Annotated in this window: 206 protein-coding genes, 1 other RNA gene, 1 pseudogene and 5 riboswitches (1 of these 213 cut by a window edge); of the genes and pseudogenes, 66 read left to right on the top strand and 142 right to left on the bottom strand. The window is 49.4% G+C overall.

The annotated features are described in order from the left end of the window. Nucleotides 1–176: 176 nt before the first annotated feature. From ICC18_RS17435 to rpoE, 16 genes are all read right to left on the bottom strand, one after another. Nucleotides 177–446 carry a pro-sigmaK processing inhibitor BofA family protein gene (locus ICC18_RS17435; RefSeq protein ID WP_312029548.1) on the bottom strand — a complete coding sequence of 90 codons (270 nt, stop codon included), beginning with the start codon at nt 444–446 and terminating at the stop codon, nt 177–179. Between the two features lie 2 nt (nt 447–448). Next, complete coding sequence (locus tag ICC18_RS17440; protein ID WP_312029549.1) at nt 449–733, bottom strand: DUF2508 family protein; 285 nt, start codon at nt 731–733, stop codon at nt 449–451. A 142-nt stretch (nt 734–875) separates the two neighbouring features. Beyond that, a complete protein-coding gene (gene recR / locus ICC18_RS17445; RefSeq protein WP_188175732.1) occupies nt 876–1,472 on the bottom strand; it encodes a recombination mediator RecR in 597 nt (198 codons plus the stop codon). Between the two features lie 43 nt (nt 1,473–1,515). Next, the gene (locus tag ICC18_RS17450) at nt 1,516–1,827 is read right to left on the bottom strand and encodes a YbaB/EbfC family nucleoid-associated protein (RefSeq protein ID WP_188175733.1); all 312 of its coding nucleotides are present in this window, start codon (nt 1,825–1,827) and stop codon (nt 1,516–1,518) included. Between the two features lie 17 nt (nt 1,828–1,844). Beyond that, a complete protein-coding gene (dnaX, locus tag ICC18_RS17455) occupies nt 1,845–3,578 on the bottom strand; it encodes a DNA polymerase III subunit gamma/tau (protein WP_188175734.1) in 1,734 nt (577 codons plus the stop codon). 78 nt (nt 3,579–3,656) lie between these two features. Next, on the bottom strand, nt 3,657–5,153 hold the full coding sequence (locus tag ICC18_RS17460) for an ATP-binding protein (RefSeq protein WP_223192663.1): 1,497 nt from the start codon (nt 5,151–5,153) through the stop codon (nt 3,657–3,659). 105 nt (nt 5,154–5,258) lie between these two features. Beyond that, nucleotides 5,259–5,522, bottom strand: an RNA gene (ffs, locus tag ICC18_RS17465) — signal recognition particle sRNA large type. Between the two features lie 50 nt (nt 5,523–5,572). Further along, on the bottom strand, nt 5,573–5,974 hold the full coding sequence (locus ICC18_RS17470; protein ID WP_188175735.1) for a hypothetical protein: 402 nt from the start codon (nt 5,972–5,974) through the stop codon (nt 5,573–5,575). Between the two features lie 91 nt (nt 5,975–6,065). Continuing rightward, on the bottom strand, nt 6,066–6,263 hold the full coding sequence (gene rpmE, locus ICC18_RS17475) for a 50S ribosomal protein L31 (protein ID WP_188175736.1): 198 nt from the start codon (nt 6,261–6,263) through the stop codon (nt 6,066–6,068). A 121-nt stretch (nt 6,264–6,384) separates the two neighbouring features. Then, nucleotides 6,385–7,659 carry a radical SAM family protein gene (locus ICC18_RS17480; protein ID WP_188175737.1) on the bottom strand — a complete coding sequence of 425 codons (1,275 nt, stop codon included), beginning with the start codon at nt 7,657–7,659 and terminating at the stop codon, nt 6,385–6,387. A gap of 174 nt (nt 7,660–7,833) precedes the next feature. Further along, on the bottom strand, nt 7,834–9,135 hold the full coding sequence (gene rho, locus ICC18_RS17485; RefSeq protein WP_188175738.1) for a transcription termination factor Rho: 1,302 nt from the start codon (nt 9,133–9,135) through the stop codon (nt 7,834–7,836). A gap of 65 nt (nt 9,136–9,200) precedes the next feature. Continuing rightward, complete coding sequence (gene murA, locus ICC18_RS17490) at nt 9,201–10,460, bottom strand: UDP-N-acetylglucosamine 1-carboxyvinyltransferase (protein WP_188176039.1); 1,260 nt, start codon at nt 10,458–10,460, stop codon at nt 9,201–9,203. A 124-nt stretch (nt 10,461–10,584) separates the two neighbouring features. Continuing rightward, on the bottom strand, nt 10,585–11,439 hold the full coding sequence (fba, locus tag ICC18_RS17495; protein WP_188175739.1) for a class II fructose-1,6-bisphosphate aldolase: 855 nt from the start codon (nt 11,437–11,439) through the stop codon (nt 10,585–10,587). 141 nt (nt 11,440–11,580) lie between these two features. Continuing rightward, the gene (locus ICC18_RS17500) at nt 11,581–11,973 is read right to left on the bottom strand and encodes a response regulator (protein ID WP_188175740.1); all 393 of its coding nucleotides are present in this window, start codon (nt 11,971–11,973) and stop codon (nt 11,581–11,583) included. Nucleotides 11,974–12,131: 158 nt separating this feature from the next. After that, nucleotides 12,132–13,733 carry a CTP synthase gene (pyrG, locus tag ICC18_RS17505; RefSeq protein ID WP_188175741.1) on the bottom strand — a complete coding sequence of 534 codons (1,602 nt, stop codon included), beginning with the start codon at nt 13,731–13,733 and terminating at the stop codon, nt 12,132–12,134. A gap of 251 nt (nt 13,734–13,984) precedes the next feature. Further along, nucleotides 13,985–14,560 carry a DNA-directed RNA polymerase subunit delta gene (gene rpoE, locus ICC18_RS17510; RefSeq protein WP_188175742.1) on the bottom strand — a complete coding sequence of 192 codons (576 nt, stop codon included), beginning with the start codon at nt 14,558–14,560 and terminating at the stop codon, nt 13,985–13,987. Between the two features lie 401 nt (nt 14,561–14,961). On the opposite strand from rpoE, the gene ICC18_RS17515 reads away from it, so the two are divergent. Next, a complete protein-coding gene (locus ICC18_RS17515; RefSeq protein WP_188175743.1) occupies nt 14,962–16,116 on the top strand; it encodes a S8 family peptidase in 1,155 nt (384 codons plus the stop codon). A 332-nt stretch (nt 16,117–16,448) separates the two neighbouring features. Here the strand turns inward: ICC18_RS17515 and argS are convergent, their stop codons facing one another. From argS to speE, 3 genes are all read right to left on the bottom strand, one after another. Next, nucleotides 16,449–18,122 (bottom strand): arginine--tRNA ligase, encoded by a 1,674-nt coding sequence (gene argS / locus ICC18_RS17520; protein ID WP_188175744.1) that lies wholly within the window; start codon nt 18,120–18,122, stop codon nt 16,449–16,451. A 6-nt stretch (nt 18,123–18,128) separates the two neighbouring features. Further along, entirely contained in the window at nt 18,129–18,539 is a 411-nt protein-coding gene (locus tag ICC18_RS17525) for a YwiB family protein (RefSeq protein WP_188175745.1), read from the bottom strand. 402 nt (nt 18,540–18,941) lie between these two features. Then, on the bottom strand, nt 18,942–19,769 hold the full coding sequence (gene speE / locus ICC18_RS17530) for a polyamine aminopropyltransferase (RefSeq protein ID WP_188175746.1): 828 nt from the start codon (nt 19,767–19,769) through the stop codon (nt 18,942–18,944). Nucleotides 19,770–20,226: 457 nt separating this feature from the next. On the opposite strand from speE, the gene ICC18_RS17535 reads away from it, so the two are divergent. Further along, nucleotides 20,227–22,326 (top strand): transglycosylase domain-containing protein, encoded by a 2,100-nt coding sequence (locus tag ICC18_RS17535; RefSeq protein ID WP_376745645.1) that lies wholly within the window; start codon nt 20,227–20,229, stop codon nt 22,324–22,326. Between the two features lie 175 nt (nt 22,327–22,501). On the opposite strand, the gene ICC18_RS17540 is transcribed toward ICC18_RS17535, so the two are convergent. Further along, entirely contained in the window at nt 22,502–22,993 is a 492-nt protein-coding gene (locus ICC18_RS17540) for a YwhD family protein (RefSeq protein WP_188175748.1), read from the bottom strand. A 217-nt stretch (nt 22,994–23,210) separates the two neighbouring features. On the opposite strand from ICC18_RS17540, the gene ICC18_RS17545 reads away from it, so the two are divergent. The 5 genes from ICC18_RS17545 (at nt 23,211) to ICC18_RS17565 (ending at nt 27,859) form a co-directional block, all read left to right on the top strand. Then, nucleotides 23,211–25,211 carry a M1 family metallopeptidase gene (locus ICC18_RS17545; protein WP_223192664.1) on the top strand — a complete coding sequence of 667 codons (2,001 nt, stop codon included), beginning with the start codon at nt 23,211–23,213 and terminating at the stop codon, nt 25,209–25,211. A gap of 27 nt (nt 25,212–25,238) precedes the next feature. Next, a complete protein-coding gene (locus ICC18_RS17550; RefSeq protein WP_188175750.1) occupies nt 25,239–26,057 on the top strand; it encodes a hypothetical protein in 819 nt (272 codons plus the stop codon). 168 nt (nt 26,058–26,225) lie between these two features. Next, nucleotides 26,226–26,364: riboswitch (cyclic di-AMP (ydaO/yuaA leader) on the top strand. Between the two features lie 3 nt (nt 26,365–26,367). Next, nucleotides 26,368–26,844 (top strand): C40 family peptidase, encoded by a 477-nt coding sequence (locus ICC18_RS17555; protein WP_188175751.1) that lies wholly within the window; start codon nt 26,368–26,370, stop codon nt 26,842–26,844. Between the two features lie 150 nt (nt 26,845–26,994). Further along, nucleotides 26,995–27,312 carry a DUF4190 domain-containing protein gene (locus tag ICC18_RS17560; RefSeq protein WP_188175752.1) on the top strand — a complete coding sequence of 106 codons (318 nt, stop codon included), beginning with the start codon at nt 26,995–26,997 and terminating at the stop codon, nt 27,310–27,312. A 51-nt stretch (nt 27,313–27,363) separates the two neighbouring features. Beyond that, nucleotides 27,364–27,465: riboswitch (guanidine-I (ykkC/yxkD leader) on the top strand. Nucleotides 27,466–27,538: 73 nt separating this feature from the next. Continuing rightward, a complete protein-coding gene (locus tag ICC18_RS17565) occupies nt 27,539–27,859 on the top strand; it encodes a DMT family transporter (RefSeq protein WP_188175753.1) in 321 nt (106 codons plus the stop codon). A 41-nt stretch (nt 27,860–27,900) separates the two neighbouring features. On the opposite strand, the gene ICC18_RS17570 is transcribed toward ICC18_RS17565, so the two are convergent. Next, nucleotides 27,901–28,788: a methyltransferase domain-containing protein gene (locus tag ICC18_RS17570; RefSeq protein ID WP_223192666.1), complete on the bottom strand. Its 888-nt coding sequence runs from the start codon at nt 28,786–28,788 to the stop codon at nt 27,901–27,903. Nucleotides 28,789–28,984: 196 nt separating this feature from the next. Between ICC18_RS17570 and ICC18_RS17575 the strand changes: the two genes are divergently transcribed. Next, the gene (locus tag ICC18_RS17575; protein WP_188175754.1) at nt 28,985–29,563 is read left to right on the top strand and encodes a hypothetical protein; all 579 of its coding nucleotides are present in this window, start codon (nt 28,985–28,987) and stop codon (nt 29,561–29,563) included. A 54-nt stretch (nt 29,564–29,617) separates the two neighbouring features. Here the strand turns inward: ICC18_RS17575 and ICC18_RS17580 are convergent, their stop codons facing one another. The 8 genes from ICC18_RS17580 to ICC18_RS17640 form a co-directional block, all read right to left on the bottom strand. Continuing rightward, the gene (locus tag ICC18_RS17580; protein ID WP_188175755.1) at nt 29,618–30,571 is read right to left on the bottom strand and encodes a hypothetical protein; all 954 of its coding nucleotides are present in this window, start codon (nt 30,569–30,571) and stop codon (nt 29,618–29,620) included. 5 nt (nt 30,572–30,576) lie between these two features. Beyond that, nucleotides 30,577–31,635, bottom strand: coding sequence for an ABC transporter permease subunit (locus ICC18_RS17585; protein ID WP_223192688.1), 1,059 nt, complete (start codon nt 31,633–31,635; stop codon nt 30,577–30,579). 164 nt (nt 31,636–31,799) lie between these two features. Further along, nucleotides 31,800–33,521, bottom strand: coding sequence for an ABC transporter ATP-binding protein (locus ICC18_RS17590; protein ID WP_188175757.1), 1,722 nt, complete (start codon nt 33,519–33,521; stop codon nt 31,800–31,802). 300 nt (nt 33,522–33,821) lie between these two features. Beyond that, nucleotides 33,822–38,645, bottom strand: coding sequence for a X2-like carbohydrate binding domain-containing protein (locus tag ICC18_RS33810; RefSeq protein WP_223192667.1), 4,824 nt, complete (start codon nt 38,643–38,645; stop codon nt 33,822–33,824). A gap of 43 nt (nt 38,646–38,688) precedes the next feature. Further along, on the bottom strand, nt 38,689–39,219 hold the full coding sequence (locus ICC18_RS17625; RefSeq protein ID WP_188175758.1) for a phage tail protein: 531 nt from the start codon (nt 39,217–39,219) through the stop codon (nt 38,689–38,691). 12 nt (nt 39,220–39,231) lie between these two features. Continuing rightward, on the bottom strand, nt 39,232–39,732 hold the full coding sequence (locus ICC18_RS17630; protein WP_188175759.1) for a phage tail protein: 501 nt from the start codon (nt 39,730–39,732) through the stop codon (nt 39,232–39,234). 14 nt (nt 39,733–39,746) lie between these two features. Continuing rightward, nucleotides 39,747–40,265 (bottom strand): phage tail protein, encoded by a 519-nt coding sequence (locus ICC18_RS17635; protein WP_188175760.1) that lies wholly within the window; start codon nt 40,263–40,265, stop codon nt 39,747–39,749. After that, nucleotides 40,247–40,786 (bottom strand): GNAT family N-acetyltransferase, encoded by a 540-nt coding sequence (locus ICC18_RS17640; RefSeq protein ID WP_188175761.1) that lies wholly within the window; start codon nt 40,784–40,786, stop codon nt 40,247–40,249. The genes ICC18_RS17635 and ICC18_RS17640 overlap by 19 nt, the downstream gene beginning before the upstream one ends. A 161-nt stretch (nt 40,787–40,947) precedes the next feature. Between ICC18_RS17640 and ICC18_RS17645 the strand changes: the two genes are divergently transcribed. Further along, nucleotides 40,948–42,558, top strand: a complete 1,611-nt coding sequence (locus ICC18_RS17645) for a PhoX family protein (protein ID WP_188175762.1) — start codon at nt 40,948–40,950, stop codon at nt 42,556–42,558. A gap of 63 nt (nt 42,559–42,621) precedes the next feature. On the opposite strand, the gene ICC18_RS17650 is transcribed toward ICC18_RS17645, so the two are convergent. The 5 genes from ICC18_RS17650 to ICC18_RS17670 all read right to left on the bottom strand — a co-directional run bounded on the left by ICC18_RS17650 (nt 42,622) and on the right by ICC18_RS17670 (nt 50,132). After that, nucleotides 42,622–44,184 carry a response regulator gene (locus ICC18_RS17650; RefSeq protein WP_188175763.1) on the bottom strand — a complete coding sequence of 521 codons (1,563 nt, stop codon included), beginning with the start codon at nt 44,182–44,184 and terminating at the stop codon, nt 42,622–42,624. Then, nucleotides 44,162–46,072, bottom strand: coding sequence for a sensor histidine kinase (locus ICC18_RS17655; protein ID WP_188175764.1), 1,911 nt, complete (start codon nt 46,070–46,072; stop codon nt 44,162–44,164). Before ICC18_RS17655 ends, ICC18_RS17650 begins: the two co-directional genes overlap by 23 nt. 137 nt (nt 46,073–46,209) lie before the next feature. Continuing rightward, nucleotides 46,210–47,913 (bottom strand): type 2 periplasmic-binding domain-containing protein, encoded by a 1,704-nt coding sequence (locus ICC18_RS17660; RefSeq protein WP_188176042.1) that lies wholly within the window; start codon nt 47,911–47,913, stop codon nt 46,210–46,212. Between the two features lie 346 nt (nt 47,914–48,259). Then, nucleotides 48,260–49,147, bottom strand: a complete 888-nt coding sequence (locus ICC18_RS17665; RefSeq protein ID WP_188175765.1) for a carbohydrate ABC transporter permease — start codon at nt 49,145–49,147, stop codon at nt 48,260–48,262. A gap of 16 nt (nt 49,148–49,163) precedes the next feature. Next, a complete protein-coding gene (locus tag ICC18_RS17670) occupies nt 49,164–50,132 on the bottom strand; it encodes an ABC transporter permease (RefSeq protein ID WP_188175766.1) in 969 nt (322 codons plus the stop codon). A 252-nt stretch (nt 50,133–50,384) separates the two neighbouring features. Here ICC18_RS17670 and ICC18_RS17675 point away from each other — a divergent pair, with 252 nt between their 5' ends. From ICC18_RS17675 to ICC18_RS17685, 3 genes and pseudogenes are all read left to right on the top strand, one after another. Then, complete coding sequence (locus ICC18_RS17675; protein ID WP_188175767.1) at nt 50,385–51,167, top strand: lipase family protein; 783 nt, start codon at nt 50,385–50,387, stop codon at nt 51,165–51,167. Nucleotides 51,168–51,460: 293 nt separating this feature from the next. Then, nucleotides 51,461–52,993 (top strand): MDR family MFS transporter, encoded by a 1,533-nt coding sequence (locus ICC18_RS17680; protein ID WP_188175768.1) that lies wholly within the window; start codon nt 51,461–51,463, stop codon nt 52,991–52,993. A gap of 122 nt (nt 52,994–53,115) precedes the next feature. Beyond that, a pseudogene (locus ICC18_RS17685) lies at nt 53,116–53,211 on the top strand (winged helix-turn-helix transcriptional regulator); the annotation flags it as partial. A gap of 126 nt (nt 53,212–53,337) precedes the next feature. Here ICC18_RS17685 and ICC18_RS17690 read toward each other — a convergent pair. Beyond that, nucleotides 53,338–53,709: a DoxX family protein gene (locus ICC18_RS17690; RefSeq protein WP_188175769.1), complete on the bottom strand. Its 372-nt coding sequence runs from the start codon at nt 53,707–53,709 to the stop codon at nt 53,338–53,340. 145 nt (nt 53,710–53,854) lie between these two features. After that, nucleotides 53,855–54,289, bottom strand: coding sequence for an Rrf2 family transcriptional regulator (locus ICC18_RS17695; RefSeq protein ID WP_188175770.1), 435 nt, complete (start codon nt 54,287–54,289; stop codon nt 53,855–53,857). Between the two features lie 450 nt (nt 54,290–54,739). Here ICC18_RS17695 and ICC18_RS17700 point away from each other — a divergent pair, with 450 nt between their 5' ends. Next, the gene (locus ICC18_RS17700; RefSeq protein ID WP_188175771.1) at nt 54,740–56,020 is read left to right on the top strand and encodes an MFS transporter; all 1,281 of its coding nucleotides are present in this window, start codon (nt 54,740–54,742) and stop codon (nt 56,018–56,020) included. 71 nt (nt 56,021–56,091) lie between these two features. On the opposite strand, the gene ICC18_RS17705 is transcribed toward ICC18_RS17700, so the two are convergent. Further along, nucleotides 56,092–56,856, bottom strand: coding sequence for a MerR family transcriptional regulator (locus ICC18_RS17705; protein WP_188175772.1), 765 nt, complete (start codon nt 56,854–56,856; stop codon nt 56,092–56,094). 206 nt (nt 56,857–57,062) lie between these two features. Beyond that, complete coding sequence (locus tag ICC18_RS17710) at nt 57,063–57,512, bottom strand: SRPBCC family protein (RefSeq protein ID WP_188175773.1); 450 nt, start codon at nt 57,510–57,512, stop codon at nt 57,063–57,065. A 125-nt stretch (nt 57,513–57,637) separates the two neighbouring features. Between ICC18_RS17710 and ICC18_RS17715 the strand changes: the two genes are divergently transcribed. After that, nucleotides 57,638–58,456, top strand: coding sequence for a helix-turn-helix transcriptional regulator (locus ICC18_RS17715; protein ID WP_188175774.1), 819 nt, complete (start codon nt 57,638–57,640; stop codon nt 58,454–58,456). On the opposite strand, the gene ICC18_RS17720 is transcribed toward ICC18_RS17715, so the two are convergent. After that, entirely contained in the window at nt 58,437–59,066 is a 630-nt protein-coding gene (locus ICC18_RS17720; RefSeq protein WP_188175775.1) for a DUF2306 domain-containing protein, read from the bottom strand. The two genes, ICC18_RS17715 and ICC18_RS17720, sit on opposite strands and share 20 nt — an antisense overlap. Nucleotides 59,067–59,222: 156 nt before the next feature. Between ICC18_RS17720 and ICC18_RS17725 the strand changes: the two genes are divergently transcribed. Further along, on the top strand, nt 59,223–59,834 hold the full coding sequence (locus ICC18_RS17725) for a TetR/AcrR family transcriptional regulator (protein WP_188175776.1): 612 nt from the start codon (nt 59,223–59,225) through the stop codon (nt 59,832–59,834). Here ICC18_RS17725 and ICC18_RS17730 read toward each other — a convergent pair. Further along, on the bottom strand, nt 59,825–60,856 hold the full coding sequence (locus tag ICC18_RS17730; RefSeq protein ID WP_188175777.1) for a DJ-1/PfpI family protein: 1,032 nt from the start codon (nt 60,854–60,856) through the stop codon (nt 59,825–59,827). The two genes, ICC18_RS17725 and ICC18_RS17730, sit on opposite strands and share 10 nt — an antisense overlap. A gap of 476 nt (nt 60,857–61,332) precedes the next feature. On the opposite strand from ICC18_RS17730, the gene ICC18_RS17735 reads away from it, so the two are divergent. Beyond that, nucleotides 61,333–62,016 carry a hypothetical protein gene (locus ICC18_RS17735; protein ID WP_188175778.1) on the top strand — a complete coding sequence of 228 codons (684 nt, stop codon included), beginning with the start codon at nt 61,333–61,335 and terminating at the stop codon, nt 62,014–62,016. Between the two features lie 523 nt (nt 62,017–62,539). On the opposite strand, the gene ICC18_RS17740 is transcribed toward ICC18_RS17735, so the two are convergent. Genes ICC18_RS17740 through ICC18_RS17750 form a run of 3 tightly spaced genes read right to left on the bottom strand, consistent with a single transcriptional unit; the run spans nt 62,540 to nt 64,556 of the window. After that, complete coding sequence (locus ICC18_RS17740) at nt 62,540–63,376, bottom strand: sulfurtransferase (protein ID WP_188175779.1); 837 nt, start codon at nt 63,374–63,376, stop codon at nt 62,540–62,542. Nucleotides 63,377–63,403: 27 nt separating this feature from the next. Beyond that, entirely contained in the window at nt 63,404–63,877 is a 474-nt protein-coding gene (locus ICC18_RS17745; protein WP_188175780.1) for a GNAT family N-acetyltransferase, read from the bottom strand. 22 nt (nt 63,878–63,899) lie between these two features. Next, a complete protein-coding gene (locus ICC18_RS17750) occupies nt 63,900–64,556 on the bottom strand; it encodes a hypothetical protein (protein ID WP_188175781.1) in 657 nt (218 codons plus the stop codon). 38 nt (nt 64,557–64,594) lie between these two features. Here ICC18_RS17750 and ICC18_RS17755 point away from each other — a divergent pair, with 38 nt between their 5' ends. Further along, the gene (locus ICC18_RS17755; RefSeq protein ID WP_188175782.1) at nt 64,595–65,113 is read left to right on the top strand and encodes a GNAT family N-acetyltransferase; all 519 of its coding nucleotides are present in this window, start codon (nt 64,595–64,597) and stop codon (nt 65,111–65,113) included. A 6-nt stretch (nt 65,114–65,119) separates the two neighbouring features. Here the strand turns inward: ICC18_RS17755 and ICC18_RS17760 are convergent, their stop codons facing one another. From ICC18_RS17760 to ICC18_RS17770, 3 genes are read right to left on the bottom strand one after another with little or no spacing between them, the layout of a single operon-like run. Continuing rightward, nucleotides 65,120–65,425 carry a 4a-hydroxytetrahydrobiopterin dehydratase gene (locus ICC18_RS17760; RefSeq protein ID WP_223192670.1) on the bottom strand — a complete coding sequence of 102 codons (306 nt, stop codon included), beginning with the start codon at nt 65,423–65,425 and terminating at the stop codon, nt 65,120–65,122. 19 nt (nt 65,426–65,444) lie between these two features. Beyond that, nucleotides 65,445–67,253 carry a DNA helicase RecQ gene (gene recQ / locus ICC18_RS17765; RefSeq protein ID WP_188175784.1) on the bottom strand — a complete coding sequence of 603 codons (1,809 nt, stop codon included), beginning with the start codon at nt 67,251–67,253 and terminating at the stop codon, nt 65,445–65,447. A gap of 47 nt (nt 67,254–67,300) precedes the next feature. Beyond that, nucleotides 67,301–67,594, bottom strand: coding sequence for a hypothetical protein (locus ICC18_RS17770; protein ID WP_188175785.1), 294 nt, complete (start codon nt 67,592–67,594; stop codon nt 67,301–67,303). Between the two features lie 239 nt (nt 67,595–67,833). On the opposite strand from ICC18_RS17770, the gene ICC18_RS17775 reads away from it, so the two are divergent. Together ICC18_RS17775 and ICC18_RS17780 are read left to right on the top strand one after the other, a co-directional pair. After that, a complete protein-coding gene (locus tag ICC18_RS17775; RefSeq protein WP_188175786.1) occupies nt 67,834–69,423 on the top strand; it encodes an SWIM zinc finger family protein in 1,590 nt (529 codons plus the stop codon). Then, the gene (locus tag ICC18_RS17780; protein WP_188175787.1) at nt 69,411–72,281 is read left to right on the top strand and encodes a DEAD/DEAH box helicase; all 2,871 of its coding nucleotides are present in this window, start codon (nt 69,411–69,413) and stop codon (nt 72,279–72,281) included. The genes ICC18_RS17775 and ICC18_RS17780 overlap by 13 nt, the downstream gene beginning before the upstream one ends. 346 nt (nt 72,282–72,627) lie before the next feature. Here the strand turns inward: ICC18_RS17780 and ICC18_RS17785 are convergent, their stop codons facing one another. Then, nucleotides 72,628–73,815: an EAL domain-containing protein gene (locus ICC18_RS17785; RefSeq protein WP_188175788.1), complete on the bottom strand. Its 1,188-nt coding sequence runs from the start codon at nt 73,813–73,815 to the stop codon at nt 72,628–72,630. A 204-nt stretch (nt 73,816–74,019) separates the two neighbouring features. Here ICC18_RS17785 and ICC18_RS17790 point away from each other — a divergent pair, with 204 nt between their 5' ends. From ICC18_RS17790 to pyrH, 4 genes are all read left to right on the top strand, one after another. Continuing rightward, on the top strand, nt 74,020–76,902 hold the full coding sequence (locus ICC18_RS17790; RefSeq protein WP_188175789.1) for an ATP-binding protein: 2,883 nt from the start codon (nt 74,020–74,022) through the stop codon (nt 76,900–76,902). Nucleotides 76,903–77,025: 123 nt separating this feature from the next. After that, nucleotides 77,026–77,655, top strand: coding sequence for a LysE family translocator (locus tag ICC18_RS17795; protein WP_188175790.1), 630 nt, complete (start codon nt 77,026–77,028; stop codon nt 77,653–77,655). Between the two features lie 177 nt (nt 77,656–77,832). Continuing rightward, a complete protein-coding gene (locus ICC18_RS17800) occupies nt 77,833–79,113 on the top strand; it encodes an MFS transporter (RefSeq protein ID WP_188176043.1) in 1,281 nt (426 codons plus the stop codon). A gap of 195 nt (nt 79,114–79,308) precedes the next feature. Beyond that, complete coding sequence (gene pyrH, locus ICC18_RS17805) at nt 79,309–80,043, top strand: UMP kinase (RefSeq protein WP_188175791.1); 735 nt, start codon at nt 79,309–79,311, stop codon at nt 80,041–80,043. Between the two features lie 55 nt (nt 80,044–80,098). Here pyrH and ICC18_RS17810 read toward each other — a convergent pair whose 3' ends face one another. The 5 genes from ICC18_RS17810 to ICC18_RS17830 all read right to left on the bottom strand — a co-directional run bounded on the left by ICC18_RS17810 (nt 80,099) and on the right by ICC18_RS17830 (nt 84,663). Beyond that, nucleotides 80,099–80,983, bottom strand: coding sequence for a GNAT family N-acetyltransferase (locus ICC18_RS17810; RefSeq protein WP_223192671.1), 885 nt, complete (start codon nt 80,981–80,983; stop codon nt 80,099–80,101). A gap of 416 nt (nt 80,984–81,399) precedes the next feature. After that, nucleotides 81,400–82,071 carry a GNAT family N-acetyltransferase gene (locus ICC18_RS17815; protein WP_188175793.1) on the bottom strand — a complete coding sequence of 224 codons (672 nt, stop codon included), beginning with the start codon at nt 82,069–82,071 and terminating at the stop codon, nt 81,400–81,402. Nucleotides 82,072–82,096: 25 nt separating this feature from the next. Next, the gene (locus ICC18_RS17820; RefSeq protein ID WP_188175794.1) at nt 82,097–82,771 is read right to left on the bottom strand and encodes a GNAT family N-acetyltransferase; all 675 of its coding nucleotides are present in this window, start codon (nt 82,769–82,771) and stop codon (nt 82,097–82,099) included. Nucleotides 82,772–82,793: 22 nt separating this feature from the next. Then, on the bottom strand, nt 82,794–83,651 hold the full coding sequence (locus ICC18_RS17825) for a carbon-nitrogen hydrolase family protein (RefSeq protein ID WP_188175795.1): 858 nt from the start codon (nt 83,649–83,651) through the stop codon (nt 82,794–82,796). 16 nt (nt 83,652–83,667) lie between these two features. Continuing rightward, nucleotides 83,668–84,663: an acrylyl-CoA reductase family protein gene (locus ICC18_RS17830; RefSeq protein ID WP_188175796.1), complete on the bottom strand. Its 996-nt coding sequence runs from the start codon at nt 84,661–84,663 to the stop codon at nt 83,668–83,670. Between the two features lie 221 nt (nt 84,664–84,884). On the opposite strand from ICC18_RS17830, the gene ICC18_RS17835 reads away from it, so the two are divergent. Continuing rightward, on the top strand, nt 84,885–85,397 hold the full coding sequence (locus tag ICC18_RS17835) for a hypothetical protein (protein WP_188175797.1): 513 nt from the start codon (nt 84,885–84,887) through the stop codon (nt 85,395–85,397). Between the two features lie 301 nt (nt 85,398–85,698). Here the strand turns inward: ICC18_RS17835 and ICC18_RS17840 are convergent, their stop codons facing one another. From ICC18_RS17840 to ICC18_RS17850, 3 genes are read right to left on the bottom strand one after another with little or no spacing between them, the layout of a single operon-like run. Then, nucleotides 85,699–87,279 (bottom strand): UDP-glucose--hexose-1-phosphate uridylyltransferase, encoded by a 1,581-nt coding sequence (locus ICC18_RS17840; RefSeq protein ID WP_188175798.1) that lies wholly within the window; start codon nt 87,277–87,279, stop codon nt 85,699–85,701. A gap of 35 nt (nt 87,280–87,314) precedes the next feature. After that, nucleotides 87,315–88,301 carry a UDP-glucose 4-epimerase GalE gene (gene galE, locus ICC18_RS17845; RefSeq protein ID WP_188175799.1) on the bottom strand — a complete coding sequence of 329 codons (987 nt, stop codon included), beginning with the start codon at nt 88,299–88,301 and terminating at the stop codon, nt 87,315–87,317. After that, the gene (locus ICC18_RS17850) at nt 88,302–89,483 is read right to left on the bottom strand and encodes a galactokinase (RefSeq protein WP_188175800.1); all 1,182 of its coding nucleotides are present in this window, start codon (nt 89,481–89,483) and stop codon (nt 88,302–88,304) included. It abuts the gene before it with no gap. Between the two features lie 193 nt (nt 89,484–89,676). On the opposite strand from ICC18_RS17850, the gene ICC18_RS17855 reads away from it, so the two are divergent. After that, entirely contained in the window at nt 89,677–90,534 is an 858-nt protein-coding gene (locus tag ICC18_RS17855; protein ID WP_188175801.1) for an AraC family transcriptional regulator, read from the top strand. A gap of 170 nt (nt 90,535–90,704) precedes the next feature. On the opposite strand, the gene ICC18_RS17860 is transcribed toward ICC18_RS17855, so the two are convergent. From ICC18_RS17860 to ICC18_RS17900, 9 genes are all read right to left on the bottom strand, one after another. Next, a complete protein-coding gene (locus ICC18_RS17860; protein WP_188175802.1) occupies nt 90,705–91,688 on the bottom strand; it encodes an ABC transporter permease in 984 nt (327 codons plus the stop codon). Between the two features lies 1 nt (nt 91,689). After that, complete coding sequence (locus tag ICC18_RS17865; RefSeq protein WP_188175803.1) at nt 91,690–92,769, bottom strand: ABC transporter permease; 1,080 nt, start codon at nt 92,767–92,769, stop codon at nt 91,690–91,692. After that, entirely contained in the window at nt 92,762–94,303 is a 1,542-nt protein-coding gene (locus ICC18_RS17870; protein WP_188175804.1) for an ABC transporter ATP-binding protein, read from the bottom strand. The genes ICC18_RS17865 and ICC18_RS17870 overlap by 8 nt, the downstream gene beginning before the upstream one ends. A 145-nt stretch (nt 94,304–94,448) precedes the next feature. Next, nucleotides 94,449–95,522, bottom strand: coding sequence for a BMP family lipoprotein (locus tag ICC18_RS17875; RefSeq protein ID WP_188175805.1), 1,074 nt, complete (start codon nt 95,520–95,522; stop codon nt 94,449–94,451). A gap of 252 nt (nt 95,523–95,774) precedes the next feature. After that, the gene (locus tag ICC18_RS17880; protein ID WP_188175806.1) at nt 95,775–97,322 is read right to left on the bottom strand and encodes a putative bifunctional diguanylate cyclase/phosphodiesterase; all 1,548 of its coding nucleotides are present in this window, start codon (nt 97,320–97,322) and stop codon (nt 95,775–95,777) included. Between the two features lie 217 nt (nt 97,323–97,539). Continuing rightward, nucleotides 97,540–97,627: riboswitch (cyclic di-GMP riboswitch) on the bottom strand. Between the two features lie 65 nt (nt 97,628–97,692). After that, the gene (gene ilvA / locus ICC18_RS17885) at nt 97,693–98,949 is read right to left on the bottom strand and encodes a threonine ammonia-lyase IlvA (protein ID WP_188175807.1); all 1,257 of its coding nucleotides are present in this window, start codon (nt 98,947–98,949) and stop codon (nt 97,693–97,695) included. Between the two features lie 136 nt (nt 98,950–99,085). Further along, on the bottom strand, nt 99,086–101,464 hold the full coding sequence (locus ICC18_RS17890; protein ID WP_188175808.1) for an S-layer homology domain-containing protein: 2,379 nt from the start codon (nt 101,462–101,464) through the stop codon (nt 99,086–99,088). Nucleotides 101,465–101,659: 195 nt separating this feature from the next. Beyond that, the gene (gene rluF, locus ICC18_RS17895) at nt 101,660–102,403 is read right to left on the bottom strand and encodes a 23S rRNA pseudouridine(2604) synthase RluF (protein ID WP_188175809.1); all 744 of its coding nucleotides are present in this window, start codon (nt 102,401–102,403) and stop codon (nt 101,660–101,662) included. Between the two features lie 302 nt (nt 102,404–102,705). Then, complete coding sequence (locus tag ICC18_RS17900; protein WP_188175810.1) at nt 102,706–103,125, bottom strand: cupin domain-containing protein; 420 nt, start codon at nt 103,123–103,125, stop codon at nt 102,706–102,708. Nucleotides 103,126–103,244: 119 nt separating this feature from the next. On the opposite strand from ICC18_RS17900, the gene ICC18_RS17905 reads away from it, so the two are divergent. Further along, complete coding sequence (locus ICC18_RS17905; RefSeq protein ID WP_188175811.1) at nt 103,245–103,868, top strand: NAD(P)-dependent oxidoreductase; 624 nt, start codon at nt 103,245–103,247, stop codon at nt 103,866–103,868. A 93-nt stretch (nt 103,869–103,961) separates the two neighbouring features. On the opposite strand, the gene ICC18_RS17910 is transcribed toward ICC18_RS17905, so the two are convergent. The 3 genes from ICC18_RS17910 to ICC18_RS17920 all read right to left on the bottom strand — a co-directional run bounded on the left by ICC18_RS17910 (nt 103,962) and on the right by ICC18_RS17920 (nt 108,494). Beyond that, a complete protein-coding gene (locus ICC18_RS17910) occupies nt 103,962–104,279 on the bottom strand; it encodes a hypothetical protein (protein WP_188175812.1) in 318 nt (105 codons plus the stop codon). Between the two features lie 144 nt (nt 104,280–104,423). Continuing rightward, the gene (locus ICC18_RS17915) at nt 104,424–106,475 is read right to left on the bottom strand and encodes an ABC transporter ATP-binding protein (RefSeq protein ID WP_188175813.1); all 2,052 of its coding nucleotides are present in this window, start codon (nt 106,473–106,475) and stop codon (nt 104,424–104,426) included. Nucleotides 106,476–106,748: 273 nt separating this feature from the next. Continuing rightward, complete coding sequence (locus ICC18_RS17920; protein WP_188175814.1) at nt 106,749–108,494, bottom strand: ABC transporter ATP-binding protein; 1,746 nt, start codon at nt 108,492–108,494, stop codon at nt 106,749–106,751. Nucleotides 108,495–108,988: 494 nt separating this feature from the next. Between ICC18_RS17920 and ICC18_RS17925 the strand changes: the two genes are divergently transcribed. Beyond that, nucleotides 108,989–109,156: a hypothetical protein gene (locus ICC18_RS17925; RefSeq protein ID WP_188175815.1), complete on the top strand. Its 168-nt coding sequence runs from the start codon at nt 108,989–108,991 to the stop codon at nt 109,154–109,156. A gap of 196 nt (nt 109,157–109,352) precedes the next feature. Here the strand turns inward: ICC18_RS17925 and ICC18_RS17930 are convergent, their stop codons facing one another. The 5 genes from ICC18_RS17930 to ICC18_RS17950 form a co-directional block, all read right to left on the bottom strand. Further along, on the bottom strand, nt 109,353–110,189 hold the full coding sequence (locus tag ICC18_RS17930) for a M56 family metallopeptidase (RefSeq protein ID WP_188175816.1): 837 nt from the start codon (nt 110,187–110,189) through the stop codon (nt 109,353–109,355). 3 nt (nt 110,190–110,192) lie between these two features. Further along, nucleotides 110,193–110,609, bottom strand: coding sequence for a BlaI/MecI/CopY family transcriptional regulator (locus tag ICC18_RS17935; protein ID WP_188175817.1), 417 nt, complete (start codon nt 110,607–110,609; stop codon nt 110,193–110,195). Nucleotides 110,610–110,994: 385 nt separating this feature from the next. Further along, nucleotides 110,995–114,666 carry a collagen binding domain-containing protein gene (locus ICC18_RS17940; protein WP_188175818.1) on the bottom strand — a complete coding sequence of 1,224 codons (3,672 nt, stop codon included), beginning with the start codon at nt 114,664–114,666 and terminating at the stop codon, nt 110,995–110,997. A 176-nt stretch (nt 114,667–114,842) separates the two neighbouring features. Next, nucleotides 114,843–115,649 (bottom strand): transglutaminase-like domain-containing protein, encoded by an 807-nt coding sequence (locus ICC18_RS34590; RefSeq protein ID WP_312029550.1) that lies wholly within the window; start codon nt 115,647–115,649, stop codon nt 114,843–114,845. Between the two features lie 13 nt (nt 115,650–115,662). Next, a riboswitch (cyclic di-GMP riboswitch) is annotated at nt 115,663–115,753 on the bottom strand. 61 nt (nt 115,754–115,814) lie between these two features. Next, on the bottom strand, nt 115,815–116,498 hold the full coding sequence (locus ICC18_RS17950; protein ID WP_188175819.1) for a class D sortase: 684 nt from the start codon (nt 116,496–116,498) through the stop codon (nt 115,815–115,817). 313 nt (nt 116,499–116,811) lie between these two features. On the opposite strand from ICC18_RS17950, the gene ICC18_RS17955 reads away from it, so the two are divergent. Then, nucleotides 116,812–117,933 carry a response regulator gene (locus ICC18_RS17955; RefSeq protein WP_188175820.1) on the top strand — a complete coding sequence of 374 codons (1,122 nt, stop codon included), beginning with the start codon at nt 116,812–116,814 and terminating at the stop codon, nt 117,931–117,933. Nucleotides 117,934–118,041: 108 nt separating this feature from the next. Then, entirely contained in the window at nt 118,042–118,809 is a 768-nt protein-coding gene (locus ICC18_RS17960; protein ID WP_188175821.1) for a pirin family protein, read from the top strand. Nucleotides 118,810–118,865: 56 nt separating this feature from the next. Here ICC18_RS17960 and ICC18_RS33820 read toward each other — a convergent pair whose 3' ends face one another. Then, nucleotides 118,866–119,336 carry a hypothetical protein gene (locus tag ICC18_RS33820; protein ID WP_223192672.1) on the bottom strand — a complete coding sequence of 157 codons (471 nt, stop codon included), beginning with the start codon at nt 119,334–119,336 and terminating at the stop codon, nt 118,866–118,868. Between the two features lie 159 nt (nt 119,337–119,495). On the opposite strand from ICC18_RS33820, the gene ICC18_RS34595 reads away from it, so the two are divergent. Next, nucleotides 119,496–120,302, top strand: a complete 807-nt coding sequence (locus ICC18_RS34595; protein WP_188175822.1) for a (2Fe-2S)-binding protein — start codon at nt 119,496–119,498, stop codon at nt 120,300–120,302. Between the two features lie 51 nt (nt 120,303–120,353). Here the strand turns inward: ICC18_RS34595 and ICC18_RS17975 are convergent, their stop codons facing one another. Continuing rightward, entirely contained in the window at nt 120,354–121,532 is a 1,179-nt protein-coding gene (locus ICC18_RS17975; protein ID WP_188175823.1) for a YhgE/Pip domain-containing protein, read from the bottom strand. Nucleotides 121,533–121,712: 180 nt separating this feature from the next. On the opposite strand from ICC18_RS17975, the gene ICC18_RS17980 reads away from it, so the two are divergent. Both ICC18_RS17980 and ICC18_RS17985 read left to right on the top strand, forming a co-directional pair. Further along, nucleotides 121,713–122,321, top strand: a complete 609-nt coding sequence (locus ICC18_RS17980; RefSeq protein ID WP_188175824.1) for a TetR/AcrR family transcriptional regulator — start codon at nt 121,713–121,715, stop codon at nt 122,319–122,321. A 76-nt stretch (nt 122,322–122,397) separates the two neighbouring features. Further along, entirely contained in the window at nt 122,398–123,066 is a 669-nt protein-coding gene (locus ICC18_RS17985) for a TerC family protein (protein WP_188175825.1), read from the top strand. Between the two features lie 141 nt (nt 123,067–123,207). Here the strand turns inward: ICC18_RS17985 and ICC18_RS17990 are convergent, their stop codons facing one another. The 8 genes from ICC18_RS17990 to ICC18_RS18025 form a co-directional block, all read right to left on the bottom strand. Then, entirely contained in the window at nt 123,208–124,578 is a 1,371-nt protein-coding gene (locus tag ICC18_RS17990; protein WP_188175826.1) for an aldehyde dehydrogenase, read from the bottom strand. Between the two features lie 41 nt (nt 124,579–124,619). Continuing rightward, a complete protein-coding gene (locus ICC18_RS17995) occupies nt 124,620–124,985 on the bottom strand; it encodes a DUF1304 domain-containing protein (RefSeq protein ID WP_188175827.1) in 366 nt (121 codons plus the stop codon). 156 nt (nt 124,986–125,141) lie between these two features. Further along, nucleotides 125,142–127,679, bottom strand: a complete 2,538-nt coding sequence (locus ICC18_RS18000) for a trypsin-like peptidase domain-containing protein (protein ID WP_188175828.1) — start codon at nt 127,677–127,679, stop codon at nt 125,142–125,144. A gap of 586 nt (nt 127,680–128,265) precedes the next feature. Further along, the gene (gene fdhD / locus ICC18_RS18005; RefSeq protein WP_188175829.1) at nt 128,266–129,063 is read right to left on the bottom strand and encodes a formate dehydrogenase accessory sulfurtransferase FdhD; all 798 of its coding nucleotides are present in this window, start codon (nt 129,061–129,063) and stop codon (nt 128,266–128,268) included. Between the two features lie 5 nt (nt 129,064–129,068). Continuing rightward, on the bottom strand, nt 129,069–131,423 hold the full coding sequence (locus ICC18_RS18010; protein WP_188175830.1) for an FdhF/YdeP family oxidoreductase: 2,355 nt from the start codon (nt 131,421–131,423) through the stop codon (nt 129,069–129,071). Nucleotides 131,424–131,862: 439 nt separating this feature from the next. Further along, the gene (locus tag ICC18_RS18015; RefSeq protein WP_188175831.1) at nt 131,863–132,093 is read right to left on the bottom strand and encodes a sugar ABC transporter permease; all 231 of its coding nucleotides are present in this window, start codon (nt 132,091–132,093) and stop codon (nt 131,863–131,865) included. A gap of 31 nt (nt 132,094–132,124) precedes the next feature. Next, nucleotides 132,125–132,646 carry a tubby C-terminal domain-like protein gene (locus tag ICC18_RS18020; RefSeq protein WP_188175832.1) on the bottom strand — a complete coding sequence of 174 codons (522 nt, stop codon included), beginning with the start codon at nt 132,644–132,646 and terminating at the stop codon, nt 132,125–132,127. Nucleotides 132,647–133,172: 526 nt separating this feature from the next. After that, nucleotides 133,173–133,532, bottom strand: a complete 360-nt coding sequence (locus ICC18_RS18025; protein ID WP_188175833.1) for a Na-translocating system protein MpsC family protein — start codon at nt 133,530–133,532, stop codon at nt 133,173–133,175. A 176-nt stretch (nt 133,533–133,708) separates the two neighbouring features. On the opposite strand from ICC18_RS18025, the gene ICC18_RS18030 reads away from it, so the two are divergent. After that, nucleotides 133,709–135,334, top strand: coding sequence for a copper amine oxidase N-terminal domain-containing protein (locus ICC18_RS18030; RefSeq protein ID WP_188175834.1), 1,626 nt, complete (start codon nt 133,709–133,711; stop codon nt 135,332–135,334). Between the two features lie 53 nt (nt 135,335–135,387). Here the strand turns inward: ICC18_RS18030 and ICC18_RS18035 are convergent, their stop codons facing one another. The 7 genes from ICC18_RS18035 to ICC18_RS18065 form a co-directional block, all read right to left on the bottom strand. After that, complete coding sequence (locus ICC18_RS18035) at nt 135,388–136,401, bottom strand: ABC transporter substrate-binding protein (protein ID WP_188175835.1); 1,014 nt, start codon at nt 136,399–136,401, stop codon at nt 135,388–135,390. A 344-nt stretch (nt 136,402–136,745) separates the two neighbouring features. After that, on the bottom strand, nt 136,746–137,408 hold the full coding sequence (locus ICC18_RS18040) for a DUF998 domain-containing protein (protein ID WP_188175836.1): 663 nt from the start codon (nt 137,406–137,408) through the stop codon (nt 136,746–136,748). Between the two features lie 19 nt (nt 137,409–137,427). Next, nucleotides 137,428–138,237 carry an alpha/beta fold hydrolase gene (locus ICC18_RS18045; RefSeq protein ID WP_188175837.1) on the bottom strand — a complete coding sequence of 270 codons (810 nt, stop codon included), beginning with the start codon at nt 138,235–138,237 and terminating at the stop codon, nt 137,428–137,430. 86 nt (nt 138,238–138,323) lie between these two features. After that, a complete protein-coding gene (locus tag ICC18_RS18050; RefSeq protein ID WP_188175838.1) occupies nt 138,324–138,695 on the bottom strand; it encodes a YciI family protein in 372 nt (123 codons plus the stop codon). 128 nt (nt 138,696–138,823) lie between these two features. Then, entirely contained in the window at nt 138,824–139,165 is a 342-nt protein-coding gene (locus ICC18_RS18055) for a DUF1801 domain-containing protein (protein WP_188175839.1), read from the bottom strand. Between the two features lie 27 nt (nt 139,166–139,192). Continuing rightward, a complete protein-coding gene (locus ICC18_RS18060) occupies nt 139,193–140,449 on the bottom strand; it encodes an RNA polymerase sigma factor (RefSeq protein ID WP_312029551.1) in 1,257 nt (418 codons plus the stop codon). Continuing rightward, nucleotides 140,446–140,880 carry a YciI family protein gene (locus tag ICC18_RS18065; RefSeq protein ID WP_188175840.1) on the bottom strand — a complete coding sequence of 145 codons (435 nt, stop codon included), beginning with the start codon at nt 140,878–140,880 and terminating at the stop codon, nt 140,446–140,448. Before ICC18_RS18065 ends, ICC18_RS18060 begins: the two co-directional genes overlap by 4 nt. A 339-nt stretch (nt 140,881–141,219) precedes the next feature. Between ICC18_RS18065 and ICC18_RS18070 the strand changes: the two genes are divergently transcribed. Further along, entirely contained in the window at nt 141,220–141,825 is a 606-nt protein-coding gene (locus tag ICC18_RS18070; RefSeq protein WP_188175841.1) for a TetR/AcrR family transcriptional regulator, read from the top strand. An 88-nt stretch (nt 141,826–141,913) separates the two neighbouring features. On the opposite strand, the gene ICC18_RS18075 is transcribed toward ICC18_RS18070, so the two are convergent. From ICC18_RS18075 to ICC18_RS18135, 13 genes are all read right to left on the bottom strand, one after another. Continuing rightward, on the bottom strand, nt 141,914–143,560 hold the full coding sequence (locus ICC18_RS18075) for an MFS transporter (protein WP_188175842.1): 1,647 nt from the start codon (nt 143,558–143,560) through the stop codon (nt 141,914–141,916). A 3-nt stretch (nt 143,561–143,563) separates the two neighbouring features. Next, nucleotides 143,564–144,829 carry an RCC1 domain-containing protein gene (locus ICC18_RS18080; RefSeq protein ID WP_188175843.1) on the bottom strand — a complete coding sequence of 422 codons (1,266 nt, stop codon included), beginning with the start codon at nt 144,827–144,829 and terminating at the stop codon, nt 143,564–143,566. Nucleotides 144,830–144,832: 3 nt separating this feature from the next. Continuing rightward, nucleotides 144,833–145,573 (bottom strand): dioxygenase family protein, encoded by a 741-nt coding sequence (locus ICC18_RS18085; protein ID WP_188175844.1) that lies wholly within the window; start codon nt 145,571–145,573, stop codon nt 144,833–144,835. A gap of 148 nt (nt 145,574–145,721) precedes the next feature. Further along, nucleotides 145,722–146,570, bottom strand: coding sequence for a DUF72 domain-containing protein (locus ICC18_RS18090; protein WP_188175845.1), 849 nt, complete (start codon nt 146,568–146,570; stop codon nt 145,722–145,724). Nucleotides 146,571–146,673: 103 nt separating this feature from the next. Further along, nucleotides 146,674–147,378: a YHYH domain-containing protein gene (locus ICC18_RS18095; RefSeq protein WP_312029552.1), complete on the bottom strand. Its 705-nt coding sequence runs from the start codon at nt 147,376–147,378 to the stop codon at nt 146,674–146,676. Nucleotides 147,379–147,537: 159 nt separating this feature from the next. After that, a complete protein-coding gene (locus tag ICC18_RS18100) occupies nt 147,538–147,738 on the bottom strand; it encodes a hypothetical protein (protein ID WP_188176069.1) in 201 nt (66 codons plus the stop codon). 83 nt (nt 147,739–147,821) lie between these two features. Continuing rightward, nucleotides 147,822–148,394, bottom strand: a complete 573-nt coding sequence (gene sigZ, locus ICC18_RS18105) for an RNA polymerase sigma factor SigZ (protein ID WP_188175847.1) — start codon at nt 148,392–148,394, stop codon at nt 147,822–147,824. A gap of 64 nt (nt 148,395–148,458) precedes the next feature. Beyond that, nucleotides 148,459–148,785: a YnfA family protein gene (locus ICC18_RS18110; RefSeq protein WP_188175848.1), complete on the bottom strand. Its 327-nt coding sequence runs from the start codon at nt 148,783–148,785 to the stop codon at nt 148,459–148,461. 84 nt (nt 148,786–148,869) lie between these two features. Then, entirely contained in the window at nt 148,870–149,304 is a 435-nt protein-coding gene (locus ICC18_RS18115) for a protein-tyrosine phosphatase family protein (protein ID WP_188175849.1), read from the bottom strand. A 10-nt stretch (nt 149,305–149,314) separates the two neighbouring features. After that, nucleotides 149,315–149,782 (bottom strand): ArsI/CadI family heavy metal resistance metalloenzyme, encoded by a 468-nt coding sequence (locus ICC18_RS18120; RefSeq protein ID WP_188175850.1) that lies wholly within the window; start codon nt 149,780–149,782, stop codon nt 149,315–149,317. A gap of 1 nt (nt 149,783) precedes the next feature. Continuing rightward, nucleotides 149,784–150,206: an arsenate reductase (thioredoxin) gene (gene arsC, locus ICC18_RS18125; protein ID WP_188175851.1), complete on the bottom strand. Its 423-nt coding sequence runs from the start codon at nt 150,204–150,206 to the stop codon at nt 149,784–149,786. A gap of 25 nt (nt 150,207–150,231) precedes the next feature. Beyond that, complete coding sequence (locus tag ICC18_RS18130; RefSeq protein WP_188175852.1) at nt 150,232–151,524, bottom strand: arsenic transporter; 1,293 nt, start codon at nt 151,522–151,524, stop codon at nt 150,232–150,234. A 51-nt stretch (nt 151,525–151,575) separates the two neighbouring features. Further along, nucleotides 151,576–151,983 (bottom strand): ArsR/SmtB family transcription factor, encoded by a 408-nt coding sequence (locus ICC18_RS18135; protein WP_312029553.1) that lies wholly within the window; start codon nt 151,981–151,983, stop codon nt 151,576–151,578. Between the two features lie 194 nt (nt 151,984–152,177). Between ICC18_RS18135 and ICC18_RS18140 the strand changes: the two genes are divergently transcribed. The 10 genes from ICC18_RS18140 to ICC18_RS18185 all read left to right on the top strand — a co-directional run bounded on the left by ICC18_RS18140 (nt 152,178) and on the right by ICC18_RS18185 (nt 160,316). Next, nucleotides 152,178–152,519, top strand: coding sequence for an ArsR/SmtB family transcription factor (locus ICC18_RS18140; RefSeq protein ID WP_188175853.1), 342 nt, complete (start codon nt 152,178–152,180; stop codon nt 152,517–152,519). A 343-nt stretch (nt 152,520–152,862) separates the two neighbouring features. Next, entirely contained in the window at nt 152,863–154,257 is a 1,395-nt protein-coding gene (locus ICC18_RS18145) for an NAD(P)-binding domain-containing protein (RefSeq protein ID WP_223192674.1), read from the top strand. Further along, nucleotides 154,254–155,492, top strand: coding sequence for an MFS transporter (locus ICC18_RS18150; RefSeq protein ID WP_188175855.1), 1,239 nt, complete (start codon nt 154,254–154,256; stop codon nt 155,490–155,492). Before ICC18_RS18145 ends, ICC18_RS18150 begins: the two co-directional genes overlap by 4 nt. A gap of 48 nt (nt 155,493–155,540) precedes the next feature. Beyond that, entirely contained in the window at nt 155,541–155,996 is a 456-nt protein-coding gene (locus ICC18_RS18155) for a MarR family winged helix-turn-helix transcriptional regulator (RefSeq protein ID WP_188175856.1), read from the top strand. Between the two features lie 95 nt (nt 155,997–156,091). After that, entirely contained in the window at nt 156,092–156,601 is a 510-nt protein-coding gene (locus tag ICC18_RS18160; RefSeq protein ID WP_223192675.1) for an arsinothricin resistance N-acetyltransferase ArsN1 family A, read from the top strand. A gap of 143 nt (nt 156,602–156,744) precedes the next feature. Continuing rightward, the gene (locus ICC18_RS18165) at nt 156,745–157,785 is read left to right on the top strand and encodes an NAD(P)-binding domain-containing protein (RefSeq protein WP_188175857.1); all 1,041 of its coding nucleotides are present in this window, start codon (nt 156,745–156,747) and stop codon (nt 157,783–157,785) included. Nucleotides 157,786–157,971: 186 nt separating this feature from the next. After that, complete coding sequence (locus tag ICC18_RS18170; protein WP_188175858.1) at nt 157,972–158,343, top strand: YhjD family protein; 372 nt, start codon at nt 157,972–157,974, stop codon at nt 158,341–158,343. A 68-nt stretch (nt 158,344–158,411) separates the two neighbouring features. Continuing rightward, nucleotides 158,412–158,603 (top strand): hypothetical protein, encoded by a 192-nt coding sequence (locus tag ICC18_RS18175; protein WP_188175859.1) that lies wholly within the window; start codon nt 158,412–158,414, stop codon nt 158,601–158,603. Further along, on the top strand, nt 158,596–159,852 hold the full coding sequence (locus tag ICC18_RS18180; RefSeq protein ID WP_188175860.1) for a DNA polymerase IV: 1,257 nt from the start codon (nt 158,596–158,598) through the stop codon (nt 159,850–159,852). The genes ICC18_RS18175 and ICC18_RS18180 overlap by 8 nt, the downstream gene beginning before the upstream one ends. Continuing rightward, entirely contained in the window at nt 159,849–160,316 is a 468-nt protein-coding gene (locus ICC18_RS18185) for a YhjD family protein (RefSeq protein WP_188175861.1), read from the top strand. The genes ICC18_RS18180 and ICC18_RS18185 overlap by 4 nt, the downstream gene beginning before the upstream one ends. A gap of 61 nt (nt 160,317–160,377) precedes the next feature. On the opposite strand, the gene ICC18_RS18190 is transcribed toward ICC18_RS18185, so the two are convergent. Beyond that, nucleotides 160,378–160,842 carry a DinB family protein gene (locus ICC18_RS18190; RefSeq protein ID WP_188175862.1) on the bottom strand — a complete coding sequence of 155 codons (465 nt, stop codon included), beginning with the start codon at nt 160,840–160,842 and terminating at the stop codon, nt 160,378–160,380. 424 nt (nt 160,843–161,266) lie between these two features. On the opposite strand from ICC18_RS18190, the gene ICC18_RS18195 reads away from it, so the two are divergent. The 3 genes from ICC18_RS18195 to ICC18_RS18205 are packed head-to-tail and all read left to right on the top strand — an operon-like array spanning nt 161,267 to nt 163,619. Further along, nucleotides 161,267–162,352: an alkene reductase gene (locus ICC18_RS18195; RefSeq protein WP_223192676.1), complete on the top strand. Its 1,086-nt coding sequence runs from the start codon at nt 161,267–161,269 to the stop codon at nt 162,350–162,352. Nucleotides 162,353–162,402: 50 nt separating this feature from the next. Beyond that, the gene (locus ICC18_RS18200) at nt 162,403–163,008 is read left to right on the top strand and encodes a TetR/AcrR family transcriptional regulator (RefSeq protein ID WP_188175863.1); all 606 of its coding nucleotides are present in this window, start codon (nt 162,403–162,405) and stop codon (nt 163,006–163,008) included. Then, nucleotides 163,005–163,619, top strand: coding sequence for a DNA-3-methyladenine glycosylase I (locus ICC18_RS18205; RefSeq protein ID WP_188175864.1), 615 nt, complete (start codon nt 163,005–163,007; stop codon nt 163,617–163,619). The genes ICC18_RS18200 and ICC18_RS18205 overlap by 4 nt, the downstream gene beginning before the upstream one ends. 388 nt (nt 163,620–164,007) lie before the next feature. On the opposite strand, the gene ICC18_RS18210 is transcribed toward ICC18_RS18205, so the two are convergent. From ICC18_RS18210 to ICC18_RS18240, 7 genes are all read right to left on the bottom strand, one after another. Continuing rightward, complete coding sequence (locus tag ICC18_RS18210; protein WP_188175865.1) at nt 164,008–164,529, bottom strand: CBO0543 family protein; 522 nt, start codon at nt 164,527–164,529, stop codon at nt 164,008–164,010. Nucleotides 164,530–164,654: 125 nt separating this feature from the next. Further along, entirely contained in the window at nt 164,655–165,251 is a 597-nt protein-coding gene (locus ICC18_RS18215) for a TetR/AcrR family transcriptional regulator (protein ID WP_188175866.1), read from the bottom strand. A 28-nt stretch (nt 165,252–165,279) separates the two neighbouring features. Then, nucleotides 165,280–166,755 carry an FAD-dependent oxidoreductase gene (locus ICC18_RS18220; protein ID WP_188175867.1) on the bottom strand — a complete coding sequence of 492 codons (1,476 nt, stop codon included), beginning with the start codon at nt 166,753–166,755 and terminating at the stop codon, nt 165,280–165,282. A 240-nt stretch (nt 166,756–166,995) separates the two neighbouring features. Then, nucleotides 166,996–167,655 carry a hypothetical protein gene (locus tag ICC18_RS18225; RefSeq protein WP_188175868.1) on the bottom strand — a complete coding sequence of 220 codons (660 nt, stop codon included), beginning with the start codon at nt 167,653–167,655 and terminating at the stop codon, nt 166,996–166,998. 65 nt (nt 167,656–167,720) lie between these two features. Next, the gene (locus tag ICC18_RS18230) at nt 167,721–169,124 is read right to left on the bottom strand and encodes a sensor histidine kinase (protein WP_188175869.1); all 1,404 of its coding nucleotides are present in this window, start codon (nt 169,122–169,124) and stop codon (nt 167,721–167,723) included. Further along, nucleotides 169,118–169,822, bottom strand: a complete 705-nt coding sequence (locus ICC18_RS18235; RefSeq protein WP_188175870.1) for a response regulator transcription factor — start codon at nt 169,820–169,822, stop codon at nt 169,118–169,120. The genes ICC18_RS18230 and ICC18_RS18235 overlap by 7 nt, the downstream gene beginning before the upstream one ends. A gap of 297 nt (nt 169,823–170,119) precedes the next feature. Further along, on the bottom strand, nt 170,120–171,793 hold the full coding sequence (locus ICC18_RS18240; RefSeq protein ID WP_188175871.1) for a glutamine--tRNA ligase/YqeY domain fusion protein: 1,674 nt from the start codon (nt 171,791–171,793) through the stop codon (nt 170,120–170,122). Between the two features lie 84 nt (nt 171,794–171,877). Between ICC18_RS18240 and ICC18_RS18245 the strand changes: the two genes are divergently transcribed. Next, nucleotides 171,878–173,107, top strand: a complete 1,230-nt coding sequence (locus tag ICC18_RS18245; protein WP_188175872.1) for an aminopeptidase — start codon at nt 171,878–171,880, stop codon at nt 173,105–173,107. Nucleotides 173,108–173,187: 80 nt separating this feature from the next. Here the strand turns inward: ICC18_RS18245 and ICC18_RS18250 are convergent, their stop codons facing one another. Beyond that, the gene (locus ICC18_RS18250) at nt 173,188–174,015 is read right to left on the bottom strand and encodes a YybI family spore inner coat protein (RefSeq protein ID WP_188175873.1); all 828 of its coding nucleotides are present in this window, start codon (nt 174,013–174,015) and stop codon (nt 173,188–173,190) included. A 260-nt stretch (nt 174,016–174,275) separates the two neighbouring features. Between ICC18_RS18250 and ICC18_RS18255 the strand changes: the two genes are divergently transcribed. From ICC18_RS18255 to ICC18_RS18275, 5 genes are all read left to right on the top strand, one after another. Continuing rightward, complete coding sequence (locus ICC18_RS18255) at nt 174,276–175,220, top strand: helix-turn-helix transcriptional regulator (protein WP_223192677.1); 945 nt, start codon at nt 174,276–174,278, stop codon at nt 175,218–175,220. A 74-nt stretch (nt 175,221–175,294) separates the two neighbouring features. After that, on the top strand, nt 175,295–175,795 hold the full coding sequence (locus ICC18_RS18260; RefSeq protein ID WP_188175875.1) for a DinB family protein: 501 nt from the start codon (nt 175,295–175,297) through the stop codon (nt 175,793–175,795). Between the two features lie 27 nt (nt 175,796–175,822). After that, nucleotides 175,823–176,191 (top strand): GyrI-like domain-containing protein, encoded by a 369-nt coding sequence (locus tag ICC18_RS18265; RefSeq protein ID WP_312029560.1) that lies wholly within the window; start codon nt 175,823–175,825, stop codon nt 176,189–176,191. Between the two features lie 136 nt (nt 176,192–176,327). Then, nucleotides 176,328–177,071 (top strand): DUF421 domain-containing protein, encoded by a 744-nt coding sequence (locus tag ICC18_RS18270; protein ID WP_188175876.1) that lies wholly within the window; start codon nt 176,328–176,330, stop codon nt 177,069–177,071. 555 nt (nt 177,072–177,626) lie between these two features. Further along, nucleotides 177,627–178,715, top strand: a complete 1,089-nt coding sequence (locus tag ICC18_RS18275) for an ATP-binding protein (protein ID WP_188176051.1) — start codon at nt 177,627–177,629, stop codon at nt 178,713–178,715. 95 nt (nt 178,716–178,810) lie between these two features. On the opposite strand, the gene ICC18_RS18280 is transcribed toward ICC18_RS18275, so the two are convergent. The 5 genes from ICC18_RS18280 to ICC18_RS18300 all read right to left on the bottom strand — a co-directional run bounded on the left by ICC18_RS18280 (nt 178,811) and on the right by ICC18_RS18300 (nt 184,680). Beyond that, entirely contained in the window at nt 178,811–179,956 is a 1,146-nt protein-coding gene (locus ICC18_RS18280) for a glycerate kinase (RefSeq protein WP_188175877.1), read from the bottom strand. A gap of 154 nt (nt 179,957–180,110) precedes the next feature. After that, nucleotides 180,111–181,265 carry a CdaR family transcriptional regulator gene (locus ICC18_RS18285; RefSeq protein ID WP_188175878.1) on the bottom strand — a complete coding sequence of 385 codons (1,155 nt, stop codon included), beginning with the start codon at nt 181,263–181,265 and terminating at the stop codon, nt 180,111–180,113. A gap of 23 nt (nt 181,266–181,288) precedes the next feature. Next, nucleotides 181,289–181,876 (bottom strand): TVP38/TMEM64 family protein, encoded by a 588-nt coding sequence (locus ICC18_RS18290; RefSeq protein WP_188175879.1) that lies wholly within the window; start codon nt 181,874–181,876, stop codon nt 181,289–181,291. 351 nt (nt 181,877–182,227) lie between these two features. Further along, entirely contained in the window at nt 182,228–183,949 is a 1,722-nt protein-coding gene (locus ICC18_RS18295) for a glycerol-3-phosphate dehydrogenase/oxidase (RefSeq protein ID WP_188175880.1), read from the bottom strand. Between the two features lie 173 nt (nt 183,950–184,122). Further along, nucleotides 184,123–184,680: a glycerol-3-phosphate responsive antiterminator gene (locus ICC18_RS18300; RefSeq protein WP_188175881.1), complete on the bottom strand. Its 558-nt coding sequence runs from the start codon at nt 184,678–184,680 to the stop codon at nt 184,123–184,125. Between the two features lie 251 nt (nt 184,681–184,931). Between ICC18_RS18300 and ICC18_RS18305 the strand changes: the two genes are divergently transcribed. Then, nucleotides 184,932–185,918: a cation diffusion facilitator family transporter gene (locus ICC18_RS18305; RefSeq protein ID WP_188175882.1), complete on the top strand. Its 987-nt coding sequence runs from the start codon at nt 184,932–184,934 to the stop codon at nt 185,916–185,918. A 96-nt stretch (nt 185,919–186,014) separates the two neighbouring features. Continuing rightward, nucleotides 186,015–186,707 (top strand): DNA-3-methyladenine glycosylase family protein, encoded by a 693-nt coding sequence (locus tag ICC18_RS18310; protein ID WP_188175883.1) that lies wholly within the window; start codon nt 186,015–186,017, stop codon nt 186,705–186,707. A 68-nt stretch (nt 186,708–186,775) separates the two neighbouring features. On the opposite strand, the gene ICC18_RS18315 is transcribed toward ICC18_RS18310, so the two are convergent. From ICC18_RS18315 to ICC18_RS18335, 5 genes are all read right to left on the bottom strand, one after another. Further along, a complete protein-coding gene (locus tag ICC18_RS18315; RefSeq protein ID WP_188175884.1) occupies nt 186,776–187,342 on the bottom strand; it encodes a TetR/AcrR family transcriptional regulator in 567 nt (188 codons plus the stop codon). A gap of 15 nt (nt 187,343–187,357) precedes the next feature. After that, the gene (locus tag ICC18_RS18320; RefSeq protein ID WP_188175885.1) at nt 187,358–188,089 is read right to left on the bottom strand and encodes an MBL fold metallo-hydrolase; all 732 of its coding nucleotides are present in this window, start codon (nt 188,087–188,089) and stop codon (nt 187,358–187,360) included. Between the two features lie 346 nt (nt 188,090–188,435). Continuing rightward, nucleotides 188,436–189,740, bottom strand: a complete 1,305-nt coding sequence (locus tag ICC18_RS18325; protein WP_188175886.1) for an MFS transporter — start codon at nt 189,738–189,740, stop codon at nt 188,436–188,438. 21 nt (nt 189,741–189,761) lie between these two features. After that, on the bottom strand, nt 189,762–190,199 hold the full coding sequence (locus ICC18_RS18330; RefSeq protein WP_188175887.1) for a rhodanese-like domain-containing protein: 438 nt from the start codon (nt 190,197–190,199) through the stop codon (nt 189,762–189,764). Nucleotides 190,200–190,311: 112 nt separating this feature from the next. Continuing rightward, the gene (locus ICC18_RS18335) at nt 190,312–191,199 is read right to left on the bottom strand and encodes a LysR family transcriptional regulator (protein WP_188175888.1); all 888 of its coding nucleotides are present in this window, start codon (nt 191,197–191,199) and stop codon (nt 190,312–190,314) included. 173 nt (nt 191,200–191,372) lie between these two features. Here ICC18_RS18335 and ICC18_RS18340 point away from each other — a divergent pair, with 173 nt between their 5' ends. The 3 genes from ICC18_RS18340 (at nt 191,373) to ICC18_RS18350 (ending at nt 193,576) form a co-directional block, all read left to right on the top strand. After that, the gene (locus ICC18_RS18340; RefSeq protein WP_188175889.1) at nt 191,373–192,446 is read left to right on the top strand and encodes a M42 family metallopeptidase; all 1,074 of its coding nucleotides are present in this window, start codon (nt 191,373–191,375) and stop codon (nt 192,444–192,446) included. Nucleotides 192,447–192,601: 155 nt separating this feature from the next. Beyond that, a complete protein-coding gene (locus tag ICC18_RS18345; RefSeq protein WP_188175890.1) occupies nt 192,602–193,039 on the top strand; it encodes a GNAT family N-acetyltransferase in 438 nt (145 codons plus the stop codon). A gap of 144 nt (nt 193,040–193,183) precedes the next feature. After that, nucleotides 193,184–193,576, top strand: coding sequence for an MmcQ/YjbR family DNA-binding protein (locus ICC18_RS18350; protein WP_188175891.1), 393 nt, complete (start codon nt 193,184–193,186; stop codon nt 193,574–193,576). A gap of 449 nt (nt 193,577–194,025) precedes the next feature. Here ICC18_RS18350 and ICC18_RS18355 read toward each other — a convergent pair whose 3' ends face one another. From ICC18_RS18355 to ICC18_RS18365, 3 genes are all read right to left on the bottom strand, one after another. Further along, nucleotides 194,026–196,047, bottom strand: coding sequence for a bifunctional diguanylate cyclase/phosphodiesterase (locus ICC18_RS18355; RefSeq protein WP_188175892.1), 2,022 nt, complete (start codon nt 196,045–196,047; stop codon nt 194,026–194,028). Between the two features lie 608 nt (nt 196,048–196,655). Next, on the bottom strand, nt 196,656–197,735 hold the full coding sequence (locus ICC18_RS18360; protein WP_312029554.1) for a sensor histidine kinase: 1,080 nt from the start codon (nt 197,733–197,735) through the stop codon (nt 196,656–196,658). After that, nucleotides 197,732–198,409 carry a response regulator transcription factor gene (locus ICC18_RS18365; RefSeq protein WP_188175893.1) on the bottom strand — a complete coding sequence of 226 codons (678 nt, stop codon included), beginning with the start codon at nt 198,407–198,409 and terminating at the stop codon, nt 197,732–197,734. Before ICC18_RS18365 ends, ICC18_RS18360 begins: the two co-directional genes overlap by 4 nt. A gap of 196 nt (nt 198,410–198,605) precedes the next feature. Here ICC18_RS18365 and ICC18_RS18370 point away from each other — a divergent pair, with 196 nt between their 5' ends. Both ICC18_RS18370 and ICC18_RS18375 read left to right on the top strand, forming a co-directional pair. Then, entirely contained in the window at nt 198,606–199,091 is a 486-nt protein-coding gene (locus tag ICC18_RS18370; protein ID WP_188175894.1) for a hypothetical protein, read from the top strand. 16 nt (nt 199,092–199,107) lie between these two features. After that, nucleotides 199,108–199,308: a hypothetical protein gene (locus ICC18_RS18375; RefSeq protein ID WP_188175895.1), complete on the top strand. Its 201-nt coding sequence runs from the start codon at nt 199,108–199,110 to the stop codon at nt 199,306–199,308. Between the two features lie 75 nt (nt 199,309–199,383). Here ICC18_RS18375 and ICC18_RS18380 read toward each other — a convergent pair whose 3' ends face one another. Both ICC18_RS18380 and ICC18_RS18385 read right to left on the bottom strand, forming a co-directional pair. Then, complete coding sequence (locus tag ICC18_RS18380) at nt 199,384–201,174, bottom strand: methyl-accepting chemotaxis protein (protein ID WP_188175896.1); 1,791 nt, start codon at nt 201,172–201,174, stop codon at nt 199,384–199,386. Nucleotides 201,175–201,338: 164 nt separating this feature from the next. After that, nucleotides 201,339–201,875 carry a PadR family transcriptional regulator gene (locus ICC18_RS18385; protein ID WP_188175897.1) on the bottom strand — a complete coding sequence of 179 codons (537 nt, stop codon included), beginning with the start codon at nt 201,873–201,875 and terminating at the stop codon, nt 201,339–201,341. 116 nt (nt 201,876–201,991) lie between these two features. Here ICC18_RS18385 and ICC18_RS18390 point away from each other — a divergent pair, with 116 nt between their 5' ends. Then, a complete protein-coding gene (locus tag ICC18_RS18390; protein ID WP_312029555.1) occupies nt 201,992–203,464 on the top strand; it encodes a DHA2 family efflux MFS transporter permease subunit in 1,473 nt (490 codons plus the stop codon). 60 nt (nt 203,465–203,524) lie between these two features. Here the strand turns inward: ICC18_RS18390 and ICC18_RS18395 are convergent, their stop codons facing one another. The 9 genes from ICC18_RS18395 to ICC18_RS18435 all read right to left on the bottom strand — a co-directional run bounded on the left by ICC18_RS18395 (nt 203,525) and on the right by ICC18_RS18435 (nt 215,604). Then, nucleotides 203,525–204,007, bottom strand: coding sequence for a hypothetical protein (locus ICC18_RS18395; RefSeq protein WP_188175898.1), 483 nt, complete (start codon nt 204,005–204,007; stop codon nt 203,525–203,527). 172 nt (nt 204,008–204,179) lie between these two features. Beyond that, nucleotides 204,180–204,974: an ABC transporter ATP-binding protein gene (locus ICC18_RS18400; RefSeq protein ID WP_188175899.1), complete on the bottom strand. Its 795-nt coding sequence runs from the start codon at nt 204,972–204,974 to the stop codon at nt 204,180–204,182. Then, nucleotides 204,974–205,888, bottom strand: a complete 915-nt coding sequence (locus ICC18_RS18405) for an ABC transporter permease (protein WP_188175900.1) — start codon at nt 205,886–205,888, stop codon at nt 204,974–204,976. Before ICC18_RS18405 ends, ICC18_RS18400 begins: the two co-directional genes overlap by 1 nt. Before the next feature lie 114 nt (nt 205,889–206,002). Beyond that, nucleotides 206,003–207,058: an ABC transporter substrate-binding protein gene (locus tag ICC18_RS18410; protein ID WP_188175901.1), complete on the bottom strand. Its 1,056-nt coding sequence runs from the start codon at nt 207,056–207,058 to the stop codon at nt 206,003–206,005. A gap of 176 nt (nt 207,059–207,234) precedes the next feature. Continuing rightward, a complete protein-coding gene (locus ICC18_RS18415) occupies nt 207,235–208,215 on the bottom strand; it encodes a Gfo/Idh/MocA family protein (RefSeq protein WP_188175902.1) in 981 nt (326 codons plus the stop codon). Between the two features lie 17 nt (nt 208,216–208,232). Continuing rightward, entirely contained in the window at nt 208,233–209,792 is a 1,560-nt protein-coding gene (locus tag ICC18_RS18420) for an ATP-binding protein (protein ID WP_188175903.1), read from the bottom strand. A 220-nt stretch (nt 209,793–210,012) separates the two neighbouring features. Next, nucleotides 210,013–211,842 (bottom strand): ABC transporter ATP-binding protein, encoded by a 1,830-nt coding sequence (locus tag ICC18_RS18425; RefSeq protein ID WP_188175904.1) that lies wholly within the window; start codon nt 211,840–211,842, stop codon nt 210,013–210,015. A 412-nt stretch (nt 211,843–212,254) separates the two neighbouring features. Beyond that, complete coding sequence (locus tag ICC18_RS18430; RefSeq protein WP_188175905.1) at nt 212,255–213,841, bottom strand: carboxypeptidase regulatory-like domain-containing protein; 1,587 nt, start codon at nt 213,839–213,841, stop codon at nt 212,255–212,257. Between the two features lie 311 nt (nt 213,842–214,152). Beyond that, on the bottom strand, nt 214,153–215,604 hold the full coding sequence (locus tag ICC18_RS18435) for a SulP family inorganic anion transporter (protein ID WP_376745646.1): 1,452 nt from the start codon (nt 215,602–215,604) through the stop codon (nt 214,153–214,155). A gap of 367 nt (nt 215,605–215,971) precedes the next feature. Here ICC18_RS18435 and ICC18_RS18440 point away from each other — a divergent pair, with 367 nt between their 5' ends. Further along, nucleotides 215,972–216,343, top strand: coding sequence for a VOC family protein (locus ICC18_RS18440; protein WP_188175907.1), 372 nt, complete (start codon nt 215,972–215,974; stop codon nt 216,341–216,343). 4 nt (nt 216,344–216,347) lie between these two features. Here ICC18_RS18440 and ICC18_RS18445 read toward each other — a convergent pair whose 3' ends face one another. Further along, nucleotides 216,348–218,672, bottom strand: a complete 2,325-nt coding sequence (locus ICC18_RS18445) for an ATP-dependent DNA helicase (protein WP_188175908.1) — start codon at nt 218,670–218,672, stop codon at nt 216,348–216,350. A gap of 179 nt (nt 218,673–218,851) precedes the next feature. Here ICC18_RS18445 and ICC18_RS18450 point away from each other — a divergent pair, with 179 nt between their 5' ends. Then, on the top strand, nt 218,852–219,367 hold the full coding sequence (locus tag ICC18_RS18450; protein WP_188175909.1) for a MarR family transcriptional regulator: 516 nt from the start codon (nt 218,852–218,854) through the stop codon (nt 219,365–219,367). A 95-nt stretch (nt 219,368–219,462) separates the two neighbouring features. After that, nucleotides 219,463–220,497: an ion channel gene (locus tag ICC18_RS18455; RefSeq protein WP_188175910.1), complete on the top strand. Its 1,035-nt coding sequence runs from the start codon at nt 219,463–219,465 to the stop codon at nt 220,495–220,497. Between the two features lie 46 nt (nt 220,498–220,543). Here the strand turns inward: ICC18_RS18455 and ICC18_RS18460 are convergent, their stop codons facing one another. The 5 genes from ICC18_RS18460 to ICC18_RS18480 form a co-directional block, all read right to left on the bottom strand. Continuing rightward, entirely contained in the window at nt 220,544–221,956 is a 1,413-nt protein-coding gene (locus ICC18_RS18460) for a M23 family metallopeptidase (RefSeq protein WP_223192678.1), read from the bottom strand. 212 nt (nt 221,957–222,168) lie between these two features. Beyond that, nucleotides 222,169–222,393: a cold-shock protein gene (locus ICC18_RS18465; protein ID WP_188175911.1), complete on the bottom strand. Its 225-nt coding sequence runs from the start codon at nt 222,391–222,393 to the stop codon at nt 222,169–222,171. A 65-nt stretch (nt 222,394–222,458) separates the two neighbouring features. Continuing rightward, nucleotides 222,459–222,659 carry a cold-shock protein gene (locus tag ICC18_RS18470; RefSeq protein WP_054817005.1) on the bottom strand — a complete coding sequence of 67 codons (201 nt, stop codon included), beginning with the start codon at nt 222,657–222,659 and terminating at the stop codon, nt 222,459–222,461. Between the two features lie 223 nt (nt 222,660–222,882). Further along, nucleotides 222,883–223,707 (bottom strand): alpha/beta fold hydrolase, encoded by an 825-nt coding sequence (locus ICC18_RS18475; RefSeq protein ID WP_223192679.1) that lies wholly within the window; start codon nt 223,705–223,707, stop codon nt 222,883–222,885. A gap of 56 nt (nt 223,708–223,763) precedes the next feature. Then, on the bottom strand, nt 223,764–223,934 hold the full coding sequence (locus ICC18_RS18480; protein WP_188175912.1) for a hypothetical protein: 171 nt from the start codon (nt 223,932–223,934) through the stop codon (nt 223,764–223,766). A 243-nt stretch (nt 223,935–224,177) separates the two neighbouring features. Between ICC18_RS18480 and ICC18_RS18485 the strand changes: the two genes are divergently transcribed. Beyond that, complete coding sequence (locus tag ICC18_RS18485; RefSeq protein ID WP_223192680.1) at nt 224,178–226,379, top strand: multicopper oxidase family protein; 2,202 nt, start codon at nt 224,178–224,180, stop codon at nt 226,377–226,379. Between the two features lie 56 nt (nt 226,380–226,435). Next, a riboswitch (purine riboswitch) is annotated at nt 226,436–226,535 on the top strand. Between the two features lie 78 nt (nt 226,536–226,613). Continuing rightward, on the top strand, nt 226,614–227,948 hold the full coding sequence (locus tag ICC18_RS18490) for a 5'-deoxyadenosine deaminase (protein ID WP_188175914.1): 1,335 nt from the start codon (nt 226,614–226,616) through the stop codon (nt 227,946–227,948). 152 nt (nt 227,949–228,100) lie between these two features. Here the strand turns inward: ICC18_RS18490 and ICC18_RS18495 are convergent, their stop codons facing one another. Next, nucleotides 228,101–230,686 carry the 3' portion of an ABC transporter permease gene (locus ICC18_RS18495; protein WP_188175915.1) on the bottom strand. 153 nt of this gene lie beyond the right edge of the window, so only the last 2,586 of its 2,739 coding nucleotides appear in the window; its start codon lies beyond the right edge, outside the window; the stop codon is at nt 228,101–228,103.

Raw genomic sequence — 230,686 nt, forward strand, 5'->3', positions numbered from 1 at the left:
GACTCTCGTCCATCCCGCTCTCTTTCGAAAGCCGGAAGATTAATATAACACACTAACATTTCTTTTGCAACTTGTTTTTCTCAAGTTACTTTCGCCCGTCTCTCAACGGCGACTTTAATAAGATACCACAGACGCAATAAGAGAGTCAACCCAAAATTACATGTATTTTTCTGCCATTAAAGCAACGTAAGCTTCAAACAAACAAGAAGAAGAATACCAGGAACTCCGAGTACCGTTACCGTCCCTAGCGTAGCAGTATTAATAGGCAGCTCAAAATTCGTATATGCACTGAGTAAATTCAATACATATAAAATGAAGGCAGCAAAAGCAATATTCAGCGCGATAGCGGACAACCATCTGCCCGCTCGGCGATTTCGAAACAAGATAAATATAAGCATCATAGATGATAATACGAGCAAGCCCCACATCACATACTTGAGATACACGTTTACACCTCCGTCAAGCGATCCGTATCTATTAAACTGATTCCCGATTGTTTGGCTTGTTTAATTAACATTTCAAATCGCTTTTCTGCCGCTTCTAACGCATAGATCGCATAGTCAACCTGATCTTTATCTAAGGCAAATTCAAAATGCGCCTGCGCCGCTACCCAGTTCTGGTGTGCTTTGCGTATTTCAAATACAAGCATCTGCTTGTCCTTCAAAATCGTTTCCTTCTCTGTTTTAGCTTTTAAGCTCTTTTTCCCATAAGGCCATTGCAATACTGGTTTCACGCTCTTGCCCCTCCATTCCAGCAATAATAAAGTGTTATTTAATACATACTGGAGGGACGGTAGAATTAGAACTCTACCGCGTTTTTTAGGGAAAACAAAAAAGAGAGCCTAAACAGCTCTCTCCCAAATGTTTCAATATTGATTATAATTCCCTGCGACCTTCCATCGCTTTGGTCAGAGTCACTTCATCCGCATACTCCAAGTCGCCTCCGACCGGCAAACCGTGCGCAATGCGCGTTACACGGAGTCCAAAGGACTTGACCAGTCTCGAAAGGTACATCGCTGTCGCTTCCCCCTCAATATTCGGGTTCGTAGCGAGAATAAGCTCCTGTACCTTCTCATCGCTTAGACGTTTGAGCAACTCAGCGATATGAATCTGATCAGGACCGATGCCTTCCATAGGCGAAATTGCACCGTGCAGCACGTGATAATACCCCTCAAATTCTTTGGTCCGCTCGAGCGCCACCAAATCCTTGGGCTCTTGAACGACACAGATGACGGAACCGTCCCTGCTCTTATCTTGACAGATGCGGCAGGGATCGATGTCCGTAATGTTACAACAGACCGAGCAATAGTGAAGGTTACGTTTCACGTTGACCAGCGCCTTGGCGAAGTCGGTCACATCTTCTTCTTTCATACGAAGGACGTGAAAGGCCAGGCGCCCCGCCGTTTTGGGACCTACCCCCGGCAGGCGGGAGAAAGCATCGATTAATTTGGCTATCGGTTCGGGGTAATACAACGGAAGTTCTCCTTCATCAGTCAGATTCGCTCTTCAGGTGTGCTTAGAACAAACCAGGGAGGTTCATGCCGCCTGTGAATTTGCCCATATCTTTGTTCGCTAGCTCTTCTGCTTTGGTCATTGCATCGTTCACAGCAGTCAGAACAAGGTCTTGCAGCATTTCTACATCGTCAGGATCAACAGCCTCAGGCTTAATCGTGATGCTTTGTACTTTCTTGTGACCGTTAACGATAACAGTGACAACACCGCCGCCAGCTGTTCCTTCGATCATTTTAGTACCCAGTTCCTCTTGCGCCTTCATCATTTGCTCTTGCATTTTCTTCACTTGCTTCATCATTTGGTTCATGTTATTCATTGGTAAGTAGCTCCCTCTTATTCATCTTTAATTGTGACCAAATCTTCACCAAAAAGCTGTATCGCTTCGGATATCCACTCTTCTTTGGGTTTACCGCCAGAGCCGTCTTCAGGCTGTAGTTCCATAATTTCCGGAGCAGCCGCGGCCTCATTCTGCGCATCATCCCATTCCTTACGCATAACGGTGAGCAAACGATACGGCTGGCCCAGCACTGAAGTCAGCACTTGCTCGATGAGTTGCTTATTTTCCGGCTTCTCCGTCGTATTACGGTGCATTTCATTCTTGAATGCGACCAGAACGGTATCCTCTAGCGTAGATACGAGATCACCATTAACGAACCATGCATGAACAGTGATTTTTTTCTCTTTCACTAGACCGAGGACTTGACTCCATTTCATGAGAGCCGACTTGGTCTCAGGGGCATCTACCGCCTTCAGGTAACCGTCAAGTTTGATGCCTGACTTTTTGGCCGGAACAGCGGCAAGTGATGGCCTCTGCGGAGATGCCGGCTTGGATTGCGAGTCAGCAGCCGTTACTCCCGATTTTACCAGTCCTGCTAGCTGTTCTTCAAGTTGCTGCAGCTTTTTGGTCAACTGTCCGATGATATCACCCTCCGCAGAAGCAGCATGGCTTGTGCCACTGGACAATACGCCAGCCTCGGCTCCCCTGTGGCCCCCTGATATTTTCATGATCGAAATCTCCAGCAGGGTCTGAGGTTGAACGGAATATTTCATTTCGCTCTGATAATGATTGAGCGTTTCGATAATCGCCATCATATCGGCAGGTGAGAAATGACCAGCTACTTCCCGCAGCTCGTTCATATCAAAAACCCGCTCTGTAATGACCGGCGAATTAGGCACCATACGAACCATGAGCAAATCACGGAAATAATCAATCAAATTCTCGATGCATTTGTCGGCGCTCTTACCTTCTTGCATGAATGTATCAATGAGCTCGAGTGCGGTTCCCAACTCTTTATCTTTAATCGCAAGCACTAGCTTCTTAAATTGATCCGCAGCTACGCCGCCGGTAATGGACAGTATGTCAGAAAGCTGTACCTCGCCTGTTGCAAAGGAAGCCGCCTGATCCAAAAGGCTGAGCGCATCCCGCATCCCCCCATCGGACAGCCTTGCAATGTAATGCAGCGCTTCCTCGCTGATGGAGATATGCTCTTGATCGCATACGTACTGCAGCCGCTGCACCTGTTCTTCCATAGAAACGCGCCGGAAGTCGAATCGCTGACAACGGGATATGATCGTGGCTGGGATTTTGTGCGGTTCGGTCGTAGCCAGAATGAACATGACGTGGGCCGGAGGCTCCTCGAGCGTTTTCAGCAATGCATTAAAGGCTTCTGTCGTCAGCATATGCACTTCATCGATAATGTAAACTTTCTGCCGTACTTCAGTTGGTGCATACTTGACTTTATCACGAATATCGCGAATCTCTTCGACGCCGCGGTTAGAGGCCGCATCAATTTCAACGACATCCATAACAGCCCCTTCGGTAATTCGCTTACAAGCAGAACATTCGTTGCATGGTTCCTCTGCGGGACCGTTCTCGCAGTTAACCGCTTTGGCTAATATTTTGGCTGTACTGGTTTTACCGGTTCCACGAGGTCCATTGAACAAGTAAGCGTGAGTAAGACGATTTTCTCTAAGGGAATTCTGCAGCGTTTGCGTTATATGTTTCTGTCCTACGACTTCACGAAACGTCTGGGATCTCCAAGTTCGATATAAAGCAATATGTGCCATAAAGTTCCTCTCCAATAATCCCTGCATAGAGCTATTGACTTTATTATACTATAACCTCACTAGGGATGAAATAGAGGATCAGGCATAGGGAATGACGATGGTGAAGGTAGTCCCATAGCCTTTGGATGACACCTTAATGCTTCCCCCCATATCATGAATAATCCGTTGACATACGGACAACCCGAGTCCTGTACCGGTATCTTTGGTCGTAAAAAAAGGATCGAAAATTTTATCAATGACAAACATCGGGATTCCTGATCCGGTATCATGAATATCAATACATACGTTCCTTTCCGTCGTATCCACTTTCTCTGTGATTGTTAACACCCCTCCATCCGACATAGCTTCAATGCCATTCTTACAAATATTCAAAAAAACTTGCTTAAGCAATTCTTGATCTGCAATAACTTCGGGCAGGTGATAGGACGCTTCATACTGTAAATGTACATTATAAAGGATCGCTTCATTATTAATAATCGGCAAAATTCCTCTCAGTACCTCAGATAAGTCAATCCGTTCATAAGATACATGCTTAGGTTTACTGAGCAGCAAAAACTCATTCACAAGCTCATTAATTCGGTTAATCTCAGTAAGCATGACCTCCGTGTAGCTTTGCTCTTTACTCATCCCTTGAACTTCAAAGGTACGACGGAGCACCTGAAGAAAGCCTTTAATAGAGGTCAATGGATTCCGAATCTCGTGTGCGGTTCCCGCGGCGATCTGACCAATCATGGCAAGCCGGTCGCTGCGCTGCACCATCTCCTCCAAAGACCGCATATTGGTCACATCTTTGAAAATGATGTAAGCTCCTACCATATTCCCTTGATTATCTTTAAGCACATTGGAATCGAGCAGCAATTCGAAACGTTCATGATTGTTCGTCCACGAAACCGCATAATTACGTACGACCATGCCATTCAGAATTGTACGCTGTACTAATCGATGTTCAGAAGGAACCGTTGCAAATACCTCATCCAAGGACATGTTCAAGATGGTTTCGCGTTCCAAACCAAGAATCCGGCACGCCATATCGCTTATATCAACCAACGTGTAATTCATGCTAATTAATAAAACACCCAAATTAACATCCTTCAAAAAGGCGTCTGAAAAGCGCTGCAACAAATTAAGCTGAGAACCTTCCAGCTGGTTTCTCATGATCATCAAATAGACTACCTTCTCATCTCGGACGAGCCTGGCCATCGAAAATTGGTAATGTATCGTTTCACCATTCTTACTCATCAGGAATCCGTGCGGCCATTCTACAGGACCCGATTCATCGCTAAAGTAAAAATCGTACAACTCACGAAGCGATGCTCTCACCTTAAACAACCGGGAAAACGGTATGCTTGTAATCTCTTCTGCTGAGTATCCGGAGAACTTCAATAACTTGTCCGTTGCCAGAATGACCCTTCCCTCTTCATCCACAACGAGCATACTGCTTTGTATGCTATGATTCACCAGCTTTCTCACTTCTTCCATGGATACCGTGTAATGCCCCACGTCATGAATAGACAATTCTGTAGCACCCCTTCTTTGACCCACCATATCGCAAGCGCTTCCATTAATTAGAATCATATAATCATTCTCCTTATAGTAAGAATTTTCCTCCAATTGAATAAGAAAAAAACGCCCAGCATTCTGGACGTTGTCGTTTGTTATCGTTATATTTTTATGAGAAAACCGTGCACCTGTTATTGATAAAGGGATACGAGCGTACTTTTATCGTTAGCTCAAGTTAGGCAACCCTTCGGCACATGAAACATCTTGCTTACGGCTGCTTCCTTCCAGACCTGACCGGGTTCACAAGCATTCATTGCGAAGGACCCGACTCTCAACACCACGTGTAAAAGCCAGACCTCACATCACAGTACCTCTAACAGGGATTCAACCCCGCTACAGCGGATTGCGAGTTACAGGGCACCGCTACCTCCCCATCTAGCACGGTAAAAATAAGTATAGCCGATTCGATAGCAAATAGCAACCAAGGGTAAAACCTACCTGATCATCCTCACTCTTACATCATAACGAGGCATGTTTGTATCAAGCGCCATTTGAACCTGTGACCGAAGCTCATCCACTTGGGCATCCGTCAAATCAGGTTTAGGTTTTACTTTCACACGGGCGACCGGTCCGTTGATTGTTATGCTTGATGTATCAATGCCCGGAAGCTGAGCTAAGACAGCCTTCATCAGATTCGAATCATCTTCATAATGATGATATGTTGGATTCAAAGGGTCATTCGGATTCACGCTCGTTGCTCCTAATAATCCATCGCTTGGGTACGATTTTGCTTTGTAAGTTTGATCATCCGTTGTCCGGTTGTTCATGTTGCCGCAGCCGACGAGACTCATGATCAATATAACTGTGACTGCAATTCTTAGCGCACCTGTGAACATAAAAACACCTCCCTATAGACTCTAAGCCTAAGCTTAGGATGACCAAGGGAGGTTGTCTTATGCCGATTGGCAGTCAAGTAATTGATGCCAATTAGATGCCGTATTTCTTTTTGAATTTGTCGACACGGCCGCCTGCATCGATAAACTTTTGTTTACCTGTGTAGAACGGATGGCAATTAGAGCAAATCTCAACGCGAAGATTTTGCTTAATGGAGCCTGTCTCGAACACATTACCACATGCACAAGTCACTGTGGTTACATGATAAGTAGGATGAATCGCTGCTTTCATGTTAGGTTCACCTCTTTCTGCCCTGAATCATTTGCTGAAACAGAGTTATATTGACACACTAACGCATTATATCACGTCAGAAAGTCTTCATGCAATAACAATCCTTGCGGTAGGATCTGGCTTAAAGCTTCGCTGCGAGCGAACGCTCTCTGGTATAAAACTCAGGGGTATGCGTATAGGAGCCGATCACGACATCCGGCAATTCCTCTTGGAAAATCTCAATCATCTGCTTCATGCCAAGCAGTTCTCCTCGAGCTTTAGGAATGATGCTCAGATAGCTCTCGGGATCAATATTTAAGTTACGCAGTTGGATCAGTTTTAATCCGGTTCTGCGTACAAATTCAATCATCGCTTCAATCTCTTCTTCCCGGTCGGTTACCCCTGGGAATACGAGATAGTTGATGGATGTGATGACGCCCTTATCGGTAGCGTAACGCAGCGACTTCTCCACGTTCTTAAGCGTGTAGGCTCTAGGCTTGTAATAAGCGTTGTAGTGGTCGTCGAGCGCGCTGATCGTACTGACTCGCATCAGGTCGAGTCCGGCATCGACAATGCCGCGGATATGGTCGGTGAGACCCGCGTTGGTATTGATATTGATGTAGCCCATCTTCGTCTGCTGGCGCACTTGTTTCATCGCTTCGATAATAATCGTTGCCTGCGTGCTCGGTTCGCCTTCGCAACCTTGACCGAAGGAGATTATACTCTCCGGCGTGCGCAGGTGTTCAAGCATGATCTGTACAATCTCTTCAACTTGCGGCTTAAAATTCATCCGCGTCTGCGGGGCAGGAAAGCCGCTGTCATCCGGCTGTTCGGAGATACATCCGAAGCAGCCCGCATTGCAGGAGTAGGAGACGGGAACCGCTCCCTCCCAGCGCTGCAGGAAGGTGTTCGACGCGGTCAAGCATTCATAGCCCAGCGCGCAGTTGGACAAGTGCTGGTAAAGACGATTGTCCGGATACTTCGCAACCAGACGCTTGACTTCGACTTCCAGCTCGCCCGGGTCACAGTTCACCGGGTTCCAGTAGTACGGGTTGTCGCTCTGACGAGCCGCAACATAGAAGGCATCCTCTTTCCATACGACGGCCGTGTAGCCGAATAGCGGCAGCACTTTGGTCTTATCGGATTTGACATATCCGGGAAGCAGCAGCCTTGTGAACCCTTGAGGAAGAAGAGCGCCTACGGCATGATAATCTCCCTCTACAAGCTTCATATCTCCTGTCTCCGCATCAATCCCGACCGGGCGAGTGAAAGGAAGACTCACCAGCGTTGCCCCTTCGGGCAGCGGGATAAGCTCTTCATCCAAAATTTCTGTAATCATTTCAGCGTTACGACCAAGCGCCAAATAATCGGGATGATCGAAAACGTTACCTTGTGAGTCAGCGTAAACCAGGTTCATGGCAAGAACTCCTAATATTCATTTGGGGCCCCCACAAAGTAATGTCTAAACTCTTATCGCAGCAATTCAGAGAAGTATGACCGCTTTGAATCGTGAGTTTAGACGCCGATCGAACTTAAGCTCGATGCGGACGGAATATGCTCCAGAGCTTGGCGTCACTTTGTGGGGTTGAGTTTAAGATGCGGAGTTTTTGACTTTGCCGCCTTTATTCCCGCCGGTTCCCGTGCCGGCAGAAGGTGATGCGAGCGACTCCAAAAACTCTTGATTGGTCTTGGTATCGGCCAGCTTTTTGATAAAAGCTTCTGTATATTCATGCGAATCGTTCATGCCTTTACGCAGCGCCCAAATTTTCTCGAGCTCTTCCTTACCGAGAAGCGCTTCTTCGCGGCGCGTGCCGGATCTGCGAATATCGATCGCAGGGAAGATTCGACGCTCAGCCATTTTACGATCAAGATGAAGTTCTAAATTTCCCGTACCTTTAAATTCTTCATAAATGACGTCATCCATACGAGATCCTGTTTCAATCAGTGCTGTTGCAAGTATGGTCAAGCTGCCGCCTTCTTCAATGTTACGGGCAGCCCCGAAGAAACGCTTCGGACGATGAAATGCACCCGGGTCAATACCACCGGACAATGTCCGGCCTGTTGGCGGAACAACAAGGTTATATGCTCTTGCCAGACGTGTGATGCTGTCCAAAAGAATAACAACATCCTTCTTATGCTCGACTAACCGCATCGCGCGTTCCAAAACAAGCTCCGCCACTTTAATGTGGTTCTCTGGCAGCTCATCAAAAGTAGAGGCAACGACTTCGCCTTTGACTGAACGCTGCATATCTGTTACTTCCTCAGGACGCTCATCAATGAGCAAAACGAAAAGTTCGATATCCGGGTAATTGGTGGAGATACTATTGGCGATTTCTTTGAGAAGTAACGTTTTCCCTGCTTTTGGGGGGGCTACGATCAAACCGCGTTGGCCGAGACCGACCGGCGCCAGCATATCCATAATACGTGTGGAAAGCTTGTTAGGGGTTGTTTCGAGAATGACTCGGGTTTGCGGGTAAAGAGGCGTTAACGCTGGAAAATGGAGACGTTCGGACGCTGTTTCCGGCTTCTCTCCATTGACCGCTTCTACCTGCAGGAGACCGAAATATCGCTCATTCTCCTTAGGAGGCCGACATTTTCCAGAAACGACGTCTCCGGAACGAAGATCGAACTTCCGAATTTGAGAAGCGGAGATGTAGATGTCCTCCGAACTCGGCAGGTAATTAATCGGTCTCAAGAAACCGAAACCTTCCTGAAGTATTTCGAGGACACCTTGCATAAACATCAGACCGCTTTCGGCAGCTTGTGCGCGCAATATAGCAAAAATAAGTTCTTTTTTCTTAAGCTGTCCATAGTATGGAATCTGGTGTTTCTTGGCCAGCTTATATAAATCGGTAAGCTTGAGAAGTTCAAGCTCAGCAAGTTGCATGCTCATTTATTTTCAACCACCAAACTATTAAATTTTCAATTGGATTCTAGCATTGCCTGTTAGTTGGAACTTTATTCCTCGCTTTCACGCCAAACCTCAGCCCCGAGCGACGACAGGTTAAACACCAGATTCTCATAGCCTCGGTCAATGAACTCGACACCGGATACTTCAGTGACTCCACCGCTGCGAACACTTAATCCGGCGATAACGAGCGAAGCGCCTGCCCGCAGGTCCGTAGCTCTTACTTTGGCTGAACTAAGCTGAGAACCTTCGATAATGGCGGAGCGGCCTTCCACTTTCATTTTTGCTCCCATACGAACAAGTTCAGGAATATGCTTAAAACGATTGCTGTAAACATGATCTGTTAGTATGCTAACTCCGCGTGCTTGAGTCAGGAGACTCGCCATCGGAGATTGTAAATCCGTCGCAAATCCCGGGTAAACGAGTGCTTTTACATCCACGCTCTCGTATTCAGGCTGACCTACCACGCGTATGGATTCATCCATTTCGTAGATATGTACGCCCATTTCCTGAAGTTTAGCGGTAAGAGCTTCCATGTGCTTAGGAATTACATTATCCACAGTGACATCACCGCGCGTTGCCGCCGCAGCAATCATGTAAGTACCGGCTTGAATACGGTCAGGGATAATGGAATGACGGCAGCCATGCATTTCCGTAACGCCTTCAATACGGATCGTTTCGGTCCCTGCGCCTTTAATTTTGGCGCCCATCGAGTTTAATAGAGTAGCAACATCTATGATTTCAGGCTCTTTGGCCGCATTTTCAATAAGAGTAAAGCCTTTGGCACGAGATGCCGCGAGCATGATATTGATGGTAGCCCCGACACTGGCCATGTCCAAATAAATCTTTGCGCCACGCAGTTCTTTTGCGCGTATTTTTAATGCTCCGTTTTCATTACTGACTACCGCACCCAGTGCTTCAAAGCCTTTAATATGCAGGTCGATCGGACGAGGTTCAAAATTACACCCTCCGGGAAGCCCGATTGTCGCCTCTCCAAATCTACCAAGCAACGCTCCCATCAAGTAGTAGGAAGCACGCAACTTCTTCACTTTGCCATTGGGCATCGGAAGAGATTTCATAGAACTCGGATCAATCGTCATGCGATCCTCATTCCAATCAATCGTTGCACCTAAGTCCGTTAAAATTTCTGTATATGTAGCCACATCGCTGAGATGAGGCAGATTATCCAAAGTTACTGACGTCTCTGCAAGAACTGCAGCCGGAATCAAAGCGACAGCGCTGTTCTTCGCTCCGCTTATTTGAATCGTTCCCCGTAGTGGACGGCCACCGACCACCATTAATTTTTCCAACATGATTCTCCCCCTACATCAGGTGCCTACTTGCTGTGATTAGGACAGAGCTGTCCCGTGAAAAAACAGAAGAGGGAAACGCATCATAAAAAATGCATTTCCCACAATATCTATACAGTTGGAATTAAGCTTGATTGCTGCTTCCGAACAATTGAATTTTGGATTTTACAACATCTACCATCGCTTTGCGAGCAGGTGTAAGGTATTTGCGAGGATCGTACACTTTCGCATCTTTGTTCAGCACTTCACGAATTGCTTCTGTGCAAGCCACTTGGTTTTCAGTGTTCACGTTGATTTTACCAACGCCAGCTGCGATGGATTTACGGATCATTTCGTCCGGAACGCCGGATCCGCCGTGCAATACAACAGGAACTGGAATTGCTTTGGAAACAGCTTCGATAATATCGAAGTGGATGTTAGGTTCACCAGCGTACATACCATGCGCTGTACCTACAGCGATCGCCAAGCAATCAACGCCAGTTTCTTCATAGAAACGGATGGCTTCTTCCGGTTTTGCGAGGTTTGCATGCTCTTCGTCCACGCTGATGTCATCCTCAACGCCGCCGATTGTTCCAAGCTCACCCTCAACGGATACGCCCATTGCACGAGCAGCTTTCACAACTTCTTTCGTCAAGCGAATGTTCTCTTCGAAGGAGTAGTGGGAACCGTCAAACATAACGGAGCTGAATCCTGCGCGGATACATTTCATTGCTACTTCAAAGGAGCTGCCATGATCCAGGTGCAAGGCAATCGGCAGACCGGATTTTTTAGCTGCTGCTTCCGCAATAGCTACCGTAAATTCGATACCCATATATTTCAGTGCGCCTTCGCTAACACCATAGATGAATGGGGATTTTAGTTCGATTGCCGCGTCCACGATTGCTTGAGCGAATTCAAGGTTGTTCATGTTGAACTGACCCACCGCGAATTTGTTCGCTTTTGCTTTTGGTAAAAACTCATTCATTGAAACCAATGCCATGTTTCTCTTCCTCCTAGAACCTTTTAGTAGATGCGTAAACCGCTCTTTGTCATACCTGAGTTATTATAGCACATATATTTTCAAATGATAACCAAGCCCTTAACAATTCCCTCATATAAACAATAAAAAAGACCCTAAAGATTAGGATCCCACTGCAAAACTATTGTTTGATTCGTTATTTAACTGCTTGTTGACCGCCATTCGCAATTCATCAATATCAAAAGGCTTCGTAAAATGCATGATCGCGCCAAGGTCCGTCGCTTCTTTAATCATGTCAAGCTCACCATAAGCCGTCATCATGATCACTTTAATGGATGGGTCGATTGCTTTGACATGCTTCAGTATGTCTAAACCATCCATACCTGGAATCTTCATATCCAGTAATACAAGGTCGGGCGAGGAGTTCTTGACAATCTCTAAAGCCAGCTTACCATTCGATGCTTGATAGGTATCGTATCCTTCGTTGCTGAACACTTCCATGAGTAGTACGCGAATTCCGTTTTGATCATCGACAATCAATACTTTTTTCTTCATAAGCTTGGTTCCCTCCCGAAAAACGAATAACGAACTCCCATTTTCTATGAATGTATATTATTCGCTATCCGTTCTCGATTTCCTTCCGGGGAACAAAACTTTATTGAAATGTTTGACAAATAAGAGGTTTTTCAGGAAGCCAGGTGAACCGGCAAAGATTATTGAGTCAGTTGCAATGCAGCTTTCACGAACTCGCGGAATAATGGCTGCGGACGATTCGGACGCGATGTGAACTCCGGATGGAATTGTACCGCAAGGAACCAAGGATGTTCCGGAACCTCGATCATTTCCACCAATCGGCCATCCGGTGATGTACCGGAAATGCGCATACCCGCTGATTCGATCAGCTCGCGGTATTCGTTGTTAAACTCGTACCGGTGACGATGTCTTTCGTAGACCAGCTCGTCATCATAGGAAAGCGCCGCAAGGGAGCCAGGAACCAGCTTGCAAGGGTATAAGCCCAGGCGCATCGTTCCGCCCAGATTCTCGATATCCTTCTGCTCAGGCAGCAAATCAATAACCGGATAAGCGGTTGTCGGGTTGATCTCAGAGCTGTTCGCACCATTAAGCCCAGCGACGGAACGGGCGTATTCAATAACGGCTACTTGCATGCCTAGGCAAATGCCGAAAAATGGAATCTTCTTCTCCCGCGCATAACGAATGGCGGAAACTTTGCCTTCAATGCCGCGATCGCCAAAGCCGCCTGGTACTAGAATGCCTTGTACACCGCTAAGCAGTTCATCCACATTATGATCATACACTTCTTCTGCATTAACCCAACGGATGTCAATTTCCGAATCATTATCAATCCCTGCATGACCCAGCGCTTCTACAATACTGAGGTAAGCGTCATGCAAAGCCACGTATTTACCGACGATGGCAATCTCCGTCTTCTTCCTCAAGGATTTGACTTTACGTACGAGGCTTTCCCATTCCGCCATATCCGGCTCATTGGTTTTCAGCTTCAAGTGATTGACGACATAATCGTCCATACCTTGCTCGCGCAGCATCATCGGCACTTCGTATAATGTTTCGGCATCCTTACATTCAATGACAGCTGCCGGATCGATGTCGCAGAAAAGCGCTAGCTTGCGCTTCATATCATCCGTCAGGGAATGCTCGGTACGGCAAACGATAACATGCGGCTGAATGCCCAGACCGCGCAGTTCTTTTACACTATGTTGCGTCGGCTTCGTTTTCACTTCGCCAGCGGCTTTGATGTAAGGAATCAGCGTAACGTGAATATACATGACATTCTCGCGCCCAATGTCATTTTTCATTTGACGAATGGCTTCGAGGAACGGCAAGCTTTCGATATCGCCAACAGTACCGCCAATCTCAGTAATGACAACGTCGGATTGTGCCTCACGGCCAGCGCGAAGGACGCGATCCTTAATTTCATTCGTAATGTGAGGGATAACTTGTACCGTTCCGCCCAGGTACTCGCCTCTACGCTCCTTAGTAATAACGGAAGAGTACACTTTACCGGTTGTTACATTGGAATTTTTAGAGAGATTAATATCAATAAAACGTTCATAATGGCCTAAGTCCAAATCCGTTTCTGCGCCGTCATCGGTGACAAACACCTCACCGTGCTGATAAGGGCTCATCGTTCCCGGGTCCACGTTAATGTACGGATCAAACTTTTGGATCGTTACCTTCAGACCTCTGTTCTTGAGCAATCTTCCCAAGGAAGCTGCGGTAATTCCTTTTCCCAGGGAAGAGACTACGCCTCCCGTTACGAAAATGTATTTTGTCACTATGTACGCCTCCTAAGATTTTTTTTAGAAACGCCAGACAGCTGGCTTTTGTACGCACCTGAACACCCTGTTTTCTAGTTTCCGCAAAACAGGGGTTTTCATGATAACGAAGTGAAAAAACATCCATGAAAAACAAAAAAAGTGACACCCGTAGTGACGGGGCACTTTTCGAACGCTCTCGCGAATTGTTAAGATTCTTTTAAAGCCCATGCAATAGTTTACTCTGAACCGATAGGGGCTGTCAAGACAAGTTATTTATCGTCTTCTTCGTCCCCATCTTCAAATTCAGCTTCCTCTTCCTCTTCTTCGAGATCTTCTTCCAGTTCTTCGTCAGACTCTTCAATGCCGGCGTCACCCAGATCTTCTTCCTCGATCTCTTCATCTTCGAAGAATTCGGAATCCTCCTCGGCATCCTCTTCACCCTCGGTACCGAAAGCATCGTAGTCGTCTTCCTCAGCGTAGGTATCTTCTTCTTCCTCCGCGTAAATATCCTCATCCAGATCATCGTCTTCATCGTTGATGATGCGAGGACGCTTCGCATTGCCAACCGCATCTTCGGATTTCTCAACCGGATACCAGCGTTTCAAGCCCCACAAGTTGGAACCTACACAGGCAAAACGTCCATCGATGTTGATCTCTGTATATAGTTGGGCAATCACCTGCATAACATCCTGCTCGGACAACCCTTTAATTTTAGCAATTTCCATCATCAGGTCACGATAATAAAAAGGCGTATTCGCCGATTTCAGCAATTCAAACGCTAAATCCACCATCGGCATTTCGCGCGCCTGCTCCGCGGTGATTTTGAGTGTATATTCGCTACCCATCTAAGGCACATCCCTTCGACCGTCTTCTTCAAGTTCTTCTAACTACCTTATCCAATATCTTCATTAAGTAAAACCTATTTTTTCTAAAAATGCAACTATCCCCTTGGAATCGTTTCGTTAGAGGGATACGGGACGAATGAAACAAAATAAAACAAGCGAAGGTCCCCCCTCGCTTGCGACTGTATCCTCAGGAATCGTAGCGCTAGGGACGCTACGTTTCCACCACCTGAGAAAGAGACACTCCTGCCGCGCCTCTCTATTCATCCTATGTAAAACCTACGCATCTGACACGGGTTCGCACCCATTTATTTCATAAAAAGGCGATGACACGGTCAGGCCGGAAGACCTGTACATAAGATAGGGGAGATTCGATTATATGCTGTCACGAGGGGGATGGTATCATGGATACAGCCACCTTTCTTCATCTGCTCAATGAGGAAATCAGTCTCACCACACGTTCGGATAAAAAGCACGTTATCCATTTCCCATCGACCAAGGATTATTACGCTTGCAGATCCCAGCTGAAGCGAATGAAATCCAGCCACACCCACCTCTCCAAAGTACGCGACCTCGGCATTATTCACGCTTTTTCCTGTACACTTCGCGCTGATTCCAAGCTGAAGGCCATTTCCGGCGCCACCGTCATCAAAGAAGATACCCGTATAACCGTACATCGAGTCCTTGGAAAGAAAAATACCGTTCGTAGGGCAATCTTCGCGGGCTCTCAAACTATTCCTTGGGGGGTCAATCAGATTGACGCTCCGGAAGCATGGGGCAAGTCAGTCGGCCAGAGCGTCCGGATTGGCGTCATTGATACGGGAATCGACTACAACCATCCGGATTTGCGGACGTCAATTGCGCGCGGTGTGAATTTATTGAACCGCAGCATGCTGCCCTATGATGATAATGGACACGGCACGCATATTGCAGGAACTATCGCTGCTACAGGCAGGCATACAGGTATTGTCGGCGTTGCTCCAAGGGCAATTATTCATCCGGTCAAAGCGTTCGACTACAACGGAAGCGCTTATGTGTCCGACATTATCGCAGGCATTGACTGGTGTGTACAGAACGATCTTGACGTGATCAATATGAGCTTTGGCATGAAAACGTATAATCGGTCACTGGAGCAAGCTGTTATGAATGCCTATTTCAAAGGCAAAGTGATTGTCGCCTCCTCAGGCAATGACGGCAAACGCAAAACGGTCGATTACCCCGCCCGCTTCCCGCAGGTCGTCTCTGTAGGCGCGACGACACGTCTGGGTAAAATCGCTCCCTTTAGCAATCGAGGGAAGCAAATCGATGTTTATGCGCCAGGCGAGCGGATTTATTCCTCCTGGCTTCACGGCAAATACAACGAGCTGAGCGGAACCTCAATGGCTACCGCCCACGTTAGCGGCGTTATCGCCTTGATGCTGTCCATCAAGCCGAGCCTCGGACCGCTGCAGATCAAGAATATCCTGAGGCGCTGCGCAAGCAACCTCGGCAAGCGCGAAAGCTTGCGCTGGCGCCCAGGGCAGATTAATGCCCGGCGTGCGCTTAGCGCGCTGAAGTGAGTTCGCTCCGGCCGAGATGGTCGGTACCCGCGGGGGTTGATTGACGGGCTATAATCATGCACAGAATGCCGGTAATTGCCATTAGCAGCGTCCGGCATCCGAAAATCATGCAAATTATGCCGGTAAGTTCCCGAATTTGCATTTGTGCGGCATTTATCAGCGGAATTACAAGCATTATATGCATGTAATTCACTTCATTTAGCGGAAAAGCCGGAAAATCCGGCACTTTTTACAGTTAATTTAATCGAGCGAGCAGGAGCAAAGATAATAAGGGATCAAGCAAATAGGAGAAAACTCCTTTGCTTGATCCCTTTTTGAGCTGTTTCCGGAGCTTACATCCGCTCTGGAGCCGATACGCCAACGACGCGAAGCACGTTGGCTAAAGTCGTGCGCAAAGCGCCAAGCAGCGCGAGGCGTGCCTGGGTGAGCGCTGCGTCATCCGTAATGACGTAGTGGCCCTTGTAGTAGCTATGGAACTGGCTCGCCAGTTCATAGACATAGCGGATGAGCCGATGCGGCGCATACTGCTCGGCAGCCACGGCGACTTCCTCCGGAAGCTCGCCGATTTTGCGCAGCAGGTCGAACTCGGCTTCCGCCGTGAGGCGGGATAGATCGACCTGCTCCAGCGGCAGGATCTCGATGCCTTGCTCCGCCGCCTGGCGGTAGATACTGCAAATCCGTGCGTGTGCATACTGTACGTAGAAGACCGGGTTCTCATTGGACTGCGAAACCGCAAGGTCCATGTCAAAGTCCAGATGCGAATCCATGCTGCGCATCGTGAAGAAGTAACGGATCGGGTCGACGCCGACCTCGTCCATGAGGTCCTCCATCGTAACGGCTTTGCCGGTACGCTTGGACATCTTCACCTTTTCCCCGTTTTGGAAAAGGCTCACCATCTGCGCGATCAGCACGACGAGCCGATCGGCTTCGAACCCCAGCGCCGTCATGGCGGCTTTCATCCGCGGGATGTAGCCGTGATGGTCGGCACCCCAGATATTGATCAGGCGGTCGTAGCCGCGCTCGAATTTGTTGCGATGGTAGGCGATATCCGGCGTCAAGTACGTGAAGGAGCCGTCGTTCTTGATCAGAACGCGGTTCTTATCGTCACCGAGCGGTGTGGTGTTCAACCAGGTTGCGCCGTCCTCCTCATACACGTGACCGTTGTCACGAAGCTCTTGGAGCACGCCTGGGATGAGGTTGTCCTCGTAAATGGACGTTTCCGAAAACCAGTGATCGAATTGAACGCCGAAACGGCCGAGGTCACGCTTGATTTTGTCAAGCTCCTTCTCGAGACCATACGTACGGAAGTACGAGCGGCGCTCCTCTTCAGACAAGCTCAGCAGGCTATCACCTTTGTCAGCAGCCAGTTCAGCGGCAAAACCTTTGATGTCTTCGCCAAAGTAGCCGTCTTCCGGCATCTCGGCATCTTGGCCGAGCGCTTGGAGATAACGAGCTTCGATCGACTTGGCCAAGTTCAACACTTGGTTCCCTGCGTCATTAATGTAATACTCCCGCGATACATCGTATCCGGCGAGGTCGAGCACGTTGCACAGCGCATCGCCAACCGCCGCTCCGCGGGCATGACCCAGATGTAATGAACCTGTAGGGTTCGCACTGACGAACTCGACTTGTACTTTGAGACCTTGTCCGACATTAATAGCACCGTAACGGCTGCCCTGCTCGGCTACCTCCGCGATGAGCGGATAAAGGTAAACTTTATTCATTTTGAAGTTAATGAAGCCCGGTCCGGCAATATCAGCTGACGCAATATACGCCTTTTCTTTTTGCAGATTAGCAATAATTTGCTCTGCAATTTGTCTTGGGTTTTGTTTGGCGATTCGGGTCAATTGCATCGCGACATTCGTCGCAAAGTCTCCGTGCGCCTTGTCCTTAGGCACCTCTAACGTGATTTCCGGCATTTGTGCGGCATCGATAATGCCCGCTGCTGTGACGGCTTCGGTAATGGCTTGTTTAACGATCGTTTTAACTTGGTTTAATACGTCCATTGTTGGTTACTCCTCCTGAATCAACAACTTGATCCGATAATGTCCTGCGTGCGTGCCTGATGCATATAAATCATAGCTCCACCTCGTGATGCCGATCCCTTGCTCAGCCGTAGATGTCAGCTCGTGAGTCTCGATTTCGAGTTCCATTCTTCCTTGGGCCGTCTGATAAAAGCCTACCCGCTTCTCGCCAGGAACAAACGTTTGCTCCGCCTGCACGTCACCTTGCCGGATGATTCGAATCTGGTTGGTCTCCAGCTTGATAAGCGTTACAGTTCGTCCGAGCTCGTTCTGCGCTTCTTCATAGCGGATATAGGTATGCTCTCCCTTAGGATAGAGATCCCCCTTCGCCTTCTGAACCGTGGTCTCGCTTCCGCTTCGGCTCTCAATCCGGATCCGCACACGTTGCTTAGCCGTCATCGTCCGTCATTCTCCTGTTCTTCAAAGCTTGCTTACGCCTTATGTCAAGATAAGGCAAGATAGGTATTAGTGTATAATATAAGGTCTGCGAATTCAATGTGGAGAGCAAAATCAGGCTGATCGGGGCGGTAAATAGCGAGCTTCCATACCCATAAGCGCTCACTCTTCTTTGGATGGTCCGTAGGCTCCCGTTACAGGTATTCCCGCTTGGCGCATCAAGCACCGAACATTGTTCGTAAAATTGCGTCACTTGGTCGCTATGCCCTCATTTAAGCGTTGGCGGCGCGATTCAGCGTCCAGAGCGGCGCTATTAACGAACAATGGGCTTTATACGCTTTTTCAAGAGCAACAAAAAAACCGCCAGCACTTCTTGCAATCGCAAGAAATCTGACGGTTTCTAGTTTATTTCACCAAATCTTCCACAAATCTAGGCAATACAAATGCCGCTGCGTGCAGACGCGGTGTGTAGTATTTTGTCGGGAACTCAGGAATGGAAGCTTCCTCCACCTGAAGCGGATCGTGCTTTTTGCTGCCCATGGTGAATGTCCAAAGACCGCTTGGGTATGTAGGAATGTTTGCGCAATAAACGCGCACGATCGGGAAGATTTCTTTGACGTCACGGTTTACCGTTTGGATCAAATCGGCTTTGAACCATGGATTGTCGGTTTGCGCAACGAAAATACCGTCTTCTTTTAATGCGTCGAAAATGCCTTGGTAGAAGCCTTTTGTGAACAGCTCAACGGCTGGGCCTACCGGCTCTGTGGAGTCGACCATGATGACGTCATAGGTGTTTTTGTTGTCATGGATATGCATGTAGCCGTCGTTCACGATGACTTCAACTCGAGGGTTGTCTAACTCGCCGGCGATCGTCGGAAGGTATTTTTTGGAGTACTCGATCACTTTGCCGTCGATGTCGACCAGCACGGCTTTTTTCACTTTCGGATGCTTCATAATTTCACGGATAACTCCGCCGTCGCCGCCGCCTACAACAAGCACATTCTCAGGGTTCGGGTGCGTCACGAGCGCAGGATGCGCAACCATTTCATGGTAAACGAACTCGTCTTTCACGGTTGTCATGACCATGCCGTCCAAGGTAAGCATCGTACCCCACTCTTCGGTTTCGATCATCGCGAGGTCTTGGAAATCCGTTTGTTCTCTTACGTAAGTTTCTTTCACTTTGGCTGTAATTCCAAAGCTGTCGGTTTGTTTCTCTGTGTACCACAAATCCATGTTCATGCCCTCTTTCGTTCTATATTGGATGTATAAATCCTGATATTCGTATCCTTAAACAGTGTTCCACCAGATGGAAATGTCATGCAAAAAGAAGCGACCATTTGCCCCACCCTCATACACACAAATTTTAGCAGTTGCTTAAAAAGCCCACTTTGATAACGAAGCATACTCATGATGTAACTCGGCATCGAATCTTGAACGAATCCGGGAAGTCCGGTACTCACGTAGCAACCCTCTACGCTCCGTTCCTCCTTCTCCGCATTACGTCCAACCTTCTCGATTCTAAAAGCGGACTTTTTAACCACTCATTATTATAGTTCATTACCCCCAAAATGCAATGTTTTCCTAGGTTTTTTCCAGATTTCTTAAAAATAATTTACAATTCGTTGAATACGGACTGCCATGCTTTTCCATACTGGATAATATGAACTTTGAGGGTATGTAGAGAGGAGGAATGAGCATGTCCGATGAAAAACGTCCAACGCCTGCGGGTTCACCGCCGGCATCAAAGGATAAAGAGGTTCCCTCCATGCGCTGGATGCGCCGGATCAAAAAAATGTTCTCCTTCTTTTTTACTATTTTCATCGTATCGTTGATCGGCGCTGCCGGCTTCCTCGTCTACTTGCGATCACAGACGCTGCCCGTCACGAAAATGCTGCAAACTTCGCAAATGTATGACGCGCAAGGCGAGTTGATCGATACTTTTTATTCCGGACAAAATCGGCAGGTCGTAACGCTTAAAGATATTTCGCCTTACCTTATTAAAGCGACGCTGGCTGTTGAGGATCAACACTTCTATGATCATTTCGGCGTCGATGTCAAGGCGGTTGCCCGAGCGGCTGTCGTGAATGTGCAGGCCATGGCGAAAGTCCAGGGTGCAGGGACGATCACGCAGCAATTAGCCAGGAATTTATATTTAAATCACGATCGGACCTGGTCACGTAAAATTAAAGAAACGGTTTATGCGATACAAATGGAAATGCAGCTCAGCAAAGATGAGATTCTCGCGAACTACTTGAATCAGATTTATTACGGCCATTCGACATATGGGATTGAAACGGCCTCCGAGCTGTTCTTCGGCAAGCATGCAAGCGAATTAACGCTCGCGGAGAGCGCTATGATCGCCGGCGTTCCGAAGGGACCGCGCTATTACTCGCCTTATTACGATCTCACCAATGCGATGGATCGGCAAAAGGTGGTGCTGCAGACGATGGTCCGCAGCGGGTACATCACGCAGCAAGCTGCCGACGCAGCAGCCAAGGAAAAGCTGACGATCCAGCCGTTAACGAAGAAGAAGCCCGCTGTAGCCCCCTATTTCCGGGACTATGTTCGAATGCTTGCCACGGATAAGCTCGGCATCCCGGAAGAACAGTTGGATGAAGGCGGGATCAAAATCTTTACGACGCTCGACATGAATGCGCAAAAAATCGCCGAGGACGTCATGGCGAAGCAATTAGCGGGTAAGCCTGACATTCAGGCTGCTCTGGTCGCCATCGATCCGCGAACGGGAGCGATCAAAGCGATGGTCGGCGGGCGCGATTACGCCGATAATCAATTCAACCGTGCGACCTCCAACACGAGGCAGCCGGGCTCTTCTTTTAAACCATTCGTATATATGGTGGCTCTACAGAATGGGTATACGCCTGCGACTCTGGTTAAAAGCGAGCCGACGGTGTTCACCTATGATCAGGGGCGTCAGACGTACACGCCGCGCAATTTTAACGATCAATATGCAAATGCCAATATCGATATGCGCCAGGCAATCTCCAAATCGGATAACATTTATGCCGTTCATACGATTATTGATGTAGGGCCTGATAAAGTGATCGATCTCGCCCATAAGCTCGGCATTACAAGTCCGATGAAGCCGCTCCCGTCGCTGGCGCTCGGAGCCTTTCCGGTCAGTCCTCTGGAAATGGCGTCCGCCTTCGGCACGATTGCCAATCAAGGCGTCCGCAATGAGACAACGGCCATTGAACGCATCGAGGATGCGAACGGGAAGATTTTATTTGAAGCTAAGCCGCGCTCCGAAAACGTTCTTGATCCGGCTGTCGCCTACGTGATGACGAATTTAATGGAAAGTGTGTTCGAAGAAGGCGGCACGGGTAATCGCGTTGCGAGTACGATCAAACGGCCGATTGCGGGGAAGACAGGAACGACCGACACCGATGCGTGGCTCGTCGGCTTTACGCCTGAACTGGCAACAGCGGTCTGGGTTGGTTATGACAAGGATCGCGCTATCAGCAGCGTAGAATCCCACCTCGCATCGCCGATCTTTGCGGAGTTCACCGAGCAATCGCTGGAGGCGATACCGCCTAAGCTGTTCCCGATTCCGGACGGGGTAGCCAGCGTCTATATTGATCCGGCGAGCGGGAAGCTGTCCAATGAGGATTGCCCGAATTCGCGGATGGAAGCTTTCCTGGCCGGCACGGAGCCGACCACGTACTGTACGGGCAAACCGGCGAAGGAAGTGCAGGAGGGCGGCAAGAAGGGTACGCCGAAAGGGCAAAACGATTCCTGGTGGAAAGATTTAAAGCGTTGGTGGAACAGCTAGGAAGTCCCGCTTCCAAATAACACAAAAAGGCAGAACTAAGCGCGTCTTAGTCTGCCTTTTTGCTGTCCTAGTATATGAGGTAACATACACTAGGGTCTAGTATACTCGGTTCACCCTACCGTCACAATGGATGACACATAATGTTCATATTTTCAAAACAGCTCTGTCCGGGGCTTTATGAAAGCGCATCCTTGAGCGTCTGATCCGAACGGTTCCACCATTCTTCATTGTGTGCGATCAGCTGGTTTTTGAGCGCGGCTTTCTCTGTGTCGTCCAGTCCGTCAAAGATGAAATTGCGTTTCATCGCCGCATCCATTTTATTGACGTGATCGGCAAGAATTTTCCATCCTCTGCGCGCCTCGGTATCGATCAGCATCTCGCATGCTGTCATCCCTGCATAGTAGGCGCCTTCTTCGGTACGGTCTACCGCGACCCAAACGATCCAGCATTTCCGGCCGTTAGGCACCTCTTCTTTGTTCATAGAGAACTTGATGCCCTTCTCTACTTTGCTTTTGGCGTGCAGCGCGCCATCATCTACATATGCTTCGCCGCCATCAATGATGATGCTGGAAACGTTGCTCAAATCTATCGCGCCAGCGCCAAACCCTTTATGGTTTACTTTGGAGCTTACTATATTTAAAGCCAGCTTCTTTTTATCTGCTTCCATCTCGGCACCTTCACGCCCTTTACATAAGTGTTTGACTCTTTGTATTTATTGTAGCCAAACTGAACGACGAGAACAAGGGCGCATGCTTGAAGACATGCTTTTATCCGATCGTACTGATCCCCGTCCATAAAGAAAAAATCAATTTTCTCTTTTCAGAAATAATCCCCACCTTGTCTACATATACATGCTGTAGATGCTTGTCAACGGGGTGAAAATCATGAGTGTTTTGTTCAAAAACCGCAAGGTACAGTGGTTTGCCGTTATGCTCCTTGCAGCAGGGGCTGTCCTGCTGTCAGAATCTTTGCTCCCACCCGTGCCCAGTCCTGCTGTACCCGTCTCGCGGGAAGAGCCGACTGCAGTTGCGCCGGACATGCAGAAGCTTGACTCTGCCAAACCGTTAGATCAGCAAGCCGCTGAGCCGCTCAGCTACCGGATTTCCGAATATCATATGAACGTGGCTTATTTGGCGGACGACAGGCAGATAAAAGGACAACAAACGTTAACGTGGGAAAATCCTGGGACCACACCTGTGCAGGAGCTGTATCTGCATTTGTATCCGAACGCGTTCGCCTCTAAGAAAACGACATTTATGCGCGAGTCTGGCGGCAAACTGCGTAATGATGAAGCGAAGGCGGGCAGCAGTCACGGCAGCATCGACCTGCTTTCGGTGAAAGCCGATGATGGTAACGACCTCACCAGACGGATGGAATTCGTACAACCCGATGACGGCAATAAAGATGATCATACCTTGCTGAAAATCCCTCTGCCCAAAGCCGTTGGAGCCGGAGAACGCGTTACGATCCAAACCGAATTCCTCGTCAAGCTGCCCGCCGCTTTTGCCAGAATGGGTTATGTCGACGACTTCGTCATGGCAGGCCAGTGGTTCCCGAAGGTTGCCGCTTATGAAAGAGTCGGCACTCGCGGACGCACAACGGATGGCTGGAACCTGCACCAATATCATGGAAATTCGGAGTTCTATTCCGACTTCGGCATCTATGACGTGAAGATCCAGGTGCCGGCTAATTATATCGTCGCCGCTACCGGATTCCCGGTGAAACCGGCCGTGACGGATAATAACACCAAAACGTATCAATTCTACGCCGAGGATGTGCATGACTTCGCTTGGTCGGCATCGCCGAATTTTATCTATGCGGAAGAGCCCTTTTCTACTCCGCAAATTCCCGGCGTCAAAATCAAGCTTTATCTCGATCCGAACCATAAGGATTTGAAAGACCGGTATATGTATGCCGCCAAGAAGGCGCTGGCCCGTTATAGCCAGTGGTATGGCACATATCCATACTCTACCCTGTCCATTGTTGTGCCGCCACCTGGTGGCAACGGCGCCGGAGGAATGGAATACCCGACGCTGATTACGGCTTGGGGTGCCAGCGACAAGGATCCGGATCTTGAGCTGGAACGCGTCGTCGTCCACGAAATCGGGCATCAATACTTCTACGGGCTGGTCGCGACCAACGAATTCGAAGAAGCTTGGTTAGATGAAGGCTTCACCTCTTATGCGGAGGACAGAGTCATGGAGGCCGAATTCGGCGTTTCATCGAATCTGCCTGTGGAATCCAGCTATATCACATCGCCTAACGCGCTACAGCTGGATGCCTGGAAGTATAAGGGGCACGGGGAGTACGCGGATAACGTGTATACGCGGGCAAAGCTTGTGCTGAAAGCCATAGAAAAGCAGGTCGGCCGAAAAACTATGGATCGCATCATGAATACCTATTTCCAGCGGTGGGAGTTCAAGCATCCTTCAACGAAAGATTTCCAAAAAGTTGTTGAAGACGTCACCAAAACGAAATGGGACGATTTCTTCAACCAGTATGTGTACGGCAGTATGATGATGGACTACACGGTCGAAAGCATTCACGTCAAGCCTGGCGGGGCCAAGGGTGCCGTAACCTACGAAAGCACCATTCTGATCTCGAAGCGCGGCGGTAACTCCCCGGCCGTACCGATTCAGTTCCATTTTGCCGACGGCACCTCTCTGGAGAAAACATGGGATGGCGCCGAAAGCAGCATTGAATACAAACTCACCCACACGGCTCCTATCGATTGGGTACGGATTGATCCTAACTATTCATTGGTGCTGGAAAACAAGCACATTAACAATTACATGCAAACTGAAGTTGACCCAAAATGGAAAATTCGCTGGAATCTCGGCATCATACAATTCATGCAAACCATTTTTGGCTGGGTCGCTTGGTAATCATTATATTGGGGGGGAGGGACTGCCTTGAAAAGTTATATGAAGTCCGGTTTTGTGGCGGCCATGCAGCAGCCTTTTGCTGTCATCGCATTATTTCTTTACCAAATGGGCTGGGGGGCTCTGCTGTATAAGCTGGTACAATCCGTACTTGTACCGCTCATGCATCGCTTTCCTGGCGGCGGACAACCGAAGCAAGCGATGCAGCTCTTTCTGGCCGAAGGACAGTTTCAGCTGCTTAAAACGGATCTCAGTCATTCCTATCTCTGGTGGCTGGCCGCACTCTTAGGCGCTCGCATGCTGCTCACCCCGATGCTGAACGCCTGTGTCTACTACTCGCTGACGCATCGTCACCAGAATGCCGGCTATCGCTTTTTCAAAGGAATCAAGGAGCTTACAATCCCCTTTCTGATCACTTATCTTGTGCGGATAGCACTCTCCTTGCTGCCGCTCGTCTGGCTATTCCCGAAAGCGCAAACGATTTTTTCACATACCGCCTCCTACGACGAAGCGGTTTTACAATTGCTCCCCTGGCTCCTCGGGCTGCTCTGTTATGGCTTTCTATTAAACTTGCTTTTCATGTATGTGCAATTCGCGATTGCTGCCAGAATCGGCATTATTTCCACCCTTATCACGTTCTTCCGCCATTCGCTGCCGATCATAGGGTTAGCTCTTCTTATCCTGCTCGTATCGGGACTATTGGCCGGGATTACGGTCACAGCGACCTATATTTGGGCAGGTCTGGTAGCACTAATCATTTATCAGTTGTTTCCGCTGTTCAACATGTTTCTGCAAATGTGGGCGATCACATCCCAATATCAGCTCTGGACTGTCAAAATGAACAAATAAAAACACCGAAATAGGCCCAAATTTCAAATTATGTGCTAGTCCCTTGAAAAAAGGGGCTATTTTTTTGTCTATTTTGAGAACTATTTCACATATTTTTATAGTATTACGCATAGAGAAGGAGGAATTTCGATGTTTATGACGAATGATTAGGACTAGCATTAAAAAACCAAATATTTCATGCCGAATTTCCGCTATATGCGGGAAACGGGGGAACCACACCGGGTGAATTGATCTTGCCAGACAGGGATCATAGGGAACCTTCAACCGAACCCTCCAGCTAACCTCGTAGGCACCGGAAGGAGACAAGCAGTTGAAAAAGGTTGTTGCTCTCGTTTTCAGTCTTGTTTTGTTTTTGAGCGTAGGTGCAGGAAGCGTTTTTGCAGCAGAATCCAAGTTGGATGAAACGGTAGACGGCTTAATCGGAACCCCATACAAATATGCGGGCACTACGACTAAAGGCTTTGATTGCTCCGGCTTCACCTCTTATGTGTTCGAGCAATTCGGTATTCATCTTCCACACAGCTCCAAATCACAAAATCAGGAAGGCTACTGGGTTGACAAAAAAGATCTTCGTAAGGGCGATCTCGTATTTTTCAACACAGACGGTAAGGGCGTATCTCACGTAGGCGTATACCTCGGAGATGGTGAATTCGTTCACTCCGCTTCAAACGAAGGTGTTGTTAAGAATAAGTTGAGCGAGTCTTATTACGCGAAGCGGTACGTATCAGCCAGACGAGTACTCTGGGATGATATTTACAACCAATTGACTGCAGTCCAATCCAAGTAAAATTACCGCATTACTCAAGAATAAAGCTCAGACAAGCTTCAGCTCCAACGAGCCGCTGTCAGGGCTTTTATTCATTTTGGAGAAACTTTCTATAGATACGCAGGTAAGATCTGGTTATAATGGGGCATATATCTCAAAGGAGGTTCTTACATGGACCCGTATCAGAACAACACGCAACCCCCGTCACAAGCATCACCAACGAATGGAAAATCTATCGCCTCTATGGTGTTAGGCATATTGTCCATCATCGTTCCTTACATCGGCCTCATTCTAGGGATCATCGCCATCGTATTTTCCCGTATAGCTTCAAAAGAAATACAGGCCCGCGGCGAGCAAGGCAAAGGTTTTGCGATTGCCGGTCTCGTATGCGGCATTATCGGAACGGCGCTGTATGCGATCATTATTGTGGTTCTTGTAATTGTGATTATTTTTGCAGCATCGTCCCCTGATTTCCCCACTACCTTTTAGCCTGAAAATCCTGTAACTTGACATGGCATGTAAGACGTCATATAATAACGGCAAGTTGTTTTCTAGGGTTCCGTGGCGTCCGCGCCAGACTGGTCCAAGGGAAAACACATAGCGGATACGCTGTGTTCACGGAGGGGAAAAAGCCCGGGAGTCATATCGCTTAGCGATATTTCTTCCAGGCTTTTTCTTTTTTGCGGCAAACGTTTGCGAATAGGGGTTGATGATAGTGGCTTGGTTGTATTTATTCATCGCAGGTGTGTTTGAAGTGGTGTGGGCGATCGCATTGAAATTTTCCAATGGTTTTACTCGTCTTGTTCCTACAAGTATCACGATCGCGGGAATGATCGTGAGCTTTTATTTTCTCGCTATAGCGACCAAAACGCTGCCCATCGGTACGGCCTACGCGGCTTGGACAGGAATCGGCGCCGCGGGGGCGATTATTGTCGGCACGCTTTTTCTGGGTGAACCGGTTAGCTTGGTGCGCATTCTGTTCATGATTCTCATCTTGGTTGGCGTGCTTGGTCTCAAATTCACTTCAGGTCATTAAGGCTTGGCAAGACGCAGAACAGCGGTCGGAATCCGCATCGCTTACTCGAGCTTATAGCTCACATACCAGAAGCTGCTTCCGACGAAAATATTCAGATGCTTCACATACGGTTTGAAGATGTCGTGCAACTCTTCAAAGCTGTAGTAATTTTTAATAATTTCATGCTGGGAGCCGTCCGCAAGCTCGCGCCTTTTATAGGTGTCCTCGCTATCATCCTTACGGATCAACTCTCCTCCCCGCCCGGGAACATATACATTGTCTGCCATGAAAACTGAAGCTCCAGCTCCTAACCGATGATGGAAGCCTTCCAGAAATTCATCGATTCGATTCTTCGGGACATGCGAAAACCAGAAATTGGCCACGCCGCATTCAAATTCCCCTTCGACCTGCTCCAATCGGTAGGCATCGCCAACGCAGAGAGCCACCTTATTCGCAGGCCATGGCTTCGCCTTCGCGATCTGCAGCACCTCCGGCCGAATATCGACACCCGTGATGTGATCTGCAACTTCCGCTGCGAATTGGGTCCAATACCCCGTCCCACAAGCTACTTCCAAAACCCGCTGTCCCCGAACCACGTTCGTCATCGCCTGCGCCAGCATAGTCAGACCTTGCTGATAGTCAGGATCCTCGCGTTTGTATATGCGCTCATACTCGTCCGCTCTCGCGCCGTAATAGTCTTGCAGCGTCTGTTTATCCTGATCCAGCAGCTTTCGCTGCTGCTCCATAGCTTGACTCATTCGTTGTTTGGCCGACAATAAATCCGCGAATATAGAACTGCCCATTGCACCATAGTTGGCCAGCAATCCATGTGTCGCCATGACGATCAATTGAGTCATAGAAAGCCCTGTTTCGTCAGCCATCCGCTCCAAATCGACCTTTACTTTCTCAGGTAAGTATACGGAAAGCCTTTTAGTTTTATCATCGGTCATCTGAAGAGACCTCCATTCATGTGATTAGAACTAATTTAACATATATTTTGTGTCACAACAACATTCTTTATATACCACGCATTTCTTCGTGACATCCGTTCATTTTCATTCCCACTCGGCATTCACCCTCGCAAACTCTTCTATCACACATAGAATATTACGTAACTATATTCATAATTTGATAGGAGATGTTAGCATGACTCAAATGAGACCCAGAAGTAATGCAATACCAAAAAGGATCGTTCGTCTTCCCAGAAGTGCAGGCTTGCCAAAAAGCAAATTAATGTCGATGTACTATGCTCAGCTCAGATTGATGAATAAGCGCCTTAGAGTTCCATTCATCACTCAGCGCACGATCTCGATCGGAACTGATAATAGCTGGTTCAATGCGCAGATTATCCCTCGCGACCCGGCATGGGTACCCGTCACGAATGCCAATTATGTATGGTACTCGGGTAATCTGAATAGTGATAATGCCATTATCTCTACTCGATTTAATCTTTCCCAACGAAGAGCGATTCTCAGCGGTTCCTTATTCTTATCCGTCGACAACTATGCCGTCGTCATCATTAACGGCGTACCCGTCGTTTTCGATGGTCCGCAAAACACGCCCTCCTTCTTCAACCCTGGACGTACCTTCGACGTTCGGCGTTTTCTGAGAAGAGGCCGCAATAACATTGTCATCATCGCCTTCAACTTCGGCGGCCCTCGCAGCACGGCCAACCCAGCTGGGGTAGCTGCCAGACTGGATATTCAACTTAGCTCGCTTCGCTAAAATGATAGATGCCTCCTTTCTCTTATCAGAGAATAGGAGGCATCTTTATTGGAATTATATGAATTCCCTTTCACTGCCGTAACGGCGTTTCAGTTGACTTAAGAAGAATTGAAGCGACAAGAGAAGCGCCGCGAAGCTGGTGCCGACACTCAGGATGATCCACGGCTGCAAGCGTATATATTTGGCTCCGTAAGCGATAAGCGAACTCCACTCACCAGTGATCGTAACGTTAATCTTGTAACCAATATCATCATCGCCGATCGTTTCCGTGCCGCCAAGCACAATGTTGAAGACAGCCAGCTGTCCCATCAGGAAGAGCACCATCATGAATTCACTAAGGAAAACGAACATCAGCTCATTTCGCATACATGGAATGAGATGACGGATTGTTCGATGGACAAATGAGCCCCCCATTAAACGCGAAGCTTCGATAAACATTTTATCATTATAATGGCGGGTCCGTTCCGCTACTTGATGGGCGAGCGGAAAAATGCCGATGAAGGTGACCAGGACTATAAAGAGTACGGTAAATAAAAAGAGATATTGGGGATCTGACTTGACTCCATGATCTAACCGCAGCCCATAATACATCCCCGCCAAAGGGGGGAATAAAAAAATAAAGGCCGGCACGGAGGCGACAACCCACTGCATGGAACGCAGAACGCCCCATCCTTTGCCAGAGGTACCGGTCCATAGTCCCCAAGGGAGGGCAATCGCAAAACGGAGCAGGGTCAGCAAGAGCGCTGTGCCCATCGTATATTTCAACCCGTTCAGCAGCAGGCTGAGCATATCATAGCCCCGGTGATCCGTGCCCAGCAGGAATGTGCTGTTCGGCGCGAAAGGCGGCTTGGCGTATCGCGTCTTCCCGTCTTCCTGGTACTGAATCATATTGATTTTGTGATCCGGCGTAATTTCGTGCGGCTTGAGCCGGCTTCCAAAGATCATCACCAGCAAGAACAATATGATGAGGCCCAGTGAGCAATAGAAAGCAGTTGATGAGCGTCTCATGTGCGTTAAGCGACCTCCCGTGTACGAACGACAAACTTCTTACGCAGCAGCGCATAGAATCCTTGAAATGCCATGGCGATCAGTGCGAGCGCCATACAAATGACCGACATCGAGGAGAAACTCTGCACAACCGGTGAGATAATAAAGCCGCCTAAGCCGAAGATGCCGCAGATGGCTTCAGCGACAGCCATGCTGGCAAGCGCCAGCGTTGTTGCCTTCGGCAGAATCGTCAGCAAATCCTCCAGCACGTTGCGCAGTACATGGGACACCAGCACTTCGCGGCGAGTTAACCCTTTGGCCACTGCGGTAACGACATAGTCTTGACTCATCTCGCGAGCTATCGCAATGCGCAGCGTGCCGTAAATTGCAACCGACGGAATAAGTGCAATGGTGAGAAACGGGATCAGGAACGGGGTTCTATCCCCGACTTGAACGACGAGCAAGACATAGTGACCGAGAGCTCTTGTTGCATAAATTGCCCCCAATTGAATGAGGACGATGAGGAAAAAGTCAGGCAAGCCAACGAGCAGCACGTGAACGCCATCGATGATTTTACCGATTCGGCGCCATATCGATGCCGCCAGCGCAAGCAGCAAACTTAACAGGATTGCCAGCAGCAGCCCAGGAATGAAGTATGTCAAAGTGCGCAGCATCATCTTCGGGAGTTCCTTAACAACCGGCGTCTCCTTCTTATTCGTCGTGCGGAATTTACCGAAGTCTCCATGGAGGAAACCGCGAGCCTGGTCTAATGCATGGAAGGCGTAATATCGCCAAGAAATGACGGGGTGCTCGAGTGGAACTGTTGTCGCTCGAAACACGCCCAGGATCGTCGATGCGGTCCCGATATATTCCGCGGCTTTCCCATAGGGTACGGAAAGCAAGCCTGCTTTCTCATCCAACACCTGACTGCCCGGCAGCTTACTCGTCAGCATCTGCAGGCTCATATTCGGCTCCAAGGTGACACGCATCTGATCCGGCTGCACGGACATGAACATATTGCGTATGTTACTTAATAAGAAGATACAGACAAGCGTAAATAATCCGAGTAAAATCCACTTCCACATCGACTTCAAGCACGGCCACCCCGATCTCTTATTTACCGTCGGTAGAAAACTATTTTCATAGTTTAACATGATTCTTCTGGAAGTTCTATCCAATTATTGGAAACAAAAAGAAGATGGCTGCCTGCAAATCACAGGCTAGTTGGCGCCATCTTTCTGTTGCAAGGTTAGGAGCGGAACTGCGCTTGGTGCAGGCGGCTGTATACGCCTCCCACGGCCAAGAGCTCATCGTGCCCGCCCTGCTCGGTGATGCCTTGTTCCGTCACGACGACGATGCGGTCGGCGTTCTTGATCGTCGCCAGCCGGTGCGCGATGACGAGCGTCGTGCGCCCCTGCGACAACTCGGCCAGCGATTGCTGAATCGCGGCTTCGGTCTCGGTGTCGAGCGCCGACGTCGCCTCATCTAGTATGAGGATCGGCGGGTTCTTGAGAAACATGCGCGCAATGGCGAGGCGCTGCTTCTGCCCGCCGGAGAGCTTCACGCCGCGCTCGCCGATGATCGTATCCAGTCCTAGCGGCTGCGACTGGATGAATGCTGTAAGCCGCGCCCGCCGAGCGGCTTCCCAGATCTCCGCTTCCGTCGCGCCGAGCTTGCCGTACGCGATGTTCTCCCGCATCGTGCCGGCGAAGAGGAACACATCCTGCTGCACGATGCCGATCTGCCGGCGCAGCGACTCCAGCTGGATGCGGCGGATATCAATGCCGTCGATGGTAATGCTGCCGGCGCTCACATCGTAGAATCGCGGCAGCAGGCTGCAGATCGTCGTCTTCCCTGCACCGGACGGGCCGACGAAGGCGACGGTCTCGCCGGCATGGATGGCAAGGGAGATGCCGTTGAGCACCCTTGCCCCTTCATCGTCACTATAGCCGAACGAGACATCCTGGAAGCGAATCTCGCCGGCGAGCTTATTGACGGTTATGGCATCAGGGGCGTCAGTCACCTCCGGTTCCGTGTCGATCACTTCAATATACCGTTTGAAGCCGGCGATCCCTTTGGGATAACTTTCAATGACGGTATTAATTTTCTGTATGGGGGTTAAGAATACGTTCGTGAGCAGCACAAACGCGATGAACTGCCCGTATGTAATTTCATTTTGGATGACAAACCATGTTCCACAAATCAGGACGAATACGGTTACCAGACGCATCAGGATGTAACTCAGCGATACGTTCCAAGCCATAATTTTGTAGGAAAGCAGCTTCGTCAGCCGGAAGCGTCCGTTGTTTTCGGCGAACAGCTTCTTCTCATAGGCTTCGTTCGCGAATGCCTGAACAACACGAATCCCTCCGATGTTGTCTTCCACCCTGGCATTAATATCGGCCAGATCGGCCATCATGCGGCGGAAGGTCTTCGTCATTTTCTGATTGAAATAGATGGCAATCCATAGCAGAAACGGTACGATGAGGAACGTCAGCAGAGCCAGCTTCACATTGATGAACAGCATAAGCGTGAACGCGCCTATCAAGGTCATAACGGCGATGAACAGGTCCTCGGGACCATGATGCGCGACCTCGCCGATCTCAAGTAGATCATTGGACATCCGCGACATCAATTGCCCCGTTTTGTTGTTATCGTAGAACCGGAACGAGAGCTTCTGCAGATGGTCGAACATCTTTTTCCGCATATCCGTTTCAATATTAATTCCCAGCTTGTGTCCCCAATAGGTAACAACAAAATTCAGGACCGTATTCAAGCCATAGACAGCCAGCAGTCCGACGCATGCCCATAAAATCCATGTCCAGTTGCCTGCCGGAAGCAATTTATCGACGACCTGATTGACAGCAAGCGGAAAGCCCAATTCCAGCAACCCCGCCACAACCGCACAGGTAAAGTCCAATATAAATAAGTGCTTGTAAGGACGATAGTACGAAAAAAAACGGCGTAACATGATTGTTATCTCCTGCCTTTCACGCTCCTGAAGCAGCCTGTAGATGATTTCCAGGTTAATGATACCACAGATTTGCAGGTTTCTTGGAGGGTAGGGTTACTTTAACACGTTTTTTCCGGCTTATCCGGCCGGGACTAGGTGTTTCGGCGATTTTAAGGCTGTTTTTCCGTGTTAACTGGTTCGTGCATGATGCAGCAGGGACATTAAGACGGTTTTTCCGTGTTAAAATCGCGCGAGTACTCTCGAAGGCGGCCCTTGAAAACAAAGAGAACCCTCGAAAATCAAGGGTTCTCTTTGCGATTACTGGCGTATAGCTTTTTTCACACTTAAAATGATGGTTGCCGCTTCTGCCCGGGTCGTGTTTTCATTTGGCATAAACCGGTTATTATCCCTGCCCTGAAGTAGACCTTGTTGAACATCCGCTTGCACGTACGGTTTAGCCCATGCCGGAATATCGAAGTCATCAGAAAAGGCGGTGCTGCCGGTCGCTTCGATTTTCAGTTTCAAAGCCCTGGCTATCAAGGCAGCCACTTCCATTCGACTCAGCGTATTTTGAGGTCGGAAGGTGCCGTCCGGGTAGCCATCGACAATTCCATGCGTGACTGCATAGTGAATCGCTTGTTGCGCCCAATTCGGGATATCTGCCTGATCCGTAAAAGAATGGGCTGTTGTTGCTGTGCTTAACCCTTGCATAGAACGAATCAGCATCGTAACAAATTCGGCTCTCGTTACCGCTACATCAGGATGGAAGCTAAACGCTGAGACCCCTTGCACAATGCCTTCCGATGCTGCCTTACAGATGATGGTTTCCGCCCAGTGTCCTCTGATATCCTTAAAAGTACAAGCTGGCGGTTTCGGTGCGACTGTGCGACGAATGGTGTAGGTGTAAGATTTCGCAGAACCATCCGGCGCTTTGACCGAAATGATGACCGTATTTTCCCCTTCGGAGAGAGGGACCTGTTTAAAGTTCAGCAGTGCTTTACCTTGTACGGTCAAAGAAACGACACTACCCGAATCCTCAGGCTCGGCTTGAACCTCTATCTGTTCTGCATTGGTATCAGCTACTCCGGTAGGTGATATTGTAAGCTCCTTACCGACAGCTATGAACTTAATAATTTTCAAAGCCGTGTTGCTGGAAAGGGATGAACCGCTACCCGATGAAGGTGGTGGATCACTATCCGAAGCTCGTGGAATTCCCACGGCTTCTTTAGAATACTGACTGATTCCCAATGCATTGCTTGCGATGACCGCGAAGTAATAAGTAGTTCCATTGGTCAAATTCGTTACATTATAGGTTGTTCCGGTAACTGTCGCTATCGGATCTATGTTGTAAGTGCGTGGGGCCAATCCCTGATAAATCGCGTAGTAGGTAGCTCCTGTCACGCTGTCCCATGATAATGTAACCTGGCTGTCCCCGACGGAGGCTTGTAGCTTAGGAGCGGGGAGTCCGTCGCTCACAGTAATCGTAAACGTCTGCGTAGCTCCCGCGCTGAAGTTGAACGTTAGTTGCGTCGTTCCTACCGGCTGGGTGGCTAGGTATTCCTTCTTTATCGTTACCATGTTACCCGTTACGGTATAGTCGGTGTCCGCCACCAGTGCAGTTATGCCATTGGCGATGCTGCTGAGCGTGTTTCCATTCAGCGTCATCGTGATAATCAAATCCAACTGTGCAGACTTGTTAAAGTTACCCGTTGTCGGGTTAATCGTACTGTTCTGCGGCGTTGTATCACTTATGGTAATCGTCAGCGTCTGCGTAGCTCCTGCGCTGAAGTTGAACGTCAGCTGCGTCGTCCCCACAGGCTGGGTGGTCAGGTATTCCTTCTTAATCGTTACCGTGAGGCCCGCTACAGTATAGTCGGTGCCAGAGACAAGTGGCATTGTGCCGTTAGCAATACTACTAAGCGTATTTCCGTTCAGCGTCATTGTGGTGATCACATCAGCCTGCGCAGACTTGTCAAAGTCGCCCGTTGTTGGACTGATCGTGCTGTTCTGCGACGTTATATCGCTTACTGTTATCGTCAGTGTCTGCGTGGCACCAGCGCTGAAGGTGAACGTCAGCACTGTCGTTCCCTCTGCTTGACTCGCCAGATATTCCTTCTTAATAGTGACCGTGTTACCCGATACGGTATAGTCCTTGCCCAATGCCAGTGCCGCTGCGCCGTTGGCAATACTGCTAAGCGTATTACCGTTCAGCGTCATCGTGGTAGTCACATCCGCCTGTGCAGACGCCTTCTTGTCAAAGCTGCCCGTTGTCGGGCTGATCGTACTGTTCTGCGGCGTTGTGTCGCTTATAGTAATCGTTAGCGTCTGCGTGGCTCCCGCGCTAAAATTGAACGTCAGCACTGTCGTTCCCACCGATTGACTCGCCAAGTATTCCTTCTTAATCGCGACTGTATTGCCCGAGACTGTATAGTCCGTGCCCAAAGCCAGTGCCGCTGCGCCGTTAGCAATACCGCTAAGCGTATTGCCGTTCAGCGTCATCGTGGCGATCACATCCGCTTGCGCTGTCACCTTTTTGTCGAAGCTACCCGTTATCGGGCTGATCGTACTGTTCTGCGGCGTTGTGTCGCTTACGGTAATCGTCAGTGTCTGTGTGGCTCCCGCGCTAAAATTGAACGTTAGCACTGTCGTTCCCACCGATTGACTCGCCAAGTATTCCTTCTTAATCGCGACTCTATTGCCCGAGACTGTATAGTCTGTGCCCAAAGCTAGTGTCGCTGCGCCGTTAGTGATACTACTGAGCGTATTTCCATTCAACGTCATCGTGGTGGACACATCTACCTGAGCAGACTTGTCAAAGTTGCTCGTTGTTGGGCTAATCGTGCTGTTCTGCGGCGTTGTGTCGCTTACGGTAATCGTCAGTGTTTGCGTGGATCCCGCGCTGAAGCTAAACGTCAGCACTATCGTTCCCACAGGCTGGGTGGACAGGTATTCTTTTTTAATCGTGACCGTGTTGCCAGATACGGTGTAATCTGTGCCCTGAACTAACACCGTTGCGCCGTTGGCGATGCTGCTGAGTGTATTTCCGTTCAGCGTCATCGTTATGATCACATCCGACTGCGCCGATAATTTCTTTTCAAAACTGCCTGTTGTCGGGCTAATCGTGCTGTTCTGCGACGTTGAGTCACTAACGGTAATCGTTATTGTCTGTATGGCCCCCGCGCTGAAGCTGAACGTCAGCACTGTCGTTCCGATCGACTGGCTGGCCAAGTATTCCTTTTTAATCGTTACGGTGTTCCCCGATACGGTATAATCAGCACCCAAAACTAGTCCCGTTGCGCCGTTGGCGATGCCGCTGAGTGTATTTCCGTTCAGCGTCATCGTGGTGATCACATCCGCCTGTGCCGACAATTTCTTATCGAAATTGCCCGTTGTCGGGCTAATCGTACTGCTACCAATAACCGTGAGATTAAACGTCACAGTCACCGATTGACCGGTTACGGAAGACAATGCCGTTATCGTAACCGGAGTCGTTCCTTGTTGTCCCGGAGCCGGCGTAACGCTAAGCGTACGACTGGCGCCTGTACCTGAAACATTCAATCCCGACACAGGCAGCAATGTTAAATTACCTGAAGCAGCTGTAGTCGTAACTGCGCCAATTGATACATCTCCCACATAAAATGGTACTTGCAGCGTCTCGCCGCCATTCATTGTTTGGTCGGCAATCGTCTGAATCGTCGGATTCGCTTCAAATGCCCCGATGTCGATAATCTGCGCTGAGCCGGCCCCTGCTGCATGAGCTTTTCTGGCAAATCCGCGCTGGTCAAGTCCGGAAGCAGGAGCGCTTTCATTTTTTCCGGCATCTAAAGCTGGACTACCCGGCAGCAGCGCCTGCGTTTTGGTCGTTCCCCCATTATTCGCAAGAGGGCCTAGAAGCAAATTAGTCACTCCGATCTGGTTGTCATTCACTCCGTTCGTCAAGCCGCCTGCTCCGCCGGTTCCGATCAAATTACTCGTGCTGGAGGCGTTCAACGGATTGCCTGAAATGTCGCCTGCTGCCCCTCCGCTCCCGATGTTTCCTGCTACGATATTGTTATTCAGCTCGACATTTCCAGCATTTGAAATGTAAATCCCCCCGCCATTGCCAGAATTAGACTCATTGGCGTTGATCGTATCGTTGCTGAAAAGCGAGGCTAATGTCGTTTCTATATATATCCCTCCGCCATTACGATTGGCGATATTACCGTTGATCGTGGTATTACTCATGGTTAATGCTCCGGCAGTATATATGCCGCCTCCGTAACCATATGAAGTTGAAGGCGCTGTATTCAGATTTATTGTACTGTTTGTAATGGCGCTTCCGCCGATACCACCAAAAAAGAGACCTCCGCCTCCTCTCGCTGTCGATGTATTGTTCTCAATAGTAGAAGCATCTAATTGGAAAGGTCCGAAGGATTGGACGTAAATGCCCCCGCCATATCCTACTATCGCAGTGTTATTGGTCACTGTCGTACGGGTCACTTTCAATAGGCCGTTTGATTTTCCTGCTGTAAGATTGAGCCCACCCCCTCCATCACTCGCTGAAGATGAAGTATTTTCGCTTATGTAGCAATTATCGATCAGTATCGTATTGTTAACAGCCGCATTCGTTCCCGCATCCGCAGCGATTCCTCCGCCGCCATAACCGCCCGATGCTTTCCCGTAACGAATCCATACGGACTGAATCGTCACATTCAAATCCTTATCCAAATTCGGATTAATATCGAATACACGACTCGCACCAGACCCGGCTGAAGTCCCTGATTGTATGATAGTCAACTTAGGGTCACCGTTCGGATTGCCACCGGAACCAATAATCGTCACATTGCCCGTTATCGAAAGAGCGCTCCCCCTTGATAATGTATAAGTACCAGGAGGCACGATAATAGTAGTCAAGCCCGAAGCCGCATTCGCTTCCATGATTGCCGCCCGCAGGGAACAGCGTCCGGAAATATCATCGCAAGACCCGTCACCGGGATTCGCATCATTCGTGTCCGAGGTCGTCGTATTTACGGTGTACGTTGCAGCTCGCGCCACATTCGCTGCGAACCAGAATACGGTGATGACAACAAACAGAAATAACATGGCTTTCAACAACCACCGCAAGGGGCTGATTCGCCCTTGAGCCAGGACATCCGCTTCCATAATTCCACCTACATTCCAATAGTTTTCAAACAACTCGGATGCCCTAGCTTCTTGGTGGAAAAATACCTTCCAAAGCAATGATGTAATTTAAGCCGAGATAAGGCTGCTTATTGTTATGCGGTAGATTACCGCCTGCTATTCCAACTGCATTCATGTTCATCGTTACCTCAGGCCACCCGGGGACTGAGGCATATGCCGGCGTGCCTCGACGGCCCGCTGTCTTCGACCAAACTGCCCCCTCCGGGCTCTCATGCGATGAAGCAGTTTTGGCCCGAGGCGTGTGGGAATGCATAGGCAACTCGGACATTAACAGTGTGATACTTGAGCTGCCGCCGCTTTCCCCTACAAACCGTTCAGTCAAACCTTCCCCTTGCCCAGCTCCCACGGCTACGGATCCCTGCAGGTTAGGCAGCGCAAAGTTGGTTTTACCGTTTCCTCCGTAAAATGTGCCCAGAAGCGAAAACAACGCCGTGTTTTGCGAAATGGGAAGTAATTGTCCATTACAAAATGCCCATCCATTTGGCGCAAAATTACCCGCAAACAGACGAATTTCTCCAACAAACGGTTCTGACATTCTTTACACCTCCTAATTTGGGGATGGAAATATTCCAAGAAGCGCAATGCAATAATTGACTACGGTATAGGGCTGCCGATTCTCATGAGGCCGAGATCCACCAGCTACCGCCAAAGCCTGAGGGCTCATTGTTACATTTGGCGGATTATAACTGTAACCTGATACTGTTAAAGAGGCCCAATACACGTTATTAGGATCATCTGAATCGGCCTCCTTCGTTGTAGCGCGGGCAAGATGGGTATGGCTGGGCATCTCGCTTTCCAACAACGTATGCGCTTCTTCGCCCCCGACTTCCCCCAAAGTGATACCCGGACCCGCATGTACGGGAACCCTTCCCCTGAGATCAGGCAGCGCGAACGTCGTTCTGCCATCCCCTCCATAAGTAGTGCCTAACAGAGAAAAAAGCGCCTGATTCTGATTAATAGGCAGCAGCTGGCCATTACATTGAGCCCATCCTTTCGGTGCGTAACCCAAACTAAACAAGCGAATTTCGCCAAGAAACGGATTTGCCATACATCGTCTCCCCCTTAATTTGGGCTAGGTAAAATACCGTAAAGTGAAATAATATAGCTGACGCAAACGTACGGCATCATATTGTCGTGGGGTTGATTGCCTCCTGTAGACGTTATTGCCTGTGCATTCATGGCCCCATCGGGAGTATCCGTCGAGTATGGCTGCAAGGAGGACGATGCCCATACGCCATCCTTCGGATTACCGCCCATGCCGTTTTCGGAATGTGCCCGGACCGGATGCGAATGTGCAGGCATTTGCTGCAGGATCAGCGTCACAGTCTCGACTCCGCCTTCTTGTCCTAACGTGTATGTATTTCCGCTATGGGGGGACCTCCCCATATGGACCGGTACCCGGCCCCGCAGGTCAGGGAGGGCAAAAGTCGTTTGACCGTTACCCCCATATGTGGTTCCGATTAAACTAAACAGTGCATCATTTTCAGCGATAGCAAGGAGCTGTCCATGGCAAAAGGCCCACCCCTGCGGAGCGAAATTTCCTGCGAACATGCGAATTTCCCCTACATATGGATTTGACATCCTTCATGACCTCCAGTATTCATTCTCGTTAAACCGTCGCAATCCGCTCCGACATCGGCTCTCCACGTCATTTCTACATAAACGCCGTCTTCTCTAACAGATACAAATCCAAGACGTTCATAGAGCTTACGAGCACGGCTGTCCTGCTGCACTTGAAGACGGATCCCCTTACCGGTTCGCTCAGCCTCAACTTGCCATTGACGAAATAAAGAGGTTCCGATGCCGGCGTTTCTCCAGTCAGGCAAAAGCGAGATATCCACAACGGTTATCTCCTCCGTCCCCCGATTTAGCCGATATTGACCGATAAGATTGCCTTCAAGCCATAATATCCGATGCTCCGTATCGGGGTATCGCAGACGGTACGCATGCTGCTGCAAGCGAAACTGCATGTGCAAAAATGCCTCGGCAGTCTGGTTCTCCCAGCCCCAAACCTTCAGCTCATCCTCCCTTGTCGATGCGTACACCCGATAAAGAAACGACTCATCACCCGGCAGAACTGATAGCGCTTTCAGGCTTTTCACTCCTTTGCAAATTTCACCTATTAAATTTCACGAAATTATATTAAAATGAGGGCAGATCACAATAATCCAAGCATATCCATACGCTAAATGATACATTATGTATCAATAAAGATACAAGTAGTAACATCGCTGAATAAAATAAAAATTTTAGGAGGACAATCATGGATTCGAAGAAAGCGATTTCCAGACGAGCTTTTCTGGGGTACTTAGGAACAAGCGCTGCAACTGTCGTCACTGCTTCATCCGGTCTTCAGCTGTTGGTCGGCCATGGAACTGCGAACGCAGCCGAGCCCTTTTTTACCAAACAAACCTCTGTACTTTCGAGCTTAGCCAGCATAGACAAGCTTCCCTCGAACGACAAGCTGAACGTCTCATCCGGTTTTACTTTCGACGTGATTGCCTCCTACGGTGACATCATCAATTCCAGAGGCGATACGCTCGGCTATGAAAACGCAGGGGCGCACTATTTTCCAATCGATGGCTCGTCCGTTCACGGTCTGCTCACCGTCTCTCACGATTCTTCTCACGCCATGCTGGCACAAGAGGGGCAGTATGGCGGCTATTCTGCACAACAAATTCGCAATCTGCTTACCGGTCAAGGCTTATCGGTGCTGGAAGTATACCGCGATTCGGATGGCCGTTGGAAGCTGGAAAAAGACTCCGCCTATACGCGCAGGGTGACCGGATTGGACCCGGTCGAACTGACAGGACCGGCCAAAGGCGCGCAATCCGTACATAACGCAACTCGGGTTCAAGGGACTTTGGCAAACCGCGCTGTGACTGCGACATTATGGGGAACCGCGCTCAGCGGTGAAGGTGCGTACGATCAATCTAGCCGGTACGCTGGCCTTGATTCTACACACTACGGATGGATGACCGAAATCGACCCGTTCGATGCCGGTTTTAAGCCCCGTAAGCATACGGCGCTCGGCCGTTTTCATCATGCGGGTACGGTAATGAAGCTTGCTGATACCGGCCAACTAGTCGTCTATATGGGGGATTCGGACGGCGGATGTCTTTTTAAATTCGTCAGTCGCGGCAACTACGAACCAGCGAAAGGACGAGACAACGCCGAGCTGCTTACTGAAGGCACCTTGTACGCGGCACAGTTATCAAGCGGGACTTGGATTCCTCTTCATGTGGAAGCCATACGCAAAGAATTGAAGCGTCCCGACTTCGTCCTCCCCCGCTTCACCCGCTACAGTCAGGATCAACTGCTCTCGCTGCTGAAGGAGGAAGCCGATGTATACGTCTATGCGACGGAAGCCGCTCTCATTCTTGGGGGAACGCCTCTCGACCGCCAAGGTGACTTCACCCTTGGATCTGCCGATGATGCGTTATATATCTCATTCATTAATAATGAAGCGCAGGGCAACGTACACGGCAAAGTCGTTCACATAGAAGAACTGAACGGCGCAGCCGGTGATCGTTTCGAGCTAGATATTGTCGTGACAGGCGGTCGTCAAAGCGGCTTCAGCTCGCCGAGAGATCTTACCTTCGACCGCACCGGCCGGCTGTGGGTAGCTACGGACATCGCCCCCGACAACCTGCATGCGGGAACATACCAATCGTTCGGCAACAACGGGTTGTATGTGATCGCAGCGGAATCAGGCAGTTCCGCCCCCTCGGTCACCCAATTCGCATCAGCCCCGGCCGGTGCCGCCTTCGCTGGCCCCGCATTCGTTCCGAACGAACAGTCGTTGTTCGTATCCGTACAGCATCCTAGCGGCGGAAATCCTTCCTCAGTCGTTGCCATTCGAGGACACGCATAACAAGACGGCTCTGCATCGCATATCGAATGCGTTGCAGAGCCGTCTATTTTAACGGGGCACCGATCACCCCATCACATGCCGCTGATCGCGGTATTCCTGCGGGCTGACGCCTTCCATTTCCTTGAAAACGCGGCTGAAATGCTTCGTATTCTCGAAGCCGGCCATTTTACTAATTTCATATACCTTATAGTCTGTCGTGGCGAGAAGCTCGCGCGCCCGGTCGATGCGCAGCTTTTTCAAATAGTTGACGAAGCTTTCACCGGTGTATTCCTTGAAAGCCTGGCTGAAGTACGAATAGTTCAAGGATACATGGTTCGATACGATCGCCATGTTGAGATCCTTCCGATAGTTCTCCTGCATATACTGCACGGCTTTCTTCATCTCTTTATGGTCGATGTGGAACGTCTTCATGCTGCGCACATAATCGTTAAGCCGGTGCAGCAACCCTTCGACGCTATGGAAGTAATCGTGAAAATAATTAAAGTTCGAGATATCCCCGACCTTCTTGAACAGCCGAAGAATTTCTACGGACTCGCCGCCGTACACATGAAAAACTTTATCGAAAACATGCTCGTTGAAAGCCCGGCTGACGGCTTCCAGATAAGAGATATCGAACCGGGTAACCGTCTTGATATCGAGCACCTCCATGAGCAGCGCCGTCATTTCCTTGTCGCGGTCGGTGCCGAGCATATTGGCGATTTTCTTGATCGTTTCCGTCGGAGGGGCAAAGCTTCGGCTCTTCTGGCTGATGCCCTCGAATCGCACCACACCGGGAACTGACAGCAAAAACGTATATTTCAGCGCCTGCTGCGCCTCTTGATAAGCCTCCTGCAGACGGGTCACCCCGCGTGCCGGAGCACTTAAGCCCATACTGTACGTAAAATACCCCGGCCCCGAGATTCGCTCGGCCAAGTGCTGAAAAAGCTCCCCATGCTCGGCGATAAGCACGAGCTGATTCTCTTTATCCCAGACGTGCGCGCGCCTCGTTCGGCACCATTCCGGAGCGTTCCCGATCTCCGCGTGAATGCGTGCCAGGAATTCAGCGTGACCCATTTCCTGAACCGTCCCTCTATATTGAAGGACGCCGATCTGGAAACCCTCATCCAGCCATTGCATCTCGATGCCCTGCAGCTTGCTCCGCAAGTCGGCTTCCGGCAAGTGCGAAGATCTCAGCAAATAGCTGAGCTGGCTTTCTTGAAAAGCGACCCGCTGCTGCATGGAGCTGCTTAACTGCTCCTGGATCTGCTCCTTCTGCTTAAGCTCCTTCTCCAGCCGTAGCAAGGTGCGGGACAGCTCGTCGCGGACGATCGGCTTGAGCAGGTATTCCTTCACCTCGCAGCGGATCGCTTCCTTCGCAAAGTGGAAATCATCGTGCCCGCTGAGAATCAGCACCGCAGGTTTCGGAACCAATTCCTGGATCCGGTGAATCAGCGTAATACCGTCCATGACCGGCATGCGGATATCCGTAATCACAATGTCTATTCCCGCACTCGCCAGCAGCGCCAAAGCCTCTTCCCCATCGCCGGCGAATTCGAACGCATACGTGTCCGGAAACTCGCGGGCGATCATCGCTTTCAGGCCGAGGCGGATATTTTTCTCATCATCAACGATAAGCATTTTTCTCATCAGCAGGCAGCCCTCCGGATAATATTAGATAAGGCAGCTTCATCCTCACTTGGGTGTAAGCGCCTTCCGCACTTTCGACGCGAATGCCATATTCATTCCCATAATACATCTTGATTCGCTGCGTCACATTGCGCAGTCCGATGCCGTTCCCTTCATTTTCCCCTTTATACTTGTGCCAGTACTTCTTGTAAAAAAGAGCATCCTCCATGCTGATTTTCTCATGCAGCTCATCAAGTTTCTCCGGCGACATACCCGCTCCGTCATCCGCCACTTCGATCAGCATCGTATCGTCCTTCTTACTGGCGCGAATCAGAATCACAATCCCTTCGCGTCTAGCCCGATCCGTGTTCATGCCATGCTTAACGGCATTCTCGACGAGAGGCTGGAGCGACATTTTCAGCACTTCCTGTTCCTGATAGCCTTCCGGAATGTCCAGCTTCAACTTCAACTTGTCATCATAACGGATATTCATGATAGCGATGTAGTTCTGGATATGCTGGATTTCGTCCCGCAGCCGGACATGATCGCTCGACCACTTCAGGCTGTAGCGCATCAGCGCGCCGAGAGAGGTTAACGCATCGGAGATCGTGTACTGCGCCTCGACTTCGGCCAGCATTTTCAAATTCTCGAGCGTGTTATAGAGAAAATGGGCATCGATCTGATTTTTGAGCGAGTTCAGCTCGGCTTCCTTCGTGGCGGCCTGCTTGTTCACGGCTTCGACGATCAGCTCGTTCATCTTCTTCAGCATTTGCCGGAAATGGTGAGCCAGCTCGCCCACCTCGCCGCCTGCGTCCATATCGATCTGCACGTTCAGGTCGCCCCGGCGCACTTTTTTCATCGAGTCCCGGAGAATGTGCAGCTTTTTCAAGATCAATGATTGCAGGAAGTAAGTAATGACCGACAACAGCGCGATGAGGACGACAGCTGCGGCGATGAATAGATTGCGTGTTTGCTGGATCTGAGTTACCGGCTCTTCCAATGATACGACATTCAGCAAGTGGGCTTCCAAATGATCAATCGGCGTGGACAGGATCAGGTAAGGCGTGTCTCCGACCTGAAAGGTGAAGTTCGAACCCGCCTGATGCGGATGGGCGCTCCACGCCTCGCGAAGCTGCTCCATATTTATCGTTTTAAAAAAAGGACTGCTCGTATCGGTAAAAATCCGTCCTGTTCTATCGACAACCAGCATGTGAGACTGTTCGTCCTGAATCGGACTGAATACTTTTTGAAAAAACTTGTCGATCAGCATATCGACTTCGAGAATGACGTGTGTTTGATTCGGGTAATTAATTTTCTTGAACAGGGATACATAAGTCGACATGGCCTCACTGTCGGGGCCGTAGCGATTCATGATATCTTTCTCATTCTGCAATATTTCCCACCTGAAAATTCCGTTGCTGTCCAGCACATCGTTATACCAAGCTCTGTTAGCAATCCGACTATCCTTAAAAAGAATTGGCCAGATCTCCTTCGTGTTTGGATTATTCGTATAGATGCGCAAGTTGGCAATATTGGGATTGCTAAGCTGGAGGCGCTGCAGATTATAGAAGGTATTCGTGTTGAATTCGACGAGCTCCGGAGCCTCCCACTCCCGGGTCATGCGCAAATAATTGCGTACCTCCTTATCCGTTTCTGAAAGTTCTGCCGTTCGCCCCATAACCTCAATATGATTGATAATACCGGCCTTCTCGCTCTCCAACGCATATTGATTCTTTTTCACCGTGCCTTCAATCGTGTTCTGATAAAACTCGTTAAACAAATACCATGAGAACAAAATAATCGGAATTAAAATAATGAAAATATAAGCGCCGATCAGCTTCACTTGTATGGAAATACGCCCAGTCAGCTGTATGAGCCGCATCTTCCATTTGCGAAATAGATTGCCCATGGCCTCACATCCAGTCCTTCGTCTCTTGTCTTCTCATATTAATACATCTAGTTCCGGACGTGGAAAAATATTTGGAACCTTGCGGAGAAAAACCCGAAAACCCGAAATACTTCGGGCTCTCGGGCTTTGGTATGCGGCTACTTCGAGAACTCGGCAATCTTCTTGCTGTTCGCTTCGAATTCCCGCTGTTGATAGGCCTGAACCTTATCCAGTCCTGCTGCTTTGCGGTCATTTTGATATTTCTCATACACCTGATCGAACTCGGCGTCCGTTTTGGCCAGCAGCAGCTTCGGCAGCGCTTTGCCCCAGGCTTTGGCGATTTTATCATTGGCAATGCCTTCTTCCGACGTACCTGTCGGCATGATGTTATCGTATTGCGAGAAGCTCTTCGTCTTGCCTTTGGTCCATTCTTCAGGCTGCTTGATCGGCTCCACGCTCGGAGGCGCCCACTGCAGATTCATGTTCGTGTCCATCAGCATCCAGAAAGTGAAGGAGGAACCGTACTTTTTATCGAATGCGGAACGGTCTTTGTTGAGCAGCTCGAGCACTTCCGGCTTGAATTGGTCTTTGCCGCCTATGTTATCGTAGCTGACGCCTTTTTCACCAAGGAACAAGTCTTTGTTGCCTTCCTCACTGATCAGATAGCTCAGGAATTTAATCGCTCTTGCTTTGTCCTTCACGTCTTTGGAAATGAGTGTCACCGTCCAGCCTGAAATGCCGGGGCCTGCGAGCGTCGGCGCATCTTTCTTGGCATTAGCCGGACCGTCTACGGCGATATACACTTTGTTCGGATCTTTTTGATATAAGGAAATATTTTGGTTAGCCAAATCGGAACGTTGATACAGCATTGCGAAATAGCGGCCTTGCGCGATTTTTTCTTCCATTTGCGGACGTTTGTCGATAAAGATATCTTTGGCCAGGAGGCCCATCTCATTGGCTTTGCGGAACGTTTTGAGCCAGCTTACTAATTCCGGATCGGTGGAGCGGTCGTAGAGCTTGCCGTCTTTTTCGTAAGGGATGGCCAGGAAGTTCGCCAGCATCGACGAGTTCTGTGCTGCATCGAGGAACGAATAGTTTCCATTATCATTAAAATCGTGCAAACCAAGTGGAATGAGCGGTTGTCCGTTCACGTCAGGGAACTTCTCTTTGGCTGCTTTCAGCGCGTTCAGGAACCCTTCCTGAGTTCTCATATCCGGCTTACCGATGGCTTCATACATATCCTTGCGCACCAGGAACGTTTGGTTGGATACAAAGTTTTCCCCGTACTTTTTATAATCCTGCGGCGAGGATGAAGCGTTCGGGTAACCGTAGAAGTTGCCGTCTTTTTGCGTGTACCAGGAAGTTTTGGCAGGGTCGGCCACTTTAAAGAAATAAGGATCATACTGCTTTGCAAGCTCATTAAGCGGAAGCACCATCTTGCCTTCGATCATTTTCTTTGCGGCATCTTCCCACCAGCCGAGCGTAATGAAATCAGGCAGCTTGCCGGAGGCGATCATTGTGTTCAGCTTCTCATTCTCGTTGCCGGCGGGCACGATGAAATTGACGTTCACGCCCGTTTTCTTCGTGATGTATTGGGATGTAGGATCCACACCCCACTTGTTCGGGAACCAGGAGAAGTTCAGGTACCAGTCGAAAGTGATCGGCTTCGTGTCGGATTTCCAGCCCGGCTCATTCGCATTCACCGTCGCAGGCACTGATGACGACGCTGCTGCAGTTTCCGTTGCTTTCGTCGGCTCCGGACTGCCGGTGCTGCTTGTGCCTTTATCCGTGGAACATGCGGTAATGGATACAGCGGTAATCAAAGCAAGCAATGTGGTCAACGTTTTGCGCGGCTTACTCATTCTCATGTACATTTTCCCCTTTTCTGCATCATAATGATATGTTTAATCCCTGTCTATGACGGAGATACTCACCGGTGCGGTGCGGCCTTGGCGGTAGCCGATGCTTGTATTCTAATTTAGCGGGAAAACCTCCCTCTAATTTTACAGTTTTGAGAAAAATTAATGATTTAGAGGGAAATTCTACCTTTAATTTGATGATTTTCGATAAAAAATCTATATTCATGCTGTATTAGAGGGAGATTTTCCATCTAAACAGGCCCAGCGCAGAGTCCGGGTCGAAATTAGCTCCAGCTTTTCTCGTTAATGTTTGAACGGTACAGCTTGCACACTGTGATTAAGTTTGCTGTTAACCTTTGATCGAGCCAATCATGAAACCTTTCACAAAATACTTCTGCAAAAACGGATAGACGATGACAATAGGTAAAGTGGTTACAACCATCGTCGCCAGCTTAATAGACTGGGAAGAAACGGTCTTCGCAATGCTGCCGGTCGCCGCCGCCGCCATCTGGTTGGAGCTGGACTGCGCCACGACCCGGTACAGATACGTTTGGATCGGCTGAAGATCGCTATTGTTGATATAGATCATGCCTGTAAAATAATCATTCCATTGATAAACGCCGTGGAAAAGCGCGATCGTGGCAATAACGGGCATGGAGACCGGCAGGATGATTTGGTAAAAGATTTTGAAATCGTTGGCGCCATCGATCTTGGCGGCCTCCTCCAGCGCATCGGGAATTTCCCGGAAAAATGAAAGGAAAATGATGAGATCAAAGAAGCTGAACATTGCCGGAATGATGTACACCCAGAAGCTGTCGAGCATGCCGAGATCGCGGATCAGCAGGTAATGCGGGATGAGCCCCCCGCTGAAAAACAAAGTCACGGTACCGAGGAACATATAAATAGGGCGACCGATCAGCTCTCTGCGCGAGAAAGCGTACGCCACCATGGCGGTAAAGAGTACGTGAACCACGGTGCCGACGAGCGTCTTGGCTACGGTGACGCCCATTGCCAGCATAATGCCGTCGTTGGCGAATACGGCCAAATAGCTGTCAAAGCTGAACACGCGAGGCCACCAGTAAATGCCGCCCCGCATGGCGTCGTTGCCGTCATTCAAGGAATTCACGAGCACATACCAGATGGGGTATAGGGTTGCGAAGCATATCGCAAGCATGAGCAAATTGTTAAATTGATCGAAGGCGACCTCTTTAAAGGTTCTGCGGTTGAGAGAAAGCAACGCGTGCCACCTCCTTTTAGAATAAAGATGTGTTGTTCAAACGCTTCGTAATGAAGTTTGCCGACAACAGCAGAATAAGCGAAATAATGGACTTGATCAGGCCGACTGCGGTCGCATATGAATAGCGGCTTTGCACGATACCGGTTTGGTACACGTAGACGTCGATGACGTTGCTGGCGCTTTCGTTGAGCTGGTTTTTGAGTACGAGAATTTGATCGAAGTTCGAGTTCAGAATGCCGCTGACGGCGAGAATGAACAGGATGGTGATCGTGCCCTTAATCGATGGCAGGGTGACATAGAACATTTTCTGAAAGCGTCCGGCGCCGTCGAGGGTGGCCGCTTCGTACATTTCCGGCGATACGCCGCTGATCGCAGCCAGATAAATGATCGCCGACCAGCCGAGCTCCTTCCATATATCCGACGTGATGATGATGCTCCAAAAATATTGCGGCTCGGCCAAATAACTGATGGGCTCCTGAATGATGTTCAGTGCCATCAGGATCTTATTGATAATCCCGACGTCCGCCAGCCACGTTGCCAGAATGCCTCCGAGAATCACCCAGGAGAGGAAGTGCGGCAAATACGAGATCGTCTGCACCAGCTTTTTGAACCGGATCGAACGGAGCTCGTTCAAAAAAAGCGCGAAGGCAATCGGCAGCGGAAAGCCGATGAGCAGCTTGAGGACGCTCATGCCGAGCGTATTTTTAATGACGTAGCCCAGATTGTCGTCTTCCATAAAAGCTTTGAAATGCTCGAGCCCCGCCCACGGCGCTTCGCCAATCGATTTGATAATATTAAAATCTTTGAACGCGATGATGATGCCGTACATCGGCACGTAGTTGAACACAATCATCCAGGCGACGCCAAGCAGCGCCATGACCTGCAAATATCGCTGTCCATATAGTTTGCGCAGCAGCTTGGATACTGATCTTCCAGCCGCCGCTGATGGGGCGTTCCGGATAGGGATATCTGTCTCCGTGTTCATCCCGGCTGCACCTCCGACACTTTCCGTTTGATATCGTAAGCATTTTCATATCATTCATTGTAGGCGGTAATGCACTACAATGTAAGGGTGCAAATTTCAGCTATGGTTTCCGTTTTTCAGGTATTGTTCCATCGGCCGTCGCACTAGAAAAAAACACGAACTCATAAAAAAATAGGCACCTATCGGAGGACAAGTGTCCGCTATGTACATATATATAGGGAAACGGCAACCTGTGTGTATGGGGGGGATCGCATGAGCGTAAGCTTACTGGATAAGCGTACTGCCATTTTTCTTGCAGCTGTGTGCAGCCAAACGTATCATCAATTTGACAATGACGATGGAACCTTCATGGTTCCGCGGAATTACCAAGTAAGCTCCTCCTTTAAGGCCGCATCCTTCATAGGCGTAGAGGAGCGCTTTGGTTTTATTTTGGAATCCAATGACCGGATTATCTTGGCCTTCAGAGGGACGAACACCAGTTCCGACTGGGTCTCGGACGCGATTGCACGGCAGAGCCCTTTCGTCTTTGTACGGGATGGAGGATTGGTACATCGCGGTTTTCTGGACATTTATCGCTCCGCTAGAAAGCGGATTTTGGACGCACTGAGCAAGCTTTCCCCTCAAAAACAGCTATACATTACAGGGCACAGCCTCGGTGGAGCCCTCGCCACTTTATGCGCTGCCGATGCAGCGGTCAATACCAAATTTAAAACCCCCGTTGTTTATTCGTATGCGTCACCGCGTGTCGGGAATCCGGCATTTGCCGGCAAGTTCAATAGTCTGCTCAGTAACCGCCATCGCATTTACAACCAATATGACCTCGTCCCTCATCTGCCGCCCGTCCTTTACAAATCCCCTAGAACCGATCGCATCTATCAATACCTGCATGTAAAAAAAGGATTCGAGTTGTCCTTTCAGAAAGGCTCTGTATCGGCCAATCATGCGATAGGCAATTACTTTCATGAGCTTGCAAAATTGGATCCTGCCTATACAAGGGATCTGAGTGCGAGGAATCCCGGTTTCTGTCCGGGATGAAGGCATGACAAACAGACTATGGAGCAGGCTCCATAGTCTGTTTCATTATGTCCCGCAAACCTACAGCAGCTGCTGCAGCTCGGCGATCATGGTATGAAGCGTGTTGAGCTTAGGATTAAAGGTTGAAGGTACCAGGCGCCTACTCGTAGGATAAATGAAATATGATATAAATCATGAAAAATAATTGCTAAAAAAATAAATACGCCTAAAAAACCCTGACAATTAGTTGTCAGGAAGGGTCCCTTATAATTCAGTTATAAGATGAATTCCAAACAAGAAAGGGATTGAAAACAATGAAAACCATGCAAAACAAACTCGGGGTTATCCTGGGAGGGCTGTTTCTCTCCATTCTCATGGCTTCGATGGATAATACCATCGTGGCAACCGCCATGGGAACGATTGTCGGGCAGTTGGGAGGACTCGATAAATTCGTCTGGGTAACCTCGGCCTATATGATTGCCGAAATGGCAGGTATGCCGATCTTCGGCAAATTGTCCGACATGTACGGGCGCAAGCGCTTTTTCATCTTTGGGATCTTGGTATTCATGCTCGGCTCTGCGCTTTGCGGAACAGCCGAATCCATCGTTCAGTTAAGTATTTACCGGGCTATTCAAGGGATTGGCGGCGGCGCTTTGATGCCGATTGCTTTTACGATCATGTACGATGTCGTACCGCCTGAAAAGAGAGGAAAGCTTATAGGTCTATTCGGAGCCGTATTCGGAATGTCCAGTATTTTCGGGCCGCTGGCCGGAGCATACATCACGGACTATATCAAGTGGGAATGGATTTTCTACATCAACCTGCCGCTTGGGCTGATCGCCTTTGCGATGATCGCGTTTTTCTACAAAGAATCCCGTCAACACGCGAAACAACGTATTGACTGGTGGGGAGCTACCCTGCTTGTCGGGGCCGTCGTCTGCCTGATGTTCGCGTTAGAGCTTGGCGGCAAACAATTTGCTTGGGATTCCGTTACGATTATGAGCTTGTTCGCAGCATTTGTCCTGCTCGCCGTTTTATTTGTAATCGCTGAGCGGCGCGCCGCGGAACCGATTATTTCCTTCCCGATGTTCCGGAACCGCCTATTCACAACAAGCAATGTCATCGGCATGTTAAGCGGAGCGGCGTTTATAGCGGCATCCGTGTACATCCCGATATTTATTCAAGGGGTACTCGGGGGAAGCGCTACGAACTCCGGACTTGTCCTTCTGCCTATGATGATCGGTACGGTTGTAACAGCGACTGCCGGCGGTTTTCTGATGAATAAACTTTCTTATCGGACGATCATGATTCTAACGCTTCTGCTGCTTGTTGCCGGCATCCTGCTTCTGACTACCTTATCGGCGGATTCTTCCCGTCTGATCATTACGATCTATATGATCTTGATCGGGCTTGGCATCGGCGCTTCCTTCTCTGTGCTGACGAATGCTGCGCTGCATGCGATCCCTGAAAGCCAACGGGGAGCGGCAAGCTCTACGCTCAACTTCCTGCGATCGCTCGGCATGACGCTGGGTATCACTGCATTCGGCATTATCCAGAGCCATTCATTGACGCGGAAATTATCGGATACTTTCTCAAGCGGCAGTCAAGGCGCTATGCCGAAGGACTTCAACTTCAGCGATCCGCACACGCTGCTCGATCCGGCTACCCGGGCACAAATTCCCGGTCAGGCGCTGGGTCAGATCACCGAGGGACTCTCGTCCTCGATCGTCCTCACTTTTGCCTGGGGAATCGTCCCTGCGATACTGGCTCTCGCCGCGGCCTTTATGATGAGCAGAGAAAAGATGGATCCCGTCGCTCAGGGCGAAGGGTACGCAACTTCGCATTAAATAGAAAGATGCCCGTAGTATCCGGTTGGATGCGCGGGCTTTTTCATTGAACTAAAACAAGCATTAGCATCAAATCGTTAACGGACACTTTACGGCAATTGGAATAGTACGAAGTCGTCCACCGCCAGGTATTCCCTACAGTACCTGTAAGCGTTGAGTATTCTTTAACCGAAAAAGGCAAGGAGTACGGCATCATTCTTGTGGAAATGCGCAAGTAGGGAGAAAAATGGGGATCCCTGCAAATGAATAAGAGCCAGTCATCTTCCTAAAGGATGGTCTGGCTCATTTCTCGCGGCTTATCTGAGATCATTCCAAGCACAGTTTTTTCGTGAAATGATTTGATTTTAGAACCCCGGGAAGCTTGCAAGCTCTTTATTCTGAATCATGAAAAGCACCAAAGATAAAACAAACAAAAGTACAATCATAAACGCTTGCTTAAAGGTATCTTTGACGCGAACATGCGATAGTATACCTCCGAGCGAAATAATAGCTAACCAAAGCGCGCCTGCCGCTGCCCAGCTGGGCTCCCAGAAGCCGATGACCACCGCCGCTACGCCGATAAGCTGGGTGAGACCTGTTACAATCCGAAACCATTGCGGTAATCTTAAATGATTGAATGCTTCGATTTGTGCCTTGGAACCCGCTAGTTTCCCGCTCGCCGCCATAAGAAATATCAAGGCAAGAATGCTTTGTAAAATGATGGATACAATTTGCATGACAACCCTCTCCTTTCGTTGTCTCGCCATAACTGAGCCTAATAACAGCACAGTATAGCGAAAAATCAAATTGCAGCTCTTTTAAACTGCAACCGTTATACGCACATTATAATGGCCATACTAATATTATGCAAGCAGGTTATTTTTATTCAGCGCACTTTACATAAGCGCTAAGCTCTGCAATGTTATGCTTTTTCAAATAATCAATCGTTTGCAGGTCTGCTAGCTTCATTATTTCCTCTAACGCTGTGTCTAGTTCGTCCGTCTGCTTGCCGCATTCGATTTTGCCGCACGATTCTGCGGACTCAGCCTTAACTGCCAGGTAAACTTTATCGAGTGTAATTTCCTCGGCAGGCATTTTTAATGTATATCCTCCATCACGCCCTTCGCGCGCTTCAACCACCCCTGCTTGAGCAAGAAGTGCCAGCACGCGGCGAAGAAACGTGGAATGGGAGTTGACTTGTTCGGCAATCATCGCGCTCGAAACAACGCTTCCGCTTTTGGCTAACCAGATAAGGATATGAATGGCGATGTTGAATTTGGGCGGACCGATTTGTTGATATCGATTAAGTGCACACATGTTGACACTCTCCTTACTAAGGCATGACAGCAATAGCTTCTCTCTTTATTGTAATTCATTAAGTTGCAGCTATACAACAATAAGGACTTTTCCACGCTCAACCGGTCTTGACGCATCGTGGATGCCCCATATACAATGACTCCAAGAACATATAAAAGGGGAATCGAGACGACATGCACCTCACTGTTTGTACGGAAGGGAAATCATAATTGAATTTATGCAGCAAAGAAGAACAGTTAGAAAGGGTTCTGTGACGAATACAGAGCTTTGTTTCGACTTGAGTTCCTCATGCTGCTCCCTATCCGAACAGACAATTCATATCAAGCAATCCTTTCGGCTTGCAAAATGGCGTCATGATGACGATACTTACAGCCGATTGAAAAAGCTTCCATGGATTCGAGTCCGCAGAAGCTTTTTTTGTTTGCCCAAAAAAGAGGAGAGTCGAATTCGATGCGTCCATCCAAAAAAGTTTTATATCGTTTATTAAGCCTGCAAGGCATTTCCATGTTAGGAAGCCGTTTATCGTCTATTGCGGTCGGGATCTGGTTCGTCAAAGAGACAGGAACGGTTACGCCGCTTCTTCTTATCGCTTTGTTCACTGAGCTCCCGCTTTTGTTTTTTGGAGCATGGATAGGGTTGGCGGTCGATCGCTGGAGGCGCAAAACGGCCATAATCATAGGCGACACCGGCCAAGCGGTATGTACAGCACTGCTCGCGTTTAGCTTGCTTAGCGGATATTTTGAACTATGGCATACCTATGCAGTTGCTGCTATGCAAGGATTGTTTATGGCTATGCAAAGCTCGTCAACTGCCGCGGTCATGCCGCTGATGGTTCACGATGAGGAGTTGGATCGTGTAAATGCCGTAAAAGAACTGTTATTTCCCTTAGCTGGAGTTATCGCTCCTCTACTAGCAGGGACATTATATGAACTTGTGGGATTAGCCGGTATCGTTATGATTGACATCGGAACGTTTTTCATTTGTGTGGGGGTCACCTTGTTTCTTCCACTTCCCGAGATCAATCATCGCCCCGTTGAAAGAGTGGTCAATGTTTTTATTGAGGCCATTCAAGGGTATCGATTTATATGGAAAAATAAGCCCATTCTATATTTGATGCTATATTTCGCCTGGTGGAACTTTATATTAAATGGCCCCTTAGAATTGGCTATTCCCTTTTTTCTCTATAGGACGGGGAGCGATTCCGCCATGTCATGGCTGCTGGGCGTGATGAATGCAGGCGCATTGTCAGGTGCTGCCGCTGCGGTTTGGTGGGGACATTTTCGGCACAAAATCACATTTATTATCGCAGGTTCATTATTGACCTCTACGATGTTTATTGTCGTTGGAGCAAGCCGATTATTGTGGGTTACGGCCGCTGCTTTGTTTCTGCTCATGCTTCCTTTGGCGATGACAGTCGCCTTGTTTTCTTCATTGCTTCAAAGAAAGACGCCGCTTTCTATGCAGGGAAGAGTATTCGCCGCTTATAGTCAACTGTCTGCGGTTTCGGCTCCTCTATCCTTCCTGTTGACCGGACCGATCATAGATCATTGGTTAGAGCCCGCTATGCAAAGCGGCCGATGGAAATGGCTAACCGTTTTGACCGGGCAAGGGGCTGGTTCAGGAATCGGACTACTTTTCATTGGGTGCGGATTGCTGCTAATGATTGGAGCGGTTTGGGCATTCTCTTCTTCCTGTGTCAGACACATGGAAACAAGTACTCCAGATAGATGAGGATATGCTCACAGTAAAGCTTAAATAAGGCTGTGGCAGGTTACCTTTCTGTAGCCTGCCACAGCCTTCTACTATTTCTTAAGACCAGTATAAATATAGATGGCATCCCTCAAAAACTCCGCTGTACCGGGCTGCTTTTCATCATAGTATGCCTTAAATCGCTCGTCATCCACATACATTTGGGCTAGGCCCACATGTGCTTCTTTGCTGTACTCGCTCCAGTAATATGTTAACCACTGTTTGTGTAGATCAGCCGCTTTTTGAGCCAGCTCACCGGCAGGGTCGCCCAACTTGAAAGCTTCAGCCAAGGTTGCTGCCACTTCATTTGCCAGACGAGTAACCTCGTTATGCTCTTCTTGCGTCATGTTCTTCAGCTTTTCGTTAGACTTGTCAACCGTCTCGTCGCCGTACTTTTCACGAATTTCTTTACCGTATTTTTTCTCGTTATCGTCGATCAGCTGTTGTTTGAAGCCTTCGAACTTTTCTTTGTCGGTCATGGTCATTCTCCCTTCGGATAAGGCAATTGTTTTTTCCACATTCGCAATTAGGAGATCCAACTGCTTTCTCTTGTCAAGGAGTTGTTCACGGTGTTCTTTAAGCGCTTTGGCTCCGTCAAAAGAAGGGGAGGTTACAATTTCTTTTATGTTGTCCAGACTAACTCCCAGTTCTCTGTAGAACAGAATTTGCTGCAACCGGTCGACTTCCGCCTGACCGTAGATCCGGTACCCCGACGAGCTCATTCTTGCCGGCTTAAGAATGCCAATCTCATCATAATACCGAAGCGTTCTGGTGCTGATCCCTGCCAATCGGCCTAGCTTTTGAACGGTGTATTCCATGTGATTCCCTCCTGACAATTTAAAGGTACACCTTTACGCAGCGTCAAAGTCAATGCTTATTTTGAGAAAAAAATTTCCTTAGTCCGATAGTTACGACCCTGCCTGCGACCTTGTCCGCCAGCCTGTAAAAATAAAAAGGCTGCAACAACCTGCCCGATGGCAGCCAGCTGCAGCCCAAAATTTCAACACATCCAAAGCATCATAATTTACCAGCCAAAGTCCAATGTCTTCCCCGTCTCCGCGTAGGTCTTAATATTGCTCAAGATCATCGGCCAACTCTGTTTGGCATTCTCGTAGGAAGGGTGGTTATCCGGCCATTGATCGTTAACCAGTGTAAGCTTCGTACAATTGCCAACGGTTTCTAGTGTGAGCGATACTCTTGTTTCCAGCTCCGCGTGTTTCTCCCGATAAGACGGGCCGGGGTGCTCCGTGTAGCTCATGCGCTCATTCGGAACGAATTCCAGCACTTTCCCGTAAACATGAACCGTCTCGTCACCATCGTTGCCGGGGCCGATATATTCATAAGGCGCTCCGATTTCAAATGTCGAATGGAGAACGGTGCCGAAAAATGTAGCTTTCGTCCCCTCAGGTGAAATCAAGTTTTGCCAAATATCCTCAGGCTTAGCCCCAATATAAACTTCGTACTTGAGCTCCATAATTTGTCCTCCGTTCGATCGTTTTATTCCATTGCACAAACAGCTTTAAACTGCTAGTCTCAATTATAGAGCGTACAAAAAGGCAAGTATTGTAAAAACGCGACAGCGCGGTGGAGGGCATATTCATGAAACCGAACATTCAGAAATCCGATAAAGGCATCCTGAAAGCAGAGGCAGGCTTCCAAAAGTTCTCGCTAATGCGCTATGAACCCGCTCCGGCTCTTTCACTTTTCGTCGAGCATTATTGGGTCGTCCGCTGGGATTTAACGGGACAAGCTCCTTATCGCCAGGTTATCTTGTCTTATCCCAACATAAACTTGTCATTCGAGCGTGAAAATAATCATATTTTTTCCGGCGTCTACGGCGTCCCGAAAACCACATTCGCCCGACACCTGCAAGGAGAAGGCATCGTGCTGGGCGTCAAATTCCGCCCCGGGGGCTTTTATCCGTTTTGGAAACAGCCCGCATCCCTTCTGACCGGCCAAATCCTAGGCATCCGGGACGTTTTCGGGATAGACGCAAAAGACGTAGAAGAGCAGATTTTCGCCCAGGGGAATGGGGAGACAATGGCTCTGCTCGCGGAACAATTCCTGCTAGAACGCCTCCCGGAGCCGGATGAGAACGTTGATTTGATCAACTGTATTGTTCAAGCCGCTATTGATAATCGGGAATTCACTAAGGTCGAAGACATTGTGAGCGAGTTCGGCATCAACAAACGGACCCTGCAGCGTCTATTCAGCCGCTATGTCGGCGTCAGCCCGAAATGGGTTATCCAGCGGTATCGGCTTCAAGAAGCGGCAGAGCTCATGGAAAAAGGCGGCGTTCCTGACTGGCCGAAATTGTCGCAGGATTTGGGGTATTACGACCAAGCGCATTTCATCAAAAACTTCAAAGCCATGATCGGCAAATCGCCGGAAGAGTATGTCAAGGGACTCGGGATTTGAACCTGAAGACGGCCTCAGCCAATAGGGGAAGAAGCAGAATGGAACCATAGACACCTATTGTATAGCTGGTACTATAGGCTATACCAAATCCATTGTTGAAAACCGAAGTAATCATATGTATAGCCATATTCGTAAAGCAGAAAGCGTAGCTTCGAACCATCCATTTCCGGTGGTTGTTGACCTGCTTCTTTTTGATTTTTACTATCGCTGTGATCGTCACGATCGGCCAAATGATATTTAGCAGATTGAAAGCTATGCTGTTTACTTTTCCGCCTGTGGAATATGGGGCCATGTAACCGGAGGTAATAACAACCGCAATGACGGAAATGAGATACACGTAACCGTTGATCCGATGGAACTTTCGGTATTTCCTCTGAATCCGATGGGAAAAATTAACCGCCCCCGACACCATGGCGAGGCAAGCCAACACCACGTGGACCTTCATCACAGTCAACCAAGCCGGGATGTTAACGGAACGCTTAAGGTTGGTTTTGCGACTTAAAAATTCAGCAGCCTGAGGGTCGTAAATGAAGTTAATGTACAAGACGTAGATGATAAAAACGATAGAGACTATTAGCATTAGAAGATATAAAAGTTTGCTCTTTGGCATATCATTAAGCCTCATTTCGAAGTTTTCGGGGTCTATCTCGGTTACCGAAACGAAACGAACCGTCCGGTCTTTTTTTTATTACAAATACTGCTCAAGTTATGCTATGATTTATAGAAGAATTGTCGGAATAGACAGAGCCGTGAAAGGATCAGGGACATGCGTAAAAGCGATAAAACAAAAATACACATCATCATGAAGTCTGCGGAGCTCTTCAACCAAAAAGGTTATGCCGCAACAACGATGCAAGATATTATGGATGCCACCGGGTTAACCAAAGGCGGGCTTTACCGGAACTTCCCGAGTAAAGACGAAATTGCCATAGAAGCGTTCAAATATGCAGGCGAAGTGCTATGGGGGCATTTCTCCACAGCTATAGAGGGCCGTCAAACGGCGACCGAAAAAGTATTGGCGATGTGCGATGTATACAGCGATACTGTTAATAATCCTCCCATGAGCGGGGGATGCCCTTTTCTGAATACCGCCGTAGAGAGCGATCATTCCTTCCCGGTGCTAAGGGATTACGCTCTTGGGGCTTATGAACAGATGTCGTCTTTTATCCAAGGTATTCTTGAGCAGGGAGTGGCCGTCCAGGAGTTCCAGTCGGATATGGACACCGAATCGGCAGCATCCTTCATCTTCTCGTCGATTGAAGGTGCTATTATGGCGAGCAGGCTAACCCGCGACAATAAGCACGTCCATCATGCAATGAAACAGATTGAAAGATGGTTAATGACATTTAAGCCGCCCGTACTCTCTCATCAAGCTTGATTCGCAACGCGTTCGCCAATCAGCTTCGAAGCCGGAAGCATGCCTGCTTTGGCGATCCCGGTCATCTCATTACCGTGAACGGTCACTTCAAACTTCAAATTCAAACGCATAGGCTTTGTTACACGCTGAGACCAGATAAGTCGGTTGTTTTGAATAACAGGATCGACAAACTCGACGACCTCGTCGCCTTGCACCGCAATGCCGCGTACATGACCGTTCTCACTGGAAATGTTGAGAGCTACATGTTGTTTGCCGATCGGCGTTGTAATGACGACATGCCATGCGCCTTCAAACACAATGTCAGTCGCGCGAGCTTCTGCAAGCTCGTCAGGGCGCACTTGAAGCAATGTTTCCTCGGCAGAGCCGGACGATGACTTCTCTATAATCGGGATCATCCCTCGCTGCTGCCAAACAGTTCCCCCACGTTCATACTCAAATAACTTCTCCACTTCACTCGCGATACGCGGTCCTAATTCACGCTCAACCAAGTATAAGGCCACATCGAGCCCTGACGTCACCCCTCCTCCTGTAACCAGATTGCCGTCATCAACAACCCGCGCTCTCACAGGAATCGCGCCGGTCGCCCCAAGAACGTCCATGCCTAGATGATTCGTCACAGCATGACGTCCATCCAGCAATCCGCCCATTGCAAGCAAGAGAGAGCCTCCGCAAACTGTCGCGACGGTCAATTCAGGTTTGCCAAGCGCTTCTCCCATTAAAGGGGTCAACTTCGTCTCTGAAGCCCTACTGAGTATCGCCGGCACCGAATTCGGACCGTCTCCGGAAACCTCTCCGGATGCGCCCGGCACAAGAATGATCCCGGCACGCTCCAGATCGATACCTCCACTGGCCGTAATCTGAAGTCCGTTTAATCCGCTAGAAACGGATCGCGCACCTTCGGCCGTTACGAGTTCAACGCGTATGGCGCCTCCCGAATACATTTCAGCAGCACAAAATACCTCATAAGGCGCTAACGCGTCCAAAAGATCAAAGCCATCAAACAGAACGATTTGGACTAGCATAGGATTCCTCCTCAGTAATTTTTGATACCGGACGGTTCGGTCTCTTATTTCATGTTACTCTAAATGAATTAGCCTTGTAAATATATATCTGTGGCTGTTTTGTGGCTAAACGAAAACCATAGCCGCTTGGATGCATTGATATTATAATCAGAATAAACATTCGTTTTATTGCCGCCATAGCTTTAGCGGCTTTTTTGCTCAAGCCGTTGGGGTGTCCAGCCATACTACGGGAGTTCCTCGGAGGCCATACCAACAGAAGACTAGCAATAAGGCCAAGGCGGATAACCAGCCCAATTTACAATTTTCGCTGATTCGTTTACTCAATTTCCTATTGCGCTTCCTAACAATTTTGTGGCACACTATGGATATAACGTATAGCTCTGAGTGGCAAAGAATGCCCCGCTTCCTTTCTAAATCAAAAGGAGTCGGGGTTTTTGTGTTTTTTAAACAAATATGGAGAGGTGAGGGGTCAAGGAATGGGTTTCCAAATGGAACACGATAAATGGATAAGTGATCATCTAAAGCGAAGAAAAGGGGAACGACTCGATGCTTTAAGACGCGGCCACGGGTACGGAAATCGATTGTTCGTAGAGCATATCTGGTGGGAGCTGGTCGGACATTTCCACGGATTGCATCCTGAGTATGAAGTGAAGGACTGGCGGGGGAGATCCTATTTTGTAGATTTCATGTGGATTGTAGGAGCCTTTCGTATTGTACTTGAGATCATGGACTTTGGCTCGCACGGCACGGACCGAACCAAGTATCGAATGGATTTGAACCGAGGACTTTTTCTTCAGGCCCAAGACTGTACGGTCTTCTATATCTCTCTGGATGAGTTAAAAGAGAATCCCTCGTTCATCTTCTCCGCATTGCGGAACATCTTGTCCCCTTATCTGTCGGCTGGGGATAGAACTAAAGGAACGGTTGAGAGGCTCTATTCAAAAATCGAACGAGACTTGATGCGAGCGGCCATTCGCCACAATCGTGCCATTCGCCCGACCGAGGCGGCAAGGGAGTTGGAGTTGCATACGATGACTGTCATTAAGTACTGTCGCAAGTTGGTCGAAAAGGGAAAATTTCGGGCCGTGGCAAGAGGAGAGTCTCAACGAGTCATTTACTATGAATATGTGGGCTCCATACAAAGTCCCGATTTGGTATGACGATTACGATACGCGGAATTCTATATGAATTATCATATAGATTTTTCTCTAAGATGATAAAATCGATAAATCTATATGAAAAATAATATAGAATCTTCCTTTAAGAAGGTAAAATCGACAAATCTATTTGAAAAATCATATTGAATCCTTCATTTATCGTAAATCCGGTCTATTCTATTCGAAAAATCATACAGATCAAGGGGCGGGCAGAATGATAAAGCGGGTTGAGATGATTCGTACAGCTAAATCGGCCGATAGCTCATACATCTGATATTCACTAGCTTCAATAACCAACTGTCCTGACCACCTCATCTTGATTGGCTCGTCACCATTTCCGGCATCTTCACAAGCCCCAGTACCACAATCACCTGCCCCAACTGCCTCATCGTTGTTCTTGCAACTGCTTTCTCCCGGTTCTTGTTTGCAAGCTGTTGAGCGAAAAGCACAAAGAGAGCTGCAACAGCCCAGCATATGCCGGCCTGTTGCAGCTCTCCAACCCACGTCCGACGCGGGTGTATTGCTTCTATTCTTCTCCCTTTGCCACCGGATTCTCCTCATACGAAATCCAGTCGCTCCAGCTTCCGCTATAGAGCTTCACGTTGTCAAAGCCCGCTTCCGTCAGCGCGAGCACGTTCGGGCATGCGGTCACGCCGGATCCGCAGTAAACGATGATCTCCTCAGCGTCACGCAGACCGGCAAAATGCTGCTCTTGCTCCGCAGCGGAGCGCCAAGCGCCAGTTTCATTTAGAACGCCTTTCCAGAAGTAATTGTGCGCTCCAGGAATATGACCCGCTACGGGATCAATCGGCTCTTCCAAGCCGAGGTAGCGGCGCTCCTCGCGCGAATCGACGAGCACGACGCCCGGGCGGCCAAGCTTGTCCTTCACCTCATCCATGCTGGCGAGCATCGAGCGATGCACCTTTGGCGAGAACGTGCGCGGGAACGGCGTCGGCACTTCGTCCGTAACCGGGTAGCCGGCCGCCTTCCAGGCAGCGTACCCTTGATCTAACACATAAACCTCGGAATGCCCGAGGAATTTCAGCATCCACCAGAGGCGAGAAGCCATGGCTCCTCCTTGGTCGTCGTAGGCGACCACCGTTTTGGTCGCATCGATGCCGAGATTGCCGACAAGGATCGAGAACGCGCCCAAATCCGGCAGCGGGTGCCGACCGCCGTGCGCCATTTTCGCGCCGGACAAGTCCTTTTCCAAATCGACGTAAACCGCTCCTGCGATATGATCCTTCGCATAAAGCTCTCTGCCTGATTCCGGTTTTCCTAGCGCAAAACGACAATCCGCAATCACGATATTCGCGTCGCCCAGCTGTCCGAGCAGCCACGTTTGACTTACGATATTTTCCACAGTATGAGCCCTCCCCATGAAAATGAATTAATCCCCAAGACCAATGGTCGGATTGATCGAATAGCTCAGCCATTCGCCCAGTTCTCCACCCATTTTATCGTAAAACTTCTGTGCACGGAAATTCTCCTTGTGTGTCGTCCACGACAAGTTGGCGTAGCCGTTTCTGGCCGCATAGCCTTTACAAGCTACAAAAAGCTTTTGCGCAGCGCCCTGCCCCCGTTCTGCCTCAATTACATATAAGTCATTCATAATCGCGATTTTCGATGCGCGCAGCGTGCTATAAGTGAAGTACAAGGTGGCGAAGCCGACCAGTACGCCTTCCTCCGTCTCGGCAACGAACTGAACGCCTTCTTTCTGCTCGAGCAGCAGATGGATCAAACTATCCAGCTTCTCATCCTCGGGCCTCCGGTACTCGTAAAAATCCACAATATAGGCAAGCATAAGTGTTCTCAATTGAGGGATGTCTTGCGTGGTCGCCTCACGAATTGTAACTTGAGTCATCGCTTTGACCTCACTTCTTAGGTTAGTTTTCTTCCATTTCTTTTTTAAAGAGCAAATAAAGGATCCATGCCAGTAAAATACAAAAGCCCGCAGCAAAATAAAAAATGAAGGCCAAATGCAGCGTAACCGCATAATACGTAATGGAAAAGAGCGCCAAAGTAAAAAGCAACGCGCTTGTTAACATGCTGTTCCTCGGGGAGCGCAGGCTTTTCGCGCTGATTTCCATTCGAACCGTAAACCCTAAACGCTTCCGAATCAGGATATAGCCGCTCAATAACGCCAAGAGCGCTGCGATTATTTTCAGAATACGATAAGACGGAACAACCGCATAAAAATAATCATTCAAAGAGATACGGGTAAGCACCGGAGCGAGAAATAGAACAATGGCCAAATAAATGGTGTAGCCAAGCGCACCTAGAAAGACTACCATTAACGAATGGAGCTTTCGTAATCCGAACAAGTAATGTATAACGACGGCTTGCATGAAAATCATGATGATGGGGCTTAGCATCTGCGCATTCAGCATGTGCAATATGTACGAAAAACATGAAAGCGACAATGAAGCCAGCATTACGAACGGCCATTTCATCTTTATAGGGATTCGAAAAAGACTCAAGCTTAATACGAGCATCGAAAATATAGTAAAAGTGCTGACTGGAATATCAAGCTGAAGAACCATAAAACCTCCATCAACCAAGAAAGGGTGTTCGAGTAACGATGAACCATAGCTTACAATGGCGCGTAGTTCCACTTACAGAATCTCATGGTAGAGAACTGTGTTCGTGGAACTATCCTCCACCATATGATCTGTACAATTGGCCGGCATGGGAAACGATGCAGCATGAAGCGCTGGAATTCGCCGATCCGCTGATTCGCTCGAAACAGTATGGCGCTGTTGTCGATGAAGACGATTCATTATGTGGATTCGTTCAATTTTTCCCTATTGTTGGCGTCACGCGCCTTGGGCTCGGTCTTCGCCCAGACCTGAGTGGCCATACCGAAAAGCATGGAAAAGGGAAAGGGCTGGGAGCCGCCTTCGTCAAGCTGCTCGTTCAAGAAGCCAAGCGCAGATCGCCACTGAACGAAATCGACCTGGAGGTGCTGGTCTGGAACGAACGAGCCATCCGCACTTACGCGAAAGCGGGCTTCGTCATCACAGACACTTATGAAAGACAGACACCTACAGGAATGGCCACTTTCCACTGTATGGTATTTAGCGATGAAGAAGACCAATGAATAAGTCTAGCCTCGATCGGCTACCTCGCTATAAGCCTGCTCGAACTCAGCCGCTGTGCTGAAATCCAGCTCGGTCAAGCCTCCTGCATGCCAGGAGGTGAGACGCAGCGTAACCATTTTATAGTCGATAGCGATCATAGGATGGTGATTGTTCGCCTCCGCAATGCGGGCTACCTCGTTCACGAACCCGATCCCCTGCAGAAATTCGGCAAAACGGTATTTGCGTACGATCCATTTATGATCGTCAGTCGTCCAGCCAGCCACGGCATCCTGCCCCAGCCTCTCATCAATTTCAGCAATCCTAAGCTTCATATCCATCGCATCCCCCTACTCAATCAAAATCATAGGCAGCAACGCCGATCTCGCTTTCCCCTGCGTACGTACGCAGCAGCTCCAGAAACGGAAGCCCGTAGTTGCGGAATTTCACTTCGCCGACGCCTTTGATCTTCAGCATGCCTGCTGCAGTCGTCGGGCAAATCTCGCTCATCTCGCGCAGCGTGCTGTCGGAGAAAATAATATACGGCGGCACCTTCTCGCGCTGCGCGATCTCCCGGCGAAGCAAGCGGAGCTGCTCGAACAGGGTGTTATCGATGGCGGCTGCTTTAACCTGCTGCTTGCGCACCTTCTGGAACACCTGCAGCTTGCCTTGAAGCACATCCGCTGCGGGCTGCATCAGCTTCACCACCGGATATTGACCGTCGGACAAGGCCAGATAGCCTTCGGATATGAGCACATTAATCAGATCGGAAATCTCCTTCTCCGGCAAATCCCGCATAATGCCGTATGTCGGCAGGCGGTCGAAGCGGTAATCGAGGATTTTTTTGGCCTTCGAGCCCTTGAGGACGGAGGCAACCATCGAGATGCCGAATCGTTCTTGCATGCGGCGGATGCATGAGAAAATCTTCTGCGCCTCGACCGTAATATCCACCGTATCGCGATCATCCTTGCAAGAACTGCAATTGCCGCAAGTATCCTTCATATTCGTCTCGTCAAAATAGTGCAAAATCACATTGCGCAAGCACCTGGGCGAGTAGCAGTAGTCGATCATCGTCTGAAGCTTCTTATACTCATTCGCTTTTCGTTCGGGCGAAAGCTGATTTTGCTCGATCAAAAATTTCTGCGTCATGATGTCCTGCGCGCTGAACAGCAAAATGCACTCGGAAGGCTCCCCGTCACGCCCTGCGCGACCCGCTTCCTGGTAATACGCCTCCATGTTTTTCGGCATATTGTAGTGTATGACATAGCGCACGTTGGACTTATCGATGCCCATTCCAAAAGCGTTCGTCGCAATCATCACGCGAATGTCGTCGTACAGGAACGCCTCCTGCATATAGGAGCGCTCCTCGTCGGACAGACCGGCGTGGTACTTGCCGGCGGCGTAGCCTTTTTTGCGCAGGAGCTCGTAGAGTTCCTCGACGTCCTTGCGTGTCGCTGCATAAATGATGCCCGGCTGATGCGTATGTTCCTTCACATAGTTCTGGATGTAGTCCCGCTTGTTCTCACCGCGCAGAATCGTCAGCTCCAGATTGTCCCGGCTGAAGCCGTTGACGAAGATTCCAGCACCGTCGAGCTCCAGCAGTCTGGCGATATCTGCGGTCACCTCGGCCGTAGCCGTTGCTGTAAACGCCGCTACAATCGGGCGGTTCGGCAGCTCGCGAATAAACGGCGCGATCGACACGTAGCTGGGACGGAAATCGTGCCCCCACTGGGACACGCAATGCGCCTCATCAATCGCCACGAAAGGCAGATTCAGCGCGTGCATCCGGGCGCGAAACCGTTCCGACTCGAGCCGCTCCGGCGCGATGTACAGCAGCTTATATTTCCCCTGCATCGCACCCTGCAGACGCTGCTCCACTTCTCTCGCTTCCAGCGTGCTGTTGATAAACGTCGCCGGAACACCCAGGCTTGCGAGCGCATCCACCTGATCCTTCATGAGCGAGATGAGCGGTGAAATCACCAACGTTACGCCTTCCATCAGCAGCGCAGGAACCTGATAACAGATCGACTTCCCGCCGCCCGTCGGCATAATGCCAAGCGTATCCCGGCCGTCCAGCAGGTTGGTAATAATATTTTTTTGGCCTTCCCGGAACTCCGGATAGCCGTACACTTGTTGTAAAACCTTCCTAGCTTCAGAAAGCATAGCTTGTATACACCTTTCTATAATGATCGTGCTAACAACCGCTAGATCTAAACCAGATAAATGACCGAGACCAGCTTTTCGCCGTCATGCACTTTGAGCACATGGTTGTTCGGATCATGGCGAACCGATCCCACGCCCACCTGAATGACAGGCGAACTTCCCAATCCGTAAAAAATATCGTCAGCCAGCGTACGCAGGCACTCTTCCTGCTCTTGGATCGTAAGCTCCTGCCATTCTTCCTCGGTCATCTCGAACAAATCGTAATAGCCGTCCACGAGCGCAATACCGCGCATGAAATCAGCGACGATATCCTTATATTCCCTGCCAAATTTTATACCCATTCGCAGTTCTCCCTTCCTTTGCAGGACAGAAAAATTATTTGAAATGGAAACCATCCAGATCGCAAAAATAAAACGTTCTTAGGTTCACTTTATCACATTATGGGCATAAAAGCAGGGATATCTACCTTGATACCGGATAAAAAATTACCAGTTGGCATAAACTATGGAAATGGGCAATTTCGGAAAAAATCTGTTACTATGGAAGAAGGAATGCACCGCTCGGAGGTAGGATAGCAATCATGCTGAAACTGCAGATTCCCAAAAATCGAATGAACTACCTATTGAAGCAGATCCAGAACCATTATGACGCGGTCATTTTGGAAAAAGGCTGGGAGTATTACCATAAAGGCCGCGTTGGCGAGATCGACTTGGTCGGCACGAACATTCATGCGCTGGTTAAAGGCGATAAGCTATACGAAGCGGTGTTGAGCTTGGAAGACTTCACGCAGAGCGAATGCAGCTGCACCTATGATGGTTTTTGCAAACACATAGCCGCGGCTTTTTTCAGTTTGTATACACCCTACGGGCGTCCGGAGCTGCTCCTGCAGCAGCTGAAGCAAGCGATTCACACCCGGAAGAAACCTGCACGCGGGGTGAACGTAACGTCTGAGCGCAAAGCCGGAAGCGCCAATGTGCCGTTGGAAGACGCGATGCCCATGGAGTGGCACCGTTTTTTTGAAGGAAAATTTCATGGATTCTCGATCTCGCATCAGCATTCGATTGAAACGTTCTATGAGTCGGCACTGGAGACGCTGCCGGGTTACGCCGCAAGCTGGCGAACCACGACCAAAGAACTTTACATGTTCCACGTAGCGCTTTTCATGATGCGCAAGATCGAGCAATTTTATCAAGATACCAAAAGCTCCTATTTATCCTATTATCATGAGAACGGATGTAAAGTCGCGGCCAAAAACTGCGAAGATAAACTCGTTGAATTCGTGGAACGTATGGACGTGAACCGCTCCTACACCGTAGAACCGAAACATTGGCAAGCGACGATGAAAATGCTGGGTGAATTCGCTTTGCAGGGCAAAGAAAGTCCAATTGACTGGCTGTTCGTCTACCGCTATATCTGGTGGAAAATGACGGCGCACAAGCAGGTGCAGCAGGAAGAAATCGGACGTCTGGAGCAGCTGTTGTCCAAGAAAGAGACGCCCCCGCGCAAGAAGGATACGCTCCTTGTAGCCAGAGCGCATTTCGACATCATTCAAGGGAACACGGATGCCGGTTTCGAGCGATTGCATCAGCTTGCACATCCGAATGCCAAAGATTTTTTCCTCTATCTCAACTACTATTACAACGAACGGCAATGGGAAATGACGCTGGTCTGGCTGCGCTGGCTGCTGACGCCGATTGCACTGGCCAATCATGACGATTTTCGGGCGTTCTGCCAATATTGGCTCGATACGACCAAGCATTTGGACTCTGACAGCGAATGGGTACAGGTCATGGAGTCTCTGCTGCCCCGGTCTTACTATTACTACACAGCCTATCTGTTGCAAACGAAGCGCTATCGGCAATGGGTCGATCTCCAGCTGGCGAACCGGATTTCGCCGCTGAGCTTGTATGCGATGGAGCTGCGCGCCATCGAAGATCATGATGCGGGGCTTCTGCTCCCGCTTTACCATCAAGCCACGGAACGGGCCGTTTTGGAGAAAAATCGCGCTTCCTACAAGACAGCCGTCCGGCTGCTGAAGAAGCTGCATGCGCTCTATAAACAGCTGGATCAGGCAGACCGCTGGGAGCATTACATTTATCGGCTCTCGGATAAGTTCTCGCGCTTGCGCGCCTTCCAAGAAGAGCTGAAGAAAGGAAAATGGATTCGATGATCGAAACCAGCGCGCTGACGGTTCATGTCAGCTCCATACCGAATGGTTCTTTATTCCTCTGGGGCACCCGCGAGAACGGCGGCATATGGGATGCTCTGGATTTGAAAAATATGTTGTTCGCCTGGCATCGGGCATCCTTTTACGGCACTTTTATGGAACCCAGCGAGTGGCAAAATCGTGAGGGCATCGAGCTGCTGCCATTGGAAGCGCTCGATTATTTTGGGGATCCGCAGCCGGTTCAACACCTTCAGCTTAGCTGGGATACGGAATGTACAGGACTGATTCGGCTCGCCCCAGCGATCAAGGAAGCACTGGCGACAGGCCGGTTCATGCCCGATTATGAGAAATGGAAATCGGGCGAAATCGGCTGGAAGCTTCAACTCCCGGAGGAGCTGCAAGCATTGGAGACGCCGAGCGTCTCCCGCTGGATCCACGCGCTCATCCCCGAGTGGGTCGACGCGGACGGCGTCATGAAAGACAATCTGCGCAAGCTCGAAGCCGCCTACCCGCTGATGCGGCGCGGCGAGCTTGGCGCAGATGTTTGGCTCGACGAAGAGGATTGGCTCGTCGCCATCGGCTGGAGCCAGGACCGGACGCCGATGCGCTCGTGCCTGCAGCTCGTCGAGCCGGATCCGGCGCAGGGCCACGGCTGGCAGCTGCGCATCGTGCTGCAGGACCGGCTCTCGCCGGACGTGCTTCGCACGGTGACGCCGGACGGCGTGCCCGTGCCGGGCGAGCTGCCCCTGCCGGAGGCGTGGCAGCCGGAGCTGGGCCGCGTGCAGCGCGACGCGGCCAAATGGGTGCGCATCCTGCCTTGGCTGGATGCGGCTGAGGGGTCCCTCCGTCAGACGCTGACGGAGGAGGAGGCCTGGCGCTTCCTCGCAGAGGGAAGCGTGCGGCTTGTGGAGGCCGGGACGAGCGTGTTCCTCCCGGCCTGGTGGGACCGCATCCGCAAGCTGCGGCCGAAGCTGCGGGCGAAGATCAAGTCTTCCGTCGGATCCGGACGGGAGACGATGTTCGGGCTCAGCCAGTTGATGCAGTTCGACTGGAAGCTGGCTGTGGGCGATATTGAGCTGACGGAAGAGGAATTCCGGCAGCTGCTGGAGGAGAAGCGCAAGCTCATCCAGATTCGCGGCAACTGGATTCAGCTCGACCCGCAGTTCATGGCGCAAGTCGAGCAGATTATGAAGCAGGTCGCGAAGAAGAAGGGACTCTCCTTCCGAGATGTATTGGAGCTGCATTTTGCCGGCGATGCCGCAGGGCTGCTCCCGGCGGAGGATGATCCCGATGCGCTGCGCTATCTCGATATGGAGGTGGAGCTGAACGAACAGCTGCGCCACATGATCGATCAGCTCACGCTGGCCGAGTCGATTCCGATCGTTCAGCCGCCCGCGAGCTTCCATGGCTCGCTTCGCCATTATCAGGTGGACGGCATCTCTTGGCTGTTGTTCCTGCGCCGTTTTGGCTTGGGAGGCTGCCTGGCCGATGACATGGGTCTCGGTAAAACGATCCAATGGATCACTTATTTGCTCACGGTCAAAGAACAGGAGCAACCGGATACCCCTTCGCTGCTGATCTGCCCGACATCCGTGCTCGGCAACTGGCAGATGGAGCTTAAGCGCTTCGCGCCGTCGCTCAAGGTGCATTTGCATTATGGTCCGCAGCGGCTGAAAGGACCTGCTTTTAAAGAAAACGTAGGCAGCGCCGATTTGGTGCTAACCTCTTATACGCTCTCTCATCTGGACGAAGCTGAGCTTTCCTCTGTCGCGTGGAACTCGATTTGTCTGGATGAAGCGCAAAATATCAAAAACGCTTATACCAAGCAAGCATCCGCCATCCGGCGCCTCGACGGCTACCATCGCATCGCCTTGACGGGAACACCGATTGAGAACCGGTTGACCGAGCTTTGGTCGATTTTTGACTTCGCGAATCCGGGTTATCTGGGCACCATTCGCGAGTTTACGCACCGCTATGTCAACGCCATCGAGAAAACGCAGGATAACGAGATCATCGGCAAGGTGCAAAAGCTGATCCGTCCCTTCCTGCTGCGCCGCGTGAAGAAGGATCCGGCGATTCAGCTCGATCTGCCGGAGAAGAACGAGTCGAAAACGTTCATTTCTTTGACGGCCGAGCAGGGTTCGCTGTACGAGAACTACATCCAGGACATGTTCGAGCGGCTGGATAAACTTTCAGCCATGGAGCGGCGCGGACTCATTCTCGCCGCGCTGACGAAGCTCAAGCAGGTGTGCAACCATCCTGCTCTGCTGCTCAAGGAAGGGTTGAACGCGCCTTGGAGCGGGCGGTCGAACAAACTGGAGCGGCTGCTCGAAATGGTGCAGGAGCTGCGCCAAGAGGGCGACAAATGCTTGATTTTCACGCAATTTGTGGAGACGGGCAACCTGCTGAAGCACGTACTGCAGCAGGAGCTCGGCGAGCCCGTGCTGTTCCTGCACGGGAGCACGTCCAAAACGGCGCGCGATGAGATGATCGCGCACTTCCAGGACGTCAGCCAGCCGGTGGAGGAGCAGCGATCGGTGTTCATCCTCTCACTGAAGGCCGGCGGCATCGGCCTCAACCTGACGGCGGCGAATCATGTGTTCCACTACGATCGCTGGTGGAACCCCGCCGTCGAGAACCAAGCGACGGACCGCGCGTTCCGGATCGGGCAGACGCGGCACGTGCAGGTGCATAAGTTCGTCACGCTCGGCACGCTGGAGGAGCGCATCGACGAGATGATCGAGCGTAAGCTCGGTCTTAGCCAGCAAATCGTCGGCACCGGGGAGAACTGGATCACCGAGCTCTCGACCGACGAACTGCGCGACCTGTTCTCGCTGCGCCGCGAGTGGGTCGAGGCGTAGCTTCACCACCTCAAGTATCATCTCTTTCGCACAAAGCAACGAGTTCTGCTGCGATTTACCCACAATGCAAAACAACGTCCAGCGTTCGCAAGTGAAGACCACTTTGAGGCGCTAAAAGTATGAGGTAAGCCGAACTGGGCAGTATTAAGAACAAAATTCCCTGAATAACGAACATTAGTTCGTACATTAGGGAATTTTGTTCTCTCTAGCCGTATTTTAACTCGTTCGCAATGAAAATTGTGTCTAGATGTACGCTAATAGCGCCCTCTGTTCTTTGTTCGGACTAAGGGCGCTAATCGGCTTGGGTTCCTTGTTAAACCTAAGCTTACCCCTGTATTACCGCTTATTACAACGTCAAATCCAAAAACAAATAACAGCCTTCCCCTATCGCACAGGAGTAGGTCTGAATTTGTAATGATGTATCCAGGTCGGTATAGACTTGCGACAGGATCCCTTGCTTTTGCAGGTTCATCATCAAGATGTTGGAAATGAAATGGGGTCTCCAGATCCAGTTAGCTCCGCGGAATTGTTCGTCTTTGCGCCACATGTTCTCGCATCGCGAGTAGTTGGAGGAAATTTGGCTGCCGTCTTCCCGGCATATGTACATGCGCATGCAGCTGTCGGATACGGTCTGAATGGCGCGTTCGATGACTGCATCTGCATCCTCGGGACTATGAATGGTGACAGACGCGTCCATCAGAGGATTCAAACTATGGCTGAAGTTGAATATCTGGCTGTAGCGCTGGAATTCTTTTTGACTGAAAAGGTTCATTTCCGCTTGAAGCATGGCCTTAAACCCACCTCGTTCCTGCAGTTCCGCCTCTGCTTTGGAGAACAGATAACCCTGGACATACCTTGCCCCGACTTGGAGCGCGCTTTGCAGTTCCTGTTTCGTTTCTACCCCCTCGATAAGCAGCGATGCGCCCATTTGAGCGGCAAGGATGGAGAAAGACTGCAGGAGCGCTTTGTAGCCTGCATGTGTGCCGCTTTTTTTCAGGATATTCAGGTCGATCTTCAGAATTTTAGGCTGCAGACTTGCAATCCGGTCAAAATTACTGAAGCCGCTGCCTACGTCATCAATGGCAATCGTACAGCCGAATTGGCGGTATAACTCGACGATCTGCATAAGCTCTTGCAGCTTGCCGGTGAACTCCTCTTCCGTGATCTCGATCACGATGCGCGCCGGATCTATGTTATATTTCCTCAAAAGTTCAATGGTCGGAAGCAATCCGCTGCGCTTGTAGGTCCGGTAAATCCAGGACGGTTTTAAGTTGATGAACAGCCAGCAATCATCGCCCGATGCAGCGATCCGCCCAATCGCAAACTCCCGCAAATGCCGGTCAATGAGGAGATGCGCGTCCTCGGAAATATCAGGATCTTTGAAAAAGGGGCCCAAGCTTTCGATCCGGCCCTGTCGGATTCTTCTTCCCAGCGTTTCATAACCTGCGATCTCTTGATTTTGCAACGACAAGATCGGCTGGAAATACGGCCTCACCTCATGTTTCAACGGAATCCTGCTGTCTTTAACCTGCACGGTACGTCCCTCCTTCCGGCAAAATTCGCCGAAACTTCACGTTCACTATAGCACTTTGAATGTATTGTAAACGACAAGTACGCTTCTTGCAATCGATTCATGTCATAATAATTAACATTGGCGAAAATTGAAGGATAATAGCCAAACTTGTCGAATTTTAAAGTGTTCGTATTGCATCCTTTTAGAATCCAGGTGAATCTATCCATGAAGAACTTTACGAGATCACGCATCTCTATGCTATACGTTGTTCTGACCGTGGCGTTGTTAGCCTTTGTGAGCATTTCGAGCTACATCGCTTCGCGCAATATGGAAATTCAGAGCGGCGCCATTGTGAACGATTCCATTCCGATCTCTGAAGCGGCCAACAATCTGCTTACCGATCTGATTAATCAGGAGACTGGAATTCGAGGTTATTTGCTGACCGATAACGAGCAATATTTGGAGTCTTATACGACAGGTAAACAGCAGCTTGAAGCCGATTTAGAGAAGATACAGCAGTACGAGGAAAAATACCCTACTTTACAACTCATTATTGATACGCAAGCGATCCCTGCGATTGCCAATGTGCAGAAGCACTATGAGTCTCAACTGGAGCTCATACAATCCGGTAAGTCTGATGAGGCAAAAGCGCGGATAACCAACGGCAAAACGATGATGGATCGTTACCGCGTCGTACATTCCAGCATTCAAAAGAGCATCGAGCAAATTACAACAAACGCATACAATGCATCCAACAAAGCGGGGGAATCGTCCCGTGCAATTGCGATGGTCGGCGGTATTATCGCTCTAATAGCAGGTGGCATGTCTGTTATTATCTTTATCCGCTCCAACCGCGTCGAAGAAGAACTGCGTAAAAGCGAGGAAACCTACCGTTACATGGCAGAAAGCCTTGAAACGCAAAACGAGGAAATTATTGCACAGCAGGAAGAACAGCAGGTTACACTGGCCAAGCTATCCGAGCGCGAGCAGGAGCTTGAACTAATCACTACTTACCAGGAAAAGCTGACCGGCTATGTAGAGCTGCAAGATTTCTTGAAGCACTCGCTGCCGGCTCTGCTTGACTCCTTGAACCAGGATGCTGCGCTTATCGTGATGGAGCGCCTTGATCATGGCGTTGCCACCTACGAGGTTATTCACTCGAGCGGCTTTCCGGAAGAACATATTACCCGTCTGCAAAGCGGACTGTTTGGACCTGCTAAGCGCGTTTTTGAAGAAGGGGTACCCCTCCTGCATACTCGCGATGTATCTGGCCATGAACGCGGTGTGCATGGCGGCGTGATACGCGCGATCGATCAATATTTCCCGCTGCTCGATGATGAACAGAAGGTCATCGGCTTCCTGCTACTCACAAGCTACCAAAGCGCTTTGCATCAAGAAGAAAACCAACGACTCACCCGCGGACTTGTGCGTCAGTTCGACCTCGCGTTCTACGCCCAGGTGATGAATGATGAGCGCCGCAAGCAAGCCGCAAGCTTAGCTGAGCTGAATGATCAGTTGATGATGGAGAAGCGGCTGATTGAAGATCAGCGTGATCTTATCCAAAGCATTCTGGAGTCCGCTCACGAAGGGATGATGATGTGCGATTCCAAGGGAAATTTGCTATTTGCAAATCAGCGGATGAGCCGTTACTTTGGACTGCAGGAGCGGATTGGCCACAACCTGGTAAAAAGCTGCCACGAAATCGCTGCGGCGTTTCCTAGCTTTAATGCGGTTGCCTCTTCCATTGAAGCGCTGCTCGAAAGCTCTCTGACGAAACTTACCCAGCGCTTTAGTTTCGAACTCGATGAACAGCAGCAGCATGCCGAACTGTATGCCACCGTTGTCGGCGAGGATACCGAACAAAAAGGCTATTTATTCGTATTCCGTGATCGCACGGAAGAAGAACGTATCGATGAGATGAAGAATGAGTTCATCAGCATCGTTTCTCATGAATTACGGACCCCTCTGGCGAGTGTCCTTGGATTTATTGAGATTTTGCTTCATCGGGAGCTGCCTCAAGAGAAACAGAAGAAATATATGGATACGATCTATAGAGAAGCACAGCGCTTATCCAATTTGATTAACGATTTTCTTGATTTGCAACGAATGGAGTCCGGCCGTCAAGTCTATCATTTCTCACCGGTTAACCTGCTGACGACTGTTCAAGAGATTGTGGATCAATGGCAGGATAAACAGCAGCATCGCATCATTGTCCAGCATCCGGATACAGAGTTGTGGGTACGCGCCGACGTGGATCGCATTCGGCAAGTGTTCCACAACCTGCTCAGCAACGCTATCAAGTATTCACCTGGCGCGGATCGGGTCGATATTCGTCTATCCGCAATTAACGGCCATGCGGCAATTTCCATTCAAGACTACGGTCTCGGGATTCCGGAAGAGGCTTATGACCAAATGTTCTCCAAGTTTTTTCGGGTTGACAATTCTGACCGCCGGCAAATCGGCGGCACCGGCTTAGGACTGGCTATCGTCAAAGAAATTATTGAAGGCCACCATGGCCATATATCTTTTACTTCCGAGATGGGAAAAGGAACGACATTTACCATTGAGCTGGAGCAGTATGAGCTCTCTTCCATGGACGGTCAAATCGTTATCTTCGAGGATGACGACAACTTGGCCAAGCTGATTCAAGTCGCTCTTGGCAAGCTGAATCTGCCTTCCTTGCAGCTGCGTTCTGCCGAAGAAGGCATTCTCGCTTTGAACCGGAGTCAAGGCGAAGGTCCCTTGTTGTTCATCGTTGACATCCTCTTGGAAGGCGCGATGACAGGCTGGGATTTCCTCGCCGAGTTGTACCGTCACCCCGTGCACTACCAGACACCGGTTATCGTATCTACGGCGCTTGATCCGCCGCATGATTATCATGAGAAAGAGATCCAAAAATATTTGAAAAAGCCGTTCACCATGGAGCGCCTTGTCCAGGTAGCGAAGCGTCTGCTGGATAACAAGCTGAACCATTCATACGTCTTCCCGGCACAAGATACCAAGTCGCTCTCTACAACCTTGCAGCGCAACGGGATCGAAGTTTCTGAAATGAAAGAGAATATGGATATGATCGAGGTCGAAATTAAAAAACCGAACACGGAATCGTAATTAAACCGGTTCCCTTTGCTTCTCGGCAAAGGGAACCGGTTTTTGAGATGAGAAATTAGTTGAAACAGAAGTGACTTAAGTTCATAATGGTTTAAATTGCCTTTTCCGGGAGGGGAATAAACATTGGTCAGCTTTAGTACTTTAATCGCCTTTGCACTGGTTTCACTGGGGTTGGTTTGTTCTCCTGGTCCCAACATGATTTATCTCATTTCCCGTTCCATTACGCAAGGCCGCATGGCGGGGATTATTTCTCTATTAGGCGTTGTGCTTGGTTTCGTCATTTACATGGTTGCCACCATGCTCGGGCTTACCGCTCTTTTCATTGCGGTTCCTTTTATCTACGAAGTTGTAAAATGGGCGGGAGCTGCCTATTTGCTCTGGCTCGCCTGGAATGCAATAAAACCCGGTGCCTCCCCGATACTGGAGCCTCGCTCTCTGGCTATCGAATCTCCAAAGAAGCTGTTCTTCATGGGGCTCATGACGAATCTGTTAAACCCCAAAATTGCTATCTTGTATGTATCTCTGCTGCCTCAGTTTCAAGATCCATCGCGAGGTTCTCTGCTCCTGCAAGGCATGACGTTAGGTCTAACGCAAATAGCTGTTAGCTTTACCGTTAACCTCCTCATCGTGCTCGCAGCGAGCAGAGTTGCCTCTTGGTTCGGCAAACGGCCTGCTTGGCTGAAGGTGCAGCGCTATCTTATGGCCAGTGTTCTGACTGGCCTTGCCGCACGTATGGCTTTTGATCGCCGGTAACATTCAATCTCCTTCCGGTTTTGCGGAGGGAGTTTTTATTTTTCTTGTAAATCTAAAGGGATTTCCCCGCACCACAGCTAATATATTAGTATATAAGGATGCATCGTAACGTTTTTATACACAGACAAGAGGAAAGGTGTGAACCCGTTGGCACAACTTGAATCCGCTTCCAACACGATGCAAGCGCGTAAAGTGTGGACGTTGTTTTTTTCTCTGCCTATTTTCGCTTGGGCGATGTACGATTTTGCGAATACGATTTTTACGTCCAACATTGTAACTATTTTTTATCCGTTCTATTTGAGTGAGACGCTCGGCAAAAGCGAAGAGATGAATCAGATTGCGAGCACTTTCATCACTTACTCCAATGCGATCTCCAGCTTTTTTATCGTACTGTTGTCCCCCTTATTCGGGGTTTGGATTGACCGTACCGGAAAGAAAAAAGCTTACCTCATCCCCTTCACGCTTGTCTGCATCACGGCTACGCTGCTCATGGGCGCTTCAGCCTTCTGGCAGACGGATCAGCAGTGGATGGGGTTGAATGTATCGCTCATCGGCGTCATATTCTTTTTCATGATCGCCAAATTCTTTTACAATTCAAGCTTAATCTTCTATGATTCGATGATTTCCGATCTGGGGAATCAGCGCGAGCTGCCTATTATTTCAGGTGTCGGCGTTGCTGTCGGCTACATTGGCACGTTGGTCGGACTTGCGGTCTTTCCATTGATCGACGGCAAGCATTATGAGAATACGTTCATTCCGAGCGCGCTGCTTTTTCTGATTTTCTCCTTACCCATGATGCTGCTCTATAAAGAGAAACCTGCCAAAACTGCTGCCGCCAAGAAATCGCTGATCAGCGGATACCGCGAGATCTGGGGGACGTTCAAGGATGCCCGCAAGTACCGGGCCGTGTTCCAGTTCATGATCGCTTATTTCTTCTTCAACGATGCGATTGCCACGGCGATCGCCGTCATGGCGGTGTACGCCAATACGGTGATGGGCTTCACGACCGGGCAGTTCATTCTGCTGTATCTCGTCTCGACGGTATCCAGCATTATCGGTTCTTTCCTTTTTGGCTATGTCACGAGAGCACTCGGCTCGAAAAAAGCGGTTACTGCCGTGGCGTTCGTCCTGATCATCGCCATTGCGATCGCTTCGCTTGCCACAAGCAAAAGTCTATTTTGGGTCGCCGGCAGTTTGTACGGGGTCTCGATGGGGGCCATGTGGGTTACGTCCCGCACGCTCATTGTGGAGTTGACGCCGGAGGAGAAGCGTGGCCAATTTTTCGGCTTGTTTGCTTTCTCGGGCAAAGTATCTTCCATCGTTGGGCCGGCTCTGTACGGATCCATTACGTGGGCGCTCGCAGCATCAGGAAACTTGGCCAGCCGTGTAGCGCTCGCCTCCCTCCTCGTGCTCGTCATCATCGGGCTCATTGTCCATATCCGCGTTTCGCAGAAATGACAAATATTGCAATTTCCCTCCCGATTCGGTAAAATACAACTAATCTTAGTTGGAAGGTGTGAGAGTATGAAGGTTTCTGTGAAGAAGCGTCCGGCGATTTGGAAACAGTTCTTTCATATTTCTTATTCATTAAAACACTAGAGCATTTATTGCTTTAGTGTTTTTTATTTGGGCTAGGTGAGAGGAGAGATGACAATGCGTTATAAACGAGTGCTCATTAAACTGAGCGGCGGCGCCGTAGCCGGCGAGAGTGAGTTTGGATTTGATCCGAGACAGCTGGATCATATCGCGAATGAAATTATGACCGTGGTCAATCTTGGCGTCGAGGTGTGCCTCGTGATCGGCGGAGGCAATATTTTCCGTGGTAATATGGGAGAGAGCTGGGGCATAGAGAAAGCAGAAGCCGACAACATCGGCACACTCGCTACAGTAATCAACAGCCTGATGCTGCGCGGGGTTCTCAAGGCGAAGACCGATGCGGAAGTACGCGTTATGACGGCGATTCCGATCGCCTCCGTTGCGGAGCCTTTTATCAGACTCAGGGCCATTCACCATCTGGAAAAAGGGTACATCGTCATTTTCGCCGGCGGCAATGGCCAGCCTTTCGTAACGACGGATTATCCGTCCGTTCAAAGAGCGATCGAGGTCAACTGCGAAGCCATCCTTGTCGCGAAGCAAGGTGTAGACGGCGTCTTTGATCAAGATCCCAAGCACCATAAAGATGCGCTGCAGTACAAATCTCTCCACTACAACGACGTCATACAAAATGACCTCAAAGTGATGGATCAGTCAGCCTTCATTCTGGCGAGGGATTATCACATCCCGATTCATGTGTTCAACTTCAATAAGCCGGGCTCGATGAAAGAGATTTGCGAAGGCAAAAATACGGGAACGATCATTAGCGATACATCGGAACTTATTTTTCATTAAAATCAAAAGGATAGAGAAGCAGTGATATGTAGCTGCCGCCTCTATCCTTTTCTTTTTACACGATCAAGAGCTCATAATAATCATTCGCGTTCTGCGTCCGAAAGCCGCACGATTGGTACAGGCCCAATGCTTTTTCGTTTTCTACGGCTACTTCGAGTTTAATCTGGTGAACCTGATATCGCTCTTTCAAATCTATGACGGTTTGCTGCAGCACTGTACGTCCAATACCTTGGCCACGATACTCCGGCGATATGCAAAATCCATAAATTAACCCGCGGTTATCTGCTTCGATCATGGCGCCGATTTTGCCGACCGGCAAACGATCTTCCCCTAGTTCTGCAATCCACGTCCGTTCTTTTTCCCCATCCAATGTCTGGATAACATATTCCCTTGCATCTTCCTCGGGCATCGCAAAGCCTGACGTATTCAGCTTAACGAGCAGCTCCAGATCATCGCGAACAGCTGGGCGAAGCCGAACCTCATCACCTGAAACAGGCAGTATTCCCGCCTCTTGCTCCTGCAACTCCATCACATACTCCGAGAAACTGTAACGCGCGCCAAGGTTCGTCAAAAAAGCTTTACCGCTCGCCGAGCCGCGCTCATTAATAAAGATCAGCTTCGGAACTGTTCTGCGCCGGCACTCCGCTTTGGCCGTTTGCACCAATCGATTAAAAATGCCTTGGCGTCGAGCCTCAGGGTGCACCATTCCGCTAATTTCCACTTCTGTCGACAAAAAGCAGTATATCGCCAAAAATCCGATTAATCGATCGTTCTCGTAATATAAAAAATCGTTCGTCACCCCGGCAGGCCTGCTCGAGAGTGTGCCCCAGTTGAGTTTAATGTTGATATGTTCATAGTCGTTGCAGATGTGCCACAGCTCCCGAACTTCATCCAGCTCTTGCGTCGAAAGGCCGGCTTTTGTATGTATTCCTTGTTTCAAAGCCATTTCCTCCAATTCCTTGTAATGATTGTCTACTACAATTATACAAGTCCACGAAGTTCGTTGGTAAGCTAAACATTGATTAAAAAAATAATTTCGCCCCACTAATTAGCTAAATATTCGCTAGGGATCATCCATCATTTTCCCGGCATCACGCGTCCGAATTAGAGCTAACCCTCATGATCCGCTAAAAATTTGAAGAGCTGATCTTGAGATATGATTAGAGAATTAAAGTCTATAACCAACGAATTTTGTTCGTTATTTATGGACTTTTGTACGTTCGGAGCATGGAACGAAGCAATCCGCCCCTCATCTTGATGTCTTTAATATGCCTTATTTACGACTTTTTTCCTTAACGCCTCTTGAGCGCTTCGTGAACACCTGCCGCTCGAATCACGATCGATCCCATCTTTTTCTTATAAAGGCAGCAAAGAGAGATTATTTTTTTGTTCAAGAGCTTCAATCATTTCATGCCATGATTTAGGCTTATTAGCCAGAACCGCATAATATCGTTTCAGGAAATTGACAACGAGTTTGGCTTGAAGTTCCGTTTGATCTTCATCCGTCGGAAGGAAACAAAGGTCCAGCTCTGCAACAGCCTCACCATCATTTTCCCAGGACGGATGAACGTAGCTGAAACCCAGACGCTTGTAGCCAAGATGTGAAAGCACCTCACGTCGGACGAATGGATCCATAGGCTTCACGCCGCCAAAAGCGTGACCTTCGATCCGATACGGATCATAAATCTCGGCGAACATGCCGAGCATGGGCTTGCCGGAAGCAGCAGCCAGCGCCTGTAGATCATCCCAACGTTTGCGCGCCAGAAATCGTCCAATACCGAGCCCAGCTTGGCCGATAATGGTGAAATCCGTCATTGCCACCTGAAAATCGTCATAATACCGATATTCTGTCGTGCCTACAACCTTGCCCTCATGCACAGCCACGAAAACCCGAATGCCCGGATCTTCCAGAGGTTCCTTCCAGAGCGAATATTCCAGCACTTCTTCCGGCGGGAACACTTCTTTCATCAGATCATGCATTGAGCGGAATAGCGGATTGTCTATACTTTGAATACGAATAAACTCCATTATTGCTTACACCCCTTTAGTAAAATTACTGAGCTCGAAAAGGATTGCGCCACTCCATGAGAAGAGCGTAATTACGCGATTCCTCATCTTCCAGGTAGTCCGGTACAACTTGCACCGGCGTCCGCCCGCAGCGCAGCAGGAACGTGATAACCGGATCTTTCAAGCTGCCGCTCATAATCGCTTCAGCGTATGCCTCGATGGTCATCGAATCAGCCACTTTGTGGTAGCCTGGCATACGGCCGCCTCCGAGCAGACGTTCTAACCCGAGCTGCACGACAACCTCGTACATCGACTGCATCATCCACTTTCCGAGTCCAAGCTTGCGATAAGCCGGGCGAATGCAAATGTCGACGATGTAGAGTGTATCTCCATCCGGGCGATGGTTGCGAATGTAGCCGTTATCCGTCAAGGTCGCCCAGCTGTGTTCATCTGCATGCAGCGGATCGTACTGGACGCGAAGACCCGTGATGGAACCGGCGATTTCACCGGCAATTTCGACGCATAGCGCTCCCTCCGGAAACCTGGTGACGTGTTCCTGAAGCTGATCTTCATTCCACCACAGTTCTGAGGGGAACGGCGGCGGAAAGCTTTCCTGCTGCACGCGAATCAAGCCCTCGAAATCCGCCTTCGTATAACCTCGAATGATAGCCGTAACCGGTTTGTCTCCGTCGAAAACATATAATTTTTTGTAGTATCCCATGGGTGATAATTCCCCTTTGCGGCTAAGACCAGTCCGTGTACAGATCCGTCCTACGGTCGCGCCAAGTGGTGACTGAACCTTTTTCGCGCACTAAGCTTAGCAGTTCCAAATCCAGATCGGCGGTGACGATCATGTCCCCGTTGATTTCGCCTTCCACAAGAATGCCTTTCGGCGGAAAAGGAACGTCATTAGGCGTAATGACCGCAGCTTGGCCGAAATTGCCTCTCATGAAATCAACCGTTGGCAGCGCACCGACGGTGCCCGTCGTCACGACGTAGATCTGATTCTCGATCGTTCTGGCATGACAGGTGTAGCGGACCCGATGGAACCCGTGCCGGTCATCCGTGCAGGAAGGCGCGAACAATACGTCGGCCCCTCGGGCTCTCGCCATCCGTACGATTTCCGGGAATTCCACATCATAGCACACTAGAATGGCGATCCGCCCTTTGTCGGTATCGAATACCTGAAGATGATCCCCCGCCCCCATGTTCCATTCCTTCACTTCGGTTGGCGTGATGTGCAGCTTCTTCTGCTCAGCTATGCGTCCATCGGGGTAAAATAAATGTGCGGTGTTATAAAGCTTGCCGCCCTCCGAGGTGATATGCGTGCCGCCTATCAGATGCATGCCGGTTTGCTCGGCCAGCCCTTTAAAAAGCGCGCGATACTGATCCGTATACGTTGGCAGCGCTTCAATCGGCAGCGCTTTACCAGCACCATCGCCAATCGACATCAGCTGTGTCGTGAACAGCTCCGGAAACAGCACAAAATCCGACTCAAATTCTTGCGCTGTCTTCACATAATGCTCAACCTGCGCGGCGAACTCTTCGAAGCTATGTATCGTATGCAGGTGATACTGCACCGCTGAAACCCTCATTTTCATCGTTCTAATTCCTCCTCTAATCTTTCAAACACACCAGTATTCGGCCTCTGACTTGCCCGTTCAAAACTTCTTCGGCAGCATCAACGACGCTCTCGAGTCGAATTTCTTTATACACGGTCTTCTCTAGCCCTGCCGGCTTAAGCTCGGTTGCGATTCGTTCCCAGAGAAGCTTTCTTGTGGCCATTGGATAGGCAGCGGAGTCGATGCCCAGTACATTCACGCCGCGGAGAATGAATGGATACACGGAAGCCGGGAATTCGCCGCCTCCGGTGAGACCACTCAATGCGACGGAGCCTCCGTACTTAATTTTGCTGAGCACATACGTAAGCGACGTACCGCCGACTGGATCCACCGCACCGGCCCAATATTCTTTGTCCAGCGGCTTCGTCTTTTCCGGCGAAAGCTCCTCACGCGCCCATACACGCTTAGCCCCCAGCTTCAGCAGGTAATCGTGGTCGGCACTTTTTCCCGTACTCGCTTCTACCTCGTAACCAAGAGCGGCAAGCATGGACACGCTGCTGCTGCCCACACCACCGGTTGCACCGCGCACTAGGACAGGCCCTTGCTGCGGGCGAAGCCCATTCTCTTCGAGCCTTTGAATGGAGAGAGCTGCGGTGAAGCCCGCAGTACCCAGAAGCATAGCCTCGCGATGCGTTAAGCCCTGGGGCAGAGGCACTACCCAATCGGCCGGGACACGCGCAAATGCGCTAAATCCGCCGTAATGCCCTGTGCCCAGCTCGTAGCTGGTAACTAGCACCTCGTCGCCTTCACGATAGCGGCTATCGCTCGAAGCTACGACTGTGCCTGCCAAATCGATACCTGGCACCATTGGAAATAAACGCACTACGCGTCCATTCGGGCTGCAAGCCAGCGCGTCTTTATAATTAATGCCGGAGTATAATACACGGATCGTCACTTCACCTGCAGGTAAATCATCGATCCCCAGTTCCTTTACTTCCACTGCAAAAGAATCCTTTGTTCGATCCACCACCAACGCGTTAAAGCTGTCCATCCTGCTCCTCCTTCTCGAGTCACAATTTCCAAGGGATAATGATTGCCACACTTATCCAGTTTACTAAATTACGTATGGCGTTTCCATTTCTGATTGCGTGCGCGCGTCAGGACCTGCGCCGGGGGACGAAATCAGTCTGAAGAATGAGGAAGGGTACAGGTTTTCCTTGTAGAATGAAATAAGTGAACGACAGATCGTAATAAAGGTGGTAATACGCTCTCATGAACCCAAAATCACTATTCGGTATCGGCTTGGTTGCCCTCGGCATCTTGCTCTTTACTACAAAGGATCATGCACTTAGCACAGGCTCGCTATTCGGATTCTTCTGGCCCAGCCTGTTCGTGCTGCCGCTGGGCGTCTTCTTCCATTGGCTGTATTTCGGTATGACAGAACGGCGCGGGGTTGGGATGCTTATTCCCGGCGGTATCCTGATCGTTGCCGGAATCGTCTGCCAGTTGTCCATGCTGTTCGACCTGTGGGGCGTGCTCTGGCCGGGCTTCCTGCTCGCGGTATCGGTGGGGCTGTTCGAGTTTTACTGGTTCGGCGGGCGCAATCGTTGGCTGCTCATCCCAATCAATATACTGCTCGTCCTATCGCTGCTCTTCTTCGCGCTATTCTCCATAGGTGCGTTATGGAATGGATTGTTCGGAAGCAGCCCGATCTTAGCCATCGTTCTGATCGTTGCCGGCGTGCTCCTGTTCTTCACGAGCGGGCGCAATAAGAATCCTTACTAGAGGGGCCGGCAACTGATCAACCACAACATATAAGGGATTACCTGCATATTATGCTGTTATTTTGGGTAATCAGACCTCATTCAGGCGTTAACCTGCATAAAGTGCTGTTAATTAAGCTTATTATTTGAAAAATCCGCTTTGATCGCTGATTTAACGGCACTTTATGCAGATTGTTCATCATCTTAAGCAATTTTGGGCAAAAAACAGGCATTTTTTGCAGGTTTTACAGGCATCTCTTACCTACCGTCGACAGAAACAAAATAAAACGAGGCTGCTCCAAGGAACAGCCTCGTTTTATTTTCTACTTCGCCTTCTCAAATCCGGCAGCTGCGAGGAACCGCTGAAACGCCGCTTGCCCAGCTTCGCTGCGCTTGAAGACGCCGGCGTCTTTCAGCACGTCCAGGAACTTTCCGCCGACTTCGTCCTGCAGCGCGGCAGCTGCCTCGGCCGGCTTCAGCGCCGTGCCGTACTTCGCGAGCAGCGCCTCGATCCACTCGGCGTGCTTATGCAGCGGATGGCTCGCGTCCTCGCGAATCTCGCCGCCATAGACGGCTTCGCCGGTCAGGAGCTTAGCGATATCCGCCAGCTCCACTTGGAGGCGGCCCGGCAGCACCGCGAGCCCCATGACCTCAATCAAGCCGATGTTCTCTTTCTTGATGTGGTGCAAGTGCCGATGCGGATGGAAAATCCCATCCGGATGTTCTGCGCTGGTGCGGTTATTCCGCAGCACCAGGTCAAGCTCGTACTCGCCACGCGCATTGTTGCGGGCGATCGGCGTAATCGTGTTATGCGGGATCCGCTGTCCGTCTTTCTCGCTATAGGCGAGGACGTCCGCTTCCGCATCACTGTAAGCGCGCCAGTCGTCGAGCAGCTTGCTGGCGAGCTTGTGGAGCGTCTGCTTGTTGTGCCCGCTCAGACGAAGGACCGACATCGGCCATTTCAAGATGGCCGTTTTCACGCCTGCATAGTCCGGATGCGAGAAGAATGTCTCGCCCGGCGCTTTTTCCATCGGGAACTTGTGGCGCCCGCCCTGGAAATGATCGTGGTTCAGAATAGAACCACCTACGATCGGCAAATCCGCATTCGACCCGATAAAATAATGCGGGAACTGATCGATGAAGTCGAGCAGCCGGTAGAACGTGTTTGAAGTAATTTTCATCGGGACGTGCTGCTCATGGAAGATAATGCTATGCTCGTTGTAGTACACGTACGGAGAATACTGGAAGTGCCAATTTTCATTGTCAAGCTCAAGCGGTATGACGCGCAAGTTCTGTCTCGCCGGGTGATCGACGCGGCCGGCATAACCAAGATTGTCTGCGCACAGCAGACACTTCGGATAACTGCTTTGCGGCAACGTCTTCAGTAAAGCGATTTCCTTTGGATCTTTCTCCGGCTTAGAGAGGTTGATCGTCATTTCCAAACCGCCATACTCCGTTGCCGTAAGCCAGTATGCATTCTTGCGAATCCGATCCATACGGATATAGTTGGAATCAATCGATTGTTTATAAAAATAATCCGTAGCCGCCTCCACGCTCGCGGTCTTCGCGGTATTCCAAAAATGATGCACGACCTCGGAAGGACGAGGCATCAGCAACCCCATGATTTTGGCATCCAGCAAGTCACGGTAAGTCATTGTGTTGTCTTGAAGCATGCCCGCCTCGAACGCAGCGTCGAGAAGCTGTTCGAGCAGCTCTACAGGGCTGTCCAGTTTCTCTGCCGGCACCTCGCCTGGATAAGGCTCGGCGATCCCGAATAACTCGAGCAGTGCATTGCGCGATGTATAGATATCAAGCTGCTCGATCAGTCCGTTTTGCTTGGCAAACTGCAGCAATCTCTCGATGATGAACGCCGCGTGCCGCGGCGCTTTGTTTGTCCGTTCCATTTGCCCAGATCCTTTCTGCGATATCCGAGGGTGGTTTACTTCTCGTAGCCGCCCGGATGATTTTGATGCCAATTCCATGCGCTCTCGATAATCTCTTCCAGGGAGTCGCGTGACGGTTTCCAACCAAGTTCTGCTCTCGCACGCTCGGAGGATGCGATCAGGACGGCCGGATCGCCGGCTCTACGCGGTTCGACGACAGCAGGAATCGCATGACCGGTTACCTTGCGGGCGATGTCGATGACCGCTTTTACCGAGAAGCCTTTGCCATTGCCCAGGTTGTAAATATTGCTCTCCGCGCCTTTACGCAGCTTCTCAACAGCAAGCACGTGCGCGCTGGCCAGGTCGCTGACGTGAATGTAGTCGCGAATACAGGTTCCGTCTTCCGTCGCGTAATCTTCGCCGAAGATCGAGATGTGTGCTCTTTGCCCCAGTGCGACTTGAAGAATGATCGGGATCAGATGTGTTTCCGGACTATGGTCTTCACCGATTTTGCCGCTGGCGTGAGCGCCGGCCGCATTGAAATAGCGAAGTGATACATATTTGATACCGTGTGCGGTATCGAACCACTTCATCATTTTTTCCATGGCAAGCTTCGTTTCGCCGTAAGTGTTTGTCGGCAGCGTGCGATCGCTCTCCAGGATCGGGATATTTTCCGGCTCGCCGTAGGTAGCTGCTGTGGAGGAGAAGACAATTTTCTTCACGCCGTATTCCGTCATTTTCTCCAACAAGCAAAGCGTGCCGTATACGTTGTTATGATAATATTTGGCAGGATTCGTCATGCTCTCGCCTACCAGGGAATTTGCTGCAAAATGAATGATTGCGTCGATCTCGTTCTCTTTGAAAACCGTATCCAGAAAATCACCGTCACGCAGATCGCCAACATACAGCTTGCCGCCCAGAACAGCATCGCGATGACCTTGCTGCAAGTTATCCACAACGACTACATCTTCACCTCTAGCCAGCAGCTCTGCTACCGCATGAGACCCGATGTATCCTGCTCCACCCGTTACCAAAATCGCCATTTACAACGCCTCCCCGATTTGTTCAACGCCATTTCCGATATCGCATACGTAGAAACTTGGGGTAAGCCCCGTTTTCTCTGTGTACTCAATGCCTACTTGATCTATGAAAGTTTGCACGCTGTCCTCATGGACGAGGGAAACCGTACAACCTCCAAAGCCTGCGCCTGTCATACGCGCTCCCAGTACGCCTGGCACTTTAAGCGCCGCTTCCACCATGGCATCCAGTTCTGCGCCTGTTACTTCGTAGAGGTCGCGAAGCGAGTCGTGGGAACCGATCATCAGCTTGCCAAAAGCTTCGAGATCGTTAGCTTTCAGCACCTCGATGGATTTCAGGACGCGATCGATTTCTTCGATAACGTGCTGCGCTCTGCGGCGCACCGTTTCGTCAGGAATCAGGTGCTTGGAAGCATTGAACTGCTCCAGATTCAATTGGCCGAGAAGCGTAATGCCCGGGTATTGCTGCTGCAGATATGTCACGGCCAGCTCGCATTGGCTTCTTCTTTCGTTATAAGCCGAGTCAACTAGGCCTCTGCGCTTATTCGTGTTGCCGATAACAAGCTTGTAGCTGCCGCTTTTGAAAGGTACGTGGCTGTATTCCAACGTGTCGCACATCAGCAGGATCGCATGATCCTTCTTGCCGTTCGCCACAGCGAACTGGTCCATGATGCCGCAGTTGACGCCGACGAACTGGTTCTCCGTCTTTTGAGCGAGCAGCGCGATTTTGACGGTATCCGTCGGATGACCTTCAAGGGTAAGAAGGCCGTACGCTGTTACAACCTCGATAGAAGCAGAGGAAGAAAGTCCGGCACCATTCGGGATTTCGCCGTGGAACAAGAGATCATATCCTTTTGTTACAGGGGATCCTTCTTTGGCTAAGTGAACGACGATGCCTTTGGGATAATTGATCCAATCATCAGCCTCTCGGTAGGACAAGTCGTCTATGGAAATTTGTTTGCGAAGCTCGAGATTGGTGGAAGCAAATCCGATGATCCGATCCTGTCTGGGACGAATCAACATCGTTGTACCGAAAGTCAGCGCAGCCGGGAAAACATAGCCGCCGTTATAATCGGTATGCTCGCCGATCAGATTTACCCGACCTGGAGCGTGAAAAGCCGAGATTGACGCGGAGGACTCTCCGTAAATTTCGATAAATGCGTTTTTCAATGCTTGTAAATCTGCCATGTTGGCACCGCCTTTTGTAGAATTGAGGGTCGATTTAGAAGTTAGTTTGTACCTTCAGTATAAGATATGGTTCAGATATTGGCTATGGAGGCATGTTATTTTCACATGGATAAATGTGATTTTACATCCATTTAATTTTTGCCTGATGTGTGGTAAAGTGTGTGTATGAAAAAGAGGGAGGAAGAAGCGCGTAATGACGAAGCCCGATAGTTACTATGTAGTTTCGAATCCGCTGCCGGCGCAAGACCGGGAACTGATTGTGCTGTTTGCCGGGGAGAGTCAGACAAAGCCAGAGCATAAGCTGGGTCCTAAAGTGTATGATTATTATCTGGTCCACTATATCCTCTCGGGCAAAGGCATTTTCTCTTGCCATGGACAGGAGCACTCGCTTGGGGCAGGGGACAGCTTTGTTATTGAGCCGGAGCAGCTTATCAGTTATGTGTCGGATGCGGCCGACCCGTGGCATTATTGCTGGATCGCTTTCACAGGGCCTGAAGCGGATGGTCTCGTTGCCTCCACCGGCGTTAACCCGCTTCTGCCGGTCATACACACCAAGCGAAATCGCCATATCCCTGTGTTGTTCCGCCATATTCAGCAAGCTTTGCGAACTCGGAAGGCGAACGCTCAATTGAAGGCTTGCGGTTACTTACAGCTGCTTCTAGCCGAGTACTGTGAAGTTCTAACGGCTTCAACCTTACCGGGAGTCGTGACGGAAGCTGAGAGTGACCGGATCGTGCAGCAGGCCATTCACTACTTATCCACGCAATACGCTGAGCCCATTACCATTGAGCTTATGGCTGAGAGCCTGGGGTACAATCGCGCTTACTTATCCCGGATGTTCAAACGTCATACCAAGGTGACGCCGGTGACATTCCTGCTGAAGCTGCGGGTTGATAAAGCGAGATTGCTGCTAAGGGAACGTCTCGAGCTGACGATTGAACAGATCGCTGCTTCTGTAGGCTTCTACGATCCGCTTTATTTCTCCAAACAGTTCCGCCGCTGGTACGGGGTCTCGCCTAGCGAATACCGGAATCAAATCAAATCTCTGTAGTTAACTCTACCATAAGTTTCCATAGACTAAAAGTCTGTACACATGAACTTTATATCGACATCTATGTCGAATCACGGCAAGGGAGAATTTCCCTCACGTACTTCGAAAATGGCAAAAAACATGCACGGCTCAGGGATCTGTCTTCTCCCTGGCACGTGCATGTTTTTTAATTACCGTTTACCCGGATCGTAAGGCTCCCCGAGCGCAGAAGGTGCTTTGGCCCGTCCTACTGCCCCTGCAAGCACTAAGATCGTTAGCACATACGGCAGCATGTAGAGGAATTCCTGCGGAATGTTTTTCGAGAAATCGAACAACCGCATGAAGTGGTTGAGCGCCTGCGCCATCCCGAAGAAAACAGCCGCGCCAAGTGCGCCAACGGGATGCCATTTGCCGAAAATCATAGCCGCCATGGCAATAAAGCCTTGACCGGAAATTGTATTATGCGAGAAATTACTTGTCGTTGTGAGCGTAATGGTTGCACCACCGAGTCCGCCCAGCACGCCGCTAATCATCACAGCCAGGTAACGTACGCGATTTACTTTAATCCCTACCGTATCCGCTGCGCTTGGATGCTCACCGACAGAGCGGAGACGCAAACCGAATGGCGTTTTGAACAGCACATACCAGGTAACCGCCACGAGAATTAACGCGATGAATGTGGTCGGATAAGCGGTAAAAAAGGCGAAACCCAGATAAGGAATTTTGGATAGCAGCGGAATCTCATATTTGGAAAATACGTCATTCAATGTCTCCGTTTGACCGGCGCCATCGAAAAGTACTTTAACCAAATACACCGTTACGCCTGCGGCCAAAAAGTTGATGACCACACCGCTGATGACCTGATTGGCTTTGAAGGAAATTGTCGCCACGGCATGGATCAATGCAAAAATCAGCGCAAACAATATCGCTGTCAAGAGCCCGATCCAAGGGGACCAGACACCCATATTGGCTTCTTCCGCATAGTAAGCGCCTACCGCGGAGGCGAACGCTCCCGACACCATCAACCCCTCGATCCCGATATTAACGACACCAGAACGTTCCGAGTAAATCCCGCCCAATGCGCCGAAAATGAGTGCTGTCGAGTAGACGAGCGTCGTATTAATAAGTTCGCTGAATTTGGTAAGGAACGAGTGAATCATTGTGAGCAGCTCCATGTTACGACGCCCTCTCTTTCTTGCGTTTGCCGTAGAACGGGATCAGCACCCATTTCACAATACCTTGGGTTGCTACGAAGAAGATCACCGAACCGATCACGATTCGAACGATCTCCGGCGGCACATCCGCACCGAAGCTCATCCCTGCAGAACCGTAGCTTAGGCCCCCGAACAGCATGGCGCCGAGTACGATACCAATCGGATTGTTAGCCCCAAGCAAGGATACAGCCACGCCATCGAACCCGTAGCCCGGCGATGCCGCTGCCACGACTTGATAGTGGAATACGCCGAGAATTTCAAAAACGCCGGCAAGTCCGGCAAAAATACCACTGATAAACATCGCTTTCACAATATTGCGATTCACATTCATTCCCGCGTATTTCGCCGCATCAATATTATGGCCGACTGCGCGCAGCTCGTAGCCTTGCTTCGTTCTCCACAAGATCACGTAGAAGATAATCGCGGCGATAATCGCAATTAAAGTTCCCCAGTGAACCCTTGCATGATTGAGCAGCTCGGATAACCAAGTGATGCTAAGCGATGCCGATTCCTGAATCATGTAAGACCGCTGCTGTTTAGGCTCCAAGAGGAACGTATTAATAATGTAGTTAGAGAGGAACAACGCGATCCAGTTCAACATGATCGTCGTAATAACCTCATTCACGCCGCGCTTCGCTTTGAGATAACCTGCGATTGCTCCCCACAAGCCCCCAAGCAAGGCTCCTGCAATAACCGCAAGCGGAGCATGGATAATCCATGGAAGCCCTGTCACCTTAACGCCGATGAATGTAGCTCCTGTCATCCCCATAACAACTTGTCCCTCAGCACCAATGTTAAACAAGCCGGTCCGGAAAGCGAAAGCAACCGATAATCCCGTTAAAATGAGCGGCGTAATCGCACGAACGGCCTCACCCATATCGTAGGAATTGCCGAAGATTCGGGAGAAAAGCGCTCCATAGGCCGCAATCGGGTTATACCCTCCCGCAAGCATGACGAGCGCTCCGAATAATAAACCAAGTAGAATCGCTACGATCGGATTGACCGCCGAATCACTTGTGAAAATTCTAGCAACCTTATTCATGAGCAGCTCCCTTCTCCGTGCGCTTACTGCCGGCCATGAGCAGCCCGATCTCTTGATCGTTAGTCTCTTGAGGCAGTACTTCTCCCACAATCTTTCCTTCATAGATGACCGCAATCCGGTCGGATACGTTCATAATTTCGTCCAATTCAAAAGAAATCAAAAGCACCGCTCTGCCTTTGTTCCGCTGCTCGATGAGTTGGCGATGGACGAACTCAATCGCCCCAACGTCCAGTCCGCGCGTAGGTTGAGCTGCAATTAAAAGATTTGGGTTTTTGTGTATTTCCCTGGCAATAATCGCCTTCTGCTGATTGCCTCCCGACAAGGAACGCGCCTTGTTGTAGATGCTTGGCGTTCTGACGTCAAACTGCTTGATCAGTGCCTCAGCATGACGATCAATTGCCTCGTAGTTCAAAAACCCGCCACGGTTATATTCAGGGTGAAAATAAGTTTCCAACACCATGTTTTCGCTCATCGAAAAATCTAAAACCAATCCATGTTTATGTCGATCCTCCGGAATATGGGACAAGCCTGCCTCCGAAATCTCCCTAGGCGAATGGTTCGTAATGTCACTGCCCATCAGCAGGACGCGTCCGCTATCCACTGGACGCAAGCCTGTCAAAGCTTCAATCAATTCGCTCTGTCCATTGCCGTCCACACCGGCGATGCCGAGAATTTCTCCGGCTTTCACCTCAAAGTTAAGCCCCTTCAATGCTTCTAAACCTTGTTGATTACGCGCTACAAGATCCTGTACTTGAAGAACAGGCTCACCCAGCTTCACTTGCTGCTTGTCTACTTTAAAGGATACATCGCGTCCAACCATCTTCTCCGCCAAAATTTGCGGATTGGCCGTTGAGGTCGAGAGTGTATCGATAACTTTTCCCCGACGAATAATCGTAACGGTGTCGGCAATCTCCATAATCTCTTTGAGCTTATGGGTAATGAGGATAATCGACTTGCCCTCTTTGACCAGATTGCGCATAATTTCGATAAGTTCGCTGATCTCTTGCGGCGTCAGAACTGCAGTCGGCTCATCGAAGATGAGGATGTCTGCGCCACGATACAGCGTTTTCAAGATTTCCACGCGCTGCTGCATACCGACGGAAATATCCTCGATTTTCGCTTTCGGATCGACGCGGAGACCATATTGTTCGGACAGCTTGCGCACCTTCTCTTGCGCAGTGCGATAATCTACGTTAATGCCTTTTTTGGGCTCCATGCCCAAAATAATATTTTCGGTAACTGTAAATGGTTGAACCAGCTTGAAATGCTGATGCACCATACCGATCCCGAGCTCAATCGCGCGGTTCGGACTATCGATATTGACTTCCTTGCCATGCACCTTAATAAAACCTTCATCAGGCTGATAAAGGCCGAACAAGATATTCATTAATGTTGATTTGCCAGCGCCATTCTCGCCAAGAAGGGCATGAATTTCGCCTTTTCTGAGCTTCAAGCTGATCGAATCGTTGGCAACAATGCCGGGGAACCGCTTCGTAATGTTGCTCAGCTCAACTACAGGGGTTAACGCACTCATCAGATCACCCTACGGATCAATTTTTTAAGCGGAGATTTAAAATAAAAAACCTCTTCTAACTAAAGAACAAGGCTAGTTTATGCAACTAGCCTTGTTTCTACTAAAACATGCTAAGAGTTACTTTACTTCATGTGTGCAATTGCAATTACGGCGTTGGAGTTGCAGGAACTTTGATTTCGCCGCTGATGATTTTTGCTTTGTACTCATCAACTTTTTTCAAGATATCTGCAGATACGTTTTTCTTGGAAGTTTCAGGAAGACCTACGCCATCCTCTTTCAAACCAAGAACAACTGTTTTGCCGCCTTGGAATTTGTTGTCGACTACGTCTTTGGATACACGCGCAACCGCCGTATCAACACGTTTCAACATGGAAGTCAGTGTTACATCGTCGCCAAACTCTAAGGATTGGTCTTTATCTACACCGATAACCCATACCTTTTTGCCTGCTTTAGCGCGGTCTTTAGCTTCGTTGAATACACCGTTACCCGTGGAGCCTGCTGCGTGGAAAATAATGTCCGCGCCATCGTTGTAAATCGTAGCTGCAGCTGCTTTACCAAGGTCAGGCTTGTCAAAAGCGCCTGTGTAGTTGATTTGAACTTTCGCATTTGGATTTACAGCTTTAACCCCTGCTATGAAACCAGCTTCAAAACGTTTGATAACCGGGATGTCGATACCGCCAACGAAACCGATTTTGTTGGATTTTGTAGTCAAACCGGCTACGACGCCTACGAGGTAGGAACCTTCTTGCTCGGAAAAAGTAACGGATTCTACGTTAGGAGCTTCTACAACGTTATCGATAATCGCCAATTTAGCGTTAGGATTTTGAGTCGCAACTGTTTTCAGGGCGTCGCCCATCAAGAAACCGATACCCCAAGTCAAGTTGTAACCGTCTTTAACGAATTGGTTCAGGTTCGGCACATAGTCCGCATCGCTCTTGCTTTCGAGGTTTTTCACTTTAGCGCCGGTTTGTTTTTCGAGACCTTTCAAACCTTCCCATGCGCTTTGGTTAAAGGATTTATCGTTAACGCCGCCGATATCCGTAACCATACCGATTTTGAAGTCTTTGCCGGTGTTATTGGCAGGCGCCGCCGCAGTTGCTGCCGGGCTTGCCGCCGGAGATGCAGCAGGTTTGGTTTCTTCTTTCTTTGCTGCGCAACCTGTGAGCGCCATTGCAGTAACCGTTACAGCCATAAGAGCTGTAGAAAGCACTTTTTTCATTGTTTTTACCCCCATCATATTGAATTTTACCTTTACCATGGAGTTCCACATTGTAGTATGACCACGATAAACGAAATTATGTAAGACCTTCCATGTACAATTGTAACATCAAAAGATCTAGGAGAAAAGTGGTATCCCTTAGGATTATCATAATTCGTGACGTCAAACAAGCTGACATATCCCGTTTGTCATTCTCAACAATATAGGTTCCAAGCACTAATTATTTATTATACTACCGACGGTCAATAAAATCTAGGTGGTGCTTTGGGTTACATTTTCTTCCATCAAGCTTAGGAAATCCGTAGGATGCAGTGGGGCGCTGAAGAGTTCTCCTTGTACTTCCGTGCACTGCAAATGCTGCAAATGCTCCAACTGCGCGTTCGTTTGCACGCCTTTGGCAATAAGATTCAACCCCAAACGATGGGCCATTCGGATAATGGCCGCAGCTAACGCCTGATTCTCGTCATCATCGGGCAGGTCCCTCACCAATGTGCTGTCCAGCTTAACGCTGTCCATCGGCATTCCTTCTAAACCGGATCGCGTGAATAAACCGATACACAAATCGTCCATGGCAATGCGGACTCCCAATGCTTTCAACTGCCTTAGCTTCTCTCCCGCCTCCTTTACACTGGATGAAGAGATGCTTTCCGTTAAATCAATTTCAACACGTCCCGCAGCCATGCCCGTATCTTTCAATATAGCTTCAAACTCCTCGACAAGTAATGGATCTTCGAACTGTACCGAAGTAATGCCGACAGTCAGTCGAAGCGGCGGATAGCCTGCAGTCTGCCAGCTTTTCACCTGCATGCAGGCAGTTCGCAGCATCCAATAACCAATAGGGATTGCGAGGCCTGTTTCGTCAGCGATCTTTCTCCAATCCAGACCATACTTGGGTTCACGATCACCCTTACTCCAACAGAGAACGGCTTCCACACCCTTCAGTCTGCCTGAAGCCAGTTCATATTGAGGCTGATAGCGGAGTTCAAAATGTTCATGAAGCAGCGCCAGTCGCAGCTCCTTTTCCAAATAAGCTTTGCCCGTCACCATCGCATCTATATCGGAGGCATAGAATTTGAAGTGATTTTGTCCCCGTTCTTTAGCCGCATACATCGCTTCATCTGCATGCTGCATGAGCTGTTCAGGCGTATCGCCGTCCATCGGATATAAGGCAATCCCCATGCTTGCTGTCACCGATACTAGCGTACCATCGAGTATAAAAGGCTCTTCAAGCTCCTCTTGAATGCGAGCCGCAACGACCCTGACATCTTCCGGCTTCGCCATATATTCCAGCAAGATGGTGAATTCATCTCCACCCTGCCGAAACACCGTATCTGCTCCCCGCAAGCAGCTTAACAAACGCTGACCCGCTAACCGGATCAACTGATCGCCGCAAGCATGGCCCAGCGTATCGTTCACGCCTTTAAACCGATCCAGGTCCAGCAACATAACCGCCACCAGCTGCTCGCGCCGCTTCGCCTGCAGAAGTGCGCGCTCCAAGCGGTCTTCGAACAGCCGTCGGTTCGGCAATCCGGTAAGGGAATCATGGTAAGCCATATATGTCATTTCTTTCATTTGCACGGCATATTGCTGCTTCGATTTCAATAAAAAGCGCACCCGGTCGGCAATGAGCAGACAGATGATGATCTGAACAATCAAGCTGCCCCATACACGGGGTTGAATCGAAAATGATGCGGCTGCAAGCAGATTTACCGTCAACAAACAGACACTGAACAAGCCTATATATGCCCAAACATAAGCTTTCATATGCTGCGCCCATTTTGAAGACTTTATGCTCTTCATGCTTGGAAACCTCCTATAAGTTTTCTGTAAGAAAACTTTCTTCGTAAGCATCGGCCGAGTTTTTCGTCAGAAAAACTGACTTCGTAAGCATTAGCTGAGTTTTCTGTGAGAAAACTTTCTTCGTAAGCGTTAACTAAGTTTTAGTAGGCCAAAATAAAAAGCTATTCCATCGGAATAGCCGTTAGGTGTACTAGCTGCATAGGAGAAATTGCGACCTCTCGGCAGCCCAGCCATCATAGTTGCGCAGCAACGTTAGATCTGAGGCTTTGCGCCCTTATCTTTCGACAAGTTTGCCTTTTGAGAAATATGGGAATTTTTGTAGCTCATTTACTATAGCATATTCATAGATGGTTGGCTAATAGATTCTATCTTAAATCAACAGATTAAATAGCTTCGGATCTTTGTTAATTTCGATGTAGCCATAATCTTTGCGGGAGAGGCGTTCGATCAGCCCTTCGTAGTCGTCCTTGTTTTTCAGTTCGATGCCTACAAGCGCCGGAGCGTCATCCCTATTATTTTTCTTCGTATATTCGAATCGGGTTATATCGTCAGTCGGACCCAGAACTTCCTCGAGAAATTCTCGCAGAGCCCCCGCCCGTTGAGGGAAGTTAAGGATAAAATAATGCTTCAACCCTTCATAGATCAGCGATCTCTCTTTGATCACCTGCATCCGATCGATGTCGTTGTTGCCGCCGCTGATAATGCAAACCACATTCTTACCGCGGATTTGCTCCCGGTAGGCATCCAGCGCCGCAACCGGCAAAGCGCCTGCAGGCTCGATGACGATGGCATTATTATTATAAAGCTCAAGAATCGTGGTACATTCCTTGCCGGAAGGAATGACGACAATATCCTCAAGAACTTCTTTGCAAATGTCAAAAGTAAGCTTGCCCACCTGCTTAACGGCCGCACCGTCTACGAACTTGTCAATCGTGGACAACGTCACGACTTGTCCCTGACGAAGAGATTCGGACATGCTGTCGGCACCCTCGGGCTCAACGCCAATAATCCGTGTTTGCGGTGAAACACTCTGTACAAAGGTCGCAACACCCGCTACCAGACCGCCGCCGCCAATCGTCGCAAAGATAAAGTCAGGGCTCTCGGGAATTTGATTCATAATCTCAAGCCCAACCGTACCTTGGCCGGCAATTGTGCGAGCATCGTCAAACGGGTGGATGAACACCTTGTTCTCCTTTTCGCAATAAGCCTTGGCTTGTGCTGAGGAGTCGTCGAACGTATCACCTGTCAGGATGACTTCCACAAAAGAACCGCCGAACAACTTAACCTGCGATATTTTTTGACGGGGAGTCGTGGTCGGCATGAAGATTTTCCCTTCAATACCGAGCTGCTTGCAGGAGTAAGCAACGCCCTGCGCGTGATTGCCTGCGCTGGCACATACGACGCCCGCCTCGCGCTCTTCCGGAGACAAGCTTTGAATCACATTGTAAGCACCGCGAATTTTAAAAGAACGAACAACCTGCATATCTTCACGTTTGAGATAAACGTTGCATTCATATAAGTTCGACAGCAGCTCATTGCGCTGCAGCGGTGACGGCTCGATCACCCGGCTAAGCACATGGTTTGCCTTGATGATATCTTCCAAGCCTACTTTGGTGGTAACATTCATACTCCCTTACTCCTTTTCCTAGCTACTGCGCTACACTAAACCTAAGTTTTATAGAATATTGTAGCATATCTGGGGCGCTGGTAGCATAGTGAAAAAAAATAAAGCATGCTGCCGAAGCAGCATGCTTAGGGAGTCGTTAATAATAGTAGCGAGGCTGCTCCTGCAGCTCTGCCCGCTTCTGCAGGAAGCGGAAGAATGCGCTGGCCGCCTGCGCTTTGGATACTTCTTGCTGCGGCTCGAATTTGTCATCGTTAAGCGACATGATGCCAAGACCGAGCACGATTGCCGCAGCACCAACGTTTTCCAGCTTGCCGGCATCCGCGAAGCTCGTATTGAAGATGCCGTCGAACTTCGTCAAGCTTTTGTAGCCTAGCGCCTTCACGATGAGCTCTCCCATCTCTTCGCGATCCATTTTGGCTTCAGGGTTGAAATCCGCGCCTGGATCCAGCAGACCGCGATCCACGGCATTTTCCACATAGGCGAAGTAGGCCGAACTATTGCTTACGTCCGCAAAGGATGCCTTACGCTCCGCTCCGTAATAAATGCCTCCGTTACCTCCATTCATGGCGATCACGAGCATTTTGATCAACTCTCCGCGCGTAATCGTCTGATCCGGGTTCACTTTGCCGTCCTTCACATCCAGCGCTTGATAATCCAGCATCAGTTGGAGCTCATTGCGGGCCCAGTGATTGTCAATATCGTTCACTTTCACTTTTTCAAAAGAGATCACTTCGCCTGTGTCGGCATTTTTCCATTGGCCTGTTTGAGCGTCCAGCAAGAAACCTTCCCGCGTGTATTTCGGAATGAGCGAGTAGACGAGCTTGGCTTCCAATTTATCGCTCGTTGTACCCGCAGCAGCTGTCGGCGCAATTTCTCCGGCAGCAACCATGACATTGTATTTTTCAATCGGCATGCCATAGAGGATCGGTCCACTGCCTGTCAGGACATAATTGAGCTTAATGTCGTACTTGGAAAGGAGGAGATCTTTCGCTTTGTCGACGGCCAGTACCTCAGGCTTCTTCTTCGGATACGGCAGGTCGCTGATCGAGAAATAGAAGCTTACAATCTTGCCTGTAGTCCGGTCAATGCTCACATTCACGCTCTCATGCCCGGCGGTCACGCCATCGATGACGCGATTAAAGTGAATATCCCAGTTGTGCATATGTTTCAGCTGTTCTTCCGGATAATCCTTAGCCGCAGGCACGTTCAGCACCAACTGATCCGTATAAGCGGGCAAATATTTTTTCACAAAATTAACTGCAGTCGTCTTGGCATCGTCCAAAGAGACCTTGCCCTCAACTTCCTTGTCGGCATCCGCTCCATAAGCCATATAGCTATTGAAGTTCAGGATCTCGCCGGTTTTACTGTTCACACTAGCCCAGGCACCGCTGCCCATGATTTTGCCTTTCGGATCTTTCTCGGCAGGCTGACTCCAGTTCAAATTCCAGGTAGATTCCGTCTCTCCCGTTTCAGGGTTAGTCGACTCATTATAAGACGCTTCCTGCAGCTTCAAATCCGTTGAGATGTTAAATGCGCTTACTACCTTCTCAGCAGCTTGTTCCTTCGTCAGATTCAGCGTTGCCGGAGGTTTATCCGCGAGCGGTTTATCAGTCAAAGGCTTCTCTCCTCCTGCCGGCGGTGCAGAGCCCGTTCCTGGGTTCCATAACTCTCCGCTAGCCGCATTCAAAGAAAAAGCATTCAACGCATAGGAAATGATTGGCGTCTTCTTCCCTTTCATTCCATAAGGAATTTGGTATTGCAAGGACAAGTTCGCTTTATCGTGGAACAATTGCTCTGCTTTCTCTTGGGAAATCGGCGTTACTTTCTGCTCGAAGGTAACTTTATCATCCCAATTGAAGTTATAGCCGGTCACTTGCCCCTCGCCGTTCACGCTTACATTAATCCCATTTTGCATAAAAGGCACATCGCCGACAGCCCGGTCAAACCGAATATTGTACTGGTAGTTACCATTCAAGGGCGTCCGGAAGGCGTTCTCTTCGGCATCGTTATAGATCAGCTCTTTCTGCTTGCTCGGGTTCACTTTGGCGATCCAGGCTGTGGCCACTTCTTTAGCCCTTTTAAAATCTACCTTTGGTGGATAGCTTGGCTTATGCTCCGGATCATTGTCATTGATCGAATAAGAAGTCAGCGAGCCGTCCAGGCCATTGATCGATACGCTCAAATTGCCATAGTATTGATCCTTCACCTTTTTTGTATAATGGATATTCCACGTTGGAAAGCTTCGTCCGCCATTCCCATAATACGAGTTCAGACTCACGGATTGAAGCGTGAATCCGGTTGGAATTGCGATGTAAGTCTTGGCTAGTTCTAGCGCACGTTCTTTTGTGATGCTTGCCTCTATCTGCTTCCCATCGTCTTGGACAGGAAAGGCAGGCAGCGTGGTAGCGTTATTGCTTTGAATGACAGCTTTTTCCGCGAACGCATGAGGAATAGCGGAGAGCAGAAGCGACGAAGCGATTGCGAGTGATCCAGCTTGTTTCAACCATTTTTTCAAAATCATCTTCCTCCTTGTGATAATGTTTCTATGCTCTTAACGTCAGATACTGGAAAAAGGTTGCTTGGGTGCGAGGAAATTTTTACGCTGGATTATTCAAAATGCTAGTCGATAACAGAGCAGAAAAAAAAGCATGCGCTTGAACACCCTGAAAGAGGTGCCCTGCTCATGCTTGGGAAGCTTCAATTGCCTGCTTTATTTTCTGGTTTGATTGGCCTGAGAACGCTCTTTTTCTTTACCTGGATTTTCTTGGCTAAGCGTTTGCATTAAGTCCTGCATTTCGCCTTGCGTTAAGTTCCTCCACTTACCCAGCTTCAAATTACCGAGGTGAATATGCATAATTCGTACACGCTGCAGGCGCACGACCCGATAGCCAAATGCCTCGCACATCCTGCGAATTTGACGATTGAGTCCCTGTGTTAGAATGATGCGAAAAACTCGCTCGCCCACTTTGTAAACTTCGCAGGGTTTCGTCGTAGTTCCAAGGATTTTGACGCCGCTCGCCATGCCTTGCAAAAACATCGGCGTAATCGGCCGATTCACCGTGACGATATACTCTTTATCATGATTGTTCTCCGCCCGCAGGATCTGGTTCACGATATCGCCATTGTTCGTCAGCAGGATGAGCCCTTCCGAATCTTTATCGAGCCGACCAATCGGAAAAATGCGTTCCGAATGCCCGACGAAGTCAACAATATTGCCCTTCACATGGGCCTCGGTCGTACTGGTGATACCTACCGGCTTATTAAGCGCAATGTAGACATGCTCTTTTTTCGCGCCGATTGGCTTGCCGTCAATTCGAACCTCGTCGCCAGGGCCTACAACGCTGCCTAATCCGGCTACCTCTCCATTGATGGTGACCCGCTTCGCTTCCACCCACTTATCCGCTTCCCGTCTGGAACAGACGCCGGTTTCACTAATAAATTTATTAATTCTCATGACTGGGAAATTCCCTTCTGTGCCAAAATAGTGCCGCTGCTTGCTTACAGGACTATTATGCTGTATTCGCTTGCGCGGTTCAAGTGGGGCAGTGGGATCGCGATTCACAACCGTACCTGTCCTGACAAGTCTGAACAAAAGGCGTATAATAATGGCTGATTAGTGATATCAAAGTATTAGACCGGGACTCCTTCTATAAGGAATCCCGGTCAATTTAATCGCAAAGATAATTTATAAAAAGTGTTAGACTCGCTGCCGTATTGAAGTGTTTAATCATAGGGTAACTCCAGTAGCATCTGATCCTATTCCTGCCAGGTTACTGGATTATCGACTATGACGCCATCCGTCCCCACCCATTGGCGGAGACTGCCCGCCTGGACTTGAATTACGATGAAATACAAATCGCCAGTTCCGTTATTGCGCAGCGTACGTACGCCTTCAGGTGCAACGCGAACCGCTGTTCCTTCCTTGACTTCAAAAATCTGTCCATCCACCTGGAGCTGACCCCGGCCGCCAATGAAAAGGTATAGTTCCTCATTCTCGCGATGTGTGTGATAGAACGGGATAGCGCCTCCCTCCGGCACTTGGTTCAGTGAAACCTCCATGCCGGTTAGTCCAAGCCTATCCTTTAGAAAGTATTTACCTGGGATGGGATCCTTCGTCATACTCAAAAGACCACTAAAGGAACCTGCTTCTACAACGCTGAAATTAGTTCCGTTCATTTGTAAACTTCCTTTCAATTTGAGTTTATTAAAGGCTTACGATTATTATAGGAAAATTTCATAAGATACATTTCTTATGAATTGCTATCTTGAATACATTAACGAAACGGAGGCCCATCATGCGCATACTTATACTAGGAGCTACTGGAAGGGTAGGAGGAAAAATTTTCGATAAGGCGCTAGCGGACGGGCATGAAGTCACAACTCTCGTTCGGGATACGAACAAGCTTGCAGGAATTTTCTCTGAAAACGCAATCATACTTCAAGGGAACGCTTGCTGCGAAAAAGACGTACAAAACGTTCTTCGCGATGTTGAGTTGGTCATTAGCTGTCTCGGCACGGACGGAGGAACCGTGCTGACAGAGAGTATGCCGCTTGTCATCCAAGAGATGAAATCTCAAGGGATTAAGCGGATCGTTACCGTTGGGACAGCGGGCATCCTACAGAGCCGGGAACACCCCGGATTGCTTCGCTATGAATCGCCGGACTCCAGACGATCCTCCATCCGCGCGGCCGAAGAGCATCGGAAGGCTTGGGAGCTGCTCGCTGCATCAGGCTTGGATTGGACCGTTGTCTGTCCAACCTATTTGCCGGACGGCGAGCCGCTCGGTACATACCGCGTAGAACGAGACTACCTGCCGGATGGAGGCATGTCCATCTCGGTCGGCGACACCGCGGATTTCACGTACAAGGAAGCGTTGGCGCGCGGCTTTGTGGGTTGTCGGGTGGGGCTGGCTTACTAGAAGCAGAAAGACCTAGCGGTTTTTATTCCGCTAGGTCTTTTATGCCTTTGGCTCGCTGTAAGAACGAAAATCGCGCCATAGTTAACCAACGAGCTAATAAGCACCCCGACTTCTTCCGTTCGTAATCGCACGAATATTAATCCAAGAAATCACGATGCCAGCTGCGCGAAACGCGTAGCCTACGACAGGAATATAACTTAAGAATGACAACACCACGTTGATAATCGTCATATTGGTCGTACCGTTACGGGTGAGCAGCGCTAGCACCAGGCTTACGAATACGAGTGGAATCACCCAGGCACTCGACCACAAATAAACAAACGGTATAAGACCTAGCAAATATCCGATGCCGATGCCAATTTCAGATAGCAATTGCAGCAAGTTTAAAATGCGAAGCGTATCTGGTCGCATGAAGTTCCTCCGTTCAAATAAGGGATTGCCTTTCGCATTCATTGTAGCATAGCCTTGCCCAATAATCGTTAGCCCTATTAACAAGCTCGGCCTCAGGACGAGTAAACCCAGGGGCGGTTGAACCTCCGCAGCCTGGGTCTGCAATCATACACCGCTCTTGGCCTCCGCTTCAGCGGAGGAGGCGGTCTCCCGATGTCCCTGCTGCAGCTGGTACATCTGGTAGTAACGACCGAGCTGCTGCATCAGCTCATCGTGGTTCCCTTGCTCGACAATCTCGCCATGGTCGAGCACAAGAATCTGGTCGGCATTCTTAATCGTCGACAAACGGTGGGCAATGATGAAGGTGGTACGCCCCTTCTTCAATACATCAAGCGCGGCCTGAATGACGGCCTCGGTTTCCGTATCGATGCTGGCAGTCGCCTCATCGAGTATGAGAATCGCCGGGTCGAACGCTAGCGCCCGGGCGAATGAAATCAGCTGCCGCTGACCTGCGGACAGCGTGCTGCCCTTCTCGATCACAGGCTCATCGATACCCTGCGGCAAGCTCGCAAACATCTCCGCTGCGCCCACATCACGGAGCGCCTGCTCCACCCGTTCCCGGGTGATGGACGGATCATCCAAGCTGACGTTGGACGCAATCGTCCCTGTGAACAGGAACGGGTCTTGCAGGACGATGCCCATATGCTGGCGCAGCAGCTGTTTGGGCATATCGCGCACATCACGGCCGTCCACCGTGATCAAGCCTTCGTTCACATCGTAGAAGCGGAACAACAGGTTCAAGATCGAGCTTTTGCCTGAGCCGGTATGCCCGACCAATGCTACAGTCTGCCCCTGCTTCGCCTCAAAGGAAATATCCTTCAGCACATACTCCCCTTCTTTATAAGCAAAACGAACATGGTCGAATTTGACGTTGCCGAGATACCGTTCGGACTTGCCGTTCGCTACGTCAATGCCCTGCTCATCAAGCAATTCGAACACGCGGTCCGCAGACACGATAGCACGCTCCAAATTCGGCAGCTGGTTGACGATACCGACCATCGGGTGGAACATCCGGTTGAGATAGTCGACAAAGGCGTACAGTACCCCGACGGTAATAAGGCTGTTCAGCGAGCTGCCGCCCACATACCAGATCAGTCCGAAGAAGAACAAGTTCCGTACCACATTCATCAAATTGTGGGAGGTGATGGAGTTAAGACTTAGCATTTTATTCTGATATTTGGTGTATTCATCATTTAATTGTTCGAATTCCTGGATCGTTTCTTTTTGCCTGCGGAACGCTTGAATAATCGTCATCCCTTGAATCGACTCGTTGATCATGCCGTTGATGGAACTGATTCGCTCGCGTATTTCGTGATTATAGCGGGAAGCAAATTTGCGGTACACAATGATCCACGCGTAGAGCATTGGAATGATCGGCAGCGTGAACAGAGCCAAACGGTAATCCAGGACGAACAACGCCGCAATAATACCTACGATATAGATCGTGCCGGTAAAAAAGTTCGCCAACACCTGTACATACAAGTCCCGTACGGCCTCGGTGTCATTCGTAATTCGAGATACGACTTTACCCGCAGGCTGATTGTCAAAATAGTTGATCGGCAGCCTTTGAATCTGAGCAAAAACATCGGTTCGCATGCGCTGAATAATGCGGTTCGCCGCTGCTTGAAGCAAGTACCGCTGCCCGTAAGTAAACGCGGCTCCAATGATTATCAGCCCCAAATATAGACCTGCAAGCTTCATCAGGCTGTTAAACTCAGGCTCATAAAACGTATACAGCTCTTGGATGCTAAGCTTCTTTGCCGTGTACTCCGCTTGCTCAGTCCCTTGCGTGATCGTGAGCTTGCCGCCTGTCAACTTCCTGGCCCCGTCAAAAGCTATAGGCTGCTCGATGAAAACGAACTGGCCGCCCACTTGCACAATGCGGACTTCTTTCCCTTTCGCTTCGCCTGCTGCGAAGTTGTCGCTTCTCTTATAATAAATGCCGTCGTGGGGTACGGCCTTATCCGTTTGCGTCGCCGACGTGGTTTCGTACCACGGCTTCTCAATGCCGAGGATGTGGCGATCGATCATCTGCTTCGCGATGAATGGTCCCGCAAGCTCTGCTGCTACCGCTAAGGCTAGTAGCAGCAGCGCGATCAGCAGGGGCTTTTTGAACAATGTCGCATATTGGAATAGTCGTCTGCCCGTATGTCTCAAGGATTCTCACCTTCATTTCTGTAGAGGTAGTTTAAAAAGTCCACTTTGACCACATCAGAATGTATTCTGATTGGCGAATAAACTTACATTTAAACGCGGTCGCTCATCCTCGAAAGACTTCGATAAAAGTTTATCTCATAACGATGTTATTCAGGATGTTTGCTCGACATCGAATCTTGAACGAATCCGGGAAGTCCGGTACTCACGTAGCACATCTCTACGCTCCGTTCCTCCTTCTCCGCATTACGTCCAACCTTCTCGGTTCTGAAAGCCCTAAACCCCAACCTGCTCTTCCAGCTGTTGACGGTCGTATTGTTCTTTATACCAGCCGCCGAGCTCAAGAAGCTGCTCATGCGTGCCTTCTTCCACGATATAGCCTTCATCCAGCACAAGGATCCAATCGGCATGCTGCACAGCCGAGAGGCGATGCGTGGTGATTAGCGTTGTTTTACCGGCGCGTTCGCTGCGAATGCCGCGGATGATCTCGGCCTCTGTCTTCGCATCGACAGCGGATAGTGCATCATCCAGCATGAGAATTTCCGGATTCACATAGAGTGCCCGGGCAATGGAGACGCGCTGCTTTTGCCCGCCGGATAAGGCGACGCCTTTTTCACCGACCAGCGTATCCAAGCCTTCAGGGAGAAATTCAACGTCTTTGCGGAACGCAGCCAGCTCGAGTGCTTGGATCAGCTCGGCTTCTGTGCCTTCGCCGCGTCCGAACATGATGTTCTCTTTCACCGTTTTGGAGAAAAGAATCGGCTGCTGCGGCACATAACCAATCCAGCCATGCAGCGTATCGACGGTCAACTGCTCGATCGGTGTATCGGAAACGGTAATCGCTCCTTGACCGAGCGGGTATTCCCGCAGCAGCTGCTTGAGCAGCGTCGTTTTGCCGCTACCCGTTCTTCCGACGATACCGAGTGTCTGACCGCGCTGCAGCTGAAAGGAGATATTCACCAAATTATCAATGGATGAAGACGGGTACCGGAAAGTCACTTTCTTGAAAGCAATCGAGTTCGGCAGCAGCAGCGTAGTCGCATCCGGAGCATCCTGTACATCAGGCTTATAGCCGAGCGTTTCATTCACACGGTCGAGGGAGGCATTGCCGCGCTGCATGATATTCATCAACTCGCCAATCGCGAACATAGGCCAGATCAGCATCCCAAGGAACGTGTTGAACGATACCAGCTCACCTAAGGTCAATTCACTGTGGAAAACCATGTAACCGCCATAGCACAATCCGATCAGGTACGAGATACCGACAAGGATTTTGACGGTTGGTTCGAATAAAGCGTCGATCACCGCGACGGCGATATTTTTGCGATAGACATCGTCCGTCATCGTTTTGAAACCGTCTTGACTAGCTTTCTCCTGCACATAAGCGCGGATAACCCGCACACCGGCGATAGTCTCCAGCACACGATCGTTCATCTCTCCGAACGCGTCCTGCGCCTTCATGAACCTTTCATGAATGCGACTGCCGTAGATGGTAATCGCAACAGCCATAATCGGCAGCGGCAAGATCGCGGCAAGCGTCAGCTTCCAACTGATCAAAAAGCCCATCATACCGAGAATCGTCAGCATAAATAGCGTAGAATCGACGAACGTCAGAATCCCGAACCCAGCTGTCGCGGAAACCGCCTGCAGGTCATTGGTCGCTCTCGCCATCAGATCCCCTGTACGATTGCGCTCATAGAACGTTGGCGTCATACGCAGCAAATGCCTCATCAGCCTGGAACGCAGAATGCGTTCCAATACGAATGCACCGCCAAACAACTGATACAGCCAGACATAAGTCATGGCATAGCCCACTATAATCAACGCGCCCCAAAAAGCCAGCAATTGGAACAGCTTACTTCCCGTTAACGTTCCCATGTGTATGCCGTCAATGGCATAGCCGATCAGCCTCGGCGGAATCACGTCAATGAATCCGACGATAATCAGCAAGCCTACGGCGACGGAGTATCTTTTCCAATGCATGCGAAAAAACCAGCTTAATTTCTTTAATACGGTAAACATCCAGATATTCACTCCTCTCAAAATGGTGCTCTATGGCCTCGACAGCTTTGGCATCCCCGTACACACAAAAAGGCACATCGCACGCAGCGATATGCCCTCTATAAAACATAAAAGCGCACGTTACGAACTTGCTTCGTAACCCGCGCTTTCGATAAGCGTATTTGTTGTGATGCGGCAGCAGCCGGTGATAAGCGATCAATGGCTCACGGCTGACAGACGGGTTACTAGATATGAAATTGTATGGTTCAAGCTAACAAAATCCCGATGCACGCTGCGATCTAGATCCATAACAATTCCATTCATCTCGAAACCCCCCTTTTCCAAAAGTTGTATGTTCTTCTTTACAGAGGTGATCTTAACACCCCTCGGCTGGATATGTCAACAGGAGAGAACGACTATAACTAACTGTCAGCTTGAACGGCCTATAGTCACACATGTTTCACAAACAGGCGGCATATGTTGGTGTAAAGGCAATATTGCGGGGGAGGATTGCTATGGTCGATCAAGTATTTGAATTGATGGGTTGGATACTTGCTTTCATAATCATTATGGGAGGAACGATTGCTGCTATTGCACGCTTCATCAGCCGTGACTCGACAAACTATGATATGGAGTTCGTATGGGACCATCGGTACACGCTGGAGGAACTAGAGTTAAAATAGCTGCAAGACTTTCTTGAAATATGGATAGAACACATCTCTAGCTTCTTCCCTGCGGATTTACAAATATTTACTTTACTTTATCAGTATATCAAACATATGTTCGCTTTTCAACCGTTTTATATAAAGTAAAAAGGACAACCAACTGGCTGTCCTTTTTTGTATATTCTGCTTATTTCGCTAACCTTCGGCTTCTCCCTCAAGTGAGAGTTACCAGAAACAGCACAGCCACGATCGAAATCAATGTGCGCAGGAGCGGCATTCTTAGGGAGAGCTGCGTTTGCGGTTCTAAGATGTGCATGATGCGCAGGTTGATCGATGTTTCTGCAAAGGAGGCATAAGAGATGGACCGCTTTGGTATCTGTCCTTGTTGCTTAAGCATTTTTAACAAAGCGCTGCCTAAATCCTTCGCACTTGGGATTTTGGACATAGCATATTGATCTGCCATGATTTCGATCATAATTTTGTATTTATCCAGCACCCATCTAAATAAAGGGACGTACCACATTGAGATGGAGAGCAGTGACAACAGGAAAATCGCAAGCGGGTCACGATGCTGCAAATGAAATTTTTCATGCTCCATGACAGCATCCAACTCGCTATGCTCCAGCATCTGAAGAAGACCGGCAGATACGACGATTCGCGGTTTGAGCACCCCCATCGTAAGAGCAATAGGGGTTTTATTTTGAATGACAACCAGTTCATGTTTACGTAAGCGATATTTACTGCTGTATATGGATGTGAGCCCCGCATCTTGGCAGCTGCGCAGTCGCCGGGTAGATCGAATAGAAACAAGAATCTGCCTGACGATGACCCAGAAACCCGCGGCGAATGTATAAATGACAAATCCATAAATGATATGGCATACATAAGGCATCCGCAAAAAAGTGAAGATTTCGAGGCAAATTTTAAACACATTGAATGAGAGGCGAATTCCGAACAGCATGTGCAAAGCGAAGGAGGTCATTTGAAATAAAATGATCCCTGCCGTTGCGAGAGAAGCGAAAAGTATCCATTTGGATCGTGTTTCCCACATGTCCTATCTATCCTTTTTGAGTTCTTTGATTTTCTGCTCCAGACGGTCCAGCAGCTCAGGATCTACCTGATCCAGCGCGTCCACCATATGCACGACCGCTTGCGAGCCGAATTCTTCAATCAGATCGAACGTCAGCTCTTTGGACTGAGCTTCCATGAACGCTTCCCGAGTCATAACCGGACGGTACACAAAAGAGCGGATAAGCGAACGTTTCTGTAGAATGCCTTTCTCCACGAGACGGTTCATCACCGTCATAACCGTGTTAAAAGAAATAGCTTTCTCCCGATCAAGCTTATGTTGTACATCTTTGATGGTTATTTCCGACTCTGCAGTCCACAAAATCTCCATGATCTTGGCCTCAAGCGGTCCAAAAAAACGGCCTAAACCACTGCTTTGGAACTTAAAGTTTTGCATTTTCATCGTGAACACTCCTCACACTACTTATTGTAGTAGGTATAAGGATATTCAGTCAACATGCTTGCTGATCCTAATCTCACCCAAGCTGCTTTCCCCCGTTTGCTGTTCCGATAATAACTGCCTATGGTCTGAGTGCATCAAGTTAACTGGAAATACATGTGAATAGGTCCGTGCGGGCTTCGAGTTCGAAATTAGCTCCGGGTTAATCCCGTTAAAGTTACATCTGTGTAGTTGCCGCGGCGATTAACCCGAATTTGATGGATTGGACAATGCCGCCTGCATTCGCACTATCATCTCCTTCAACAAAATTCTACATCCCTCGCAGATTCCAACGGGCGAATGAATATCAAAATAAATAACCTGCCGGAAAATTCCGGCAGGCTTACTATTACTTCTTCTTCCATATTCTTTTTCTCAGGATAACTCCTAGAAGAATCAATGCTAGTCCCGCTACCTGAACATACAAATGACTGGCTTCCCCTGTCTTAGGAAGTGTTTGCTTCGGAAGTGTTTGCCCCGGTATGGCTTGAGCCGTTACAATTCCGAGAGGAATGTCTTGAACTTCAATATCTATGAATGTTTCCGATTCATTGCCGTCCGGATCTTTTAAAACAATATTGACCGTGTCTTTCCCGATGTAACCAGGGTCTGGCGTGTAAGTCCAGTTGCCGTCCGGATCGATCGTCGCCTTTCCGTGCTCCGGTTGTTTGCCGATAGACGGTATGGTCCCCTTCGGTACATCAATTTTGCCGTCAATAGGCGTGTCCTTGTCCGTTGTTCGTTCATCCGGCGTCGGCGTCGGCGCTATCGATGGTGTAGGCGCCGGCAGCGCCGATGGGCTCGGTACTGGCGTTGCCGACGGACTCGGTGCCGGCGTTGTCGACGGGCCCGGTGTCGGTACTGGTGTTGCCGACGGGCTCACCGATGGTTGCGCCGACGGTGTCGGCGCCGGCGTTGCCGTCGGAGTTGGCGTCGAATCTTCCGACGGAGTCGGTGTTGGTGTTACCACCGGAGTCGGCGTTGGCGTTACCACCGGAGTCGGCGTTGGCGTTACCACCGGGGTTGGTGTTATCACCGGGGTTGGTGTTATCACCGGCGTTACTGGCGTTACTGGCGGTAACACCGCCACCTTCGCATTTGAAACATTTATATTAACCCCTGCCGTCGAATTAATCGTTACCGGGTGTTCGCTTGCATCAAGCGTATATCCTGACGGAGCCGCGGTTTCTTTTACAACATAATCTCCTGCCAATAGCTTCTTGAATACGACCGTACCGGTCATATCCGTTGTCAGAGTACTGATCAATGATCGCGTGGAGCCTGACTTCCGGTATAAATCAAATGTTGCCCCGCTAAGCAGTATGCCGCTATCGGCCGAATCCACTTTCTTGACCGTCAGCGAGCCTCTGACACCGCTGCCTGTGCCGGATCCGCTTGAGACGCCGACTACGATACTTTTGGTCGTATTCTTAGAGACGACCGTCACATTGTTGCCGCTAAAGCTGACTTGATTGGAAACAGTCTCTTGATCGGCTGCAACGATCAACGATTGATACTCTAAGACGTACGCCGTTGAAATCTCATGCAGAAAGTTCAATTCGAAAGTCTGTTTGCCGTTATCATCGGTGTTAATGGCAAGCGTGTAATCCGTGCCTTTCGTTAATTCGGATCCCTTGGTCACATCGCCATTGGCTGCAACGGTAGTGGCAAACAGATGGAACGAACCGGGAAGCAGCAATTGGTTTTCGGTTGGCGTATCCACAATCTTCGCTTCCGCTACCGTTGATTGTCCGCGGTTGATATTAATCGTCCAGTTAATTTTGTCTCCGTCCTGTACACCGTTTTTATTGACATACTCGCCCCCTTTGGGGATAGTAACACTCGCTGTCAGGTTGTTGGAAACCGGAGAAGAACCGTCAAATAATGTTGCCGTGTTATTTACTTTATCTCCGATCAGCTGACTGTCCAGACTTGTTTTAAAGACAATGTAATAAGGAGAAGAAATAGGATTTGCGAATGTCACAACCAGTTTATTGCCGCTTTCGACCGTGTACGTATAATTTGCGCTATCTATCACCGTTCCTTGAGACGGATTGCCGTTCGCAGGAATCGTCATGTTATACACAGACAGAGAATTGGCGACCAATTGTTGACCGGACTCTAGAACATCCTCAACCTTCGCCCCAGCAAGCGTTTTACTATTGTAGTTGACGCCTATCGTCCATGTCAGCTGTTTGGTGCTTGCGTTATAAGAGCCATTCTTAAATCCGTTATTCTTCACTTCGTTTCTAGGGGTAAACGTCGAAGTTACGGTTTTGGTTTGTGGGTTTGAAGAGCTATCGACCCAGTCTATTTTCACATTATTATTAAAATCGGTGGTGCTGCCGACAGGACTAATCCAGTCATTATTGAATTCGGTTGTGTAGCTAATGGTTACTGGGCCGGTTAGCGGCCTGTTGAAAGTTATTTTAAATCCTTGATCGATCGCGGGATAGTCCGGTGTGAAATCAGTCGGATCCATCGCCGTTGCGCCCTCTTTTACAGTCAATGTTGCCGGAATGAGGTGAAGACCCTTATTCGGGAACACATCTGTCAACACAACGTTGTTCATCGTTTGGCTGTCACCGTTAACGGCAATATTCCACGCTACCGTCTTGGCATTGTAGTCGACTGTTCCCAAACTCTTGACAATGACCACTTGGTTTATGCCTCGAGTGGCCGTATCGGTATTCCCGCTGCCGGAAGTGACTTTGTTCGAAATCGTGGCATTGTCGATAACACGCCCAATCGCCTTGGTTTGGTACGTAATTTTGTATGCGGATGAAATCGGATTATTGAATTGCAACTTGAATCCGTTTTGGTTGGTTCCTGTTGCTGCACTTACCGTATACTGAGCGCCGGGCAACTCACTGCCCAACGATTCGGCTCCGGTCGAATTCAACGTAACCGGATACACATGAATGGATCCTGCAACGAGTTCTTCCGAATCGTTAAACAAATCCGTTAGGAAGGCTACGCCTTGCGCAATGCTCTTTTCATTGTAATTGTACTTAATGGCCCAATCGATGGTTTGCGTGCTGGAGTTATAGCCAGTGGAGGTTTTATCCAGGGCGGTGCCATGCTGCACAGCAACGGTTGCAGTAGCGTTGACGGGAGCTTTATTGCTGCCTTCAAACGTAGCTGTGTTAATAAAGGAAGTTTTGTCAGCATCTGTAACCGGCGTCGTATATTGAATCCGGTAGGCTGATTGTATCGGACTGTCCGAAAAACTCACTTTCAATATATTGCCAGTCGTACTCACGCTGTACTTGCTGGCATCAACTAATGTTCCCTGAGTGGCAGTACCGTTCAAATTCATATCCAGATTATAGACAGCGACAGTAACCGGAACGTCCAGCCCTGTAGGGATCGGGTCAGTGACTACTGCGTTCTGAACGGAATCCAGCGCCTTATTTACATCAACTGTCCAATTGATGTTCTTCGCATTAAACCCTTGCGGTACGCCGCTTTTGCTTATTGTAGAAGTGACGTTAGGCTTGAAGTTAAGCGTAAAGATTTGTTCCCCGCTGCTAATAGGAATTTTGATAATTTGAGTCGTACTTCCCGTTATTGTCTGGGTGTCGAATTGGGTCTTGAACGTCAAGATCCCTTTCACATTATCATGAGTTTCCATGTAATTATTAAAAGTCATCGTAACTTGGTGATTATTTTTATTAACGCTAAAAGTTCCTACATCTTCGTTCCCAAACTGAAGGAGACCGCTGATGTCATTGAAAAGCAAAAATTGCTGCGGAAGCGTAAATGTAAAGGTATCCCCATTATGGTAACCATGGTTGTTCGGCAAAGACCACGTATAATCCAACTGCACCTTGGAACCTTGTGTATAAACGCTGTCCGTGACGACGCTGCCCGAACTGTCATATACAGCCATGGTCACGCTGTCGATGATATTACTTGAAATCGTGGCCGCTTGTGCCGGCATCAAAAAACCAAAACTATATACGCCTTGCATAAAAATCAAAAGCGCAACCAGCAAAGCGCTTGTCTTTTTCTTCAACATTCCTTCAAACACCTCTACTCCTGTTTATTGGTTTAAACCATCAAAAAAGTCACATTTTGTATTTTAGAATATGGAACTGAACGAAATCTGAACAAAAACAAAAAGAACCCGCATCCGATTCAGATGAAGGTTCTCTTGTCAGCAAATTGTTCCGCTTGCAGAACAGTCCTGTTATTTTAATAAATTTTGGAAATCTTGTAGTCAGCCTCGTCTTTAATCATAGGCGTTTCTTCTCCCGCTTGTATGCGGACGGCATCGTAAGTAGTATCAATAGTCACCCATTTGTCGCTGCCTTGCAAGTAAACCTGATTCCACGCATGATAGGTATCCGGAACTTCCGCTGAATAGCCCATAACCAACCGAGTTGGAATGCCTTCGCTTCTTGCCATCGCGGCAAAAACTGACGCATAGTCATAACAAATGCCTTCCTCCGATTCGTAAACGGCATCCAGATCCGGGATGTAGTCGGCCTCTACAGTTTGAGCTTTCTCATAATCGTACTTGATATTTTGGGTCACGTAGGCATAAATGGATGCGATTTTATCCATGTCGGTTTCATCATTTTGCGTTAATTGCTTTGACTCGATGACCGCCTTTGTTTTATCGTCCCAGTTAATGAGCTGGATCGATTGCAAGAATACTTCTTCTTTGTTTGCCAGTTTCACATACATCGTGTCTTGTGCAACCACTTTGTATTTGTTATTGCCGGCAGCCTCCGCGACCAAAACGCTGTACTTGCCGTCCCCCAGTTGCAACGGGTAATGTGCGCCTGTCACCAGATGATAGTCGTACTTGCTGTCGTCTTTGGCAATACGCACGATAGCCTTGGCTGCTTTGGCGCTTTTATAATTAACGGTAATAATTCCCTTATCCATTAAACTTTTATCGATGACGGATAAAGCGTTTGCCGCATAGCTCCCTTTGGGTGCAACTATTAGTAGGACTGCTGCGATTAACGTTAATATCATCGCTTTTTTGAACACAAAAAACTCCCCTTTCGGTATCTGGCTGCCATCTTAGCATGGAAACTAAGGAAGGCCCTGTAGCTTTGCGTCTCTAGCTTTCGCTAGATTTGCCTTTGTCGGTGGAAAGCACCGGAAATATGATTGATATGACTATAGTAGCATATACCTATCAATTTGACTAGTTTATTCTTTGTGTTCTAGTAACTTCCCCTTGACAACAATCCGATGCGTCGGATTTTCCATAGGGTGGCAGGTGATCAAAGTTATCTCACGATCCTTGCCGTTGCCTTCCAAAACCCAGACATCCTCAGGGAGGACATATTGCTTATCCTGCACTTGATACAAATAATGCGCATTCCCCGCATCCACTTCGATCCAATCGCCGACATCGACTTCATCCAGCCTGTTAAAATTTTTTCCATAGGTCAGATTTCTATGTCCTGCGATGGCGTAGTTGCCGACAGCACCCGCTTTACCTGTATTAGCAATACTGGCAACGGATAGTTTCAAGTTCTTCGTCGTTGCATCCGTTAGTATTGGGAGCTTCAGATTAATCTTGTCGATGACCAAAACTCCCTCGATGGATCCCCCGATAGTCCCTACAGACGGCGTCGAAGACGGCTCTGCGCTTAGAGGCTTTGGCTGGATAGGCGGGAGCGTCTCGCTGCTTTCTTTGACGGGAAATGGAATATCCCCCTGCGCTGCTATCGTTTCGGGCGCTTCCAGATCGATATCCCGTAGGGTTTCCTGCCACTGCTCCAATATTTGCTGCTGCCGGTAGCTCTCATAGCGGTCATTGATCGTCGGGTATAAAAAAATCATCATCCCAAGCAAAATCAATACGATCGGGATTGCTCTCTTTATCATCGGAGGTTCCTGCCTTTGATAAGTGTGAACGGCTTCATCAACCATTGAGTAGACATATTAAATCAGTTAACCATATGCATCTGAACAAAAAATGAAATTTCCAGCAATATGAAATTTTCACTCCTTATTACCGATATATAGTTCGTATGATCTAGTAACAACGATACTATCCATAAGCGGCAGCGGCCACTGACTAGGATTATGAAATGTGGAATGTCGGATAAAGTATACAATCAGGAGAGAGATGTTTACAGTGTGCGGGATCAAGGGACTACCGTCACAATTTGTCTCCCTTTAAAGGAGGTTATGAGAGATGAGAGCTATCATCGTTGACGATGAACCTTTAGCTATTAAAGCTTTGGAAATACAGTTGTTGAAAGTGGGCGGCGTCGATATTATCGGCACGTATATCCATTCTGAACTTGCCGTGGAGAATGCCTTGAAGTTGAAACCGGATGTCATCTTTATGGATATCGATATGCCTGTCATATCAGGCATTGAAGCAGCGGAAAAGCTTCACAGCTGCTTGCCGCAGCTGGACATCGTATTCGTTACCGCCTATGATGCCTACGCCGTTAAAGCTTTTGAATTAAACGCCATCGATTACTTGTTAAAGCCTTCAAATGTTGATCGCCTTCGGTTAACAGTAGAACGTTTAAAGAAAAACTATGATTGCAAAATGAGCAAGCTGGCGGATGTTCCAGCCCCTCTACTAAGATGTTTTCAATCGCTTCAGTTCGATGCCGCGGGACATCCTGAATTTATGTCGTGGCGGACGGCCAAAGCCCAGGAACTATTCGCCTATCTGGTTCATCGGAACCATCAACCCGTTAGGAAAGACACGCTGCTGGAGCTGCTCTGGCCGGAGTCCGATCAGAAGAAAGGCTTAACGCAGCTTTATACAGCGATCTATCAGATACGCAAAACGCTCCAGACGATGGGAAGCAGTATTGAGGTACAAAGTTTGGATAAAGGCTATACGCTTGATCTTAAGAATGTCCGACTTGACGTCGAGGAATGGGAGAATGGCCTGCGGGAGCTGCCGGCTCTTGAGCCGGGCACGTTATCCAAGCATAAGCAACTGCTCGATCTGTATCGCGGCGATTACTTCGCGGACTATGACTACATTTGGGCGGAGAGCGAAAGAGAGCGGCTGAGGGCGCTTTGGTTCCAGCACGCCGCCAGCGTGGCAGACTTTATGGCGGCTTCCGGCATGTATGCAGAGGCTCTCTCCCTCTGCTACCGGATCCAGCAAGCTTTTCCTTACGCTGAAGAAAGCTATTGGGCATTGATGAAACTGTACCATGCTCAAGGCGACTACGCATCGGTTCAAAGACAGTACGCCAGTCTATGCGTCATCCTCAATGAAGAATTCGGGACCAAGCCTAATTCGGTCATCGAGGACTGGTACCTTCAATATGTGATTCACTCCTAAGGAGTACTGGCAAAATAACAGCTTTGACATCCGGAGAAAACCTCTTTATAATAACTTACATAAAGTTAGTAATATATTTTTAAGAAGTTAATATAAGGGGGAATTCCAATGAACATTCAAATATTTGCCGAAGAACAACAAGGCGTAGGCAATTTTGATGGCGGAAAATTTGTCGAGCAGCGCCCAATAAGCTTTCCCGGTGAGAAAACCGCCGTTGACCGCGTAGGCTCACTTTTCTATTGGGCTTGGGGCAAGTCAACGGACGTAGCCGAGATCCCGATGCACCCGCATAAGGCATTCGAGATTCTGACTTATGTCATTGAAGGTCTTGTCGAGCACCGAGATTCCTTAGGCTCGCTTCAAACTGTGACAAACGGCGGCGCCCAAGTCATTCAAGCGGGTTCCGGCGTATATCATTCGGAAGCGTTCCGAAAGGTCGGAAGCGAAGGGCTGCAAATCTGGTTCGAGCCGAACCTGAACGAGACGATGAAGCAGCCTGCCACTTACAATCAATACGATCATGAAGCGTTCCCAAGCAGCAGCGATGGCGGCGCAACGGTAAAGACCGTTATCGGCGATGGTGCTCCTATCCATTTGGATACGGATGTTAATATGTATGACTGGACACTCCAGCCTGGCGCCGATTTCAGCTATAAGCTGGATCCTAGCCGTCTTCTCGCTTTGCTCGTTATTCGGGGACAAGGTTCTGCTGCCGTGGCTGCTGAGACCCAGGCTTTATCGCATAAGGACTTCGCTGTTGTTAAGGCCGCTGAAGCAGGCCAACTTCTTAAACTGCAAGCCGACATTGAGCATGGTGTGCGCATCATTGCCATCGAAGTACCTGAAGATCCGGGTTACGCGCTCTACCGTAAATAACGGAGAATTGACAAAATAGCCCTTATCCTTCGAAAGGATCAGGGCTATTTGCACGTTTACTGGATGCTCTGGAGTCTCGACTTCTCTTGGTTCAAAGAATCCTGCGCTTGTTGTACAGCTGGCTGATCGTGATGAGCCTTTGCCTGTGCGATCGCTCTTTCCGCTTGCGTAATGGCATTCTGTGCCTCTTGAATCGTCTGCGGCGTCGGATGCGTCATCGCGTGAGAAACGGCATTATGCACGTTGTCTACCGAATTTTGCGCTGAGGATACGGGGTTTTGCGATTGCCAACTTGAATCTTGGTGAGTCATCGTGTTGCCTGCCTCCTTCAATAAAAGCGAATTCCCTGCATCGGCTATATATTGAGGAAAATGACCTGTTTTTATACCCTCCACTATAAAGCGGGTAACAAACTTCCGTCTTACAATCGTATACATAATATAAGCCACACTCGCTTCAAACACATTGAGCAGGATATCCGCCACATCAAAACCCCATACCCGCAGCAGCATTTGCAGTACATCCAAGGCGATTAAAGGCCTTCCAGTTAAGTAAGCGTAAACGATTTGACAGCATGATTCCTTTATTTTATGATCTTGTTAGCGTATAAAGTGATAATGATTATCATTATTGTTGTTTGCAAAGATGAGATATTCAACGACATTTGACATACGGAGGGAAAAGAAGTGGAAGAACAAATAGACTTTTCATGGGTAGAAGCCAATTTTCGCATTTCACCGAGAGGGATGAAAGCACCTATTCTCTCAGTGCCCGGCCATGAGCTGCTGAATCCTGAAATCATTCTCGATGTGCTGCGGCGCGGCCAAATTTTGCTGCAAGCCACAGACTTGTCTTATCCCGCCTCCCACACAGGAATCACAATCTTCAATCTTTGCTTGACGTTTCAACTCTTTATTGTCCGGTATAATCGGGTGCTGGACCTGTCTTTGAACAACCTCGTGTTTGAGCTCGAGAATCATAATGACCATACCCACGCAGGGTTTAAACTTACACAGGTTGCTTGGAAGCAAGTCCCGTCGGAAGGGAGAGATGCGTTCATTGAGGGCGAATGGAAAGCCTTCGTCCATAACACAATCGGCCCTGTCATTGACGCGATAGCCGTGCAAGCCAAAGTCAAACCTGATCTCATCTGGAACCAGTACGGCGCCCGCATGGTGTATTACCGTGATTACATCACGGATAACGAGCCCGAAGCATCTGTTCGCGAGCAGTTCCTGCGCGACTATGATCTGCTGGCTCACCGGTTCTCGCCGGACGTGTTCGGTCGCACGAAGAACCCTTTCGATCACGAGCCCCGTTATATCCCCAGCCCCTACGAAGAGGGGAAGCGGATCATTATCCGCTCGTCCTGCTGCATGTATTACCGCCGCGAGGAGGGCCGGAAGTGCTTCAACTGCCCGCTGATGAAGGAAGAAGAGCGGCAGGAGAGGCGCGAACAGATCGAGCAGGCGCGTGCCGCCAGCGGGGAATAAAAAAACCGTTCCTAACCACACGGTCGGGAACGGTTTTGCTCTTTTGGGGCTTTACACTGGCGCAACTGCGCCTTTTTCTTTTGCTGCTTTGCCCTTTTTCAGGCTGGAAGCCAATAATACTGCAAGGCACCCTCCAGCGATTGACCATAAAACAGAGGCATTTGTACTGACCGAATCCAGTCCGCCGAAATACATGACCTCTCGCAAGCCCGTTGCCACAAATCGAAACGGTGTCCAGGAATAGAGCCAATCCTGCGTTGCTTGCGATAAGAACTCGGGTGCCATATTCATCACCGGCATCGAGAAGAACATAAGCAGGACAAGGATCCCCATTGCCGGAAGCCCGATCCAGTTAAGCAAGGCGGACTGCAGAAGGAAGAACGCGCAGCCGGCTAGCCATAAGAATAACCACGTATCATCGGCTTGCATAAGCTCCATCCCATACCATGAAGTTGCCATCCAAACCAGAAATCCCGATGCTAAGCCTATGACCACAAGCCCAGCAACTGTCTGGCTGACAATAACCGTCCACCTCCGAGCTCCCGCGGCTATCGTTTTCTGGGTGGTCAGGAACAAGATCATTCCGATAACCAAGCTCCCGATCCAAATGGTCTGCGTAAGCAAGCCAGGTGCATTCCCGCTCGCGTTATTAATACCAACCGGGTGTACAGTCTCTTCTTGGACAACAAGAGGCGTTAATAAAGCTTGAGCCGCCCCAACCGGAACCTGCCCCGTTTGTTGCCCGATCTGACCCAGCAGCTGCTTCGAAAGCTCCAAACTGACGCCTTTCATGACCTGACCCAGGATTTGTTTCACAGCCGTCGAAGCCTGCGCACTCATCCCCTCATTCACGATAATTTGCACCGTAGCCGGCTTGGGCGCCGGAGTTGCAAGCGACAGTAAGCCGTTACTAAGATCCGCCGGCAGCACCAGCGCACCATAATATTCATGCTTGTCGAGTCCTATCCGAGCCTCTTCTTCGGACCCGACCGTTATCCATTTAATGGGGAGCTGCGTATTCGCTGTCAATTTCTCCTGCATCATCTTTCCTGCCTCAATTGCGCCCCCAGCCGGCAATTTTGCCGCTTGATCCAGCATGACTAACGCGACAGGAATATCCTTCGGTTTTGCTCCGAGAACCGTCCCCATCATCGCCGCGCCGAACACAATCAATACGACAAAAACAAGCACAATTCCCATCCACAGCATTTTTTGCTTAAAAATAGCCATAGTTCTCCACCCATTTCTATTTTTATTAATGAACATCATGTTGATTAGCGATCACAATGTTTATTATAATTGGAGCAGCGGAGAATACAATAATCACCTTCGGCCTGTAATGTTGATTAATCATCACACTTACGGCAAATTGTATATTATCGGCCAATATTTCTATAACGAGGTGACCTTATGTCGGAAAAAATGGATCGAAGACAAGCTCGAACGAAGCAGCTTCTGAATAAAGCACTCATGGAGCTCATCGAGGAGAAGGGTACTGATGGCGTTACCGTAACAGATATAGCGACCCGCGCGGATATTAATCGGGGTACCTTCTATTTGCATTACCGGGATGTCCCCGACATGTTGGAGCAGATCAAGGAAGAGGTGTTCGTTAACATCGAGAAATGCATCCTTCAGCTTGACATTAACGAGGTCATAAAAAATGCGAATACAGGCAAGCCGTATCCGATATCGGTAATGATCTTCGAAGAGATTGCCCGTCACGCTGATTTTCTTAAGGTGATGTTCGGGCCTAAAGGCGATCTATCTTATGCGATTCGGTTCAGAAATTTCATGGCCACCCATATCTTCAATAAGCTCAGCTATTTACAACCGGCAGAAGATAACTTTCTCATTCCGCGAGATTACCTCATCGCCTATATGTCTTCCGCTAATTTCGGCATGCTCATGCATTGGCTTGAATCCGGTATGAAACAAACGCCTTATCAAATGGGCCTCATCATGACGCAGATCGCCCTTCATGGCCCGATTGCTTCAGCAGGGTTGAAGAGCAATTGATGCAAGCTCCAATAGCTATAATTTGCTGCCGATGGGGAATTATAGATTTAACTTGTGAATAAGGAGCGTTACTATCATGTACTTTTTTACTCCAGATTTCTGGTCTGCATTGTTAGCTATAGTGATTATCGACTTGGTCCTGGCCGGTGATAATGCTATCGTAATAGGGTTGTCGGCAAGGAATTTGCCGAAGGGACAGCAGAAGAAGGTCATCTTCTGGGGAACTTTCGGTGCGATCGTTATCCGATCCCTCCTTACCATGGCTGTAGTTTGGCTGCTTAAGATTCCAGGATTACTGCTCATCGGCGGGGTAATGCTTGTATGGATAGCGTATAAGCTTTTGGTCGAGGAAAAGAAGCATGATGTACAGTCAGCCGCAACTCTATGGGCTGCTGTCCGAACGATCATCATCGCGGATACCGTTATGGGGCTGGATAATGTACTTGCAGTGGCTGGTGCCGCACATGGCGACTTTGTTATGGTAGTACTGGGGTTAATCATTAGCGTACCGATCGTTGTATGGGGGAGCACCTTAATCTTGAAATGGGTAGAACGATTCCCGGTTATCATCTATGCCGGATCAGGCGTTTTAGCGTGGACCGCATCGAAGATGATCGTAGACGAGCCCTTCTTAAAAAACTTCTTCATACGAAATCCGCTCCTCACATGGCTGCTTAGTATCTTACTCGTAGCAGGCGTGCTGCTGCTGGGAAGATTGAAAAATAAGCGGAAAGAAGTGGCTTGAGATTCAAACTAGTGACAAAACACGGCGAACCGTGGTTATGGCAAAACCACAATTCGCCGCCGCGTGATGATTAGGATTGATTTTCTACTAACATGTACCGATAGTCATATTGCTGTTCTACTGGCGCGAAGATTGGACGGTTCACCGCAGCAGCTTACGGACAAGCTTACGGCCCCATCGGGACGTTGGATAACGGAACGGTATATCGAACAAAGTGGTCTGGAGCAGCAGGCTCTTCTGATGCGAGAAGGTGAAGAACGAGCTTTCGCCGTGATAACGGCCGATGCCGCTCTCGCCAACGCCGCCGATCGGCAAATAAGGCGAACCGAAATGCATCAGCGTATCGTTCATGCAGCCGCCGCCGAAAGAAACCCGGTCGACGACCTGCTGCTGCAGCTCGCGGCTTTCGCTGAACAGATAGAGGGCCAACGGCTTGGGTCTTGCCGACACGGCGGCAATCACTTCCTCGATGTCGCCATACTCCAATAACGGTAAGACGGGGCCGAATATTTCCTCCTGCATGACGGGCGAGTTCCAATCGATACCTTCCAGAACCGTTGGTGCGATCGCACGCTGCGCCAGATCTGTCATTCCGCCGATAAGCGCCCGTCCATCCGAAAGAAAGCTTGCAAGCCGCTCATAATGCTTCCCGCTGATGATATGAACGTAATCCGGATTAAGCAGCGGTTCTACCCCGAACATTTCTTCCACAGCCTGCTTCAAATGCGCCACAAAAGCTTGTTTTACCTCGCGGTGCACATAAACATAATCCGGGGCGACGCAGGTCTGTCCGGCATTTGTATACTTGCCAAAAGCGATCCGCCTTGCGGCGAGCTTCAAATTTGCATCGTTGTGGACGATGCACGGGCTTTTGCCGCCGAGCTCCAGCGTAACGGGCGTAAGCTGCTTCGCGGCTGCAGTCATAACGATTCGACCGACGGCAACACTGCCCGTGAAAAAAATGTAATCCAGATTCTGCGCTAAAAGCTCCGTGCTCTCCTCGACGCCCCCAAGGACCGTCGTTGCCCATCCCGGCTCGAAGGCTTCCTCCAAGATTGTTGCCAATACCTCCGATACGTGCGGAGCAAGTTCAGACGGTTTCAGCACAACGGTATTCCCCGCGGCAACCGCTCCAATCAAAGGTACGAGCGCCAGCTGCGCCGGATAATTCCATGGCGCGATAATGAGAGTCACTCCGTACGGCTCAGGAATGACGTAGCTTTTGCTGCCCCAATGCGTCAGGGGCGTACGTATCCGCTTCGGCTTCATCCAACGTCTCAACTGTTTGAGCGTATGGCTGATTTCCTTATAGACGAGTCCGATCTCCGTGGCATAAGCCTCGAATTCGGATTTGTTCAGATCCTGCTTAAGCGCATCCAGCAGCGGTTGTTCGAATTTCCGGATAGTCTCGCGAAGCGCCTTAAGCCGATCCAATCGCGCGCCCAGCGGCCGCGTCTTCCCGCTTGCAAAGAAATCCCGCTGATGATTAACAAGCAGAGGAATACTGCTCATGTGGTTATCTTCCCCTCTGTCGTAGATTCATGGAGCCCCTGTTACTGTGCCATTAGCACAGCTATCATCGCGAGCAAGGCCGGGATTCCCTGAACGATGAGGATCGATCTCTTCGCCGTCGCGCCCCCAAAGATAGCGGCAACGAGAACGCAACCGAGAAAAAATAATTGAAGCTGTTGCCCGATTACGGCATTGGGATGAATCAAGCCCCATAGTAGACCTGCTGCCAAGAAACCGTTGTATAGTCCTTGGTTGGCGGCCAAAGACTTGGATTCTTTCGCAAACTGCTTTGTGATTCCAAATGCTTTTTGTGCCCGTGGCGTCGTCCACATAAACATTTCCAGTATCAAAATATATACATGTTCTACCGCTACAAGCGCGACTAAGATTGCACTGATGATTGCCACCTAAGATCACTCTCCATTATATTTCGCACAATTATTTCGTTAAAAATTAATATACGGCTTTTTGATGATTTTGTCAAAATAAGAAAATGCAGCAAAAGAACCTCCAGCCACACTTTTCAGCGTGGTTTTGAAGGTTCTTTCATGCAGGGGTCCCTGTTATTTTTTCCCGCCATCCAAAAATTTCATCGATTCAAAAGCTTTATTCAACCGTGCCTCATTGGCTGCGGTTTGTACGGCTTCATCAATGCGTAATATCACCGTGTAGCTGATGTTGTTTTTTCGGAAAATGTAGATCGTTTCCTTGTACGGCACTTCGTCGCTTTCGTAGTTTACGACATACTGCTTCGCTTTCACGTCGTCGAACAGGTTCACTTCGGAGTCCGTAAACGTATATTCGTTATCGCTGTCATGGCTCTTCTTCTGTGCAGCATCTTCGTCTTTTACCAAGCTCTCGTAAGTTGCTTTCGGGTCTGCTTGAACGATCAAATACCCGCCCGTGAAGAAAAAGGTTTTGCTGCTTTGGTCTTTGTTGTCATAGGAATAGGATTTGCTGCTGGACCAGCTTTCCGGGATTTGCAGGGAGTATTTGTACTTTTCATTTTTATAAGTGATCGTACGGTTCGGATCCAGAAGCTCATCTAAATCTTGGATGAAGCCAAGCTCCTTATCCATATTGTCTTTGTCCACCTTGATTGAAGAAGCCAGCGTGTCCAGCAGTTCCTTCACTTCATCACCATCTGTCTCCTGCGGGTATGTAAACTCGACCTCGTATTTGTACTTGTCTTTGATGAAAAAGAGCGAGTAGCCCTCCATCCACTTACTGCCCAGCGAACTGGAATAGGCGACTTTGAGCGCAGGCACCCCAGCTAGAGTCAGCTCTTCAGGCTCCTTGACGCTGCGGTATTTGGGCACATAAACGGCTTCAAATTGTTTGCGCTGACGATCTACCCATGCCTTGAGCGTATCGCCGGAAGAGGCGGAAGTTACGTTGACACGCACCATTTGCGAGTAATCGTCGCTAAAGAAAGAAGAACCTGACGTATACCCGCCTTGCTCCCAATTGGCCGGCAGGTCAAAGGATAACCCATACTCGTTCTTAAACGTTGTATTGCCGCTCGAATAAACCGAGATGTCTTTTAATGACGGGTCCTTGCCGTCAAAGACAGGCTGGAAGCTATCCAGCAGGTCGTTGTAACTGTTTTGCTTGAAATCGTTGTTGTAGTGTTCTTTGTTCACAAATAAGTGCAAGGTATACAAGCTTCCCTTGTGGAGATAGCCGCGTGTCTGAACGTAGCCGTCATCGCCCGAGCGGCCGACCACTTTGGCATACGGGCTTCCTTCCCGTTTCACATATTGACGTTCCAAAATAGTGGAAGGCGCGCCGCTATAATCATAATCGTAATCATACTCATCCTCGTCATCACTGGCCAGCTTGCTGAGCAAGGCAGACGGCGACAACTCGTCGCTCTGTTGATTGTCCACCCGAATGGATAGGGAGAATTCGCCTTTGGCATCCACGAAGCTGACAACGTCTCCATCATCGGATTGATGGTTTTTTACAAGCCCTGCGGGATATTTCATCGACCAGCCGTAATGGCTGTCGCCGATTTTGGTTTTGCCGCGGTCAGCATCCAGAGAGTCGTCGTCGGAATTTTGTGTCCATTGCGTCTCTTGGCTATGAGCTTCCCCAAGCGTGATCGATTTCGATACCTCAGAACTGCCGGATTGGATCGTCAAACTGACTGTTTCATTCGGTAAATATTTCTTTAGCGCCTCGTTGAAATCCACCGTCGTCTTCAATTTGCTGCTGCCGATGGAGACAAGCAGATCATCCTGTTTTAGGCCGGCTTTGGCAGCCGGAGAATCCGGATCGACGTAAGCAACCCGCAAGCCCGTAGAACTCGGCAAGCCCACTACCGCTTCCCAGCTTTCTTCCAATTCCAGACCGAGATAAGGGCGTTTCACCTTGCCGTAGAGCTGAAAATGCTTCAATACATATTTGAGGGTATCGACCGGAATAGCAAAGCCGAGGTTCTCGACCCCGAAATCGGCATATTTCATCGTATTGATACCGATCACTTCGCCCTTCATGTTAATGAGCGCGCCCCCGCTATTCCCCGGATTGATGGCCGCATCGGTCTGAATCAGCTGATACTGCGAGTTGACCGAACGGTCGATACCGCTCACGATGCCCACCGTAACGGAGTTCCGCAATGCGAAGGAGATCGGCGTGCCAATGGCTGCTACCGTTTCCCCCACTTTAATGTCGGAAGAGGAGGCCGCGATCTTCGCCGGCGTCAGTCCCGCAGCGTCGATTTTAACTAAAGCGAGATCGCTCTCCTCATCGATATTCGTCGCTCGTCCGTTGTAGGTTTTACCGTCCGAGGTGACCACGGCGATATTTTTCATGTCTTTGACCACATGCGCATTCGTCACGATGACACCGTTTGACTCGACGATAACGCCGGTTCCATGTGCCAGATTATATCGATTTTTCTCCCATGCTTTATCCGCATCGGAGGTAGGCTTCCCTATGATCGCTACGACCGACGGCGACGCCTTCTCTATCACTTGCGGAACCTCAGCGTTCACTTCAGCCGCATAGGATGATACTGTGCCTACCGACGATACAACCATGAAAGCGGTGATCAGCGCAACGATTCCTTTGTTCGTGAATCTATTCCATTTCCCCATTCTAGTCTTCCTCTCTTGGCAAATGTTAGCATTCTATCAATAACTAGATTCATTCTAGCATAATGAAGACCGGGAGATAATACAACTTTTCCCATAAAATAATCTGAGAGGGGACGCCCTCGGCGGAAGTTTAGAGTGGACCGGGTTAATGCGGGAAAAGCTGCGGCCCGGCCGGGTAGGGCTAGTTAAGGCGAGAAAACCGGGCCAAACCGGGGTGTGAAGGCGCGTTCTGAGTGATTAAAGCCCTCCGTTCGTTAACAACGACACTTTGGGCGCTAAATCTAGCCGGTAACGTATAAATGAGGACATAGTGACCAAAGGACGCTAATTCTCGAACAATTTTCGTAAAGAAAGAACATTGTTCTCTGGAGCATTGATTGAGCCTATTCTGCCATCGATTAGCGTCAAATGATGGGCTAATTAATGACTTTGTTCGTTATTCAAGCCACGTGCTACACCCGGCCCTATAGGGACATGCCCCTCTCCGTAGATGGATATCGAGTTGTTGAGGAGGTACCGACCGCCGGTTTTAAGCCAAAACTTGGCTTTAACACGGAAAAATCGGGCTATCGCCAAGTCTCACGGCTCAAACTTCTAGTATTCGCTCCGGATGCGTATATACGGTCAGCTGATCCTTGCGGATAAAGCCGACCACCGTGATGCCAAGATCATCGGCAAGGCGAAGCGCCAAATCAGTTGGTGCGGATTTTGAGAGAAGGATGCCGACGCCGATCTTGGCTGCTTTCAGCGCCACTTCCGAGGACACGCGCCCGCTGAAAGCGATCAGCTTATCGCGGGCAGGGAGTCGGTGCCTCAGCATGTGTCCGTAAATTTTATCCAGCGCGTTATGCCGGCCGATGTCCGCTCTTGACAGCAACAACTTGTCAGCCGTACACAACGCTGCATTATGTAAGCCGCCCGTTGCCTTAAAATCATCGGACTGCTCCTGCAGCTCACGCATCAATTGAAAGCATTGATGAATCGAAATTTGCAGGGAAGTGCGGACGGTTTTGGCTGTCTGGGCATCGTTATGAAAATAAAACTGGCGGCTCTTGCCGCAGCATGACCCTATAAACCGCTTTGAAACCATCGCATGGTTGAGCTGATGCAGATGGCGCAGTTTCACATGCGCAAAGCCCCGATCCATTTCCAGGGTGAGGGTCTCGATCTGATCCACGAACCGAATCAAGCCCTCCGCAGCCAAAAAACCCGTTACCAAATCGATCACATCCGTCGGCGTACAGACTAAGGTGGCGAATTCTTCCCCATCGATTTTGATCGTGAGCGGTGCTTCAGCGGCAATGACATCTTCCTGCTCAAGCATTTCTGCGCCGTTATAGCGGTGGATTCGCCATGTCGTGGTGGAAGAAGGTTCATGCTCCATGCGCTTCACTCCATTTCAGTTTCCAGCTCTTGGATCCGCTTCTCGACATAGCGTGTATCTTTGTGAGCATGATAGGTTTCTGCCTTCTCAACAATAACAGCCGTGTTATACTCCGGAATTCCGGCATACGTCTCATACACGCCCTTGGGAATCAAGGCGTTGCCTTCGGGCCAATGCACCTCGATGTTGCCGGCCTTCACATCGGCCCGCTTTACCCTGCCGTGCATGCTGCCGTAGCCATTATAGACAACGATGGCCTCGCCTTCGCTCAAAGAAAGCGCAGACGCATCGTCGTCATGCATCAGCACATCGTACCGATCCGCATCGTTAAACGGATCGACTTCGCTGTAGATCATGGAATTGAACTGCTTGCCGCGGCGTGTCGTCACGGCAAAATGCCCTTCCGGCTTGCGCAGCTCCGGCAGCTCGATCGGCAGCAGCGCGCCTCGGCCGTCCGGCGTCGGACAGACGCCGTCCTCGCAGAGCCACGCGCCGCCCCACTGGAACACATCCCCGCGCTCCCGCAGGTGCTCGATGCCGTCATAGCTCGGCGCGGCCTGCGCGATCTCCGCGCGGATCGCTTCGGCGCTGCCGCAGCCGAGCAGCGCTGCGGCTTCGGGCTTCACGCGGCGGGCGAGATCGACATAGATCGCCCACTCCGCGCGGGCCTCGCCGATACGCGGGCCGGCGATCTCGGGCGAGAAGTACACCATCCGCTCCGTCGAGGTGGACGTGCCTCCTCCGGGCTGCTCGTAGCGCGTCATCGCGGGCAGCACCACCACCGCCTCCCGCGCGTCGACGAGCGTGGAGGTGTTCAGGATGATGTCCTGGTGGACACGGACATCTATATTATGAAGGGCCTGCCGGACGAACGCCGGGTCCGGCATCGTCTCTAGAAAATTGCCGCCGGATGTGTAGAACATCCGGAGCTTCCGCTCCTGCCCCTCGGGCAGGAGCGCGTTCTCGAGGGTGACGCCGACGATGTCACCCTGCCAGCCCGGCAGCTCGAAGCCCCAGAGCTGCTCGATGCGCTTGCGGTCGGCGGCGCTGCCCCATTCGCCGCCGGGCAGGCTGAAGGGATCGGCGCCCATTTCGCCGGATCCCTGGACGCCGCTGTGGCCGCGGATGGGCATCAGCCCGCAGTGCTCGCGGCCGAGAAAGCCCCGCAGGAGGGCGAGATTCGCCACCTGCGAGATGTTGTCCGTGCCGAAGCGGTGCTGTGTGAGCCCCATGCTCCACACGAAGACCGCGCTCTTGGCACGCGCCAGCAGCTCCGCGAACTCGCGCATGCGTTCGCGCGTCATGCCGGACGACTGCTCCAGCGTCGTCCAGTCCTGCTGCGCGACGTAGGCGCGCAGCTCATCATAGCCGTTCGTGTGCGCCTGCACGAACGCGTGATCAATGGCGGAGCCCGGCTGGCGCTCCTCCATCTCGAACCAGGTCTTCATGACGCCGTTCATGAAGCCGATATCGCCGCCGATGTTTACCTGATACACATCGTCGGCCAGCTTCGTGCCGAACAGCGCCGATTCGGCAATCGAAGGAATCCAGTACTGCTCCATGGAAGGCTCGTAGTACGGGTTAATGACAATGATTTTCGTCCCTTTGCGCTTGGCCGCATACATGTACTTCGTCGAGACCGGCTGGTTGTTCGCGGCCACGCTGCCCCAGAAGACCAGGACGTCCGTGCCGATCCAGTCCTTATAATTGCAGGTCGAGGCGCCGACGCCCACCGACCGCTTCAGCGCGGTCTTCGACGGCGAATGACAAATGCGCGAAGCGTTGTCGATATTGCTCGTACCGAGCAGCCTCGCCACCTTCGCGGCCACATAATACGACTCGTTCGTGATACCCCGGGCCGTCAGGTAAAAAGCCATCTGCTTCGGATCGATCGCCCGAATCTTCGCCGCAATCGTATCCAGCACCTCATCCCAGCTGGCGCGGCGGAATTTCCGCTCCCCCTGCCTGCGGATGAGCGGATACGGGATGCGCCCGAGCTGTCTGAGCTCGGTGCTGTTCATGCGGCGCAGCTCGTCGATGTCCGCGTGCAGCACGTCCTCGCGGATCGCGGGCATCGTATTCAGCCGTAGCACATTCAGCCGCGTCGTACAGAGATGCGGCCCCGCCAGCGTCTGGTCGTACAGCCCGGACACACCCAGGGCGCAGCCGTCGCAGACGCCCTGCGTCAGGATGCGGTATGCATAAGGCAAATTGTCTCGATTCTGCCAAGCGATTTTGGCCGTTTCCCGGATGTGATGCGGTTTGATCTTGCCAAGACCGAACGGTACCCGGCTTACCCACAGCTTCGGATCTGGTTTTGCCGGCAGCTTGATTGGCCCGGTATGTTTCGTTTCCCCCATTTTAAGCAGCTCCTCCGTTCTTTACTCTTCATTATTTTTTTCTATTTCTCTTCTTTCCCTTCTACATTGCTTCGCCTCTAACCAGTATCCTATTAACTCAGAATCCCACATATCTATACTGTATGCCCATGCAAATTGCCATTGTTAATCAAGCAAAAAACCACCGCAAAACAAGCCTCGGATCCCCTCATTAAAGGAAGCCTCAACTCATGTTTCACAGTGGTTAGTCTCCGGCAGGTTCGCTACCAAGTGCCAACAACACGCTCTTTAAGTATTGCTTTTATTAGGAAATTATTGAAATATTATCTATTGCCTAACTCTTCTCATCATATCAACTAAGTTCGCACCTGACAACAACATCTTGTTAGTCTCACATAATTCCATGTTTATTACTGATAATTATTATCAGTCTTACTCTATCTCTGCAGGCTAAAGGCCTCTATTGCTGCATATTGATTCTCTTAGTTTGTCTAGCGCTATCAACCATGCCAATAACCCATAGTATGATAAATACAAGACTAAAGATGGGAGAAACTATCTTGCTTAAAAAATAAGAAGTCAAGATTAAAGCAATAAAAATAATTCCTCGCAAAAAAAGTCCTAAGTAAAGATGGCCTAATCCTGATAATACAAAAGATAATAATACGGATACCCACTGTTTCTTTTTCAATTGAATTTCCTCCCTCAAAGTTCTATAAAAATTATTTTGCTGCATGCAGATAAGTATGGAAAATCCCTATCAGTAAAAGAACTTGGTTCTCGTAATTTTTATCCAATAGTTTAAAATGAACTTTTATAGGTAGCTTAAGAGACTCTTTCCATTCTGCAATAACTTGATCATTAAGTGCGATTTGTGCCCATTCAAAAAGGGACTTTCGCAATTGATATGTGTTTCCTTTATATTCAAAGGAAGTCTTTTCTCCCAAATCAAACAGTTTCTTGTCGATCAGTTGAATTTGATAATGTTCATTCCCCTCGTAATAATCGATAAGATACTGACGTCTCTTGACAAAACTGCGAACATGATGCGTTTTTACTATTAATTTGTTTTCTGCGTCTGTGATCGTGTAATCGGTAAATAGGTTTCCTTCCAAAATAATATCCATTATGCGCACTAATGTATTTGAATAGTTTCTTTGGATACAACCAATCATCTTTCCATTTTCATCGAAAATATTCGACGGTTTCGTGGAATAACGATTATGCCATTTATACTCATACATAAGTGCTCTTCCCTTCATAAAGTTGATTCATCATCAATCTCTTTATTAAAGCTTTTTTATTTTTGCTATTTCTACCCGGGAATTCGAGCTAAGAGAAGGAGCTTGCTGACTCGTGAAAAGATGTATAAATCGCGCTCAGTTGAAAGAAGGACATGAAGACGCCGGAATCATGGCCTTAAGGAAGCACAACAACGTCAAAGTGCTTATAGATCCCGGATGTGATGCGGTTTGATCTTGCCGAGACCGAACGGTATTCAGCTTACCCACAGCTTCGGATCTGGTTTTGCCGGCAGCTTGATTGGCCCGGTATGTTTCGTTTTCCCCATAATTGGATGATCTCCTTTATTGGACTGGTCTCCCGTGGCTAGCGGAAAGGAACAAAAAAACCACCGCAAAACAGCCCTTTCGGTTCTTATTGATAAGAATCGTCATGGAATGTTTCACAGTGGTTAGTCTCCGGCAGGGTCGCTACCAAGCGCCAACAGCACCTTATTTACAATCATTGATGTTATAGATAGGCTTCCTGTTATTTACTAAACTTCTTCTCCAAATCCTGATCAAAGACGAAAACCGACATCCCCACATCCTTCTGAATGTCGATATCGACGAATAGCCGCACGAATTTCGCGCCTAGCAGCTCTTCCATTTCCACTGGGGGATGATCCCGGTAAATCTCCTTGACCATTTCCGTGCGAGCCGTGCGGAGCATGTTCCTGCCATCGTCGGTCTTCGCGATAAACTTTTCCACGGGGGACAAGTTGCCTTCCATTTCACAAATCGCCCAGTGTCTCGAGAAGGTCGTCGTCACGCGCTCCGGACCCTTGCCCATATGACGCTTGCGGTATGCCTTCACCAGGTTACTGAATTCGGCCTCGATTCGATTCATCGGCCAGCCACCTTTACGTATGCTCTATTTATCTTAGCAAGAAAGCGCATACCTGACAACCAAAGCAATATCTTTTCAAAAAATGTGTCTTAACTCACTAATCCTACGAACTTTTTCGTGTATAATCTATCATACACCATCTTAGATTCTATCAAATTAAAGGAGTAGATTTCAGAATGCCGAACAAACGTTTACAAGGGTGGATCTCCACCGTACTCATCTTACTGCTCATCGCCTTAACGGGGTGTCAAGCTGTACAAGGTCTTGATATCGGGCAAGCTTTGGAAAACAGCGTGAATGTAAAATCAATAGAATCCAAGGGTTCTCTGGAATTAGAACTGGTTGAGGGTAACACCGATCAGCTTTCACCCCGGGAAAAGGCACTGATCCAAGCTCTGAAAAACACAAAAATTACGATCAAAAGCGCCAAACTCCAAGACAAGCAGCACGCATCCATTGACGCGGAACTTCAATACATAAAAGGTACGATTCCGTTCCGAATTGTCGTCGACGGCACCAAAATCATCATTCACATCGAAGGCGGTAAAAAGCCGATCGTCTTTGATCAAACGGCATTCGATGCCGACGGGGCGGCAACTCCATTGTCTCAGGAAATTCAGGATAAGTTAGCGAAAAGCGTAGAACAATTGCAGCCGGCACTCATTAAATTTTTCGTGACGAATGCGCCAAATCCAAATAAAATCTCCGTAACCAGTGTCTCGGAGCAAGTGAACAATGAAACGCTCAGCTTGCAAAAGGCGCACGTGGAATTGAACGGCAGCGAGCTGACCGGTCTTCTCAAGGTGTTTCTGACCAACATTCTCGCCGATGAAAAAGGGCTGAAAGAGCTGCTCGGCCAGCTGTATGACGTGATCATTCCGATTGTTAAAGAACAGATCAAAGACATGCAATCCCAATCGGGCGAAGATACCGGCGGATTAAACCGCATACCCGTCATGCAGGATTTAGCAATGGCCTATCTGGACAACAAAACCTTAGTCGTAGAATTCGCATACACAACGATTCAAGTATTTTTAAAGAAGGCTGTCGACGAATTTGATAAGACAATGGAGGACAGCATCTCTTCACCTTCCGCCAGCGCGCAACTGCAAGCTCTGCTCAGCGATCAAACAACACTCAAAGCCGATTACTACATCGATCAGGATAAGCAAATCCGTAAATCGTTGCTTGAGCTTCATATTCCTATTACCGAACCGGACGCCGGCGTATCTGCCATCAAGTTGAAGGCAGCATTCGAGAACTGGAATATCGGCAAATCCGTAACTGCGAGCACCATCGACACCTCCGGCGGCGTGCTGAATGTGGATTCGGATGCGTTCCAGGGTTATGCGATAGTAAACAATTTTGATAAAAACTCTTTATTCTACAAGCTGCTGAAAGATGATTTGAACGTTACCAAAAAAGAGCTGCATTTCATTGTCGAAAGTAATAATTCCTATGAAGATGATGATAGTCTGTATGGCCTGACCCAGCCATTTATCAACGAAGATGAGGTGACTATGGTTCCTATAAGATTCCTCTCCGAGCAGCTAGGAGCTGAGGTCAAATGGAATCCGGAGTTGAAGCAAGTTACGATCAAAGACGAATTAAACGGTACCCTCATCGTCATGACCGTCGGCAGTAAAACGGCAACGGTCGATGGCACCGGCGTAGCATTAGAGAGCGCTCCTGCGCTTAGAAACGGTGCAACTTATGTACCCATTCGTTTTATCGCAGAAAAGCTGGGCGCTAAAGTCGAGTTCGATCAAGATACTCAAGTCGTAACGATTACACGTGATTAAAAAAGACGTAAAAATGACCAGAGCGCCTTTGCTCCGGTCATTTTTCTTTTGCATTATTTTTTCAGGAAATACTTCTCCAAATCATCCAACAGCAAATTCGCTGCTTTAATACCGCCCGCCGTATTCCATACCGCATCGTTAACCTTATGAACGTTGCCTTTTTTCACGACATCGAGGTTTTTCCAAAGCGGGTCATTCAGCCACTCTTGCTCGGTTTTGTTTGCTTCACCTTTTTCATTATCGTAAGTGAAGTAGAAAAGCACGTCTCCGTTCATATCCGGAATGCGTTCCTTCTGGATCTCATCGGCGAACTTGTTTTGATCTTGCGGAGCAGGACGCTGGAAACCAAGCTTATTTAAAGCGACTCCGGAGAACGTGTCCTTCATATAGATGCGAACCTTGCCCGGCATGAAACGAACGATGGACACTTTCGTGTTCAATTTGTCGCCGGCTTTTTGTTTGAAATCAGCAATGCGTTTCTCGTAGTCACCGATGATTTTATCGCCCTCGGCCTTTTTATTTAAAGCTTCGGAGTAAAGCTTGAAATTAACTTGCCAGTCACCCATCAGTTTTTCGGAAAATACGGTCGGTGCGATAGCCGATAATTGCGCGTACACCTTCTCCTGACGGAGCTTATTGCCGATAATCAGGTCCGGCTTGAGCGCAGCGATCGCTTCCAGGTTCGGTTGGTTCTCGTCTCCAACGACTTTAACGCCTTCCATATCCGATTTAATGTGATCGTGCCAATCTCCCGTTACCGTAAAGGACTTTACTGCGCCAACAGGCTTAATGCCCATAGCCAAAACAGCTTCGGTGCCTTCATTCGTCAGCACAACGACTGTCTTGGGCGTGCCTTTGATCTTCGCTTCGCCCATTGCGTGCTTGACCGTATATTCTGCCGTACTGTTTTGCTTATTCTCCGCTGTCGGTGTGCTGCTTGCCGCAGCTTCCGGTTTCTTATTCTCTGTTTGCTGCCCGCAGCCTGCTAGAACGAGCATCATTACAGTTGCAAGAATTAGCAGCTTGCCCCCTAGATTGCGGTTTGCTTGGAATTTCTTTGTTAGCATAAATCTTTACCCTCCCTATATGTATGAGAACGATTATCATTGTCATTGTATATCCTAATGCCTATGGCTCTCCTTGTCAAGGTGTTCCGCAAACAAACCTTATGAGCTTTGCATCCGGCTTCGAACAAAAGTCCGTTTTTACCGGGAACACTATCCCACCGCGAACGGAACTACAATGCGCTATCCCCGACAATTCGGCCTCACTACGATGTCCGGTTAGAATATTCGCGAAAAACGTACGCTAAGCAACACATTTAAGTAAATAGCCAGTCTCCTGAAATTTTTGGCGTTAAAAAACACACTCGTCAGTGACGAATGTGTCTCGTAGCCTTCCTAATATGAACCTATGCTCTAGAGACTTCAGCGCGCAATCGTACGGAAAGAGCCGAAACCCATCCGAACGCCACCAATCCGGCGCACCCCATAATAACGCCGATCCAACTATTCATGACCATGCCCACTGCGATAAGCAAAGGAGAAATGATGCCCGTCGCTATGCAATAGGTCTTCCAGCTGCGATCGCCTAGCGCGGCAAACCGGCGGGCAAAAACAAAACATGCCGCAACCAGGCAGATGAATGCCGTAAAGAAAGCCAAAGAATGGATGGCCGCAGAGCTGCTCATCGACGTCGGCATGCCCTCAGGGGCACCGGGAGGAAAGCTGAGGCCAGGATCTGGACGGAACAGCCCGGCCACTATCATGCCGATCCCGTAAATCCCGATGAGCAATGGTCCCCATGCTCCTCCCTTGCCGCCTTGCAGCAAACTGCGAATTCCTATGGCTGCCAACACCGCGAGACAGCCGGTGACGATAAAATCGGCACTCTGAATCCAACCCAAATCGCCCAGCGTTAAGGTGCTGATGGCGTGACGCCTAATATCGAATCCCGTACGCGTGAATGCTTGGACGATGGCTACTGCGAAAAACAACGGTGCTGAAACCGCCCCACCGATCAGTAGCAGTTTATTCAAATTTAGATTGCTCTTTTGGACAATTACATTTTGCATAGAGATCTTCCTCTCATAATTATTTTCCCATAAAAAATGTCGCAAGCTCTGATGAAATGATCTTCGCATCAAGCTTTTTCGTGTGGCCGAGTCCCTTCTTGCTTTTCAGTTGCGAAAGGGGGAGCGCCTTGGCCAGCGCCTGAGAGGCGCGACGTATCGAAACCGGGCTCTCCGTGCCCTCGAGCACCAGCGTCGGCATTTGGACCGTACTCCACGTATCTGCGGGTAGTGGCTTTCCGGCCGTATATCCTTCGAGCAAAGCCGCATCATAAGGGATCGTGTGCGCCACTGCCAACAGGTTAGACCATACACCCGGCATCAAGCGCATGATCCCGACAACGAAAGAAGGTGCTCCCATCCCTTTGGTCATGAAATATTTGATGGCTTCGGCACGGCGATTGTTCGCAATCAACTCCGTCACTTGCTTGATAAAATCTTTTGGCGGCTGGCGGTCCGCCGCATCAACGATGAACGGAGGCTCATGCAGCGCCAATTTCGTGATGTTTGCCCCACTCGCCGCTGCCTGTAGAGCAAGAACCGCGCCGGACGACAGCCCCCATACATAAGCTGAGCCGCCTGCCTCATTGATCAAAGCCTGGAGATCTTCGATCTCTCGCTCGATGGCATAGGGTTGCTTGTCTCCGCTTTCCCCGCGACCGCGGCGGTCATAATTGTAGACCGTGAAGAGCTCCGATAATAGGGAGGCCAACTTCACCAGTCCCGGGAATTTCCGGTAGCTGAACGCTCCTCCAACTAAGATAAGCGATGGGCCTTGACCGGTTTTGTCATAGGCAATCTTGGTGCCGTCTTTCGATGTTACTGTGTACATGGAAATTCTCCTTTGTAGTATATTTATCCGAGTCTCTATTAAAGCGACGAACCACCGACGGGAGAATCGACACATCAGAAAAAAAATTATAGAAAATAATCAGGAAAATCTTTCACCTGACGAAGCTCGATCTCTCCTTCGCCGAATCCGTGGGGATCCGGCATCCGGAATGCCCATTCGATCGCTTCTTCTCTCGATTTGACCTCTATTAGCGTGAAGCCGGCGACGAGTTCTCTTGTTTCGTAAAAAGGGCCTTCCGTCATGACCGCTTCGTCTCCCGGAACAGGGTAAGAGAGACGGCTACCGCTTGAGCTCGGAAGAAGATCTTCGGAGGCGAGCAGCACCCCGGCTCTCGCCAATTGTTCCTTGTACTTCCGCATCTCTTCAATCACCTCTCGTCTTGACGGATGTCCGGATTCGGAATCATTCGTCGCTCTGATGATCATCATGAATCGCATCGTGTGTACCTCCTATTTTTAAGGCATTCGTATTGCCTCTACCAATACAACGAATGGGATACATGAGAATCGACAGGTTGGAGGGATTTTTGAAATAAGAAACCGCCCAATGATGGGCGGCGTTCGTGTTATAGCGTACTGGAGGCTTGTTTTACCAAATCGGTTAGCATTCCGTCATCAATCTGTTGGCCGTTGCGGAACTTGATCGTCTTCCGTTCCGGAGGGCCGTCAAACAACCCTTCGGGCAGCTCCAGTCCTGTCGCGTTGAAAATCGTGAAGCTTACAGCGTCCTTTGAATTCGAGATCACCGCAGCATATTTTTTGTTTCTAAGAAAATGAGGCTTGTTATATTGCATGCGCTCCTGAACGTCGGGAATCGCGTTGTGAACGACTTGGCGCAAATCATGGCACAGCCGGGCCTGCCACGGTTCTTTGACTTTCTCAATAAACTCGGTAACTTCTTGGCTCATTTGAACTTCTCCTCTCGTATCCTTGCCTTATTCCACAGTGCAATCGGAAGCGCGCCGCAAGAGTAACTCGCGTTCCTTTTCATTGCGCGCCAAGGTTGCAGCACGTTTGAATTCTATTGATGCTTCCTGTTTGCGGTCCAGCTTCATGAGGAAATCCCCTCGTACGCTGGGTAAAAGATGATAGTTTTTCAAGGACGGTTCTTGCATTAACGAATCAGCAACTTCCAGGCCCACTTCTGGCCCGAACGCCATCGACAGCGCGACAGCGCGATTCAGTTCGACTACAGGCGACGGTGCGACTTGGGAGAGAGCGTCGTAAAGCGCCGAAATCCGGACCCAGTCCGTCTCCGAAGCCGCACAGGCACGAGCGTGGCACGCCGCGATTGAGGCTTGAATCAGGTAGGGACCGAATGCTTTGCCTAGACGCTCGGCCCGTGTTATTGCGGCCAGCCCCCGGCGGATGAGCAGGTGATCCCATAGCGACCGGTTCTGGTCCATGAGTAGAATTGGTTCTCCGCTAGGGCTGACCCGCGCCCGGAATCTGGACGATTGAATTTCCATCAGTGCTACGAGTCCATGGACTTCCGGTTCGTCGGGTGCTATCTCAGCCAATATCCGTCCAAGCCGAAGCGCCTCATCGCAGAGCAAAGGTCGAATCCAGCTTCCGCCGGAAGACGCGGCATATCCCTCGTTGAACATGAGGTAGATGACCTCGAGCACAGACGACAATCGCGCTGCCAGCTCGTTCTTCGGCGGCAATTCGAATGGGACGCGCGCGGCCGCGAGCGTGCGCTTCGCTCGAACGATCCGCTGTGCGACGGTCGGTTCCGGAACGAGGAACGCGCTTGCGATTTCTTCGGTCGTCAATCCCCCGAGCAGCCGGAGCGTGAGCGCCACCCGAGCCTCGGCGGAAAGAACAGGATGGCACGTCGTGAAGATGAGGCGAAGGAGATCATCACCGACGGGATCGTCAAGCGCCTCATCCCAATCCGGCTCGTGCTGCCTGTCGATCTCCCAGCCTAGCTCCTCGTATTTGCGGTCGCGCAGCTTATTCCTGCGCAGGTGATCAATAGCCCGACGTTTTGCGGTTGTCATCAGCCACGCTCCGGGTTTGTCGGGTATGCCCATCTCCTGCCACCGTTCAAGCGCGATGACAAGCGCATCTTGCGCCAGATCCTCGGCAAGCCCCACATCGCGTACCATACGTGCCAGGCCGGCGATGATTCTGGCCGACTCGATTCTCCAGATTCCATCGATGGTGCGGTGGACGGCGGATTCCTTCACGACCTCGGCTTCCTCGTGACCCGTGCTCGCATTTCAGTTTCCTTAGCTAACGCTTCCGGATTCTGAGTCAGTTCCGGCGCCTCGAACACTTGGCGCAGCTCGATTTCCCCTTCCCCGAAGCCATGCGGATCGGGCATCCGCATCGCCCACTCGATCGCCTCTTCCCTCGACTTCACCTCGATCAACGTGAACCCCGCGATCAGCTCCTTCGCTTCCGTGTAAGGGCCGTCTACCACCTTCGGCTTTCCACCCGGCTCGGGATAAGAGATGCGAATCGCGCTCGAACTCGGGTGGAGTCCTTCCGCTGCGACCAACACGCCGGCCCTTGCCAACTCCTCGTTGTACCTAGCCATCGCGTCAAAAAGCTCTTGACTTGGCATGGCGCCCGCCTCGGAATCTTTTGTTGCTTTGACGATCATCATGAATCTCATCGAGAATCTCCTCCTGGTTTATGATTTGCCTCTATATTCGCAACGAACAGGAGACATCAGAATCGACAGGTCGAAAATAATATTTATAACTTCCTTTTATCACTAGGTTTGGCCTATTCGAACCCAGCCTTAATAAAGACAACGAATGAGAAACGAAAAAATCGATAGATTCCCAAAATAGGTTACTTTCTATTAAATGTAATTTTTTGGTCACGACGATAATATACGATTTAATCAACCATTCGTCAAGTAATATCAACCAATTAGTCTAATAAAAATTGACTTTAAACCCTAAAATCACTACGATATAGCTAATGTAAGTACTGGAGGTAAAATTTAATGGGGGAAATAAGAAATGCTGAACGTACTCGGAAAGCGATACTCCAAGCAGCAAAGGAAGAATTTTATGATAAAGGTTACAGGGGGGCTAGAATTGAAGCGATTGCGAAAAGAGCTGGATGCAATAAACAATTAATCTATCATTACTTTAAAAGCAAAGATCAGCTCATTAATGAAGTTATCGATGATTTCCTTACATCATCGCCACAAGGTAATTTTGCTCTTCCGTCAAATCCTGTACAGATTGCGGAATTCAGATACAAAGTCAATGTGGAACATTTAATGGATTTTTTAAAATATACAGCTTGGGAAGCTATAGAGTCGATCCCTGAAAATAGTAACGGAGTAGAACGCAGGATGAAAGTCCTGCATTCTTATGTTGAGGATATGAAGTCTAAACAGGAGATGGGATTGGTGCCACAGGAGCTGGACCCGGCTCTAATCACCTTAATGATTTCTAGTCTGACGATTTACCCTCTTCTTTACAGTAACGTTACGCGTATGATCACTGGGTATTCTGCAGAGGACCCGGAATTTCAAAAGCAATGGGCACAGTATCTACACCTTATTAGTGAACGCATTTTTGAATATGTAAAACCGAAATAGCCCGATTAACTAGAAAAATACTGTGGGGGCATTTTCATCAACAGTATCATTTCTTGCTGTTCAACGAACATTCATCCCTTCCTCGGTTTCAATCATCGTCTTCCAGCAGTTCGGCTAGTTCTTCGCGATCCGCCTCATTAGCTGTCTTATGAATTGTGCCGTAAGGGTGTTCGGACGGCGCGTAGATGCTGTAGATTTTGAGTGGTTTACTCCCCGTGTTGATGACGTTATGGAACATGCCGGCGGGAACCATAATGGCGCTATCCGTTTGGGCCTCTTGCTCGAATGACAGGTCATCTTCACGTGCTCCCATTTGCACAAGGCCGTGGCCGTCTTCAATTCGCAAGAACTGGTCGATATATTTGTGTACTTCCAAACCGACCTCGCCGCCTACAGGGATCGACATAACCGTCACTTGCAGCTGCTGACCGGTCCAGATTGCGGTGCGGAAATTATCGTTCTCGATCGTCAGCTTTTTGATATCCGTCACGTATGGTTTTCGGCCAAAATCAGTTGTGCTATTGTAATCGCGCTGCTGAGTAAAAAACAGGTATGCCGCGAGTCCTACCGCCAGCAATCCGGTAATCGCAAAAACCGTTTTAGCGCCAAAACCTGCCCAGGCCAGACCAATGACCAGCGTTCCAATAAGTGTAGCAACCGCCTGAAAAGCCATCATAACGCCAAGGCCGGTAGCGCGGTCTTTTTGCTTAATATGGAGCGACATCCAGGCACTCGTCAGGCCTTCGTAGACACTCTGGAAGACCGCATAAATGACGAAGGCGGCAAAGACAAGCAAGAGCGGAAGTTCGTTTTGGCTTAGCAGCATATACGTTGCGCCAAGCGATAGCGCGCCAATAGCGAAGGTTTTAACAAAACCGATTCGATCACTCAGCGAACCGAAATAGTAGATGATGAATGTGCCCGTTAGGTTGTAAGCTACGTAGGCACTAATAATCAGCAGATCGCTCAGACCCAGCTCGCGGGCGCGAAGCAGCAGGTAAATGTCGGTGCTTTTTAGTAACGTAATGACCGTAATGAGATACAGAACGCGTTTATAATTCGGTGTGGCCGTCTTGTAATGCAGCTTCAGGCGACGATACAAGCCTTTCATACCGTCCTTTTCAGCAGTAGGAAGATCGGTCTTTTCTTTGGACTCTTTAATAAACCACCCTGCAATGATTGCGCCGATCCCCGGAATAACCGTCAGACCGATAATGAAAGGAATGTTATCACTATACACATACATAATCGCCAGGGTAATCAGCGGACCGAGTGTGGCGCCCAGCGTATCCGCGGTGCGGTGAAAACCAAACACCCGGCCTCGGGTAACAGGGGTAGAAACATCGGCGAGCAAAGCGTCACGCGGAGCGCTGCGCACCCCCTTACCAAAGCGATCAAGCAATCGAAAGCCGAAAATCGCCCAATAAGTCGGGAATAGTCCCATCAACGGTTTAGCGAGCGCTGAAATCGTGTAGCCGATATTTATCAGGCCTTTTCGCTGCTGCAGGCTGTCTGAGTAGACCCCGCTTACCAGCTTGATCACTCCGGCAACGAGCTGCGTAATCCCTTCAATCAAACCAATCAGAATAACACCGTAACCGATATCACTGAGGTACAGCGGCATGATCGGATAGAGCATCTCGGTAGCGATATCCGTAAAAAAGCTGACAATCGACAGAAGAATGACATTACGGGATAAAAATGAGGTGGATTTTCGTTTAGTGGTTGGGTTCATCGTTTAATAAGCCAATACAAAGGCTCCCCCTGCTATAATATGGGTTTTATTCGAAATACTCGTGAGACTTGGAGTAGAGTTGTAGCTGGTCTTCTGGATGCCGGGCGTTTGGTCGTTTTTGTTGACACCCCACGCCCATACGCGACCTTCTTTATCGAGTGCCAGGGAAAAGTCGTGGCCGGCGGCGATACTCGTAATCGTCGGCAAGCCTGCAACCACTTCGGGTTCAAATACCCCTTCAAGATTGCCGAGGTTTTTCCCCAGTTGCCCCGTGTTATCGGCCCCCCATGCCCACACCTTCCCATTCCGATCGAGCGCCATGGAGTGCCGTGTGCTGGTTGCGAGCGATACAATGCCTTCCAGTCCCGGAATGGTCTCGGCCGGAACAATATCGGCCGTTGGATAGCCCAACTGCCCATAAGCATTACAGCCTTTTGATTTGACCGTACCGTCGGCTTGCAGCGCCAATACATGGCCGAAGCCCGCCACAATCTGAGCACTGCCGGCCAGTTCGGGAATTTCAATGGGCGTCAGGCTGCTGACGGCCACAAAGCCCTGAAACTCACAAAGCTCCTGCGTATCGCTGCTGCTTGGATCGGCATTCGCATCGATATAGTAACTGATTCCGGTTGCCGACTGGCCGATCAGCTGCATGAGTTCGGCAAACGTCCGTTTGGTGTCGTGCGCACATTGGGCTCCCCAACCGTAGACTTTACCGTTTTCAAGCGTTACCAGGGAAAAGCGGTGACCGGCGGTTACGCTAGTGGCTTTGCCCGGCAAGCTGATTGGGGTCGGTTTGCGAAGATCAGTTCTGTCGCCCGTGCCGAGCTGCCCGGCGATGTTATTGCCCCAGACCCAAACATTGCCTTCAAGATCAAGCGCCATGCTATGGCGAAAGCCTGCGCTAATTTGATTGATTTTCGGCAACCCCTCAATCTTCTGCGGACCGCTCACAACGCCTTTAGCGCTGTTAATACCGACTTGACCGTAAGTATTATCGCCCCAGGCGTACATCGTGCCATTTTCAGTGAGAACCAGCGAATGGTCGAAACCGGCTGCCACCTGCGAGACTTTCTCGGCGATATCAATCGTGCTGCTCGTGCCGCTGGTTGAGTAGTTGGCGAGCTGACCGTGGGCGTTTTTGCCGCTGCCCGAGATAACGGTCTCACTGACCATACTTTTTGGAAACAAGCTATAAATCGCGCCAGCAATCACTGCGATAGCAACGATGCCAAAGATCATTTTATGCGGGGCCATATATCTGCTCATAAATTAATTAGCGGCCAATCGGTAATTAAAGGTAGTCGTAGGTACGCCGTCAACAGTGGTGAAAGCGACTTGGTTATACTTTGGTAAGCTTTGTGCAATGTTATCTTGAGCGGCGGTCATTTGGTCGCCGGATAAGCTTGGGATAATCAATTGAGTAATAACGCCTTTGTAACCACTTGCCGTTGTGTTGGTATGAATATGGCGCGTACGGCCCGTGTATTCGCCCGGATAAATCGTCGTGTATTCATAGTAACCCTTCTCGTCGGTCAGTACGTAGCCGCGAAGAGATAGCTGATCGTCACTATACTTGCTGGCCGCCCCATTGGAATTCGGGTGGTAATTCCCGCTGTCATCGGCATGCCATATTTCAACTTTGGCGCCTGCAATCGGTGTTGTGCCGCTGGCACCTGCATAGACATAACCTTGTACCTTGATCTTCTTGCCTGTTAGGTTATCATAGTTCAAATTGCCGTTAGTCAACTGGCTGGTGCCGGTAACATAATAGGGACCTTGCGTGACTTGCTGAGTCAGTCCACTATCGTCCGCCGCTGTTGAGGCGTTGCCGGAAGACGTACCGGCATTGGATGACGAACTGCTAGCGGGTGACGGATTGCTAGTAGATGACGGATTGCTAGTGGTCGCAGCTCCGCCGGAATTGTTGCCGGTTTGATTTGGTGCCGTGCAGCCGCTTAAGATTGCCACACCTAGAATGGTGGAAATGATGAGCGAATTTCGTCTTTTCATAAGAATATCCTCTTCCTTTGTCAATGATTATAAAACGGTCGGCGGGCCCTGCCTTGGTATTTATTGGGTTCATTATGTCTTGTTTTTCTGAATTCAACCTGATAGAAACCTGAAAGATTGCTTAAAACCTGAAATCCATGTGCATCATTCACTCAAACATATCCATTTGCCTCGGAGGAATTTGCTTTCGCTCCAGGCCCAAAAGATCCATCAACTGCAAAGCGTTTGCAGCCGCATCCCCGCCTGAATTATTGTTGAAAATGACACAAACCTCACCGGTTTCCTTTTCAAGCTTGATGAGATTTTCCTTCCATTCCTGCAGCTCTTCCTCATTGTAACGATACAGATACCGCACTTCCCGCCAATCCTTTGAACCGCTTGAAGTCCAACCACCCGTATTTCTGCCATGGAAACGAACAATTGTTAAATCATTATTTGTTGGTTCTAAAATTGTTGGAACCGAACCCGGAAAAACTTGCGGCTCATCGCAAATGCTATGAATCCAGCCTTCTTCGCGCATAAACAGCAGCGTCTTGTCTCGCATTTCCGGAGTGAACCAGCTTTGGTGGCGAAATTCAAGGGCTACCGGTATACCTGCCATTCGTTCCTTCGTTGACCGCAATAAAGCCACATTATTACGGTTGCAATCAAACCACGGGGGATATTGAAAAAGTACCGCCTTTATTTTCCCCGCTTCGATAACGGGGCTTATAGACTCCTTAAATTCTCGAAACATAGTTTCCATATCGGCTTCGGAATAGTTCTGACGAGTGTGCCCTGTTAAGCCTTGGTAGGCTTTTATTAAGAATGAGAAATGACCTGTTGTTTCAGTGACCCACCGTTGAAATAAATCAGACTTGTGAATCGCGTAGTATGAACTGTCCACTTCTACTGTCGAGAAATATTTGCTATACTCTTTTAGCTTGTCTTGCGCTTTAACTCCAGCTTTATATATCTCATCATGGTCTCCCCATCCAGCAAGCCCAATTGAAATCATTTTTTCACCACTTTTGAGTTAATACAAACTACATACATTTTATCTATAAATTTTAAAAAAAGCACGGCAAGCCGGGTCAGTAGCCCCATTCGCCGTGCAATCATTATTTGTTAATGCTAAATCCGTTCGTAGAATCGTAATTCATCGTTAATCCCAGTTCATCAACAGCAAATTTCCAGGTCATCGGAAAATAGGTAATATCCTTATACACAATTACAGGATAATCCTCACTGTAGTTATCGAGCCAAGAGTCATTTACGAAAATGTTATATGTCGGGAGATCGATGATATATTCGGCGTAAGGACTATTATACTGACCTTTCTTTTGAGTCAATTCAGAAGCCTTATTATCCGTTTTTCTAATAGAAAAACCTGTGTCGGCACTCCAATTTACATCCACCCCTAAAGCCTGCGTGTAGGTCCACGTCATCGGGAAATACGTGATATCTTTATAGGATAGTACCGGATATTCCGCATAAGCGTTATCGATCTCCGTACCATTTATTTTTGTTTTGTAGGAAGGTAGTACCGCTTTTAACCTGGTATCGACTTTTTCTTGTTGGGGTTTAGCTGCTGGTGATGTTGTTGACGGAGAAGTAAAGGAGCTGCTTCCAGAACTTCCGGAGCTTTCAGAACTGCTTGAACTTCCACTATTATGATAGTGGTAGCCGGAGCAAAGACCTTTAGCAATGGACTTTGCTGAACAATTATGACCACCGCTCGAATCTGTTCTTCCTGAATGTGCAAATGCCGTTGTTGAGATGGTAATAAGCAGTGCTAACGAACTGAATATCACTTTAAACTTCACAAAAAACCCTCCTAAAGATAGTAAAATATACCTAATAGAGTATAGCATAAAACGAAGCAACCAAATATTTTTCTAAGTCCGGGGATTGAGCCGATACTAGGAATGAAAAAAGAGGTCCCCACAAGAAGCGACCTCCTTTTTACTAAGTGTTGAATGTGTTTACAAATTGACACTGCAACAAGCACCAGAAGCAGACTTTGCATCCGTCGAATTCGAATCGCACCCGCAACCATCCTGCCCAACTACTTTTGCAGCAGCATCCGATGCGCAACAAGCATCCGTTTCAGTTGGCGCAGGTCCCCCGCAACAGTTTTCTTTTTCAACATTTCTTTCTTGACCTGTATTCATTTCTTTGCTCATATTCAATTCCTCCCGATTAATTAATGTGTCTTACGCCTTTGTAGACGCGCATTTTTTCGGAAGGACGCAGTTTGAGTTGTTTTCTAACAAGAGCGCGAGTTGCAGCCCCCTTCACAATTATTTCGAGAGGTGTAATCTACAATATTGCCAAGCCGGTCAAATTCAAAATTACAGCAATTAAGCAGAAGCTCTTTAAGCTTCTCCCTGCCGCGCTGTACCCTCGATTTCGCCCCGGAAACAGAGATTCCCAATTCCTCACTCAGTTGTTTCTGCGTATAGCTGCCAAACTCGGTTAGTTCGATTGCATGCACATATTTATCCGAAAGTTGTCGCACCATGGGTCTGATACAAGCCGCTATTTCCTTAAAAGCCTCATTTACATCCTCTAGCTCCTCTGCCCATGGCAGATCAAGCGGTAATTCCTCCTGCAGCTGCCGATGTTTTTCTTTTCGATAATAATCAATGATCGTATTTCTAGTAATCTGATAAATCCAAGATTGCAGTTTCTCATTGTCCTTTAGCGTATCTAAATTAGCATGTATTTTCATAAACACATTCTGAAGAATGTCTTCGGCATCCTGCTCGCTTTTTGCCCGTTTCAGAATGAAATTCCGCAAAGGGCTATAGAATGATCTCCATACTTCCTCGGTGTTCATACTTTTCCTCCAGCATTGTTTTATTACAGAGACGTACGATTATGTAAAAGGATGCAGGAACTTATTAACTTCTTGGAGCCCACAGCATAATCGACACGCCTGCGATACAAATAGCTGCTCCCAACCAATCGTACATGTCGGGTGTTTTCTTATCAACAAGCCATCCCCATAGAACGGCGAGAATGATGAACACGCCGCCGTAAGCGGCATAGACTCTACCGAACGATGGAAAGCTTTGGAGCGTTGGAATGATACCGTACAAAATAAGGATGATGCTTCCGGCAATCCCGTACCAAAGGGGCTTAGACTCTCGCAGCCAGAGCCAGACCATATAGCCTCCACCAATTTCAGCGAGTCCGGCAAGCAGAAAAATGAATACAGCTAACAACACGCAAACGCCCCTTTCTAAATCAAATCTTTTATAAAAATAATACAGGCCCCGTAAGCAAAATACTTGCCAGGGGCCGTTACATGATCACTTATTAAATAATTTCTCCAGCGCTTCACGTTGAGGCTGTTTAATACTAACAACAGGGCGAATGCTTTGGGCCAGTTTTTCAGCCTCTTCGATGGTTTGGCTCTTACCTAGTGCCAACAAGGTTCCAATGGCCACAGCACCAGTGCGTCCTTTTCCGCCGCCACAATGGAACCCAACCTTCTTACCGCTCTTATAAGCCTCTACAACGTGATTGATGGCTTGCTGGAACAGTTGGTCTTGCGGTCCCTCCGCATTGTCGCCAAGGGCCACTTGAAGCCATTCAACATGGCCAGCAGGATAAGCACATTCCGTGGCTTCTCCACGCAAATCAACAATGACTTCAACGTTTTCATTTTTCACCATATCTTCGACATCAGCAGCTCCGCCGAAGAATATTTGATCATCGATTAGTGCCTGATAGTTTTTCTGCATAATAAGCTCCTTATTTTTTCTTAAAAGAAGTGAATTCGATTGTTGCAGGCGCGGAAGGCGGGGCGCAGCATAAAGACATATCCCGCGGATCTCCTGCGGATTCAAACTCCGAATCCTCTTTCGTGTAGAAGATTTCCCAAGCGTTCCCGTCCGGATCGTAAACCCATACTTTATCTTGAACCGCATAGCAGCATGTTGTGTTCATTTCATTGATGAGAAGAAGCCCGCTTTGTCTTAGGCGCTCGCCCATCGCCAGAACGTCCTCGGTATTATCCACTTGAAATCCTAAATGATTGAGCACTCCCTTTTTCTCAAAGGGGCGAACATTTAAGGAGAAGTGAAGGGCCGGATCGTCCAACTCGAATTTAGCGTAATTGTCTTTTACCTTTGAAGGTTCCGTACCAAAGAAAGCACGGTAGAAATCCAGCGATTTTTGAAGGTCTGTACAATTAACCGCAACGTGCATTCTTCGGATCATCTTACTTACCTTCTTTCACGAATTGCTCGATCCGACTCTTGATGGAATCGCGCACTTCACGGAATTTCGCTGTAATTTCTTCTTCTGTTCCCGTTGCTTTTGCAGGGTCGTCGAAGCCCCAGTGCCATCTTTCAGCTTTATCGTTGCGAACAACCGGGCAGTTATCGTTAGCATGACCGCACAATGTGATAATATAGTCGGCGCGGCTTAAAATCTCAGGGTCAATCACGTCAGATGTGTGGCCCGAAATATCGATACCCGCTTCTTTCATCGTTGCAACGGCACGCGGGTTTAAGCCATGTGCTTCCAGACCTGCGCTTTTGACTTCATACTTATCGCTGCCCAAAGCTTTCAAAAACCCGTCAGCGATTTGGCTGCGGCAAGAGTTTCCTGTGCAAAGAAAATAAACTAATTTTTTGTCCATGTAGAACATCTCCTTAAGATTTAATTTAAGCGATTATGCTTAGCCATAAGTACAAGCCGATCAATGTGATCAGCAAGGTTGGAATGGTTAGTACAATACCGATTTTAAAATAATAACCCCAGGTTATTTTAACCCCTTTGTTAGATAGAACATGAAGCCATAATAAAGTCGCGAGTGAGCCAATAGGAGTAATTTTCGGCCCTAAATCGGAGCCAATGACATTCGCATAAATTAACGCCTCACGGATAATCCCGTCGGTTTGCGAGCCCTTGATTGCAAGCGCGTCGATCATAACCGTCGGCATATTGTTCATCAGTGAGGAGAGAATAGCTGCTAGAAATCCCATTCCAACCGTAGCTGCGAACAGTCCTTGCTCTGATATTAGTTCGATGAGGTTGCCTAAGGCATCCGTCAGACCCACATTTTTTAACCCGTAAACCACAACATACATACCAATGGAGAAAACAACAACGGCCCACGGCGCTTCCTTGATCACTCGTTTGGTTTCAATAGCCTTGCTGGAACGGGCAAATAGAATAAAAACAAGCGCCGCGATCCCTGCAATGATGGATACCGGGATTTTAATAAATCCACTGATCAGATAAGCGACTAATAGAATGCCGAGTACCACCCAGGATAGACGGAAAAGCTTTAGATCTTTAATTGCTTCAGCTGGGCGCTTAAGCTGTGTAATATCATAATTTTGAGGAATGTCTTTTCTGAAAAACAGAAAGAGAACAAGCAAACTTGCCGCTAATGAGAATAGACTCGTGACGAACATTCTACTGGCATAGGTGACAAAATCAATACCAAAAAAATCGGCCGAGACGATGTTAACCAAGTTGCTTACAACAAAAGGAAGTGAGGTGGAATCAGCGATAAAACCGCTTGCCATAATAAAAGGGAGAATCATTTTGTCCGGGAATTTCAACGCTCGAACCATGGCCAGAACAATCGGTGTTAAGATAAGCGCGGCACCATCGTTAGCAAAAAGAGCTGCAACCGCTGCCCCGAGCAGGATGACATAGACAAACATGGTTTTCCCGTTACCGTTGGCGATTCGCGCCATGTGCAGGGCAGACCATTCGAAGAAACCGATTTGGTCAAGAATCAGGGAGATGAGGATGACCGCAACAAAGGCCAATGTCGCATTCCAAACGATCCCTGTAACGATAACAACATCATTCAGAGAGACAACTTGGAAAATAAGCGCAAGTATGGCGCCTGCTGAAGCGGACCACCCGATATTTAACCCTTTAGGCTGCCAAATCACAAACGTAAGTGTGAGCAAAAATATTATGACTGCTAAAAAAAACATATGTTCCTCCTAAGCGTTTTCCGTCAGGAAAACTTACATCGTAAGTATAAGCTAATCGCAGCAATCCAGTTGTTCACAAGAAATCGCATCAACTTTTTCTTTTTGGGAAGGCAAATGTTCGAATAACTCATTCAGGTATGGTTTATCGTTAATGTTCAACGAATAAAATACCCACTGCCCTTTTTTAGCTTCTTTGACCAGGCCGCCATCTTTTAGTTTACGCATATGCTGGCTTACATTAGGTTGGCTCGTTTGCATGAGCTCTACAATCTCATACACGCAAAGTTCGCGTTCTTTGAGCAGGGATAGGATGGTGAGCCTCATTTTATCCCCAAGAAGCTTGCACACATCAGATAGCTTTTCAATTTCGACCAAAATTACACGCTCCTCTTCAAAGGCACGTTCAAGCCCTTTAACAGTTCGTCTCTCTCGCTCAGCTGAACCGGATTTCGTCAACATTTTCTCAAGCCCCTTAGTATTTGTCAATGATTATATAATTATTCAGTTATATTTAAAAGTTAAGAGATTGTGAAGGGTCCCCGGGATCAAAGCATTTAATCAAAATAATTTGATTATATGATTGCATTTTGTTTCGCATTGCTATATATTGTTATTAAATCAAAAATATTTGATCAATGAATCGGGTGAGAATAATGAAAACCATAATCCCTATACATGAAGTGAAAACGAAAACTACACCGAATGACTCCTTTTTTGAATCCTACGAGGCAAGGTTTAAAGCCCTGGCGGATCGCAAGAGATTGCAAATCATGTATGAGTTAACCCAGCGGGGAAAAACATGTGTTTGCGACCTATGCGATATCGTGGATATGGCTCAATCTAAACTGTCTTATCACTTGAAGATCCTGTTGGATGCCAACCTGATTACGAGAGAGGTCATTGGTACTTGGAGCTATTACGAGATCAATAATTCTGAAGTTAACGGATTGCTTTCAGAAGAGCTTTGCTGCATTTTTAGACCAACCAGATCTTAAATTTTTTTTAGAGTCAATATCAATTTTTTTTGATCAATAAATCAATATATTTTGATGAAGGAGTGTTTATTTCATGTTATTTCACGATGTGAATCCACAAATGATGTATGTAGAACAGCAGGGCAAACCATTTAGCTTAGCGGAAGAGGCTCAAGTTCAGAGCCAAAAACAATTTAGTTTTAGTCTTAATAAGCTCACAAACTTATTTCGGACAAAACAAACTCAACCCCAAAGTGTTTGCTGCGCATGCGCATGCTCTTAAAATAAGTAAACTTGCGTCCTTTGAAAGCAGCAACCGTCTTAAATGATGATAAACAAAATTTATTATTTGGAGGAATTTTCAATGAGTGAACATACAGTTCTATCTACAACCAAATTACCTGTTACCATCATAGGCGCCGGTCCTGTCGGCCTGGCCGCGGCGGCACATCTAGTTGCCCGGGGGGAATCCTTTGTACTTTTTGATGCCGGGAACGAGGTAGGTGCCAATATGCTTACGTGGTCTCATGTCCGTCTCTTTTCTCCATGGGAATACAATATGGATAAAACGGCGCGTCAATTACTGACTTCACACGGTTGGATGGCTCCGAATAATTCTGATATCCCTACCGGACTAGAGATGGTTGAGAACTATTTGAAACCTTTAGCAGAATCGCCCGAAATCAAACCTTTCATTCACTTGAATGCCAAAGTGACCGCTGTGAGTCGAAAAGGCCTAAACAAGGTTAAAACACAAGGCCGCGACAACCTTCCGTTTGTCTTACATGCCCTGAAAAATGGAGAGCGAATTCTGGTTGAAGCCAAAGCTGTCATTGATGCAACAGGCACCTGGACTAATCCGAATCCTGTTATATCTGAAGGGGTATGGACGGCTGAGGAGCAGTCATTGAGCAAGCAAATATTCTATGGCATACCCGATGTTCTAGGTAAGCATAAAGATCGCTATAGCGGAAAGAAAGTTCTCGTTGTAGGCAGCGGTCACTCTGCGATCAATACGCTTTTGGAACTCGGAGAACTCAAGGATCAAGTACAGGAGACGGAAATCGTTTGGGTACTTAGGAAATCAAAACTAAAGGACGTCTATGGCGGGCAAGAGCAAGATCAGCTAGCTGCCAGAGGAGAACTCGGAACACGTATTCAGAAGCTAGTCGAATCAGGTAAAGTTAAAGTTCTAACGCCATTTCATATTCAAGAGTTAAAAAAGAATGGAGAAAAAATTCAGGTTGTTGGTTTTTTAGATAACGAATGGGTTCAAATTGATGCTATTGATGAGATTATTTCGAATACAGGCTCCCGTCCTGATCTATCCTTCTTAAGAGAAGTAAGGGTGATTACAGATCCAGCTCTAGAAAGTACTTTGGAGTTAGCACCACTCATCGACCCGAATGTTCACAGTTGTGGTACAGTAAGACCACACGGGGAGAAAGAGCTTAGACAACCAGAGAAGGATTTTTATATCGTTGGATCGAAGAGCTATGGCAGAGCGCCGACTTTTTTGATGGCAACAGGGTATGAACAAATAAGATCCGTAGTTGCAGCACTAGCAGGTGATCATGAGGCAGCTAAGAGAGTCGAACTTGAATTGCCTGAAACAGGCGTTTGTAGTATACAAACTAGCTCATGCTGTGAATCTGAAAAAAATGAAAATCTGGCAGTCAAAACGGATGCTGGAAGTTCTTGTTGTTCACCAGTCACAAGTCCAGCGGCGTCGAAATCTTCTTTAGGGGATGATCATTGATCAGACCGCAACGAAAAGAACATGCACATCTTAAACCCATCATTGTTTTAGCACTTATTACTGCAGTCTCTCTGTTTGGCGATTCGATGCTATACGTCGTATTGCCGATTCATTGGAAAGAAGTGGGGCTTACATCCCTCATCGAAGTTGGGATATTGCTCTCTGCAAACCGCTTTGTGAGATTACCTCTCGGCCCTTTGATTGGATGGTTATACAAAAAAATCAGCATCAGAACTGGTGTATTTCTGGCCGTATTCATCGCCGGCTTGACTACCTTACTCTACGGATGGGTAGATGGTTTTTATACTTGGCTTATTTTAAGGTGTATTTGGGGTGTGGCTTGGTCGTTTTTTCGTCTGGGCTCTTACTTCATGATCCTTGAATTGTCGAATGACCAAAACAGAGGTTACTTCATGGGGACCTACAACGGTCTTTATCGAATAGGCAGTCTGGTGGGCATGCTGGCCGGCAGTGTCTGTGTAGAGTCGTTTGGGTTACGAGCTGTTGCTACAACCTTTGGTATTCTGGCATTCCTTGTACTTCCTGCTGTGTACAGGTGTATTCCTAAAGCAAAAAAACAAATAATATCTAAAGATGCTCCAACCCAAAAGAAACTGATTATTAAGCTTCCGGCTTTGCAAGGGGCTTTAATTTCTGTGTTTCTTGTCGCCATGTGTCTTGACGGCATGCTCACCGCAACGTTAAGTCATCTGATTGATGTTCATCACAAAACATCATTCGCGTTTTATGAAATCATTATTGGCGCAGCCACGCTAGCTGGTGCTCTACAGGCTGTTCGCTGGACGCTAGGCTCATTTATGTCCCCTTGGTTTGGCAGATTATCCGACCGCAAGTGGGGACGCCGGCCATTCCTTATCGGTTCTCTTGCATTATCTTCGGTTTTTATGGCCGCGGCGAATCTGGAGATTCCTTTTGGCCTTTGGTTACTTGATCTTCTCGCTCTTCTTATTATTTCGAATTTGTTAACCACGATCTTGGATGCGTTGATTTCGGATATCGCGAACGGACCCGCTCGAACTTTTATCATGACCTTGTACGTAGTTATAACTGATGTGGGGGCATCCATGGGGCCATTGTTCGGTTATTTATCTGAGCATTTGATTGGTTTAAAGATGACTTACTGGCTTTCTGCAGCTCTTCTATTGTTGCTGAGCGTGAGTTGGTTTATGAGCGGCAATGTGAAAATGAGGAGAAACAACTTCGTTAATCAATAGTTGCATTTATCAATTATTATATGTTATAAAGTATTTAGGTGATCTAATATGAATAATAATCCACAATTCCCAGATATGAGGGAAATGCTTCAGTTACTCGTTCGAAAGTTCGGTCTGCTTCAAAAAGATGGCGCGCAGTGCTGCGGTATTTCCGTCATCCAAAGCCATATCATCTATGAGTTAATGAAGCATCCTAAAATTGCTTTAAATGATTTGGCCCAAATTCTATTCACTGATACAAGTACAATCAGCAGGCAAATACAGCAATTGGTTGAGCTCAAGATGGTGCTTAGAACCCCTGATCCTAAAGATCGACGGTATGTAGTGCTTTCTTTAACCCCGAATGGTGAAGAGCAGCACCAAGCCATATCCAAGACAATGGAGGATTACGTTCAAGGGATCTTGCAGCTCATACCAGAAGATAAGCGTGATCAAGTTATCGAAAGCTTAGGTTATTTGAGTCAGGCTATGAATCAAAGAGAAAACTGTTGCTCCTCCTCTTAAAATGAGGAGATTGTTTTTAGACAATACTTGCAAAAATCAATTATTTCATTATGAATTAGATTCAAATTCATTTTATTATTTGGGAGTTGATTAGATTGAAAATTCAAGTGAGGCGAGCTGTATCGAACGACGCTGCTACATTAGCAGCCATCTATAACCATTCGGTTATAAACGAAAGAAATTCTACATTCGAGACCGCGCCAAGGACAGAAGAAGATCGGAGACAATGGATTGAAGGACAAGGCGAACACCACCCGATTCTTGTTGGCGAAATGAATGGCGCAGTGATCGGCTGGGCATCAGTTTCTCCCTATCGTTCAAGGCAGTGTTATCAAGGTGTTGGTGAGTTTTCAATCTATCTCCATGAGGATTACAGGGGAAAAGGATTTGGAAAACAGCTCCTGGTATCATTAGTTGAAGTGTGCACGAAATTGGGTTATTGGAAGCTAGTCTCCCGCATTTTCGATTTTAACCATGCAAGCAGAAAATTGTGCCAGAGTTGCGGTTTTCGGGAGGTAGGAGTCTATGAAAAGCATGGCAAATTGGATGGTCGATGGATCGATTGTGTGATCGTAGAAAGGGTTATTCAAGAAAACCTCGATTGAATCGTAATGAGTTTCATCACAGAATATTTTCAAATTTTTCTCCTCTTTGATGAGGAGTTCTTTTCGGGATATTAATTGCAAATATCAATTATTAACAATTTCATGTAACACAAAAATAATAAAGAGTAGGTTGTGTGACAGTTATGTATCAAACCATAGTCATCGGTGGAGGGCAAGCAGGCCTTGCTGCGGGGTATTACCTTAGAAAATATGGTCTTTCATTTGTCATTCTTGAAGCAGGTCCTGAACCAGTAGGATCTTGGCCGCATTACTACGACAGCTTGAAATTGTTCTCGCCTGCAAAGTATTCTTCTTTGCCGGGGTTTCCATTCCCAGGTAGGGGGAGTCGTTATCCCTCGCGTGATGAAGTGATTTCATACCTTAGAGAATATGCTTCACGGTATCATATGCCGGTAAAGACAAACACTCGTGTTGAAAAAGTGGAGAAAATAAATGGGACGTTTTATGTTAGCACAACAGATGGAGAGGTTCTTGAAGCTGAATCCGTTATATGTGCAACGGGCTCTTTTCATAGACCCCATATACCTGACATACCTGGAATAGCAGACTTTCAAGGCGAAGTTATTCATTCCTCCGCGTATAGGAATACTGCACCCTATCAAGGTCAACGTGTTATTGTTGTCGGGAGCGGAAATTCAGCAGTCCAGATTGGTATTGAGCTCACAGAAGTGTCAAATACAACCCTCGCGGTTCGAACGCCGGTTAAACTCATTCCTCAGGTCAAGTTCGGGCGCGATCTGCATTTTTGGCTGATCACTACGGGGTTAGATAAATTCCCGTTTCCTTTATTTGGCCGTCCCGTGCCTGAACCAACTGCTGTTATCGATTCTGCAGGGTTCAAGCGGCGATTAGAGAGTGGGAACCCAAATCAAAAACCAATGTTCGCTTCGATGTACGAGGATGGTGTTATTTGGAGTGACGGGGAGCGAGAGAAAGTGGATTCGGTTATTTTTGCTACTGGGTTTCAGCCTAATTTATCGTTTTTGTCGGGCTTGAATGCTTTGGATGGTCGAGGATTTCCGCGGCATAAGATTGGAGTGAGTAATGCTACAACGGGATTGTATTTTGTCGGCCTTTCGGGACAAAGATCCATTGCTTCCGCAACGCTGCGTGGAGTCGGGGACGATGCCCGATATGTAGTTAGAAGAGTAATTCAAACATGAATGTCATTTTTCGGTAGTCATACTTAGTAATTAACCCTAGAGCCTTACACGGTACTAGGGTCAATTTATTTTAGCATCATGCCCTCACAAAAAAATTTCCAATTGAATACATTGAAATACGAATATTTGTTCGCTAAAATGAGTATAATAAAAGAGAATATACGTTCGCATTATGGTGGTGTAAATATGAGTGTTAATCCAAGAATCGAAACGGAAGAGGATATTCAAATCATCAAGGAGTACACATTGCTGCCCATTTTGCTGGATATGTTAGCGAGAGATATCGAAGAACTAGGCATCTATAAGGATAAAATCGTGTTCAATCATGTCCTTTTTTATCTGAGGGAAGTGGAGCATTCCATTTATCCGGAGCTGCAAAGCATTAAGAGTACGATGAAAAAACGAGATATTAAGGTGTTGAATACGGAAATGAATGCATCCGGCATTCAGGTGGAATACAAAGTTCGCGGCTACATCCACCATTTCACTATGCTCCGCAGTCTGGTCAAAGCCGAATTGATGAACACGCTGATGAATATGCGGAGGCGGCTGGGATGAGGGAACAACGTGAAAGGGTTATATTTCTCGCGGATTGCCAGAGCTTCTATGTATTGGAGGGCGAAACTATGCATAGGCATATTGGACGTATCATCGAAATTATTTACTTGGACAGTAAAGGCATATTCACTAAACGCCATATTCGTGTTGATTCCGTCAATGCCGATATGGTTAAAGCATATTGCCTCACTGCCAAAGCGCCTCGTGTGTTTCGAATCGATCGGATCATGGCTGTACAGGCAGTGAAGCGCTATGCCTGAACGAACGATTTTTCTGGTCGACGGCCAATCATTCTACGCTTCTATCGAAAAGGCTGCTCATCCGGAGCTAAAAGATAAACCGGTAGCCGTAGGCGATCCTGCGCGTCGGTCAGGCATCATTCTCGCGGCCTGCCCAATTGCCAAGTCTCGTGGGGTGACGACGGCTGAAAGGGTAGGTGAGGCGCTTGCAAAATGCCCGGATTTAAACGTCATTCGGCCGAGAATGCAGACCTACATTACCATATCCCTATTCATTAGTGAGATCTTCGAGTCGTTTACTGATCAGGTTGAACCTTACAGCATTGATGAACAATTTCTCGATGTTACCGGCTCTACTTCATGTTTTGGTTCTCCGGAAGAAATCGCACGACAAATCCAATCTCGCGTGCTGCTGTCGACTGGGGTTTGGACTCGCTGCGGAATCGGACCAACAAAAATATTAGCCAAGATGGCCACGGACAATTTCGCCAAAAAAAGGCCCGAAGGTATCTTCAAACTCGGCTTTGACAATATTGAATCTGCTTTGTGGCCGCTGCCCGTACACCAAATGTTTATGGTCGCATCGCGGATGACTCGTCATTTTATAAGGATGGGATTGAATACGATTGGTGACATAGCACGATTAGAATTGGCTGAATTCAAACGACGCATGCGCTTTGAGATGGGGAAGCAAAGCGATATTCAAGCGGAATACTATTGGCAGACGGCGCGGGGCATCGATCCAAGCCCGGTTGTACCAAGCATTCGTAACAAATTGAAATCAATTAGCCATGGTAAGGCGCTGCGAAGCAGCCTTTATCGTAAGCTTGAAGATATTGAGGTTGTCCTTTTAGAGTTGGTCGTGGAGGTCTGCCGCCGCAGTAGAAAACACGGATACATGGGCCAGGTGGTGACCGTTGGTGCAGCGGAGACCGATGGGGTGCGGTCTACAGGATTTAGTCGGCAGGTAACGCTGCAGCAACCTACGTCGCTTTCTCACGAAGTAGCGGCAGCAGCTCTCGGGATATTTCATAAATATTGGAGTGGTATGCCCGTCAGTCACTTGCATATTTCGCTTACTCAGTTGGTGGACGATAGCGTCTATCAGCTTACGTTATTCGAGGATCGAGAGAAAGCATACGGCTTGGAAAGAGCGACTGATGAAATCAAGGATCGATTTGGCAGTGCCGCTATTATGCGGGCATCCTCTTTATTAACAGCTGGAGTAGCACGAGAACGAGCAGAACAGATCGGAGGTCATTATAAATGAGCAAACTAGACGGTAATGAGCGGTGGAAATCAAAGATGCTGCTCACCGAACATCAAGAGCAATATGAAAGTCGAAATGATCCCACAAAGAAGTCTCGACCCACATCAGAGGAGCTAAATATGATCCGCGACTATATCTTACTACCTCACATGCTTACGATGGTACAAAAGAGCATTGATGACATTGAGCGCAGTCCTAACCTTCTAAAGCAGCTTTATCTAGCTGCCGGTCAAGCGGTTATGAACAAAATAAGCAAAGATATGTATGATATACGGCGTGAGTTGATTAAGCGTAACATAAAAATCATCAATGACGAACATGCGGATTTGATCGTGTATCACCGGTTTCTATGTCGAGGTTATGAGGATCGTTTTGGGATGACTCGTGATGTTATGCGTTCAGAAATTAGTATCCAGTTGAAAAAATATATTAAAGAAATTATCGGCCGAGTAGCAAATGAATAACAAAACAAGGAGCAGATCTGTCGAGGGAGCTGCTCCTTGTTTTTATTAAGCTAACGGGCTGTTATCCACCGAGTCGCACGTATAGGATGTAATCCACGGCGGATGGCTCGAATCCGCCCTTACGGAGCGCGGTGTTGATCTGGCCGCGGTGGTACTGGCCGTGCATGGCGACATGTATCAAAATGTCCCGCGCGGACGACTCGAACGGCGCTCCGGCCTGACTGCGATACGCGATCGGCTTGTCTAGCCAATCTTCGGGCAGGGCGTCAAGCCAAGCACGGAAGCCGTTTCCGTTCGCCTCGATCAGCACAGCGCAGGCGGCCGGATCCGCATTATCCTCCCATAGCGCGAGACCCTCACTGCTCTCGCCGCGCAGCCGTTTCAGCCAGATGCTCTCCGCTTGGAGCAGGTGCAGGAACAGCGTCGCTGCCTTGCCTACTTCGTCTGCTGGCGCGGCTTGCAGCGCATCGAGCAGACGGCGGTTCGCCCAATCCATGTGCGCGAACATGTTTCGAATCGTTTGCATGACGTTTCGACCTCCATCGTCCCTTGATCTCTTACCTCTTTCCCTTTGATCGTATCATGTACGGGCGCGATAGCCAACGTCAGAATATAGCCGATCACAGGGGCGATGGGTTGTTCTATCTCACTGCGGTAGCGTGGCGCTTCACGTGATATGTACACCTGCAAGTCGGTGAAGTGGCACTGAATTCAGGTTGAGTTGATCAAAGGCCAGCAATTTGGTTAATGGGAGCGGCACGGGTATGCGAATGAGGTTTTGGGAGTAGCCGATTATCCGGGTTACTCCGGTTGGAGGGCTGTAACGGGTTGTAAGACAGCAACCTGTTGCGGCCCTTTTTCGATTGACGAATTAGGACGATCGTGCTAATATCTTTATGAATTGGACGGTCGTCCTAATTTTATTGCAAAATTTTGAAGGAGATGAGATCATGATGTCAAAAGATTTATTTAAGCCTGTTCAACTGGGTGATCTGACACTGGCCAATCGGATGGTCATGGCACCGATGACTCGCAATCGAGCTGATGCAAACGGTGTCGTTCCACCAATGATGGTGACCTACTATCAACAACGCGCCAGTGCCGGTCTCATCATCACGGAGTCTGTCCCCGTTTCACCGGAGGCGGTCGGATACCCGTTTACCCCAGGGATCTACACGGATACCCAAGCTGCTAGCTGGCTTCGCGTGACCGATGCGGTACACTCGGGCGGCGGCCGTATCTTTCTTCAGTTGCAGCATTGCGGGCGGATTTCCCACCCGAGCTTGCTGCCAGGCAACGTGACGCCAGTGGCTCCATCGGCGCTGCGACCGGAGGGACAAGTCTTTACATATACCGGCATGCACGATTTTGAGACACCACGCACACTTGAGACCTCTGAAATTCCGAGGATTGTAGAGCAGTTCAAACGCGCCGCCGAGATGGCCAAACACGCGGGCTTTGATGGCGTGGAGGTGCATGGTGCCAACGGTTATGTGATCGATCAGTTCCTCCGCGACGGCAGCAACCGCCGCACCGACGCGTATGGAGGCAGCGTGCCGAATCGTATGCGCCTGTTGAACGAAGTCCTCGATGCGGTTTGTGCGGTGTGGCCGGCGCAGCGCGTAGGCGTACGCTTGACCCCGGAGAATCGGTTCAACTCGATGTCGGATTCCAACCCGCAGACGCACTTCGCGTATTTCGTCGAGCAATTGAGTCCGCGCGGTTTAGCGTATGTGCATGTGCTCGAAGGCGATATGATGACGAAGAACAGTGAACTGGATTATCGCGCCTTGCGTTCGAAGTTTGCCGGCCCGTATATCGCTAACAACGGCTATGACTTGGCACGTGCCCAAACGGCGGTACGTAGCGGCACTGCGGATTTGGTTGCTTTTGGAACCCCATTCTTGGCCAATCCGGATCTGGTGCGCCGTTATCGAGAGGGCCTTCCATTAAATGAAGCCGATCGGGCCACGTTCTACCAAGGCGGCGGAGCAGGTTACATCGACTATTCCTTCTACCTCGGTGGGGAAGCATAAGAGCAAGCCGACTGACCTTGAAGGCATGGTCGGCTACGGAGGTGTTAGACATGAAGGGTAAAATAACTCGTGAGCACATCGTCGAATCGGCAGACCGGCTGTTCTATCAGCGCGGTTACGAGCATACATCCTTTTCGGATATTGCCGATTCCGTAAAAATTACCAAGGGGAACTTCTATTATCACTTCAAATCGAAGGACGAAATTCTGTCTGCCGTGATCCAATTACGGTTGGAGAATACTCGGAACATGCTGGTGCAATGGGAAGGCGAAGGAGAGCGGCCCGAGGATCGCATCAAGAGTTTTATCCATATTCTGATCGCGAACCAGGCTGATATCAAAATGTACGGTTGCCCGGTCGGCACGCTGTGCACGGAACTGGCGAAGCTGAATCATGCCTCGCAGGCGGAGGCGAACGAGCTGTTTTCCTTGTTTCGGACCTGGTTGAGCCGCCAGTTCGCGCTGCTCGGCCGAGAAAGAGACGCCGACGAGCTGGCGATGCATCTCCTTGCCCGAAGCCAGGGCGTCGCCACGCTGGCGCAAGCGTTTCGGGATGAGAAGTTCATCAAGCGTGAGGTCGAGCAGATGTATGACTGGTTGAGCTTGAATGGCGAGCGCCGCGCAGGTTGCACACACGAAACAGGTGGGGACACATGAACGCTACGACAGTGGGACATGATGGTAACCCGCGCTGCCGCTGGTGCGGCGCCGCGCCGGAGTTTCTCTATTATCACGATACCGAATGGGGATTTCCGGTCAGCGACGATCGTCGGTTGTTTGAGAAGCTAAGTCTGGAGGGCTTCCAATCTGGATTGAGTTGGCGCACTATCCTTGTGAAACGCGAGAACTTCCGTGCTGCGTTCCATAATTTTGACTTCGATCGGATCGCACGTTATACGGAGCGTGACCTCGACCGTCTGCTCGGGGATGAAGGCATCGTCCGACATCGCGGCAAGATCGAAGCGGTTATTAACAATGCGCGGCGGGTGCAGGAGCTCATCAAACGGGAAGGCTCGCTGGCCGCCTTCATCTGGCGGTACGAGCCGGACCGGAGTCAGCTGGCAAAGCCGCAGACCGTATCGATCTCAGCGCAATCGATCGCGCTATCGAAGGAGCTCAAAAAGCAGGGCTGGAAATTCGTCGGGCCGACTACGGCGTATGCCTTCATGCAAGCGATGGGGTTGATCAACGATCATGTCGAGGATTGCGCGATTTGGGTAGAGGTTGAGCGCGCGCGTCAACATTTCCAGCGTCCGGGGAAGGGATAAGCAATCGATGAGCCGAAACAATCGCGTGCAGCTGGTGGGCGACGGGCTCGGCGGGCCGTCGCATTCACTGGAGCCATACTCGAAATAGCAGGTGATGATGAATCCCTACAAGAAATAAACCCAGAAGACCAGTAACAGCTTTTGATTAAGTTAACGGAGAACGATAGCTCCATAATTATGTGCTCTCTGGCTGCCGGTGAATCGCACGGTGGCCTATTCTGTTAACAGGCAGGATAATTGAGTATATCCAAACGATACCTAGTTTTCGTCAAATGATCTGCAGGTTTTGCAGGACAACTGCCTACTGGCATCAATCCCTTACAAATCACATGCACTTTTTGCATCTGAATCAGCTATAGGTCGTACGCATTACTTCTCACGTCAAACCTCACGGCCCCCTCAGCTCAATCGGCACATTCACCGGAACCTTAAACAGTACCACCCAGGAGACTGTAAGCACAGCTGAAATTAGATAAGCCAGAAGGGGCTTCACCGAAAACAATTTCAACATAGGGAACATCGTACAGTCAAAAAACAGGGACCACCAGAACCCCCAGCCGTATTGATACTGAATTCGCCCGAACATGTGAAAAATATACTCCGTACCGCCGTAGATGAAAACCCATTGTATATAGTGAAAGACGACCTTCATCCCACCCTTTGGATAATTGCTTAGAAAAAGCAGCGCCGTAGCTGGGAACACAATAAAGGTATACATCATTTCGGTTATACTATGACTAAGGGAAAAGTCCGGTACAAGCTGCCATAATAAATGGCGGGCACAGAGGTAATGATATAGCAAATTTCCCATCGCAAAGTACATCATGGCCGGATGATACTTCTTCCAGTTCCGCCAATCCCCCCAGCGATAAGTGGCCCCAATGACGAAAAAGACAATAACAAAATGCATAAAACTCTCCCTTGTCATATGAAATTTACACAAAGGTCATTATTTCCATTATTTACCTATATATGCACGCAAAAGAAAAAAGAGCTGCCTCAGCAGCCCTCTCATCCTAATCTGTCTTGTATCCATCAAGGAGAGGTGATCAGCTTCAATAAGAAATCGGCTTTCGGCATCCGATACCCGCCGATTTCTTGCGCATTCAATACCATAAGACCGGAAAGAACCGATAAATAGGAGGCAATCAGCTCCTCAGGATCGCCTGCTGTCAATTCTCCGGCTTGCTGCCCCTCTATAAATACGGGAAGCAGCAGATCAACAAACTTCTTCATGTTGTAGTCTTCAATGAGCTGTTTCACCTTCTCGGGAACGCCATCGGACGTACGAGCCTGATGAATCAGCATAAAATACGGCGTACCGCTTTCATCAAGAATGTCATTAGTGAGAGCTCTTATTTTTTCAAGCGGGGAACCCGGCAGATCACGGACGCTGCTCATTTCCTCTTGCGAGCTTACCATAGCATCCTGAACAAGCGTAGTAAACAACTCTTCTTTGGATGTGAAGTAGTGGTAGAGCAGGCCGTGACTGATACGGGCTTCAGCTGCGATCATGCTCATTTTCGTTCCGATGATGCCCCTCTTAGCAAAAACCTTAAGGGCCGCCCCCATAATTTGTTCTCTGCGTTCATCGCGAATCTGGTGCAATTGTTCATCGTTTAGAGGCGCCAATGAATCCGTCACTCCTTTTGCTGAAATATTACTTGCTCATTGACATAAAAGGGGCCCCAGAGAAGGACGGAACAAGCTGATCCAATACTTCCTCCAGAGGCTGACCGTATTGCTGTGAAAGCTTCGCAAGCAATTGCCGGCCTTCATCAGATGCTGTAAGTACCGTCGTAACCATTTGCGGATTTATAATTTCACGCGGTGAGAACGACAACGTGTTCACCGCCCAATACATGCCGAATAGCTTAAAATCACGCTGCGTTGTTGCATGCTTGAGAAACAGAGGCATATAATTCTTAGCAAAATCAATGCCTTTGAGCGGCTCTGAACCCACATATTTGACGCCTTCCCATTGCAAATCATTCGCGCAATTCAGCCACCAGGCAGGTTCGATTACATCTTGGAGTTTCTGAAGTACACGCTGCTCAAAATGAGGCTTGGGATCATTCCGCTGTTCCCGCAAGCAGGATTCCAGCATTTCCGCTTCGATCGCAGCAACAGTCATGCCTTGACCAAAAATCGGATCATAGATGCAAAACGCATCCCCCAAGACTAACAACCCGGATGGCCAGCGCTTCATTTGTTCAAAATGATGACGGTACAGCTCCGGCACACGATATCCTCGTGGAGCCGTGATCGGTTCAAGCTCTTGCAGCATTTCCGTAATTAGCGGACTTGGAAGCTGAGCAACCGCCTGTTCGTAATCGTCAGCATTCGTAGGGGGATAGTTCCCGCCCGGACGATAAAGCACCACTTCTGCGATATGATTTTCGATAAAGGAAAAGACGCCTGTAAAAGTCCCGTTCGCAGGTTGGCCCATAATGTTGATGACATCCCATTGTTCTATTAGCGCCGTGAGATGGGAGGGAACTTTATAACGTCGGGTACTATACCCGAGATCGACTTTCAACCGGTCGGGAGTCGGCACTTCGTAACCTAATTCCTCAAGCCATGATGCCAATTTGGAATTGCGACCGCTGGTATCCATAACCAGATCGGCCGTTAGTATCTTTTCCTGTCCAAGCGTCCCGCGTTCCCGAACCTGAACCCCCGTAACGGTTGCCTTGTCGGGAGTCGTTACTAAACGAAGCACATCGTGCTTGAGAAGAAAACGAACATTAGCAATAGCGTTCACGCGCTCACGCAATACCCACTCGAGCGCAGCTCGGCTAAACTTGATATCGTTCCGCGGATATGGCGCGATCATGCTTCCATACGGGTTCATGTTATGAACGGTCTTATTCAGTGACGATGGAGCTCCCAGTGCCACCAATTCTTCTTCGTACCCTGAAAAAAAACGATCTGTGATCAGCTTACCCCGCATCGTAAACCGATGGGGATGAAAAGCTTGCGGCGTCCCCGCACGATCTTCCGGGGCTTCGGGAAACTCATCTTTGTCCACGATGAGAACCTCTTCATAATAATCAGAAAGCACGCGTGCCGTCAATAATCCGGCAATGCTCCCCCCGATGACAATTGCCTTACCCATGTTTTGAACGTTATTCATGTTTATCGCTCCCTTATTTATATTTTAGATTGATTAAGTCAATCAATATTAGATTAAAAATTTTTCTGCCTATTACCCGCATCATGGAAAAAGAGTCATATTGTATTCCTCCTTTCTCTTTTCGTAGTTTTTGATTGATTAAATCAGTCAATATTAAAATAATACAATTTCCTGCATCTGTCAATAGTGATAAAACAAAACTTAACCCCGAGGCTGCCCTCAGGGTTTATCGTTACAATGCTATTCACTTTGTCCGGCTAATTTCGCCCATTTCGCTTTCAGTGCGGCTGCCACTTCGGCAAAAATTTGTTCCGTCGTTTTCCCTTCCGTACTGATGCCTAATTTGGCTGCCCGCTCGTTTAGGTTTTCCACTTTTTTCGCCTCTCTGGCTTCAGCAAGAGCTTCGCGGATTTGTTTCGGAGTCAGGCCGTCTGTCGAGATGCCGGCTTCAGCCGCTTTGGCCTGCAGCTTCGTTAAAGCTGCTGCTTTGATCTCTTCTTTGAGCTGCTTGTTCGTCTTGCCCTCGGTGCTGATGCCAAGCTTCGTCGCTTTCTCTTGCAGCTTCACCAGGACAGCCGCTTGAATTTCCGTTTTGAGCTGCTCGGCGGTTTTGCCGTCCGTGCTGATGCCAAGTTTAGCAGCCGCTTTGTTTAAACGCTCTGTTTGATGCTCGTCTACCGCAGCTTTGATTTCAGCTTTAATTTGCTCATTCGTCTTGCCTTCGGTGGAAATGCCGAGAATTTGCGCTTTTTCCTGCAGCAGCTGTTTCCAAGGATGGAAGGAGCTGCTTGTCGATGCAGCCGCACCTCCTTGCGTAGTCGTGTCGGCAGCGAACGCTGCGACCGGAACGGATAATGCAATTGCGCCTACCAAAGCTAGTCCTGTTAATTTTTTCAACATAAGTATCGCTCCTCGGTTTCGTATTTGTCTTTGCCTTACGAGACCTATACTACCCGATAAATATGTCATAAGTTTGTCATCGGCGAAGCCGGCAAAAAAATCGCAAAGACCGTCCCCTGCCCCGCCTGCGAATGCACGCGGATCGTGCCTCCGTGGGCCTCTACAATATGTTTGCAAATTGTTAGTCCCAGCCCTGCGCCAGAGCGGTTGCGGCTCTCATCCGCCTTATAGAACCGATCAAAAAGACGCGGCAGTTTATCGGGTGAAATGCCCGGACCGTTGTCCCAAACTTCGATCCAGCTTTCTTTTTTCACGGATTTCACGCGTATTCCCGCCGAAGAACCTTCCGGAATGTGATTGATCGCATTATCCAGCAAATTGATAAGAACCTGCCTCAGCCGATCAACGTCTGCATGAATAACAAACGGCTTACCCTCCTCCGTAGACAGCTCAATATGCTTGGCCTTGGCTTTCATTTTCAGTTGAGTCACCACCAGCGCCATCAGCTCCGTAACATCAACCCGCTCCAGTTCAAGCTTCACTCTCTTCTCCTCAAAAGAAGACAGCTGGAGCAAGTCGTCCACCATATTGCTCAGCCGGATCGTTTCACCTAGCGAGACTTGGATAAAATCTTGCGCATCCTTCGGCTCGACGACGCCGTCGACAATCCCTTGCAGCGAAGCGCGAATCGTCGTCAGCGGCGTACGCAGCTCATGGGAGATTTCGGAGAGAAACCGTTTGCGGCCCTCTTCGACTTTTTCCAATTTACCGGCCATCCGGTTGAGTGAGCCTGCGAGAGAAGCGATCTCATCCTTGCCCCGCACCTCGACTCTGCCGCTGAAATCCCCCATAGCCAGCGCCTCGGCCCTCCTGCTCATCGAATGAATCGGCTTCACGAAATGTCGGGAAACGAAGTATAAGACCGTTATCGCCAATAAGCTGACAAGCAGCGCAGATACGAAGATCGCACGGTTAATTCCATTGATCGTACTTTGGATGTTCACGATAGGCGTGTATAGAAAAATGCCGCCAACGACCCGATTGTCCAGCGTAACGGGCCGGCCGACAATCAACATCTTCACATTGCTGTTCTGGGCAAAGCTGCTCCGTACCGTAACCGGTTCCCCGCTCAACAGCTTATCGACCCATTCTTTGCGTGCCGGCGCTTCGCCGACCGATGTGAATTTATCCGAATTCAGCTTAGGGCTCCTGATCACCGAGATCCGAACATTAGATGTCTTCTCGATTGAGCTGATTTGTTTACGAAAATCTCTCGGGAGCATCGCATTATCGAACAAATCCTTCGTCAGCTCCTCCACTTGGGCGACCTTTTCCAGAAGAAGCTTCTCGCTGCGGTCGTACGTTTTTTGCTTCATGGAGTGGCTAATCGTGCCGGAGATCGCTGTAATCGACACAATCGTAATGCTGATATAAATGAATAATAGCTTACTATAAAAAGAATTCAGCATGCGTCCGGCCCCTCGAACTTATAGCCGACACCCCAAACCGTGCGGATGCTCCAGTCTTCTTTCCGCTCAGTCATGGCGGACAGCTTCTGCCGCAGACGCTTGATGTAGAGATCGACGACGCGATCCTCGCCCTCGAAGTCCCAACCCCATATCTTCGCGATGAGATCTTCCCGCGTGAATACCTGATTCGGGTTGCGCACGAGGAAGAGCAGCAGCTCGTACTCTTTTTTGGGCAGGGCGACCTGCTGCCCTTCTACCGTGACCTCATGCGAAGTCGCATCCAGCCGCAGGCTGCCGACTTCGTAGACGTTCGTTTGCGCCGAAGAACCCGGTCGCCCCGTCGACCTGCGCAAAATCGTCGCGATGCGGGCGACCAGCTCATTCGGATCAAAGGGCTTGACCAAATAATCGTCGGCGCCCATCTGCAAACCCTCAATCCGCTCGTCCACTTGCCCTCTTGCCGTCAGCATCAGGATCGGCACATCGCTCATCGAGCGAATCTTTTGGCAGACCGACCATCCGTCCCGCTTCGGCAGCATGAGGTCCAGCACGATGAAATCGGGTCGAAGCGCTTCGAATTGCGCCAGCGCCTGCTCCCCGTCATGAGCAGTCTCCACCGCATAGCCGCTCTTCTGTAAATACAACTTCGTAATCCGGCAAATATTCGGATCATCGTCTACGACCAGCACAGTTGTCATGAGTTCACTCCTAGTTAAGGGTAGTTACTTTATCTAACGAGCATGCCCAGGCTTAGGCACTGTAAGATCCATTCTGGTCCTTACAGGCAGATCCTTCCGCCAAACTATACCTGTAGAGGTCAAAAACGGCCTTAAAGATGGAAAATCTGCGATGGTGCTCGAATTTTATACCTGTAAGAACCTTTTTCGCCCTTTCAGACGGCGACTCCTTCCAAAAGCTATCTGTAAAGGCCAAAAACGGCCTTAAAGATGAAAAAAATCCTAGTATACACTAGGATTTTTTGGCAAAACTCATCTCTACACCTCAAACGAGCTTTTCAGCGACACGATCAGGTTGAACACCAGATGATCGTCCGTCGTATATTTCGAGTCCACGTTAAAGTAGCCGTGGCGGAAAAACTGGAATTTATCATGCGGCTTCGCCTGCTTCATGTTCTCTTCCACGAAGCCTTGCACGATTTGCAAGGAGTTCGGGTTGAGGTTCTCCAGGAACGACGCGCCCTCATTCTCTTCATCGTCCAGAATCAGCGGCTCATACAGGCGGAACTCCGCCGGTACCGCGCTTTTCGCATCCACCCAGTGGATGGTGCCCTTCACTTTACGGCCGGTGAAGCCGCTGCCGCTCTTCGTCTCCACGTCATACGTGCAGTGCAGCTCCACGACTTTGCCATTCTCGTCTTTGACGAAGTCATTGCACTTGATGAAGTAAGCGTTCTTCAGGCGCACTTCGTTGCCGGGAAATAACCGGAAATATTTGTTTGGCGGGTTCTCCATGAAGTCGTCCTGCTCGATGTAGATCTCGCGGGAGAACGGAATTTGGCGGGAGCCCATTTCCGGATTTTCCGAGTTATTTTCCGCTTCCAGCATCTCCACTTGATCCTCAGGGTAGTTGGTGATCACAACTTTTAGCGGATTAAGAACGCCCATCGTGCGCAGCGCCTTCAGTTTCAAGTCCTCGCGGATGAAGTGGTCGAGCATGCGGGCATCGACCGTGCTTGCTCCGCCTCCGCGGGAAACGCCCAATTCGCGAACGAAGTTGCGAATCGCCTCTGGGGTAAACCCTCTGCGGCGAAGCCCCGAAATGGTCGGCATCCGCGGATCGTCCCAGCCGTCAACCGCCTTCTCATCGACGAGCAGCTTAAGCTTTCTTTTGCTCATCACGGTGTTAGTCAGATTCAGGCGCACGAATTCATATTGCCTTGGTACACTAGGCATCTCACACTCTTGAATGACCCAATCGTAGAACGGGCGTTGATCTTCAAATTCAAGTGTACAGATGGAGTGGGACACGCCCTCAATCGCATCTTCTAACGGATGCGCGAACGCGTACATCGGGTAGATGCACCATTTATCCCCCGTATTGTGGTGATGAGCATGAACGATCCGGTAAATGACCGGATCCCGCAAGTTAATGTTCGGCGAAGCCATATCAATCTTAGCGCGGAGCACCTTCTCGCCATTCTGGAAATCGCCCTTGCGCATTTGCTCGAACAAGCTCAGGTTCTCATCCACACTACGTTCCCGGTAGGGGCTGTTTTGCCCCGGTTCGGTCAAGGTTCCGCGCGTTTCGCGAATTTGGTCCGCATTGAGGTCATCGACATAAGCGAGTCCTTTACGGATCAGCAGAACAGCACGATTATATATTTCTTCGAAATAGTCGGAAGCAAAGAAAAGACCGTCCCATTGGTAGCCAAGCCATGCCACGTCTTCCTTGATCGCTTCCACAAATTCCGTATCTTCCTTAACGGGGTTCGTGTCATCAAATCGAAGATTCGTTAAACCCTTGAAGTCATCGGCCAACTCGAAATTGATACAAATCGATTTCGCATGCCCTATATGAAGGTATCCGTTCGGCTCCGGGGGGAAACGGGTGATAACCTGGCTGACTTTGCCTGTTTTCAGATCTTCGATTACAATATTCTTAATGAAATTCGATGGAGTGCTTGTTGGTGTGGCGCTTTTCGTTTCCATTGTTTGCCAGCCTTTCTCCCGCGGGTTAAAGTTTTATTTTCTATCATACACTAAATCTTACTAAAATATAAAGGAGCTAGCGTGATGAAGACATTCGAGCAGTACCTGGATCAATATGCAGAGCTAGCCGTTAAGGTAGGATTAAACGTTCAAAAGGACCAGACCGTGGTCATTATGACCCCGATCGCTTGCGCTGATTTCGTACGTAAAATTACGAAAAAAGCTTACGAAGCCGGCGCCAAAGACGTTGTCATTGACTGGGACGACGATGAAGTGAAGGCGTTGCGCCTCAAGCATGCGCCGGAGTCCACGCTTCGCGAGTATCCGATGTGGCGGGCGAACGGACTGGAAGAGATGGCCAAAGGCGGCGCAGCCTTCTTACAAATCTACGCGCCGAACTCGGATTTGCTCAAGGGTGTAGATCCGGAACGGATCGCCATCTCCGGCAAAGCGGCTGCTACGGCGCGCGAAGGGTTCCTGAAATATTTGCGCAGCAATCAGGTGAACTGGTTGATGGTTTCGTACCCGACGGCGGAGTGGTCCGCCAAGGTATTCCCCAACCTCAGCGAAGAGGAACGCATCCAGAAGCTGTGGGAGCAAATCTTCAAGCTTACCCGCGTGGATACGGAAAATCCGGTTGCTGCGTGGAACGCGCACATACAGAATCTGACCGCCAAACAAGAGATGCTGAACGGCAAAAGATACAAGCAGCTGCACCTGCAAGCACCTGGCACCGATCTCTACATCGAGCTCGTGCCCAAGCATGTATGGGTCGCTGCCGGCAGCACGACGGACAGCGGTATCTTCTTCCTGCCGAACATGCCGACGGAGGAAGTGTTCACGATGCCGCTGCGGGGCGGCACGAACGGTACGGTTCGCAGTACGCTGCCGCTGAGCTACCAAGGCTCGCTGATCGACGGCTTCAGCTTGACGTTCGAGAACGGCAAGGTCGTTAAAGCGACCGCCGAAGTCGGCCAAGAAGTATTGAACAAGATGCTGGATATGGATGAAGGCGCCCGCTACTTGGGCGAGGTTGCGCTTGTGCCTTATGACTCGCCGATTTCGCAATCGGGCATTATTTATTACAATACCTTATTCGACGAAAATGCATCCTGCCACGTGGCGCTAGGCAATTCCTATCCGTTCAACATCGAAGGCGGAACGGCAATGAGCCCTGAAGAGCTGGCTGAGAACGGCTATAACAAAAGCCTGATCCACGTCGACTTCATGATCGGCTCCGCCGAGATGGATATCGACGGCATCACGGCTGACGGTACCCGCGAGCCATTGTTCCGCAAAGGCAACTGGGTTTAAAATGTAAAACACCGCACGCCGCTTGATTGGGACTCTTGCCGAGTTCTCTCAAGCTGCTGCGGTGTTTTTTTAGCTGCTTTTCAATGATGCCCTGCGTGACTAGGCTGCAAGGTTTTAGTGATGGAGGAGCCTTTCAGCACCCATTTGCCGTCTTTCCACTTCCAGATCGAGTTCACGTATCCAATTGTATCCGCGTTGGCGATCCCAGTAATCCGCTGTACCCCCCTGAACTCGCAAACACCGTCGCGTTCGACGTCGATAGGCTGCAGCAGACCGTACGGATTGACATCAACGATGATCGGCTTGACCACCTTGCCATCCTTGTAAACGCCGAATTGGTCGTAATCCGCTTTCTTTTCTTTGATGTCAATTTTGTAGGATTTGCCGGTCTCCTTCAGCTTCAATTTCACAACGTAATTGTTCTTGAACGTGGCTGTCACGTGCAGCGGATCGGGAAGCGGGATCGCCGTCGGCACGTTATCCTTGAGCGAATAGAGGTAGTAATAAGACAGACCTCCGCTGCCGCCCGTTTCGGCCGACACATAAATCTCAGGCAGCTTGTTCCCGTTGAAATCGCAGAACATCATTTGCGGGCCATAGCCGCCTTCCAGCGGAATCACCACCTGGTTCTGCCCTTCGCCTGAAACGACTATGAACAACTTGGCATAGTACGGACTTGAGCTGTCCATCTTCGTGCCAACCAGGGATACGGTATCCAGCTTGCCGTCGCCGGTGACATCGATCTCGCGGGTCTGCAGAAGCTGCCCCTGCGTCGCATTTGGCCCTGGAGGCGGCAATACCTCATTTTCTTCAGCCATAGCGAAGCCCATCCCCCACAAGGACAAGCAGCCCACAAACAAACTGATCACCGCTGAATGCAGGACGGTTTTTGCGATCTTTCTGAACAAAGTGCTCCACTCTTTTCGTCATGAATTTGAAATCGGCCTTATTATTTCAATTTTTTCCATGACCTATTCGGGAGCTAGCATTGACTTTTCAAAGGGCTCAGTTGGTTATGGACATTTCCCCACTCGCACATCGCTTCCAAAACGGGAATCAGCGTTCTTCCATACAGTGCGATCAATCAACCGGTCATTCTCCGAAAAGGAATTCCCCTCACCGAAATCGAAGTTATGGTGACGTAACTTGAATGGATGAGGTGCTTGATTTGAAACTTGATCGACTGCTGGCTATTACGATGCTGCTGCTGAACCGGAGACGAATAAGCGCGAAAGAGCTCTCGGAGCGCTTTGAAGTTTCCTTGCGAACGGTATACCGTGACGTCGAGGCGATTAACCAGGCCGGAATTCCTGTTGTATCATACGCAGGGAACAGCGGCGGCTATGAAATTATGGATCAGTACCGGCTGGACCGCCAGTTTCTATCTTTAGAAGAGCTGCAATCCATCATTGTCGGGTTAAAAGGCATCCGCTCGAGTGTAGGAGATCAAGAAATCGGCGGCCTGCTCGATAAGGTCGGCGCACTCGTGGCCAAATCCGAGCAAAACACCGTCGCTACCATGAACAATCAGCTGATTATCGACATGAATCCATGGCGCAGCGGTAGCGCCGATAAAGAAAAACTGAGCGACCTGCGCACCGCCATTCGCGAATCGCAACTCGTTTCCTTTCAATATACAACTTCACAGAGCGAGATCTCTGTACGTACAGCGGAGCCGATGGGGATCGTGGTCAAAGGCTTTGGCTGGTATTTGTACGGATTCTGCTTACTCCGCCAAGATTTTCGGGTTTTCCGGTTGTCCCGCATGAAAGAGCTCAAAGTATTATCCAGAACGTTTGTTCGCAAAGAGCATCAGATCGAGTTGCTCGACTACCGCTGGGGCAAAAAAGATTCGTCTTCTCTAGTCAAGCTCGTGCTTCATATACAGCCGAACATGCGCGCTCAGGCGGAGGACTATTTTCAGGCGGAGCAAATCGCTGAACAGCCCGACGGCTCGCTTCTCGTCACCGCCTTTCAACCGGACGAGCCTTGGCTGCATGGGATGCTGCTCAGTTATGGCCCTAGTCTGCGTATTTTGGAACCTGCCCACGTCGCTGAGGCCATCAAGAACAAAGCTCAAAAAATCGTAGATATGTATGCGATCCAAACCTGACAGGATGTTGTCAGTGGGGGTGGTTTATTGTAGGGGTATGAAGCAAATTTACTTAATCCTAGGAGGCCGCCTTTATGTTTACGACAATTCAAGATTTTGTTAACGAATGGAACAATGAATCTACAGCTACACAACGCGTGTTGGACACACTCACTGATGAGTCGCTCTCCCAGCGCATCGCTCCCGAATTCCGTACACTCGGACAACTAGGCTGGCATATTGCCACCACCGTTCATGAAATGCTGTCCCGCACCGGACTAAAGTTCGAAGCGCCTGAAGGCGAGGAGCTTGCGCCTGACACTGCAAAAACCATCGCAGATACGTATCGCACTGCAGCAGCCGGGCTGACAGCGGCGATCCAGTCCCAATGGACGGATGCTTCCTTGACAGAAAACGTAGATATGTACGGCATGATGTGGCCCAATAGCCTTACGCTGCGCATGCTCATCTCCCACGAGATCCACCATCGGGGCGAGATGATTGTCTTGATGCGCCAAGCCGGCCTGCGCGTGCCGGATATTTACGGCCCAACACGCGAAGATTGGCTGGAGCGCGGCATGCAGCCACTAGTGTAAGTACTCATCCAGGGAGGAACGATTCTTATTAACCCGACCCTTGTAAATTTAGAAGGATTCCAAGTAACAGGCATCTCTGCGAGAACCTCGAACGCCCAAGAAGCTGAGGGGCAAGGTGCCATCCCGAAGTTATGGCAGACATTTTATGAGCAGCAAGTGAGCTTTAAAATTCCTTACTCCGTCCCAAATAGCCCCACGCTAGGGGTATATACGGATTACGAGAATGGCGTCAATGGTTTATATACTATGCTCATCGGATTAAAAGCAGCGGATATCACCGATGTACCTGTCGGGCTATCTACAACAACGATTCCTGCAGGGAAATATGCGGTCTTCACTACCGAAAAAGGCCCGGTTTACCAAAACGTCCCTGCATGCTGGGCTGCAATCTGGTAGCGAAACGCGGACGATCAGATCAAAGAGCACAATGAAGTGCTCTTTTTTGTTTTAAGCCGCTCACAAATGAATAAAAATTCACTATCCCGGGCACGTTAATTGGGCTTTTTCATTACATGCCAAGGGGTGATGCCACTTGAATTTCTTCCATAGTCAGGAATCACTTACAATCATCGAATGGATCCTGCGCGCGGTCGTCGGTTACTTGTTTTTACTCATTGCGACGAAGCTATTGGGACAGCGCTCCATTTCGCAGCTGCGCTTTTTGGATTTCACCATTGCTCTCATTCTGGGTAACATCATCGCCCACCCGCTTTCGGATGAGAAATTGGGCTTATCTGGATCTATGACCACAACTGCCACGATCGTATTGCTTTATCTGGCGACTTCTTGGCTGAGCTTGAAGTGGAATTTTCTAAAGCACTTTTTGGATCCGGCGCCAATTACGCTCATTCAGAATGGCCAGATTCAGATAAAAAATCTTTCCAAAGCCAAAATATCCATGGACCATCTATTCTCCGAGGTGCGTAAACAACAAATCGAAGATATTCAAAAAGTCGCCCTTGCCCTGTGGGAGCCTGGGGGAACAATCTCAATTTTCGTATCGCCTCAACATCAACCGGCGACGGCTGCTGATATGAACATACATAAAGCTGCATTCTCGCTTGTGAAGCCGATCATTATCGAAGGCTCTACCAATCACAAGCTGCTCCGTCAACTTGGCAAAGATTCTGCATGGCTGGAAGCAAAAATTCGCGCTAAGCACCAAAATATTCACGAGGTACCTCTAGCGACCATTGACGACCAAGAGCAAATCCGCATCTACAACCTTTTGACGAATGAAAAAGGCGATCAATCCCTGGCTAGCGGCAATGGCTAGCAGGATAGCTTGATCAAGATAAGTTGGCATGAGCGGCACCTGAAAAGGTGCTTTTTTTGCTACGCCTGACCAATTAACGAACAATAACATGATTGAACTCGTTACCTTCGTGTAAATGTACAGATAGTATGCCGGATTAATTTGCAAATTCACACCTTGTTAGTGATTTTCGAGCATATCGCTTCTAAAGTCCGGAAAAACACAATTGCATATCATATACATCCACCAAAACAGTTTGGAGTCCGATTTTACAGAATTGCAGCTTGGTTTGTGCAAGAGGATGTTCGATGAGCACATTATAAGCTGGCAAAATCGAACTCCAGCCGCTAACTCCATTCACCACGTTTTTGCAATTGGGCGAAATCGGACTGCGATAAACGCAATCGGTAACCTAAAGTACTCGGGGCGAAGTGCTCTAATTTGAAATTGTTCGTTAATTGTGCCGCCGTAGTTTTTTTGCTTTTGGGTAATATTTACAATACACAACTCTCATGTTATTATTAAATTACGTAATTACGTATTTAAATAATTATAAGAGGTGATTCTTTGACTACGATGCGCGATTATGGAACCGAACTTGATGCGATGCAAGCGCAATTGAATGAACTTCAACAACTTGTCAGACAGTTTATGCATACAAAGAATGAGACGAACCCAATTAAGGTAGACACATCGGAAGTCGCAGACGAGAGCGGAGGTCTGTTTTACTCCGGACAATATCGCAGTGAGCGATCGGACTATCGCTGGGAGCCGCAGGAGCGGCGTGTCAGTCAGCTTTTGCAGGTAGACGGCGACAAGGTCGCCAAAATTCTGGCCGCACTCGGCCATAAGCAGCGTCTGGATATTCTGCGTTCTGTTTTGCAAGAACCGCTAACGGGGCCTGAACTGGTGGAGCGTCTGAATATGGGGACTACAGGCCAGCTTTACCATCATATGAAGGCTTTGCTGGGAGCCGATCTGCTCGTCCAAGAGGAACGAGGCGGCGCTTATTCGCTTCCAGGTCGTCGTGCGCTGCCGCTTCTTTTACTGCTCGCTGCCGCCTCGGATTTGTTAGATACAACGGATTATATGGATATGAGTGAAGCCAGAAACAACGTCGATGCTTACCTTGGCAAAGGGCAAGACCGCTACGATCCGCACCATTTGCTGTGGGCTGTGCTTGAGAATTGTATTCTTGAGCATCAAGCCGGACATTGCAGCGAGGTCAGCCTTTTTCTACATGGAGACGGCAGCATTACGGTTGCTGACAACGGCAGAGGGATCCCCGTTCAAGCCCTCGCCGATCACGACCAGGGACATCCACGTGTTCAAACTGTCCTTACCGACATGAGCCGTCTAAGCGCAAGCGCATCGGTCCTTGCCCCAGGCGGGGAAAAAGGAATTCGCATGCCCGTGGTCAATGCCCTCTCTCTGAAGCTATCCGTCGAAATTCGCCGGGATGGAAGAGTATTCCAGCAGCACTACAAACACGGGATTCCGCAAACCGGGCTGCTGACGGTAGGCGTAACGCAGGAAACCGGAACGAGCATTACGTTCATGCCGGATCGCGATATCTTCGATAAACCGTTTGATCGGAGTATCCTGCGGGAACATTGTCTCGAAATCGCCCGGGCCTATCCGGATCTTCGTATTGAAGTTTATTAATCACGCAAAAAAGAGTCGAGGGAATCCCCTTCGACTCTTATCGTATCTGCAGACTTACAGGAAAATGGCACCCCATATAACGACCACAATAATGCCTACTGTTCCCCCTTGTGCTTCATGCTATAAATGCGAATCGCCTGTTCGGCTGCCTGCTCCAGAAGCGGCCCCGTTTGCGCCATCGCTTCGTCGAGCGTCATCGGCCGATTCACGATGCTGATAACGGCTGACACTCCATGCTCGTACAAGCTTTCGATTCCCGATCCGACGGAGCCTGCCAGAATGAGCACAGGGATACCGTGCTTCTTGGCTATATGGGCGACGCCGCACGGCGTTTTGCCCCGGGCCGTTTGGAAATCAACCTGGCCTTCGCCGGTTACTACCAAATCAGCCTTCGACACGGCGTCTTCCAATCCGGTTACCCGGGTAACGATCGATACGCCTGATTCCAGCTTCGCATTCAAAAATGCAACAATTCCGCCCGACAAACCGCCTGCTGCACCGGTTCCAGGAACATCGTGAATCCTGATACCACGTGCCTGCTCGATCAGATCGGCAAAATGTCGCAGATGATCGTCTAATTCCCTCAGCATCTCTGGAGTGGCGCCTTTTTGCGGACCAAACACTGCAGTCGCCCCCGTAGGACCGACGAAAGGATTGTCCACATCGCATGCGAGGACAAAGCTGCTTTCCGCGAGCCGCGGATCCATCCGATCCATGCGAATGGCGGCCAGTCTGCCCAAATTCCCTCCGCCGAAGCCGATGGAGTTCCCTTCATCATCCAAAAGCTCAGCACCCAAAGCCTGCAGCATTCCGGCGCCACCATCATTGGTTGCGCTTCCGCCCAGACCAAGAATGAACTGCCGGCATCCATGGTCAAGCGCCTTTAGGATAAGCTGGCCGAAGCCGTAAGTGGTCGTTAGGAGCGGATTGCGTTCGTGCTTTTCAATCAAGTACAGCCCTGACGACATCGCCATTTCAATCACGCACGTGATGCCGTCCCCGAGAATGCCAAAACCGGATTTAATTTCCCGGTTCAGCGGGTTTTTGACAACAGCTTCGACGAATCGGCCCCCAGTAGCGTCGATCAAGCATTCCATCGTTCCCTCTCCGCCATCCGCCATCGGAATGATTTTGGTCATGCTTTCAGGAAGGGCCCGCTTGATTCCATGTTCTATTGCTTGGCCCGCTTCCTTAGCCGATAAACTCCCTTTAAACGAATCCGGAGCAATGACGATCTTCACCTGTATCTCCCCCATTTCTATAGCAGTTAAGGAAGCTATTTCCCCGTTACACCTTTTATTATAGGAGAGGCGCAGGGGTCACTCTACGGATAAACTATACGAAAATCACCCGAATATACCCCATTATTTTAGATATTTTATACAAGGTACAGAGTTAATGCTTTCGGTACAGCAGGAGTGCGATCTGAATGCGAATCGCGTTCCGAAAAGAGCGCGGATTCATCCCAAGCAGACTCTGTACCCGTTCGAGCCGATATAATAGCGTATTCCGATGGATGTTCATCGCTTTGGCCGTCGTCGCAAGATTCATGTTCTGGTCATAGAACGTCTGCAGCGTTTCCATCAAAAGATCATCCCCTGCCAGCTCGCCCAGCACCTTCTCGATGAGCCGTTGTCCGGATGCCTCCGGAATGTCATTCAGAATGAATTCTAAGGCTGTGTCTTCGATGTGCATAACCGGAGGAAGCCCTCCGTCCTTTCGGAGCATGTCCACCAGCTTCAACGCATCATGAACCGACCGGCCAAGTTCCTTGATGTTTCCGCATTTCCCTCCGACCGCGATCCGAGCCTCTCCCTTAAACCAGACGGCTGCCATACTGAAAATTTTGGAGGCAATGCCGAGCAGACTCTGCTTGGAGACCTTCTCGTTCTTGTAAGCAGAGAGATCGGCCATCAAGATCCAACGCTGGTTACCAAGCTCAGCCAAAACCGTCTGCTGAGGATTCGGAAACAGCTTGACGATCCCCCGAACCTGCTGGAAGCTCTGATAAAACTGATCACGCGTGGATTCGTGTCCGCAAATCTCGATAGCCATGACCGCCCGGGGCAGTGAGAGGTCGATTCCGAGCAGCTCCCCCCTCGCGTACAACATATCCTCGTTCTCCGGCTCGACGCCAACCATGATTTCACCCACGAGGTAGCTTTTGGCTCGTTCCTTCAGTTCCACCTGTTCAGACAAATACGACTGCTGCAATAACATTTCGGTCATCATGCGAACGGCGCGCCCAAAAGGGACCACCTCAGACTCCTGTCCGGTGATGCCAATGACCCCGACGAGTTCATTTTGAAAAAATATCGGCATGTTAATGCCCGGCTTCGTACCCGCAAGTTTCCCCGCGGTTTCCGCAGTGATGACAATTTCCTCTCCGGTTCTGACGACCTCAATCGCCCCTGCATGAAGAGTTCCGATCCGATCCGGGTCACTAGAACTAAGAATGATGCCGTTACGATCCATGACATTCATATTTAGCAGCGTCAATTCTTTCGTTTTGCTTACGATCGTATCGGCTAGCTGCCGTGTAAAGCGCATTTCAGATACCCCCCCAGGTATACTCAAACAAACCGCTTCTCAATTCGCTTGCTAATCATCAGTGAAAGCACGATAAACAGGACGACGTACACAAGTTGAAACGGATGCTCAATAAAACGCTTAAGGTCGTAACCAATATAAGAAACGGACAGCACCATAACTGCCTTACCGAGCGCAACCGCTATCAGAAAGGAGCGCAGCTTCATCCGGACAAGCCCCGCAGCCATGTTAATCATCACAAACGGGCCAACCGGGAACAGACTAAGCACAAATACATAGCTAAAAGCATGGCGGCGCGCCCAGAGCAAGGCCTTTTGCACCTTCGGCTTCTGCGCCCAGCGTTCCAAATATCGGTGACTGCCAAGCTTCTTTACCAGGAGAAAAGTGACCACGCAGCCGCTGACGATACCGATCCAAGAGTATAGGAAGCCAAGCCAGAGACCGTAAACCGCCGCATTTACGCTAATAATGACGATCGTTGGAAGCGGTGGGATGAACGATTTCATAAAGGTTAAAAAGATACCGGGAAACGGTCCGAGCGACCTGTATTTTTCCAGCAGCATCGCTAAATTTTCCTCAGTCAGGTACGATAAAAGCTCCGAAGTTTCCATACGCGGGAACACCTACTCCTGCTTAATATACATAGTGGTTATTATAGCAGAAAAAGATGGGACTTTGAGCGAAGCTCCAGGTCGCATTTGAGTCAGCTTTTCAACAATGTAGGCCAGTTTCGCGATGAGCACCCCGAGGATCGGATGTTCAAAGCATACCTGTGCGAAGTTAACGCTGAAAATCAGCGTTATTCGGTTACATCCACCCATGATAAGCATGAAAAACAGCGTTAAGTCACCGTAAGTGGGAACTAAGCAAAAGTTAGCACTGAAAAACAGCGTTAATACAGCATTAACGCAAAGAAGCCAGACGAGGTAAGTCGTCCGGCCACTTACTAAAGGCCGCTGGAGCTAAGCCTCCAGCGGGTGCACCGCGTCATGGAGCAGCTGCTCCAACTCCGCGGTGTAGGCGCTCGTCTGCGCTTCGTCCCAGCCGAAGCGCTCCTCCAGGAAGGCGATCGCCGGCGCCTTCCACTGCTTTGCCCACGCGATGTCGAAGAAGAGGGCGCTCGTCCGGCGGATGAAGAAATCCGCCGGCTTCACCGCCATCTCGCGCTCAATCGCGTACACGAGCGCAGCGAGCACCGCGGCGGGCAGGCCCCGCTCCGCCGCTTCCCCCCGATGCTGCTCCAGCAGCTCGTAGACGGCATCCACGTTGGAGCCGTAACGGCGCGCGAGCAGCGCGGCTTCCGCTTCGGTCAGCCCCAGCCGCAGGCCCTGGCTGACCTTGCTTTGCAAGAACGGCGCCAGCTTCGCGGAGCCGCCCACATCGCCGCCGGAGATCGGCAGCGTCCGGGTGCGGCTCGGCGGCAGGGCCGCCGGCGCTTTGCCCTCCGCCGCCAGCATGGCGGCGATCTTGTCCACGACCGCCTCCGCCATCTTGCGGTAGCCGGTCAGCTTGCCCCCGGCCATCGAGATGAGGCCGGATTCGGAGATGAAGATTTCGTCGCGGCGCGAAATCTCGGAAGGGTCTTTGCCCTCTTGGTGGATCAGCGGGCGCAGCCCGGTCCAGCTCGATTCGACGTCCGCCTCCGTCAATCCGAGGGACGGGAACATCTCGTTCGCCGCACGCAGCAAATAAGTGCGGTCCGCCACCGTTATGCGGGGATTCACGATATCCCCGCTGTAGTTCGTATCCGTCGTCCCGACATAGGTTTTGCCATCGCGCGGGATGGCAAATACCATCCGTCCGTCCGGCGTATCAAAATAAATCGCCTGCCGCAGCGGAAACCGGCTCTGATCGAATACCAGATGCACCCCTTTGGTCAGGTGCAGCGTCTTGCCGCGTTTCGAGCGGTCCATCTCGCGCAGCGTATCGACCCATGGGCCGGCCGCGTTGACGATTTTGCTGGCGTAGAGGGTGTATGATTTGCCTCGTTCTACGGTTTGATCACCCTGTCCCGCTTTACCAACGCCCCCCACTTGATCGACCACCCGTACGCCGACCAGCTTCCCATCTTCCACGAGCAGCTCCTCAACTTTGGCGTAGTTCACTGCCATAGCGCCCAGCTCGACGGCTTTTTTCATCACCTCGATCGTCAACCGTGCGTCATCCGTACGGTACTCTACGTAGTAGCCGCCGCCTTTAAGATCGTTTTTCTTGAGCAGCGGCTCATGCGCGAGCGTTTCTCCCGGATCAAACATGCGGCGGCGCTCCGAGTGCTTGACCCCTGCCAGGAAATCGTATACCCGCAAACCGAGCGATGTGGACAGCTTGCCGAACGTCCCGCCTTTATAAAAGGGAAGCAGCATCCACTCCGGCGTCGTCACGTGCGGTCCATTTTCATACACGATGGCGCGCTCTTTACCCACCTCGGCAACCACCTTCACATCCAGCTGCTTGAGATAGCGCAGCCCTCCGTGCACCAGCTTTGTCGACCGGCTCGACGTTCCCGCAGCAAAATCCTGCATCTCCACAAGCGCCGTACGCAGCCCTCTGCTTTGCGCATCCAGCGCGATGCCCGCACCTGTAATCCCCCCGCCGATTATAATCAGATCAAACTTTTGCCCCGCCATCCATTGCAGCTGCTGCGTCCTTTTTAAACCGGAAAATTCGTGTACTTTCGTTGTCATGTCATTCTCTCCCCTCGAAGATGTATATATTCGAATAAAAATTAAAAAACCACAACATACCTGGCACGTTTGCACGTACAGGCCGCTGTGGTTTCTCCTAGTCTCCAACCGAATATGAACTTGTAATGAGTATATCATTGCCGGCTTTCATTTAAAAGATAAGGCTTTGTAAATCAGCTGTCGTAATGCCGCCACAGCTCTGTATCGGATGTTGTCACGGCCGTAGCTCCAGCCTGAAGGGCAAGCTCTACGTCATTGACCGAACGGATGAGACCGCCGGCGAAAATGGGAATGCCCGAGCGTTCTTTGACCTCCGTTATCATATGCGGAATGACGCCGGGAAGTACCTCGATAAAATCCGGCCGGGTCCGCTCCAGCAGCGTATAACTTTTATCCAAGGCGCTGCTGTCGAGCAGGAAAAGCCGCTGAATCGCCAGCAATCCGTTCTGCTTCGTCTTCGTGATCACATTCGCCCGGGTCGAAACCAAACCTGCTGGCCGAATGCTTTGGCATAGGAATTCTGCTGCATACTCATCATTCTTCAGTCCTTCGATCAAATCCGCGTGCAGCAGCAGCTTTTTCCCGTTCGCCCTCGCGAGATCGACCACGCTTTTGAGCTGACCAATATGGCTGTCCAGCATCACAATATACGTATAATTGGATTTGAACAGCTTCTCCAAGTCTTTGATTTTGCGAATAGCCGGTAAAATGCGTTGCTCTTGCAAAGACATTGCGATCGTCTCCGTTTCGTATCGTGAGAGGGAGGAACATAAAAAACCCACAAGAATTGCCTCATTGATGCAATGGGCAATGTCCGTGAGTCTCCTGTTCTCCGTCACTTTGTATGAACTTACTACTATTGTAGCTACCGCGGGAGCAGGTGTCAATGGAGATCGCTGATCTGCTTTTCCATTATACTAAAAGCGCATTCAAAAGGAGAAGCTAATCTTTAGCCTGACTTATAGGAGGGATTTTTTAACTAATGGACTCCAAACCGAAACCAAACAATTTTTGGAGCTTACTGAAGAAAGGCAATATGTCATCGGCCATTGCGGCCATAGGAAACACGTTTATCGCTATTGTCAAAGGAATTGCAGCCGCGATGACCGGTAACGGAGCGATGTTCGCTTCCACGATGCATTCGGTGGCCGATGCTGTGAATCAGGCTTTCGTTTTTGCAGGCAGTGTGCTTTCGGAAAAGAAACCTACACGCAGATTCCCGACGGGTTTCGGACGCGTTATTCATATATTTTGCATGGTTGCCGTCATCGTCGTTACGATAATGGCCTATGAGACGATTAAAGAAGGCTTTCATCTTATTAAGCACCCTGTTCACGCATCCGGGTTGTGGCTTAATTTGACCGTCCTAATCCTATCTATCTTGGTTGACGGCTACGTCTTGGTTAAAGCGATGAAAGAAGTAGTCCATGAATCCCGCGTTGACGCCAAAGGATGGGCAATTATTACAGCTGCGTTCAAGAACATTCATCGGGCAGCACCTCCGACGCGTTTGGTTTTCTACGAAGATTTGGTCGCTACGCTTGGTGCTATGCTCGCTTTGATCGCAGTCGCGGTTACCGCGTTCTCTGCTTTCTCCATGCTGGATGGCATCATGACGATCTCGATCGGCTTTTTGATGGTCGGCGTCGCGTTTCGGGTAGGCTATGATAATATGGTTGGGCTGATCGGTGTCGCCGCTCCTCCTGATGTAGAAGACAAGGTTGCCCGGATTATTTTCTCGGAGGCAGCCGTCACCGACATTTATCAAATGCGCGTGCTGCAAGAAGGCCGCTACTATCATGTGGAAGGCTTGATTGAACTGGACCGTGGTTTATCGCTTGCCGATGCGGATGATATCAAATTCAAAATCCGGGATAAGCTGCTGCTCGACCCCGACATTACGGACGTCACGCTCGGTATCATCGAAGATAACGGTGTGAAAAACTGGATGCCGGCCCATAGCCGCTAAATTGTCCAAACCGCATAATTCATTGAACGTTACCGGATAATCATTTACAATTAATGGTATTGTATGGTTTGTATTAATGTTTATGCGGAGGATTGTATGGATACAAACGAACCCGCCGGGACAGCCGTCACCCCCATTCATCTTAACAACCGTCATCCCGCTGTTGATTTCCTGTGCCAAGCCGATGAGCAACTCGCGACTTTGATCGGTCTCGTTGGCGATCTTTCCATAACGCCGAGTTCCAATCCCTTCGAATCTCTCGCGATGTCGATTATTTCCCAGCAGCTCTCCGCGAAGGCGGCGGCGACGATCAAATCGAGAGTACGTCTCGTATTGCCAAGCATCACACCTGATTCGGTGCTGGCAGCGGATGAGGAAGCGATCAGGCAGTGCGGCGTCTCTTATCCCAAAATCCGATATATCCGCGACTTGAGCAGCAAGGTTCTTGCCAGCGAGTTGTCGCTTGATGAGCTGCACAATCTTGATGATAGCGTGTTGATTAAGCAGCTTACCAGCGTCAAAGGCATCGGAACGTGGACCGCGGAAATGTTTCTTATTTTCGCCTTGGGTCGACCCGATGTGATGTCGCTCGGCGATGCCGGCCTCCAGCGGGCAGCCAAATGGCTTCATGGTCTCGAAGACCGCCCGGACGGCAATTACTTGGGACATGTCGCACCTGCATGGGCTCCCTACCGCAGCTTCGCGTCTTTGTATTTATGGCGATCCATTGATCTGGGCTTCGTCGATTCCGGACTTTCAGTTGAAGCTTGCCTCCCCAGTCATCCATAGTCATGAGCAAATATCCCTCACAAATAAAAAACGCCCGAAGCCATATTGCCGGCCTCTGGCGCTTTTTATTAGTCAGCGGTTCGCAAACCGCGCAAGTACGTCGTTAGCAGTCTTCTCAAGCTTTCATCGCGCTCCAGCTCCATGCGAAAGCCGTTCTTGAGCTCCAAGGACGCGAACCCGTGCACGACGCTTCGGAAGCCGCGAACGACGTGCAGCGCATCTTCTTCGCTGAGCGCATACGGCTCCAGCAGGCGCAGCATGAATCCCACAACATTATTGCTGGCTTGCTGCAAATCCGGATCTCCGAAATCAGGAAGGGAGGCCATGGCATCATACAATCCCGGCTGCTTCCTGGCAAAATTGACGTAGGCGAAGCCTGCGGCCAGTAAGGCGTCATCTCCCGCTTTTCCGAGCACGGCTTCCACCATCGCTTCTTTGATTCTTATTAAGCTGAGGTGGGAAAGCTGCTTTCTCAGTGCCGGCAAGCCTTTGATATGATTGTAAAGGGAGGGTGTTTTCACGTTTAATTTGGCAGCCAATGCCGCTAAAGTCACCTGCTCGACGCCTTGGACGTCAGCGATTTCTATAGCTGCTTGCAATACAGTGTCTGTGTCTAATCCTTGTCGATATGCCATCTATGCCCCTCGTTTCTAGATTCTCGCTGTTTCCATTTTAACCTGTTTCGTCGCTTCTTCCAAAGCACGATCCAGAATCGGCTGCGGATTCTCAATCATACTTCCGTGACCGACGGCAAGAAGGCTCGGATTCAGCTCTCTCAGCTTACGTGCGCTCTCCAGCGAGACTTGTTTGTTCCATGTGGCCATTGCCGGAAACGGGAACCAGAATTTAACCACGCCGGATACGGCTACGCCGCCGCGAGTCTGGAAAGCATCGCCGGCAATCAACGCCCGGCTGCGCACATCGAGGAACGCCATCATTCCCGGCGTGTGCCCGGGTGCGGCAATAGCTTGCAGCGAACCGATGCGGTCTCCATCCTGTAAAAGCACATCCGGCTTTGTCTGTACCGATCCTGGTTTGGGAACATCGCCTTTAATCGGGGTGTTCGGCTCGCCCGCTTCCAGCTCTTGATTACCGGTCAGCAGCTTGGCATCTCTCCGGGAGATGTAGACTGTTGCTTGCGGCAATGCCTTTTTCAACCCGTCCAACGCCCCGATATGATCGCCATGCGCATGAGTCAGCACGATGCGGGTAATCGGCTTGCCGATCTGCTCTGCTGCCTGCAAGATGCCCTTCACGCTGAAAGGCATTGCCGCATCAACGAGCGTCAGCTCCTTTTCCTCCTCCACCAAGTAACAATTGACCGGAAAAATTCGCGGCATAAAAGCCAGCTGATACAAAGCACCGTTACGAGTCATTTTCATGTAAAACGCCTCCCATTTGCTATTTATATTAGTATAATAACTAATGATATTAGTTTTGTCAACAGGATAGATGCTTTTTTCCCGAATTCCCCGTAACAGCGGCTTTTGCTGCACCCAAACTATCCGGCACTCCGTTCAACAGACGACGCATCGATTCCCCCTATCGAACCTTGAAGAAAGAAAAAAAGAGGCTGTCCAAGAAGGTCTGGAACGACCTGAAGGATAACCCCTTTTCCAAATTCACACGCTGTCTATCCTACGAATCGTAGATACCTGATCAGATTCGGTGGATTGGATTTTATCTTATGACCAGCGTTCGATCCCCCCTTTTGGGACAGCCCTTTACTTACGTATGGGGGGAGGTCGCGGACTGGCTATGATCAAAATCCGCCAGTGTATTCATGCGATACAAACGCGAGAAGAACAATGAGCCTACAGCGATGAAAAATCCGATGCTGCTTATAGCCAGTGTTCCAACCAAGCCGACGCACTCTCCCAGGAATCCACCGACCAAGGAACCGACCGGGTTAATGCCCCAGGTTAAAAAACGAATCGTTGCGTTCACTTTCCCTTGCAGCTCTATAGGCGTAATATACTGACGAAGTGACGTAGCATGAATGTTGTACGAGGTGGTACCCAAACCAAACAACAGTTGGCCCGTACTCAGAAGCGCAATATCCAGTGGACTATCCCCGGTTACGAGCAAAACGAACGGACTGCCGGCCGCCGCCAGAACAGCCGTAAATAAGGTAGCTTTCCCAACTCCGAAGCGACTAGCCAGTTGCTTCGAAAAAAGAGCCCCCAACAGGCTGCCTATACCCAAAAAAGCGAAAATAAAACCCGTAGTCGCAGCCTTCAAATGCAAGTTTGCCGTCATGAACAGAATGAAAACCGTGATGTAGCTATACCAAGCTAAGTTCCAAAGGACCGCACAACGAGTAAATGTTTGAATAAACGGTTGTCGGTAGATGTACGCGAATCCTTCTTGAATTTCTCGGCTTAGCTTCTTCTTGTCGGTTCTAGTAATGACCGGTACCATCTCCCGATGACGTATCCATAGCAAGCTGGCGGCTGAGCACAAGAACATTAGAATACTGAACAGCATCGTCGTTGTGCCGGATAGAAGCTCCATTAACAACCCCGTTAAGCCAGGTCCGGCAATCACAGCTATGGAGGCACTTATTTGCAATTTTCCATTTCCGTCGGCTAATTGCTCTCTTTGAACCAGAATGGGAAGATAGGGCACATAGAACACATCGAAGAGCACCGTACAAATGCCAAATAGAAAAGCGATGACCAACAGATGGACAAATTGAAAACTATGAAAAAACGATAATACCGGAATAAGGAGCAATAACGCACTTCTGAAGAGATTAGAGGCTACAAGAATCGGTTTGCGAGCAAATCGATCGGAAAACACGCCTGCTAGAAGCCCGAATAATAGAAAGGGTAAATATTCGGCAGCGCGTAAATACCCCATTTGTACAGGAGTAGCCTGAAGCGTGTATACAGCCAATAACGGAATCCCAAGCAATACAATCTGGGCGCCAAACTGGGAAGCCGTCTGACTTATCCATAATTTTATAAAATTCTGATTCCCCCATAATCCCTGTATCTGCGGCGAAGCGGCAGTAATTTTCATATCGGACATGGCCCTATCCTCGCTCGCCTGCTACCCGATTAAAGGAGCCTTTTCTCCGAGGGTGCCTTCCACCGGGTTTCCTTCCTTGCGCCAGTACTCGATGCCTCCGAGCATTTCTTTTACTTTGAAGCCCAGCCCGGATAACCGCGCCGCTCCTCTAGTACCGCCGTTACACGCAGGTCCCCAGCAATACACGACAATGACTTGATCTTTTGAAAAAGAGGCCGTCGTCTCTTCGTTCATCAGGCGGTGGGGCAAATTGATCGCTCCGGGAATATGACACTCATCATAAGCCTTGGCAGCTCTGACATCGATCAGGAGGAAGTCGCCTACTCCGCGCTGCATGTCAAGACGTACGTCGGCCACATCCGTTTCAACAGCAAGCTTATTCAAGAAATGTCGATGCGTATCTGCAGGTGATGCAGCAGGTATTTCAAGCACGAGTGAGAAATCATTTGAGTTGTTCATATAAAATAACCTCCAATAGAATTGATGTTGTTTGAACAGCAGCTCTTCTGCTTGAAAAAACTGTAACATACGATCCTACATTGGAGTTATCGATAGTTTTCGATACTATGTATCATTCATTTTGATGATTGGACCCGCTAAGGAGGTCTACAAAATCACTAAACGATTTCGAGAGCCACTTCTTTTTGGAGTAAATCAATTGGGTGTAGAATTGACAATCAGGATGAATAAAAGAAGCCGCCGTCAATTGGCCTTTCCGTATTTCTTCTGCCACAACGATGCGCGGCAATAAGGCAATTCCTAAGCCATAGATGACGCATTGTTTGATCGCTTCCAAATTTCCGAATTCATACGATAATTGATAGTCCACCTGGTTATCCTTCAACGATTTGAGCAGCATAGCCCTGTAGGTGCAGCCCTCTTCCGTTAAAATCAAGGATTCACGCATCAAATCTTGAACCTGTACGTTGTCGAGCGCACTGAATCGATGATCGGGGTGGGCAACGATGACCAGCTCTTCTTTTCTCACGATGATGCTGTGCAGTTCAGGATCTGTAAGCGGCGGATCCAGAATCAAACCGATATCCAATGAGCCTTCTTTGACGGATTCGATAATAAATGGCTCATTAGCCGGCTGGATATTGACATTAATCTCGGGATAATCCCGGCGATAAGCTTGCAGGAAGGGCGGAAGAAAGAAAGCGGCCAGCGTTTCAATCGTTCCGATAATGAGGGAGCCTTTGGACTGCTTCGAGACGATTTCCTTGGATTCGACGTGCAACCTGATGATTTCGTTTGCATATTGCAGGAGGGCTTCTCCGGCGATGGTCAGCTTCATTTTTCTTCCGTAACGCTCCAGAAGAACCGCCCCGTAAGACTCCTCCAGCCTCTGAATCTGTGTAGTGATACTCGACTGGGCATAACCTAATTCTTCAGCGGCCCGCGTGTAGCTGCCCCATTTGACGACTTCGCGAAAGGTTTGCAAATAAGTTAATTCCATCACCTGTCACCCCTTCTTAGGACCTCTCGGATACAACGATTTATCCCCAAGCATAGCATACCGGGAACTTCCGATCGAGTCCTTCTGCATGAGTTCCCCCCCATAGTATGGTAAAATAAGTGCGTGAATGAAGGACATGCCATATCATTTCTCTAAAAGTGAGGGACTTTTGCATGAATACAGAAACTTTGGAGCTTTTTCGCACGTTGACCGAGCTGCAGGCGGCGCCGGGTTTTGAACGGGAGATTCGTAAGTTTGTCGGCGGCGAAATGGCAAAATATACGGACGAATTCATCCAGGATGGACTCGGCGGCCTGTTCGGCATCCTGCGCGGCGATGAGAACGGCCCGAAGGTGATGGTCGCGGGGCATTTCGACGAAGTCGGCTTCCTTGTGAACGGCATCACCGAGCACGGCACGATCAAGTTCCAGCCCCTCGGCGGCTGGTTCGCACAGGTACTGCCCGCGCAGCGCGTGCAGATCATGACCGATAACGGGCCGATCCTCGGGGTCATCGGCTCGACGCCCGTGCATTTGCTGGACGAAGCCGCGCGCGGCAAGCCCGCAGACATCAAGTCGATGTACGTGGACATCGGCGCTGAGGACAAAGCCGATGCGATGGGCATCGGCGTTCGCATCGGGCAGCAGATCGTGCCGGTCTGCCCGTTCACCCCCTTAGCCAATCCGAAACGGATTATGGCTAAGGCCTGGGACAATCGCTACGGCGTAGGCCTGGCGATTGAGCTTATGAAGGAGCTTCACGGCACGAAGCTCCCGAATATCCTGTACGCCGGGGCGACCGTACAGGAAGAGGTTGGCGCGCGCGGCGCCCAGACGGCGGCGAATCTCATCCAGCCGGACTTGTTCTACGCGCTGGATGCGAGCGCCGCCGGCGACACGACCGGCGACCGCAATGCCTTTGGGCAGCTCGGCCGCGGGGCGCTGCTGCGCATTTTTGACCCGACCATGATCACCCACCGGGGGATGGTCGAGTTCATTCTGGATACGGCGGAGACGCACAAGATCCCGTATCAGTATTTCATCTCTGCCGGCGGTACGGACGCCGGGCAAGTGCACCTGCAAGGCAGCGGCATTCCGTCTGCCGTCATCGGCGTCTGCGCGCGGTATATCCATACGTCCGCGTCGATCCTTCACGTGGACGACTATGCCGCCGCGAAGGAGCTGCTCATCAAGCTCGTACAGGCGAGCGACCGTACGACGCTGAACACGATTCACGCTCAGGCGTGAGCTCGTATGATGTAGTCCTGAACCCGCCTAGTTTGGCGGGTTTTTCTTTATTGTAGGCCGGAACCCGCGAGTCATCCTTGCAAATATAGAACTGACGTTCCAATATATGGTACAATTAATGGAGCTACTCTATCAAAGAAAGTAGGACACCTCGTATGGACTATGTCATTCGTCAAGCAACCCCGCAAGATACCAACCAGATTAGCCTGTTCCTTTCCCGCCGTACCGGCAAAGCCATCTCCCCGCTTCACATTGAGAACAGGCTCCACTTCATGCGCAGCACTTCATCTGAATGGCTATTTGTTTATGAAGAACAGAATGAGATTCTTGGAACGTTGGCATTTCGGATCCGTCAGAGCAGCGACGCCCATCTGAAAATCAGCGAAGCCTCGCTAATTTCATCGGATGAGACGCAGCAGCATCAAATCGCTGGTAGCAAATTAAGGGAGTACGCAGAACAACTCGCAAATCAGCATGAATGCACGGGCTTATGGTGGGTAGCCGGACTGGAAAGCAAGAATGGGACTCATTCCTTGAGTCAATCACCCGGTTTCCAAGAATCGGGGTACCGATTCGTGAAACGCTTTCTATGAGAATTTAATTCTGAACGGCCGTAAATCAGGATTTCCCATCCTGAATATGGAAAAATATGGTCATGGAGGGAGATCAGGGAACCTTAACAACGAGATTTCGTCATTTTCCGGACAACTAACTAAATATGTAAAGGAGTCTATGTAATGACCCATGAATTCAAATCCGCTAAAGGCTTGGAGCTGCTCGACAAAGTACGCTCCTTCTGCATGAAACTGCCTCAGGTGGAGGAAAAGGTGGACGGCTTTGGACATACCACGTTCCGCGTGAAGGACAAGCCTTTTGTGATGATGGGTGAAAATGACGGTCAGCCGTCCATGGCTTTAAAAACGAACCTCACCACCCAGGAATTTTTACTTCAGCAGGAGGGCACGGCCTACTCTAAAACGGCTTATATTGGCCATCATGGCTGGGTATCCATTCAGGATACTGCGTGGGTGGCGTGGTCGGAGATTGAAGATCTGATGGTTGAAGGGTATGCGCGCACCGCACCGAAGAAGCTGGTTGCTGAGCTGATGGCCTCGAGACCTGTTTACTAAGGGGCCCTTCTTTTTTTTCGGCGGCACAATTAACGAACAATTTCAAACTTGAGCACTTCACACCGAGTACTTTAGGTTCCGATTACGTTTATCACAGTCCGATTTCGCCCAATTGCAAAAACGTGGTGAATGGAGTTAGCTGCTTGGAGTTCGATTTTGCCAACTTATAATGTGCTCATCGAACATCCACTTGCACAAACCAAGCTGCAACTTTGTAAAATCGGACTCCAACCTGTTTTGGTGGATGAATCTTGAATGCAATTGTGTTTTTCCGGACTCTAGTAGCGATAGCGATATACTCGATTCCTGCGTCATTTGGATATGTCTTCCAACAAGGTGTGAATTTGCAAATTAATCCGGCACGCCATTTGCACATTTACACGAAGGTAGTAACGAGTTCAATCATGTTGTTGTTCGTTAATTGGTCAGGCGTAGTTTTTTCTCCCGCCTTATACGGGGACTTTGCTGCTCTGCGTGTGCTTCAGCCAAGAGCTAATGTCAGTGACGGACATCGGCTTGCCGTAATAATAGCCCTGCATCACATGGCATCCGCGTGATTGAAGGAATTCAATCTGTTCTGAGGTTTCGACGCCTTCTGCCACAACCTCCATGTTCAAATTTCTGGCGATCGTAATGATGTTACTGATAATCGCTTGCTTAGGGGTCTGGTTGCTTTTACGAATAAAGGTTTGATCGATTTTCAGCGTATCCACGGGCAGCTCATCCAAACTTCCCAGCGAGGAATATCCCGTACCGAAGTCATCGAGAGATACTTTAACGCCTAGTTCGCGCACGGTATGCAGCTGCCGGATCGTATCGATGACATCACTCATCGCGATGGATTCTGTAATTTCGAGCTCCAGCCGGCCGCCAGGCAGACCTGACGCGTGCAGCGCTTCGGTGACCATTTCGTAAAGCAGCCCGCTCTCGAACACACGAATTGACATATTGACGGAGATGCTTACGTGCATGTCATTCTGATCGTTCCAGCGTTTGTTTTGCGCGCAGACCTCCGTCAAAATCCAACGTGTCAAAGGCACAATAATACCCGTATCCTCCGCGATAGGAATGAACTCTCCCGGCGAAACCAAGCCAAGCTGCGGATGCTGCCATCTGAGCAGCGCTTCCATGCCGACTAACCGGTTCGTGCCGGTATCCCACTTGGGCTGATACATGATCTTGAATTCCTCGTGGATCATCGCTTTACGAAGATCCTTCTCCAAAAGCAGCTTGCGCAGCTGGCTGCGGTTCATCTCTTCGTCAAAGAACCGGTAACGGTTCTTGCCGGCGTTCTTGGCATTATACATGGCGGTATCCGCAGCTTTGAGCAGCGAAGAGCGATCAACTCCGTGAAGCGGCGCTACGCTGATACCAATGCTCCCGGTCACGTATAGCTCATGATCCTCGATGAAATAAGCCTGCTTAATTCCGTGCAAAATGCTTGCGGCCAACTGCTTGATTTTCTCCGCATCCGTTTCTTTGGTAATGATTAAGAATTCATCGCCACCCAGTCGAAAGAGCGTATCTATGTCCCCGATACAGGCTCGCAGCCTGTCCGCCACCTGCCGCAGCAGCAAATCGCCGAAGTCATGCCCCAATGTATCGTTAATCGTCTTAAAACGGTCCAAATCAATAAATAAAAGCGCTCCGCCGGCAGACGCTTCGAACCGCTCACCGAAATATCGCTGCAAATCGTGCCGATTCGGAAGATTCGTCAGCTGATCTTTATAAGCCATCTTTTCCAGTACGTGACGTTCAAAGAAGATGGCTCCCCATGAAACGGCTAGTATGACAAAAGTAGACACTGCCACGCCCGTTAGCAAAAAAAGCTGAAGCTGTTCATCGCCGGCCGTTGCTTGATGTTGGATGTCGCCATCGTATGTAAATTGAGCCGCTGCCATGCCCGTATAGTGCATGCCGCAGATGGCGATGCCCATGACGATTGCACAGATTAACTTCCACAAACTGAAGTCCTGGACTTGGCGAAGCCTGTGAAAAAGATACAGAGCAGCATAAGAAGCGACTAGCGCAATGCCTGCAGATAATAACCATAAAGCGGGATTATATGTAATCTGGCCTGGTATACGCATAGCACTCATCCCCATGTAGTGCATCGTTACGATACCGCATCCCATAATTAAACCGCCGATGCCGTACCTCCAAGCGCTGGAATAGCTTCTCGCTGTAATTTGAAAGGCAATAAACGACGCTAGTATGCTGCCAAGTGAGGATAATAACGTAATCGGGACGTCATAAGTAACATTCGTATGCAGATGATAGGCCAGCATGCCGACAAAATGCATCGACCATACGCCCACCCCCATGACCAAAGAACCTGCAACCAGCCACACTGTGCGGTTCTTCCCACGGGAACGGGTTATTTTTCCAGCCAGATTGAGCGCTGAATAAGAGGCCATTACGGCTATGACGAACGATAATAGGACAATCCAGCCATTGAAATGACCCTGCATCTGTTCGATTAATGCCACCTGCTTTCGTAATTAGGATGTAACGATTCTAGTTCTATTATAGGACATTTTACCTAATTTTTGATATGCCTCATAATTTCTCATCAAATTTTAAGAATTTGAGATTCCTAGAGTAATAGAAAGAATAGGCCAAAATATAGGAGATTTTTCGGCGGTAGTTTAATAATCTGAATATTTACAATATTTTAATAATAGGCTATTATGAACTCAAGCTCACTAGCTGAATAAGTCTTGGAACAAGGCGATGAGGCAGCGGGCTGGGATACTCTCGATCAAGAGGAAAGGGGATAGTCCAATGAAGACGGTTAGCGAAGCATGCCCCCAAAACCTGAATACTTGAAGGGATGAGGTGTAAAATTAATACGAGCTATTAGGGCATGTGGGAACTCAACGATTGCACGAACGGTTATGCGGATTGCATTCGAGGAAAGGACTACGTGAACAGCTTATCTTCAAAGGGTTATGATTATGCAACGTCAGTTGTTTGATAGGAGCGTGCTTGGTTACAATTGAATAGGATTAATAAGGCATAGGGATCTCCGGTTATCTTGGATAAGCGGGATCCCTATTTGCTTTGACCTTGTGTTATGTTAAATCGGCAGACGTATGGTAAACGTCGTACCATTACCCTGTTTGCTGGTTACCTCTATAGAACCTTGATGCATATCTAGAATTTTCTTCACGATGGAAAGGCCAAGTCCATTGCCGCCTGACGCACGGTTCCTGGATTTATCCGCTTTGTAGAAGCGCTCGAAGATATGCGCCTGATCCTCCTCTGAGATCCCCACCCCGTTGTCTGAAATATGAATCATGGCTTCCTTATCGGCAGCTGTCAAATGAACGCCTATCGTTCCGCCGGCAGGTGTGAATTTAATCGCATTGTGAATGAGATTCGTCCACACTTGACTGAGCAAATCTTCATCGGCTGTGATACTCACAGCGGCAAGGTCGATATCCATTTCAATCTCTTTTTCCACCCATTGCGGCTCACAAGCCAGAATATGATTGCGCAGCTGCTTATCGAGCCTGAAACTTTTCGGCTCAAACGGGTGATGCTCCGACTCCAGCGAGGTAAGCTTAAGCAGGTTATCACTGAGCTTGGATAAGCGCTTGCTCTCGGCCTCGATAATATCGAGGTAATGTCTGCGCTCATCCTCCGTGATGCCTTCATTCTTCAATGCGCGGGAAAATCCGCTGATCGAGGTCAGCGGCGATTGAATTTCATGCGACACATTGGAGATGAATTCCTGCCTCATTTTCTCCAGCTGTCCCAGCTGCACGGCCATATCGTTGATGCTGTCGACCAGCTCTACAAAAGGCTCCATGTGCGTACTATTTTCCACCGATACGTTGAAATCCCCTCTGGACATACGCCTGATGGCGTCGACCATCGCCTGGAAAAACACCATTTGTTTGGAACGGAAATAATCGCCCAAGAATTTCATCGTTATGCCCCATAGTAACATGCCGCCCATCGAGTTGATGAGCTGAACAATGACCTCGTGAGGACGCTTGCCGAGGTACGTATAGATCCATTCCGATGTATAGAAGGCAGCCAGCCAATAGATAATGATCAAGACAAAGATTGCCATAAAAAAAAGAAAGCCGCGAAACCGCTCCATCGCAGTTTTCTTGTTCATAGCACCGCCCTCGTTCCCCTTCTTCCTCATGCGCGCAGTACCTCCATGCGATACCCCAGCCCGCGGATCGTGCTGATACGAAACGCATGCCGCTCCTCCGGAAACCGCTCCCGCAGCCGGTTGATGTGCACATCGACGGTGCGCTCGTTGCCCTCGTAGTCGAAGCCCCAGATCTGCTCGATAAGCTGATCCCGTGAAAACGTCTTGCCCGGATAGCTCGCCAGCTTGTAGAGCAGCTCGAATTCTTTGAGCGGCAGGGTGACGCTCTCTGCGCCGGCAGTCACCTCATAGGTTTTGCGGTTCATAGTCAGATCCCCGACCTGCACCGTCTGGGACGAGGCGATTTTGTACCGCTTGAGCAGCGCCTTCACGCGCAGCGCAAGCTCGACAGGCTCGAACGGCTTGACGAGGTAATCGTCAGTGCCAAGTTCGAAGCCTTTGACCTTTTGCGAGGTCTCGCCTTTGGCGGTGAGCATGAGCAGAGGGAAGTCGTAATGCTCCCTTAGCTCTTTGCACAGCTCCCAGCCGTCCATATTCGGCATCATCACATCCATGATGACCATGTCGACCTGGACGGTTTCCAACAGCTTGAGCGCTTCAGCACCGTCCGAAGCTTCGGCCACGCCGAAGCCCTCGTTCACCATGAAAACGCGTACTAGTTCGCGTATATACGGATCGTCATCGACGATCATGATTTGTGCCATTGAAACCCGCCTCGCTTCTTCCAGTTTCTATCCCATATTAGTTTTAGCATACAACAGAATAACATGTTAGATGAATTCTATTAACTCAATGTAAACTAATCGGGGACAAATGGCTCAAAGTGACTATTTTTCAAAAGTCATTTGTGTTACATTTTGGGAGAAGAAAGACATCAAAATCAAGGTGGTCAATGACGCTATGCTGAACAACCAATTTGATGCATTTGATAAGATTCAAACTGAGGCAGAGGCAGCGGAATTTCAAGCGATGCTGCTGCGGGAAGGTTATTCCGGCTTCCGCAGCTTGCTGGACGGCTTCACGGAAGCCGTAAAATCCGCCATGGATGCGGAAATCGAAGGCATCGAGCAGGCGATTGCCAAGGCAAGCCGGATGTTTCCGGAACCCGTCATCTTCAGCCCCTCTTGGGAGCGCATATGGCATGAGCTTGGCGAAATGGCCGCCTTTAAGAAAAGCGTGCTCGAACAGATCCCTGCCCATGACCGGGATGGCGAATGGCAGGTCATACTGGACAATCCTCATGCTGTGCAAGAGGTCGTCTGTTATCCCGGACTCCCGTTTCATGAAGCCGCTTACTTGTACGCGTATTTCCGTCCGCAGCTTGAGAAAGCCGAATATATTCGGCTGCAAAAGATTCAAACTTTGATTCAAGATACCGGGGGCTGACATCAAGCAAAGCGCCATGGACATCCGCCAGTGGCTTCCAGGTGAGAGAGAGGTATCCGACACTTTGCCTATTCCTGCGAATCTTACACCAGGGAACTATAAAGTCAACGCAGCGATACTCAACCCACAAACCGGTAAACCGGGCATAGACTTCGCGAACGACGGCAGGCGGAGCGATGGTCGCTATACGCTCGGAACCGTTAAGGTGCTGGATTAATAAAATATCCCGTAAACAAAAAAGGGTTGAGCAGGAGTCATTTCTGCTCAACCCTTTTTTACTGATAATGAATTCTTATACCTGGAAACGGCTCAATTGCTCTTCCAACTCTCGAATCATCTGCTTCAATGTTTCCGCAGCATGTGAGATCTCTCCTATCGTCGCGAGCTGTTCCTCGGATGCTGCCGCTACGCTTTGCGAGTGGCTGGCATTCTTGGACGAAATGCTCATCATCTCTTGCAGCGAGGCCGCCACTTCTTCCGACCCTGCAGACATCTGCTCTACCGCTGCAGAGACATCTTGTATTTCTTCGGCTACAGACTGGGAGGAGCGTACAATATGGCCAAAGGTGCTGCCAGCGGCATGAACCGTATCGATGCCTTGCTTCACTTCTTGCGCGACGCCTTCCATCGCGCGTACCGACTGCTCGGTATCCTGCCTAATCTCCTGGATCAACGCCGCAATTTTACCCGCAGATTGGGTCGTCTGATCAGCCAGCTTGCGCACCTCGGAGGCTACAACTGCGAAGCCGCGACCGTGCTCCCCGGCACGCGCCGCCTCAATTGCCGCGTTCAAGGAAAGCAAATTGGTCTGATTCGAGATATCGGTAATGATGCCAACGATTTCACCGATTTCTTTAGAGCGTTCACCCAGCTGGCGAATGACCATGGAGGATTCGTGCACAGCCTGGTTAATGTGCTCAATCTGCGCAATGGTCTGCTGAATCGAGGTATTGCCGCTAATCGCTGCACGCGCAGTCTCCGACGACAGCTCCGTTACCTGCATCGTAGACTCGGCGATCCGTTGTACTCCAGTGGCCATCTCGGCCATGGCGCGGGAGCCTTCCCGCGTGCTGACAAGCTGCGTTTCGGCACCCTCAGCAACTTCTGTAATGGATACAGCAATTTGGTCGGATGCTTTGACCGATTGGTCCGAGCTGGATGACAGCGAAGCTGCAAGGCCTACAACGCGTGTCCCCAGTTCGCTTGACTTACCTATGAGATCGCGAAGATTCGCGACCATGACATTCACGGAGGCCCCTACCTGGCCGATTTCATCCCGGGTCAACCCCTGAAGCTCAGGTACGCGAAGGTCGCCGCCCGCGATGCTTTCGGTAATGGCGTGCATGCGCCGGATGAGCCCCATTCTGCTGCGAATCAACAGGTAGAAGATGAGCATACCGAGCAGTACGGAGAGCACGCAGATCGCTGCCACCACATATTTGAGCTGCTGTAACGGCTTGTTGATATCTTCGTAATAAGCTCCTATGCCAATTACCCAATCCCAAGGCTCATAGTAGTCAATATAAGCTAATTTATCTCGAGACACCGTCTCTCCGGGATTTTTCCAATCATATAAGAGATATCGATCCTGCGCATTCGGAAGCTTCGAGAGCTGGATGAATTTCTGGATCACCAGATTCCCCTTTGCATCCTTGGAATCGATCATATCTGTTCCGATAGCTATAACCGAGTGAAGAACCACAAGTCCTTTCGAATCGAATCCGTACATGTAACCCTGCTTCATGTACACAAACGCTGATTTTGTATAATCCCGCTTCGGCTCGCCCTCTTTGATGAGAGGTCCGCCAATTTGCGAACGCGCGCGCTCCTTGGCTTCTTTCAATGTCATTTTCCCCGCCGCCACATCGGCGTCCAGTTGCTGAATGAGCGACTTTGCACCTGTGACGATATCCTTCATATTCTGTTTGCCGGATTCGATGAGCTTCTTCTCAGCATACAGATAAGCCGTAACGCCGATGGCACTGGCACTGGCTAGGACAATGAGAGATACCGCGAGAATGAGCCGGAATGAAAAACTTTGATACAGCTTCAACTGCTTGCGACCGCTTTTTTTCTTAAACATATTTGACCCCCTCAAAGTTGTGCAAAACTAGTGTGATTATCGACAAATTCTACTTTAAATCGACATATTCCTACATTTATCGCGCTAAAGTTTCTAAGAATAGCACTTCAACATACAAAAAAAGGACACCAAGCACAGTAAAAGTGCTCGACGTCCTTTTTCATTTATAGCTTAGCTTTCACCCAGTCGCACCACGCCAAATCGCCCTTCACCCTCGCCAAAGCTTTATGAAGCAGCACATAATGGCTGAATTGCGGATCTTGAAGCCCCAGTTCGTCCAACCGCTTCTCACAATTCTGCTGCAGTTGCTCATACGATTTCTCAAATTTAAGCAGCCTTTGCCGATAAAAAACTTCTCGATCCTCGATCACTTTCCTCGCCTGATCCCTGTCTACAAGACCGATGCAGTACACTTTGAGCATCAATTCATCCCTGGTCACAGGCTCATCAGTCGGCTTCAATATCCATTGCCTGAGCGCCTCCCTGCCTAGTTCTGTAAGCGAGTACACCTTTTTATCGGGTTTATCCGATTGCGGAACATGCACGAATTGAACATGCCCCTTCTGCTCCAGCTGCGCGAGGAGGGGATAAATCTGACTGTGTTTGGCTTGCCAGAACGGTTGGATATGCTGCATAAGTTCATAGCCTGTTCGCGAATTTCTATTCAAAAGACTGAGCAATCCGTAGGAAAGGGTATTCATAACGCTCCTTTATTATGTCATTATTGACATATAGATGAGTTGGTAGTATGATGATTTTCATTCAAATTATAGAGAAACCAGACCGTAAGATCAATGGATAGAGTGGAGGCATTATTGTGGTTAAGGATGAATTGCAGCAGGTCCGATTTTGGCCGATTATGATCGCCATCTTCTTTGGATCGTTCGTCTCGATCTTGAGCATGAGCACGATCAATATCGCGATTCCTATTTTAAGCGAACATTTTCAAACCGATTTGAGTAAAATCCAGTGGACGATCACGGGCTTTATGCTCGCAAGCGGCACCATCGCCCCAGTCACCGGATATTTCGGCGAACGCTTCAGTTATAAACGATTGTACGCGTTGGCGCTTATGGGCTTCACCCTGTTTTCCCTCTTGTGCGCAATCGCTTGGGATGCTCCTTCGCTTATAGCTTTCCGTATCGCGCAAGGGGCGTTCAGCGGACTGATTATGCCTGCTACCATGACGATCGTGTATCAAGTCATTCCACGCGCCAAGCAGCCGATCGCAATCTCCCTATGGTCGCTATCTGCCATGATGGCTCCTGCCATCGGACCGACACTAAGCGGCTGGCTGCTGCAAAATTGGAGCTGGCACTGGTTGTTCCTGATGAACATCCCGGTCGGCATCGTTGCCATTGTCCTGGTCTTGAAGCTCATCCCGTATTACCGGCTTCAAGTACCGAAAAAATTCGACCTCATCGGTTTGCTTACAGTCATTATTAGTAGTCTATCCTTATTGATTGCATTCAGTGAAGGTCATGCCTGGGGCTGGTCATCCGGCAAAACCATCGGACTCATCGCGCTCGGCTTTATCATGCTGCTTCTTTTCATCTGGCGGGAGCTCAAAGTCGAGACACCCCTGCTTAATATCTGCGTTTTGTCCAATGGTCGTTATACCTTAACGCTAATTATTAGCAGCATCGTGACGATCAGCTTGTACTCCGGTACGTTCCTAACCCCGATCTTCCTGCAAAATATTCAGCATGTCACGCCGCTCGATACCGGCTTAATCCTGCTCCCGGCTTCGCTTGCCATGGCGCTGTGTATGCCGCTTGTAGGCAAGCTGTACAGCATTGTCGGACCGCGCGTACTCATGTTTACCGGTATCGCTTTGATCGCGCTGGGGACTCTTACGCTGAGTTGGTTGAGTGTGGACGTAGCACGCGGCTACATCGTGTTCTGGATGATCGTGCGGAACGTCGGCATCGCCTTCGCCACCATGCCTTCCAGCAACGCCGGGATGGAGCAAATTCCGAGGAACTTGACCGGTCACGCGACGTCCATCAGCAACTGGATACGCAACGTGTTCGGTTCCTTCGCGATTGCGTTGTTCACATCCGTCTTGTCCTCTCAGACCACATCTCACGTTACAGAATTAGTCGGCGCCGGGATGAAGGATAAAGGACAAATCAGCATGCTCTCCTTTACGATGAGCGTGAACGATGTGTACCTGCTTGCCACGTTCATCGTGCTGGCGGCGCTGCCGCTCAGCTTATTCGTAGGCAAGCAAAAAGCCGATCAAACGGCAGCCGCTGGTGCGTCGCTTCAGACGAAGACGGCGGAATAATGTACAAAAGCCGCTCCTCAAGTATCGATCTTGGGGGACGGCTTTTTTAATCAAGAACAATTAAGGTCGGACTCTGTTTAACATCAATAAAATTAGCTTTTCTATAAGATGGAACATTATGCCCGTTGCAACTCCGATAACCAGCCCCGTAATGATGTGTGTCCCTAAAAATTTTTGACCGGTTCCAGGAATGCCTCCGATCGCAAATCCAAAAAAGAATCCAGTAAGTTTGTACTCTCGCGGATTCCCTTTCCTCGCAATAACATCATAATTAAATGCATGCCACATCGCGAAACTGTAAACAGAAGGTAAGAATAGCGTCGGATTGTCAGCAAATATCAAATTAGCCTTTTTAAAATTTCCTGTAAAAATACAAAAAATGGTTACGTTCAACTTTGTACGAATTAAGGTAATTAAACTGATAGTCATGAAAATTACACCTAAGATTTTATTTCCCAGATAAAGATGTCCTAGCCCTGGCTGAACTATAGACCACATTAATGCAACAAATTTACTTCTATTCTGAGCTTGTTCTTCGTTCATTCATGTGGGATCTCCTTTAGTTATTTGCTATAGAGTCCCCAAAATAATCCAAACATAAACATAAACCTCCATCAGAGCGTCAACCCTCATACGTCCCCAATCCATGAAGCCTTGCTGAGGAACAAAAAAGCCTCCTGCGAAAGGAATTCATCCTTCGCAGGAGGCTTCTGTTTTACCCCAAAACCACGCGGTCATCCGACAGCTTGCTGCCGCTGATTTGTTCGAACTCACCGAGCAATTGCAGGGCGGTGAGGTCTTTTTTGCGTTCCTCGCTCACATCGAGGATGATGCGGCCCTTATCCATCATGATCAGGCGGTTCCCGAGCCGGATCGCCTGCTCCATGTTATGCGTGACCATCAGCGTGGTCAGCTTCATTTCGCGCACGATGTCCTCGGTCAATCGTGTAATCAGCTCCGCGCGAGCCGGGTCGAGCGCGGCGGTGTGCTCGTCAAGCAGCAGGATCTGCGGCTTGGTGAACGTCGCCATCAGCAGGCTGAGCGCCTGCCGCTCGCCGCCGGAGAGCGTGCCGACCTTGGCGCGCAATCGGCCTTCCAGGCCGATGCCCAGCCGCTGCAGCTGCTCCAGGAACAGCTTGCGCCTAGCGGCTGTGACGCCGAAGCCGAGCCCGCGCTTTTTACCGCGGGCATACGCCATGGCGAGATTCTCCTCGATGGTCATCCGAGGAGCCGTCCCCGCCATGGGGTCTTGAAAGACGCGGCCGATCCAGCGGCTGCGCTCGTACTCCGGCAGGTGGTGAATGACTTCACCGCCGATACGCACTTCGCCGGCATCCGGCGTCATCACGCCGGAGATGATGTTCATCAGCGTCGATTTGCCGGCGCCGTTACTGCCGATGACCGTGACGAAATCACCCGGCTTCAGATTCAAGTTAATACCGATCAGCGCGATTTTCTCATCCGCCGAACCGGGGTTAAATAATTTAGAAACGTTCGAGAGCTCAAGCATCAACGCTCACCTCCCTTGTTAGGCTGAAGCGCCTGGGCGATGAGCTCCGCCGTTCGGCGCTTGGCCATGGCCTTTTGCTTGATGGAGCGCTGCAAGGAAGGAAATACGAGCGCAATAATAACGATAATCGCGGTGATCAGCTTCAGGTCCGAAGCATTCAGCCACTCGACGCGCAGCGCAAGTGCGACGACGATCCGATATACGATCGAGCCGAGTACCGCAGCCAACGTTGCCATAATCACCGTACGCGCTCCGAAGATCGCTTCCCCGATAATCACCGAAGCAAGACCAATAACGATCATCCCGATTCCCATCGAGATGTCGGCAAAGCCCGATTGCTGCGCAATAAGCGCGCCGGATAACGCCACAAGTCCATTGGACAAGCTGACGCCCAGAATAGTTGTATGATCCGTATTGGCACCGAAGCTGCGAATCATGCGGGCATTATCTCCCGTAGCCCGCAAGGCAAGCCCCAGATCCGTATGCAGGAACGCATCGAGCAGCAGCTTCAGAACAATTACAATGATCAATCCAAGCGCGATCGGCGATATCGAGGTGAACAGCGTATCAGCGCCCAGCAGTGAAATGTTCGGCTTGCCCATGATGCGCATATTGATCGAATACAAAGCGATCATCATCAGAATACCGGAAAGAAGGCCGTTAATTTTCCCTTTCGTATGCAGCAAACCTGTGCATGCTCCTGCAGCGAGGCCGCCGGCGAAGGCTGCCAGACAAGCCAGCATAGGCGCGTACCCATGAGAAATCATGATGGCCGCGATAGCTCCGCCTGTCGTAAAGCTTCCATCCACCGTCAGATCGGGAAAATCAAGAATACGGAACGTGATGTAAACACCAAGCGCCATAAGCGCATATAGAAGACCTAGCTCAACGGCTCCGTTCAACGAACTAATCATTTGAAAACCTCCGTTATTCCAATTTACAACAGAGCGACATCAACACTTCGGCCCTAACTGAGAGAAAAAGGAGCGAACGAAAACTTTCGTTCACCCCTTTTTCGAGAAGCCGGGTTACTGAATGATGTTCTTCTCTTTATCTTTAACTGCGTTTTTCATCGCATCCGTCACTTCAATGCCTTGTGCTTTGGCGGCTTTCAGGTTCAAGATCAGGTCCAGCTTGTCAGGAACCGTTACTTTCATGTCTGCCGGTTTTTTGCCGTTTTTCAACACTTCAACCGCCATTTGGCCAACTTGGTAGCCATGGTCGTAGTATTTGAAACCGACGGTTGCAAATGCGCCTTTTTCTACGGTATCACGATCGCTGGAGAAGAAAGGAATGTGCTTCTCGTTCGCAATTTGAATGATCGAATCCACGCCGCTAACAACTGTGTTATCGAGTGTAATCAAGAATACGTCAGCGCGTCCAACCAAGGATTGAGCCGCTTGCTTGACTTCGGACGTATTCGTTACAGGTGCTTTTACAAGTTTGATGTTATGCTTAGCCAGGGACTGCTCGGCATTTTTCGCCATAATGACAGCATTCGGCTCGCCTTCGTTGATGACTAAACCTACCGTTTTCACTTTTGGCAAGTTAGCCGCAACGAAATCCATCAACTGCGCAACCGCCTGCGGATTCGTGTCCGACGCTCCGGAAACGTTACCGCCCGGCTTGTCCATATTGCTTACGATTTTAGCTGCAAGCGGGTCAGTTACAGCCGCGAATAAAACCGGAGCTTTTTTCACTTGCTGCACAAGCGCCTGCGCGGATGGTGTTGCGATACCCAGCACCAAATCATTTTCGGCGGAGGCGATTTTTTGCGCGATGGATAGGTTGTTCGGTTGATCGCCTTGCGCATTGTTGAAATCAACCTTCAAGTTGGTGCCTTCTACGATACCCGCGTCTTTCAGCGCTGCAAGAAATCCTTGACGGGTTGCATCCAAAGACGGATGTTCAACAATTTGGGAAATCGCCACTTTGTACGTTTTTGCCGCTGTGGTTGCTGCCGGAGTTGCCGATGCAGCACCGCCTGCTGCCTGGTTGCCGCCAGTTGCCGCTTTCTGGCCGCATCCTGCTACAGTTATTAACGCCGCGGATAATACGAGTGTTGCTAATGTTTTCTTTTTCAAAATCATTACCCCTCTCTTTGAGTCCCATGATAAGATATAGTCTGCCTTGAATCTTTCACCCGCTCACCTCTTTAACGCTTCTATCCAGCAAAGTGTAAAGGTGCGGGTCAGCGAATGTCCAAGGTGAATTTGAATTAACCATAGTTTAATTGGCTGTCCCGTTTCCGTCAATTGTTTTATATGCTTTTATAGAAATCCCGGAGCAGTTCATCCATCACCCGGTTCGTTCTCGCTGCCGAAACTCCAGTGCTCGGACTGCGCCCCACTCCCCGCAACTCGTCAACGATTCTCTGAATGAGCGGCTGCTGTATATGCGGAGGATTCGGGATCGTTAACGCTTGGATCTGCCCGTCCGCTAGCTCCATGCGTACATCTTCACCGAAGGTGGAAAAGCTGATTTTGCCCAGACTCCCGATAATCTCATTGCTGTCACTTCGGGTGTAAGAACTAAAACACCATGCCCCTGTGCCGATGACGCCCGATTGGAAAGCATACGTCGACGTCACCAAGTCCTCGACTTGATGCTGACCCGACTGATTGACCGCGAACCCTTGGACCTCACCGATAGGGCCGAGCAAATAATCCAGAATGTCGAGCGTATGACTCGCCAGATCGACAAAAAGACCGCCGCCGGAAAGCTCCGGCTGCATGCGCCAAGGAAGCGTTTGGCCTGCCGTCGGTCTCAGTGTTTGGAGCTGTACGGATTGAACAAATCGGATATCGCCGATCGCACCGCTGTCCAGAAGTTGCTTAATATGAGCGAACCGCGGCAGCCCTCTCCGGTAATATGCTACATATAGAGGAACTCCGGCCGCTTCGCAAGCGCTTAGCATGTCCAGGCATTCCTCGTGGTTTCTTGCCATCGGCTTTTCCACATAAACCGGTTTCCCTGCCTTCGCGGCCAGCAGCGTATACTCCCGATGAAATGCAGGCGGTGTAGCCACATAAACGGCATTCACGTCAGGATCATGAATCAGCGCCTCTGCCTGATGATACCATTTGGCAACCCCGTGCCTGCGTGCATAATCTTCAGCTAACGCTCCATTGCGCCGCATAACAGCGACAAGTTCAGAACCTTCTGCCTTTTGCAGGGCAGGACCGCTTTTCACCTCGGTCACATCTCCGCAGCCGATGATCCCCCATCGAATCGGTTCCATATGCTTAACCTCCACAATTACTCCGTTTTGACAGGTAACGTAATAACGAATGTCGTACCTTTGCCTAAGGCCGATTTTGCTATCATTTGACCGCCATGCTTCTGCACGATGCTGAGACAAACCGGGAGCCCCAAGCCGGTTCCTTTCTCTTTGGATGTATAAAACGGCTCAAAAATTCGCGCCAGCTTCTCTTCCGAAATCCCCGTCCCCGTATCCGAAATCAGAAGCTCCACATGATCATTGGCGTGTTTGGTTTCGATCTTAATCACTCCACTGCCATTCATCGCTTCAAGGCCATTACGCACCAGATTGAGAATTAACTGCTTGATCTCCTTCTCATTGAGGAGCATAGGAGACAGGTCCGGTTGAAGCAGAAGCTCGACTTGAGCGCCGCGCATGTTGGCATCGGCTTGTATGATGGGATGCAGCGACCTCACGATGGCATTCAATTCCACACTTTCCATGGGGACATTACGATTTTGCGCCAGCGACAGGAAATCATTAATGATTTCATTCGCCCGATTCAGTTCCTCCAGTATAAGTACGAAGTACTCTTGCAGCTCTGGGCCCGTGCGCTCTTTGATCAGCTGGATGAATCCTTTGATCACCGCCATCGGATTCCGAATTTCGTGGGTTATGCTCGCCGCCATTTGACCGACCAGAGAGAGCCGCTCCATCTGACTAAGATCATCCTTTAACTGCTCCATTTCCGTAATTTCCTGATAAATCCCTACGGCTCCCAAAATTTCCCCATTTTTTTCAATCGGGTAGGCATAGCTTAGAAAAGATTTTCCGTCATACAAGGAATAGCTCCCTACAGTCCTTATGCCGTTCAAAGCTTTCGAAAGAACGGTCTTTTCATAGTTCACACCAATTTGCTCCATGAAATTCTTCAAGCTTTGACCGATAATATCATCCCGCTTTAGCTGCGGAATGTACGTCATCGACATCTCGTTGAAGTGGACAATGCGACCGTGTTGATCTACGGATATGACCGAAATCGGCAGAAAATTGAGCAGCGTTTGCAGATCTTTGGCATATTCTACAGCTTCTGATGTCAATTTTCGAAGCCTTCTGTCCAGCCGCTCTTCTTCGGAAATGTCTTGAAAATAGGCGGTTAACCCTACAATTTGATGTGTGATCGGGTCCACTATGGGCGTGCTGTCCAAAAGGATCGTACGGTCTCCGACAGGAACACGTACTTTATGAAAGATTTGACCGTATTTGAGGGAATTCCAAAGGGGGCAGTCCTCATCGCCAGAGCAGCAACCGAACGCTGCTCGCAAGTCCATCCCCATGATCTCCTTATCGCTTTGCTGCACCGATTGGATGATTTGACGTCCTCCTTCATTGATGAAGACGATTCGGCCTTGAACATCGGTGGAAAGAAAACCGCCCGGAATCTGATTAACCATCCAGGACATCATATTTTGTTTGAAAGCCAATTTCTTCAAGATGCGTTGATAAATCCCGTACAGCAGTCCGATGGTGAGCAGCCAAACCGCCATCGTCAAGCCAGCTACGGTGAAGGACCCTTCCCGCGGCATATAAAAGCCGATCAGCATGGTCAAAAGCACCGATAGCCCCAAGCAAGTTAGCCAAACCCAACGTTTTACATGCAGAATCAGATCCTCACCCCCCAAATTTACATTACAACTATATTCGACGCAGCGACTTCCTCCTCCTTTACAAATACTAATAAACAGATTATTGCACAACCGTATCGGGGGATTTCGATTCCGCAAACAAAATGGCATTCCAACCCTTGGAATGCCAGGATTGAAATGCCATTATGCGTTAAGCGCGTACTTCGGAGTGTGAGGCAAGGCGGATTTGCTTCATCGCCTGCGGTTCGATCGTTTGGAACTGCTGATCTTGAATCTGCAGTTGTTGAGCGGCGAACTCCCGGTACATGTCGTGAGTCTCCAGCAGTTCCTGATGCGTACCACTTCCTGTCACTTTCCCTTTGTCTAGAAAAATGATCTGATCGGCATCTACAACCGTAGACAGACGATGCGCGATGACTAGCGTTGTGCGCCCCTGCATCAAATTTTGCAGTGCCTGCTGCACCACGACCTCGGACTTGCTGTCGAGACTGGAGGTTGCTTCGTCCAGCATGAGGATCTTCGGATTACGCAGCAGTGCACGAGCGATCGCAATCCGCTGACGCTGTCCGCCGGACAGCTTGATGCCGCGCTCTCCGACCTCGGTGTCGTACTTATCCGGCAGCTCCTCAATAAATGCATCCGCATAGGCCATTTGGGATGCGCGCTGCAGCTCTTCCTGCGTGACTTCGCGCTGCATGCCGTAGCAAATATTATCGCGTATCGTTCCGGCAATGAGCGGACTTTCCTGTGAAACGTAGCCGATCTGGCTGCGCCAGGACACGAGCGAGAATCGCTCTATCGGATCTTGGCCCAGCTTGATCGAACCGTTCTGCGGCGCGTAGAACCGCTCCAAGAGCGAGAACATCGTCGTTTTGCCGCTGCCGCTCGGGCCGACAATGGCCGTTACTTTGCCCGCTTCCATCGTGAAGCTGACGTTTTTCAGGACCGGCTCCCCTTCTTTGTAGCTGAACGTGACGCCTTCAAGATGCAGGGACTGCGATGCGTTTTGGAGCGTCTCCCCCGCATGCGGGTTCTCCTCTTCGTAATCCAGCACTTTGAGGATGGTATCGGTCGCCCCCATCGTTTTTTGCACTTGATTGAAAAATTGCGTGATCTGCGTAATCGGCAGGACGATCTGGAACAAGTACAGCATGAAAGCGACCAGTTGGCCCGCCGTAATCGCGCCGGAAGACACGCGCATGCCGCCATAGCCGAAGAGCACGACGAGCAGCATCAGCATCACAAAAGAAATCAACGGCGCCATCATCGCCTGGATGCGGCCTTCTTTTAACCCGAATTGGAACAGCTTCTGAATGCCTGAGCTTCCCGCGTTATACTCGACCGGCTCGGCGTTAGCGGCTTTGACCAGACGAATTTCGGACAGTACCCGATTCAGCACGGAGGTGAAGCTGGCCGTCTCGGCTTGCAGGCCCTTGGATACTTTGTACATTTGTCTGCCCAGCGGGAAAAGGATGACAAAGGCCAGCGGGAATACGCTGAACATGATGAGCGTCATTTTCCAATCCATGTAGAGCAGAACGCCGATCGATCCTATGATCGCAATGATGCCGGTTATAAAACCAGCCATGTGCTCGGTAATGAGGCCTTTAATGATGGCAGTGTCATTCGTCATGCGGGAAATGGTGTCGCCCGTCTGGTTGTTATCGTAATAACCCACGGGAAGAACCAGCAGCTTCTTCCACAAGCGGTCGCGTATGCCCGCCACAACCCGCTGTCCCGCGTAGTTAAGCAGGTAAACCGAGATCCCTGAGGCAATAGCCTGTGCCACAAAAGCGATAGCCATCCCGCTAATCTGCGCCCAGCTCAGCGAGCTGATCGAGAAGCTGTCGACGACGTTTTTGGTGAAAAGCGGAATTACCAAGCCCACCAGTGTAGAAATGATACTTAATCCCAGCGCTATGCTTAATACGAGCTTGGGCGGATTCGCCTGAATGAGCAGGCGGACGAACGCGCGCCAATTGCTCTTACCCGAATGCTCTGATGAAGTCGTTGTTGCCATCTGTTTCTCTCCTTTACCCGATCGGACTCCCGTCCGTTCTCTGTGAATGACCTTACCCCTGCATCATACACATCTATTTTAAACGGAATATAAACTGGATGGATCGGGCCGGGGGTTGAACAGACTCGCGCGCTGCGCGAGAACTAAACCCTAACCTTTAATGCGATTAACGATTAAAAGTCCATATACAACGAATATTGTTAGAGATTTATGGACTTTTATTGCGCTCGGAGCCTGAAACGAAACGATTGCTCATCATTTGCGTCACCGATATGCTTTATTTGCGACCTTTGTTCTTGTACGCCTCAAACGTAGGCAAGTCCTGATGATTAATCCTAAAGATACCGTCATTCAGTAAAAGAAAAGCCCGACGCCCCCCATTTACGATGGATGCGCGCCAGGCTTTTGCTTGTTACCGAACTTCAATTGTTAGCGTCGGACTTCCTTCCAAATACTGGGAATTTCTTGCGGGTGCAATGTGTATATCAAATGTATCACCAGGCATTGGAGCGAAACGAATTTCCGGCACGTATACGTCCCCGATTTTAACGTAGGAGTATTCTAATCCCGTTACTTTATAAGCTACCCCTGCCATTGTAGCTGTAACCTCGAAATCTTCGATCGTCAGAAGTTCTGCTATAGAGTTATCCAAAACCAAAGTGACCACATTATTATCGACACTGCCTCCAGTAATTGCAGCTTGTAATAACCTACCTCCAGCCGGGCTCTCCACTTCAGGCATATAGATCGGTTCTTCATTTGTCAGCTCATTCTTAACAACAAAATTCGGAACGCCGGCTTCAAAAGTCAGGTCAAAGACATGCCAGTACGGTTCATTATTACCGGTATTTGGAACGACAATCGGTCCTAGAATTTGCGCAAATCCACTTGAATTCTCCTTGTACACATTAACCGTAACTCCCGCACCTGCGAGATTCGCATCACCGGAGTAATTATTCACATAAAATTTATAGGGTCCATAGACTTGTTGGGAGACAGTTGACAATATGGTCTTTTCCAAGCCTCCCCCGTGTGTAATATCCTCGTCTAAATGGGCGTATTGGAGATCTTTATACTCATAAGTGTCATTTCCATAGTAGACATGAAACGGTTTTCTATCCGGCTTGGCGCCTATCAAATGTGAATCCAAATCCCTTGGTTGAGCGCCCCAACTAAGTTCAATTCTGATGTCACCTATTTCTGGAATAGGTGCAATCTCTAATTTATTCGCAACATTCGCATCTTCGCCAGGCACTAAAACTTTCGTGATAAAGGCAGGCGCATAACCCTTTCGATTAATCTCCATGGTATATGTATCCTCAATTAAATCAACTTTGTACATACCGTTCGAGTTCGTCACGGTTTTCGCAGCTACTTCTCCTAAACGAATGTTATCACCTACCCGGAATTTTACTTCCGCATCGGAAACCGGCTCTTGCGTTTCTCTGTCGGTCACTTGGCCAATGATAAACTTTTGTTTATTAGACTTGGGCTCAATGCTATGAAGCAGGAAATTCAAGTTGCTCAAACGGAGATTTCCTACTTCCGTTTCCTCCGAATCTGTAAAATCCCAACTATCCATCATCGGGTCAAACGAGTACTCAGCAACATCCCTGATGTCAAAAGAATCACTAGGATCGATAATAATCAAAGGAAGGTTAATAGAACCAAAATCAGGTAACTCAGCTATTAAACTATGTACGCCTTTACTCAAGGGACCGTCAAATTGAACACGAGCTAGTGTATCCCCTGCTCCGATCGCCTTCCCGATCAGCTCATTCTCTTCCTCATTCGCTTCATAAATCCTGACCGTTGCTCCTTCCGGCGCATACAGAAAAATATCCGGCTTCATATCATGTGTAATGAGAGTGGATATAGGCGAAAAGATTCTGAAGCCTGGTAACTCATCAGCCGATACTTCTTTAACCAGAGTCCATGGACTCAACAACAAAATAGCCGATAATAAAATGGCAAATAGACGAAACTTATGCGGTTTCATAGAATAAATCCCTACTTTCTTATGTTACTCTAAGTGAGCTTGATTGACAGAAATGGACATTGAAATGAACGACTTATAAATTTAGGAGCTGTATGACGAGGCGTTGAATGGGTTATTCTTCTATATCATAACAAAATTCGACTAAAAATTGTGTTTTTTTCGAAAAAATTTATCAAATATTTATATCAATCCAGGATCTTTTTACAACATTCCCGGTTTCTTCGGTGAATTCCGATTCTAGCACACTATCATGCAATAGAAAGATGTTCAACATGAGAAAGCTGCCCCCATGAAGAGGACAGCTTGTTTTTTTAATGCGATGATGTGGAAATTAAGCCCACTTTGTTGATCAGATGCTGACTTTCGTGATTGAGCCCCGTAATCGTGACTGTTTTGCCGAGCTGCTTATATTTATGAATGACCTTGGTAATTGCCGTGACGGCAGATTGATCCCAGACGTGCGAAGCGCGGAAGTCAATCACGACATGCTCAGGATCCTGCTGAGCCTCAAAGATGTCTACAAAATGGCTCATCGTCCCGAAGAATAGCTGCCCGGATATTTCATACACCTTGTGATCCGCACTGTTCAGGTGCGAGGTCGCCCGTATTTTAGCCATTTTCCAGCCAAAATTCAACGCACTCAAAATGACCCCGGAGACAACGCCTATCGCCAAATCTGACGTTGCCACTACAATGATGACCGTCAGTACCATCACCACCGCATCGCCGCGGGGTATCCTATGCAGCGTGCGAAGCGAGTTCCAGTCAAAGGTGCCGATCGATACCATGAACATGACGCCAACTAGCGCGGCCATTGGGATTTGCCGAACGACGGGAGCCAATACAAGAATCAGGAAAAGTAAGAACACACCGGCTACGAGCATCGAGAGCCGCGTTCTTCCGCCTGACTTCACATTGATCACCGTTTGTCCGATCATCGCACAGCCGGCCATGCCTCCGAAGAATCCCGTAATGATGTTCGCGATACCTTGACCGCGTACTTCACGGTTTTTGTCACTCTTGGTTTCCGTCATTTCATCAACGATGGTCGCTGTCAGCAGCGATTCAGTCATGCCGACAACAGCCAGAGCCAGCGAGAATGGCAGAATGCTCATCAGCATGCTCCAAGACAGATGAATTTGAGGTACGTGAAAAAGCGGCAGCGCCTGCTTAATCGTCCCCATATCTCCAACTGTGCGCACATCGATATGAAGGGTGACCGTCACAATGGTGACGACAATAATGGCAACCAAGGCGGACGGCACCGCTTTAGTCAAACGCGGTAGACCATAGATAATAAGCAGTGTGGCCGCAACCAGTACATACATGATCCAAGATTCACCTGCAAAGCTAGGCAGCTGCGCCATAAAAATAATAAGAGCGAGCGCATTCACAAAGCCGACAATCACCGAATGCGGAACAAATGTAATGAACCTTCCGAACTTGAGGGCACCCATCACCCATTGTAAAATGCCCGTCAAAATGCTGGCTGCATATAAGTATTCGATCCCATAACTGGCAACTAAAGGCCCCATCAGGGAAGCCATAGCCCCTGTCGCGGCGGAGATCATGCCGGGCCTGCCCCCTGCAAAAGATATCGTAACGGCAATGATAAAAGAGGCATATAATCCCACCATCGGATCCACACCGGCCATAATCGAAAAGGCAATCGCCTCCGGAATTAGCGCAAAAGCTACGGTTAAGCCCGACAATACATCTTTGCGGACATTACCAAAGAAACCTTGTTGAAACCACTGCAACAGCAAAGTCATCTCTCCTTATAAAGTTGGTTGTGACACTCCACTCTCAGGATTGTCGGGGCCGATATTCGCTTTCTTGATTATACGGGGCAATTGAAAGTTTTTCAGGCTCGAATCGTTCTATGAAAGCGTTTATACGCATTGTTTTCTTCTATATTCTCTGAATTTCTCTGTTTTTTATGTTTTCCACATGAAAAAAAGCCCCATACGCCAGGAGGCCGCTAAACGCAAGCATACTCCAAGGAAGAGGCTGGCGTTGTTGTCACGGAAGAGTTACAATGGGGTGAGAACAACAAAAAATGAAACTATATTTCATACAATGGAACAACCCATGTGGAACAATCAATAACATGAAGAGGAGTGCCGAAAAATGAGCTATCACTTTGTAGGGATCGATCACGTGCAGTTGGCTGCACCGCAAGGTTGTGAGGAGCAGGCAAGAAAGTTTTATGAGGGAATTCTTGGGATGACCGAAATTGCCAAGCCTGAAAAGCTGCAAGCCCGTGGCGGTGTATGGTTTCAGTGCGGACGCCACCAGGTTCATATCGGCATGCAGGACGATTTCCACGCAGCCAAAAAAGCCCATCCGGCATTCGAAGTACAAGGCTTAGCTGGGCTGCGGGCTCGCCTGGAGCAGTATGGCGTCAAGGTCAAAGATGACGACGCGCTGGAAGGCGCAGTACGATTCTTCGTCGATGATCCTTTCGGAAATCGGATCGAATTGCTTGAGTGGTTGAAGTAACCACTTACCGGTGCGAAGGCAGCACCGTGTAATCCCGCCACTCCTCCGGCAGCAAGCGCTGATACAACGGCTGCAAGTAGCGGTCGTCGATGAGCAGCAGCACGCCGCGATCCGATTCGGAGCGGATCAATCGGCCCCCCGCCTGCTGCACTTTATTCATGCCGGGGAAGACGTAAGCGTACTCGTAGCCATTTTTACCAATGCGGTCCATGTATGCTTTGATGATGTTGCGCTCCGGTCCGAGCTGCGGCAGGCCGACGCCGACAACGGCGACTCCCGTGAGCCGGTCTCCGACGAGATCGATACCCTCGGAGAAGATACCGCCCATGACGGCAAAGCCGACGAGCGTATCCTCGCGATCAGCTTCAAACTGGGCCAGATACTGTTCCCGCTCCTCCTCGGACATCTGGGCTTGCTGCACGAGAAGGCGCAGCCGACTCATGTCCGGGTTTCCCACGACCATATCCGTAAAAGCCTCATACACACTGCTCATATAGGCATATGACGGAAAGAACACCAAATAATTACCCGGTCGTGTTGCCATCAGCTCGTAGAGCGTCCGTGCAATCGGCTCCCGGCTGCGCTCCCGGTCCTGGTAGCGCGTGGATAGGGGCTGGATCCGCACATCCAGCTGCTCTTTGGAGAACGGTGACGGTACGGAGACGGAATAGTCGTTTTCACCTGCGCCTAACGCGTCCATGAAATAGGACAGCGGCGATAGCGTCGCCGAGAAAAACACGTGCGCCCGGTACCCCTTTCCCATCTGCTGCAGCAGATGGGAGGGGTCGAGGCAGAACAGCTTGACGGTGACCTCGCTCTTCTCGCACGCGGTAAAGGTCACATACCGCTCATCATACAGCTTCGCGATACGGACAAAATTTTGCGCGCTGAAGTACGTGTCCAGCAGCAGCGGACTCGGCGTGCCCAAGCGCGTCGCCACAAGTTCCCGCTCCGCCTGGGAAATGAACGACTCCAGCAGCGCGATCAGCGTCTCCGGCAGCTCCTGCCAGGTTTCCATTTCTCGCTCGCCGATCCGTTTACGCACCGTGATCAGGTGCTGGTTAACCGCCTTCGCCGCATCGTGCAGCTGAGCGTGAACGCCCTTAAATTCTCGCTGTAAAGCGAGATAATCGGATTTATTCAGCGCGCTCGAATACATCTCCCGAGCCCGATCCACCAGATTGTGCGCCTCATCCACGAGTAAAGCGGTCTGCCGCTTTTGCTCCTCGAACAACCGCTTCAAGCTGACGCGCGGATCGAAGACATAGTTATAGTCGCAAATGACCGCATCCGCAGCATAGGCGACATCCAGCGAGAATTCGAAGGGACATACACGATGCTTCCGCGCATACGACTCAATCACCGGTCTGGTCATCGCCGTCTCATGCCGGAGCAGGTCGAGCACGGCTTCATTGATCCGGTCGTAGTAGCCGTCGGCAAATTCACAATGTTCCCTGGAGCAGCGCACCTCCTCCTTAAAACACACCTTCTCCTTCGCTGTAATGGTCACCGTATGCAAATGCAACCCTTTGGCGCCCAGAATGGCATAGGCTTCTTCCGCTGCCGTGCGAGTGATCGTCTTCGCCGTCAAATAAAAAATGCGCTGAAGCAAGCCCTCTCCGATTGCTTTGACCGAGGGATAGAGCGTCGACATCGTCTTCCCGATGCCCGTTGGCGCCTTGGCGAACAATTTATGCCCATCTGCAATCGTTTTATACACCGCCCCCGCAAGCTTGCGCTGGCCTTCGCGGTATGCTTCGAATGGGAACGGCAGCTCCTTGATGCTCTCATTTCTTCGCCGTTCATGTTCTTTTCTCGCGTGGGCATACGGGTAAAACCGTTCCACCACATCAAACACGAACCGTTCAAGCTCCTCATACGATACCTCTTCGGCGAATCGTTTCGTTTCCTCCGTCTCCACCTGCATATAGGTCAGTTGTACGCGCATGCGGTCTAATCCTTTATCCTTGGCTACCATGTAGGCATAGCATTTGGCCTGCGCCCAGTGCACCGGATAAGAATCCTCCGTTATCAGTTCAATGTCCGATGAGGTCGACTTAATTTCATCTACTGTCACTACGCCCATATCCTCATCCAATAGAAGCCCATCGCATCTTCCATCAATGACAAAAACAAGTTCCTGATGTGTAACTTCCGCAGAAACATATACCTCGCGTTGGTCTTGTTCACTGTATTGTTTTTGTACCTTCTGGTGCGCTTTCGTGCCCTCGGTCAGCGTCGTACTCGTCCGAAATCCGGCATCAATACTGCCGCTGCGATGCACATACTCCACGAGGGAGCGCACCGAAATATGAATGGTATCCGTCATGTTTTTCTCCGCCCAAGAACATTTGTTCCTTATTGTAGCATGATCATACATGAAAAAGAAATATGGCCTTGCTTTTCTTTCCAATTCGCGTTATTTTATTGCCTCATATTGATACGGATGCTTTTCGAGTGGTACATTTAAGGAATCTCTTATCTGCGCTCCTCCGGAGGAACCTTACGATGAATAATCACTCTAAAATTGCCCCTTTATTCGGCAAAGTACAGAAAATGGTACAGCTTTATGAAGAACATGAAAAAAGAGAGAAAGACATTTTTATCGCTGTCGCCCGTCAATATGGGATCAAAAATTTGTCCGGCGATCTCACCATTTCCGAAACACATGTCATTGAGCAAATCGGCAATCACGAAACGATCAGCGTGACCCGGCTTGCCGAGAAAATGGGCATGACCAAAGACGCCATCACTAAAATCAGCGCCAAACTGCTGGATCGCGGATGGATTGAGAAGTTCGCCATGAGCGGGAATCGTAAGGAAGTTCAATTCCGGCTGACGCCTGAAGGTCGAGTCGTATACGAAGTTCACGAACAATACCATCTATATGCGGAGAAATTTTTCCAAGAGTTCATTAATAAATACACGGATGCTGAGTTTGAATTCATCGACCGATTGATCGGCGATATCACTCAAGCCATAGAAAACTCGATGGCCGCTATGGGCACCATTGTAAAAAAATGAAAGAAGCCGAATGCGGCTTTCTTTTCTAAGCCAAGCCAAGATATGCTACAATAGTCCGGTATGGGAAATATTACTATCGAGAAGGGAAAGCTGCCATGATCTTTCTCACCCAGATATTGCTTAAGCTGCTGCGATTGAACAACAAATTTATTTTCATCTCAGCCTTCGTGCTCATTATGATATCCTCTATTGCCGCTTATTGGCTCGAGCCGGATAACTTCGGCAGCTTTTTCAACGGCTTTTGGTGGGTAATGACGACCGTAACCACGACCGGTTACGGCGATTTCACACCAAAAACGGTTTCCGGCAAATGGCTGGGCATTTTCCTCTATATATTCGGCATCGGATTAATCTCCGTTACGATTAGCAAAGTCATCGACTCTTTATTCGTATATAGACAACGCAAGGAGGCGGGCAAATTGAAATATCAAGGAGAACAGCATTTTGTCATCATCGATTGGAGCAAGAATGCCGAGCTCGCCATTCAAGAAATTCTGGGCACAGACCCCAAAGTGGAAATCGTTCTGATTGATACCCTGGAGAAAACGCCAATCATCCATAGCCGCGTACATTACATCCAGGGCAACCCCATAGCCGCAGAGACTTTGGAGATGGCCAATATGGCCAAGGCACGCTCCGTATTCATTTTCGCCAACGAGATTACGCAAGATCAGGCGATGCTGCGCGATCCATCCTTCGTCGATGGCAAAACGTTGCTCGTCGCAACGACGATTGAACGGAATTATAACCATGTGCATACAATCGTGGAAATCAAAGACCGGGCCAATATGCAGAACTTCATGCATGTTAAAGTCAATGAATTCATCCTTGGCTCGGAGACTATTTCCCAGCTGGCGGTCCGCGCGGCTTTTTATCCCGGCTCCTCCCGAATCGTATCGCAGCTCCTTACTAGGGAGTTCGGCGACAATTTGTATGTACTCAGCAAACGAAAGGCATGGAACACTTACGGCGATGCGTTTCACGATCTACTCAAAGAGGGTGCAACCCTCATTTCCGACGGCGACCAACTGAACATTAACCGCAAGCTGGATCAGCCCATCCCGGAGGGAGCGCGGTTATTCGTCATTTGCGATATGGATACCTACGACCGCATTTCAACGTTAAAATGAAACGAAAAAAGGACACCCGCTCCGATCGGAGAGAGTGTCCTTTCCCTTATTCCTTGGCCTTCAGCCACTGAAACGGTGTCGTATTGAAAAAGAGGTCCGGATTGACCTGCACATTATGCGCCCAAAAGGCGAAGTGCAAATGCGGTCCCGTTGAGAATCCGGTCGTGCCCACAAGGCCAATGATATCGCCCTGCTTGACCTTATCTCCTGTTTTCACGCGCAGCTCCGACAAATGAGCATACTGCGAAAAAAGCCCCATCCCATGGTCGATATAGATGGCATTTCCGGTCAAGTACAGGCTGTCGGCCAGCGCGACAACGCCGTCGTTCGTCGCCTTGATCGGGGTACCTTCCTTGGCGGCCAGATCAATGGCCATATGCGCGCTGTCGTATTTTCCGTTTACATAACGGGTATACCCATACGGCGTAGTCAAAACCCCTTCGACCGGCTGCACAAACGGTCCGCTGAACAGAAACTCCGGCTCCGACTTGCTGCGCGCCAGATTGATTTTCTTCTGATCGGCTTGGATACGCGCTGTATCTTGCCTCATGCTTTCCATTTGCTGCGTCACTTTTAAATACTGCGTATCAAATTTCTTGGCCTGAATGGTCAGCGTTTGATCGCCGATCGGATATTTCCCGGGCTTGGCCTGCATAGTGATGGGCAAATACGTAAAGTAGCCCGACCCGAAGGGCTGCAAGGTATACGTTTTACCCAGCCACTCTATTTTTCCCGGCTTATTATGACGAACGAGCACGACATCTCCGGGAGCTGACGTATCCGGCAGGACCGTCCATTCCGCGCGGATCGATGCTTTGGCGATATCGGCGGATGGATATAACGCAGCTTCTTTCTTCAGCTGTTGAAGCCGCGCTTTCTCCTCGAGCATCGCCCCCCGAATCGCTGATGTAACCTCATCGCTCCAGGTTTGCCCTCCATCTGCCGTCACCAGCAACGGAATCTTAAGCTCCTCGGGCTCTTCCACGAGTGCCCATCCGATCCGGTCCGTTAGAAATTGTATCTTTTTAATGGCATACACTTTGGATCCGAACGTCAGATTAGATAGCTGCTGATACTTGCTAAGGTCCACCAATCCAAGTACCGCTGCATCTGCAGCTTCATTGCCCGGAGCAGGCTCGCTTGGTACACTTGCCTCCGTCTCCTGCCAATGCACGCCACCATCCTCCGTCTTCATCATACCGTCTGTATAGCGCAACCAGCCCTGTTCGAAGTCGGTCATATGAAAATCGAGCGCATTCCGAAGGACAGGCGCCGCGGTCTGCTTGGCGGCCGCAAACTGCTCGTTCTTCTGTTCAAGAGACGGAGCCGACGCCAATTGCTGTTTTCCTAAGTACACAACGATACTTGCAGTCAGTAAGCAGAATAACGTGAGAAAAAGCCAATATTTCGGTGAGTACAGTAGCGAAAGGCGGCGCTCGTGACGCATTCGCGGTTTCATTCAGACATACTCCCCTTCCCATGAAAGCGATCAGCTTGATTATGGCTTTATCATAACATACTATTTACTATTTCTTGACCTGTCCCTGGTCTTATCTTTGTCCCCGTGAAAATTTGGTCATCTTCCCAAACAAACCGGTCCAACAAAAAAACCATACAACCCGGAAACGTAGCGTATCCGGATTGTATGGTTTTCTACTTTTTTTTATGTGCCTATATTTGCACGCCTTTTTTTAGCGTTTTTTGATCGTTGGTGTTATTTACGACAGGAAGCAGCTTGGTACTTCGAACCATGGCTGACTGACAAAGATGGCAAGTCGGTACATATTCGAATGCAAAATTATCCCGCATCCAGCCTTTACAGCCTTCTTGTTCACAAGACCATATCGTCACATTTTCTAGAGGCATCTCTTCAAGCGACTTTTTTCTGGAATACATGATAGCCCTCCTTGAATTGAAAAAAACTGCCCTTACACTTGTTAAGGGCAGTTTTTTTAATGATCTTACAGTTTTACAACGTTTTCTGCTTGTGGACCGCGGTTGCCTTGAACTACGTTGAACTCAACGCGTTGGCCTTCGTCCAAAGTTTTGAAACCGTCGCCTTGGATTGCGCTGAAGTGTACGAATACATCGTTTCCGCCTTCAACTTCGATGAAACCGAAACCTTTTTCTGCGTTAAACCATTTAACTGTACCTGTTTGCATAGAAAATACCTCCAAAAAATTATTAACATGTTTATTATTCTTCAAAAGAAAAAAATTCACACATTGCACAAGGTTCCATCACACAAATGTCAACCCTTTACAATATGTGAATTCAGGTTCTTTGTCGATTGAGTTTATCTTACCACATCGGCATTGAAAACGCAAACTTAATCCACAGGAAAATGAATGCAATAACGCTCAGTCCCTGTGGATGAGTAAGCGGTTACTGTTTATCCACACGTTCCAGCCAATCCAGTGCAAGAGCTTGGAACATTTTCGGCTGCTCCATAGGGAGCAGATGGCCGGTTCCATCCAAGACGGCAAATGTCGCTCGAGGGAACAAACCCATCAGCGTTTGCCACGAATCCTGGTAGCCGCAAATCGCATCCTGTTTGCCTGTGAGGATGAGTGTCGGGATCACAAACGGGCGCTCCGGATGATCAATATCAGTAGAAAGCGGATATCGCCGCTCACGAAATGTTCCTGAAAGGAATTGGCGATCGCATTGCTCGCGGCCTGGCCATATCTCTCGTTCGAACTTCTCCCAGTTCTCGCGATTATGCCATACAGCCAACGTTTCGAAGGAGCCTCGCGGTTCCTCGGACAATTCGGCAAGCAGCCCTTCGTCACGCTCCAGAACGATTATATCAGGTAAATTCCGCTCGCCTTCCCGTTGGTTCAAAGGAGGGGCAATGAGCAGGATGCCGTTTACCCGGTCCCGATGATGGTGCAGCAGCCCTCTGGCAAGCAAAGAGCCGTAGGACATGCCGGCAAGCGTATAAGATTGATCAGGCACGATCGTTTCTACGAAATCGAGCATCACCTCCAGCAAATCATCGGAACTTTTCATCCATGACTCGGCCGGGGATTGCCCCATACCAGGGATGTCCACATAAATGCGCCGCCACCCGGGTTGCCGTTCAAACAACGGTTCCAGCCACGCCTTCATAGACCTAAGATCAAAAGCAAGCGCGTGTAAGATCACGATCGGGCGGCCTTCTCCTATAGATTCGTAATGCACAACTGCTCTGCTTAGTTGACATCGCAACGCTGTTCTCCCCTTACCTTTAACCTTTTCTGTAAAATTACTTTATCACATTTTACTTACGTTTTTCTTCCCATAATCCAGCTTGCGATAAAAGCTATGATGAAAGCCGGAATCAGGATTTTGGATATTGTGAATAAATCCCAAGCAAAAGAGTCGCGGCTAATAAATAAATTAATAAGGATCAAAACGAATGATACAGCAATAAAATTGATAGATTTCCTTTTCACAAAAGCTACCTCCTGAATTAAATATATGCCGCCTGTTAATTTTTCCCTTTACTATATTTCTTGTTCAGCTAATCTACCACCTTTTTTCCTGCTTGATAAAGCTGATTCGCTTCTCTCACCTGGATCATTAACGCGTTGATGCATCCCCAACTTAAGTCTAGGTGCCCTCTTAGTCTCAAGACGGTTTGCTCGGTTCGACATCGATCGTACAATGAGGGCATCGATTTCTTAGGAGGGTTTATTTTGTACACCGTATTTGTTCAAATAGAGCTGGTGCTCTTATTGTTTCTATGTATTTTTTCGTGGATCGCCGGGGTGAAGGCATCGCGTTTGCTCTATAGCCGGAACCGTGAACGCATGCATCGCAAAGCGAGTAAGCTGCTCTTCTGGTCGTGGTTTCTGGCCGTACCGGCCGCGGCGATTGGCGGTGTTGCTTTTTGGATGCAGCAGTCCTTCGATCCGTTATTCTGGCAAGACCGTTTGTTCATTCATGCGCCATTAGTCTTATTGCCGATCGCAGGTATTTGGTTAATGGCGGTTCCAAAGCTGTGGAAATTGCGCAAAATGACCGGCTCACAGGCGGATCCGGCCGATATAGAGGCATCTTCATTAGATGCTTCGGTTTATCAAAAAGCCGCTGAACCCGGTCTTGTTGTTCCTTTTCAAATCATGGCATTAGGCGCGTTAACGGCCTTGTATTTCGCTTTAGTGCCGCCGATTCCATTTCAGTGGATCGCAATTGCCGTACCGGCAGCTTTGTTCCTGGCGGCTTCTGCCGGTTTATGGTGGAGGCACGCGCTTCGCTGCAAGCAAATCGGCAAATTAGAGGTATACACGGTACCGGCTCTATGGAAACGCGCCCTGACAATGACAGGCGTGCTGGCCGTTTGCGCTGCAGCCATTGCTTTTCTAATCGATTATGGCATGAAGAATAGTCATCTGCCTGCTGAACTGAATATGGCAAGCGGTGTCGCCGAATACGGCAATGGGACATCAACCGCTGACATGTCTACTCATCAGCATCACATGAGCGTTGGCGGCATGAATACCACGACCGGATCAAAAGCCAAGCTCGTATCCGTGACCGATCTGACCGGACCGCGCACGGGGACGCCGGATCGTCAGTTCACGCTAACGGCGCAAAAGCAGACCGTGCAGCTGAGTTCCGGCAAAATGGTAGATGCTTGGACATACAACGGTCAGATTCCTGGGACGGAGCTGCGCATGAAGGAAGGGGAGCTTGTTGAAGTTACTCTGGTCAATCAAGATATTGAACAGGGCGTGACCTTGCACTGGCACGGTCTGGACGTGCCCAATGCGGAGGATGGCGTAGCCGGGGCAACACAGAACGCCGTCATGCCAGGTGAAACGTACACATACCGTTTTCGCGCTGAGCAAGTCGGAACGTTCTGGTATCATTCGCATCAGGTCTCGCAGGAAGCTGTCAATAAGGGCTTGTTCGGGGCACTGATCGTGGAGCCGAAAGAGCCGAAAGTATCGGCACCTGTGCAAGCGGAACGCCAAGCTGAGCAAGGACAGCCAGCTCAATCCGTGCAGCCTGCGCGGCTGCAAGAGAAAGATATTACTGTGCTCACCCATGTTTGGAAAAATGCCGGATTCGCCCTTGGCGCATCCGATACTGTGGAGCGTATGACCATCGCGCCGGGAACTCCGGTCCGCATGAGACTTATTAATACTGACGATTGGGTCACGCAAAAGTACACCTTGGTCGGCACTCATTTCGAAGTTGCCGCTATCGATGGAACCTCTCTGAACAAACCGGATGTGCTTGCCAACACACACTTGGAATTAACGACAGGAGGACGGTACGATATTACCTTCGTGATGCCGGAGCATCCTGTGTTTCTTAGCGTTGGCGGCAAACAAGACCTTGGCGTGTTCATGACGCCTGACGGGCAAGGAGATATTCCTGTTATCCCCGCAACAGTGCCATTCAACGCGCTTCATTATGGACAGAAGGCAGCAACACCTTTCGATGAGAACAGCAAGTTCACGAGAGAGTTTACGATGATTTTAGATAATAAACTGGGCTTCTATAACGGTAATTTCGATTTTCTCTATACACTGAATGGCGAGGTATTTCCAAATACGCCGATGTTTATGGTGAAAGAGGGCGATCTCGTAAAAACAACGATCGTAAACCGGGGCAGCGTAGAGCATCCCATGCATTTGCACGGTCATCACGTGCTCGTGCTTTCGCATAACGGCAAGCCATCCACAGGAACTCCGTGGTGGTCAGACACGCTGGATGTGAGACCGGGCGATACCTATGAGGTGGCCTTCATCGCCAATAATCCCGGCCTTTGGATGGATCACTGCCACAATCTTACGCACGCAGCAGCAGGAATGACGATGCATCTTATGTATGAGGGCATCACGACTCCATTCTCCGTGGGCAGCAGCACGCATAATCACCCGGAATGAATGTTAGTTAATCTAACATCCGATTGACAAATGCGCGCATTCCGTTTACCCTATAAGGGAATTGAATACAACCTTTTCGTATAACCTTAATGATTGGATTAAGGGTCTCTACTTAGAAACCGTAAATTTCTAGCTACGAAAAATGTGTCTCCGGCATATTTTTCATAGCTAGTTTTTTTATGTCTGGGAGCCATATTACAAAATAAGGAATAGGGAACAGGAGGTTTTCACGCGATGGCAAACTTGTTAATCAAACATGCAGAAATCATCACGATGAACGGAGACGGGGACATTCTCACAGGCGACATCTTCATCGAAAACGACCGGATCGCCGCAATAGGGCCTGATTTGAATCCTCCGCAAGTTGACAAAGTTATTGATGCGAAGAGCCGCACCATCATTCCCGGCTTTATTCAAACGCATATTCATTTGTGCCAAACGTTATTCCGCGGCAAAGGTGACGATCTGGAGCTGCTCGACTGGCTGAAAAAGCGCATTTGGCCGCTGGAAGCGTCGCACGACGAGGAGTCTATCTATTATTCCGCGATGCTCGGCATTGGCGAGCTGATCCAAAGCGGCACGACGACGATCGTTGATATGGAAACGGTCCATCACACGGATCACGCGTTTCAAGCGATTGCAGAGAGCGGCATTCGCGCGTTATCGGGCAAAGTAATGATGGATAAAGGGGATGAAGTGCCGGTTCCCCTGCAGGAGAAAACATCAGAGTCGCTTCAGCAGAGCGTTGACTTGTTGGAAAGGTGGAACGGACACGACGGCGGCCGCATCCAGTATGCGTTCTCTCCGCGGTTCGTCATCTCCTGCACCGAGGAGCTGCTGCGGGAAGTACGCAACTTATCCGAACAGTATAATGTAAAAGTGCACACGCACGCTTCCGAGAATCAAGGCGAGATTGCCATCGTGCAGGCGGAAACCGGGATGCGCAACGTCGTCTACCTTGACCATCTCGGCTTGGCGAATGAGCGCCTCATTCTCGCTCACTGCATCTGGCTCGATGACGAAGAGAAGCGGATCATTCATGATCGCGGCGTTCATGTGAGCCACTGCCCGGGCTCGAACTTGAAGCTGGCCTCCGGGATCGCCGATACGCCGGAAATGCTGGAGCTCGACATTTCTGTCAGCCTTGGCGCCGACGGCGCGCCGTGCAACAACAATCTCGATATGTTTAACGAGATGCGGTTGGCAGCGCTGATCCAGAAGCCCGCGCACGGCCCGACCGCGATGGATGCGCGGAAGGTGTTCCGTATGGCGACGATCGGCGGCGCCAAAGCCGTCGGTATGGAGAAGGAGATCGGCAGCCTCGAAGTCGGCAAGAAAGCCGATCTGGCGATCCTCGACCTGAACAACTTCCACGTGTACCCTTCCTTCGACGTCGATCCGATCTCCCGCATCGTGTATTCTGCGACACGCGCCGATGTCGAAACGACGATCATCAACGGCAAGATCGTCATGGAGAACCGCATCATGCGGACGGTAGATAAGGACATCGTCCTCCCTGAAGCGAACCGTTCGATTCAGCGCCTGCTGAAACGCGCGAACCTGCGCTAGGGGCTTGTGTAAGCTGAGTTGAGCGGATCGCTCGCGAATTCGTGGGATTAGCGGGAAATCCTCCTGCTAATTTCAAGGCAAGTGACGAAGAACGTCCCGTTCCATTTTACAAGTGGAAACGGGACGTTTTCTATTTCAAATGATGTATGATCTCATCGCAAATACTTCGTCGCATCCGCAGGCGGTATGCGATAAACTCTTATTGCCGTTACGTAAGCACATAGCGCCACTACCAGTGCGGAAATCGCGAACGCAGCGCAAAGCCGTACATATGGGATGGTGATAGAAGGCAAATCGTTTCCGAAAGCTTGCTCCGGCTGAATGATGAAATAACAAAAGCCAGCGCCTATGATAAAGCCCGCGGTAATCCCTAGCCCTCCCGCCAGGACGGCTTCGGTCCAAATATGATAATGGAGCCACCTCGGCGGAATGCCGATGGCGCGGAGCACCCCCAGTTGATGCCTTCGTTGTTTGGACATTCGTACCAGCACGATGGCGAGCCCGACGATACCGATCCACATAGCCAGCGCATTGAAATTTTGGAAAAAGCTTGTGAGCACATTCATCGAAACATAATAATTGTTCTCGGAATCGACGATGTTGTATACAGGAGCGGCGTTATGTTTGGCCAGAGCCCGTTCCAATTGCGGCTGCAAATCTCTGGCTTCTTTGGCCGTCGGGAAGCTGAAGAGAAGCGCGGAATGAAGCCGTTTCTCTTCCTGACCGAGACGCACGGTTTCGGCCTGGTTCATCCATATGCCGAAGGCGAAAGGGTACCCGGAGGTTTCTTCTTTGGCGATTCCAATGATACGCTTTGACACGGTTTTACCGGCGACTTGCAGTTCAACCCGATCCCCCAAGCGGATCAGGTTCGTCCCGCTCCCGAACAATCGAAGCGAATCGGATGACACAATAATCACATTTGGATTATTCGCCGTCTCCATCCAAACGTCCTGTTCCCCCGTAAAACCCGGTTCAAATTCCGTCAGCTTCATCCGGTTCGTCTCCGCATAAGCTCGATCGATGCCGTTGATCATATATTGGATTTCCCCATACTGCCCTCTACCCGTTTTCCAAGGCAGTTCCGTAACTGCAGCGTATTGAAATTTCCCCGGGTCAATGCCGTTTCGCGATAACATACCGCCAAGCTCCTCTGAATGGATAACGCGTTTATCAACAGAGTAATAATGATAGGCAAACAGATCATACCCCCCTATTGTTCGGCGGGGATCGGATTGATCCACAACAGCCTGAAGATAACTTGACATCACGACGGAAAAGCCAATAAAGCAGGAGACGGAGCAAAACATAAGGATCATGAAGCCCGAACGGACCGGGCTGTCTGCCACATTGCGTATAGTCATGCTCAGCATGCCGTAAACAGCAGGTACCCTCCGGAAAGCCGGACGCATCCATTCAAAGCCCCATTCCAGCCATCTTGGCATAGCGAAGGCAACAAGCGGGATAATCAGGATGGAGATGACGATACCATAAGGATTGTCGAGGTTGCCAAGTAATTGCCGGCTCAGCGCCGGAATCGACACGATAACTCCGATGGAAACGGCCAATGCAATAACAAACCAAGCGTACAAGCTATAAAGGTAGAAACGCGTGGAAAGATGCTGTGGCTTTGATAACATGAAAGCAGGTCTCAGGAGTGATGTCACCGGCAGTCCAGACGCTTTATTGGATACAAACCAAATACACGCATATACGATCGTCGTCCCGATCGAACATCCCGCCATTACGACGGTAACATCGGGATAATAATGAAGGACTCGCTCGACTTCCGGATTTTGACCGAATAATTGACCGATACGATTCATCAAAAGCATACCAAGTCCCGTTCCCGATATGACGCCAAGCATTCCCGCCGCAATGCAGAGCATAAGCCCTTCGAGACGGAGCATTCGCTTCAAATCGACGCGGCTAAACCCGATCGACCGCAAAATGCCTGTTTCCTGCCTGCGTTCTTCAGAAAGCAGCCGGAACAGATTCAGGACAAGCACAACCCCCATTATCACTGCGTTCACGCTCGCCACCCCAAAAAGATACGTCACAAACGTGGTACTATCGGACAATTGACGGCTATCATTCTGCTTCACAGCAACAGTATCCCATGGCAGCGGAGGAGAATAACCGGAAACTAGTGCACTCATATAAGTACCATCGCCTAATCCGAACAGCGTTCTGGCTGAATCAAGAGTTATAATTGCGGTGGCATACGCTCGTTGTACACCCCGATACCCGACCAATCCTGTATCTTCGATGATTTGCTCCACACGAAACGGATGCTCGCGATCAAGCAGATCTACAATGTGAACGGTGTCTCCCGCTCTAGCTTTCAACTTAACGGCAGCCGAAGCGGATAATATTACGCCGTCAGCAGGGAGCGATTGCGATAATTGATCAGCGGGCAGATCGGGATCGAAGCGGATAGCGTCAGACAAATTCACCCCCATAACAAGAACATTAGGAAAAGCAGTGTCGTCCGCGCCATGTTGATGATGAATCATGGAAACGGTATATGAAACTATGGGAAGAACTTTAGAAAGACTGGCTGTCGCTTGCTTGAGCTGTTCCATTTCTTGCTCGTTAAAAAAGTAATGCTGCAGCGATCGCTGGTTGACCCCGTGGACCTCGTAGTCGATCGCCCCGAAATGAGATTTCAAATAATCATCCGTGCTTCTTCCCAGCGAATAGTTAGCCGTTAATAGGATAATGATGAGCGCCATGCT

Origin of the sequence: Paenibacillus sedimenti, from assembly GCF_014534655.1 — a bacterium.
Classification (GTDB): Bacteria; Bacillota; Bacilli; order Paenibacillales; family NBRC-103111; genus Paenibacillus_E; species Paenibacillus_E sedimenti.

Coding starts and splice junctions, on each gene's coding strand:
- ICC18_RS17450 (WP_188175733.1), bottom strand. CDS start 1,827: ATGAATAACATGAACCAAATGATGAAGCAAGTGAAGAAAATGCAAGAG.
- dnaX (WP_188175734.1), bottom strand. CDS start 3,578: ATGGCACATATTGCTTTATATCGAACTTGGAGATCCCAGACGTTTCGT.
- ICC18_RS17460 (WP_223192663.1), bottom strand. CDS start 5,153: ATGATTCTAATTAATGGAAGCGCTTGCGATATGGTGGGTCAAAGAAGG.
- ICC18_RS17470 (WP_188175735.1), bottom strand. CDS start 5,974: ATGTTCACAGGTGCGCTAAGAATTGCAGTCACAGTTATATTGATCATG.
- rpmE (WP_188175736.1), bottom strand. CDS start 6,263: ATGAAAGCAGCGATTCATCCTACTTATCATGTAACCACAGTGACTTGT.
- ICC18_RS17480 (WP_188175737.1), bottom strand. CDS start 7,659: ATGAACCTGGTTTACGCTGACTCACAAGGTAACGTTTTCGATCATCCC.
- rho (WP_188175738.1), bottom strand. CDS start 9,135: ATGAGCATGCAACTTGCTGAGCTTGAACTTCTCAAGCTTACCGATTTA.
- fba (WP_188175739.1), bottom strand. CDS start 11,439: ATGGCATTGGTTTCAATGAATGAGTTTTTACCAAAAGCAAAAGCGAAC.
- ICC18_RS17500 (WP_188175740.1), bottom strand. CDS start 11,973: ATGAAGAAAAAAGTATTGATTGTCGATGATCAAAACGGAATTCGCGTA.
- rpoE (WP_188175742.1), bottom strand. CDS start 14,560: ATGGGTAGCGAATATACACTCAAAATCACCGCGGAGCAGGCGCGCGAA.
- ICC18_RS17515 (WP_188175743.1), top strand. CDS start 14,962: ATGGATACAGCCACCTTTCTTCATCTGCTCAATGAGGAAATCAGTCTC.
- argS (WP_188175744.1), bottom strand. CDS start 18,122: ATGGACGTATTAAACCAAGTTAAAACGATCGTTAAACAAGCCATTACC.
- ICC18_RS17525 (WP_188175745.1), bottom strand. CDS start 18,539: ATGACGGCTAAGCAACGTGTGCGGATCCGGATTGAGAGCCGAAGCGGA.
- speE (WP_188175746.1), bottom strand. CDS start 19,769: ATGGATTTGTGGTACACAGAGAAACAAACCGACAGCTTTGGAATTACA.
- ICC18_RS17535 (WP_376745645.1), top strand. CDS start 20,227: ATGAGCATGTCCGATGAAAAACGTCCAACGCCTGCGGGTTCACCGCCG.
- ICC18_RS17540 (WP_188175748.1), bottom strand. CDS start 22,993: ATGGAAGCAGATAAAAAGAAGCTGGCTTTAAATATAGTAAGCTCCAAA.
- ICC18_RS17545 (WP_223192664.1), top strand. CDS start 23,211: ATGAGTGTTTTGTTCAAAAACCGCAAGGTACAGTGGTTTGCCGTTATG.
- ICC18_RS17560 (WP_188175752.1), top strand. CDS start 26,995: ATGGACCCGTATCAGAACAACACGCAACCCCCGTCACAAGCATCACCA.
- ICC18_RS17570 (WP_223192666.1), bottom strand. CDS start 28,788: ATGACCGATGATAAAACTAAAAGGCTTTCCGTATACTTACCTGAGAAA.
- ICC18_RS17575 (WP_188175754.1), top strand. CDS start 28,985: ATGACTCAAATGAGACCCAGAAGTAATGCAATACCAAAAAGGATCGTT.
- ICC18_RS17580 (WP_188175755.1), bottom strand. CDS start 30,571: ATGAGACGCTCATCAACTGCTTTCTATTGCTCACTGGGCCTCATCATA.
- ICC18_RS17585 (WP_223192688.1), bottom strand. CDS start 31,635: ATGTGGAAGTGGATTTTACTCGGATTATTTACGCTTGTCTGTATCTTC.
- ICC18_RS17590 (WP_188175757.1), bottom strand. CDS start 33,521: ATGTTACGCCGTTTTTTTTCGTACTATCGTCCTTACAAGCACTTATTT.
- ICC18_RS33810 (WP_223192667.1), bottom strand. CDS start 38,645: ATGGAAGCGGATGTCCTGGCTCAAGGGCGAATCAGCCCCTTGCGGTGG.
- ICC18_RS17625 (WP_188175758.1), bottom strand. CDS start 39,219: ATGTCAGAACCGTTTGTTGGAGAAATTCGTCTGTTTGCGGGTAATTTT.
- ICC18_RS17630 (WP_188175759.1), bottom strand. CDS start 39,732: ATGGCAAATCCGTTTCTTGGCGAAATTCGCTTGTTTAGTTTGGGTTAC.
- ICC18_RS17635 (WP_188175760.1), bottom strand. CDS start 40,265: ATGTCAAATCCATATGTAGGGGAAATTCGCATGTTCGCAGGAAATTTC.
- ICC18_RS17645 (WP_188175762.1), top strand. CDS start 40,948: ATGGATTCGAAGAAAGCGATTTCCAGACGAGCTTTTCTGGGGTACTTA.
- ICC18_RS17650 (WP_188175763.1), bottom strand. CDS start 44,184: ATGAGAAAAATGCTTATCGTTGATGATGAGAAAAATATCCGCCTCGGC.
- ICC18_RS17655 (WP_188175764.1), bottom strand. CDS start 46,072: ATGGGCAATCTATTTCGCAAATGGAAGATGCGGCTCATACAGCTGACT.
- ICC18_RS17660 (WP_188176042.1), bottom strand. CDS start 47,913: ATGAGTAAGCCGCGCAAAACGTTGACCACATTGCTTGCTTTGATTACC.
- ICC18_RS17670 (WP_188175766.1), bottom strand. CDS start 50,132: ATGAACACGGAGACAGATATCCCTATCCGGAACGCCCCATCAGCGGCG.
- ICC18_RS17675 (WP_188175767.1), top strand. CDS start 50,385: ATGAGCGTAAGCTTACTGGATAAGCGTACTGCCATTTTTCTTGCAGCT.
- ICC18_RS17680 (WP_188175768.1), top strand. CDS start 51,461: ATGAAAACCATGCAAAACAAACTCGGGGTTATCCTGGGAGGGCTGTTT.
- ICC18_RS17690 (WP_188175769.1), bottom strand. CDS start 53,709: ATGCAAATTGTATCCATCATTTTACAAAGCATTCTTGCCTTGATATTT.
- ICC18_RS17695 (WP_188175770.1), bottom strand. CDS start 54,289: ATGTGTGCACTTAATCGATATCAACAAATCGGTCCGCCCAAATTCAAC.
- ICC18_RS17700 (WP_188175771.1), top strand. CDS start 54,740: ATGCGTCCATCCAAAAAAGTTTTATATCGTTTATTAAGCCTGCAAGGC.
- ICC18_RS17705 (WP_188175772.1), bottom strand. CDS start 56,856: ATGGAATACACCGTTCAAAAGCTAGGCCGATTGGCAGGGATCAGCACC.
- ICC18_RS17710 (WP_188175773.1), bottom strand. CDS start 57,512: ATGGAGCTCAAGTACGAAGTTTATATTGGGGCTAAGCCTGAGGATATT.
- ICC18_RS17715 (WP_188175774.1), top strand. CDS start 57,638: ATGAAACCGAACATTCAGAAATCCGATAAAGGCATCCTGAAAGCAGAG.
- ICC18_RS17720 (WP_188175775.1), bottom strand. CDS start 59,066: ATGCCAAAGAGCAAACTTTTATATCTTCTAATGCTAATAGTCTCTATC.
- ICC18_RS17725 (WP_188175776.1), top strand. CDS start 59,223: ATGCGTAAAAGCGATAAAACAAAAATACACATCATCATGAAGTCTGCG.
- ICC18_RS17730 (WP_188175777.1), bottom strand. CDS start 60,856: ATGCTAGTCCAAATCGTTCTGTTTGATGGCTTTGATCTTTTGGACGCG.
- ICC18_RS17735 (WP_188175778.1), top strand. CDS start 61,333: ATGGGTTTCCAAATGGAACACGATAAATGGATAAGTGATCATCTAAAG.
- ICC18_RS17745 (WP_188175780.1), bottom strand. CDS start 63,877: ATGACTCAAGTTACAATTCGTGAGGCGACCACGCAAGACATCCCTCAA.
- ICC18_RS17750 (WP_188175781.1), bottom strand. CDS start 64,556: ATGGTTCTTCAGCTTGATATTCCAGTCAGCACTTTTACTATATTTTCG.
- ICC18_RS17755 (WP_188175782.1), top strand. CDS start 64,595: ATGAACCATAGCTTACAATGGCGCGTAGTTCCACTTACAGAATCTCAT.
- ICC18_RS17760 (WP_223192670.1), bottom strand. CDS start 65,425: ATGAAGCTTAGGATTGCTGAAATTGATGAGAGGCTGGGGCAGGATGCC.
- recQ (WP_188175784.1), bottom strand. CDS start 67,253: ATGCTTTCTGAAGCTAGGAAGGTTTTACAACAAGTGTACGGCTATCCG.
- ICC18_RS17770 (WP_188175785.1), bottom strand. CDS start 67,594: ATGGGTATAAAATTTGGCAGGGAATATAAGGATATCGTCGCTGATTTC.
- ICC18_RS17775 (WP_188175786.1), top strand. CDS start 67,834: ATGCTGAAACTGCAGATTCCCAAAAATCGAATGAACTACCTATTGAAG.
- ICC18_RS17780 (WP_188175787.1), top strand. CDS start 69,411: ATGGATTCGATGATCGAAACCAGCGCGCTGACGGTTCATGTCAGCTCC.
- ICC18_RS17790 (WP_188175789.1), top strand. CDS start 74,020: ATGAAGAACTTTACGAGATCACGCATCTCTATGCTATACGTTGTTCTG.
- ICC18_RS17800 (WP_188176043.1), top strand. CDS start 77,833: ATGCAAGCGCGTAAAGTGTGGACGTTGTTTTTTTCTCTGCCTATTTTC.
- pyrH (WP_188175791.1), top strand. CDS start 79,309: ATGCGTTATAAACGAGTGCTCATTAAACTGAGCGGCGGCGCCGTAGCC.
- ICC18_RS17815 (WP_188175793.1), bottom strand. CDS start 82,071: ATGGAGTTTATTCGTATTCAAAGTATAGACAATCCGCTATTCCGCTCA.
- ICC18_RS17820 (WP_188175794.1), bottom strand. CDS start 82,771: ATGGGATACTACAAAAAATTATATGTTTTCGACGGAGACAAACCGGTT.
- ICC18_RS17825 (WP_188175795.1), bottom strand. CDS start 83,651: ATGAAAATGAGGGTTTCAGCGGTGCAGTATCACCTGCATACGATACAT.
- ICC18_RS17830 (WP_188175796.1), bottom strand. CDS start 84,663: ATGGACAGCTTTAACGCGTTGGTGGTGGATCGAACAAAGGATTCTTTT.
- ICC18_RS17835 (WP_188175797.1), top strand. CDS start 84,885: ATGAACCCAAAATCACTATTCGGTATCGGCTTGGTTGCCCTCGGCATC.
- ICC18_RS17840 (WP_188175798.1), bottom strand. CDS start 87,279: ATGGAACGGACAAACAAAGCGCCGCGGCACGCGGCGTTCATCATCGAG.
- galE (WP_188175799.1), bottom strand. CDS start 88,301: ATGGCGATTTTGGTAACGGGTGGAGCAGGATACATCGGGTCTCATGCG.
- ICC18_RS17850 (WP_188175800.1), bottom strand. CDS start 89,483: ATGGCAGATTTACAAGCATTGAAAAACGCATTTATCGAAATTTACGGA.
- ICC18_RS17855 (WP_188175801.1), top strand. CDS start 89,677: ATGACGAAGCCCGATAGTTACTATGTAGTTTCGAATCCGCTGCCGGCG.
- ICC18_RS17860 (WP_188175802.1), bottom strand. CDS start 91,688: ATGGAGCTGCTCACAATGATTCACTCGTTCCTTACCAAATTCAGCGAA.
- ICC18_RS17865 (WP_188175803.1), bottom strand. CDS start 92,769: ATGAATAAGGTTGCTAGAATTTTCACAAGTGATTCGGCGGTCAATCCG.
- ICC18_RS17870 (WP_188175804.1), bottom strand. CDS start 94,303: ATGAGTGCGTTAACCCCTGTAGTTGAGCTGAGCAACATTACGAAGCGG.
- ICC18_RS17875 (WP_188175805.1), bottom strand. CDS start 95,522: ATGAAAAAAGTGCTTTCTACAGCTCTTATGGCTGTAACGGTTACTGCA.
- ICC18_RS17880 (WP_188175806.1), bottom strand. CDS start 97,322: ATGAAGAGCATAAAGTCTTCAAAATGGGCGCAGCATATGAAAGCTTAT.
- ilvA (WP_188175807.1), bottom strand. CDS start 98,949: ATGAATGTTACCACCAAAGTAGGCTTGGAAGATATCATCAAGGCAAAC.
- rluF (WP_188175809.1), bottom strand. CDS start 102,403: ATGAGAATTAATAAATTTATTAGTGAAACCGGCGTCTGTTCCAGACGG.
- ICC18_RS17900 (WP_188175810.1), bottom strand. CDS start 103,125: ATGAACGGAACTAATTTCAGCGTTGTAGAAGCAGGTTCCTTTAGTGGT.
- ICC18_RS17905 (WP_188175811.1), top strand. CDS start 103,245: ATGCGCATACTTATACTAGGAGCTACTGGAAGGGTAGGAGGAAAAATT.
- ICC18_RS17910 (WP_188175812.1), bottom strand. CDS start 104,279: ATGCGACCAGATACGCTTCGCATTTTAAACTTGCTGCAATTGCTATCT.
- ICC18_RS17920 (WP_188175814.1), bottom strand. CDS start 108,494: ATGTTTACCGTATTAAAGAAATTAAGCTGGTTTTTTCGCATGCATTGG.
- ICC18_RS17925 (WP_188175815.1), top strand. CDS start 108,989: ATGGTCGATCAAGTATTTGAATTGATGGGTTGGATACTTGCTTTCATA.
- ICC18_RS17930 (WP_188175816.1), bottom strand. CDS start 110,189: ATGTGGGAAACACGATCCAAATGGATACTTTTCGCTTCTCTCGCAACG.
- ICC18_RS17935 (WP_188175817.1), bottom strand. CDS start 110,609: ATGAAAATGCAAAACTTTAAGTTCCAAAGCAGTGGTTTAGGCCGTTTT.
- ICC18_RS17940 (WP_188175818.1), bottom strand. CDS start 114,666: ATGTTGAAGAAAAAGACAAGCGCTTTGCTGGTTGCGCTTTTGATTTTT.
- ICC18_RS17950 (WP_188175819.1), bottom strand. CDS start 116,498: ATGATAAAGAGAGCAATCCCGATCGTATTGATTTTGCTTGGGATGATG.
- ICC18_RS17955 (WP_188175820.1), top strand. CDS start 116,812: ATGAGAGCTATCATCGTTGACGATGAACCTTTAGCTATTAAAGCTTTG.
- ICC18_RS17960 (WP_188175821.1), top strand. CDS start 118,042: ATGAACATTCAAATATTTGCCGAAGAACAACAAGGCGTAGGCAATTTT.
- ICC18_RS17975 (WP_188175823.1), bottom strand. CDS start 121,532: ATGGCTATTTTTAAGCAAAAAATGCTGTGGATGGGAATTGTGCTTGTT.
- ICC18_RS17980 (WP_188175824.1), top strand. CDS start 121,713: ATGTCGGAAAAAATGGATCGAAGACAAGCTCGAACGAAGCAGCTTCTG.
- ICC18_RS17985 (WP_188175825.1), top strand. CDS start 122,398: ATGTACTTTTTTACTCCAGATTTCTGGTCTGCATTGTTAGCTATAGTG.
- ICC18_RS17990 (WP_188175826.1), bottom strand. CDS start 124,578: ATGAGCAGTATTCCTCTGCTTGTTAATCATCAGCGGGATTTCTTTGCA.
- ICC18_RS18000 (WP_188175828.1), bottom strand. CDS start 127,679: ATGGGGAAATGGAATAGATTCACGAACAAAGGAATCGTTGCGCTGATC.
- fdhD (WP_188175829.1), bottom strand. CDS start 129,063: ATGGAGCATGAACCTTCTTCCACCACGACATGGCGAATCCACCGCTAT.
- ICC18_RS18010 (WP_188175830.1), bottom strand. CDS start 131,423: ATGGGGGAAACGAAACATACCGGGCCAATCAAGCTGCCGGCAAAACCA.
- ICC18_RS18020 (WP_188175832.1), bottom strand. CDS start 132,646: ATGTATGAGTATAAATGGCATAATCGTTATTCCACGAAACCGTCGAAT.
- ICC18_RS18025 (WP_188175833.1), bottom strand. CDS start 133,532: ATGAATCGAATCGAGGCCGAATTCAGTAACCTGGTGAAGGCATACCGC.
- ICC18_RS18030 (WP_188175834.1), top strand. CDS start 133,709: ATGCCGAACAAACGTTTACAAGGGTGGATCTCCACCGTACTCATCTTA.
- ICC18_RS18035 (WP_188175835.1), bottom strand. CDS start 136,401: ATGCTAACAAAGAAATTCCAAGCAAACCGCAATCTAGGGGGCAAGCTG.
- ICC18_RS18040 (WP_188175836.1), bottom strand. CDS start 137,408: ATGCAAAATGTAATTGTCCAAAAGAGCAATCTAAATTTGAATAAACTG.
- ICC18_RS18045 (WP_188175837.1), bottom strand. CDS start 138,237: ATGTACACAGTAACATCGAAAGACGGCACCAAGATTGCCTATGACAAA.
- ICC18_RS18050 (WP_188175838.1), bottom strand. CDS start 138,695: ATGCGATTCATGATGATCATCAGAGCGACGAATGATTCCGAATCCGGA.
- ICC18_RS18055 (WP_188175839.1), bottom strand. CDS start 139,165: ATGAGCCAAGAAGTTACCGAGTTTATTGAGAAAGTCAAAGAACCGTGG.
- ICC18_RS18065 (WP_188175840.1), bottom strand. CDS start 140,880: ATGAGATTCATGATGATCGTCAAAGCAACAAAAGATTCCGAGGCGGGC.
- ICC18_RS18070 (WP_188175841.1), top strand. CDS start 141,220: ATGGGGGAAATAAGAAATGCTGAACGTACTCGGAAAGCGATACTCCAA.
- ICC18_RS18075 (WP_188175842.1), bottom strand. CDS start 143,560: ATGAACCCAACCACTAAACGAAAATCCACCTCATTTTTATCCCGTAAT.
- ICC18_RS18080 (WP_188175843.1), bottom strand. CDS start 144,829: ATGAGCAGATATATGGCCCCGCATAAAATGATCTTTGGCATCGTTGCT.
- ICC18_RS18085 (WP_188175844.1), bottom strand. CDS start 145,573: ATGAAAAGACGAAATTCGCTCATCATTTCCACCATTCTAGGTGTGGCA.
- ICC18_RS18090 (WP_188175845.1), bottom strand. CDS start 146,570: ATGATTTCAATTGGGCTTGCTGGATGGGGAGACCATGATGAGATATAT.
- ICC18_RS18100 (WP_188176069.1), bottom strand. CDS start 147,738: ATGAGCAAAGAAATGAATACAGGTCAAGAAAGAAATGTTGAAAAAGAA.
- sigZ (WP_188175847.1), bottom strand. CDS start 148,394: ATGAACACCGAGGAAGTATGGAGATCATTCTATAGCCCTTTGCGGAAT.
- ICC18_RS18115 (WP_188175849.1), bottom strand. CDS start 149,304: ATGCAGAAAAACTATCAGGCACTAATCGATGATCAAATATTCTTCGGC.
- ICC18_RS18120 (WP_188175850.1), bottom strand. CDS start 149,782: ATGATCCGAAGAATGCACGTTGCGGTTAATTGTACAGACCTTCAAAAA.
- arsC (WP_188175851.1), bottom strand. CDS start 150,206: ATGGACAAAAAATTAGTTTATTTTCTTTGCACAGGAAACTCTTGCCGC.
- ICC18_RS18130 (WP_188175852.1), bottom strand. CDS start 151,524: ATGTTTTTTTTAGCAGTCATAATATTTTTGCTCACACTTACGTTTGTG.
- ICC18_RS18135 (WP_312029553.1), bottom strand. CDS start 151,983: ATGTTGACGAAATCCGGTTCAGCTGAGCGAGAGAGACGAACTGTTAAA.
- ICC18_RS18140 (WP_188175853.1), top strand. CDS start 152,178: ATGAAAACCATAATCCCTATACATGAAGTGAAAACGAAAACTACACCG.
- ICC18_RS18145 (WP_223192674.1), top strand. CDS start 152,863: ATGAGTGAACATACAGTTCTATCTACAACCAAATTACCTGTTACCATC.
- ICC18_RS18155 (WP_188175856.1), top strand. CDS start 155,541: ATGAATAATAATCCACAATTCCCAGATATGAGGGAAATGCTTCAGTTA.
- ICC18_RS18165 (WP_188175857.1), top strand. CDS start 156,745: ATGTATCAAACCATAGTCATCGGTGGAGGGCAAGCAGGCCTTGCTGCG.
- ICC18_RS18170 (WP_188175858.1), top strand. CDS start 157,972: ATGAGTGTTAATCCAAGAATCGAAACGGAAGAGGATATTCAAATCATC.
- ICC18_RS18175 (WP_188175859.1), top strand. CDS start 158,412: ATGCATAGGCATATTGGACGTATCATCGAAATTATTTACTTGGACAGT.
- ICC18_RS18180 (WP_188175860.1), top strand. CDS start 158,596: ATGCCTGAACGAACGATTTTTCTGGTCGACGGCCAATCATTCTACGCT.
- ICC18_RS18185 (WP_188175861.1), top strand. CDS start 159,849: ATGAGCAAACTAGACGGTAATGAGCGGTGGAAATCAAAGATGCTGCTC.
- ICC18_RS18190 (WP_188175862.1), bottom strand. CDS start 160,842: ATGCAAACGATTCGAAACATGTTCGCGCACATGGATTGGGCGAACCGC.
- ICC18_RS18195 (WP_223192676.1), top strand. CDS start 161,267: ATGATGTCAAAAGATTTATTTAAGCCTGTTCAACTGGGTGATCTGACA.
- ICC18_RS18200 (WP_188175863.1), top strand. CDS start 162,403: ATGAAGGGTAAAATAACTCGTGAGCACATCGTCGAATCGGCAGACCGG.
- ICC18_RS18205 (WP_188175864.1), top strand. CDS start 163,005: ATGAACGCTACGACAGTGGGACATGATGGTAACCCGCGCTGCCGCTGG.
- ICC18_RS18210 (WP_188175865.1), bottom strand. CDS start 164,529: ATGCATTTTGTTATTGTCTTTTTCGTCATTGGGGCCACTTATCGCTGG.
- ICC18_RS18220 (WP_188175867.1), bottom strand. CDS start 166,755: ATGAATAACGTTCAAAACATGGGTAAGGCAATTGTCATCGGGGGGAGC.
- ICC18_RS18225 (WP_188175868.1), bottom strand. CDS start 167,655: ATGTTGAAAAAATTAACAGGACTAGCTTTGGTAGGCGCAATTGCATTA.
- ICC18_RS18230 (WP_188175869.1), bottom strand. CDS start 169,124: ATGCTGAATTCTTTTTATAGTAAGCTATTATTCATTTATATCAGCATT.
- ICC18_RS18235 (WP_188175870.1), bottom strand. CDS start 169,822: ATGACAACTGTGCTGGTCGTAGACGATGATCCGAATATTTGCCGGATT.
- ICC18_RS18240 (WP_188175871.1), bottom strand. CDS start 171,793: ATGGAAACGAAAAGCGCCACACCAACAAGCACTCCATCGAATTTCATT.
- ICC18_RS18245 (WP_188175872.1), top strand. CDS start 171,878: ATGAAGACATTCGAGCAGTACCTGGATCAATATGCAGAGCTAGCCGTT.
- ICC18_RS18260 (WP_188175875.1), top strand. CDS start 175,295: ATGTTTACGACAATTCAAGATTTTGTTAACGAATGGAACAATGAATCT.
- ICC18_RS18275 (WP_188176051.1), top strand. CDS start 177,627: ATGCGCGATTATGGAACCGAACTTGATGCGATGCAAGCGCAATTGAAT.
- ICC18_RS18285 (WP_188175878.1), bottom strand. CDS start 181,265: ATGCGCTTTACACGGCAGCTAGCCGATACGATCGTAAGCAAAACGAAA.
- ICC18_RS18290 (WP_188175879.1), bottom strand. CDS start 181,876: ATGGAAACTTCGGAGCTTTTATCGTACCTGACTGAGGAAAATTTAGCG.
- ICC18_RS18295 (WP_188175880.1), bottom strand. CDS start 183,949: ATGACAACGAAAGTACACGAATTTTCCGGTTTAAAAAGGACGCAGCAG.
- ICC18_RS18300 (WP_188175881.1), bottom strand. CDS start 184,680: ATGTCTTTGCAAGAGCAACGCATTTTACCGGCTATTCGCAAAATCAAA.
- ICC18_RS18305 (WP_188175882.1), top strand. CDS start 184,932: ATGGACTCCAAACCGAAACCAAACAATTTTTGGAGCTTACTGAAGAAA.
- ICC18_RS18310 (WP_188175883.1), top strand. CDS start 186,015: ATGGATACAAACGAACCCGCCGGGACAGCCGTCACCCCCATTCATCTT.
- ICC18_RS18315 (WP_188175884.1), bottom strand. CDS start 187,342: ATGGCATATCGACAAGGATTAGACACAGACACTGTATTGCAAGCAGCT.
- ICC18_RS18320 (WP_188175885.1), bottom strand. CDS start 188,089: ATGAAAATGACTCGTAACGGTGCTTTGTATCAGCTGGCTTTTATGCCG.
- ICC18_RS18325 (WP_188175886.1), bottom strand. CDS start 189,740: ATGTCCGATATGAAAATTACTGCCGCTTCGCCGCAGATACAGGGATTA.
- ICC18_RS18330 (WP_188175887.1), bottom strand. CDS start 190,199: ATGAACAACTCAAATGATTTCTCACTCGTGCTTGAAATACCTGCTGCA.
- ICC18_RS18335 (WP_188175888.1), bottom strand. CDS start 191,199: ATGGAATTAACTTATTTGCAAACCTTTCGCGAAGTCGTCAAATGGGGC.
- ICC18_RS18340 (WP_188175889.1), top strand. CDS start 191,373: ATGAATACAGAAACTTTGGAGCTTTTTCGCACGTTGACCGAGCTGCAG.
- ICC18_RS18345 (WP_188175890.1), top strand. CDS start 192,602: ATGGACTATGTCATTCGTCAAGCAACCCCGCAAGATACCAACCAGATT.
- ICC18_RS18350 (WP_188175891.1), top strand. CDS start 193,184: ATGACCCATGAATTCAAATCCGCTAAAGGCTTGGAGCTGCTCGACAAA.
- ICC18_RS18355 (WP_188175892.1), bottom strand. CDS start 196,047: ATGCAGGGTCATTTCAATGGCTGGATTGTCCTATTATCGTTCGTCATA.
- ICC18_RS18360 (WP_312029554.1), bottom strand. CDS start 197,735: ATGAGGAAGAAGGGGAACGAGGGCGGTGCTATGAACAAGAAAACTGCG.
- ICC18_RS18365 (WP_188175893.1), bottom strand. CDS start 198,409: ATGGCACAAATCATGATCGTCGATGACGATCCGTATATACGCGAACTA.
- ICC18_RS18370 (WP_188175894.1), top strand. CDS start 198,606: ATGCTGAACAACCAATTTGATGCATTTGATAAGATTCAAACTGAGGCA.
- ICC18_RS18375 (WP_188175895.1), top strand. CDS start 199,108: ATGGACATCCGCCAGTGGCTTCCAGGTGAGAGAGAGGTATCCGACACT.
- ICC18_RS18380 (WP_188175896.1), bottom strand. CDS start 201,174: ATGTTTAAGAAAAAAAGCGGTCGCAAGCAGTTGAAGCTGTATCAAAGT.
- ICC18_RS18385 (WP_188175897.1), bottom strand. CDS start 201,875: ATGAATACCCTTTCCTACGGATTGCTCAGTCTTTTGAATAGAAATTCG.
- ICC18_RS18395 (WP_188175898.1), bottom strand. CDS start 204,007: ATGAACGAAGAACAAGCTCAGAATAGAAGTAAATTTGTTGCATTAATG.
- ICC18_RS18400 (WP_188175899.1), bottom strand. CDS start 204,974: ATGCTTGAGCTCTCGAACGTTTCTAAATTATTTAACCCCGGTTCGGCG.
- ICC18_RS18405 (WP_188175900.1), bottom strand. CDS start 205,888: ATGATTAGTTCGTTGAACGGAGCCGTTGAGCTAGGTCTTCTATATGCG.
- ICC18_RS18415 (WP_188175902.1), bottom strand. CDS start 208,215: ATGGAACCGATTCGATGGGGGATCATCGGCTGCGGAGATGTGACCGAG.
- ICC18_RS18425 (WP_188175904.1), bottom strand. CDS start 211,842: ATGGCAACAACGACTTCATCAGAGCATTCGGGTAAGAGCAATTGGCGC.
- ICC18_RS18430 (WP_188175905.1), bottom strand. CDS start 213,841: ATGAAACCGCATAAGTTTCGTCTATTTGCCATTTTATTATCGGCTATT.
- ICC18_RS18440 (WP_188175907.1), top strand. CDS start 215,972: ATGAGCTATCACTTTGTAGGGATCGATCACGTGCAGTTGGCTGCACCG.
- ICC18_RS18445 (WP_188175908.1), bottom strand. CDS start 218,672: ATGACGGATACCATTCATATTTCGGTGCGCTCCCTCGTGGAGTATGTG.
- ICC18_RS18450 (WP_188175909.1), top strand. CDS start 218,852: ATGAATAATCACTCTAAAATTGCCCCTTTATTCGGCAAAGTACAGAAA.
- ICC18_RS18455 (WP_188175910.1), top strand. CDS start 219,463: ATGATCTTTCTCACCCAGATATTGCTTAAGCTGCTGCGATTGAACAAC.
- ICC18_RS18460 (WP_223192678.1), bottom strand. CDS start 221,956: ATGAAACCGCGAATGCGTCACGAGCGCCGCCTTTCGCTACTGTACTCA.
- ICC18_RS18465 (WP_188175911.1), bottom strand. CDS start 222,393: ATGTATTCCAGAAAAAAGTCGCTTGAAGAGATGCCTCTAGAAAATGTG.
- ICC18_RS18470 (WP_054817005.1), bottom strand. CDS start 222,659: ATGCAAACAGGTACAGTTAAATGGTTTAACGCAGAAAAAGGTTTCGGT.
- ICC18_RS18490 (WP_188175914.1), top strand. CDS start 226,614: ATGGCAAACTTGTTAATCAAACATGCAGAAATCATCACGATGAACGGA.